At 41.3% G+C, this 230,686-nt stretch carries 181 protein-coding genes, 5 tRNA genes and 3 pseudogenes (2 of these 189 running past the window's edge); 106 read left to right on the forward strand and 83 right to left on the reverse strand.

What is annotated here, in order from left to right; genetic code table 11:
- Positions 1-5,684 carry the 3' portion of a BspA family leucine-rich repeat surface protein gene (locus AC0L6H_RS12955; protein ID WP_473389441.1) on the forward strand. It extends 145 nt beyond the left edge of the window, so only the last 5,684 of its 5,829 coding nucleotides appear in the window; the start codon falls outside the window, past its left edge; its stop codon occupies positions 5,682-5,684.
- Here the strand turns inward: AC0L6H_RS12955 and AC0L6H_RS12960 are convergent.
- Together AC0L6H_RS12960 and AC0L6H_RS12965 are read right to left on the reverse strand one after the other, a co-directional pair.
- Positions 5,681-6,754, reverse strand: coding sequence for a hypothetical protein (locus tag AC0L6H_RS12960; RefSeq protein WP_473389443.1), 1,074 nt, complete (start codon positions 6,752-6,754; stop codon positions 5,681-5,683). The genes AC0L6H_RS12955 and AC0L6H_RS12960 overlap by 4 nt on opposite strands.
- Before the next feature lie 2 nt (positions 6,755-6,756).
- Complete coding sequence (locus AC0L6H_RS12965; protein WP_473389444.1) at positions 6,757-7,254, reverse strand: hotdog family protein; 498 nt, start codon at positions 7,252-7,254, stop codon at positions 6,757-6,759.
- 233 nt (positions 7,255-7,487) lie between these two features.
- Between AC0L6H_RS12965 and AC0L6H_RS12970 the strand changes: the two genes are divergently transcribed.
- The 6 genes from AC0L6H_RS12970 to AC0L6H_RS12995 all read left to right on the forward strand — a co-directional run bounded on the left by AC0L6H_RS12970 (position 7,488) and on the right by AC0L6H_RS12995 (position 11,947).
- Positions 7,488-7,796 carry an ArsR/SmtB family transcription factor gene (locus tag AC0L6H_RS12970; protein ID WP_473389446.1) on the forward strand — a complete coding sequence of 103 codons (309 nt, stop codon included), beginning with the start codon at positions 7,488-7,490 and terminating at the stop codon, positions 7,794-7,796.
- Positions 7,797-7,844: 48 nt separating this feature from the next.
- The gene (locus tag AC0L6H_RS12975; protein ID WP_473389447.1) at positions 7,845-8,369 is read left to right on the forward strand and encodes a rhodanese-like domain-containing protein; all 525 of its coding nucleotides are present in this window, start codon (positions 7,845-7,847) and stop codon (positions 8,367-8,369) included.
- Positions 8,370-8,758: 389 nt separating this feature from the next.
- The gene (locus tag AC0L6H_RS12980; RefSeq protein ID WP_473389448.1) at positions 8,759-9,094 is read left to right on the forward strand and encodes a helix-turn-helix domain-containing protein; all 336 of its coding nucleotides are present in this window, start codon (positions 8,759-8,761) and stop codon (positions 9,092-9,094) included.
- Positions 9,084-10,286 carry a type II toxin-antitoxin system HipA family toxin gene (locus AC0L6H_RS12985; protein ID WP_473389449.1) on the forward strand — a complete coding sequence of 401 codons (1,203 nt, stop codon included), beginning with the start codon at positions 9,084-9,086 and terminating at the stop codon, positions 10,284-10,286. The genes AC0L6H_RS12980 and AC0L6H_RS12985 overlap by 11 nt, the downstream gene beginning before the upstream one ends.
- A gap of 104 nt (positions 10,287-10,390) precedes the next feature.
- Positions 10,391-11,005, forward strand: a complete 615-nt coding sequence (locus AC0L6H_RS12990; protein WP_473389450.1) for a trimeric intracellular cation channel family protein — start codon at positions 10,391-10,393, stop codon at positions 11,003-11,005.
- A 186-nt stretch (positions 11,006-11,191) separates the two neighbouring features.
- Positions 11,192-11,947 carry an SOUL family heme-binding protein gene (locus AC0L6H_RS12995; protein ID WP_473389452.1) on the forward strand — a complete coding sequence of 252 codons (756 nt, stop codon included), beginning with the start codon at positions 11,192-11,194 and terminating at the stop codon, positions 11,945-11,947.
- Here the strand turns inward: AC0L6H_RS12995 and AC0L6H_RS13000 are convergent.
- Complete coding sequence (locus AC0L6H_RS13000) at positions 11,928-14,024, reverse strand: putative bifunctional diguanylate cyclase/phosphodiesterase (protein WP_473389453.1); 2,097 nt, start codon at positions 14,022-14,024, stop codon at positions 11,928-11,930. The genes AC0L6H_RS12995 and AC0L6H_RS13000 overlap by 20 nt on opposite strands.
- A gap of 141 nt (positions 14,025-14,165) precedes the next feature.
- Positions 14,166-15,058 (reverse strand): annotated as a pseudogene (locus tag AC0L6H_RS13005) (LysR family transcriptional regulator).
- 133 nt (positions 15,059-15,191) lie between these two features.
- On the opposite strand from AC0L6H_RS13005, the gene AC0L6H_RS13010 reads away from it, so the two are divergent.
- From AC0L6H_RS13010 to AC0L6H_RS13020, 3 genes are all read left to right on the forward strand, one after another.
- Positions 15,192-15,893, forward strand: a complete 702-nt coding sequence (locus AC0L6H_RS13010) for a CoA transferase subunit A (protein ID WP_473389454.1) — start codon at positions 15,192-15,194, stop codon at positions 15,891-15,893.
- Between the two features lie 11 nt (positions 15,894-15,904).
- Positions 15,905-16,561: a CoA transferase subunit B gene (locus AC0L6H_RS13015; RefSeq protein ID WP_473389455.1), complete on the forward strand. Its 657-nt coding sequence runs from the start codon at positions 15,905-15,907 to the stop codon at positions 16,559-16,561.
- 251 nt (positions 16,562-16,812) lie between these two features.
- Positions 16,813-17,466, forward strand: a complete 654-nt coding sequence (locus AC0L6H_RS13020; RefSeq protein ID WP_473389456.1) for a LiaF domain-containing protein — start codon at positions 16,813-16,815, stop codon at positions 17,464-17,466.
- Between the two features lie 51 nt (positions 17,467-17,517).
- Here AC0L6H_RS13020 and cheB read toward each other — a convergent pair.
- The 4 genes and pseudogenes from cheB to asnS all read right to left on the reverse strand — a co-directional run bounded on the left by cheB (position 17,518) and on the right by asnS (position 24,697).
- Positions 17,518-18,548: pseudogene (cheB, locus tag AC0L6H_RS13025) on the reverse strand (chemotaxis-specific protein-glutamate methyltransferase CheB).
- 182 nt (positions 18,549-18,730) lie between these two features.
- Complete coding sequence (locus AC0L6H_RS13030) at positions 18,731-21,916, reverse strand: efflux RND transporter permease subunit (RefSeq protein WP_473389457.1); 3,186 nt, start codon at positions 21,914-21,916, stop codon at positions 18,731-18,733.
- A 12-nt stretch (positions 21,917-21,928) separates the two neighbouring features.
- Positions 21,929-23,116 (reverse strand): efflux RND transporter periplasmic adaptor subunit, encoded by a 1,188-nt coding sequence (locus AC0L6H_RS13035; protein WP_473389458.1) that lies wholly within the window; start codon positions 23,114-23,116, stop codon positions 21,929-21,931.
- Positions 23,117-23,299: 183 nt separating this feature from the next.
- Positions 23,300-24,697, reverse strand: a complete 1,398-nt coding sequence (asnS, locus tag AC0L6H_RS13040) for an asparagine--tRNA ligase (RefSeq protein ID WP_473389459.1) — start codon at positions 24,695-24,697, stop codon at positions 23,300-23,302.
- A gap of 181 nt (positions 24,698-24,878) precedes the next feature.
- Here asnS and AC0L6H_RS13045 point away from each other — a divergent pair, with 181 nt between their 5' ends.
- The 5 genes from AC0L6H_RS13045 to AC0L6H_RS13065 all read left to right on the forward strand — a co-directional run bounded on the left by AC0L6H_RS13045 (position 24,879) and on the right by AC0L6H_RS13065 (position 29,430).
- Positions 24,879-25,298: a hypothetical protein gene (locus tag AC0L6H_RS13045; RefSeq protein ID WP_473389460.1), complete on the forward strand. Its 420-nt coding sequence runs from the start codon at positions 24,879-24,881 to the stop codon at positions 25,296-25,298.
- A gap of 277 nt (positions 25,299-25,575) precedes the next feature.
- Entirely contained in the window at positions 25,576-25,827 is a 252-nt protein-coding gene (locus AC0L6H_RS13050; protein ID WP_473389462.1) for a calcium-binding protein, read from the forward strand.
- Between the two features lie 87 nt (positions 25,828-25,914).
- Positions 25,915-27,399 (forward strand): sensor histidine kinase, encoded by a 1,485-nt coding sequence (locus tag AC0L6H_RS13055; RefSeq protein ID WP_473389463.1) that lies wholly within the window; start codon positions 25,915-25,917, stop codon positions 27,397-27,399.
- A 43-nt stretch (positions 27,400-27,442) separates the two neighbouring features.
- Positions 27,443-28,045 (forward strand): hypothetical protein, encoded by a 603-nt coding sequence (locus tag AC0L6H_RS13060; protein ID WP_473389464.1) that lies wholly within the window; start codon positions 27,443-27,445, stop codon positions 28,043-28,045.
- Between the two features lie 11 nt (positions 28,046-28,056).
- Positions 28,057-29,430: a sigma 54-interacting transcriptional regulator gene (locus AC0L6H_RS13065; RefSeq protein WP_473389465.1), complete on the forward strand. Its 1,374-nt coding sequence runs from the start codon at positions 28,057-28,059 to the stop codon at positions 29,428-29,430.
- A gap of 17 nt (positions 29,431-29,447) precedes the next feature.
- Here AC0L6H_RS13065 and bioA read toward each other — a convergent pair whose 3' ends face one another.
- The gene (gene bioA / locus AC0L6H_RS13070) at positions 29,448-30,752 is read right to left on the reverse strand and encodes an adenosylmethionine--8-amino-7-oxononanoate transaminase (RefSeq protein ID WP_473394530.1); all 1,305 of its coding nucleotides are present in this window, start codon (positions 30,750-30,752) and stop codon (positions 29,448-29,450) included.
- Between the two features lie 120 nt (positions 30,753-30,872).
- On the opposite strand from bioA, the gene bioB reads away from it, so the two are divergent.
- From bioB to bioD, 4 genes are read left to right on the forward strand one after another with little or no spacing between them, the layout of a single operon-like run.
- A complete protein-coding gene (bioB, locus tag AC0L6H_RS13075) occupies positions 30,873-31,991 on the forward strand; it encodes a biotin synthase BioB (protein WP_473389467.1) in 1,119 nt (372 codons plus the stop codon).
- Positions 31,992-32,049: 58 nt separating this feature from the next.
- Positions 32,050-33,297, forward strand: coding sequence for an aminotransferase class I/II-fold pyridoxal phosphate-dependent enzyme (locus tag AC0L6H_RS13080; protein ID WP_473389468.1), 1,248 nt, complete (start codon positions 32,050-32,052; stop codon positions 33,295-33,297).
- Complete coding sequence (locus AC0L6H_RS13085) at positions 33,294-34,178, forward strand: methyltransferase domain-containing protein (protein WP_473389469.1); 885 nt, start codon at positions 33,294-33,296, stop codon at positions 34,176-34,178. The genes AC0L6H_RS13080 and AC0L6H_RS13085 overlap by 4 nt, the downstream gene beginning before the upstream one ends.
- Before the next feature lie 41 nt (positions 34,179-34,219).
- Positions 34,220-34,909, forward strand: coding sequence for a dethiobiotin synthase (gene bioD / locus AC0L6H_RS13090; protein WP_473389471.1), 690 nt, complete (start codon positions 34,220-34,222; stop codon positions 34,907-34,909).
- Here the strand turns inward: bioD and pepE are convergent.
- Complete coding sequence (gene pepE, locus AC0L6H_RS13095; protein WP_473389472.1) at positions 34,892-35,584, reverse strand: dipeptidase PepE; 693 nt, start codon at positions 35,582-35,584, stop codon at positions 34,892-34,894. The genes bioD and pepE overlap by 18 nt on opposite strands.
- 117 nt (positions 35,585-35,701) lie before the next feature.
- On the opposite strand from pepE, the gene AC0L6H_RS13100 reads away from it, so the two are divergent.
- The 3 genes from AC0L6H_RS13100 (at position 35,702) to AC0L6H_RS13110 (ending at position 37,609) form a co-directional block, all read left to right on the forward strand.
- Entirely contained in the window at positions 35,702-36,064 is a 363-nt protein-coding gene (locus AC0L6H_RS13100) for a hypothetical protein (protein WP_473389473.1), read from the forward strand.
- Between the two features lie 99 nt (positions 36,065-36,163).
- Positions 36,164-36,646, forward strand: a complete 483-nt coding sequence (locus tag AC0L6H_RS13105; RefSeq protein WP_473389475.1) for a low molecular weight protein-tyrosine-phosphatase — start codon at positions 36,164-36,166, stop codon at positions 36,644-36,646.
- 3 nt (positions 36,647-36,649) lie between these two features.
- Positions 36,650-37,609: a FecCD family ABC transporter permease gene (locus AC0L6H_RS13110; RefSeq protein WP_473389476.1), complete on the forward strand. Its 960-nt coding sequence runs from the start codon at positions 36,650-36,652 to the stop codon at positions 37,607-37,609.
- On the opposite strand, the gene glpK is transcribed toward AC0L6H_RS13110, so the two are convergent.
- Positions 37,592-39,076, reverse strand: coding sequence for a glycerol kinase GlpK (gene glpK, locus AC0L6H_RS13115; protein ID WP_473394532.1), 1,485 nt, complete (start codon positions 39,074-39,076; stop codon positions 37,592-37,594). The two genes, AC0L6H_RS13110 and glpK, sit on opposite strands and share 18 nt — an antisense overlap.
- Positions 39,077-39,264: 188 nt before the next feature.
- Between glpK and AC0L6H_RS13120 the strand changes: the two genes are divergently transcribed.
- The 8 genes from AC0L6H_RS13120 (at position 39,265) to AC0L6H_RS13155 (ending at position 45,822) form a co-directional block, all read left to right on the forward strand.
- Positions 39,265-40,920 (forward strand): glycerol-3-phosphate dehydrogenase/oxidase, encoded by a 1,656-nt coding sequence (locus AC0L6H_RS13120; RefSeq protein ID WP_473389477.1) that lies wholly within the window; start codon positions 39,265-39,267, stop codon positions 40,918-40,920.
- Entirely contained in the window at positions 40,921-41,703 is a 783-nt protein-coding gene (locus AC0L6H_RS13125) for an ATP-binding cassette domain-containing protein (RefSeq protein ID WP_473389479.1), read from the forward strand.
- 111 nt (positions 41,704-41,814) lie between these two features.
- On the forward strand, positions 41,815-43,155 hold the full coding sequence (locus tag AC0L6H_RS13130; RefSeq protein WP_473389480.1) for a class II 3-deoxy-7-phosphoheptulonate synthase: 1,341 nt from the start codon (positions 41,815-41,817) through the stop codon (positions 43,153-43,155).
- 272 nt (positions 43,156-43,427) lie between these two features.
- The gene (locus AC0L6H_RS13135; protein WP_473389481.1) at positions 43,428-43,655 is read left to right on the forward strand and encodes a type II toxin-antitoxin system RelE family toxin; all 228 of its coding nucleotides are present in this window, start codon (positions 43,428-43,430) and stop codon (positions 43,653-43,655) included.
- A 12-nt stretch (positions 43,656-43,667) separates the two neighbouring features.
- Positions 43,668-44,000 (forward strand): helix-turn-helix transcriptional regulator, encoded by a 333-nt coding sequence (locus tag AC0L6H_RS13140; RefSeq protein ID WP_473389482.1) that lies wholly within the window; start codon positions 43,668-43,670, stop codon positions 43,998-44,000.
- 264 nt (positions 44,001-44,264) lie between these two features.
- On the forward strand, positions 44,265-44,426 hold the full coding sequence (locus tag AC0L6H_RS13145) for a hypothetical protein (RefSeq protein ID WP_473389484.1): 162 nt from the start codon (positions 44,265-44,267) through the stop codon (positions 44,424-44,426).
- Positions 44,427-44,435: 9 nt separating this feature from the next.
- A complete protein-coding gene (locus AC0L6H_RS13150) occupies positions 44,436-44,987 on the forward strand; it encodes a hypothetical protein (RefSeq protein WP_473389485.1) in 552 nt (183 codons plus the stop codon).
- Positions 44,988-45,096: 109 nt separating this feature from the next.
- Positions 45,097-45,822 carry a transposase gene (locus AC0L6H_RS13155; RefSeq protein WP_473389486.1) on the forward strand — a complete coding sequence of 242 codons (726 nt, stop codon included), beginning with the start codon at positions 45,097-45,099 and terminating at the stop codon, positions 45,820-45,822.
- Here AC0L6H_RS13155 and AC0L6H_RS13160 read toward each other — a convergent pair.
- The 7 genes from AC0L6H_RS13160 to AC0L6H_RS13190 form a co-directional block, all read right to left on the reverse strand.
- Positions 45,811-46,056 (reverse strand): DUF3820 family protein, encoded by a 246-nt coding sequence (locus AC0L6H_RS13160; protein ID WP_473389488.1) that lies wholly within the window; start codon positions 46,054-46,056, stop codon positions 45,811-45,813. The two genes, AC0L6H_RS13155 and AC0L6H_RS13160, sit on opposite strands and share 12 nt — an antisense overlap.
- Complete coding sequence (locus tag AC0L6H_RS13165; protein WP_473389489.1) at positions 46,053-46,337, reverse strand: hypothetical protein; 285 nt, start codon at positions 46,335-46,337, stop codon at positions 46,053-46,055. The genes AC0L6H_RS13160 and AC0L6H_RS13165 overlap by 4 nt, the downstream gene beginning before the upstream one ends.
- Before the next feature lie 11 nt (positions 46,338-46,348).
- Positions 46,349-48,142: an ABCB family ABC transporter ATP-binding protein/permease gene (locus AC0L6H_RS13170; protein ID WP_473389491.1), complete on the reverse strand. Its 1,794-nt coding sequence runs from the start codon at positions 48,140-48,142 to the stop codon at positions 46,349-46,351.
- A gap of 181 nt (positions 48,143-48,323) precedes the next feature.
- Positions 48,324-48,575: a YdcH family protein gene (locus tag AC0L6H_RS13175; protein WP_473389492.1), complete on the reverse strand. Its 252-nt coding sequence runs from the start codon at positions 48,573-48,575 to the stop codon at positions 48,324-48,326.
- A gap of 115 nt (positions 48,576-48,690) precedes the next feature.
- Positions 48,691-49,125 carry a universal stress protein gene (locus AC0L6H_RS13180; protein WP_473389493.1) on the reverse strand — a complete coding sequence of 145 codons (435 nt, stop codon included), beginning with the start codon at positions 49,123-49,125 and terminating at the stop codon, positions 48,691-48,693.
- A 178-nt stretch (positions 49,126-49,303) separates the two neighbouring features.
- Entirely contained in the window at positions 49,304-50,002 is a 699-nt protein-coding gene (locus tag AC0L6H_RS13185) for a response regulator (RefSeq protein ID WP_473389494.1), read from the reverse strand.
- Positions 50,002-51,480 (reverse strand): ATP-binding protein, encoded by a 1,479-nt coding sequence (locus AC0L6H_RS13190; RefSeq protein ID WP_473389495.1) that lies wholly within the window; start codon positions 51,478-51,480, stop codon positions 50,002-50,004. The genes AC0L6H_RS13185 and AC0L6H_RS13190 overlap by 1 nt, the downstream gene beginning before the upstream one ends.
- Positions 51,481-51,643: 163 nt before the next feature.
- Here AC0L6H_RS13190 and AC0L6H_RS13195 point away from each other — a divergent pair, with 163 nt between their 5' ends.
- Positions 51,644-51,907, forward strand: coding sequence for a hypothetical protein (locus AC0L6H_RS13195; protein WP_473389497.1), 264 nt, complete (start codon positions 51,644-51,646; stop codon positions 51,905-51,907).
- Between the two features lie 95 nt (positions 51,908-52,002).
- On the opposite strand, the gene AC0L6H_RS13200 is transcribed toward AC0L6H_RS13195, so the two are convergent.
- Positions 52,003-52,470: a PGPGW domain-containing protein gene (locus AC0L6H_RS13200; protein ID WP_473389498.1), complete on the reverse strand. Its 468-nt coding sequence runs from the start codon at positions 52,468-52,470 to the stop codon at positions 52,003-52,005.
- A 49-nt stretch (positions 52,471-52,519) separates the two neighbouring features.
- Between AC0L6H_RS13200 and cls the strand changes: the two genes are divergently transcribed.
- Positions 52,520-53,974, forward strand: a complete 1,455-nt coding sequence (cls, locus tag AC0L6H_RS13205; protein WP_473389500.1) for a cardiolipin synthase — start codon at positions 52,520-52,522, stop codon at positions 53,972-53,974.
- A gap of 72 nt (positions 53,975-54,046) precedes the next feature.
- Positions 54,047-54,814: an endonuclease/exonuclease/phosphatase family protein gene (locus AC0L6H_RS13210; RefSeq protein WP_473389501.1), complete on the forward strand. Its 768-nt coding sequence runs from the start codon at positions 54,047-54,049 to the stop codon at positions 54,812-54,814.
- Between the two features lie 42 nt (positions 54,815-54,856).
- On the opposite strand, the gene AC0L6H_RS13215 is transcribed toward AC0L6H_RS13210, so the two are convergent.
- On the reverse strand, positions 54,857-55,465 hold the full coding sequence (locus tag AC0L6H_RS13215; RefSeq protein WP_473389502.1) for a TetR family transcriptional regulator: 609 nt from the start codon (positions 55,463-55,465) through the stop codon (positions 54,857-54,859).
- A gap of 195 nt (positions 55,466-55,660) precedes the next feature.
- On the opposite strand from AC0L6H_RS13215, the gene AC0L6H_RS13220 reads away from it, so the two are divergent.
- From AC0L6H_RS13220 to AC0L6H_RS13250, 7 genes are all read left to right on the forward strand, one after another.
- Positions 55,661-56,776 carry an efflux RND transporter periplasmic adaptor subunit gene (locus AC0L6H_RS13220; protein ID WP_473394533.1) on the forward strand — a complete coding sequence of 372 codons (1,116 nt, stop codon included), beginning with the start codon at positions 55,661-55,663 and terminating at the stop codon, positions 56,774-56,776.
- An 81-nt stretch (positions 56,777-56,857) separates the two neighbouring features.
- A complete protein-coding gene (locus tag AC0L6H_RS13225; protein WP_473389503.1) occupies positions 56,858-59,944 on the forward strand; it encodes an efflux RND transporter permease subunit in 3,087 nt (1,028 codons plus the stop codon).
- A gap of 596 nt (positions 59,945-60,540) precedes the next feature.
- Positions 60,541-60,702, forward strand: coding sequence for a hypothetical protein (locus AC0L6H_RS13230; protein ID WP_473389504.1), 162 nt, complete (start codon positions 60,541-60,543; stop codon positions 60,700-60,702).
- A complete protein-coding gene (locus tag AC0L6H_RS13235; protein WP_473389505.1) occupies positions 60,702-62,732 on the forward strand; it encodes a bifunctional rhamnulose-1-phosphate aldolase/short-chain dehydrogenase in 2,031 nt (676 codons plus the stop codon). Before AC0L6H_RS13230 ends, AC0L6H_RS13235 begins: the two co-directional genes overlap by 1 nt.
- Positions 62,733-62,756: 24 nt before the next feature.
- Positions 62,757-64,049, forward strand: coding sequence for an L-rhamnose catabolism isomerase (gene rhaI, locus AC0L6H_RS13240; protein WP_473389506.1), 1,293 nt, complete (start codon positions 62,757-62,759; stop codon positions 64,047-64,049).
- Positions 64,050-64,181: 132 nt separating this feature from the next.
- Positions 64,182-65,840 carry a purine-cytosine permease family protein gene (locus AC0L6H_RS13245; protein ID WP_473389507.1) on the forward strand — a complete coding sequence of 553 codons (1,659 nt, stop codon included), beginning with the start codon at positions 64,182-64,184 and terminating at the stop codon, positions 65,838-65,840.
- 23 nt (positions 65,841-65,863) lie between these two features.
- Positions 65,864-66,562: a 3-keto-disaccharide hydrolase gene (locus tag AC0L6H_RS13250; protein ID WP_473389509.1), complete on the forward strand. Its 699-nt coding sequence runs from the start codon at positions 65,864-65,866 to the stop codon at positions 66,560-66,562.
- Between the two features lie 13 nt (positions 66,563-66,575).
- On the opposite strand, the gene AC0L6H_RS13255 is transcribed toward AC0L6H_RS13250, so the two are convergent.
- Together AC0L6H_RS13255 and AC0L6H_RS13260 are read right to left on the reverse strand one after the other, a co-directional pair.
- On the reverse strand, positions 66,576-67,979 hold the full coding sequence (locus AC0L6H_RS13255) for a tetratricopeptide repeat protein (RefSeq protein WP_473389510.1): 1,404 nt from the start codon (positions 67,977-67,979) through the stop codon (positions 66,576-66,578).
- Between the two features lie 149 nt (positions 67,980-68,128).
- Entirely contained in the window at positions 68,129-69,379 is a 1,251-nt protein-coding gene (locus AC0L6H_RS13260) for a sulfatase (RefSeq protein ID WP_473389511.1), read from the reverse strand.
- Between the two features lie 57 nt (positions 69,380-69,436).
- On the opposite strand from AC0L6H_RS13260, the gene AC0L6H_RS13265 reads away from it, so the two are divergent.
- Complete coding sequence (locus tag AC0L6H_RS13265; RefSeq protein WP_473389513.1) at positions 69,437-70,870, forward strand: IS1182 family transposase; 1,434 nt, start codon at positions 69,437-69,439, stop codon at positions 70,868-70,870.
- A gap of 170 nt (positions 70,871-71,040) precedes the next feature.
- Here the strand turns inward: AC0L6H_RS13265 and AC0L6H_RS13270 are convergent, their stop codons facing one another.
- Positions 71,041-71,370: a sulfatase-like hydrolase/transferase gene (locus tag AC0L6H_RS13270; protein ID WP_473389514.1), complete on the reverse strand. Its 330-nt coding sequence runs from the start codon at positions 71,368-71,370 to the stop codon at positions 71,041-71,043.
- A 495-nt stretch (positions 71,371-71,865) separates the two neighbouring features.
- Between AC0L6H_RS13270 and AC0L6H_RS13275 the strand changes: the two genes are divergently transcribed.
- Together AC0L6H_RS13275 and AC0L6H_RS13280 are read left to right on the forward strand one after the other, a co-directional pair.
- The gene (locus AC0L6H_RS13275) at positions 71,866-73,281 is read left to right on the forward strand and encodes a sulfatase-like hydrolase/transferase (RefSeq protein ID WP_473389515.1); all 1,416 of its coding nucleotides are present in this window, start codon (positions 71,866-71,868) and stop codon (positions 73,279-73,281) included.
- A gap of 58 nt (positions 73,282-73,339) precedes the next feature.
- Positions 73,340-74,554 (forward strand): glycoside hydrolase family 88 protein, encoded by a 1,215-nt coding sequence (locus AC0L6H_RS13280; RefSeq protein WP_473389516.1) that lies wholly within the window; start codon positions 73,340-73,342, stop codon positions 74,552-74,554.
- A gap of 498 nt (positions 74,555-75,052) precedes the next feature.
- On the opposite strand, the gene AC0L6H_RS13285 is transcribed toward AC0L6H_RS13280, so the two are convergent.
- From AC0L6H_RS13285 to AC0L6H_RS13350, 14 genes are all read right to left on the reverse strand, one after another.
- Positions 75,053-78,175 (reverse strand): TonB-dependent receptor, encoded by a 3,123-nt coding sequence (locus AC0L6H_RS13285; protein WP_473389517.1) that lies wholly within the window; start codon positions 78,173-78,175, stop codon positions 75,053-75,055.
- Between the two features lie 524 nt (positions 78,176-78,699).
- Positions 78,700-81,996 carry a glycosyl hydrolase gene (locus tag AC0L6H_RS13290; RefSeq protein WP_473389518.1) on the reverse strand — a complete coding sequence of 1,099 codons (3,297 nt, stop codon included), beginning with the start codon at positions 81,994-81,996 and terminating at the stop codon, positions 78,700-78,702.
- A 74-nt stretch (positions 81,997-82,070) separates the two neighbouring features.
- Positions 82,071-83,729, reverse strand: a complete 1,659-nt coding sequence (locus AC0L6H_RS13295; RefSeq protein WP_473389519.1) for a BNR-4 repeat-containing protein — start codon at positions 83,727-83,729, stop codon at positions 82,071-82,073.
- Positions 83,730-83,751: 22 nt separating this feature from the next.
- Positions 83,752-85,017, reverse strand: coding sequence for an alpha-L-rhamnosidase-related protein (locus AC0L6H_RS13300; RefSeq protein WP_473389520.1), 1,266 nt, complete (start codon positions 85,015-85,017; stop codon positions 83,752-83,754).
- Between the two features lie 25 nt (positions 85,018-85,042).
- Positions 85,043-86,122: an alpha-L-rhamnosidase N-terminal domain-containing protein gene (locus AC0L6H_RS13305; RefSeq protein ID WP_473389521.1), complete on the reverse strand. Its 1,080-nt coding sequence runs from the start codon at positions 86,120-86,122 to the stop codon at positions 85,043-85,045.
- Between the two features lie 91 nt (positions 86,123-86,213).
- Complete coding sequence (locus AC0L6H_RS13310) at positions 86,214-89,687, reverse strand: glycosyl hydrolase (RefSeq protein ID WP_473389522.1); 3,474 nt, start codon at positions 89,685-89,687, stop codon at positions 86,214-86,216.
- A gap of 76 nt (positions 89,688-89,763) precedes the next feature.
- Entirely contained in the window at positions 89,764-90,711 is a 948-nt protein-coding gene (locus AC0L6H_RS13315) for a TIM barrel protein (protein WP_473389523.1), read from the reverse strand.
- Positions 90,711-92,453, reverse strand: coding sequence for a GMC oxidoreductase (locus AC0L6H_RS13320; protein WP_473389524.1), 1,743 nt, complete (start codon positions 92,451-92,453; stop codon positions 90,711-90,713). Before AC0L6H_RS13320 ends, AC0L6H_RS13315 begins: the two co-directional genes overlap by 1 nt.
- Entirely contained in the window at positions 92,450-93,019 is a 570-nt protein-coding gene (locus tag AC0L6H_RS13325) for a gluconate 2-dehydrogenase subunit 3 family protein (protein ID WP_473389526.1), read from the reverse strand. The genes AC0L6H_RS13320 and AC0L6H_RS13325 overlap by 4 nt, the downstream gene beginning before the upstream one ends.
- The gene (locus AC0L6H_RS13330) at positions 93,012-93,695 is read right to left on the reverse strand and encodes a cytochrome b/b6 domain-containing protein (protein WP_473389527.1); all 684 of its coding nucleotides are present in this window, start codon (positions 93,693-93,695) and stop codon (positions 93,012-93,014) included. The genes AC0L6H_RS13325 and AC0L6H_RS13330 overlap by 8 nt, the downstream gene beginning before the upstream one ends.
- A gap of 3 nt (positions 93,696-93,698) precedes the next feature.
- Complete coding sequence (locus AC0L6H_RS13335; RefSeq protein ID WP_473389528.1) at positions 93,699-94,649, reverse strand: c-type cytochrome domain-containing protein; 951 nt, start codon at positions 94,647-94,649, stop codon at positions 93,699-93,701.
- An 11-nt stretch (positions 94,650-94,660) separates the two neighbouring features.
- Positions 94,661-96,193 carry a DUF1501 domain-containing protein gene (locus AC0L6H_RS13340; RefSeq protein ID WP_473389529.1) on the reverse strand — a complete coding sequence of 511 codons (1,533 nt, stop codon included), beginning with the start codon at positions 96,191-96,193 and terminating at the stop codon, positions 94,661-94,663.
- Between the two features lie 14 nt (positions 96,194-96,207).
- Complete coding sequence (locus tag AC0L6H_RS13345; protein ID WP_473389531.1) at positions 96,208-99,294, reverse strand: PSD1 and planctomycete cytochrome C domain-containing protein; 3,087 nt, start codon at positions 99,292-99,294, stop codon at positions 96,208-96,210.
- A 42-nt stretch (positions 99,295-99,336) separates the two neighbouring features.
- Positions 99,337-100,389: an NHL repeat-containing protein gene (locus AC0L6H_RS13350; RefSeq protein ID WP_473389532.1), complete on the reverse strand. Its 1,053-nt coding sequence runs from the start codon at positions 100,387-100,389 to the stop codon at positions 99,337-99,339.
- Between the two features lie 368 nt (positions 100,390-100,757).
- Here AC0L6H_RS13350 and AC0L6H_RS13355 point away from each other — a divergent pair, with 368 nt between their 5' ends.
- The 7 genes from AC0L6H_RS13355 (at position 100,758) to AC0L6H_RS13385 (ending at position 110,532) form a co-directional block, all read left to right on the forward strand.
- Positions 100,758-102,512 carry a sulfatase-like hydrolase/transferase gene (locus AC0L6H_RS13355; protein WP_473389533.1) on the forward strand — a complete coding sequence of 585 codons (1,755 nt, stop codon included), beginning with the start codon at positions 100,758-100,760 and terminating at the stop codon, positions 102,510-102,512.
- Positions 102,513-102,561: 49 nt separating this feature from the next.
- Positions 102,562-105,366, forward strand: a complete 2,805-nt coding sequence (locus AC0L6H_RS13360; protein WP_473389534.1) for a family 78 glycoside hydrolase catalytic domain — start codon at positions 102,562-102,564, stop codon at positions 105,364-105,366.
- A 54-nt stretch (positions 105,367-105,420) separates the two neighbouring features.
- Positions 105,421-106,863, forward strand: a complete 1,443-nt coding sequence (locus AC0L6H_RS13365; RefSeq protein ID WP_473389536.1) for a sulfatase family protein — start codon at positions 105,421-105,423, stop codon at positions 106,861-106,863.
- Between the two features lie 125 nt (positions 106,864-106,988).
- Entirely contained in the window at positions 106,989-107,636 is a 648-nt protein-coding gene (locus tag AC0L6H_RS13370; protein WP_473389537.1) for a hypothetical protein, read from the forward strand.
- Between the two features lie 167 nt (positions 107,637-107,803).
- A complete protein-coding gene (locus AC0L6H_RS13375) occupies positions 107,804-108,415 on the forward strand; it encodes a hypothetical protein (RefSeq protein WP_473389538.1) in 612 nt (203 codons plus the stop codon).
- 99 nt (positions 108,416-108,514) lie between these two features.
- A complete protein-coding gene (locus AC0L6H_RS13380) occupies positions 108,515-109,393 on the forward strand; it encodes a sugar phosphate isomerase/epimerase family protein (RefSeq protein WP_473389540.1) in 879 nt (292 codons plus the stop codon).
- 191 nt (positions 109,394-109,584) lie between these two features.
- A complete protein-coding gene (locus AC0L6H_RS13385; RefSeq protein WP_473389541.1) occupies positions 109,585-110,532 on the forward strand; it encodes a heparin lyase I family protein in 948 nt (315 codons plus the stop codon).
- Positions 110,533-110,594: 62 nt separating this feature from the next.
- Here AC0L6H_RS13385 and AC0L6H_RS13390 read toward each other — a convergent pair whose 3' ends face one another.
- The 8 genes from AC0L6H_RS13390 to AC0L6H_RS13425 all read right to left on the reverse strand — a co-directional run bounded on the left by AC0L6H_RS13390 (position 110,595) and on the right by AC0L6H_RS13425 (position 123,585).
- Entirely contained in the window at positions 110,595-112,046 is a 1,452-nt protein-coding gene (locus tag AC0L6H_RS13390; protein ID WP_473389542.1) for a BNR-4 repeat-containing protein, read from the reverse strand.
- A gap of 62 nt (positions 112,047-112,108) precedes the next feature.
- Positions 112,109-115,249 carry a TonB-dependent receptor gene (locus tag AC0L6H_RS13395; RefSeq protein ID WP_473389544.1) on the reverse strand — a complete coding sequence of 1,047 codons (3,141 nt, stop codon included), beginning with the start codon at positions 115,247-115,249 and terminating at the stop codon, positions 112,109-112,111.
- Between the two features lie 520 nt (positions 115,250-115,769).
- Positions 115,770-117,242, reverse strand: coding sequence for a sulfatase (locus AC0L6H_RS13400; RefSeq protein WP_473389545.1), 1,473 nt, complete (start codon positions 117,240-117,242; stop codon positions 115,770-115,772).
- A gap of 37 nt (positions 117,243-117,279) precedes the next feature.
- Positions 117,280-118,482, reverse strand: coding sequence for a glycoside hydrolase family 88/105 protein (locus AC0L6H_RS13405; protein ID WP_473389546.1), 1,203 nt, complete (start codon positions 118,480-118,482; stop codon positions 117,280-117,282).
- A 95-nt stretch (positions 118,483-118,577) separates the two neighbouring features.
- Positions 118,578-119,813 (reverse strand): glycoside hydrolase family 88/105 protein, encoded by a 1,236-nt coding sequence (locus tag AC0L6H_RS13410; RefSeq protein WP_473389547.1) that lies wholly within the window; start codon positions 119,811-119,813, stop codon positions 118,578-118,580.
- Between the two features lie 16 nt (positions 119,814-119,829).
- Complete coding sequence (locus AC0L6H_RS13415) at positions 119,830-121,518, reverse strand: GMC oxidoreductase (protein ID WP_473389549.1); 1,689 nt, start codon at positions 121,516-121,518, stop codon at positions 119,830-119,832.
- 1 nt (position 121,519) lies between these two features.
- Entirely contained in the window at positions 121,520-122,074 is a 555-nt protein-coding gene (locus AC0L6H_RS13420; protein WP_473389550.1) for a gluconate 2-dehydrogenase subunit 3 family protein, read from the reverse strand.
- A 2-nt stretch (positions 122,075-122,076) separates the two neighbouring features.
- Positions 122,077-123,585: a sulfatase family protein gene (locus AC0L6H_RS13425; RefSeq protein ID WP_473389551.1), complete on the reverse strand. Its 1,509-nt coding sequence runs from the start codon at positions 123,583-123,585 to the stop codon at positions 122,077-122,079.
- A gap of 583 nt (positions 123,586-124,168) precedes the next feature.
- Between AC0L6H_RS13425 and AC0L6H_RS13430 the strand changes: the two genes are divergently transcribed.
- The 4 genes from AC0L6H_RS13430 (at position 124,169) to AC0L6H_RS13445 (ending at position 131,652) form a co-directional block, all read left to right on the forward strand.
- Complete coding sequence (locus AC0L6H_RS13430) at positions 124,169-125,866, forward strand: GH39 family glycosyl hydrolase (protein ID WP_473389553.1); 1,698 nt, start codon at positions 124,169-124,171, stop codon at positions 125,864-125,866.
- 61 nt (positions 125,867-125,927) lie between these two features.
- Positions 125,928-128,774, forward strand: coding sequence for a family 78 glycoside hydrolase catalytic domain (locus tag AC0L6H_RS13435; protein ID WP_473389554.1), 2,847 nt, complete (start codon positions 125,928-125,930; stop codon positions 128,772-128,774).
- Between the two features lie 32 nt (positions 128,775-128,806).
- The gene (locus AC0L6H_RS13440; protein WP_473389555.1) at positions 128,807-131,134 is read left to right on the forward strand and encodes a family 78 glycoside hydrolase catalytic domain; all 2,328 of its coding nucleotides are present in this window, start codon (positions 128,807-128,809) and stop codon (positions 131,132-131,134) included.
- Positions 131,113-131,652 carry an alpha-L-rhamnosidase C-terminal domain-containing protein gene (locus tag AC0L6H_RS13445; protein WP_473389557.1) on the forward strand — a complete coding sequence of 180 codons (540 nt, stop codon included), beginning with the start codon at positions 131,113-131,115 and terminating at the stop codon, positions 131,650-131,652. The genes AC0L6H_RS13440 and AC0L6H_RS13445 overlap by 22 nt, the downstream gene beginning before the upstream one ends.
- A gap of 27 nt (positions 131,653-131,679) precedes the next feature.
- Here the strand turns inward: AC0L6H_RS13445 and rhaM are convergent, their stop codons facing one another.
- Entirely contained in the window at positions 131,680-131,994 is a 315-nt protein-coding gene (rhaM, locus tag AC0L6H_RS13450; RefSeq protein ID WP_473389558.1) for an L-rhamnose mutarotase, read from the reverse strand.
- Between the two features lie 58 nt (positions 131,995-132,052).
- Positions 132,053-133,618, reverse strand: a complete 1,566-nt coding sequence (locus AC0L6H_RS13455; RefSeq protein WP_473389560.1) for a sulfatase family protein — start codon at positions 133,616-133,618, stop codon at positions 132,053-132,055.
- A 382-nt stretch (positions 133,619-134,000) separates the two neighbouring features.
- On the opposite strand from AC0L6H_RS13455, the gene AC0L6H_RS13460 reads away from it, so the two are divergent.
- Positions 134,001-135,017 (forward strand): ThuA domain-containing protein, encoded by a 1,017-nt coding sequence (locus AC0L6H_RS13460; RefSeq protein ID WP_473389561.1) that lies wholly within the window; start codon positions 134,001-134,003, stop codon positions 135,015-135,017.
- A 15-nt stretch (positions 135,018-135,032) separates the two neighbouring features.
- On the opposite strand, the gene AC0L6H_RS13465 is transcribed toward AC0L6H_RS13460, so the two are convergent.
- Both AC0L6H_RS13465 and AC0L6H_RS13470 read right to left on the reverse strand, forming a co-directional pair.
- A complete protein-coding gene (locus AC0L6H_RS13465) occupies positions 135,033-136,223 on the reverse strand; it encodes a hypothetical protein (protein ID WP_473389563.1) in 1,191 nt (396 codons plus the stop codon).
- A gap of 13 nt (positions 136,224-136,236) precedes the next feature.
- Positions 136,237-137,145 carry a hypothetical protein gene (locus AC0L6H_RS13470; RefSeq protein WP_473389564.1) on the reverse strand — a complete coding sequence of 303 codons (909 nt, stop codon included), beginning with the start codon at positions 137,143-137,145 and terminating at the stop codon, positions 136,237-136,239.
- A gap of 241 nt (positions 137,146-137,386) precedes the next feature.
- On the opposite strand from AC0L6H_RS13470, the gene AC0L6H_RS13475 reads away from it, so the two are divergent.
- Entirely contained in the window at positions 137,387-138,784 is a 1,398-nt protein-coding gene (locus AC0L6H_RS13475) for a BNR repeat-containing protein (RefSeq protein ID WP_473389565.1), read from the forward strand.
- Between the two features lie 132 nt (positions 138,785-138,916).
- Here the strand turns inward: AC0L6H_RS13475 and AC0L6H_RS13480 are convergent, their stop codons facing one another.
- The 5 genes from AC0L6H_RS13480 to AC0L6H_RS13500 form a co-directional block, all read right to left on the reverse strand.
- Positions 138,917-140,314 (reverse strand): FGGY-family carbohydrate kinase, encoded by a 1,398-nt coding sequence (locus AC0L6H_RS13480; protein WP_473389567.1) that lies wholly within the window; start codon positions 140,312-140,314, stop codon positions 138,917-138,919.
- Between the two features lie 232 nt (positions 140,315-140,546).
- Positions 140,547-141,329 (reverse strand): DeoR/GlpR family DNA-binding transcription regulator, encoded by a 783-nt coding sequence (locus AC0L6H_RS13485; protein WP_473389568.1) that lies wholly within the window; start codon positions 141,327-141,329, stop codon positions 140,547-140,549.
- A gap of 510 nt (positions 141,330-141,839) precedes the next feature.
- Positions 141,840-142,604 carry a 2-dehydro-3-deoxy-D-gluconate 5-dehydrogenase KduD gene (kduD, locus tag AC0L6H_RS13490; RefSeq protein ID WP_473389570.1) on the reverse strand — a complete coding sequence of 255 codons (765 nt, stop codon included), beginning with the start codon at positions 142,602-142,604 and terminating at the stop codon, positions 141,840-141,842.
- A 216-nt stretch (positions 142,605-142,820) separates the two neighbouring features.
- Entirely contained in the window at positions 142,821-143,612 is a 792-nt protein-coding gene (locus AC0L6H_RS13495) for a DeoR/GlpR family DNA-binding transcription regulator (protein WP_473389571.1), read from the reverse strand.
- Between the two features lie 129 nt (positions 143,613-143,741).
- The gene (locus tag AC0L6H_RS13500) at positions 143,742-144,209 is read right to left on the reverse strand and encodes a DUF6491 family protein (RefSeq protein ID WP_473389573.1); all 468 of its coding nucleotides are present in this window, start codon (positions 144,207-144,209) and stop codon (positions 143,742-143,744) included.
- A 289-nt stretch (positions 144,210-144,498) separates the two neighbouring features.
- Here AC0L6H_RS13500 and AC0L6H_RS13505 point away from each other — a divergent pair, with 289 nt between their 5' ends.
- The 9 genes from AC0L6H_RS13505 (at position 144,499) to AC0L6H_RS13545 (ending at position 153,010) form a co-directional block, all read left to right on the forward strand.
- The gene (locus AC0L6H_RS13505; RefSeq protein WP_473389574.1) at positions 144,499-145,350 is read left to right on the forward strand and encodes an amidohydrolase family protein; all 852 of its coding nucleotides are present in this window, start codon (positions 144,499-144,501) and stop codon (positions 145,348-145,350) included.
- Positions 145,351-145,938: 588 nt separating this feature from the next.
- On the forward strand, positions 145,939-146,955 hold the full coding sequence (locus AC0L6H_RS13510) for an aldo/keto reductase (RefSeq protein ID WP_473389575.1): 1,017 nt from the start codon (positions 145,939-145,941) through the stop codon (positions 146,953-146,955).
- 10 nt (positions 146,956-146,965) lie between these two features.
- A complete protein-coding gene (locus tag AC0L6H_RS13515) occupies positions 146,966-147,805 on the forward strand; it encodes an amidohydrolase family protein (protein WP_473389576.1) in 840 nt (279 codons plus the stop codon).
- Positions 147,806-147,824: 19 nt separating this feature from the next.
- Entirely contained in the window at positions 147,825-148,601 is a 777-nt protein-coding gene (locus AC0L6H_RS13520; RefSeq protein WP_473389577.1) for an SDR family NAD(P)-dependent oxidoreductase, read from the forward strand.
- A 35-nt stretch (positions 148,602-148,636) separates the two neighbouring features.
- Complete coding sequence (gene fucP / locus AC0L6H_RS13525) at positions 148,637-150,007, forward strand: L-fucose:H+ symporter permease (protein ID WP_473389578.1); 1,371 nt, start codon at positions 148,637-148,639, stop codon at positions 150,005-150,007.
- The gene (locus tag AC0L6H_RS13530) at positions 150,004-150,348 is read left to right on the forward strand and encodes an L-rhamnose mutarotase (protein WP_473389580.1); all 345 of its coding nucleotides are present in this window, start codon (positions 150,004-150,006) and stop codon (positions 150,346-150,348) included. The genes fucP and AC0L6H_RS13530 overlap by 4 nt, the downstream gene beginning before the upstream one ends.
- Positions 150,349-150,362: 14 nt before the next feature.
- Positions 150,363-151,214, forward strand: coding sequence for a fumarylacetoacetate hydrolase family protein (locus AC0L6H_RS13535; RefSeq protein WP_473389581.1), 852 nt, complete (start codon positions 150,363-150,365; stop codon positions 151,212-151,214).
- Between the two features lie 274 nt (positions 151,215-151,488).
- Complete coding sequence (locus AC0L6H_RS13540; protein ID WP_473389583.1) at positions 151,489-151,800, forward strand: UxaA family hydrolase; 312 nt, start codon at positions 151,489-151,491, stop codon at positions 151,798-151,800.
- A 4-nt stretch (positions 151,801-151,804) separates the two neighbouring features.
- Positions 151,805-153,010 (forward strand): UxaA family hydrolase, encoded by a 1,206-nt coding sequence (locus AC0L6H_RS13545; RefSeq protein ID WP_473389584.1) that lies wholly within the window; start codon positions 151,805-151,807, stop codon positions 153,008-153,010.
- A gap of 92 nt (positions 153,011-153,102) precedes the next feature.
- Here AC0L6H_RS13545 and AC0L6H_RS13550 read toward each other — a convergent pair whose 3' ends face one another.
- A complete protein-coding gene (locus AC0L6H_RS13550) occupies positions 153,103-154,008 on the reverse strand; it encodes a GntR family transcriptional regulator (RefSeq protein WP_473389586.1) in 906 nt (301 codons plus the stop codon).
- Between the two features lie 278 nt (positions 154,009-154,286).
- Between AC0L6H_RS13550 and AC0L6H_RS13555 the strand changes: the two genes are divergently transcribed.
- On the forward strand, positions 154,287-155,045 hold the full coding sequence (locus tag AC0L6H_RS13555) for a sulfatase-like hydrolase/transferase (RefSeq protein ID WP_473389587.1): 759 nt from the start codon (positions 154,287-154,289) through the stop codon (positions 155,043-155,045).
- Positions 155,035-155,502, forward strand: a complete 468-nt coding sequence (locus AC0L6H_RS13560; RefSeq protein WP_473389588.1) for a glycoside hydrolase family 97 C-terminal domain-containing protein — start codon at positions 155,035-155,037, stop codon at positions 155,500-155,502. The genes AC0L6H_RS13555 and AC0L6H_RS13560 overlap by 11 nt, the downstream gene beginning before the upstream one ends.
- A gap of 41 nt (positions 155,503-155,543) precedes the next feature.
- Here AC0L6H_RS13560 and AC0L6H_RS13565 read toward each other — a convergent pair whose 3' ends face one another.
- Positions 155,544-156,326: an IclR family transcriptional regulator gene (locus AC0L6H_RS13565; RefSeq protein WP_473389589.1), complete on the reverse strand. Its 783-nt coding sequence runs from the start codon at positions 156,324-156,326 to the stop codon at positions 155,544-155,546.
- A 493-nt stretch (positions 156,327-156,819) separates the two neighbouring features.
- Between AC0L6H_RS13565 and AC0L6H_RS13570 the strand changes: the two genes are divergently transcribed.
- Together AC0L6H_RS13570 and AC0L6H_RS13575 are read left to right on the forward strand one after the other, a co-directional pair.
- Positions 156,820-157,089 (forward strand): hypothetical protein, encoded by a 270-nt coding sequence (locus AC0L6H_RS13570; protein ID WP_473389590.1) that lies wholly within the window; start codon positions 156,820-156,822, stop codon positions 157,087-157,089.
- Between the two features lie 158 nt (positions 157,090-157,247).
- Positions 157,248-158,171 carry a hypothetical protein gene (locus AC0L6H_RS13575; RefSeq protein ID WP_473389592.1) on the forward strand — a complete coding sequence of 308 codons (924 nt, stop codon included), beginning with the start codon at positions 157,248-157,250 and terminating at the stop codon, positions 158,169-158,171.
- 121 nt (positions 158,172-158,292) lie between these two features.
- Here the strand turns inward: AC0L6H_RS13575 and AC0L6H_RS13580 are convergent, their stop codons facing one another.
- Complete coding sequence (locus AC0L6H_RS13580) at positions 158,293-159,051, reverse strand: hypothetical protein (protein ID WP_473389593.1); 759 nt, start codon at positions 159,049-159,051, stop codon at positions 158,293-158,295.
- Positions 159,052-159,117: 66 nt separating this feature from the next.
- Positions 159,118-159,390 (reverse strand): hypothetical protein, encoded by a 273-nt coding sequence (locus AC0L6H_RS13585; RefSeq protein ID WP_473389594.1) that lies wholly within the window; start codon positions 159,388-159,390, stop codon positions 159,118-159,120.
- A 52-nt stretch (positions 159,391-159,442) separates the two neighbouring features.
- On the opposite strand from AC0L6H_RS13585, the gene AC0L6H_RS13590 reads away from it, so the two are divergent.
- Together AC0L6H_RS13590 and AC0L6H_RS13595 are read left to right on the forward strand one after the other, a co-directional pair.
- A complete protein-coding gene (locus AC0L6H_RS13590; protein ID WP_473389595.1) occupies positions 159,443-159,571 on the forward strand; it encodes a hypothetical protein in 129 nt (42 codons plus the stop codon).
- Positions 159,572-159,918: 347 nt separating this feature from the next.
- Positions 159,919-162,861 carry a tetratricopeptide repeat protein gene (locus AC0L6H_RS13595; RefSeq protein ID WP_473389597.1) on the forward strand — a complete coding sequence of 981 codons (2,943 nt, stop codon included), beginning with the start codon at positions 159,919-159,921 and terminating at the stop codon, positions 162,859-162,861.
- A 476-nt stretch (positions 162,862-163,337) separates the two neighbouring features.
- Here AC0L6H_RS13595 and AC0L6H_RS13600 read toward each other — a convergent pair whose 3' ends face one another.
- The 3 genes from AC0L6H_RS13600 to AC0L6H_RS13610 are packed head-to-tail and all read right to left on the reverse strand — an operon-like array spanning position 163,338 to position 167,865.
- On the reverse strand, positions 163,338-167,156 hold the full coding sequence (locus AC0L6H_RS13600) for a tetratricopeptide repeat protein (RefSeq protein WP_473389599.1): 3,819 nt from the start codon (positions 167,154-167,156) through the stop codon (positions 163,338-163,340).
- Positions 167,157-167,167: 11 nt separating this feature from the next.
- A complete protein-coding gene (locus AC0L6H_RS13605) occupies positions 167,168-167,359 on the reverse strand; it encodes a hypothetical protein (protein WP_473389600.1) in 192 nt (63 codons plus the stop codon).
- Positions 167,350-167,865, reverse strand: a complete 516-nt coding sequence (locus AC0L6H_RS13610) for a hypothetical protein (RefSeq protein ID WP_473389601.1) — start codon at positions 167,863-167,865, stop codon at positions 167,350-167,352. Before AC0L6H_RS13610 ends, AC0L6H_RS13605 begins: the two co-directional genes overlap by 10 nt.
- A gap of 1,439 nt (positions 167,866-169,304) precedes the next feature.
- Between AC0L6H_RS13610 and AC0L6H_RS13615 the strand changes: the two genes are divergently transcribed.
- Positions 169,305-170,984, forward strand: a complete 1,680-nt coding sequence (locus AC0L6H_RS13615; protein WP_473389603.1) for a hypothetical protein — start codon at positions 169,305-169,307, stop codon at positions 170,982-170,984.
- A gap of 694 nt (positions 170,985-171,678) precedes the next feature.
- Positions 171,679-173,907 (forward strand): NADP-dependent isocitrate dehydrogenase, encoded by a 2,229-nt coding sequence (locus AC0L6H_RS13620; RefSeq protein WP_473389604.1) that lies wholly within the window; start codon positions 171,679-171,681, stop codon positions 173,905-173,907.
- A 296-nt stretch (positions 173,908-174,203) separates the two neighbouring features.
- Here AC0L6H_RS13620 and AC0L6H_RS13625 read toward each other — a convergent pair whose 3' ends face one another.
- The 3 genes from AC0L6H_RS13625 to AC0L6H_RS13635 form a co-directional block, all read right to left on the reverse strand.
- Positions 174,204-174,518: a hypothetical protein gene (locus AC0L6H_RS13625; RefSeq protein ID WP_473389605.1), complete on the reverse strand. Its 315-nt coding sequence runs from the start codon at positions 174,516-174,518 to the stop codon at positions 174,204-174,206.
- Between the two features lie 25 nt (positions 174,519-174,543).
- On the reverse strand, positions 174,544-175,752 hold the full coding sequence (locus AC0L6H_RS13630; protein WP_473389606.1) for an acyltransferase family protein: 1,209 nt from the start codon (positions 175,750-175,752) through the stop codon (positions 174,544-174,546).
- 119 nt (positions 175,753-175,871) lie between these two features.
- On the reverse strand, positions 175,872-176,489 hold the full coding sequence (locus AC0L6H_RS13635) for a CIA30 family protein (RefSeq protein ID WP_473389608.1): 618 nt from the start codon (positions 176,487-176,489) through the stop codon (positions 175,872-175,874).
- Positions 176,490-176,708: 219 nt separating this feature from the next.
- On the opposite strand from AC0L6H_RS13635, the gene AC0L6H_RS13640 reads away from it, so the two are divergent.
- From AC0L6H_RS13640 to AC0L6H_RS13650, 3 genes are read left to right on the forward strand one after another with little or no spacing between them, the layout of a single operon-like run.
- Positions 176,709-178,334, forward strand: a complete 1,626-nt coding sequence (locus tag AC0L6H_RS13640) for an RNA polymerase sigma factor (protein ID WP_473389609.1) — start codon at positions 176,709-176,711, stop codon at positions 178,332-178,334.
- The gene (locus tag AC0L6H_RS13645; protein WP_473389611.1) at positions 178,331-178,579 is read left to right on the forward strand and encodes a TMEM175 family protein; all 249 of its coding nucleotides are present in this window, start codon (positions 178,331-178,333) and stop codon (positions 178,577-178,579) included. Before AC0L6H_RS13640 ends, AC0L6H_RS13645 begins: the two co-directional genes overlap by 4 nt.
- Positions 178,580-178,599: 20 nt before the next feature.
- Positions 178,600-179,046 carry a hypothetical protein gene (locus tag AC0L6H_RS13650; protein WP_473389612.1) on the forward strand — a complete coding sequence of 149 codons (447 nt, stop codon included), beginning with the start codon at positions 178,600-178,602 and terminating at the stop codon, positions 179,044-179,046.
- Between the two features lie 166 nt (positions 179,047-179,212).
- Here AC0L6H_RS13650 and AC0L6H_RS13655 read toward each other — a convergent pair.
- Together AC0L6H_RS13655 and AC0L6H_RS13660 are read right to left on the reverse strand one after the other, a co-directional pair.
- Positions 179,213-179,288 (reverse strand) — tRNA-Val (locus tag AC0L6H_RS13655).
- Between the two features lie 28 nt (positions 179,289-179,316).
- Positions 179,317-179,392: transfer RNA gene (locus tag AC0L6H_RS13660), tRNA-Val, on the reverse strand.
- 321 nt (positions 179,393-179,713) lie between these two features.
- Between AC0L6H_RS13660 and gltX the strand changes: the two genes are divergently transcribed.
- From gltX to AC0L6H_RS13710, 10 genes are all read left to right on the forward strand, one after another.
- Complete coding sequence (gene gltX / locus AC0L6H_RS13665) at positions 179,714-181,123, forward strand: glutamate--tRNA ligase (protein ID WP_473389613.1); 1,410 nt, start codon at positions 179,714-179,716, stop codon at positions 181,121-181,123.
- A gap of 105 nt (positions 181,124-181,228) precedes the next feature.
- Positions 181,229-181,304 (forward strand) — tRNA-Ala (locus AC0L6H_RS13670).
- A 12-nt stretch (positions 181,305-181,316) separates the two neighbouring features.
- Positions 181,317-181,392 (forward strand) — tRNA-Glu (locus AC0L6H_RS13675).
- A gap of 142 nt (positions 181,393-181,534) precedes the next feature.
- Positions 181,535-181,610, forward strand: a tRNA-Glu gene (locus tag AC0L6H_RS13680).
- Between the two features lie 217 nt (positions 181,611-181,827).
- The gene (locus AC0L6H_RS13685; RefSeq protein WP_473389614.1) at positions 181,828-183,591 is read left to right on the forward strand and encodes a diguanylate cyclase domain-containing protein; all 1,764 of its coding nucleotides are present in this window, start codon (positions 181,828-181,830) and stop codon (positions 183,589-183,591) included.
- A gap of 46 nt (positions 183,592-183,637) precedes the next feature.
- Positions 183,638-184,564, forward strand: coding sequence for a tRNA-dihydrouridine synthase (locus tag AC0L6H_RS13690; RefSeq protein WP_473389615.1), 927 nt, complete (start codon positions 183,638-183,640; stop codon positions 184,562-184,564).
- A gap of 119 nt (positions 184,565-184,683) precedes the next feature.
- Positions 184,684-186,090 (forward strand): amidohydrolase, encoded by a 1,407-nt coding sequence (locus tag AC0L6H_RS13695; RefSeq protein WP_473389616.1) that lies wholly within the window; start codon positions 184,684-184,686, stop codon positions 186,088-186,090.
- Positions 186,087-187,430, forward strand: a complete 1,344-nt coding sequence (locus AC0L6H_RS13700) for an amidohydrolase family protein (RefSeq protein WP_473389618.1) — start codon at positions 186,087-186,089, stop codon at positions 187,428-187,430. Before AC0L6H_RS13695 ends, AC0L6H_RS13700 begins: the two co-directional genes overlap by 4 nt.
- Positions 187,431-187,748: 318 nt before the next feature.
- On the forward strand, positions 187,749-188,426 hold the full coding sequence (locus AC0L6H_RS13705) for a choice-of-anchor E domain-containing protein (RefSeq protein WP_473389619.1): 678 nt from the start codon (positions 187,749-187,751) through the stop codon (positions 188,424-188,426).
- A gap of 323 nt (positions 188,427-188,749) precedes the next feature.
- Positions 188,750-189,427 carry a choice-of-anchor E domain-containing protein gene (locus AC0L6H_RS13710; protein ID WP_473389620.1) on the forward strand — a complete coding sequence of 226 codons (678 nt, stop codon included), beginning with the start codon at positions 188,750-188,752 and terminating at the stop codon, positions 189,425-189,427.
- Positions 189,428-189,686: 259 nt separating this feature from the next.
- Here the strand turns inward: AC0L6H_RS13710 and AC0L6H_RS13715 are convergent, their stop codons facing one another.
- From AC0L6H_RS13715 to AC0L6H_RS13725, 3 genes and pseudogenes are all read right to left on the reverse strand, one after another.
- Positions 189,687-190,331: a transposase gene (locus AC0L6H_RS13715; protein ID WP_473394535.1), complete on the reverse strand. Its 645-nt coding sequence runs from the start codon at positions 190,329-190,331 to the stop codon at positions 189,687-189,689.
- Positions 190,292-191,026, reverse strand: a pseudogene (locus tag AC0L6H_RS13720) (IS4 family transposase); the annotation flags it as partial. The pseudogene AC0L6H_RS13720 and the gene AC0L6H_RS13715, both read right to left, overlap by 40 nt.
- Positions 191,027-191,449: 423 nt before the next feature.
- Positions 191,450-192,127: an arylesterase gene (locus AC0L6H_RS13725; RefSeq protein WP_473394536.1), complete on the reverse strand. Its 678-nt coding sequence runs from the start codon at positions 192,125-192,127 to the stop codon at positions 191,450-191,452.
- 82 nt (positions 192,128-192,209) lie between these two features.
- On the opposite strand from AC0L6H_RS13725, the gene AC0L6H_RS13730 reads away from it, so the two are divergent.
- The 3 genes from AC0L6H_RS13730 to AC0L6H_RS13740 all read left to right on the forward strand — a co-directional run bounded on the left by AC0L6H_RS13730 (position 192,210) and on the right by AC0L6H_RS13740 (position 196,592).
- The gene (locus tag AC0L6H_RS13730) at positions 192,210-192,902 is read left to right on the forward strand and encodes an ABC transporter ATP-binding protein (protein ID WP_473394538.1); all 693 of its coding nucleotides are present in this window, start codon (positions 192,210-192,212) and stop codon (positions 192,900-192,902) included.
- Positions 192,903-192,907: 5 nt separating this feature from the next.
- On the forward strand, positions 192,908-195,418 hold the full coding sequence (locus tag AC0L6H_RS13735) for an ABC transporter permease (protein WP_473394539.1): 2,511 nt from the start codon (positions 192,908-192,910) through the stop codon (positions 195,416-195,418).
- A 91-nt stretch (positions 195,419-195,509) separates the two neighbouring features.
- Positions 195,510-196,592: a right-handed parallel beta-helix repeat-containing protein gene (locus AC0L6H_RS13740; protein WP_473389622.1), complete on the forward strand. Its 1,083-nt coding sequence runs from the start codon at positions 195,510-195,512 to the stop codon at positions 196,590-196,592.
- A 62-nt stretch (positions 196,593-196,654) separates the two neighbouring features.
- Here AC0L6H_RS13740 and AC0L6H_RS13745 read toward each other — a convergent pair whose 3' ends face one another.
- Positions 196,655-197,542, reverse strand: coding sequence for a TIGR01777 family oxidoreductase (locus AC0L6H_RS13745; protein WP_473389623.1), 888 nt, complete (start codon positions 197,540-197,542; stop codon positions 196,655-196,657).
- A 6-nt stretch (positions 197,543-197,548) separates the two neighbouring features.
- Positions 197,549-197,914, reverse strand: coding sequence for a dihydroneopterin triphosphate 2'-epimerase (gene folX / locus AC0L6H_RS13750; protein WP_473389624.1), 366 nt, complete (start codon positions 197,912-197,914; stop codon positions 197,549-197,551).
- 120 nt (positions 197,915-198,034) lie between these two features.
- On the opposite strand from folX, the gene AC0L6H_RS13755 reads away from it, so the two are divergent.
- Positions 198,035-199,096: an AI-2E family transporter gene (locus tag AC0L6H_RS13755; RefSeq protein ID WP_473389625.1), complete on the forward strand. Its 1,062-nt coding sequence runs from the start codon at positions 198,035-198,037 to the stop codon at positions 199,094-199,096.
- 195 nt (positions 199,097-199,291) lie between these two features.
- A complete protein-coding gene (locus AC0L6H_RS13760) occupies positions 199,292-199,930 on the forward strand; it encodes a thiol:disulfide interchange protein DsbA/DsbL (protein WP_473389627.1) in 639 nt (212 codons plus the stop codon).
- Between the two features lie 69 nt (positions 199,931-199,999).
- Here the strand turns inward: AC0L6H_RS13760 and AC0L6H_RS13765 are convergent, their stop codons facing one another.
- The 7 genes from AC0L6H_RS13765 to AC0L6H_RS13795 are packed head-to-tail and all read right to left on the reverse strand — an operon-like array spanning position 200,000 to position 207,024.
- Positions 200,000-200,299, reverse strand: a complete 300-nt coding sequence (locus AC0L6H_RS13765; RefSeq protein ID WP_473389628.1) for a YciI family protein — start codon at positions 200,297-200,299, stop codon at positions 200,000-200,002.
- Positions 200,300-200,310: 11 nt separating this feature from the next.
- Entirely contained in the window at positions 200,311-201,135 is an 825-nt protein-coding gene (gene trpA, locus AC0L6H_RS13770) for a tryptophan synthase subunit alpha (protein ID WP_473389629.1), read from the reverse strand.
- Positions 201,135-202,316 carry a tryptophan synthase subunit beta gene (trpB, locus tag AC0L6H_RS13775; RefSeq protein ID WP_473389630.1) on the reverse strand — a complete coding sequence of 394 codons (1,182 nt, stop codon included), beginning with the start codon at positions 202,314-202,316 and terminating at the stop codon, positions 201,135-201,137. Before trpB ends, trpA begins: the two co-directional genes overlap by 1 nt.
- A 23-nt stretch (positions 202,317-202,339) precedes the next feature.
- Positions 202,340-203,758 carry a bifunctional indole-3-glycerol-phosphate synthase TrpC/phosphoribosylanthranilate isomerase TrpF gene (gene trpCF, locus AC0L6H_RS13780; RefSeq protein WP_473389631.1) on the reverse strand — a complete coding sequence of 473 codons (1,419 nt, stop codon included), beginning with the start codon at positions 203,756-203,758 and terminating at the stop codon, positions 202,340-202,342.
- Entirely contained in the window at positions 203,758-204,783 is a 1,026-nt protein-coding gene (gene trpD, locus AC0L6H_RS13785; protein WP_473389632.1) for an anthranilate phosphoribosyltransferase, read from the reverse strand. Before trpD ends, trpCF begins: the two co-directional genes overlap by 1 nt.
- A gap of 1 nt (position 204,784) precedes the next feature.
- Positions 204,785-205,426 (reverse strand): aminodeoxychorismate/anthranilate synthase component II, encoded by a 642-nt coding sequence (locus AC0L6H_RS13790; protein WP_473389634.1) that lies wholly within the window; start codon positions 205,424-205,426, stop codon positions 204,785-204,787.
- The gene (locus AC0L6H_RS13795; RefSeq protein WP_473389635.1) at positions 205,423-207,024 is read right to left on the reverse strand and encodes an anthranilate synthase component 1; all 1,602 of its coding nucleotides are present in this window, start codon (positions 207,022-207,024) and stop codon (positions 205,423-205,425) included. Before AC0L6H_RS13795 ends, AC0L6H_RS13790 begins: the two co-directional genes overlap by 4 nt.
- A 481-nt stretch (positions 207,025-207,505) precedes the next feature.
- On the opposite strand from AC0L6H_RS13795, the gene AC0L6H_RS13800 reads away from it, so the two are divergent.
- From AC0L6H_RS13800 to fghA, 13 genes are all read left to right on the forward strand, one after another.
- Positions 207,506-208,357: a PHP domain-containing protein gene (locus AC0L6H_RS13800; RefSeq protein ID WP_473389636.1), complete on the forward strand. Its 852-nt coding sequence runs from the start codon at positions 207,506-207,508 to the stop codon at positions 208,355-208,357.
- 92 nt (positions 208,358-208,449) lie between these two features.
- Positions 208,450-209,070 (forward strand): L-threonylcarbamoyladenylate synthase, encoded by a 621-nt coding sequence (locus tag AC0L6H_RS13805; RefSeq protein WP_473389638.1) that lies wholly within the window; start codon positions 208,450-208,452, stop codon positions 209,068-209,070.
- A gap of 47 nt (positions 209,071-209,117) precedes the next feature.
- Positions 209,118-210,002, forward strand: coding sequence for a segregation and condensation protein A (locus tag AC0L6H_RS13810; protein ID WP_473389639.1), 885 nt, complete (start codon positions 209,118-209,120; stop codon positions 210,000-210,002).
- Entirely contained in the window at positions 209,989-210,678 is a 690-nt protein-coding gene (scpB, locus tag AC0L6H_RS13815) for an SMC-Scp complex subunit ScpB (RefSeq protein WP_473389640.1), read from the forward strand. The genes AC0L6H_RS13810 and scpB overlap by 14 nt, the downstream gene beginning before the upstream one ends.
- On the forward strand, positions 210,678-211,574 hold the full coding sequence (gene rluB, locus AC0L6H_RS13820; protein ID WP_473389642.1) for a 23S rRNA pseudouridine(2605) synthase RluB: 897 nt from the start codon (positions 210,678-210,680) through the stop codon (positions 211,572-211,574). The genes scpB and rluB overlap by 1 nt, the downstream gene beginning before the upstream one ends.
- Positions 211,575-211,576: 2 nt before the next feature.
- Positions 211,577-212,419, forward strand: a complete 843-nt coding sequence (gene truA, locus AC0L6H_RS13825; RefSeq protein WP_473389643.1) for a tRNA pseudouridine(38-40) synthase TruA — start codon at positions 211,577-211,579, stop codon at positions 212,417-212,419.
- Between the two features lie 244 nt (positions 212,420-212,663).
- Positions 212,664-213,554, forward strand: a complete 891-nt coding sequence (gene accD / locus AC0L6H_RS13830) for an acetyl-CoA carboxylase, carboxyltransferase subunit beta (RefSeq protein WP_473389645.1) — start codon at positions 212,664-212,666, stop codon at positions 213,552-213,554.
- A 9-nt stretch (positions 213,555-213,563) separates the two neighbouring features.
- Positions 213,564-214,949, forward strand: coding sequence for a bifunctional folylpolyglutamate synthase/dihydrofolate synthase (locus tag AC0L6H_RS13835; protein ID WP_473389646.1), 1,386 nt, complete (start codon positions 213,564-213,566; stop codon positions 214,947-214,949).
- Positions 214,950-214,976: 27 nt separating this feature from the next.
- Positions 214,977-215,642, forward strand: a complete 666-nt coding sequence (locus AC0L6H_RS13840; protein ID WP_473389647.1) for an SPOR domain-containing protein — start codon at positions 214,977-214,979, stop codon at positions 215,640-215,642.
- Between the two features lie 92 nt (positions 215,643-215,734).
- The gene (locus tag AC0L6H_RS13845; RefSeq protein WP_473389649.1) at positions 215,735-216,229 is read left to right on the forward strand and encodes a CvpA family protein; all 495 of its coding nucleotides are present in this window, start codon (positions 215,735-215,737) and stop codon (positions 216,227-216,229) included.
- A 21-nt stretch (positions 216,230-216,250) separates the two neighbouring features.
- Positions 216,251-217,768 (forward strand): amidophosphoribosyltransferase, encoded by a 1,518-nt coding sequence (gene purF / locus AC0L6H_RS13850; protein ID WP_473389651.1) that lies wholly within the window; start codon positions 216,251-216,253, stop codon positions 217,766-217,768.
- 74 nt (positions 217,769-217,842) lie between these two features.
- The gene (locus tag AC0L6H_RS13855) at positions 217,843-218,988 is read left to right on the forward strand and encodes an S-(hydroxymethyl)glutathione dehydrogenase/class III alcohol dehydrogenase (RefSeq protein ID WP_473389652.1); all 1,146 of its coding nucleotides are present in this window, start codon (positions 217,843-217,845) and stop codon (positions 218,986-218,988) included.
- Position 218,989: 1 nt separating this feature from the next.
- On the forward strand, positions 218,990-219,874 hold the full coding sequence (fghA, locus tag AC0L6H_RS13860) for an S-formylglutathione hydrolase (protein WP_473389654.1): 885 nt from the start codon (positions 218,990-218,992) through the stop codon (positions 219,872-219,874).
- Positions 219,875-219,935: 61 nt separating this feature from the next.
- Here the strand turns inward: fghA and AC0L6H_RS13865 are convergent, their stop codons facing one another.
- The 5 genes from AC0L6H_RS13865 to AC0L6H_RS13885 form a co-directional block, all read right to left on the reverse strand.
- On the reverse strand, positions 219,936-220,541 hold the full coding sequence (locus AC0L6H_RS13865) for a Yip1 family protein (RefSeq protein ID WP_473389655.1): 606 nt from the start codon (positions 220,539-220,541) through the stop codon (positions 219,936-219,938).
- 168 nt (positions 220,542-220,709) lie between these two features.
- Positions 220,710-221,147 carry an ATP-dependent zinc protease family protein gene (locus tag AC0L6H_RS13870; RefSeq protein ID WP_473389656.1) on the reverse strand — a complete coding sequence of 146 codons (438 nt, stop codon included), beginning with the start codon at positions 221,145-221,147 and terminating at the stop codon, positions 220,710-220,712.
- 52 nt (positions 221,148-221,199) lie between these two features.
- Entirely contained in the window at positions 221,200-222,234 is a 1,035-nt protein-coding gene (locus tag AC0L6H_RS13875) for a succinylglutamate desuccinylase/aspartoacylase family protein (protein ID WP_473389658.1), read from the reverse strand.
- A complete protein-coding gene (gene rimK, locus AC0L6H_RS13880) occupies positions 222,235-223,140 on the reverse strand; it encodes a 30S ribosomal protein S6--L-glutamate ligase (protein ID WP_473389659.1) in 906 nt (301 codons plus the stop codon).
- Positions 223,141-223,247: 107 nt separating this feature from the next.
- A complete protein-coding gene (locus AC0L6H_RS13885) occupies positions 223,248-226,484 on the reverse strand; it encodes a S41 family peptidase (RefSeq protein ID WP_473389660.1) in 3,237 nt (1,078 codons plus the stop codon).
- A 399-nt stretch (positions 226,485-226,883) separates the two neighbouring features.
- On the opposite strand from AC0L6H_RS13885, the gene AC0L6H_RS13890 reads away from it, so the two are divergent.
- Together AC0L6H_RS13890 and AC0L6H_RS13895 are read left to right on the forward strand one after the other, a co-directional pair.
- On the forward strand, positions 226,884-227,990 hold the full coding sequence (locus AC0L6H_RS13890; protein ID WP_473389662.1) for an efflux RND transporter periplasmic adaptor subunit: 1,107 nt from the start codon (positions 226,884-226,886) through the stop codon (positions 227,988-227,990).
- 15 nt (positions 227,991-228,005) lie between these two features.
- Positions 228,006-230,686 carry the 5' portion of an efflux RND transporter permease subunit gene (locus tag AC0L6H_RS13895; RefSeq protein WP_473389663.1) on the forward strand. Its footprint extends 682 nt past the window's final position, so only the first 2,681 of its 3,363 coding nucleotides appear in the window; its start codon is at positions 228,006-228,008; its stop codon lies beyond the right edge, outside the window.

Genomic DNA, 230,686 nt, shown 5'->3' on the forward strand with positions numbered 1-230,686 from the left:
CGCAAACGGTGCTTCCTCAACCAACTAAAACTCAGCATACGGTTAGTACTTCGCTCTCCACAGGGGGGCAAATATCTGCCAGCCAGGTAGTCGTTGAAGAAGGCGCTACGGCGCAGTTTACCCTTACGCCTAATACATACTATCAGATAGATAGCGTGAGTGGTTGTGGTGGTACTCTGGCGGGTGCAGACTATACAACGGCAGCGATTTCAGCGGATTGTACTGTCTCGGCAAGCTTTTTATACAATAATCAAGCCCCAAGCGTTACAACGCTAAATGAGCAAAGTGTTGATGAATTTGCAAACGTAACCCTATCAGCGACTGCCAATGATGTGGATGGCACAATCGCAAGCTATTTATGGACACAAACCAGTGGTATAAACGTTAATATCGCCAATCCTACTAGCCCTTCGGTTAGCTTTACGCTTCCTGCCATCAGCAAAAATGAAAGGCTTGAATTTGCCGTCACAGTAAGCGATAACGAAGGCGCTCAAGCAACAAGCAATAGCGTGCTTTTTGTGCAGCATACGCCAATTGTTGATAGCGAAGCCCCAGCAAACGTAGTATTGGTAGGTGCTAGCGCCTTGTCTACAAGTTCAATCAGTATTGAGTGGCTTGAGACAAGCGACAATATAATGCCTAGCGACGAGATAAAATATACCGTCTTCGTTGGCCAAAGCGCTGGTTTTGTCCCTAACGCACAGAGCAACAAGTTGAACCTTATTGGGCAGAGTAGTGCGAAGGTTGAAGGTCTTTTAGCAAATACGCTTTATTACCTTGTGGTTTCAGCCGAAGACGGCGACAACAATATTAGTTATTCGAATCAAATTAGTGTTAAGACCATGGCAAGTGAGCCTGTGGTCAATAATAGCCAAACTATCAAACAGCTTAATAGTGTTGTCGTTTCAAACAACCTTTTACAATACCAGCTTAATGATGGAGAGCTAGCACCTGCGGTAGGCGAAATTATCGTTTCGTCAAGTGACACTGGCTTATTGAGAAGAGTCACAAATGTGACCGTAAACGGCGACTCAGTGGAGGTAGAAACGGTCCCAGCCTCGTTAAATGAAATCTACACTGATGTTGATATTAATACTACGGTTAAGCTTATTGATATCCCCGATGTTACTGGTTCAACGGGTAATCAAGGCCAAGCATTATCTTTGAATAGCAATAAGCAAAACGCGCTGAATACTAAAAGCGCAAAACGAAGCTTATATTGGGATGCTAGCTCACTAATGCTATCGCAAAACACCATTGTCGAAAGTTCGTCTTCTACTACCACTAAAACCACAAGCGCAAATCAAAACCTAATAACTAACAAAAGCACGCAAACACAGTTAGCTAATGCTTTTGACCAAAGCCAAGTTATTAATGATAAATACCTTAGGCTTACAGGCCCGAGCCGAGTAGTATTCACCCCAAACCAAGAAAATATTTTTGATATTCAAGCTGAGGTGATTAACGATCCCAATAGCCAATTAGAACTTGTCGACTTCACTTTGATAAAAGTGGCGCACAATCGTTTACTTGCAGAAGAAGCTAATTTTAATGCCTCAGTGAGTGACGTCAGCCAAGATTCAAATACTCACGATAAAATCTTGCAGCTAACCTGGACACCCGCGCAAAGTGATATAGATGCAAGCACATCGCAGCCATATATAGCGACCTTTCGTGCCAAAGTTAGAGAAAAATCGTGTAGTGTTTCGTGCCTTAAAAGTACCGCGACCATCAATGTAAAAATACATGTTGCTAACTCCTCACTCCCAAATAGCAATGCAATTGCATTTGAAACTGCAGATGCCAACAGTAATCTTAGTATTGAAGGCGACGGCCAATATCGCTTTGAGCCAGAATTAAACATTGCTGCAAAAATTGAAGACGCCTCAATGAGCAAAGCTCATACTCGCTTAAGTGGATTTATGGACTTGCAAGTTGAGCTTAAGGTCGCAGCAACACAAGCCGGTGAAGTTACGGGTAGGAATGAATTTATTCGTAAATCTTTTACTAAAGTGTTGGTTATTGGCACAGTGCCTGTGGTTATGCATGGTAACTTTATACTCAGTGCTGACTACAACGCACAAGCTGCTGGCGCTCTAGAAATTACTCAAAATTTTGATATTGCTTATTATTTTGAGGCGGGCTTTGAGTATATCAACGGTAGTTGGACGCCCGTATATACAGGAACGCCAAATCTTAACTACACCTTAGCAAGTGGGGCAAAATCGGAGCTTTTTACAGAACTTACCTTAGTGCCAGAAATTCAGCTAAGTGTCTATGAGCTAAGTGCTGCCCATATTAAAATTGAACCAAGCGTGTACGGCGAGATGGCCCTTGAAGGTAGCTTTGTCGATGTAAACGATATACCTGCCAATGATGCAAGCTATACTAATGAAGACACCGGCAGTTATTATTTTAACAAACTTGCGGCTGGCCTTGGTACGGAACTAAAGCTTAACGCCGACTTTTCCGCTTTTGATAACTTACTTTTGCCATGGCCGCAAAATAGCGATGAACTTTTGTCCTTTACTGTGCTTGATACTGCGCAGCTATATGGCATCCCGGCCATCAGCATACAAGATAGCGTCGTTACAGATACTTCAAACAGCTGCGCGATAGCCGCTATTGCCCAAATCGCGGCTCCTTCAGTTTCTATCGCAGAACATCTAAACTTTAGTCCTTGGGAGGACCAAAGCATGACTTGGTCGCTTTCTTCAAACTTAGACAACAGCCTTGCGCAAAATAATGTGCAAGTTATCAACGAGGCAGGCCAATCACAAGCGCAAACATTGGCGCGCAGCCTGGCACAATACAATTTGCGCATGACCGGCTTTAGTGAATTAGGCGCATGGGCTAGGCAATCAAAAGCATTCAGTTTTACATTTACCGACAACAACAACGATTTATTGCCCGACTATTGGGCCAAGCAATATGATGTCACTAGCGCAACAAATGACAGCGACAACGACGGTGTAAATAACCTTGATGAATTTAAAAACTGTACATTGCCCACAAAGCCAGACAGCGATAATGACGGGATGCCCGATGGCTGGGAAATAGCAAATGCCTTAAATCCGGTTTTAAACGATGCTGACTTAGACAGTGACAATGACCAACGCAGCAATCTACAAGAATATCTTGATGACTCTAACCCTCAAGTAGAGGACCAAAATCAAGCGCCAGTAGTTGATGCAGGACAAGATCAAAGCGTAGGTGAATTAACTAGCGTTTCACTTAGCGCTACTGCAAACGATGGCGGTGCCATTGATAGCGTTGTTTGGGTGCAGATAGCAGGGCCCTTAGTCGGTCTATCTGCTAATCAATCACTGAGCACATCCTTTACTGCGCCTGACGTTGATGAAACGAGCACGCTGACTTTCGAATTTACCGCATTTGATAATAGCGCAGCGTCAAGTAGCGCCCACGTGAACGTTACAGTTAATCCGCTGGTTGTTCCGAATGTCGCGCCTTCAGCGAACGCTGGTGTTGATGTAAGTGTGCTAAGTGGACAAAGCGTTGCGCTTGACGCGAGTGATTCAGTCGATAGTGACGGTAGCATAGTGTCTTATGCTTGGGCTGTGCAAGAGCAACAAAGGCTCGCTATTAACGATTCAAATGCAATAACTACCCATTTTATCGCGCCTGAAGTGGTGGCAACTACGATTTATAAAATATTGCTAACGGTGGAAGATGATCAAGGCGCAACCGACACGAGCTTAATTCAAGTTGAAGTGAGCCCTAATCCCGACCTTCCTGCATTAAGTAAGGTTGCTTTGTCGCAATTAAGCGATACAGTCGTGATTTTTAGAGATAGTAATAGCGCAAACTTACACAGCACACTTGCACTGCGTTTTAGCGATGAGAGCCAAGACAGCCAAGAGAGTTCAAGCGTTTATCTTAGCTTTGAGCAAATGAACGCCGATAACAACGAAATTAACACAATCAATAGTCAATCCACACTTAATTGGTATATTGAGGACACGACCTTAGTTATTGAAAGCTCACTCTTTGCTGAGCGGCGCCTGCAATTTGATGATGCAAGTATTGATATTAATGACCTTGCCGAAGATTTGGCTAGCATCATCGATACTATCCCCGAAGCTAACTTTGTTGTAAGCGAAATCTATAAGCCGAAATCTTTAGTCACGGATTCTTTGAAGGGCTATTCGTTTACCATTTTAGCCAACTCTAAAAATACGCTTGTTGACTTTGTGAGCAGTACTCATGCGTTTATTTATGAGCAAGGGTCAAGTGATATTCAATCAAGCACTTGGTCATATGAAGCAAATGAACAGGGCGATAAACTACTGAGTTTAGAGTTTGATAACGATGATCCCGTACTCGACAATTATGCGTCTTTTAATACCTGGGACAGCCTTGGAGACGAGCTTATTGTCGATATTTCGGTGCTAGCAGAAATTGATAAGCCTATTGAAGATTTAAGTTTTAGTGACCCTAAGCTAGCAGCCTGCGTGCAAAGTACGGCGCTGCGCAATTTTTGGTTAAGCGTAGACGAACTCGATAGCCTAGACTGTAGTGACCACGATATAGCGAGCGCACAAGGGCTAAATCAATTACCAGAGCTGCGAACTCTAGATTTAAGCGGGAATGAATTGCTTGGTATCAACCTGTCTACGCTCAGCAAGTTAGAGACGCTTCATCTACATAACAACCAATTAATCAGTATCGACTTTAGTAATAATCCATTGTTGACTACGGCGACTTTGACTAATAACAATATGAGCAATGCGTCGATTGCATATTTAAGTGCAATTTCATGGATTGATAGCCTGACCTTTGACAGTAGCGTTGTTGTCCCTAATGGCAGTGATTTTGTCATGCTAGTCACCCTTGAAGCCGAGCAAGAGTTTAGTATCGTCGCCGATCCTAGTTTTGACTATGATTACTCAATCGACTGGGGCGACGGCACGCATACTTTTAATCATACTGAAAGTACATCGCATACTTATGCTGAAGCGGGGGCCTACCAAATTACGATAAGTGGTGAGTATCCGGCTTTTAGATTTTGTACTGACAATAGCGGCTGCGATAATTTCAAAATTGATATAATGCAGTGGGGCAGTAACGAATGGTTATCTATGGAAGCGGCGTTTTCTGGCCTTGAGAAATTTACTATTTTAGCCAGCGATACGCCAAACCTAAGCCAAGTCAATAATATAAGCTTTATGTTTTACAAAGCGACTAATTTTAACAGTGATATTAGCGCATGGGATGTAAGTTCGGTTACCGAGATGGTATTTACCTTTGGTTTGGCTTCAAGTTTTAATGGTGATATTAGCCAGTGGGACACAAGCAATGTAATGGACATGGGCGGCTTGTTTTACTTTGCCTCAAGTTTTAACACCGATATTAGCAATTGGAATACAAGTTCGGTTACCCGCATGCACTCTTTATTTGCCTTTGCTTCCAATTTTAATGGCGACATTAGCCAGTGGGATACAAGCTCGGTAAGCTACATGGCCACGATGTTTTTGGGGGCGAGTAGTTTTGATGGCAACCTAAGTCTTTGGGATGTAAGCGCGGTAGATAATATGAATAAAATGTTTTACGACGCCACCAGCATGAGCGGCAATTTGAGTAATTGGGCGGTAAAAAACAGCGTAAGTCACACTGATTTTACCCACGATGAGAGCTTATTAGTAGAGCCAATCTGGAAAAACTAGATAAGCCTTTTATGCTTTAATAATAGCGCGCTAAACATAATGGCAACGCCTATACTTAGCATATAGCTCTGTTCACCGCCAAATAAAAAGCCGATTGAATAAGCTGGCGTACAAATGGCTAAGGTGCTTATAAACACAAGCTTAGACTTGCCCAACAATAAATACAGTGGAAATACTAAGCTGTAAAAAAATAAGAAGCTCTTGTACAAGGTTTCTTCTAGTGGCAAGTTGACGATGGGAATGAGGCTTTCTTTTGCTAATGACAATAATCCCAATACTAACAACGAAAATACACCAATGCCTGAAAACATTGTGGATGACTTCAGGTATTTTTGTGATCTTAATTCGTCACAATGTGCAGCCATAGTAAAGGCGGTTTGCAATACCAAGAACAAGATGACGGGGTATAATATTGCAGTGAAAAGCGATTGTTGAAAAAACACTTCACTTAAATTAGCTGCGTATACAAATACAAAACACAACAAACTCAAAAACAAAATGCCAAAGGCCACAGCAAAGCTAGCTTTAGGGTTTTGGCTGTTTTTGAAGGCGCGATGAAACGTAATATCTAAGTAAGGTGAAAAAATAAAACCAATGGCTAAAGGAAGCAATGCGTGCACCCAATAGCCCTTCGCACTTATATCTATAGGGGCAAAGTCTTGGCTTAAAAAATGTGCAAACAATGCAATGGAGATGCCGTAAAAAACCAGCGCCCAAAGATTAATATAGCGTTTTGTAAAGTAGATCCCTAACGCTAGGCTCAGCGTCAACGGCAGCAGCGCTGCTTGCTCAATTACCATACTCAACCAGCCGATGAAAAAAAGTTGATAGGCGATAGTTACATAGGAAAAGCCAGCAATAGCAGACTTATGTTTACGCTCAAAGTTTTGTTGCTGTTGGGCGTTTTTAAAATAAAAACCCATTGCCATTGCGCCGCCTATATTAAATAGGGTGAATGCTGCAAGAGCTGGCCAGCCGTAATCGCGCATTAGTATTAATGGGAAAAACCCGCCAAGGCACCACAACCAAGAACAAGCTAGGTAAACGCTATTTTGTAGGGTATTAAGCAAGTTTAATTTCCTACCGGCCACATATGAAAGCTTACGGTTCCTGAACCTATGCGGCGGGTCGCTTTATTCTTATGGGTTCTAAATACTTTGATCGTCATGTCTATATTGAACTTCCCTCCAGCTTTTATTTTTTCTGAAAGCTCTTCTAAGTCCACTTGCGCTTTATACATGATTGCGTCAATTGTTGGCAGTAAAAAGCGGTAGTTTAAGCGTGTGCAAATCATGCGGTATTCACCTTTGCTCAGCATAAAAAGGTAGGAACCGGCTGCCAGTTCAGAATTACCTAAAATAGCACCACCCGCAATTGTGCCGTACCAATTTTGGTTTATACGCCGCTTTGGCAGTATTGCGTAATAATCGTCTTCTACAAAATTCATTTTAAGGCCACTTTTAAACACAAAGGGCATAAAGAAAAAGCTTAAGACCTTATTGAAGAAAGGGCTCTTGATCGACAAGCGATTAAAATATTTTTCGAGTTTGGGCGTAAGTGGTATTGGCATGGATTACCTAAAAAACGTCAGAAATATGATGGAATAAGACTGCACAGCTAAAATTTGAGCGTATCTTAACACTAGCGAGCACTTATGTTGAATACTTCTATCAAAATCTAAGGATCAGTCTTAAAAAAATAGCGCAAAACAATCAATGCTAATTTTTAATTGGCATTTTAACTTGTACTATTTTTTTAAAGTAGTATATTAGAAAAATCTAATATAAATGCTGATTGTTTACTATGCTTACAGAACTCCAAAAGTCAACAATGGCTGACAGTGCAGAAGCCGCTGAAGCATTGCTTAAATTGCTGGCAAATAAGTATCGCTTGCAAATTCTTTGCGCACTAGCCAGTGGCGAAAAAAGTGCAGGTGAACTTGAAAGTATTACAGATATATCGCAGTCAGCTATATCGCAACACCTCGCAAAACTGCGGGCTTCTGCGGTTGTTGTTGCTGACAAGCGTGGACAAATGGTGTTTTATAAATTAGCAAGTATTGAAGTAAACGCAATACTCTCAACTTTGTATCTTATTTATTGCAATAAATAAGGTACAACTAATATATGGTGCTCATAGACACTATGCTAGGAGAAATTAATGAAATTTGAAAATGTAAATGCAGGACAAGTGCAGCGTTGGTTAATTGATCAAGATGCAATTTTGGTTGACGTACGCGAACCAGCAGAATATGCAAATAAGCATATTCAAGGTGCAAGTTTATTGCCCTTGGGTAAAATATCCGTAAATGATTTGCCTTCTACCGACAAAAAAATTGTGATTTATTGTCAAAAAGGGGGACGTGGAAACTCCGCTTGCGTCAAACTTACTGACCAAGACGAAACTACCGTTGTATATAATTTAGAAGGTGGCATTGAAGCATGGCAACAAGCCGGCAATAGCGTTGTACAAGGTGCAAGCAATACACTTCCTCTAGATAGGCAAGTTCAATTAACCATCGGTACATTAAGCGTTCTAGGCAGTGCCGCAGCTTACTGGCTTAATCCGGCCTATATCATAGTGCCTGCTTTTCTTGGTTTGGGTTTAACCTTTGCTGGGCTGACAGGTAAATGCGGGCTAGCGCTAGTCATGGCAAAAATGCCTTGGAATCAAAAAGCAGCTTAGTTAATTCATCGCTTTATACAGGGCGCATACTTCAGGCATTTTGTTTGAGTGTGCGCCTTATTAGTGTGTGATTGCAACAGCTGCACTTCGCCTTTCCTCGCCTTACGTTATAACACCAAAGCAAATCGATATCCGTTATTTTATGGACCGCCAGTTTGTTTTTCTACTCATGTTTTGCGCCTATCGGGCGATAACCAATATATGAACAAACGACTCGCGTTAGCGATTGTTTGATTTGATTTTTTACATAGATAAATCTGATATCTACTACAATTAAATGAATTTGGCTTTTATTTTCAACATAAAGATGTATTTTATGTTTAAAATAATGGGCAATATTGCTGTATCGCACAATATTTCAATCATTGATGTCGGCACTAACTTGAGTTATGATGAAAAAAATCGTGACAATAGATGCAGCTTCTGTGAAAAAATCAAAGCAATTATTAAGGTCAATTGGCAAATGGATTCAAACGAGTAGAAGTGAAGTCATGGATCAACAAGAACTTGCTACCCGCGTCGGCGTAGGGCGCAATACTATTTCTGCCATTGAAAACGGCAAAACCGTGAGCTCTGAGTCATTGTTTCAGGTACTAGACCAGCTCGACTTAATTGACGACCTTCAAGAACTTATAGACAACAAGCTTGATCGTATTGGCCATAAACGTAGCCGCAAATCGCGTGCTGAGCAACCTAAGTCACAGGTGCTAAACAATGATTTCTAAAGCATATGTATTTATTGATGGATTAGATGAAAGACCGGTAATCTGTGGTCTTACTGAAATTAATGAAAACACAAGTACAGGTCGCTTTCGTTACGGAATGAGCTATTTAAAACGTCCTGATGCTTTTCCGCTTGATCCCATTAATTTACCGCTTACCAATGAAGAATTTGTAACGCGCTTTAATAAGGGCGTGTTTGGCGCACTGTCTGATGCTGGGGCAGACTCATGGGGGCGCCGTGTTATTTTATCATTGCATTCAACTAAACCTAGCAACCGCTTAGAATTTTTATTGGCCGGTTCGGGTATGGGTGTGGGTTCATTAATGTTTAGTTTGTCTCGTACCTTGTCAAAGCCAAAATATAGTAAAAACACCTTAGGTGATATGTCGGTATTGTTGAAAACGAAAGACGCAATTCTTGCCGACCAAGCTATTCCACCAGAAGCGAAAAGGGCGTTTGAATATGGTTCGAGCATGGGCGGCGCTAGACCTAAAACGACAGTGCAAGGCGGAAATACTTCCTATCTTGCAAAATTTAACCGTCCTGACGATATTATTAATGTCGTCAAAGTTGAACATGCGTCAATGCGTATGCTTAGTGAATTGCCTTGCCAAGTATCAAATACCCAAGTGATTGAAGCACCATTAGGGGACACCCTTTTAGTTGAACGATTTGATTTACGTAAAGGTAGACCTTGTTGTCATTTTTTAAGCGCCAATTCAATTTTTGGCGTAGCAAAAGTAGGTAATGCTATGATGCAAACTTCATACAGCTATGGCTATTTAGCTGAGTTTATTATGAAGTATGGCGCTGACCCAAAAGACGCACACGACCTTTATTACCGTATGGTGTTTAACGCCCTTATGGGTAATACCGATGATCATGCTCGCAATCACGCTTTCGTCTATGATTTCGAGAAAAAACATTGGCGTTTATCAAAAGCCTACGATGTACTTCCTATCAATAACGCAAAACAACACGGCATAGGTATTGGAGACGATGGCAGAAACGCCAGTATTGAAAATTTATTGAGTCAATCTACTCGCTTTGGTCTTAAACGATTTAAGGCCAATATTATTGTGCGAGAAGTGTATAAGCTGACACAAGAATGGCGCTACTATTTTGCTCTACATGGTGTAGGCGAGGGCGACATTGAACGTTTGCAAGGCATCATTCCGAGTATTCATAGCTAAGCTAGGGCCTGCTGATCACTCAATTCATCAAAAGGATTGGGTTTTACCGACGTATGCCGCATAATTAGGTCCTGATTTCACCCTCATTAGAAGCTAATCATTACGTGTTAACCCTATTATTTATCACCAACATCGCTGCGACTATCGCTTTTGCTATTTCAGGCGCATTAGTAGCCGCAAGACACCGTTTAGATTGGGTCGGCTTTGTGTTTATGGCCTGCATTACGGGGATTGGCGGTGGAACCTTGCGCGATACTATTTTAGACGTCCCAGTATTTTGGCTTGACGATTATCACACCATTATTGTGTGCAGTATCGCAGCGGTAGTCACCTACTTTGCAACCCAAAATATAAGCAAACGCTCAAAGGCACTGTTGTGGGCGGATGCACTGGGAATGGCTTTGTTTACCGTGTTAGGCGCACAAAAAGCCCTGGCACTAGGTACAAACATGCCCGTGGCTATCATCATGGGTGTGTTTAGCGCGTGTTTAGGCGGCATAATACGTGATGTCATTGTGAATGACGTACCTGTCGTCTTTCAAAGAGAAATATACATTACTGCCTCTTTGTTAGGTGCCATGACCTATGCAAGTATTGACGTATATAGTCCACTTGGTGAGGGGCTAGCCCTTATCCTTGGCGGCGCAGTTGCGTTTATCGTAAGAGCCTTAGCTATTACACAAGACTTGAGTATGCCTGCTCATAAAGGGCTCGACTAAGTACGCTATTGGTCGCAAATCTCTTCTGCTCCAATTAAGAACTTTCCTTTGAAGTTGTTCGTATAATCTCTAGAATCACACGCATAAACGTCATTCCTGCGGCGGCGGGAACCTCGTTGGAACACAGTAAAATCAGATAGTTAAAGGATGTATTGGCAGATTCCCGCCGCCGCGGGAATGACGGATATGTTTCGATTTTATGATAACCGAACAGCATTTCGCCGTCGCGAGCATGACGATTGGCGTACAACGCCTAGAAGAGCAGTCTTATGTCTTCGCAGGAAGGTTGATTTGGTTAATTACACATTAGGATTTGATATGAGAATGTTTTTGGTTTTATGTGCATCTGTTTTTATCTCTGGATGCTCTGTATTTGGAGATAATGGAGTTGAGGATGCGCCCTATACGGTATTGGCGTCAGACGATGAACTTAAGATAGAACTACGTCGCTATGAACCCATGATTCTGGTTTCTACTAAAATGGACAGCGACAGTGGCAACAGCGCATTTCGTAAATTATTTAAATATATTTCTGGGGCAAATCAAGGGAATACTGAAATAGCAATGACTGCACCAGTATTGATGGATACTAGTGACGCAAAGGGTCAAGAAATCGCGATGACGGCGCCGGTATTTATTGATGAAAGCTCAAATCAGCGCAGTATGTCGTTTGTTATGCCAAAAGACTTCACCTTGGCAAATACGCCCAAACCAACGGACTCCGAAGTATGGGTAAGTGAAGTGAAAGCTTTTAAAGTAGCGGCGATTGAGTTCAGTTGGACCTTAAGTGACGATAACGTAGAAAAGCACACAAAGATTTTAAAAGCATGGATAGCTGAAAATAACATAGAGCCAAAAGGAGAAGTCATTCAGGCGGCGTACAATGGCCCTTTCACATTACCCATGTATCGCAAAAACGAGGTCATGATAGAAGTTGAGTGAAGCTAGAATGCTGTTCTTTCAGTTTTTTCACTACGCTAGCGAGTGGTTCAGGCCGGCCAAAATAATATCCTTGCATAATATGGCAGCCGCTTTCAACGAGCAACTTGCCTTGCTCTTGTGTTTCTACTCCTTCTGCACACACGACTAAATTTAAATGTTTTGCCATTTCAATAATTGTTTTGGTGACTAGGGTACTGCGTCTAGAAATACCGATTTGGTCAACAAATTGTTTATCTATTTTCAGCGTGTCGATGTCTATTTGAGTTAAATAGCTTAGCGACGAGTAACCAGTACCGAAATCGTCAAGAGCAATAGAGCTTCCCATGAGTTTAATTTCTTCAATAACCCTATTAGCATTACTAAAGTTATCCAGGTAGGCTGACTCAGTTATTTCAAACTCAATTTGCTGGGGCAGAATGTTGTATTGCAACATTTGGTGCCTGATCATGCTAAGCAAATTTTTGTTTTTTAAGTCGTGCACGGATAGGTTTAAGGCTATTTTTATATTCTTTTGAATCGCAAATATACTACCTGCATCTTTACATACTTGATGAATTAACCACTCAGTGATTTGTGCTATCTTACCACTTTGTTCTGCGATAGGTATAAACTCACTTGGTGAAACAAAACCAAGTTCTTGGTTTGTCCACCTAGCGAGCGCTTCGTAGCCAATCGTCTTGCCATGAGTATCTACTTTGGGCTGGTAGCAAAGGGAAAATTCATTATTGCTAAGGCCTATACTCATTGCATTCGCAATTTTCAGCCGGCGGCGGCTGTTTTCAATCATATCCCGAGTAAACATCGTGTATCGGTTGCGGCCCTCGGCTTTGGCCCGATACATTGCAATGTCAGCATTTGCCATCAATTCGTTTAAGTTAAAATCGGCCACACTCGCTTTTGCAATGCCGATGCTGGTACCTACTTGCACATTCCAATGATCAATGTCGATGGGACGCGCAATTCCTTCAATAAACTGTGTTGCGGTATTTTTAATAAAATCTTCGTTTGGGTTGTCGTCAAGCATGACTAAAAATTCGTCACCGCCTATGCGCGCAACTTCAACGCCAGGGCCGACTATGTTAGTAATTCGATTAGCCACCATACATAGCAATCGGTCACCAATTTCATGGCCAAAAGAATCATTTACCATTTTAAAACCGTCAAGGTCAAAAAACATTAAGGTCACATCTGAACATGTGTGCTCAGCTTCGTCGATTGCCGCACGTAATTTAGACATGAAAAACTGACGGTTTGGCAGACCCGTTAGCGTGTCAAAGTTTGCAAGTTTTTCCATTTGTGCTTGTTGTGAAATCAGCAAAGTATTTTTTTGCTTATTTTTTTCAACTTCGGTATTAATTGCGCTCATCATGCTGTTTAAGCCATCCGTTACCATGGCGATTTCGCGCTTCCCTTTAATTTGTGCCACTAGACTATAATCTTGAGTATCTCTTATTTTTCCGGTAAATCGAGCTAATTGAAGGAGAGGTTTTAAAGCTTTATTTTGGAAAACAAAGATAACCACGATATTCAATAAAATGGTCAAGACTACCCAAGGAAGTATAGACCACAACAAGGTTTGTTTACTTTCGTAAAGAGGTCCACTTAAATCGTTACCGATAATTAAATATCCTAAAGACGATTGGATATCGCCAATACGTTTTTTCGCAAGTATGCTTCCAGTTGATTGGGTCATTCCTAAGGCGTTTTGCATGTATTTGTCAAAATCGAGATTTGAAATGGCGGCAATTTGTTCTGGACTCTTGTTGCGGATTAATGCATTGCCGAGGTAGGAACTTATTACTTGACCATTTTCATCGAAGACTGCTGCGAATTGCACATTGTCGTATTGCTCAAGTTGAAATAAGGTATTGTCTATAGAAAAATAATCTTCTTCTACGACACTTGGTATAAGGGCCACGGCAAGGTTTTCTGAAAGTCCATCGAGATCATTACTAGCAGCCTGTTGATACAAGCCTTGATATGCATTTATGGAAAACCACAATACAAGGCTACTCACCGCTAGAATAGATATAAGCGCTAAAACCGCAATTTCAGCGCGCAGACTTTTTATTATCATGAGGGCTCGGTTTGTCTCTAGTTAGTAACTGCTTAACTTCTTGTCTCCATAGAACTGATTTTATAATCAAAAATGGAGCTAACTAAGGTATCGACCACGTTTATGCAAACTAGATGTATGTTTGCGTATTTTGCATATACTTTATACTTTAGTATGGTGTAAGCGAACTAGCTCTAGCAATGCTTGTGCGGTAGCAGAAAGGGAATCTTGCCGACGCGTCACAACGCCTACTTTATGCACGATTTTTGGGCAGCTAAGATCACGCCAGTTAAGTCCCATTTCTAGCATTTGCTCTTTGCTTGTACTCGGTACTACGCTTAAGCCTAAACCCTTACTAACCATGCGCCCAATGCTAACAAGTTGATGTGATTCAAACATGGGTGTTAAGCTTAACTTTTCGTTAGCTAATGCTTTATCTATCAAGGTACGGGTACCCGCAGGACGCTGCAAACTGATATGGGGATACTGTAAAATATCGCTCCATTTCAATTTTTCCCTTTCTAACAATGGATGTTTGGGAGGTAAAATGGCGACAAATTTATCGTCATATAAGGGTTCAAAGCGCAATTCGGGAACATCAATGGGTTGAAAAGTGATCCCCAGTTCGCATTTTTTTCTCGCACCATATCAACAACACTTTCAGCAATAACGTCATGTACGGTGACGTTTATATCGGGGTAGTGATGATGATAGGTAGCCAAAATGTTAGGCAACAGATTACTCGCGTAGGTAGGCATGGCCGCGACTTCGAGTTTTCCGCGTAATAGTGCAAAATGATTACGTACGTCTTGTAGCGATTGCTCCCAATCGGATAAAAGGCGTTTTGCCACAGGGTAAAATGCTTTGCCTTCTGGGGTTAGCGAGACTGCGCGGGTGGTTCGTAGAAGTAGTTTGCCGCCTAAACTTTCTTCCAAATTTTTAATTGAGATACTCAAAGCGGGTTGCGATAAATGCAACTGTACTGCTGCTTCTGCAAAGCTGTGTGTGCGCGCTACTGTCGTAAAGGCCATTACTTGGTTGATAGGTATATTCATTCGCTTGAATTGCTCACCTAGTTGAGTTGATTAATAAATAAATGTTATCAATCTATTAAAAATTACAATTTGATTAATATAACGGCATCTTGCATGCTAAGCAAATACGTTAACTAACATAAAGGTGAGCACTGTGTCTGGATTTGACAAGGTAGTGACTAGTTATTCACAAGCCCTCGAGGGTTTGACGGATAATATGACCATCGTTGCCGGTGGTTTTGGGTTGTGTGGTATTCCTGAAAACTTAATTAAAGAAATTAAACGACGAGGCATAAAAGGCCTCACAATAGCGTCGAATAATGCGGGTGTAGATGGTGCTGGACTAGGTTTGTTATTAGAAGATAAGCAAATCAAAAAAATGATTGCATCTTATGTAGGTGAAAACGCGCTATTTGAACAGCAAATGATGAGCGGCGAGTTAGAAGTAGAACTCACTCCACAGGGAACGCTTGCTGAAAAAATGCGAGCCGGTGGTGCAGGCATTCCTGCTTTCTATACGGCTACCGGCTACGGTACCCCCGTAGGAGAAGGCAAAGAAGTACGCGAATTCAATGGCCGTCATTATATTTTAGAAGAAGCTATTGTGGGAGATTTCTCTATCGCAAAAGCATGGAAAGCTGACCGTTTTGGGAACTTAATGTTTCGTAAAACCGCCCGCAATTTTAACCCTATGGCTATTACCGCAGGCAAAATTGCAGTCGTCGAAGTCGAAGAGATTGTGGAAGTTGGTCAACTTGATCCAGACGAGATTCACTTGCCCGGTATTTACGTCAATCGCCTTATTCAAGGTACTTTCGAAAAAAGAATTGAACAACGCACTGTGCGCAGCGCCTAGGAGGATTTGAAATGGCTTTAACACGAGAACAACTCGCTAAACGCGTTGCACAAGAATTCCAAGATGGATTTTATGTAAATCTGGGTATTGGTATTCCAACCTTAGCAGCAAACTATATCCCAGAGGGTATGCAAGTAATGTTGCAATCAGAAAACGGTCTCTTAGGCATGGGCCAGTTTCCGACTGAGGAAGAAGTCGATGCTGATTTAATCAACGCGGGCAAGCAGACAGTAACAATGGTTACCGGCGCGTCTTTATTTTCATCGGCAGAATCATTTGCGATGATTAGAGGAGGTCACGTAGACCTTACCGTATTAGGAGCGTTTGAAGTAGATTGTCAAGGCAACATTGCTTCTTACATGATACCCGGTAAATTAATCAAGGGAATGGGCGGCGCGATGGATTTAGTGGCAGGCGCTGACAATATTATTGTTACCATGACTCATGCGTCAAAATCAGGCCAATCAAAGTTACTCAAAGAATGCACTTTACCCCTCACAGGAAAAGGCTGTATCAAGCGAGTATTAACTGACTTAGCATTGATGGATATTGAAGACGGTAGCTTTATTTTACGAGAGCGTGCGCCGGGTGTAAGCGTTGATGAAATCAAAAGTCTTACAGAAGGGAATCTCATCATCCCTGACACAGTGCCAGAAATGGTGTTTTAAGCTAACGTTTTGAGTAAGCTGTCTAAAACAATACTGTAAGGGGAGGGTAATTCCCTTTTATCTTAAGGGGCTATGCAGAAGCTTGGTCCCTTAAGATCTTAGTTAAATAATAACTGTTTTCGCTATTTATTCGTTTAATTAACGACTGGCGTTATGTACTTAAAATATAAGTTGTTGTAAATTAATGGTTTTTAACCTTGGTATGGACTATGCTTATTGAATGCGTAGACAGCGAATACTAAGGAAGCCAGATGCCAGTCATTTTAGAAGACAGACCGATTGAAACCGTCAAAGAAGAAGTCATTGACGTACTTGTTCATAATTACAGCCATGGGTATATTTCTAATGAGGCCTTTGAAAGAAGGCTCGATACTGTTATCGCGAGCACTTCACACCAACAAATGATGGATCAAATTGCTGATCTAGACGCTATCCCTAGCGACGAAATAAAGAAACAAAAAGAACAGACCTTCAGTGTTAATTATCATGATGATGTCGCAGAAGAATCAGAGACGATGATCACTATTTTAAGTGGAAGTGATCGTTCAGGACAGTGGGTCGTTCCCCGTACGATAAAAGTATTTAGTTTATTTGGGGGAGCTGATATTGATTTTACCGATGCGCGTTTTAATTCACCTAAGGTCAAAATACAGATTATGAGTATCTTTGGAGGCGTTAACATATTCGTACCCGAAAACGTTAATGTTGTCACTAAGGCTTTTTGTATACTCGGTGGAATCGATAATAAAGCACCATCTTTAGCATCCCGACAAGCACCTACGATCACAATAGAAGGCTTGATTCTATTTAGTGGTGTAGACATAAAGATAAAAACGACGATTAAAGAGAAATTTATTGCCTTTGCGAATCAAATGAAAGAAATGTTTGATTCGAAACCTAGATGATCCCGTATTTGGAAACCAGACTTCTTCAGTTTTAAGTAAGCAAGGAAGCAATTAGGTGGTTTGGAGCAACATGCGTTGCTCCATTTTTTTCACCAGTTGGCCAGGCATGCCGAACACAACAGCGGTTTCTTCTGATTCTGCAATGGTTGTCGCCCCTTTTTTATAGGCTTCATGCATTTCATCAGCGCCGTCATTTCCCATACCAGTAAGTTGCACGCAACATAGTTTTTAGCAACAATACAGTTCAAAGCACTGCTTACTAGTTTTGAGACACTAGGGTGCCATAAGTAATGAGGGTCTACTCTCGTAGGTTCAGCAAATAATTTGTTGCCTTGTTTGACAATGGTAATGTCACTATCACCTTGGGCGATGTAAATATGTCCCTTTTCCAGCGCTAGTTTTTGAGTTACTTCAACAACCTTGAGCTTACACATCGTATCTAGGCGCTGTGCGAATACTTTGGTAAATCGTCCTGGCATATGTTGAGCGATAACAATGGGCGTAGGAAAATTACTATCTAAGCTAGGCAGTATTGTCTGCAAACAATTTGGACCGCCGGTCGATACGCCAATCACGATTAATTCGTAGGCAGATTGACGAAATTGATGCAAACTCTTTTGTTGTAAAGTTGGAGAAGCCTTTCTTCTTTGTTCTCTTTGAATGGCGATATTACGTGACAATATTCCTGGTTTTATATTTGCCGCAGCAATGATTTTTTCAACCATTAGTGTTGATAATTCACCCATATTGTAGGTGAACTGCCCGTTAGGCTTTTGGATATAATCCACGGCGCCCAAGGCTAAGGCATCAAGAGAGGATTGAGCACCTTCTAGGGTCAAGGAAGAAACCATAACCACTGGCGTGGGGCACTCTAACATAATTTCTTTGAGGCATGAAAGGCCGTCCATCACAGGCATATTGATATCAAGTACAATAACGTCAGGTGAAAAATCGGGCAATACGCTCAGGCACTCTTTACCGTTGCAGGCTTGTGCAGTAATAAATCCTGCTTGCTCTAACAGATTCTTGTGAAACTTCCTCATAAGTGCAGAGTCATCAACGATAAGTACTTTACGGTTCATTCTTTCCTTTACGGGGTATCAAAGCTTTTATTTTTGTCTGTACTACATATCGTCAAATTGCCAAACTACTTTACTGATTCAGCTACTTATTTTGTTCACCGTTGTATATACATCCCTTGTCATCTCTGCGCAGAACTATTAACCTATATTAAAAAACACCAACCATAATTATCGTCCAACAATTAGTCACTTTCTGTCGCCGAAATGGGATTCGTGTTAGCGTTTTTCTTCCGCGTAAACAAGCTTTTTATACCCTTAAATATAAACCTAAAAAAGCGTCCAATATCATTACCAATAATATATAAGCTCGGCACTAAAATTAATGTCACTAAGGTAGCGTACATTACTGCAAAGCCTAACCCCACCGCCATGGGAATTACAAAGCCAGCTTGTAAGCTTGTTTCAAACATAATGGGCAATACACCAACAAAGGTTGTAATTGAGGTCAATGTAATCGCTCTAAAGCGAGCACAACCTGCTTCTATTACAGCGTCTTTTACACTATAGCCTTCTTTTCGCCGACTATTGACATAGTCGGTCATTACCAGTGAGTCATTAACAACAACACCTGCTGCTGCAATCAGCCCAAAGAAAGAAAATAGGCTGAGGTCTAGACCAAAAAACGCGTGCCCCCATATTGCGCCGGTAAAACTGAAGGGAATAACCGACATAATAATAAGGGGCTGGGCATAGCTTTTAAGTGGGATAGCAAGCAACAGATAAACAAAGGCTAGGCCGGTGACAAAGAACTGCATTTGCTCAATGTTTTGTGATTGCTGCTCTTCAATTTTACCACCAAGTTCTGTCTTAATAGAGGGAAACTCTTTTTGCATGTCTGGCAAAAGATTTTCTTTTATGTTCTCAACCACTTCACTTGGTTCAATGACTTCTTCGTCGATAGAGCCCCATACATAAACGCTTCTAAAGCCACCTTCGCGGCGAATATAACTGATGCCCGGGGATTCACTTAGCTCAACAACATCGCCCAGTAGCACTTCTTGACCAGACGGCGTTCTGATGACTGTATATTTAAGATCTGCAAAACGTTCTCTGGTTAATTGGGGATAGCGCACCATTACCCGCACTTCTTCACCGTTACGAAGGACTCTTTGTGCTTCACCACCGTAAAAGCTGGCACCTACTTGCCCTGCAACGCTAGATAAATCTAAGCCTAAATCATAGGCAACCGGCTTTAAGGTCATTTGCACTTCTTTACTGCTAGGATCAATGGTCGAACTTACGTCAAACACGCCTGTTTGGCCTTGCAGTTTATCAATTAAATAACGCCCAGCATCGTTTAAGGTTTCGATATCAGAACCAAAGATTAAATAGCCAAATTCGCCGTCATCGCCACCACCATTGAGATCATCTTGAATCGTAAATGACTTCATACCAGATATTTCGGGAATGCGTTCACGCCATCTGCGCGCTAGCTCAAAGGTATTAAAATGACGTAGTTCTTCGTCAACAAGGGGCGCCATAATACGTCCTTCATTGCGGCCACGGTTATATACCATAATATCGCGGACCATACCGCTGCCATATTCTTCTATTATTTCTTTTTCTACATCTAAAATGACTTGCTCAATGGTTTGCAGGGCCAAAATCGTATCGGTATCAGCAATCGTCTCGCTCATCTCTATGCTTATACTAGGGAAGTCGTGAGGTACAGAAGGCTCTGGTACAACGCGTACAATGTTATTTGACACGAGTTGCCCAGCAATAAACAGCATGACTATGAAGAAAAAGAAGGTAAGCCAGCGGTTGTCTGTGCAGCGTTTTATAAAGTTTTTATATGGGACATTTACAAAACCAAAAAAGCGCTTGTTAAATTTATGACGCCAACTGTCCTTTGATAACGGCTTAAAGGTCGAAGAGGCTATGTGTGCGGGTAATATCAATTTCGATTCAATCAACGAAAATGTTAAGCATAATATGACGACCGCTGATATATTGAAAAAGAAGTCGGCAGAAGGGCCTGAGCTAAACAGCACGGGAACAAACACCGCCATTGTGGTCAGGACACCAAAAGTGGCTGGCGTTGCTACGCGTTTTGCGCCCATCACAACATTGTGAACGCTATTGCCTTTGCCTTCAATTTCGGTGTAGGCGCTTTCCCCTATGACAATGGCATCATCAACCACAATCCCCAGCACCATAATAAAGGCAAATAGCGATAAAATATTAATTGTCACGCCAAGCATTGGCATTAAGGCCATTGCCCCTAAAAAGCAGATAGGTAGGCCAATCATTACCCAAAATGCGAGTTTAAAGCGCAAGAACAGGGCCAGCATAATAAAGACAAGTATGGCTCCTTGGGTAAGATTATTTAGCATCATGTCTAAGCGGCCGTTTAGGTAATAAGTAAAATCGACTACCGTTTTGATTTCTACGCCGTTAGGCAAGGATTTATTGCGGTCTTCTATGTAGGCTTTGACCGAGTTGGACACTGGAATAATATTTTGTGAACGGGTTGCATTCACCTGAATCGACATCGCATTTTTGCCGTTGAATTTAAAGTATCGTTCGCCTTCTTCAAAGCCATCCAAAATAGTTGCTACGTCTCTTAAGAGCACTCTTGAACCGCCAGAACCAATCTTTACGGGAATGTCAGCAAATTCTTCACCATTGTAAAACTGATTTTCTACGCGAACGGCGATGGTGCCGGTGTCGGTTTTAATTTGACCGGCAGAGTAATTGGCTGAGTAGCGACGAATCGCTTGCGTAACATCATTGATCGTTAAGCTATATTTGCGTAGCATTTCAGGTTTAATTTCAACCGCAATTTCATCCGCCGGTGCGTTGGCTGTAGCAATTTGAACATTAGATAAGGCGAGTAACTCATCTTCTACTTGCTGCGCCAGCGGTTTCAAATCGGTAAGTGGAATATCACCCACCAAGGAAAGTTCCAATACAGGCTGTTCAAATTGGGCTTGTGTTACATTGATTGGTTCCATGGCTGCTGGAAAGGTTGCCACGCCATCGATTCTGGCTTTTATTTTGTTGAGCACATCAGGTAAGTTTTCGTCAGGCTCTATTTCCATTGTGACCCGTGCGCCACCACGAAAAGTACGGCCAACGCTTTTCTTTATTTCTGGTAAGTCTTTTATGGCCTCTTCTATCTTTATCGTGATGGATTCTTCTATTTCTCGTGGCGAGGCACCAGGATAAGACACATAAGCGTTGATATAGTTAAATTCAATGCTCGGGAACATTTGTTTTTGAATCGTAATATAACTAAATACCCCCAGCAAAATTATCATAAACATCATTAGGTTTGAAGCAACGGCATTGCGAGCGAAATAACCGATTATGCCCCCACCACTAACGGAATAATTTTCTGTTGGCACCTGCGATTGATTGTTCATTTTTTTCGCTCCCTATCGCGCCGGACTTAAGGCTGAAGCAGCGATACCGGTACTTGACGAAGCTACCGCCCCTTTATCATCAATGATCTTAACTTCCATGCCTTTTTGCGGATATTCGGGCAAGTTTTTAACTAAACGGTCGCTTTCTTTTACACCACTGCTTATGTAAAAAAACGTTCCTTCTTCACGCAAAACTTCAACACGATGAGATTCAAGCAGATTGTCCTTGTCTACCAACCAAACCTTTCTTTTATTGACCAATGACTGAGGGATCTTAAATACGTCTTTAAGTACTTTACCGGCAAAACTTACTTCTACGTAGGTACCAAATTTAATGCTTGGCGCGCTACTTTTTACGCCATATGGGTCGTCAATTCGAATGACTAGGTGTTGCATGCGTGTGTTTTGGTCAACTACACCAATGTTACGGTGAACAATTCCCTCGCGTTGAACGTTCATGTTGCCTTTCGTACTAACCGTTGCGATGGTGTCAGCGAGACTATCTTTTACAAAGGGTGCGTCAAAACCAGCAATTGGAATCGTTACCTCGGCAGTTTCTATGTTATTGATGACCGCGACTTGCATGCCGGCACTAACGAATTGACCTGTACCAATGCTTCTTGAGACGATTAACGCATCATAAGGAGCACGTACTTCAGTTTTCGCTAAGTTACGTTTAGCAATTCGAAGGGATGCCTCAGCTGATTTTAACTGTGCTTGCGCGCTAATAACCTGTGGTTTGCGCAAATACAGATCGCTAACTTGAGTTTTTGGAAGATTACGCGCTTCTTGCTTGGCGACTTGTTGGCGTGCTAGCTCTTCAGTTAGGGTCGCTTGAGCAAGAGATATTTGCGCTTCGGCTTGCAATACTGCGGCTTCATAGGTGTCGGCCTCAATAGTGAACAAAACTTCACCGCGCTCTACAACACCACCAGCAACAAAATTTTTGTTCCAGCTGAGTACTTCACCACTGACTTGTGCTGACAGTTCGGTGCGTTCAAGAGGCATTAGCTCTCCAAAACTAGTGATGTTTACTTGATGGTCAATAGGAACCAAGGACTCTATGCTAACGACTGGTCTAGCATCAACCGGCTTTTTCTCTTCAGCTTCTTCGGCCACAGCCTTAATAAGACTCATCGCGCCTACCGCCACGATGATCATGGCGATGAATATTGCTATTTTGATGAATACAGGTCTCATGTTGTTCGGTCCCTTTAAGATTCGAATGAACTTTACTAAATTAGCTGCGATTGTACGCGCAATGTATGACTAAGATATGTGCCAAATGTAACGAAATATTTATTATCAACTGATTTATCGTCTGTATACGAAAAAGGCGTAGAAAATATCTACGCCTTTGATTAAATTTCGGTAACCCTTAGCCTAATAATTGGCGTTGCCAGGTGTCCTTGGGAAGGGGATGACATCACGCACATTTTGTACGCCGGTAACATAGGCAACTAAGCGTTCAAAGCCAAGACCAAAACCGGAGTGGGGGACTGTGCCATAGCGACGTAAGTCTCGATACCAAGCATAATCTTCGGCATCTAAATTCATTTCTTTTAAACGTTGGTCAAATACATCAAGTCGTTCTTCGCGTTGTGAACCACCAATGATTTCACCAATACCTGGTGCTAATACATCCATCGCAGCTACGGTTTTACCATCGTCATTTATACGCATATAAAAGGCTTTGATATCTTTCGGGTAGTTTTGCATGATGATAGGTGCGCCAACATGTTCTTCAGCCAAATAACGCTCATGTTCTGAAGATAAATCGACACCCCATTTTACTGGGTATTCGAATTTTTTGCCGCTATTAAGCAATATCTCAATGGCATCGGTATAGTCCATACGCACAAATTCAGATTGTGTTAGCGCGCTTAAGCGGTTGATAACGTTTTTATCGACACGTTGTTGAAAGAAGGCCATATCGTCTGCGCGCTCTTCGAGAACGGCTTTTACGACATACTTCAATAAGTCTTCTGCTAGTTGCGCAATATCGGATAAATCGGCAAAGGCAACCTCTGGCTCAATCATCCAAAACTCAGCAAGATGACGGCTGGTATTCGAGTTTTCTGCTCTAAATGTAGGTCCAAAGGTATAAACTTTAGACATCGCCGTACAGTAAGTTTCAACGTTTAGCTGTCCAGAAACCGTAAGAAAAGTTTCTTTTCCAAAAAAGTCTTGGCTGTAGTCAACCGCGCCTTTATCAGTTAAGGGCAAGTTTTGCATATCGAGTGTAGACACCCTAAACATTTCACCTGCGCCTTCAGTATCAGAGGCGGTTAGAATAGGCGTGCTTATCCACATATGGCCACGTTCATGAAAAAAGCGATGCACGGCTTGAGAAAGTGAATTACGTACTCGCGTCACAGCTCCAATCAGATTTGTTCGAGCACGCAGGTGTGCGTGTTCACGCAAATACTCTATGCTATGTCGCTTAGCGGCCATCGGATAAGTGTCTGGGTTTTCAACCCAACCTACAACTTGAATCTCACTTGCTTCTATTTCAAGCGCTTGCCCTTTACCTTCAGATTGCTTAATCACGCCGGTAGCAATAAGGGAACACCCAGTAGTTAATTTTAGGACGTCTTGATAATTACTAAGCGTATTTAAGGCAACCACTTGTACAGGATCAAAACAGCTACCATCATGCACGGCTACAAATGACAAACCGGCTTTAGAATCACGTTTTGTCCGTACCCATCCTTGCACGCTTATAGTACTACCTACCTCAAATTTACCAGCCAATACGTCGGCGACTGGGGCTTCACTCATGTTATTCTCCATTAATCCGCTCAAGCGATTGTTTTATTAGCCGAAAACCTGTGTAACAAAACAGTTCACAGCGAAATATTCATACTTGAGTAGTAAAGTTGCAATTGTTTATCTAATTGCCAATAGTATACTTGACTCAAACCTTGATGACACTACCGTAACAGGAATATGCTGAATAAAAATGGCAAAAAATCACAATTCAAATGAGCCTTTTGACGAAACGTCGCTAGAAATGCCGACACTATTCAAAGACAGACGAAAAATAAATCGTAAACAAGACACCTTTTATCAAATCGTGCTGGGCTTGAATATTGTTGCTTGGATATTTTTAATCGCGTCTTTAATTCTGTTTCATTATGCTCGCCCAGAGTTTATTGCGGGAGTGCAAAACTATTGGGGAATAGAAGGTCGAGAATTTTGGTCTAAAGAGCATTTAGGCGATTTGCTAAATTTACTTCAATTGTGTTTGTTAACGACTATTTTTACCATCGGCCTTCGTAGTCGTCGAAATCGCAGAAAACACGATAGATTTGGTGTTAATGTATTGATTTTATTAGTGATATCGGTAACTAGCTTGGTGACCTTATATCTAGCAGTGTAGCCTCTGTGTCTAATTGGATACATAGGCTATGTTGTTGAAAATTATCAATAATTCCTATTTTTCTTGCGAATATAAAAAACGTTCAAAGTTCACTGTCTTCAAAAGGAGACAGTCTTCCCGTAATAATCACTCCCGAAAAAGCTTAAGTCATTGATTATACTTAGTTATATATTAGTGGCATACATATTGTAATAGTCCTATTGAATACCTGATTCGTGGTTTTTATCTTGCTGCTTGAAACTACCTATCTCTTTAATCAAAAGAAAAGGACTACATTATGAACACATTCAAAAAGATAGCAGTAATAGGCTTAACTATCATTGCACTTCAAACAATTACTTCGTTAGCGGGCGTAAACGCTCAAGAAAGCTTGTTTGCCACCTTGGATACAAATCGCGATGGTCTACTTTCATTAAGAGAGGCGGCAGGACACTCTCAATTGCTTGAGAAATTTAATGAGATTGATCTCAATGAAGATGGCTATATTAGTATGGATGAACTAAGTTCTAGCGGATTAAGTGAGGGCTAATTAATCCTTGGTACTTAAGGTTTTGGTGGCTAGCCTGACGCAAATTGGGTTGGTCGCCCTTTTACTCTTTCGTAAACGAATAACAACTTGAACCTAAACGGTTTATTTGCAAAGCTAGCGTTAAAGGCAAACCACTTTGGCGAAATTTTGCAAGTCCGCTCACTCCGACAACTCATACTAGGCAGCTTTTTCGTTGCGCTAGTACCTCTTATTGCCTTGCTGTGGCAAAGTCAACGCGATTTTGATTCTATGAGTCAACTGAGCGCCACGAATACGACATATTTCGTGTTTATGACCAGTGAAATGCGCGAATTAGAGGCTTTAGCTAACGATGTGGAGCGCCTCGTTCGTCAGTATCAAGTTTTTCCTAGAGCGCAATTACAAGCACTTGCCGATACCGCGATAGCAAGCTATTCAAGTAAACTATCTTTTATTTGTGAGCAAATTAGTGATGTTAATCAGTGCAATCAGTTAGAACAAAGCCTATCCAATTTAGCTAACTATCCAAGCACTAATGACAACTTGCTACTAGATGCCCAGCTTGCAGATTTACGCCAATCTCAGCAAGTATTGCGCCGACAAGTACAGCAACTCATTAATCAAAGAATAAAGTCGCAACAAGTTTTTTTAGAAGAAGTACAGAGTAGACAAGGTTGGTCTACAGCCTTGTTGGTATTGCTATCCTTAGGATTAACGATAATTGCCACCCAACTTATTATTAAACCAATACGCAAATTGCAAAGTATCATCCGTAAAATAGCAAATAACGAAACGACCTTGCCTGAAGCAACACTAGAAGGTCCGCGAGAACTCATGGCCGTTGAGCGAGACCTATACTGGCTCAACGACCGCATCCAACAGTTAGAGAAAGTACGCACAGCGCTGCTTCGCCATGCCTCACATGAATTAAAAACACCCATGGCGAGTATTAAGGAGGGTTGCGAAATTCTAGACCAAGGTTTGGTGGGTGAGTTGACAACAGCGCAAAAAGAAGTGGTGAGCTTACTTAGTATGTCAACCGAACGACTAAACTTACTCATTGTTAAATTACTAGACTACAATGCCTTATTACAACAAGCAGAGCCTACATTTGAGAAGGTAAATGTGGGTGAATTGGTCAATGATTGCGTTGAGCAATATGCCTTATTGTTAAGCCAGAATAAGCAAAGCATTACACTTAATATTGCTGACAGCCATACTATTGTGAGCGATCCTGAGCTGCTGCGAAGGGCACTTGACAACTTAGTGTCAAACGCCATTGCACATGGCGACATCGAGAGTGAAATTATTATACGTTCACAGAGTCAAAGCAGTTATAGCTACATCGACGTACTTAATTCAGGACAGAAAATTTCTGAGTCTGCACGGGCAGAAATTTTTGAACCATTCAAGCGTGGTCAACGCACCAGAAACGATAAAGTAATAGGTGCCGGCTTAGGTTTATCTATTGTTAATGATTGTGCCCGACTGCTTGGGGGCGATGTGAGTATTATTGATGATACACTTGCAGATGTCTGTTTTAGAATTCGCCTGCCTAAGCGCACAAGTAAAGAGAATAAGCATTCAAGTTAATTAAGCCAACCATAGAACGAGTAAAAGAAACGTGAGCAAATGCATGTACTTACAGTTTAGCAAAGTAGGCCTAGTAATAGGCATAGTAGTGTTGCTTGGAGGGTGTGAAATCCTCAGCAAGCTAAATACACCATCAAAAACTGAAGTTGGTTTGAGCGGAAATTTTTGTGAAAACCAACAACAGCAAAATAGTTTTGCCGAGTTTTGTCGTGCAGAGCACTGGCTTCTTTATGCTATCGAGCATCAAAATGTGCAGTGGCAAGCACGCATGGAAATGATTAACGAACTTGATGAGCAGCCAACATCCATCATCAAAAAGATATTATTGAGTCAAGGCGAAGATACTCCATATCAGCATAGGTTACGTGCTCAAAACTGGATTACGAGTTTGGCAAGTAAATCACCAAAGTTGATGACAACACTATTGGAAAAGATTATTTATAAAAACAGTAAACAGTTGCTAGAATTTGAATCGGCAGTGACGGTGTTAAGCCGAGTGAATGAGCGACAGGCAAAAAGTATCCAAGCCTTGCAATTGCGCCTAAGCGAAAAAGAACAGGAACTGCAAATACAGACAGAGCAAGTAGAACAATTACTCAGAGTAGAGACAGACCTTTTAAAACAAAATAAGAATGAAAACCGGTGAGGGGAGGCATAATGGAAAAATTTCAGCAAGAGGCTCAGTCTCAGCCAGTTTACAGACCCAAGTTATTGCTAATTGATGATGACGAATGCTTGTTACGGTTAATGTCTATAAGGCTTGAGGGTGAAGGTTTTGATGTAACGAGTGTCAATAATGCCACGCATGCACTCAGGCTGACCTACCACAAATCTTTTGACGTCGTGCTGAGTGATTTACGCATGCCCGGCATGGATGGTTTGAGTTTGTTTGACGAGATTTTACAGAAACACCGCGACCTTCCGGTCATTTTAATGACCGCACATGGCACCATTAAAGACGCAGTTGCTGCCACGCAGCGCGGGGTTTATAGTTTTATAACCAAACCTGTTGACCACACAGAGTTACGTAAAACCCTAAATAAAGCGGTTGCACAAAACCGTCGCCAAGAAAAGATAGGGGATTGGTGCGCCGATATTATTACTCGCTCTCCCGACATGATAAGGCTATTGAAGCAAGCTGAGCAAATTGCAGATAAAAATGTCAGTGTGCTTATTTCAGGCGCCAGTGGCACCGGCAAGGAACTGCTCGCTAAAGCGATTCACAAAGCCAGTGATCGCAGCGACAAACCTTTTGTTGCTATTAATTGTTCTGCTTTACCTGAAGATTTACTCGAATCCGAGCTGTTTGGACACGTAAAAGGCGCTTACACCGGGGCCTTTCAAAATAACATTGGTCTTTTTAGAGAGGCCGATGGTGGTACCTTATTTTTAGATGAAATTGGCGACATGCCTCTTTCATTGCAAGTAAAGCTGCTGCGGGCATTGCAAGAACGAACCGTGCGTCCTGTGGGTTCAAGCCAAAGTATTGAGATAGACGTTAGGCTTATTTCGGCAACACACAAAAACTTGCAAAAGGCGATGGAAGTGAATGAGTTTAGGGAAGACTTATTTTATCGCTTAAATGTGGTTGATTTAGAAATTCCGCCACTTAAAGATAGGTTTGAAGATATTCCTATTTTAGCCGAACATTTACTTAAAATAAGCGCCATCAAGCATAATATCGACGTTTTAAAATTTGCCGATGATGCACTAACGCTACTGACTAAGTATGACTGGCCAGGAAACGTTCGCCAGTTAGTTAATGTGGTTGAGCGCTGCGTAGCCTTAACAAATTCACAGATTATTCCTGCAAGCTTGGTTGAGCAGGCATTATCACAAGAGAACAAGCATTGGCCAAGTCTGACCGAAGCTAGGGATTCATTTGAATATGAATACTTATGTCGTTTACTACAACTAACCGAAGGCAACGTGACTAGAGCGTCTGATCTTGCTGGCCGTAACCGCACTGACATGCATAAACTAATGAAGAAGCATGGTTTAATAGCGGGTGATTTTAGGCCAACGCAATAGAAGTACTAAGCCCTTAGTTAGCAGGTCGCTTCTATCCCTTTTGCAATCGCGTTAGTGAGTATACTTATATCTTCTGGTGTGCAAATAAAGGGTGGCATCACATACACCAATTTACCAAAGGGTCGTATCCATGCACCGTGTTGAATAAATACCTTTTGGATAGCGGCTACATCAACGGCTTGTTTTAGCTCTACAACACCAATTGCCCCAAGGGTTCTTACATCGGCGACCGCAGGGTGGTCTTTTAGTGGCAGTAGTTCGTCACTTAATTGCTTAAAGATAGCCTCTACTTGGTCTTCCCAATTTGAGCTAAGCAATAGGTCAATACTCGCATTAGCGACTGCGCAGGCTAGTGGGTTGCCCATAAACGTAGGTCCATGCATAAATACCCCTGGGCTTCCTTCACAGACACCTTGGGCAACATCATCGGTACAAAGGGTGGCGGCCAACGTCATGTAGCCTCCAGTAATGGCCTTACCTAAACACATTATATCTGGGGTAATATCAACATGATTGCAGGCAAATAACTTACCCGAACGCCCAAATCCTGTAGCGATTTCATCGCAAATGAGTAACACGTCGTACTGGTCGCAAAGTTTGCGACATGCTCTGAGGTATTCAGGATGGTAAAGGCGCATACCGCCAGCACCTTGTACAACGGGTTCTAAAATGAGTGCTGCGATATTGCCGTGTTCTTTTTCCAAAATATCGCGCATTGGCGCTATGTCATCTGGATTCCAACGTTGCTCAAAGCGTGTTTGCGGAGCCGGCGCAAAGTGATGTTCAATAAGACTATTTTTAAACAAAGAATGCATACCGTTGATTGGATCGCATACAGACATTGCTGCAAAAGTATCGCCATGATAGCCATTGCGCGGGGCAAGCAATTTATTTTTTTCAAGGCGGCCCTGACAAGCCCAATACTGCATAGCCATTTTGATGGCCACTTCTACCGCTACAGAGCCCGAGTCTGCAAGAAATACGCGGTTTAATCCTTCCGGGCTGATATCGATAAGTTTTCGGCATAAATCAACGGCAGGTTGATGAGTCAAACCACCAAACATAACGTGGGAGAAAGCATCTATTTGCTGCTTTGCGGCCGCATTTAACACAGGATGTTTGTAACCGTGTATAGCCGCCCACCAAGAAGACATCCCATCAACTATTTGTTCACCAGTGCTGAGCGTTAAACGCACGCCCTTAGCATCAACTACCTCATAGCACGGCAGGGGCGCATTCGCTGAGGTATAGGGATGCCATATATGGCGTTTATCAAATTCAATTGTACTTAGATGTGCACGATCTGAAAAATCTGGGGACATTGCGTTTCGCTCTGAATTGCTCAATATTTAACCTGTAGTGCAGGTGCGTTAATAATTTACGTTGACAAATATTACTCGGGTCATAGACTAGTGACAATTTAGTTAAGAGTAAACCTTTTTATGACCGCCATCGCCGAACACACAAGCACTGCAAATCCTGTTAAAAATAATAATAACGACATTCGTCACGACTGGTCGGTAGAAGAAGTGAACGCCTTGTTTGCTATGCCTTTTAACGATTTAATGTTTAAAGCACAATGCGTTCATCGAGAGTACTTTAATGCGAACTATGTGCAAGTTAGCACACTGTTGTCGATTAAAACGGGCGCTTGCCCTGAAGATTGCGCTTACTGTCCACAAAGTGCACGTTACGACACTGGGCTTGAAAAAGAACGCTTATTAGAAATAGAAAAAGTCATTGAACGAGCCAAAGAAGCGCGGGCGACCGGTTCTACGCGTTTTTGTATGGGTGCTGCTTGGCGCAATCCAAAAGAACGTGATATGCCCTATGTTATCGACATGGTCAAAGAGGTGAAAAAGCTAGGTCTTGAGACTTGCATGACCTTAGGCATGTTAAGCCGCGAACAAGCCTTAGCCCTCAAGCAAGCGGGGCTTGATTACTACAATCATAATTTGGATACTTCGCCTGAATACTACGGTGATATTATTACCACGCGTACCTATCAAGACCGCCTAACGACCCTAGAAAACGTCCGCGAATCAGGCATGAATGTTTGTTCAGGGGGCATTGTAGGTATGGGCGAGAGTGCTGAAGATAGGTCTGGGCTACTAATGCAATTAGCTAACCTGCCGCAACATCCTGAAAGTGTGCCAATCAACATGTTAGTGAAAGTTAAAGGTACGCCGCTAGATAAGGTGGAAGATCTTGATTCTTTCGAATTTATTCGAACCATTGCGGTAGCCCGTATTTTGATGCCTAAATCTTTTGTTCGTTTGTCAGCAGGGCGTGAAGCGATGAACGAACAAATGCAAGCTATGTGCTTTATGGCAGGAGCTAACTCTATTTTTTATGGCTGTAAGCTACTCACAACCTCTAATCCTGAAACCCATGAAGACGTGCAGCTATTTAGAAAACTAGGGATTAATTCAGAACATACACGCGCTTATTCAGACGAAGCGTATGAAGCTGCGTTGCACGAAGAAATAGAGCAAAATAGCGCGAGTGATTTATTTGTTGATGCCACGAAAACCTCGTTAAACAAATCCGTAAGCCAATAAAAATATGAGACTCACGATGTGTGCATGTTGTTTCTCACCTTCTACTTGGTAGCGACTAATGGCATTTGATTTTTTAACGAGTGAGTTACGCCGGCGCGAAGAATCGTCTTTACGCCGGGTAAGGTTACCTGTGGTAAGTAATAAAGACGGTATTATTGAAATCAATGGCCGTCATTACATTCAATTTGCCAGCAATGATTATTTGGGCTTGAGTCAGCATGAGCAAGTCTTGCAAAGCTACGTTGAAGGTTTGGCTGTATACGGCAGCGGTAGCGGTGCTTCATCTCTTGTGACCGGCTATAGCGCTGAACATAAAGCCCTTGAAGATGATTTGTGTGAGGTCTTAAATAAACCCGCTGCTATGTTATTTAGTAGCGGCTTTTCGGCAAACCAAGCGATTTGCCATGCTTTGTTTAACAATGCCCCACGTGACAAGTCGACGAGCGCAACTACCACAAGCGGTGGCCACATCATTGCAGACAAATATATGCACGCGTCTTTTATTCAAGGCGCGCTCGACACCGGCGCGCATATGGCTCGATATAAGCACAATGATATGCGCCATGCTGCTAATTTGATTGCTAAAGCGGGCCCAGATTCTTTGTTAGCTACCGAAGGCATTTTTAGTATGGACGGTGATGCGGGCAACATCGCCGAGTTGCAACAAATCATAGAAAAAAGCCATACAAGTAAAGCCGAGCGCCCATGGTTAATGATTGACGATGCCCATGCTATTGGTGTGCTGGGCACAAACGGTTTTGGTAGTGCTGATTGTGAGCATATTGATAGCAGCAAAATCGATATCATCATGGGCACTTTTGGTAAAGCCCTTGGTAACTCTGGCGCATTTGTCGCAGGCAGTGTTGAATTGATTGAGTACATGGTTAATCTGAGTAAGCACTATGTATACAGCACTGCTATTAGCCCTGCTCAAGCGCGGGCAATACGCACAGCACTTGCACTGGTCGAGCAAGGTGTAGAGCGCGAAAAGCTGCATCAAAATATCGCTTATTTTAGCGAGCAGGCAAAGCAAAAAGGGCTGCCAATCTTGGAATCAACAAGTGCAATTCAAGCTATCGTTATTGGTGATCCTGTAGATGCCCTTAACTGCAGTGAAAAACTTGCAGATTTGGGGTTATGGGTACCAGCCATTCGCACACCCACAGTGCCCAAAAATACTGACCGATTGCGCATCACCTTAAGCGCAGTCCATAGCATTAAAGATATAGATGCTTTGCTTGACGGCTTATGTTTATGCGTTCTACCTTTGTTGAAAAACACGGTTAGTAAGGCTAGCTGCCAATGACGCTGCTAAACTGTTCATTACCAGAGGCTGACGAAAACGTTTGTAGCACTAGCAGTGCACAAAAAACGGCTAATCAAAGTGTTGATAAAGTCCAAGTTGCTCGTGGGTTTGATAAAGCAGCAGCTCGCTATACTTCTTTGGCCGTTGTGCAACAAGAAATTGCGGACTATGGTTTAACAAAGTTGAATAATTGTATTGGCGCTCATTCTAAAGTCGATTTTTTGCTTGATATAGGTTGTGGCACAGCGTCGTCTTTTAAGGCTCAAAATCAAGTTGCAAAGCAGGTGATTGGGCTCGACATTTCACTAAATATGCTGCGCACAGCACGACAAGAAAATAAAGCAGTTCAAAGTAGCAATGCATCATTATATTTAACCAATGGCGACGCTGAATCATTACCCATACAATCGAGAAGTGTCGATATCGTATATTCATCAATGGCCCTGCAGTGGTGCGAATCTCCTGAACTAGTGCTTAAGGAAGTGCTCAGAGTATTAAAGCCGGGCGCAAAGGCTTTATTGGGTATATTAACGGGTGAATCCTTTGACGACTTACAACAAGCTTGGCAGCATTTTGCGCTTCCCAGTAGAGTAAATACTTTTCATGGTGCACAAACTTGGCTAAATGCAGCAAAGCAATTGCCCATCAGCATTAGTGCTACACATAAGCAATTTATCAGTCAGCATGACAGCGTGGTAGATATGTTGTCGTCAATCAAGCAAATTGGTGCAAACACACGGGTTAGTGCCAATGCTCAAGTAAGCACCTACATTTCTAAACAAGAGCTTCGGCATTTAACGCAGTTTATACGTGAAAAACATAACGCCAGCGCTCTTCTTCCTTTGTGTTATGACCTTCTGTTTTTAGAGATTAGCGTTTAAATAAGCCAACGATATCATTTACCCATCTAGAGGATAAAAAAATGCAAAGCATGCGTACCTACTTTGTTACCGGCACGGATACCGACGCAGGTAAAACGGTTGCTAGCGTGCTGTTACTTAAGTCCTTAAACAAAATTAGTGAACATACTCTTGGTATAAAACCAATTTCAGCAGGTTGCGAAATGACGCCGGAAGGCCTGCGCAATGATGACGCATTAAAATTACAAGCAGCCAGTGGAATAAAGGTCGATTACAATACGATAAACCCAATTAGCTACGAAGCCTATATAGCCCCGCATATTGCTGCCCAGCAGCAGTCAAAGCCTATTAGCATGGCGCAAGTACAAGACTGCCTTGATAAAGCCAGAATGCACAATCCTAGATGGTTGTTGGTTGAAGGCGCTGGAGGGTGGCGTTTACCACTTAATAATGAAGGTAGGTACTTTTCAGATTTTGCGCTGCAAAATCAACTCAAGGTTATTTTGGTCGTTGGCATGAAGTTGGGTTGCTTGAATCATGCAGTTCTCACTCACCAAGCGATCACCAGTGACGGCCTACAATGCGTTGGCTGGGTGGCAAATCAATTAAGTGGTGATATGTCTTGTTACCACGAAAATATCGCATCTTTGCGGGCACTGCTGCCGTGCCCGCAAATTGCTGAAATCCCGTATCAGCCTGCTGGAGTAAACGATATAAGCTTAAACGATAGCTTTTTAGAGGTATTCCGTTAGGTCTTGTTCACCGCTAAAGGCTATTTTTTCGTTTGAACTAAACACAAACGCGTTTAACGACCCTAGTAAACTTAGCTTATTGTCGCGGATTAAGAGGGCGCTTCCTTCACGTATTGCCAATACCGGTGTGCTGGGATTAAGTACACAAAACTCGGCTAAACGTTGGTCGCGTGTTTCGCCATGAAAATTAGGCGCAACATAATCAGTATAATGTGGGTTTAATTGTGCATTAACAAAGCGCAAAGCATCAAAAGAAGTTGGCTCAATAATGGGCATATCGTTGGTGGTGCGAATAGATAAGCCGCAAATGTTAGAACCCGCACTCCAACCTATATAAGGCGTACCTAGTTCAACTTTTCGTTTAATCGTATCGATTAAATCGTGTTCATATAAAAGATGCAGCAAATTAAAGGTATTGCCGCCGCCTATTAAAATAGCACTTGCTTCTTCTACAGCAGATTTAGGGTCGTCATATTCGTGAATTCCGCGAATATTCTTTTCTGGTATAGCAGCACGTACCATATCGGTATAGGCATCCCAGCCCACGGTGACGCCCGCGTATGGAATGAATAATAGATCACTTACCTCCTGCAAATGGGTATCGATCCAGTCTTTTGCATAAGCAAGATAGGCGTAATCACCGTAGCGTGAACTGCTTAACATTAGTACATTCATATTTGTTTTTTTCCTTTCCTTATTATGACTTGCATCAACAAGTATGCTTAATATTCCTAGTATAATACGAATATTGGATGGAAACACTTCTCCAATTTTAATTTGAGGACAGCGCTTATGATTAACACGACTAACAATCCTACTGACAATGATCTTCTTGATAAAGACGATCGCAAGGTTGATGCTCATAAGGTAAACGATAACAAGGTAATTCTTATTCTCAAAATAGTGATGGTAACAGGTTTACTTTTAATCATGTTGGGGATTTACTTTCATATGTATAGTGAAACCATAGAGGCGATGGGCGTTAAGGGAATTATTATCAGTGCTTGTTGCATTGCCGTAGGCATGATTATGTCGCTACCCACAAAAATGTACTTAACTTTTGTGCTGGTAAATCACGAACAAGAATTAGTAGACCAAGCCCGCAAAGAAAAGCGCGAAAAGAAAAGCGCGAAAAGGCAAAATACGGAAACTTAGTTTTATAGACCTTGATTGCGACACTTTTTAGGTATGCATGAGAGACAAATCTCTTGTATACTTTTGCTTACTCGAAGAATAATAAATGGATTGTAAACCGTGGCTAAATCTTCTCCCTCAGTATTATTTGTATGCTTAGGTAATATTTGCCGTTCTCCTACAGCTGAAGGTGTGTTTGCACATAAAGCCAAACTTCGTGGCTTTGATTTTCATATCGATTCAGCAGGCACAGCCGGTTTTCATAAGGGCGCAGCGCCCGACAAACGCTCGCAACAGGTGGCGAGCATACGCGGCTATGAGTTAAGCCGCCTAAAATGCCGACGCGTGATCGAGAACGATTTCGAAGAATTTGATTACATCATTGCCATGGACAATTCGAATGTCCGTGAGTTAAAACGCAAGTGTCCTGAAGAACTCCAACACAAAATCAGTTTGTTTATGTCTTATTGCGATTCTCCTTTTGATGAAGTACCTGACCCATATTATGGTAATGGAAAAGGCTTTGAAGTGGTACTCGATTTAATTGAACAAGCCGCCGATGGCTTTTTAAAAGCGCTTACGCAAAAACCAAAAGAAGTATAGTGTTTGCCTGTTTGGTTTAGGTATGCCGCTGCCTTAGTGCTTTTATCTGTCATCTACCTTTTGCCTGCTATATTGCAAGGCAATATGCAGGTGGAATGGTATATTCTGCTCAATATAAAATTACCTATCTTACTGACAGCATTCGCGGTTGGTGTTGCGATATCAGTTGCCTCTGCAGCCTTGCAGGTCAATTTAAATAACCCTTTGGCCGACCCTAGTATTATAGGTATTTCGAGTGGCGCGAGTTTAATGGCGGCAGTCTTTTTGGTATTTGTTAGTAGTTTGGGAGTCGTGCCTAACGAAACCCTTTATAAACATAGTATTTATTTACTTCCCATTTTATGTTTTTTAGGTGCTTGTATAAGCGGCTTTTTGATTTACCTATTGGCAAAGAAAATAGGGCAGTCGGTTGCTAGTTTTATTTTGGCAGGTATAGCTACCTCTACGCTGTTTAGTGCAATCGTTGGATGGATATATTTAATTGCGCCCCCGCATGCTTTGCAAAGTTTAACCTTTTGGCTAATGGGAAGTCTTCAGTATACAAACTATTATAGTATGGCCTTTGTATTTCCCGTGTTGGTATTTGGTCTGTGGATGCTGGCAAAAAACGCGCCCGCGCTAAATACTTTGTATTTAGGTGAACAAGCGGCCTTAACAGCGGGTGTTCAGGCTAAGTCTTTGCAAACGAAAGTGTTTGTCTATGTGGCTTTGTTGGTTGGTTTAAGCGTGTCTATAGCTGGGTCAATCGCGTTTTTAGGCTTGTTGGTGCCTCATGCTGTGCGCAGGCTTCATGGCTACGATAACAAAAAAGTATTTTTATTTTCAGGCTTACTTGGCGCAATCGTAATGACCATTTGCGCCATTTGTAATGAGTACTTATTCTCCTCAAGTGTGCCGCTTTCAATGTTGACCGCGAGCATTGGCGCGCCGATGTTTATCTATATTTTATTCAGCAAACGCTAAGGTGGCTCTTACTGCGAGGTCCCATTTTTTTAATAAACGTGCACGAATTTTATCACCTAACTCAGGTACAAATACCTTGTCGACAGTCTTCACTTTGGCAATATCATCTAAGGACGCGTATAGACCTACTTGCAAGCCAGCTAAAAATGCCGCACCTAAGGCGGTTGACTCCATGATTTTGGGTCGTTGTACTTCAACTTGTAAAATATCGCTTAAAAATTGACATAGCCAATCATTGGCAACCATGCCGCCGTCAACCCAAACATTGGTTGAGGGCATGCCGTCTTTTTGCATTGCTTGCTGCAACTCATGGGTTTGATAGCAGACCGCCTCAAGCGCGGCGCGGGCAAAGTGTGCCGGACCCGTTGCGCGTGTCATACCAAATAAGCTCGCGCGAGCCTTCGGATTCCAATGGGGCGCGCCCAAGCCGGCAAAGCCTGGAACTAAAAATACACCATGATCGTAATCGAGTGACTCAGCCAAAACTTGGCTTTGCTTTGCGTGCTGCAAAACACCTATACCGTCACGGAGCCACTGAATATTCGCGCCTGCAGTAAAAATTGCGCCCTCAAGGGCATAGGTCGTTTTACCTTTTAATCGATAACCAACAGTGGTGAGCAACTTGTGTTTTGACATCACCGCATTGTCGCCTGTGTTTAGTAAGGCAAAGCAGCCTGTACCGTAGGTACTTTTCAAATCCCCAGGGTCAAAACATGATTGTCCTACAAGGGCTGCCTGTTGGTCACCTGCAACGCCGGTAATCGGATACTCTTTTCCTAAAATATCGGCATGACTGCGGCCAAAGTCAGCGGCACTGTCGAGCACTTCTGGCAGCATATTGGCGGGAATATCAAATAAGTTAAGTAATTCATCATCCCACTGCTGCGTATGTATGTTGAATAAATTTGTCCGACTGGCGTTAGTGGCATCTGTAACATGCGACTTACCTTTGCTTAGCCGCCAAATGAGAAAGCTATCAACTGTGCCAAAGGCCAACTTCCCTTTGTTTGCTAGGCTACGCGCACCTTCTACTTCATCGAGTATCCATTTTATTTTACTGGCTGAAAAATAAGGGTCTAGCAACAAGCCTGTTTTAGCGTGCACCTTGTCTTGATGTTGTTTTATGGATTCACAAAACTGTGCGGTACGTCTGTCTTGCCAAACAATCGCAGGGTAAATAGCTTTGCCGCTTTCCTTGTTCCAAACGATGGTGGTTTCTCGTTGGTTGGTAATTCCGATGCAGGCAATATCAATACCTTTCTTTTGGCTTTGTTCAATAGCGGCTTTACAACTCTCTAGTGTGCTTGACCAGATTTCCTCAACATCGTGTTCTACCCAGCCATTGGCAGGATAGTGTTGGGTGAATTCTTGTTGAGAATTGGCGATTTGTTGGCCGTCAAGTGCAAATACAATAGCGCGGCTCGATGTAGTTCCTTGGTCAATGGATAAAATACCTACCTTGCTCATATTTCTTCTCTTATTTGTATGGATTGCAAACACATTGTTGTTATCAGGATCTTTGATGGCTTCACGTAAATTGCGGTTAATAAATGATGCCACAAATGATAGGCTTTATACTGTCATAGTTTGCATGTAGTATCCAACGCATACGAATATAATGATGGCCATTCAACGCTAAGAGGTTCACACTTTTAATGCTACTACGCGATACTAATATTAAAAAACTAGGCGAACATGAATTTGATGTGCTTATTTTAGGTGCGGGCATTAATGGCGCAGTGTCAGCCGCGAGTCTAGCGCGTAAAGGTCTAAAAGTCGCCCTTATCGATAAAGGTGACTTTGCAGGGCAAACCTCATCAAACTCATCTAATTTAGCTTGGGGTGGCATTAAGTATCTTGAGAACCACGAATATTTACTCGTTAATAAACTGTGTAAAAGTCGCAACCATTTAATGCGCAGTTATCCATCGACAGTTCAAGAAATTCGTTTTTTAACGACCCTACAAAATGGCTTTCGTTTTCCTGCTTGGTTTGTTTACGCAGGCACCTTAATTTACTGGTTAATGGGGCGATTTTTTACCCAAGGGCCTACTTTTTTGTCGACCGATAAAATTAAAGCATTTGAACCAGCAATAGATGTCAGTAATGCACAGGGGGGATTTGAATACTCAGATGCCTTTTTACACGACAACGACGCGCGTTTTGTCTTCAATTTTATTCGAAACTCAATGGACAATGGAGCGATTGTTGCCAACTACGTTGAAGCAGAAAAGAGTGTAAAAGTAGACGTTAACAACACTTCGGCTAACCCTAATGAATTTTGCTGGCATACCCAAGCTAAAGATCAAATTAGCGGAAAATCCTTCACCATAAAATCAAAAGCAATAGTGAATGCTTGTGGACCGATGGTTGACCAATATAACGCTGCTAATGAGCAAAAAACAGAGCACCAACATCTGTTTTCAAAAGGCGTGCACCTAATTGTAGAAAAACTAACAAAAGTAGATAAAGTGCTTGCCTTTTTTGCCTCAGACGGACGCTTGTTTTTTGTTATTCCCATGGGTAAGAAAACCTGCATTGGCACAACCGACGATAAAGTTGAAGATCCCAATACTCAGGTGACCGACGCTGACCGCGATTTTATTCTCGATAACGTAAACCAATTATTGGATTTACCCAAAGCGCTTACCTATGAAGACATTATTTCTGAGCGCTGCGGCGTAAGACCGTTAGCGGTAAAAGGCCAAGATGGCGACGCTGACTGGGTTGCCTTGTCGCGTAAACATGCGGTTGATGTAAACGAAGCAGATAAATACCTGAGTATTTTTGGCGGCAAACTAACCGATTGCATTAACGTGGGTGAAGAGATTAGCCAGATTGTTAAATCATTAGGGATTGATTTGCCTTATGAAGATGCTATTTGGTATGGTGAATCGAGCGATGAAATAAAAGCAGAGTTTGAATATCGAGCTAAACTGCTTGATCTTGATAGCATGACACCAGAATATTCTTCAGAAAAACTCACCACACGTTTATGGCGACGTTACGATATAAACGCACTACAAATTTTAGATGAGATTCAAAGAGATCCTGCACAAGCTGAACAACTGCTTGAAAACGCCGAATACCTGCGAGCTGAACTTCATTATGCCGCGCGTCGTGAAATGATCACTAAGTTAGAAGATTTTTTACGCCGACGTTCAAAAATAGAAATGGTACTTCGCAAGTGCGACATTATGCATACCAAAGGCATTGTAGAAGCTTGCCAAATACTGTTTGGTGACAAGGCACAAGAGCAACTTGAGCAATACTGTAAAGAGTGTCATGCTGACGAAAATGCGGTGACCTAAATGAACCCAGAAACGCAGCCAAAAAACCTTGATGGCCCATTGTTTGATTTGCAAGATGTAAGCTTTCAAGCAAGAGTCAATGCCGTTAATATGCAAATCACAAAGGGCGAATGCTGGCATATATTAGGACCAAACGGCGCTGGAAAGTCGAGTTTGTTATTACTTTTAGCTGGGGTTGAAACACCGTGTTCGGGTGAGCTTAACTTAAATGGCATGCCCTTATCAGAATATTCCCTAGCCCAACTAGCCAAAACCCGATGTTTTTTGCATCAGCAACAGCAAAGTGAATTTGATATACCGCTCAATCAACTTTTGAGTTTTTATACCCAATGTTCAACGCTTCCATCGTTAATTGACGATTACCTGCACATTAATTCATTTTTGCATAAACCTTTGTCGTCGCTGTCAGGCGGTCAACAGCAACGCTTTCATATTGCAAGAAATTTAGTTCAAATTTGGCCTGCGATTAAATCTGGACATGCAATTGTGCTACTTGATGAACCAATGGCACATTTAGACATAAAGCACCAAAGCGCGGTGATGGAGTTGTTAGGCTATGTTTGTGACTTAGGCAACACCCTCATTGTGACCAGTCATGATGTTAATATCAGTATGCGATACGCAAGCCATGTTGGATTGATGCATGATAATCGCTTAGCCTACAAAGGCCTCGCAAATGAGGTGTTGTCACTTAACAATCTTCAAAGCGTGTTTGAGCACAATTTTTCGCATATACAGGGCAATAAGCCTAATGAAACCTATATCTTAAGCGCAGCAAAATAATTTAATCAGTGAATGTCATCAGTTTTAGCCTTATACTTAACGGCTAACAAGAGATAAGCGCTAGCGTTTACCCTTTCATCAAACATCAGCCTAGAAAAGGAAGAATCAATAGTGAGTCAGTGGAGCATTGATAGTTGGCGCAACAAGCCAATATTACAACAACCGAATTATCAAGATAAAGCGTTAGTGAGTGAAGTAGAGAAAAAGCTAGCTAGTTATCCACCGTTGGTGTTCGCTGAAGAAACTCGTCAATTATATAAGCAATTAGGTGAGGTATCACAAGGCAAAGGCTTTTTACTGCAAGGTGGTGATTGCGCCGAATCGTTCGCAGAATTTAACGCGCCAAAAATAAGAGATACCTTCAAAGTTATTTTGCAAATGGCGATTGTAATGACTTTCGCTGGGCGTTGCCCCGTAACTAAAGTGGCCAGAATGGCAGGGCAGTATGCTAAACCTCGTTCAGCCGATACCGAGGTGATTGATGGCGTTGAGTTACCGAGCTATAGAGGTGATATTATCAATGATATTGCGTTTACGCCCGAAGCACGAGAGCCAGATCCAACTCGCTTACTAGACGCTTACCATCGCAGTGCATCAACGCTTAATTTATTACGTGCGTTTGCACAAGGCGGCCTTGCAGATTTGCATCAAGTGAACCGTTGGAATATGGCGTTTCTTGAAAACAATCCGCTTAAAAACCGTTATCAAGACATGGCAAAGCGTATTGAAGATACCCTTGCGTTTATGGACGTTATTGGGATTGATAGCAAAACAAATGCGGCCTTGCATGAAACAAGTTTGTTTACTTCTCACGAAGCCTTATTGCTGAACTATGAGCAAGCCCTTACACGCATAGATACACTTACCGGTTTACCCTACAATTGTTCTGCTCATATGCTTTGGATAGGCGAGAGAACACGCCAGCTAGACCACGCGCACGTTGAATTTTTTAGCGGGATCAACAACCCAATAGGCGTTAAGATTGGTCCAAGCATGCAAGAAGATGAGCTAATTAAGCTAATTGATGCCTTAAACCCAAATAATATACCCGGGCGCTTAACACTCATTACGCGCATGGGCGCTGACAAGCTAGCCAAGAATTTGCCTCGTCTATTGCGCCGAGTAAAACAAGAAGGACGCCATGTTGTATGGAGTTCAGACCCCATGCACGGCAATACGATCAAAGCCTCTAGCGGTTATAAAACACGTAATTTCGATGCCATCTTAAGCGAAATAAAGCAATTTTTTGATGCGCATAAAGCAGAAGGTACCCATGCCGGAGGCATTCATTTAGAAATGACAGGTCAACACGTAACCGAGTGCACCGGTGGAGCATATCAAATAAGCGATGACGACTTAGCTCAAGCCTACCAAACCCAATGCGACCCGCGCCTCAATGCCGACCAAGTCCTTGAAATGGCCTTTCTAGTTGCTGACCACCTGAAAAGATAAAAGCAAAAAGGGGGTCAGGTTCACTTAATCCCAAGGAGCCTTCAAACACGTTTCCGAACCCAAGGTTATAAACGTTTTTGATACCGCTAATTAGCGGCTCCTTTTTCCCAAAACTTAGCAATTCTATTGACGCTGTGATCACCATCAGCAACGTAAATAGCCACGGCATCGCCTATTGAAACAGGGTTATACTCGAGCATCCCTTGGTCTAGATACTCTGCGTAGCGGCAATAATAGTTGAAAACTATATAGTTAAAAGCTATATTGTTACTATGGAGATTTCTAAAACTGCTCAAAAACAATTGAGAAAGATGCAAAAGCAAGATGCTCTGCGGCTACTTAATGCTCTGAAGGAGTATGAAGCGTCTGGGAAAGGAGATGTCAAAAATCTACAAGGACGAAACGGATATCGGCTGCGAGTTGGTAACATGAGAGCAATCTTTGAAATAGTAAATGGGATAATTGTTTTACGGGCAGGTTATCGAGGTAGTATCTATTAAAGGTGATGTGATATGAATATTGAACATGAAAAATTAAGCGACGGTAGAATAGCAATATCGCCAAGTGACTTTGAAGATATACTTGATGTTCTTGCTTATGACGAAGCTAAGTCAGGTAGTGATGAAACTTTTCCTGTTGAGCTAGTTGAACGATTGATTGAAGGTGAAAGTCCTCTGCGCGTGTATCGCGAATTTCGGGGATTTACTCAAGTGCAAATTGCTCAAAAAGTTGGACTGACTCAAGCAACTATCGCTGAACTTGAAAAAGGTAAACAAAAGGGCTCTATTAACACATGGAAGACTTTAGCATCCGTTTTGAATGTAGACATAGATGATTTAGTTTGAAGATAGTAAAAAGGGGTCAGTGTTACATAACCGTCATTTATTCAAATGCCAGAAAGTAGCCAGAGCATTAAGTTGTATTCATATATATTGAATAATCCGACTGGGTAATTTGGCAAAAGGAATTAACGCGTTGAATTTGCGGGGCACATACTGATGCACATGGCTTATTATCTACGCTAGCCGAAAAGCCCTTAGCCGGACTTCACCAGCAGCGCTTAACATAACAATAGCTTGTCATTAAATGCATAAAAAGCCCTCGAGCAAATGAGTAAAGCGTTTGCTGCAGTAGAACACGCTTGGAATCGATTTGCTAATACCTTTGGGCAAGCTGATATTGTTGATTTTCCTTTTGGTGGTGGTTTCCCTTTTCTGCTGACGAGGTGGGAAAGGAAATATTCACAAATTCGTTCAAGAGCCAGAAAATGAGGTTTACATGTGATGGCAGTTATTAACAAAAAGATAAACGCTATTTGGTATGTAGCAATATTTGTTGTCATTATTTTTAGTGCTTGTTCACAGAGTAGCTCCTTATCTGACATTGATAAAACTAAAATTATTAATGAAAAGATACAGTCCGTTGAGAATAGTCTAATAAATGATGCAAGTATTATTGAGCGTGCATCAAAATACGTAAAAAGTAGTGAAACACCAGATTTTATATCACCATGGTTCATTGACCCTGACGATGAATTTTTTCTTATTCAGCCAAAAGACGAATTCGATATTCTCCGACTAGATTTGTCAAAAACGGTTTTCACACAGGTGAAGCGTGTAGAAGGTTATGAAGACCTTATATATTTCTCCGAAAAGTATTTCTTCGATAATGCGAATGAAATTATAGCTGAATCAGACGTTGTAGCATGTGAAAACAAAATAGATATTTGCGCTAAAATACATGAACAAATGATTGAAAAAGGCGTTACATCAATCTTTAAAAGCTTCGGGGATGATTGGACCATTGTTGGCTACTATGGCGATTGGGAATAAAAAGGGGGCAGGGTCACTTAATCCTTAGGTCTAGTCTTACTTAGTACAGGATTGTAAAATTTCTGCCGTGTTTTATATTGAAGAATTGGCGAACATCAATGGAATCAATATGGCAAGACACAGGAGAGTTGGCCCCAAAGACGTGCCCCAGCATGTCGTACAAAGAGGCAATAATCGCAAAATATGTTTTACGTGTGAGCAAGACTATATAGTTTACGTTAGCTGGTTAAAGCAATATAGCGCAAAATTTGATGTTGCTGTTCATGCATGGGTGCTAATGACAAATCATGTACATTTGTTATGTACGCCACAGTCTGAAAATTTAGGCGTGAGTCAAATGATGCAGTCTTTAGGCAGGCAGTATGTTCGCTATTTTAACGATAACTACAAGCGAACAGGGACACTATGGGAAGGACGATTTAAATCTTCACTTGTTTGCGATAAACGCTATTTACTCAGCGTTTATCGCTACATAGAATTAAACCCTGTTCGTGCGAAAATGGTTAACGATCCAGCGCAATACAAATGGTCAAGTTATCGAATTAATGCATTAGGAACACAATCTGACCTCTGTCAGCCGCATGACGTCTATTTACAATTAGAGCATACCTCAATTAAACGTCAGGATACTTATCGTTCGTTGTTTCAAGACGCGCTAACACAACCCTTGATAGATACAATACGAGCCTGTTCGAATAAAGAATTAGTGCTTGGTAATGACAAATTTAAACAAGAAATAGAAGCTTTGATTGGAGACAAACTAAAAACTGGGAAAATGGGAAGGCCTTCTAAAAAAAGTAACCCTGACCCCTTTTTTGCTCTTTCACTTGATTAAAGGGGTGAGCATTTTCTCTAATCCGTTGAGTTTTATTTCGTACATCAAGGCGAGTTGTTCGCCTAATTTGCCTTTTGGAAAGCCTTTTTTATGAAACCAGACTAAATAGGGTTCGGGTAGGTGAAGCAGTTTACTACCTTTGTATTTTCCAAAAGGCATTGCTGTGTTAACCGTTTCAATCAAATATGCTTGATTGTCGTTGGTTGGGTTGATTAAACGGTTATCGATGCTCATTTGTCGGCTGGTTTTTTGCGCTTGCTGGCTGTCATTAGAAGATAAATCGTAAGCGATATGGCGGACGTTGGGAAACCTATCACTATATACAAGAATCCAGTCGCAGGCGCGTCTGCAGTTGCTGCTGGTGCTGGCAGTAGTATATTGAGTATGCAAAAAATAACCACAAAGGGAAACACGACTAAAACTAGCCAAGCGTACTTTAATTTATTCATTTGTGAATTAAGGGCGAAAATAATCGCGAGTAAAAAACTCGGTAGCATGGTCAATACAAATAGCATGTTCTTCCTCTTTATTGTTGTTTTGGTTTTTGTTGTTGGGCATTCCATAAACGGCTATACAAGCCTTCTTTTGCCAATAAGTCTTCATGATTGCCTTGCTCAACGATATTACCTTCAGACATTACTATAATGATATCAGCATCCATAATGGTTGAAAGCCGATGGGCAACTACAAAACTTGTATGGCCCTTCGATATTTCTTGTAAGGCCCGCAAAATGGCTTGTTCTGACTGCGAATCTAAAGATGATGTGGCTTCATCAAAAACCATTATGGGTGGCCGTTTAAGTATAGTACGCGCGATAGAAACGCGTTGTTTTTCGCCGCCACTGAGTTTTAGCCCGCGCTCACCAACTTGAGTTTGTTCTTTGTCGGGCAATCGAGAGATAAATTCATCTAAATGCGCCAGTTTAATAGCTTGGGCAATTTCCTCTTCGCTTGCTTCTGGGCGTCCATATTTTATATTTTCATACAAGGTATCGTTAAATAGCACTGTATCTTGGGGAACAATCCCAATATGTTTACGCAACGAATCTTGGGTGACGTCACTGATTTTTTGATCATCAATATAAATCGCACCTTCGCTGGGGTCATAAAAACGAAAAAGTAGCTTCACTAAGGTCGATTTACCGGCACCACTTTCACCCACAACGGCAACCTTGGTGCCTGCTTTTATAGTAAACGATAGATCGTTAATTATTGCGCGCTTTTCATGATAGCGAAAGTTTACATGTTCAAAGCGAATTTCTCCTTTGCTGACGACCAAAGTATTGGCATCTTTTGAATCAACAATAAGGGGTGTTTGTTCTAACAAGGTGAATAGGTTTTCTATATTTGTGAGCGACCCTCTTATTTCTCGGTATACAAAACCTAAGAAATTAAGAGGCATGAATATTTGCATCGTAAAGGCATTAACCAATACAAAATCCCCAATGGTCATGTTTCCTTTACTTACTTCGATAGAGGCAAGCGCAAGCATGCTCGTCATTGCAATCGCAATAATGAAAGCTTGGCCACCATTTAAGGCAAATAAAGAAAGTCGATTTTTGCGCCGCGCGTTTTCCCAGTTTGCTAAACCAACATCGTAACGGTCAGCTTCGTATTTTTCATTGTTGAAATATTTTACTGTCTCAAAATTAAGCAGGCTATCGACTGCGCGGGTAGAAGAATTGTTGTCAGCTAGATTAAGCTCTTTAACATACTTGGTGCGCCAATCAGTTGCTTTTACTGAAAAGGTCACATAACTGACAACCGCGAGCACAATAACAAGCGCAAACGTAAACCCGTAGTTATAAAAAAGCACCGCGACCACCATCGATATTTCAAGCAGGGTGGGGACAATATTAAAGACCATAAAACGCATTAAAAAGCTAACGCCGCTGGTACCGCGTTCTATATCTCGAGACAATCCGCCTGTTTGGCGTGACAAATGAAAGTTTAAATCGAGTCTGTGCAGGTGGTTAAATACTTTTAAACCGATGCGGCGCATTGCACGCTCGGTCACGCGGCCAAACAAGGTATCGCGTATTTCACCAAATAGCACATTTGCTAAGCGCAGTGCGCCGTAAGCAACAATAAGCGAAAGCACAACGGCCAAAAGCGTTTCGCTAGTGCTCTCTATATTGAGGTTGTCGACAATATGTTTAAGGATAAACGGCAAGGCAACGCTGGCAAGTTTAGCGCCAATCAAGCAACTAATTGCCAACATAACTCTAGCTTTAAACTCGATTAAGAAAGGCCAAAGTTTTTTTAAGACACGCCAGTTAAAACTAGCTTCTTCATTAACAGGAAAACGAGGTGAACGCACTTAATATGCCTATACAATAAATACAACGAAGTTTACAAACGAGATGGGTCTAATATACATGATATGGCCTTAGTTTGAAGGCAAATATATTAGTCGGGTTTGCAATATTAGTGAGTGATTGAGGTGTTTTGTTTTAGACCGTCACTATTAGCTAAGTAATAGTGACGGCGCGAGCGTATAACTAAATAGCGTCTTCGGTTTTTTTGATCATAGCGAATAACTCATCTTTGAGTTTTAAGCGCTGTTTTTTTAAGGTTTCGAGGTACTCATCTTCTACGGGTGAGTTGTCTTGTTCGAGCTTATGTACTTCGCCTTCGACTTCATGGTAGTTATCGAACAACTTGCTAAAATGCGCATCGTTCATCTTTAAATGTCTAATTGTGTGGTGGTGATCAGGAAACTCATTTAACAGAGTATGTTTTTCAATTTGCATAATGCTTAATTCCTTTGTGGGTGTGATGTGTTTTATTTTTTTTAAATTAATAGAGGCCGAACAAACCGTTTTGCTTTGTACTCGGACCCTACTAACAGCTGTTTAGAAACTAGTGTTACTCGTAAACTCTAACTGCGAGAACATCTTGTTTCGCACCGTGTAAAACTGCGTTAGCAGTAGAGCCTAGTAACAGTTTGATGCCACTGCGACCATGCGTACCAATTACAATTAAATCTGCGTCTACACTGTCAGCGTATTGCTTTATTTCATCTGCCGCAGACCCAGCTTTCAAGTGAACCTTATCTTGGCTTATACCAAATTTATTAGCGATACTTTCAAGTTGCTTTCTGGCTTCTTCAATTCTGCCTGAATCATCGATGTCGGCGTAATCGATGCCGTAAAAATAAGGCTGAATATATAATGTTGGCAAGGTAACGTAGGCAAGCCTTAAGTTTTCAGGTGAGTCACAAACAGATAATGCCTTTTTAATTACGCTTTCATGCTCGGCGTTGATATCTATTGCAACAACGATATTTTTATAGTTACTCATAGCAAATACTCCGTATTACCAAGACTACATAAACATGGGATTGATTGAACACAGTTATATAATAGCAACAATGCTAGAAAAGTCATTGATATGGGTCAAGCTCCAACTGATATTTAACCTGAGTAGCAATCAAATGTGCAGTAAAGGTGCAAAAATCGAGGATGTATGGTGAACCTTATTATTCTATTTTATAGCCGACGCCATAAATCGAGTGAAGCAGACTGCCTGTTTGTTCATCGCTGGCAAGTTTGTGGCGTAAATTTTTCATATGGCTATCAATTGTGCGCGTGCTGACGATGCGGGAATCGTCGTAACATCTTGTCATTAGTTTGTCGCGAGAGTGCACAAAGCCCGGTTTAGAAATCAAGGTTTGTAATAATTTAAATTCGACCGGTGTTAACTCTATTTTTGTGTCATTGACACTACACACATGGCGCGCCATATCTATACTAATATTTTTGTATGAAAGTATATCTTGGCTTTGTTGGCTTGCTACATTTTGGTTTTTGCTACGCCTCAAAATTGCTTGTACTCTTGCAACTACTTCGCGCGAAGAAAAAGGCTTACAAACATAGTCATCGGCGCCAAAACCTAGGCCCATTAAGCGGTCTATTTCATCAATGCGCGCGGTTAACATCAATACGGGTAATTCGCTAAAAGCACGTATTTCTTTGCATATCGTTAAGCCGTCTTTATGTGGGAGCATTATGTCCAAAATTAGCAGGTCAAAATCTTGTTTCTTTACCGTCTCAACCACATGCAGGCCATCATGCATAATAGTGGTAGCAAACCCATCGGCTTGCAAAAATTCAGCTAATACACTGGCAATTTTGGGTTCATCTTCGACAATAAGAATGTGTTGTTTGTCTACGTTCATTAGGTGCTCGTTTTAGGAAAAGTAAGTAACATACATAAACCACCTAAGCTTGAAGGTGATGCTTCTATAGTGCCATGGTGGGCGGTCGTAATATTCTTAGCGATAGCTAAACCTAAGCCCGCACCTGATTCTCTGCGTGTGCGCGCAGCATCCATTCTGTATAGAGGATCAAACAAGCGTTCGCATTGGTCTATACTAACACTAGGTGCACTATCGCTGACTGAAAGTATAATGCTTGAGTCATCAGCTATTAGCTTAACTTCAATAATACCAGGCGAATCGGTATAGGAAATCGCATTCATCAGTAAATTAGAAATGAGTTGTTCCATGCGCTTTTCGTCAAAAGAAAAGTATATATTGGGCGCTATCTTGGTCTGTAATTCAATCCCTTGCTGCAAAGCGCGCTGAATAAAGGCATCAACGTTTTTGAGCAAACAGTCTGAAAAGTTATGCCTGACGAAAGTGTATTTCAGGCCACCTAAATCTGACAATGACAACTGATACAAATCATCGACTAAATGACATAGCCTATTGGACTCTTGTTCTAGAGATAGTAGATTCTCGTTATTAAAGGGGCGAATACCCGCTTTTAGCAAATCTATTTCACCAGAGAGCACGGTTAACGGTGTGCGTAGTTCGTGAGATATATCGGCAAACATTCTATTTTTAGCGCTGCGATTTTTATCCAAGGTTTGACTCAAACTATCTACATTTGCCATTAAGGTGCCTAATTCATCTTTGCGTGATGAATTAATTTCTTGGCCATATTTCCCCGCATTAAGGCTTGCAATTGCGTTTCTTAATTGATGGATAGGGACAAGTAATTTCCGCGCGAGCAACCAAGAAAGCGCGCCTGCTAATAGCACACAAAAAATAACTATGCTGATACTTGACCAAAATTGTTGACGTGCAAATAAGCCACTTAATTCTGAACTACCTTCAACAGTAGGCCAACTGCGTAACTCGCCAATTTTACGATTATTGCTGTAAAGTGGGACCACAAATAATGCACGTTCAATATCACTTTTATCAGTGCCTGAAATAAAGCTGCCGTTTTGGTCAAATACTGCGGTTGCGGGCCCACTAGCAAAACTTGGTCTTTGGCGCATATTTGGCGGTGGTGGCTCTGTTGGCCTGCCACGACGAGGTCCCTGCGAACCGTCCATCGGGTTCTGACCTTTCGGCGGTTTTCGAGTTTTAGGAAAGTCGTCAGGTCTGGGCCGCGGGCGACTACTTGCTATACCTGCTTGAGCAAGACTGTCTAAACCTTGCTCTTGTAACCATGTCCATTGCTGATCATTGCTTTCGTATTGTTCAACGAGTTGTTGAGATATGCTTTGCAAACGTGCGTTTTCCATGCCACTGATAAATTCAAGAAAGCCTTGTTGGAAGCTATAACGTGCTAAGCCCATCGCCAATAACAACATTGCAGCGGTTAAGGCTAGTAAGGTCAAAAAAAGTTTCGTAGATAATTTCATGAACTAAGTATAGCCAGAGCGATTCAAAGAGACTAGCGATAAGAAGCGAATACACTTAGAATCCTTCAAATCTGCACATTTCCTCTACTTTTTGATGTTAACTTTCTCCTACAGTTAAAAGGTCACAGATAGTCTGTGAGAACTGATTTGGAGAACATATACTATGAACGTTAAAAAAACATCCCTAATTTTAGTAAGTTTAGTCGCCACAAACTTATTGTTGAGCAATACGCTTCTTGCTAACTCTAAACAAGGCGACCGCAGAGGGCCGCCTAAAGAAGCCATTGAGGCATGCGCTGATAAGAGCGAAGGAGAGCAGGTGACTTTTACAACGCCGCATGGACATGAAGTGACAGGCACTTGTGTATTGATGCAGGAAGTAATGGTAGCAATGCCTGAAGACCATCCTCAGCGTGAGCAGCAGTAACAAGCGTTAAACCAAAGCTATAACATTGCATGTTAATGGCTAGGGTTTTTATCTAGGTCAGCTCAACTTATTGACGCTGGCCTAATTGTGTTGTCTCAATCAAAAATAAATGGATCTTTCTTTGCCTTAGTGCGAAGCCAATTTAAACTTGCCCGCACCGATTTTTTAGATAGTAATTTGCTGACTAACTTGTCTTTACCGGGGAAAGGGAGCAAGCTCAAACCTATCAGTATGGTAATAATGCCTTGGCCAGGCAAAACCAGCATTATTATTCCTGCGATTAATAAACAAAGACCAATAATCACTTTTACTAGCTCAACAGCAAGGGTAAAACCAGTTCGCATAAGCCTTCGTTCAGGATTAGGGTGCACCACTTTTTGTTTTGCGTCTGTTTTGTCTTTTCGTATAAAGTAGGTGCTTTCCATTCTCGCAATAACGTAGCCCATGAGTATGAGGTAGGCGAGTGATAAAAGACTTGTGCTTACCACAATGACAAGAATAACGGTCGTGCCTAGCGTCTCGCTTAAATAATTCGCAATGTTGTTGTAATATTCACTCAGCACGTTTAGTTTCCGTCATCTATTTAATATAAACTGTCCAAAAGGAGGTGCAATGCAAATATATAACGCAATATTTGACTGGATTTATCTCTACTGGATAAGCATCATTCTCGTTTTGCACACTGGCTTGTCCATAGTCGCATCATTACACATCCTGCTGTTCAAAGAAAATGAAAGAACCTCACTTGCTTGGATTGGTTTAGTCGTATTTTCACCAGTGTTGGGTAGCTTATTTTATTGGTTTTTTGGGATAAACCGAATTAAACGTTCGGCACAACGAATCTACCCTCAGACAATTAAAAAAGATCTTTTGCCACAACAGGTGCATCACAAGTTGCATCAGTTCCCTAGTCAATGGCAACGTGCAATGCATGCTGGCTATGCTATTCATCCCTTAAATTACCTTACTGCAAATGAAGTCGAGCCCCTAATCAATGGTGATAAGGCCTACCCAGCAATGATTGATGCAATCCGAAGCGCAAGGGATTATGTCTTATTGTCTAGCTATATCTTTGAATATGATTCTCTTGGACGTGAATTTGTAAATGCTTTAGTTGATGCCCATAAACGCGGCGTTCAGATTAAGGTTTTGCTTGACGGTATTGGGATCAGCTATAGCTGGAGAAAGTCAGATAGAGCATTGAAAAAACATGGCATCAATACAGCACGTTTTTTGCCCGCGATTTCACTTAGTAGCCTTCGTTTTATTAATTTGCGTAACCACCGTAAAATACTCTGTGTAGACAGCCAAGTTGCCTTTGTAGGCGGCATGAATATTAGTAAAAACAACTTGGTTGCTTCGGCAAAAAATCCGATAGATGATATCCACTTTAAGGTCACCGGCCCGGTCATAGATCAAATAATCCAAGTATTTATGGAGGATTGGTTTTTTGCTACAGGTGAGCTAATTCATTACCCAAATTATGTAACACAAACAGATAAACAAGTGGCGCAAAGCAAGGTAGTTGCCAGAGTTATTGAAGATGGGCCTGATGAAGATCATAACAAGATACGTTGGACACTCATAAATGCCTTGGCTTGCGCTCAAACAAGCGTGAAAATAATGACGCCATATTTCATACCGGATCAAACCCTAATGACTTCGCTACATGCGGCCGCTCTTCGTGGCGTTAGTGTGGAAATTATTATTCCTAAGCGCAGTAATGTACTTTTTGTGGATTGGGTAATGCAGGCAAACTTTCAACGCATCATCGAGCATGGTATCAAGATATATAAAAATGAACGGCCTTTTGACCACAGTAAAATGATGGTGATTGATGATATTTGGTCTTTTATAGGCTCAAGTAATTGGGATGCTAGAAGCCTAGAATTTAATTTCGAGATTAATTTGGAGTGCTTTGATAAGTCTTTAAACCATCAGTTGAGTGAGTTTTTCGAACACAAACGACAAAATGCAGATATGGTCCTTGCTCGTGATCTGAGTAAAATCCCCATGATATATAAGATTCGAAATAATCTATTTCGTTTGTTTTCACCGTACCTATGATTAACTCGCATAGTTTGCTCAATTGTCGCTGTGCAACCACTTCCATAGGCGTATTAAAAGGTATCAAGCTTTATGCTTAAAAACAGATACAGCGCAGTAGAATCACTCAAGATTATGGGCTGTTCGTCACAAACTAGCTTAGGTCCAAATATCGAAATATTGTTGTGGAATGTGTTTAAGTGCAAAAGAGTAGGGTGGCACAAAGATTTCAAAAGCATGTCAAAAAATAAGAATATAGTGATGCTTCAAGAAGCAATCACAAATTCCCCTTTTGATGCTGAATTTAAAAAGTCCACGCGGCACGAGTGGATTATGGCACGCAGCTTTAAAGACCTGCGTACTGAGCACGAAACAGGCGTCAAAACAGGCTCAACGGTAGCAAGTGATAAACACTATTTTTCGGCATCAACACACAGTGAACCCATTTCAAAAACAAAAAAAATGGTATTGGCTACACGCTATCCTTTGCTTCACAGTAAGCAGTCGCTATTGGTAGTAAACTCCCACATCATAAACTTCGTTAATTTTGAAAAGTTTAAAGCTAATGTAGATCAGGTGTTTGAGATCTTGCGTTATCATAGCGGTCCCACCTTATTGGCAGGCGATTTTAATACGTGGAATCTAAAAAGGCTTAATTATTTCAATGCGCGAGCGATGTCCCTCGGTCTTATTAAAGCAGACTTGTTTCGTAAACCAAGGTTGCAGCATTTGTTGAAACATTTGGACCATGTTTATTATAAAGGTTTGGTGCTTATAGATAGCGTGGTGCACTCAAATGTGCATTCGTCTGATCATTTTCCAATCAGTCTAACAATGGCTACGACGCCTGATGGAGAATAATAAAAAAGGGCGACAAACGCTTTTTACTGCTGCGTGAATCGCTTACTTTATATTTGCGAAGAATAGGGCGATGAGCCTGGCGGCATTATCTTTCATTGAGAATAAGTCAGGATCTTCTAAATACTCAACCACAATACCGCGCAAATATGCACTTATACCAATGGTGAGCAGCATAGAATCGGTATCGGATGGCAAAATACCTTGCTCTTTTGCCTTGTCAAAGTATTTAGATAAGGTTAGGTTTTTGAGCTTTTTCTTTTCGTTAAATCGCTCTTTGCTGTTAGTAAACTCGCCCGAATAGTCGCAGCGTAATAAAAAGAGCGTGAGTATTATTTGTTTCGCTTCATTAATTTCGATTTCAATAAGTATTTCAGTACAAACTTTTTCAAGTTGTATGATGGCATTGGACGTTACACCTTCTAACCCTTCGGTAATACTTTCAATAAAGGGCAGGTGCAAGTGGTCATGTAGTGCTTCAAAAATATCCTGCTTGCTTGTGAAGTGCCAATAGATTGCGCCTCGGGTTACCTTTGCGCTTTTTGCTATTTGCTCGAGTGTGGTCTTCGCAACGCCATGTTCGCTGAAGCATTCTATTGCTGCATCTAGGATAGCCTGTTTAGTCTGCTCAGCATTTTCTTTCGTTTTTCGCATGGTCGTTTACCGCTCTACCTACTACTTTCGTTATGTCGTTGTATTTTATGCACTATGTAAAGTACTTTTTTATCATAACCTTAAATTCGCCAATTGACAACATACATGCATGTATGTATATTCCCTTCATTAACTATATTTTACGCTAAGCCCTCGTTTTATTGAGGGTATTAAAGGTTGCTATCTATGAATTCTTTGAGTCGCTACGGTCTAGTCGCTTTGATTTCGATGTCTGTTTTTGCCTGCAATGATGCAAGTAATCAGCCATCGAACCAAATGCAACAGCCGCCGCAGACGGTATCTATTTTGACCCTGGAAGAACAAAAAATTGATATTTCTATGGATTTGCCAGGGCGCGTGACACCGTCTAAGCAGTCTCAAGTAAGGCCACAGGTCGATGGGGTTATTACAAAACGTTTTTTTGAAGAAGGGGCCCAAGTAGAACGAGGTCAGCAGCTTTATCAAATTGACGATGCGCGTTATAAAGCGGCGCTCAATAGCGCATTGGCTGACGTCGAAAGTGCGCTTGCTAATCAAAAAACGATGCAAGCGAAAACTACGCGATATAAAGATTTAGTCGCTAAAAATGCTATTAGTCAACAAGAGTATGACGATGTTATTGCGCAAAATGCGCAAGCCAACGCGAGTATTAGCGTGGCAGAAGCGAAGGTTCAAGTAGCAAGAGTTAATGTTGACTACACCAAAGTATATGCACCAATTGATGGACAAATTAGTCGTTCATTTGTGACCGAAGGTGCATTGGTAACAGGAAATCAAACCCAACAGTTGGCGACCATTACTCAGCTCGACCCAGTTTATATTGACATGCAAGAGTCAGGCGCGGCAATTTTAGAGTTACGCCGAGAAATGCAACAGCAGCGTTCCCTTAAAGTATCAGTGCTGGTAAATGAAGCGAGTGATGAGGTTTATTCTCAAAGCGGTCAGCTTAAATTCTCTGAGGTTACAATTGACCAGAGTACAGGCGCAGTTACCTTGCGAGCTATCATGCCAAACCCAGATGGTATTTTGTTACCAGGCCTATTTGTAAAGGCAAGAGTGCATATAGGCGAACGGAACGCCGTGTTGGTTCCCCAGCGCGCAACTATGCGCCAAGCCGATGGAAGCCTGACGGTTTATTTGCTTGATGCAGACAATCAGGTCGTTGCCCAAAAAATCAATCCATTTAAATCAATAGGTGCGAACTACGTAGTGACGGGCGTGTTAAATTCTGGTGATCGATTAATTGTCGCAGGGTATCAAAAGGTGAGGCCTGGCGCGTTGGTCAACCCTGTACCTTGGAAATCAAACTAGATAAGCGTATTTGTTGGTGAGCTTTGCAGTTTATGCACCCAATCAGACCTCAATTTTAGAATCACACTAGGACCCTAGTTTATGGCAAATTTTTTCATCGACCGCCCGGTTTTTGCATGGGTACTCGCCATTATTACGATGTTAGCAGGCTTGCTATCGATTAGCTTATTGCCTATTGAACAATATCCAAAGGTAGCACCACCAACGGTTTCTATTAGTGCAGCTTATCCTGGCGCCTCAGCCGAAACTATTGAAAACTCTGTCACTCAAGTCATTGAGCAAAGTTTGTCAGGTATAGACAATTTGCGCTATTTTTCAGCGAGTAGTGCCAACAATTCGATGTCGATTACCTTGAGTTTTGCCCCAGGCACTGATCCTGACATTGCTCAGGTACAAACACAAAATAAGGTGCAAGGGATAATATCGTTATTACCCCAGCAAGTTCAGCAGCAAGGGGTGACGGTAACCAAATCAAACGATTCATTTGCACTCGTTGTGGGTTTTTATTCAGACAACGAAGAGGTAAGTCAATTTGATTTAAGTGATTTACTGGTGTCTCAATTTAGAGATCCTATTTCACGTATTAACGGAGTGGGTAACGTTCTCGTATTTGGCTCGCAGCGTTCAATGCGAATTTGGCTAGACCCCGCAAAACTTTACAGCTTCAACCTTACCCCAGTGGATGTGAAAAACGCGGTAACGGTTCAAAATACCGATGTCTCTGCAGGGCAATTAGGTGGCATGCCTGCCATTGAAGGCCAGCAAATTAATGCGACTATTCAAGCTCAATCGCGCTTACAAACGGCGGCAGATTTTGAGCGCATTGTGCTTAGAGTGAACACTGACGGCTCGCAAGTGCGGGTGCGTGATGTCGCTCGAGTAGAGCTAGGTGCTGAGTCATACGATGTGATTGTTCGCTACAAACGTCGTCCTGCTTCGGGCATGGCTGTGAGTCTTGCCACGGGCGCCAATGCACTTGAGACTATCGAGCGTGTCAAAGAGAGGGTCGCTGAGTTACAAGGGATTTTACCTGATGGGGTACAAGTGGTTTATCCACTGGATTCATCGCCTTTTATTAAGTTATCTATACAATCGGTAGTACAAACTTTAATTGAAGCTGTAGTGTTGGTTTTTTTGGTGATGCTACTGTTTTTGCAAAACTGGCGGGCCACTTTAATTCCTACCATTGCTGTGCCGGTGGTATTGCTCGGTACTTTTGGGGTGTTGTATGCCTTTGGCTTCAGCATTAATGTACTTACCATGTTTGCCATGGTTTTGGCGATTGGCCTTTTGGTTGATGATGCAATTGTGGTCGTTGAAAATGTTGAACGCATCATGGAAGAGGAAGGTTTGCCACCAAAAGAAGCGACCAAAAAATCGATGTCACAAATTACGGGGGCGCTTATTGGAATTGCTGTAGTACTTTCTACGGTGTTTATTCCAATGGCCTTTTTCAGTGGTTCAGCTGGTGCGATCTATCGGCAATTCTCTATTACCATGGTGTCTGCGATGGCATTTTCGGTATTAGTCGCAATTGTTTTGTCTCCCTCGTTATGTGCAACATTATTAAAACAGCATGACCCAGATAAAGATCGCACAAAAGGGTTTATAGGGTGGTTTAACCGAAACTTCAATAAGGGTAGAGATGGCTATCAACGTGCTAGTAATCATATCGCACAACGCGTAAAGCGTTATTTGGTAGTGTATGGTGCCTTGCTTGGAGTAATGGTGATTGTTTTTATGCGTTTACCAAGCTCATTTTTACCGACCGAAGATCAAGGTAGCATTTTAATGCTTCTGAGTACGCCTCCTGGTGCCACCGCACAGCGCACACTCGAGTCTGTCAAACAGGCAGAAGATTTCTTTTTAGATACACATGAAGAAGTGACGTCTGATTTGTTCACGGTGGTAGGTTTTAGTTTTGCCGGACAAGCACAAAATGCAGCTATGGGCTTTGTCCATTTAGTTGATTGGGATGAGCGAGATGATTCAAGTAGTGCGTTTTCTATCGTTAACCAAGCTTATGGCGCATTCTCGCAAATCCAAGATGCGATTGCGTTTCCGATACTACCTCCGCCAATACGTGAACTAGGCAATGCTACCGGTTTTAATATGCAACTAGTAGACAGAACAGGCGCGGGGCATCAAGCACTCATGAATGCGCGCAATAAATTATTAGGTATGGCGGCGCAAAATCCAAAACTCGCGGGTGTAAGGCCTAATGGTTTGTCGGATGTTGCGCAATTTAAGATTGACATAGATAGCGAGAAGGCGTCAGCGTTGGGTATCCCTTTAAACGATATTAATAGCGCTTTACAAATTGCGTGGGGTTCGAGCTATGTAAACGACTTTGTCGATAACGGGCGTATCAAGCGTGTTTATATGCAAGCTGATGCCGAACATAGGATGACGCCTGAGGATTTAGAAAAGTGGTATGTGCGCAATGATAACGGCGATATGGTTGCGTTCAGCGCATTTGCAACCACGCATTGGACCTTTGGCTCACCCAAGCTAGAACGCTTTAACGGTATAGCCTCGGTTAATATTCAAGGCAACCCTGCACAAGGAGTATCTTCTGGTGAGGCGATGACTGAAATGGAGAATTTGGTTGCGCAGTTGTCAGGTGGTTTTGGTGTAGAATGGGCGGGCCTATCTTATGAAGAAAGAGAAGCCGGTTCACAATCGGGGCAACTTTACCTGATATCTTTGCTTGTCATATTTTTATGCTTAGCTGCCTTATATGAAAGTTGGTCAGTACCTATTGCTGTATTACTGGTGGTTCCTTTAGGGATTTTGGGGGCCGTGCTTGCTGCTTATTTATTTAATCTGCCTAACGATATTTACTTGCAGGTGGCTTTTTTAACTACTGTCGGGCTTGCTGCAAAAAATGCAATATTAATTGTAGAGTTTGCGAAAGACCAGACCGCAAAAGGCGTAGATATAATGACGGCGGTATCTACCGCCGCTAAACAGCGTTTTAGACCTATCATTATGACCTCTATGGCGTTTATTTTAGGGGTGACACCTTTGGCGATTTCAAATGGTGCCGGAGCTGCTTCACAAAATGCGATTGGGATTGCGGTGATTGGAGGAATGTTTGCAGCCACCTTTTTAGCAATATTCTTTGTACCTCTATTTTTCGTCATGGTTGAGAAATTTACCAAATAAGGAGTGAGCCGTAAGTTACCATTCTACTTACGGCTTCTCTAGTATGAGCTATTGCTGTCAATTAGTGACAATATCCGTAATTTTAACTTTAGCGAAACTCGCTTTCATCAAACTCTTCTACGAAAAGCCTTGCTTGGTTTCTTCCAGTAGTTTTCAACATGTATCATTATTGGTCATTCGGAGACAGCATTAAATGGTTTACCTGAAGACTAAGGCACTAAAAAATCAAGAGCATACTAATTCACTATTCAACGTTTCAGTTTGATTTAGTTGTCCCTGAGATAGAGCGTTTAATCAATTCTTTAACATCATTAACATCTTGTATCTGTCTAATCCAAAGTTTATGGTAAAAGACATAGATAGCGATTAGATCCGGCTCCTAGACTAAAATATGCTTTAGGAAGCCTAAAATCACTCATATATGCAATAAAATCCGTAATGTAATACCTATATTTTTGCAAAAGTTATCAAAATTAAAAATTTCTGAGCGAAAATGATTGACTTTGCTTGACTGTGGTTCACAAAGATGTAAAATTATCTTAACAAAATTTGACCACAGTGCGATTAGTACATCAATCACCGGAGTTAAACAAAAGATGGCAAGTAAAAAGAACGAATTCAAACATGTTAATTATAGTTGGGACGATGAGGTTGCCGACAAATTAACACCTATCGAAAATCTAGTGTACCGCTCAAACATATTAGGTGCTGACCAACGTATTACTAATACGGGGGAGGCAACACTTCTGCAAAATTAATGGAAACAGATCCTTTAACCGGCGAACAAGTTGAAGTACTTTGGGTTAAGGGGTCGGGTGGAGATTTAAGAACGGCAAAAGTAGAGAACTTCTCCTCTCTTTATCAAGGTAAGTTAAATTCACTAGACGCAACGTATCAAGCACGCGACGACAAAGGCTACAAACAGGCTGGTGAAGACGCAATGATTGGTATGTACAAACATTGTAATTTTTGCTTAAACCCAAGAGCATCCTCGATTGATACGCCCTTGCACTCAATGATTGCTGATAAGCACGTCGATCATTTGCATCCTAATGCCGTGATTGCAATTGCTTCTTGTAAGGATCAAGAAGCTCTTACTGAGAAAGTATGGGGTGGCAAAATGGCCTATGTTCCATGGATGCGTCCTGGCTGGGAAGCTGCGAAAGTTTGCGAAGATGCTTATGCTGCGAAACCAGATAGTGTCGGTATTTTACTTGGCCAGCATGGCCATACGAACTGGGAATCTGAAAGCAAAAGTTGTTATGAAACCTCATTATGGGTGATTGAAACTGCTGCTCGATATATTGAAGAGCACGACAAGGGAGAGCAAACCTTTGGTGGTGCGAAAGTTGATAGTTTATCAGATGAAGCGCGCACCGAACTGCTTGCCAAATTTTTACCCGTAGCTCGTGGGGTCTTGTCTAACAAAGTTAAATTTATCGCTACCGTGCAATCGGATGAAACAGCCTTACGTTTTGTGAACAGTGTTGATGCACCTCGTTTAGCAAAATTGGGTACTTCTTGCCCTGACCACTTTTTACGTACGAAAATCCAACCTCTCTATGTTGACTACAATCCTAAAGTTGACGATTTTGATGCTCTTGTTGAAAAGCTAAACGCAGGTATTGAACAATACCGCGTAGAATATGCTGAATATTACAATGCATGTAAACGCGATGATTCACCAGCAATGCGCGACCCAAGCCCAACGGTTATTTTAATCCCGGGTGTTGGTATCATTGGGTGGGGTAAGAATAAAAGCGAATCACGAGTAACCACTGAATTTTACAATTGTGCCATTGAAGTTATGCGAGGTGCAGAAGCAATTAGTGAATACACAGCGTTGCCACAACAAGAAGCATTCGACATTGAATACTGGGCATTAGAAGAAGCAAAACTGCAGCGCATGCCTAAAGAAGCACCACTTGCTCGTAATGTGGTTGTTGTTATTGGTGCCGGAGACGGCATAGGTAAAGAAACTGCTTTTAGAGTGGCCAAAGAAGGTGCTCATGTAGTGTGTGCAGATTTGCGCTATGAAGCCGCCCAAAAAACAGCAGACGAATTAAGTGAAATATATGGCCAAGGCATTGGTGTTGCTGGCACAGGTATTTCTGGTTGCGGCCCGGCAATTGCTCAGGAAGTAAATATTACCGATCGCTCAAGTGTTCAAAAAATGTTCGAACAAGTTACATTAGCCTATGGCGGTATCGACAACGTTATTGTGACCGCTGGCGTGTTTTTAGCGCCGGGACAAGCAGGTATGAGTGATGATCAAATGTTTGACATTAGCTTTGCAGTGAACGTTAAGGGCGGTTATATCGTGGGGACACAGGCCAATGAAATCTGGAAAGCCCAGGGTTTACAAGGTTCTCTAGTGCTAACCACTAGCGTTAACGCAGCGGTTGCCAAGAAAGGGTCTTTAGCCTACGACACCTCTAAAGCGGCCGCCAATCACCTGGTAAGAGAACTTGCCGTAGAGCTGTCTCCTTTAGTCAACGTTAATGGCTTGGCGCCAGCAACGGTAGTGAAAGGAAGCACGATGTTTCCGCGCGATAGAGTCCTGGCTTCTTTGAGTAAATATAATGTCGACTACTCAGACGCCGATTCAGACGATGAACTTCGCGACAAGCTAGCAAATTTTTATGCACAACGGACACTAACTAAACAGCCGATAACGCCAGCTGATCAAGCTGAAGCTGCTTATTTATTGGTTTCGGGGCAGTTAAGTAAGACAACCGGTCAAATAATAAGCGTAGACGGTGGTTTACACGAAGCGTTCTTGCGCTAAGTTAAAAAAGAATTAGGAAAAATTATGACTCAACGTATCGATAAAGGGCTAATTGCAGAAGAAAATGCAAAATTGGAAGCCTACTTACAAGAAGACTATCAGTCACTAGGTAATAAATTAGCCCGTGATGGCATCAATATTGATGAAATAACCAGCAAGGCTGAAACTTTTCAAATTGCTGTTCCTTCATGGGGAACTGGCACTGGTGGAACTCGGTTTGCGCGCTTCCCTGGTGAGGGTGAGCCTCGTAATATTTGGGAAAAATTAGAAGATAGTGCGGTAATCAATGATCTTTCACAATGTACAGAGCGCGTTTCACCTCACTTTCCGTGGGACAAAGTAGATGACTTTTCTGAACTTAAGCAAAGGTCTGATGATCTAGGGTTGAAATGGGATTCGATTAATTCAAACACATTTCAAGACCAAGCAGGACAAGAACATAGCTTTAAATATGGTAGCTTAAGCAACACTAGCGAAGCGTCTCGCGATTTAGCTATTCAGCATAACTTAGATTGTATTGAATGGGGTAAAGCCTTAGGTTCAAAGACGCTAACCGTATGGGTTGGTGATGGTTCAAATCACCCTGGTCAGCAACACTTTCAACATGCTTTTGAACGCTATTTAGAAAGCATGAAGAAAATCTATGCAGGCTTACCTTCAGACTGGGAACTACATATAGAGCACAAGATGTTTGAACCAGCGTTTTACTCAACAATTATTCAAGATTGGGGGAGTAATATATTGGCGGCCATGGAGTTAGGTCCGCAAGCTAAGTCATTAGTTGATTTAGGCCATCATGCACCGAATGTAAATATTGAAATGATTGTTTCTCGTTTAATTCAATTTAAAAAATTGGGCGGTTTCCACTTCAATGATTCTAAATATGGCGATGATGATTTAGACAGCGGTAGTTTGCATCCATATCAGCAATTCTTGATTTTTAATGAGTTAGTTGATGCTGAGTATCGTAAACAAGAAGGTTTTGGTCCGAACTACATGCTAGATCAATCACATAATGTGACCGACCCAATAGAAAGTCTCGTTAATTCAGCGGCTAGCGTGCAGCGCTCATATGTGTCAGCGCTGATTGTGGATCGCGAAAAGTTGTCTGAATATCAAACTAATAATGATGCACTTATGTGTAGCAATACACTTAAAAAAGCATTTACAACCGATGTTTCACCGATTCTTGAAATGGCACGTTTGCGCAAAGGTGGGGCAATAGACCCTATCGCTGTATATCGTAAATCTGGATATCGAGCGCAAGCTGGTGTTGAACGTCCAAATAGCGGTGGCAACGGTTCAGGTATCGTTTAAAAGTTTGTTCAGTATGTAATAGGCAGCAAAGAAGCATTTGTTTCTTTGCTGTTTTTGGATTGTATAAAAATAAAAATAGTAATATCGATCATTTTGTATTGAAGCACAAATTGTCGATATACCGGAGGTAAGATGTCGACAGCACAAGAATTTGAAACTAAACCCGTTAGCCCAGAACAATTGCAAGGTCCTAAAACTTTTGCAGCAAGCTACGCTGGCGAGCATGTTGCTGGAACAGAATTTGTCATAGGTGCTTTGTTTGTTGCTTGGGGGGTTGGCGCAGTCGACGTATTAATCGGCTTGTTATTTGGCAATTTATTGGCCGTATTAACGTGGGGATTAATTACTGCGCCTATTGCCACAGATACTAGACTAACCCTATACGCCTATTTAGAAAAAATTGCAGGTCCAGGTACAATTAAGTTGTACAGTGTTGTTAATGGTATTCTTTTTTGCGTGTTAGCCGGCGCAATGATAACGGTTTCAGCCTCTGCGGTAAGGATACTATTTGGGATTGAAGATCAAGTTGGATACTTCCCCAGTGATATGCGCTTTGTACTAGTCGTCTTGGGTGTAGGGGCTGTGGTTGTATACATGGCCGTTAAAGGGTTTAAAAAACTTGCGGCGTTTGCTGAGGTGTGTGCACCGTGGATGATTTTGATGTTTTTTGTTGGTGCGCTAGTGATGTTGCCTACCACCATTGCTGCTACAGCCGGTGTTGATGGAATCGCTAGTTTCGATGATTTTCTAAAAGTCGCCAGTGAATCTATTTGGAAAGATACCGACGGTGATATTGGTATTTGGCACGTTATTGCATTTGCGTGGGTCGCTAATCTAGCTATGCATGGAAGTTTAGGCGATATGACCTTATTGCGCTTCGCTCGTAGTCCCAAATACGGTTATTTTTCAGCATTAGGCATGTTTATCGGCCACTACATGGCTTGGGTCTGTGCAGGTATTATGGGAGCAGGAGCCGCTATTGTATTGAAGACCAGTATTACCGCTATTGACCCCGGTTCAGTCGCTTACACCGCATTGGGGGCTTCAGGTATTCTCGCCGTTATTATTGCCGGTTGGACTACATCTAATCCAACGATATATCGTGCAGGTTTGGCATTTAGCTCGTTAAATCATAAGTGGGGACGTACTAAGGTCACTATCGTCGTTGGTATTATTACGACTATTATTGCCTGTTCACCTTTTGTATTTTCTGGCTTACTTGGTTTTGTTGGCTATATGGGCTTGTTGCTTGCTCCTGTTGGTGCAATTATTGTAACCGAACATTGGCTGTTTCCAAAGCTTGGCTATACGCGTTATTGGTCGTTTTACAAAGGTAACACAACAAATGTTGCTGCGTTTGCAACGTGGATAGTTTCTATGATTGTTGGTATTGTCGTAGAGCAAACTGGCTTATTACATTTGTTTTTTATCTTAGTGCCTTTATGGATATTTTCGACAGTTATGTACATTGTTCTCGCTTCTTCAATGGGCGCTAAAGAGCATTTTGAGCAAGCCGAAATAGCGCAACGGACAGAGTTAGAACGTAAAGCTGCAGAAGCAAGCTTTTTAGCATCGTCGACTTCACAAGCAGCGACAAAAAATAACGCTTCCATGCTCACTCAGACCGCTCAATATATTTCATGGGCAGCGCTGGTCGCTTGTTTGTACATGGGCGTGATGTCTTATATTAATAAAGATATCGAAACGATTACGACTTGGTTAATAGTGCCGACTTTGATTTATTTCGTTACGGCAACTTATGCCTATTTAGCTAACGAAAATAAAGCATAACTAAAAAATATTTTGGAGCGCATATGAAACATTTATTAACTTCTTGTTTAGTTGTATTTTTGCTGGCAAGTTGTGCCGTTGTTAGCAAACCGCGCTCATATAATTTATTAGACCCAGAACTATCTCAATTTAGGAATATATATAACTACGGTAGTGCCCGCATGGTAGAAGACAAGTTAGAGCTGTCTTCTACGGGCAATTGGTTTTTTGTTACTAAAAAGACCTATAAGGATTTTATTCTAGAAGCTGAAATTTTAATGCCTGACGTTAAAGAATATAGTAATTCAGGGTTTATGTTCCGCGGACAAATTAAACCGAAAGGCGATGGTTTTGAAGCAGAAGGTTTGCAAGCAGAGGTAGATCCAAGCGATCGCAAATGGAGCGGGGGACTATATCATCAAGCGGGTCGAAAATGGTTGCATCCTTTGCATCCTACTCGTTCAGCACCTGATGAAGATTTTAAGCATAATTTTATCCCAGAATGGACGACTGAAATGGCCAATGCTTATCGCCATTTAGCGTGGAATAAGTATCGAATAGAAGCTATCGGCAGCGATATAAAAGTATACGTAAACGGTGTGCTGACATCACATATTATTGATACCAAGCACGCACAGGGCTTTATTGGTTTGCAGCATCACGGCAGTATAAAGCTAAAAAACACAGGTAAGACTGATAATTTGATTTATTTTCGCAATATCATGATTACTGAATTACAATAAGTGCTAGAGTTTGCTATTGATCAATAACAAGTATTTTACCTTGCATAAATTGATTGAGTAAGTCTTGCCATGCACTCACGTCCCAGTTGGTATTTTCTCCCATAAATATTGCTTTTTCTAAGTTGCTGATTACTTGTGAGAAGTCGCGGTTTTCGCGGTTTTGATGAGACAGGGCTAATAGATAAAAATATTCGGGATTAGTGTTTTGCTTGCTAGCAATTTTATTGAGCAAGTCGATTGCCCCATCAAGATCTAGAAGTGATTTATCATTTGCGGTTAGCTTTAATTCAATCGCTTTTAAGCTTGCTGCAATATGGTCTTTTTTGGCGGCAGAATCAAACCAAAACATGGCCTTCTTCTCATCACGTTCAACCCACGGACTGGAACTTAGTAATTTTCCCAATCTATATTCAGCGCGTGTAAGGCCGTAAGTACTTGCCAGACCAATCCAGTAAATTGCGTCTGAAATGTCAATTTGCTCTCTCAATAACATATAACCATATTCGTACATTGCACTTGGATGGCCCTGTTTGGCTAAAGATAAAAGGCGATTTGCAACTTCGTCTTCCTCCTGTTTTAGCCAAGGGAAATTTTGAAGCGCCATCGCAAACAGATATTGGTCATTAAGACTCGTCCCATCTTTTAAGCTTTTATAGCGACGTAATATATTGGCATATAAGGCTTCATCTTTTTGCACTAAGGTGAATTTGTCATAGACAGCTGCGCCCATAGATACTCTATGCACGAATTCAGTTGCTTGTGTTTGAAATGTTGGCTTTAAAGTAGGAAAGAGTGAATATTCATTAAGCAAAGTGGTAGCAAAGCCGGTTTTTTGTACCTCTGTAATATTACGTTTTGAACCATCAATAGCAACGTCATGATCAATGATCAAATAGGGCATTTTAGGCGTCGACATAGGTGAATAGAACGCGTCCAATTCTTCTTCTCCATCTTCGTCTACAAACTGACCAGCGCCGTTTTCTTCAAATGCTTCTTCATAATCATCTGCGTAATAACGCTTCTCTAGTTGGGCTTGACCTTCGAAGGTAATTTTAGTGTTAATTGTATTTGGATTAATTGCAGGGAAATAGGTTTTCTGGATAAGTGCCTTGCGCTGCTTACTATCGTTGTTGTTCAAAATGCCAGAGACAGTTAATCTTTGCTCATCGTTGAGTGTTGATAACAATTTAGCTAATGTTGTTTGTGCACTTTCTAAGCCATAATCTGCTGCCATTGATATGTAAATCAATGCGTTAAGCGGGTCTCTTTCAACGCCTAAGCCTTTGTGATACATATTACCAAGTTGATAATAGGCATGTGGATTCCCGATTTTCGCGGCTTCTAAATAACCTTGTCTGGCTAGCTTATACTCTCCAGCGGTATAATGTTTATCCGCTTTAAAAATATCTGCTGCCATAAGTGTTGTAGGCAAAAAAAGGCAAGCGATTGAAATGGATAATGAATGTCTAATTAATTTTTTCATAGTTATTTGTATGACTTCAAGTGATTGGTAATGAGTATATATGTAAAAATAAACGAAAAGGGATTATTTACTTGTTCTTTACACTACATTCGTCCTCTAGCGCCAGCTTCTATTGTTTTTTGTAAGAAGTACTCGTTACCATTGTAGTAAGACATTTTTGACCATGGTGCATTGTTTGTAGGCACATAGGTCGCCAATTCTTTCTTTACTTCTGCATAAGCAGGGTCATTTGCTAGATTCGTCCATTCATCTCTATCAACCTTATGATCATAGAGTTCTTCAGAACCATCTTCGTATTGAATGTAGCGATATCGCTGCGTTTTTATAGCGTGATTGTTAGCTCCGTATGTAGTGACGGCAACATGCTCCCATGGGGCGTTAGGGTTTACCAATAATGGGCTAAGGTCACGACCTTCGTTTTCTGGGTTTGCAGGAAGACCACACATTTTTACTAAAGTAGGGTATAAATCTAGTAAGCTGACCGGCTTATCGCTGACACTCTGCTTATTAGATTTAGGTGGCTTAATAATAAGCGGTGTGCGTGTTGCACGCTCCCACAAGGCCATTTTAGCAAATTTATCTTTCTCACCAATTTGATAGCCATGGTCACCCCACAAAACAACAGCAGTATTGTCTGCGTAGTCGCTCTTATCTAAAGCGTCAAGTACAATACCAATACAAGAATCTACGAATGAGACGCTGGCTAAATATCCCTGGACGGCGTTACGAAACTCGCCATTTTTAATTGCCCATTGCGTTGTTGGCATCATTGGGTGCTGAGCTATTTTTTTCGCTATTTCAGGAACATCCTCTAAGTCGTTTCTTAAATAGGGGGGTAAAATGAGATCTTTGGTCGGATGTAAGTCAAACCACTTTTTCGGCACATGCCAAGGTACGTGAGGCCTAATAAATCCGCATGCGGTAAAAAATGGCTTTTCGTGTTTTCTGGCGAGCTGTTCGGCTACCCAATTTGCAGCGTGATAATCTGGCATTTGCTCATCGCGCTCAGGAAATGGCCCCCAATCAGTGCTCGTTCTACTATCTTCCCAAGCCATGTGCTTGTCAGGATAGGGTCCAAAGCCAGGAGTTCTGCCACCGTATTCATCAAAGCTGCCTTTAACCACCTGTTGGTGAAATACTTTTCCTATTGCCGACGTGTAATAGCCGTGCTTTTTAAAATATTCACTCAGAAAAACCGTATGGGCTGTTTTGTCATGCGCGCTTCTAATGTCTTGGTCTTTAATATGCCCAGCCTGTGTGAAAACTCCGTTTTGATCACCTTTTGAACTAAGTAGGCTGTTCTTATGATCAAACAGTCTTAGCAGCCGATCCAAGTTCACCATGGTATTTAGTATAATAAAGCGGTAAGCCAAAGCAGGAGATTACCGCTAATGTCCCATCATATAAAAGGCCAATCTAGAACCCAAGCCACCTTGTTTCCAGAAGCATTAGACGACTTCGTCACGGATGAGAATCCAATACGCGTTATCGATGTCTTCGTTGATAGTTTAGATTTAGCGTCACTAGGGTTCGAAAAAGTCGAAACCAAAGCGACTGGCCGACCTTGCTATCATCCAGGCACAATGCTCAAACTTTATATTTATGGCTATTTGAATCGTATTCAGTCATCTCGCCGATTAGAAAAAGAAACCCATCGCAATGTAGAGCTAATGTGGTTACTTGAGCGTTTACAACCTGACTTCAAAACCATCGCAGACTTTAGAAAAGACAACGGTAAAGGTATTAAGAATTCATGTCGTCAGTTCGTGCAACTATGCCGAGAAATGAATATGTTTACCGATGCTGTTGTTGCCATTGATGGCAGCAAATTCAAAGCGGTGAATAACAAACAAAAAACCTATACACCAAAAAGAGCCAAGGACTTGATTGATAGATTCGATAAGAGCATTGCCCATTATCTAGCGGTTTTAGCGGACAAAGATAAGCAAGAAATCTCTGATGAAGATGTCACGGTCATGCATGAAAAAGTAGCATGGATGAAAAATAGGTTAGCAGAGTTGGCTGACATTGAAATACAAGTAAACGAGCATCCCGATAAACAGTTGTCAATGACTGACCCCGACTCAAGATTGATGAAGACCAGCAATACGGCAAGGCAAGCTTGCTACAACGTACAATCGGCGGTAGATAGTAAACACCACTTAATTATCAGCCACGAAGTGACCCAAACACCCGATAAAGGTCAGCTTCATGCGGTTGCCAGTAAAGTGCAAGAAACTCTAAAGACGAACAATATTACCTTCTTGGCTGATAAAGGATATTACAGCCGCGTTGATATTAAAAACGTACTGGATACAGGTGCTGAAATGCTAGTCCCTAAAAGCGATACAACAAACTTTGAAAAAGCAGGAATATTTGATAAAGCACTATTTGAATACAATAAAGAGACCGATGAGTATACTTGCCCCGCAGGTAACATACTGCCATACAGGCGCAGTACCATGGACAACGGTATGAAATTAAAGGTCTATGTTGACCATATCGCATGTAGAGATTGCAGTATCCGTAGTAAGTGTACTCGTTCTAAGATAGAGCCAAGAAAGATGAAACGGTGGGAGCATGAAGATACGATTGATGACATGCATACCAGACTTAAAGCAACAAAAAATGCCACTATAATCCGCAAACAAACAGTCGAACACCCATTTGGCACAATCAAAATGTGGATGGGGGCGACGCATTATCTTACCAAACGTCTAAAAAACGTGAGTACTGAAACCAGTCTTCATGTACTGGCCTATAATCTGAAGCGAATGATGACGATTAAAGGAACGATTGGATTGAGAGAGGCAATTAAGCAGTAGAAGGCTTAATTTATACTAAATTCCCCGCTATAGGTCACAAAATCACAAAAATAGACGCCACAGCCTGTTACCAATTATCATAATATAGAAAATCAGAAACATACCAAACTAACCATAAGAGTCGTTTACCATCACGAAAGAGTGAACATAGCACTCGAACTTACGGCAATTTATGAGTTTTTACACAGCCTGTGCCCATAGATGCCAGTTGTACTTGGCGCCAACCCAGTCATTATACTTGCTCTTGAAGGGCCACATAGTGGAGCGGGGGCATGTGCGTTGGTAAATAATGTACCTTGACTCGCTAATCGGTCTATATTCGGTGTTTTCGCATTCGGATGACCTTTCATTGCACCCACCCAATCGTTTAAGTCGTCAACGATTAACATTAATACGTTTGGGTATTGTTTTTTAATATCGGCCAAGCAAAAGCGCTGAGGATACATCGCTGCGGCTAAAGCGCCAACACCGCCTAAAATGAAATTTCTTCTATTTATCATAATTGTTAATTCGCTGTTGACTCAAAATTATTTGGTTTTTTGTGCAGATAAGCGTTTACAAGAACCAAAACTCAATTAGCTATTTCCCGGTGTTTGAACGAAAAAGTCAAAACACTTCATATTAAAGCATTAAGATACATTAATGTTTGACCAAATGTAAACGTAAAGATAACAGTGATAACAATAATTTTTAGATCATATTACGATTGGAAACTTCAAAGTGTTGCACGATATCGCACTCCTAATTGGCTAAGAAGAACTAGGCACTATCTTCTATGTTTCTTTGTACAGAGACTAATATTATTGTTGCCTTCACTTTTTGTAGATAAAATTACATGCGCATCATAACCGGTCAAAAAAATCATAATAAGTCTTTTGGTGTTGAGTTTATTCAGGTAACATAGTGTAAAATTGTTATCAACTTGTTCTCTAAATGTATATTTATGTTACGGATGATAACTGTCTTATTATTGCTAGATATAAACTGGAAATAACATGATATTAAAAAATACGAGTCGTAAAGTAGTCGGCGCAATAGCTAGTGTATTGCTGAGTCTAAGCGCAGCGGCAAGTTTTGCCGCTGATAAACCGAATATTATATTTATTCTTACCGATGACCTGGGATTTAACCAAATTGGTGCCTATGGCAACACGCCTATCAAAACACCTAATTTAGATAAAATGGCGAATAATGGTATTCGCTTTGATCAAGCTTACGCCGGTAACACTGTCTGTTCACCTTCTCGAGTATCTTTATTTACTGGCCGTGATGGTCGCTTCATGAGCAATAATTCGAATACTGTTGAATTAACGCATATGGATATTACGCTCGCCCACATATTAAAGTATGCAGACTACGATACAGCTTTGTTTGGTAAATATTCCATTGGCCAACAAATGGGTGTAACTGATCCTTTAGCAATGGGTTTTGATACCTGGTATGGCATGTACTCTATTTTAGAAGGACACCGCCAATACCCACAAATTATGTGGCGAGATGGCAGAAAAATAAGAATTACCGAAAATGAAGGGGGCCGAAAAGGTGCCTATGCACAAGAGTTATTTACTGAAGAAGCTATTAACTACATCAAGCAAGAGCGAGAAAACCCGTTCTTTGTGATGTTAACGTTTTCATCACCGCATGCAGAATTAGCCGTACCAGAAAAATACAGCAAACAGTATGAATTTTCAGAACAAGCTTATACTGGTATGAAAGGTGGAGTGCCAGCAGATAAATATGCTTCCTATTATCCTGAGCCTGTTGCTAAACCAAATGCAGTTCTAGCAGGCATGGTTACCGCATTAGATGATTATATCGGTCAAATAATGACGACTCTCGAAGAAGAGGGGCAACTTGAGAACACCTTAATAGTCTTCACATCTGACAATGGTCCTCACGACGAAGGTGGTGCGGATCCAGAATTTTTTGACGCAGCTGCACCATACAAAGGTCAAAAGCGTGATTTGTATGATGGCGGAATCCATGTACCAATGCTGCTGCAATGGCCTGCCAAAATTAAACAAAGTAGGGTAGATCAAACTCCGTGGTTGTTTGCTGATGTCTTGCCCACCTTTGCTGATATAGCGGGCGTTAATTTGAATATAGTGCCTCGTGTTCGCACTAATGGTGTTTCTATTGCAGGCCTGTTAAATGATGATCCCGAAAAGATGAAAGAGCGAATTTTATATTGGGAGTTTGCAAAACAAGTTGGCGACCCTAATTCAGGAGTAATCGGCGACACTTTCCAAGCGGCTAGAAAAGGTAGGTACAAAGCGGTTCGTTATACCGTCGAAGGTGAAATGCAGTTATACGATATTATTAAGGATCCTCAAGAGTCTAATAACCTTGCGTCTAAATATCCTGAAATAAATAAAATGTTCTTTGAACTATTTGAAAAATACAAAGATTAATTTTTTCGAAATTTACTTTCAATAATGCGTAAGCGCATAAAATTAAAAAGGTCTCAAGATGTTAACTCGATTAAATAAAGTCATGCTTTCAGTATCGGCCGCTCTTGCTATCGCGGGCTGCGGTGCTTCAGGCACGTTCGCTAATGAAAGCGCATGGCAAAAAGATAATGTAGCATTTTGTTCTGCTGCGCTAGATAAGGCAGAAGAGCAATTAAATGATTTTCGAAAAGCCTATACTAATCCTGCAAAGATCCCTACTTCTTTTAGTAACAACGAAGTTAAATTTACCAACCCGATGGGCTGGACGAGTGGATTTGTTGCCGGGAACTTTTGGTATATCTACGAGCATAGCAAAGATCCTAGTTGGTTAAAAACTGCCACTAAATGGACTAAAGCCCTCGAAAAAATGCAGTTCAATCGTAAAACCCATGACATCGGGTTCATCATGAACAATAGTTTTGGGAATGGCTTGCGTTTAGTTGGCGATAAGACCTATGAACCTATCCTGATAAGTTCAGCAAAAACGCTAATGGAGCGCTATAATCCTAAAATTGGCGCTACCTACTCTTGGAGCTGGGGCACGTGGGAATTCCCTGTAATTATTGATAATATGATGAACTTGGAATTACTTTTTAACGCCTCATTATTGACGGGTGATAAAAGTTATTACGAAGCAGCTGTAAGCCATGCGTCAGTTACTATGGAGCATCACTTTAGGCCCGATCATAGTTCGTACCATTTAGTTAATTACAGTCGTGATACTGGACTTCCGATTGGCAAACAAACCTTTCAAGGCATTGCGGATGACTCCTCTTGGTCAAGAGGCCAAGCGTGGGGTGCCTATGGTTATACGTCGGTGTATCGCTTCACTAAGGATGAGAAATTCCTAAAGCATGCTAAAAACATTGTCGATTATTTGTTAACTCATAAAAATATGCCTGAAGATTTGGTGCCGTATTTTGATTATGATGCACCCGATGACCCATCGGTGACTAACTATCGGGATTCGTCTGCCGCGTCTTTATTGGCCAGTGCTTTGTTGGAATTAGCTAACTATGTAGATGAAAAAGAAGCAAAACGTTATCAACAAGCCGCAATGAAAATGCTTCGAAGTTTATCTTCTGACGCATATTTAGCAAAGGAAGGAGAAAATGGTCACTTTTTGCTAAAGCAAGCAACAGGTAATTACCCTGCAGACTCAGAGCTAGATGCGTCACTTAATTACGGGGATTACTATTATTTGGAAGCCTTAACTCGTTGCAAGGCCCTTTAAATATAATAGTTTGCTACTTTTCATTATTCATCTAATAATAAGAACCCACTTTTCACAATAAAATGTGAAAGTGGGTTTTTTGTTGGTCCTTATTCTCATGTACTTTCAATCTCTCATTGTAGCTCTGAATGCAGACGCCATATTAGCGTCTTAAGCTTTACGAGTTGCATTATCTTTTGTAAAACACTAGTTTTTAAGGCTTATAGTATGTTTAGCTCAGAAGACTAATTGTGGCTTTATTGTTATCTTTGATTAGTTAATAAAGCGCTTGGCCTTTGATGCTGTTTTAATGTCAGTGCCGCCTTATGGAAAGGCAATTAGCGTTGCCAAGTAATTAATCTCAAAAGGCGAGTATTGGTGTGTTTAAACGCTAGGCAAAATTTTATGAAAGGCTATTGAGGCGGCAGGAATAAAAAAGCTCAAGAACGCTGCGATTATCGTTCTTGAGCTAGTCTTTTGAGAGGTAATTTTACTCCTCAATCACTCACACACGAGTTATTAGAAAGAGTAGTTAACACTTAGCTCATACACTTTACCGGTGTAATCAACACGAGCAACGGCTCTTTCATCAAATCCCCAATGTTCAACACGTTGTTCATCGGTCAGGTTGTAACCACGTACAAACACTTTGAGATCTTTATTCACTTTATAAGATGCTACGGCATCTAAACGCCCTGATGCTTTTTGTACACGAGGTAATAAACCTAGATATGTATTGGTTGCTCGCAATAACGAGTCATCTTTCCAATTATAAGCAACACGCACTGAGAAACCGTCATTTTCATAGTAGCCAACAACGTTGAATGATTCTGGAGCAACCTTATATAAGCGATTGATGTCATCATTTACGTCCTCATCTGAATCCTGATCGATGTAGGTATAGTTGAACACGCCACCAAAACCATTCCAAGGATAAGGTAGGAAGTCCAATTTTTGTTGGATAGCAAGTTCAACACCGTTCAATTGAATTTCAGCAGGCGCATTCAATCGTTGTCTTACGGTTACGTCGCGCGTTACCAATGCGCCATCGTCAGTTTCATGTAGTTCATTTTGCGTACACGTAAAGTCACCGGTGCCATCGCCTAAGTCAGAACGTGTAATATCACTACCTAAAATATCTGTAATGAGTGGGTTACCTTCAGGACAAACTTCAATGGCATTTCCAAAGAAATTAGAGATAGTCTTTCTAAATAATCCGACCGTAATAGCACTACCTTCACGGTTGTACCATTCGACTGATATATCGTAGTTTTTTGCATCATATGGCTCAACAAGCGCGCTAGGTAGTGTAACCGTTGCTGTTGTATCATTGCTTCTCAAGTCTGTTGATGGCGTCATGATACGTAAGTTTGGACGTACAATACCTTCGTAATAAGCCGCACGAACAATCACATCTTCGTGAACTTCAAAACTGATGTTCGCTGAAGGTAAGAAATGATCATAATCATGGTCAACGCTTGTGGGTATTAAAATATCACCTAATTCATTGTTTCTATCGCGCACTTGTCCATTAAAGGTGTTTTCGGTTTTGATATAGCGCCCACCAATATTACCTGTGTAGGGCACTGAACCGAGCTCACCTGAAAAATCTGCCATTAAGTACATCGCAAGAATATCTTGGTCGGCAGTAAACGTTGTTGGGTAGCGCTGCGGATGCGGGCCAACAAATCTTTCATAAAAACCTGAAGGGTCAGCAATAACTGCGCCATCAATATCTAATAAACCGTTTTGCAAATCTGCTGCGAATGCCGCGTTATCGACCGTTAACCAGCCGCCATCTACACCAAATGCACCTGGGTATTGACCGTTAAAGTAGCTTGATTGACCATCGGCCACGAGTGCGTTACCCACTAATGTTTCTTGGGAAATATTGGCTACATTTGCGCCGCCAGCGGTTATTTGCTGATCGCGGTTTTCGAGCACTTCTTGCGTGAATCGACCACCAAATTTAACACTATCAAGCCGTAAGGTCTTGCCTAAACCGATATCAGTATAACGCTGCGCATTAAACTCAGCGCTTGAGTATTCGCGTTTTGGTTCATCTACACGTCCGGTTAAACAAAAAGCTAGCTTTTTGTTGTCATTAGTTTCGTTACGATTTGAAACACAAGACGCACTCAAGCTAGTACTTGGCACCCAACCGCCTGCCCAGTTAATATCTTCCCAACCAGTTCCTGACGTCATTGCATTGGCCATATCGCCGCCTGCAGTATCGATTATTACGTCAACACCTGTCGGTATTACCGAGCCATTTACACCATTGACGCGTTGTGTGGGGCTATGGTGTCCTTGGATCCTAAAGTCTAAACCAACATTCATAAATTGGTTAGTCGATTCAGAGTGGGTTACTACACCATCAAACTTCCAGTCACCTACCAAATAATCACCATATAAGAACAAGCCTTTAGATTCTTCTAAGAAGGTAGTTTCGCGGTTGGTGATCTGATAACTACCATCTGTAATGCTAACTTTTGATACCCCATAAACATCATTTCCAGCGCTATTTACATCGTAGAGAAATGGCGCAGTGTCCATATCAGGTTCGATTTTATGAAACATGTCGTTATTGTTAGCGTTTCTAGAGTTCATACCTGAAAAATACCCGGCATCTTGTTTAGTTCCGCTATCAAGATTACGTTTCGTATATAAGATATGGGCCCCTAGCTTCATGTCGTCTATAGGTTTCCATTCAATATTCCCCGTAAAGGAAACGCGGTCACCATCACTATATTCGGTAACGTTACGCGATTGTGCAACGCCACGAACCTCTGCTTCGTCTGGGATGCCCCATTTTTCTTTGTACGCGCCTATAGTATCTGAATTCACACCACGAGTACCGCCTCTAGGATGCTCAAGGCCAAGTGTTTCGTAGTTTATGAAGTTTGCCGTGTCGCGGCGAAAAGTTTGACCTGAAGCGGCAAGTTTAAAAGCAACTGCTAATTTATCTTCTATGAGATGTTGCGTACCAGATGCTTTAAAGGACGGATCCCAATTTCCTGTCAATTCTTCATAACGTCCACCTAAACTTACGGTGTATTTGCCGCTTTTTTTAGATAATGCTTGTTGTAACTGTTTGTCAACAATACCTGCGATGCCTCCTGCTTGCATATCCGCAGTTGGGGTTTTAACTACAGTAACCCCATCGAAAATACCAGCCTCAAACGCCGAGAATGGATTTGCCGCACCTTCTGCACTAGCACTTCGACTAGGTGTTGCAAAGCTTTGACCAAATGCGGTGGTTTTAACAAATCCGCCACTTAAACCACGCAAGCTAATCTCAGATTGCCTGCCTTCGCCTGATCTTTCTAACTGCACGCCAGGGATTATTTGTAGCGCTTCACCTAAATCAAGTGCAGGAAGCGAATCTATATCAGTAGCTGAGATTGCATCAACAATTGAAGACGCGGAGCGTTTGACGTTAAGCGCGTTTTCTAAAGAAGCTCGTACCCCTGATACTTCAATGACTTCAAGGGTTTCTTCTTGTTCGTTGTTGTTCAACGCGTCATTAACTTGTTGAGCAATAACTGTTGGAGAACTGACCGCCATTAAAAGCGCAGCTGAGCCGGCTAGTATGACTTGGTTTTTTAATTTTTTAATTTTGTGTGTGTTGTTGTGTTGCATATGTGTTTCCTCGCCACCGGAATGTTAATATAAAAGGGACCGTGAGTACCTATAATTCAAATTTAACGTAAATGAATTGTTAATTAGAATAGCAGAATTAACAATACTATTAAAGCAATTATGGTCATTACCGGTCTTTTGTGGTTTTATTCTTACATGAATTTATTTTATATCACTGTATTTAATGAATAAAAAAATTAATTTTTATATTTTTTCATCAAAATATTTTTACATTTAGGTCTTGTTTTGAAGAGATTTAGTGCTCATATAAGCTTTTTTTGGAAGTTCAGCTTTATAAATGATTGAAAATGAAAAGTTATAAAGTGTTGCTTTGCAGGGTAAAACTTCATATGTTCAAGAGCAGACATACCGCCTATTGGTGAGCACTAAATCCATAGATTTCGCACATGTTTGTTAAATTTATGAAAATAGAATGAAAAGGCGTAAGTTCACTCATCGGCATCGTTTTGTGTTTGGCTTAGTTTATTTAAAGACACAATAACGAAATATTGGTCAAACGACTCTCATTGAGAGCCGTTAATCAGACGTACAGGTCCTAGCAAACCAGATGTTTGGAGAACACGAGACTCATCCTTTGTAAAGAAATTAAATCCAGTAAAAGTGACGCGCTCACTTTGAGGTGGTGGCAGATTGCTATTAAGCCAAGCAACCGTGTCTCCCGTCATACTGTAGCCACTGGTGTCTTCTAAGGCTTCATCTCCAATTAAGCGATTGACCCATGTATTGGTTATGACGATTTCCAATTGATTATTTCCCTCTTTGACAACCTTACTTATATCCAATGCAAAGGGCGGTTTCCACAAGGTGTCTAGCTTTTTACCGTTTATACTGACTTCTGCAATTTGTTGTACATTACCCAAATCAATATACAGTGATTTATTAGAAGTTACATCCTTGGCTGTAACGTTAAATATTTTGCGGTAAGTCGCTTTGCCAGAATAATGTTTAATATTTGTATCATCGGATTTGGTCCAATCAATTAGTTTATCGAAAATGACATTTTTAGGACCACCTAACTTAGTATCAAATTCTAGCTCCCAAGGGCCAGTAAGCTCTCTTCCTTCGTTTTGATAGATATTTTTTACCAATTGGGAATGTTGTCCATTGTAGCCAATATCCTTATTATCTCTTCTAATCATTATAAAGCGTCCAGCGTAAGGCTCTAGGGCTAACTCTGTGATCAAACGCTTGCCATCACGCCGGTAATTCTCTATTTTCTCGATGCTACCGTCATCAACGTTCCATATTTCAGCTTGTCCGTCACCATCTCTAAGATTGATGATAAGGTGTTTAAACTCGGGCTCGTCGTTATAAAAGTAATACAGGTCATTTTCACCAATTCTGCGCTTTGCAAAGAATTTTGCGGCCTTTCCATTTATTTTAAGGTCTACCTGATAGGCTAGTTTTTCTAAGCTTTGTTCTAGTGAAAAGCTACTCACTAAGCCTTTTTTATAGGGGCGAATGCTAGGAGTGCCATCTCCCCATAGTTCTTCTGCTATGCGTGTAAACTCTTCTTGCTTTGACCATTCACTAAAACCGATTACGCTTTTGGGTTTGTTCGCTATAACGGTAGCGCCCGCAGCAATCAGCGCCTGTACACGCTTTAAGGTTTTAAGATGTAAATAGTCAGTGCGATGTAATTGTAAAGCGCGGTAACGAGTACCCTCTGGTAATACTAACCAGCCATCTTTTACGCTAATTCGATTAATTAATACATCGGAGTTGGTGTAATCATAGCCAAAGCCATCAGGTACACCAGTGTTGTTCGCATTGCCGACACGGAGCGGCGCAACATCTCCCAAGTGAATAAGAAAGTCAGCATCAGGTACTCCTTGTTGCAACAAATAAGAACCACGCGCTAAGTACTCAAACCAAGCAACTCCGCCATTATCCCACCAGGTTTGTGTGCGGTCGATGTGCGACCCTATACTATCCATGGTCATGCCCGGTTTAATATGATTATTCGGCTGGTGAGCAAAACGATGAAACATAGTTTCGTTGATGCCACGAGCCCACATTTTGTCACCGTAATGTTTGTAGAAATAGGGGTGCCCATACCAATTTACGCCAACGGAGGTAAACGATTCAGCCGAGATAATTTTTTTACCATAGATATGACCAGAGGAGATGGCCGCAGATACACGACCATGATAAAGCGTATCTCTTACCCAAAACTCGCCCATTAGTCGGTCTGCTTCACCACCAGCGGCTAACTCGTCAAAAGGACCCCAGCCATAGGGTTCAATATAAGAATCTAAGCCATACTTGTTACTGAGTTTTGTGAACTCACCAAAATAGTTTTCAACCATTAAGTCTGATTGATGCTGACGAAACTCTTGCAGTATAGCGCCAGTATGTTCAGGTGATTCTATTACGCGACCCGTTAATGTTGGCAGCCATTTGATAATATCGTAACCAAATTTATCTTTGAATGATTGCGCTATGCCTTGCGTCCAGTTTTGTCCTCCTACCTCATAACTGTCAATTTCAGTCGTTTTAATAGAATCGATACCTTGAGCTTGTGCCTTTTTAACTAATTTGCCAACATATTGTTCAAAGTGAAACTGCAAAGCTTTGGGATCAAATTTATCAACTTCTAAACCTTCACCTTCAACAGTGGCTGGAACATTAAAGGCGCCTGTACTAGTATAACCAAAACGCAATACTCGCCACTTACCTATAGGTAAATGAATACCAGCTTCTGGTAGCTCACCTCGGTTTAGCACCAAAACGTCTTCGGCTCTAGTAATGGCTAGTGGATGTATTTGAGGCGTGAGGCTCAGTCGGCCGCGCTCCATGGAGTTCATTGATAACCAATGATCAAAGCGTGGCACCGACCATAAATCAAAGCGTTTTAATATAATGGGCTTATCGAATACAAAGCGGAAATATTTGGCGGTGTAACCATCTTGTTTATCACTGACTAATTGTGGGCTAAATGCCCACATTCTAGCGCCCGTTCTTGGGCGCCGGAGTTTGTCGACAACGGTCGTAAAATTAATACCATCATCTGAAATTTGTAAGGCGCCCTCACCATGGCGGGTAGGGGTTTCAATTTGAAGACTGCGTAAAGTACTTGGCTCATTAACTTCAACTTGCACCCAATATTCATTTTTATCGTTTTGCTTGAATTCAAATTCGGTATCCCAGTCATTGTCAGCTAAAACATTGGCGTTCAATGAAGCATCTGAACTTGAGAAGGTAGCGTTAGCAAAAGTGTTACTTTGATTGAATGTATTTTCGGGTAAAGCAATAACTGCAAGATCACGATATAAACCCTCGGCATAGCCCGGCTGTGGCAGCTCAACAATTTTCGCATTGTCTGTTATTTGCATCGCTTTTTCAGACCACGTAATACGTTTCATCGACATTTCGGGAGTAACCCAAGGGCCACCGCTTGATGTCCAACCGTCAGCATTATGTATACCAAATTCAATGTCGTTTTTATCAGCCTGGTCAGCGGCATGCACTAAGGTATCGTAAAACTCTTCACTGCCAAAACGTACAGGGCCTCTAGATGAGTATTGTCGACTTCGTCTATGCACATGAAAGAAGATTGCTCCACCTATACCTGCTTCACTCATCGCTTTGAAGTCTTCGCTAAACCCCGGTTTACTCAAGTTACCGTTCATGGCGTGCATCCATGTTTTAGGTAGGTAGTTTTTGGGCGGCTTTTGAAATTCTTTTTCTGATAAATTGCTAGCTTCACTAGCATTACCATAGGCTAATTGACTCATCAGGATAGTGGATAAGATAACAGCTAACCTAGCGTGTCTAATAAGGCTTTTCTTTTTCAACATTTTTTAGTTTCTCAATTTTTACTATTTTAAAAACTCGGCGCAATGATTTTGTATTTTTCTTGGGCTGCTTACCCTTAGTTTGCTCGCAATTCACCATCGTGCCAAAGGTATAAGCGTTGCGAAGCGCCTTTTTTAACATTAATAATTAACGCTTTGACTTCACCTTTAGGAGTTTTTACTGCCTTCATTTGTATTTTTGCGTTGCTTACGTTGAAATGGACTTTTTCTGCTTGCCAGGTTTGCCTTGTAGAAGAGCTACTAGACATTTTCTTAGCGATAGCAAAGACACTCTCACCGTTGCTATTAAGATAAGTTACAGCTGCTTTATCACCGTTATTTTTTAAGAGCGCAAAATTAAACACTTTGTTGACTTGCTCTCCTGTGGTGTCAATCAAGGTTCGATTCATTGTCCCTGGCATAGGATGCCCATGGGTCCATGTACCATCTTCGAACAATGCCATGCGCCACTCACGATAGTCTTTCCCTCTGGCTTCGTAAGCTGCCGCCGTTTGGCCATTTTCAAGAATTAAGGGCTTGGTGCCAAAGCTTGTTTCTCCAGCTTTCTCGGAGTCATATGCCAATGTGAATTTATTAGTGGCCTCAAGCGTCAGTGGCAGAGTTAAAGGCTCTTTGCTTGCATTGTAAAACGTACCATCGGTGGTATCTAAGGTCATATAATAAAGATTTAGGCGATTGTAATGGGTTTTGTCATGCTCCTCTTTAAAGTTGCAGGCATGCCAAAGTGATGTAATCGCAATTTCAGTATCTGATATTTTAAGTGGGTTGATGTAGTGGGTATCTACCGTAATAGGATCATCTTTTTGTGGAGTAGGCCATGTAATAACGACAGGTGGCTCAAAGCTTTGTGAGCCATTTTTCATTTTATAATATAACCACGGAGACTTATGTGTACCTGCTCGTGTAAAGAAGTAAATATCCCCATTAGCCATTTGATAGCTTTTAGTATATGAAGCAAATGGCGTGATATCGTTCTTCTCAATAAATGAACTTAAGTCATGTGGTTTAGCGGAAACAACATGCTTCATGCGTCCCCCTGCATGAGGCGTATCAATAGAGAGAGGGTTTAAACCATCTTCGCGCTCACCACCATGGCCGCCAAAAACGATGTGAATATAGCCTTGCTTATCTACTTCAATAATAGGGCGACCGTGGCTATCAATTTTTCTATCGTTTTTTGATAGCGTACTATGACCAGCTTTATATGGGCCGTCCCATTTATCTGTAATTAAATTGTAACTTGCTACATAAGGGTCGGTAAGGTGTCCCTGATAAGTTATATAAAGGCTATCACCCACCAATTGATGCCAGCCAGTATATGTGTTGCCTGGAAGGTTCTCGGTAAAATAGCCATCAGGAATTGCGGGGAGATTATCCGGTTCTTGCCATTTAGGACCTAAATTCTCCGGCGGTAAATCATAAATTTCATTAAATTTTTTACCCTTTACATAAGCATTATATATTGGCTGAAACTCGATGTATTGACCATACAAATACTGATCAATACGCCAACGCCAATATTCACTACTAAAAGCGCTTTTGTTTTGTTGCTCTTTTTGTAAGGCCTCAAAAGTTGCGTCAAAGTGTGCATGCTTAGTTATCAATGCGCTTCTTTTTTCAAAAAATGTTTTTTCGCTAAGTTCAGCATTTGCGGGAAGAATCAAGATTGAAGCAGAAATAATAGCCGCAATGCTGAGTTTAATTGTTTTTATCATTTTCTTTACCTATTCTTAGTGCTTAATTACTGGCACGAATCGACCATGTTCCTGCGGCCAGTTCTACCTTAAAATATTTTTCATCCTCACCAAGGAACTTTACTCCCGATAATTGTGTGCTTGCGTTACCTTTACTAAACACGCGTTTATCATTGATATGTACCGAGTCAATATCAAAATATTGCTTTGGTATGCCCACTATAGCAACCGTATTTTCAGGCGAGGTGAGCGAGATAATAATGCTCGAATCTGTGCGTTTAATTTCTGCATTAATATTACCTTGCACGCTTGGTACAGTCTGTTTTACCCATTTCATGTGAGCCATATTGGGAAGAAACTGATATGTTTTCCAAGCGACTGAAGTGGGTGATATGCCTGCAATATATTTGCTCAAAACGGTACTTGGTGCATTCCACGCATGATTATCAGTTCCGCCAGTGGGTAAGTATTCTGACAATGTTGAGCGTGCTGGATTATCTACTTGTTTGCTATAACGGGTTTGCATTCGCAAAAGCGCATCCTCATACCGGCCCGCTTCAGCCATGGCGTTGTAAACCATCCATTCAAAGTGAGGGCTGGCATAATGATTATTCACTAACACATTTTCTACAATTTGCGTGTGTTGTTCAGGTGTTGCCAAACCCACTAAAATCGCTAGGGCGTTGGCGCGGTCATCTTGAAATTTATTTGCGTTACTACTAATAAAGCCGTCTTGCCAAAAGTTATCTTGATACGCTTGCTTAAGCGCTAAAATTCGACTGTTATAAAAGCTCATATGGCGCTGTTCACCAAGTTCTTTAGCCATATCACGGGCTGACGTTAAGGCACTGTAATAAAGCGCATTTTGAATCGCTTCATAATCAATCGTGTCTTGCGGTCCCCAATCGGTCCAGCGCCAATCACCATTTCTAAACTCAACTAAACCATTTTCTTTTATTTGCCAAAGCGTTAAGTATTTATGAACAAAAGGGTAAGCATAAGCTAAGGTGTCTTTGTCTCCTGTATTGAAGTAATAATGCCAAATACCCTGCTCAATAAACTGAAGACTTTGCGCAGGTAGCTCTCTAAAACGACCGGGACCTAATCCTGCAAAAATACCAGAATCTGGATCACTAAATGCTAAGGTGACTTTAATTGCTTTTTTCATCAAATCGCGACCAGGTTGGTCCATTGAATAAAACAGATAACTTGCTTGGTCGGCAACATCACCTATCCATAAGCCGCGCTCTCGGTCTGGCGTATCCATGAAATTGTCGCGCGCACAAATGTATAAGGTATTTTCAGCCATTTGCCAAATTCGTTGAAACCATGGGTCACTTGCTTCGAAAGTCCCGGGAGTATCTCCTACACCTGTCCAGCGGTATTCTCAAACCATGCACTTTTACACCTCTTGGTATCGTAAACTCGATTACACTACCATTGGTCCAAGAATAAGATTCAAACTGTTGACGACCGGCTTTACTGGTATAGAAGGTTTCAATGGTGTTTAAGCGCATATTTGTTTTAATGTGAATATCAAGCCCAGCCTCGGCTTCAATATCAAAATAGGGCGTAAAGTTTTTATTAAAATCCAGTGCGCATTTGATTTTTTTACCATCAGCAATAAATGGAAATTTTGTAGAGGGATAATTCGTGCAATTTTCTAAGCCATGATCAGTTAATATGGGAATTTCACTTTCATACAAATCATAGAAAGGTGCTCGCGGAACAGCAATTGCACGTTTCGGATGCTCCCATAGCGAATCGTCATAGCCAGGTAAATACCAAGCGTTCTCAGCCCAATCACTCATGTCTTTTCTGGCATCATATTTTATATTCCAAGCCGCAACTCGGTAGGGTTTGCGTTTATCTAGATGTTGTATATAAGCGGGGTGACGTTTTACTTTCCATGATGTATCGCTTGCTATTAACGTTTTACCTGCTTGGGCTTGAAAGAAAAAACCACCATTGCCAGAGGATAAATGAGTCCCTTTCTCGCCATTAGAACCGTAATACCAAACCAAAGCGGCAATGGTATTATTCCCATTCTTTAGGTATTTAGATATGTCTACAGTGTCGTAATAACGATTACTTGCTACTGGAATATTATCAACACGTGGTCCTGGTTTGACAGGCGAGGGACCACCGGTATAACTGCCTTCAAATACGACTAATTCACCGTTTATCCATAACCAATATTTTGTATCGGCACTTATGTAAGCCAGGGTTGGCTGACTATCTAAGCCATCTACAGATACTTGGTGGCGAAATGCCATCCACGAATTGGGGATCATGGCATCTTTACCCCAGATCCAAGCGCCTTGCCATTTTTTCACAGATGCCTCGCTTAGACCGCTAGCTAATGCAATGGAAACAAAAGCAAGCAAGTAAAGACATTTCATTGTTTGATACATAAATTTACCTACTCTCTATTTTTTTCATAATGAACAAAGGGCGCTGTAATTAACGCCGATTGTTGTATACCAATCTTGTTCGCGCATTCTTCTACAATTCCACGGTTTTTAAAGGACTTAAGGTTACCGGCCCTAATAAACCTGAATTAACTAATGGGTCACCTTTATTAACAAATTTATAAGTGGTAAAAGTCATTCGATGGCCTTTTTCCCCAGACATAGGCAGAGGCTCGTTGTTGGTGTACCAAGTAGGCATAACGCTCACTGGCTTCCCATTGGCTTGCCAAAAGCCAGAAGTGTCAGGATAGCTTTCATCACTAATCATACGATTAGTCCATGAGCTGGCGACCTCAACACGAATATCATTTTTGCCTGGTGTTAAATAGTCAGTTACATCTAAGGTAAATGGAGCTATCCAAACAACGCCTGCTTCAACATTATTAATAAATACTTGTGCGCTATCATCGACTTGGCCTAAATCTAAAATAACCTTTTGTTTGCTGTCTAAGATAGCCTCCGATAAAACAAATGATTTTTGATAAATGCTAATCCCTGAATAGGCTTGAATGGCGGGGTCTGTATGGTCTTTAAAGTAGCTTAGCTGATTAAAAATGACCGATTTATCTAAGCCATATTGTTTGAGAAACGTGACCCTCCAGCTACCATCTAAAGTTTGCGTTTTAGGCATTGCATCAAACGAAACTGTTCTATTACGATCATCAATAAACAAGTTATAGTTTTCATTAGATTTACTAGACACGGTAAGTGCCATATTCTTGTTGTAGTTCACATCGATATCGAGTTCTTTGACAATGTCAGGACTAAGCGATTTCACACCTTGACTTGCTTGCTGAAATACAACAAAAGTTGATTCGTTAGGGTCTAAGCGGAAAGTAACCCGCGTTGTTGTGCCATCATCGCTAAAACTGGCTAACTTTTTAGTTTTACCTGTTCGGGCATTCCACAATTCAGGAATTTTGCCGTTTATTTCAAAGGTGGCATCAAATAGCTTGCGTTCGCCGGAGTCGTTATAAAGGAAATAAATATCTTGTAGGCTTGTCTTTCGATGGGCGTAATATAAATTGCTCATATTTGCCACTTTCAAATCGTAGTTAAGACCCTGTTTTTTATATAAATTGCTCCACTGTGCAGGGCTTTTTACGCTTAGGTGAGTATTTTCCTGTGACCAAATATAATCGACCATCTGTGAAAATTGCTGTTGTTGCTCTGCTGAGATATTTCTACCGGCTAGTTGCTTTATTGGTGTGCCTATTATCACGCCGCCTTGCTTTGCAAATTGATAGATTTTTTTAACCGAATCAAAATACAAGGTATCATTGTTGGTAAGTTTTAATACTTTATATTTCACTCCATGCGACAATTGGTAGCGCCCGTTTTTAAAGTCTAGATCTTGCAATTTTTCACGATTCAAACAATCGTAATTAATGTAACTTGGAATGTTTTTGCCATTGTGCCGACGGTCTGGACAAGTGGTAGGCGCAGCATCACCCACATACCATAAAACATCAGAAACGGGCTGACCTTGGCGTAACATAAACTGACCGCGACTAAGGTATGTCATCCAATCTTTTCCCGCAGTGGCAAACCATGGTTGTGTTGCATCGATATGCGCCCCCCATCGCTCCATCGTCATTCCTGGAACAACATGAGTATTTGCTTGATGGACAAAACGGTGGAAAACAAATTGGTTAATCCCAAGTGCCCAACTAAAATCACCATCATATTTCGCATAAGCTGGATTAAAGCGCCAATTAACTTCAGGTAAAGCGGTAAATGCTTCAGCACTGATCACATTTTTGTTGTAAATATGCCCGGCTGAAGTGCTAGATTGAATCATATAAATATTGCGCTTAAGCCAAAACTCTCCCATAGGAATGTCGGCTTTACTACCTGCATCTAGGTCGTTAAATGGGCCAATGCCATAAGGTTCAATATAGGTTTTAATACCATCTGCATTGGCAAGTTCGGTAAAATATTGATAATAGTTTTTAGTAATAAGTTGGTTATTTAAATCACGGATATCCCATAAAACAGATTCGGTTGTGGCGACATTGTCTACAAACTTGCCCGCAAACAAGGGTAAAAACCTTATCAAGTCATAATTATATTCGCGTTTAAATTTTTGCTCATAATCTTGAGTCCAGTTTTGACCACCAACTTCGTAGCTGTCTATTTCTAAACTATGCATTACGCCTGGTGCGACTTCGTTTACTTTATTTATAACGTTAGTTACATAGGCATCATAATGCGCTTTGAAGGCCTCGCGGCTATATTTATCGACTTCCAAGCCACGCCCTTCTGCAGTAGGGGGGATATTGGTCGTTCCTTTGGCAGTATAGCCAAAGCGCATTATTGTCCAATTGCCTAGGGGTAATGTCGTTGCTAACTGTCCGCTCTCAGATAATTTATCTGTTAGGTTGATAATGGTTTTAGGGTCGATAATATTTTTGTTACTAGGGGCAATGTTGTCAGGCATTTTGTTGTAATCAGTTCTAGTTGCTGACGTACGCCCTAAAAAATTTCCGATTTTGGGAATACTCGATAACCTTGCTTCATAGATGTTGAGTGTTTTATCTGCCACAATTCTGAAATGTTTGGCAGTTACGCCTTCAAAGGCGCCATCAAGCGCCCAGCGTATACGGCCCGGTCGGTTAACTTTTAAATCAACATGTTTTTTGAAGTTTTTACCATCGTTAGAGTATTGCAACTCGTACTTAATATGTTTGCCAAAACTTATATCCATACTGGCAAACCTGATCGTGACAGGCTTGTCGTAGGAAAATTGCAACCAAACCGCTTGCCCCTCGTTGGATTTTATCGACGATTTATTTATCACTTCTATATTTGAAACTACAGATATGTCAAAGTCAGGATCAGATGCGCTTATGCGCGGTGTTAATTGCGCATCAAGCAATTCGCTGTCCATAGATGGATAAGCTAGCACGGCAATATCTTGATAATAATCTAACATTGTCATTGGCTGACTTATTTGTAGATTAATCTTGCCACCGTTGTTTGCGTTACTTTGAACAATCGTTTCATTCCAAGTCACTTGTTTCATCGAATGTTCAGGGCTAACCCAAGGCCCGCCGCTTGAAGACCACCCATCACAATTATGTAAGCCAAAACTCAATCCTAAACGTTTCGACTCAAGCGCCATGTGGCCAATAAACTCGATGTGTTGCGGTGAGTTAAATAAAACCTCACCTTTTGGCATATTTAAGCCAATATTAAAAAGAATTGTGCCTCCTATGCCCGCATCTGCCATCGCTTCTAAATCTTTCGTTATGCCTTCTTTTGACATATTTGCATTCATCACGTGATACCAAGTCAATGGTTTGGTCTGGCTTGGAGGAGTTAGAAAAGCATCCTTCAGTGTTTCTGTCGTTAGAGTCGTATCGGTTTTCGCTTCATTTTCATGCCGTGAATCAACGACAATATTTTTACTAGCTTGGGGAGAAGCGGCAGGTTTATCAGTGCAACCTAACAACACAGCAATTGCGAAGATAAGCATTGAATAATTCAGTGGTGGTCTATACATCATGGTTTTAATTCTTATGATTTGGCTGCTTATACTCAGCAGAAGTTGAATTTATTTTTTACAAGGTGCATCGAGCAAATTAACTTATCAGCGGATCAGCTAAGCTAATCCGTTTTGCTATTTTGGCAATGTCAGACGCGGCTTTTATCTGGTTTTTATCTTTTGGAAAAAACTCTGCACCAATATAGCCCTTGTATCCCAGTTCACGGAGCTTGGTAAATACTCGGTCATAAACAACTTCACCTGTACCGGGTTGATTGCGACCCGGAGAATCAGCAAATTGGATGTAAGCAACCTGGTCAAACCCATTTTCTAGATGCGTGATTAAATTACCATTGCTGCGCTGCATATGAAAAAAATCCCAGTTGAGTTTGACGCTCGGCGAGTTTATCTCGCGACAAATACTAAGAGCGGGTTCATTTCCATACAAAAAATCACCTTTGTGATTGAATGGATTATACGGCTCAATTGTCGCCACCATGTTTTCGGCTTCTAGGCGAGGCACGGCTCGCTTTAAAACTCGTGTGTAATTGGCGACCATTTGCTCCATCGATAAGCCTTCAACTACTTTGTGACCCGTTAAATTAAAATTCGGGACCTTGAGTGTTTTGCCAGCCGCTATTGCCATTTCTAACCACTCTAGAAATTTTTCTTCATTTTGGGGATCTGCCATTGCAGGCGCATTAGGTGAATAGCTAGTGATACGTATGCCTTGTTCTTGCGCTCGTTGGGCAATAGATTCTGGGGTTTTTCCTCGTTTCGCTTGATACGGATTCCATATTTCAACTGCCGAAAAACCCAAGGCTTTTGCCGCATTTATACGATCTAAAAATGGCATGGGTCTAAACCATTGTTCGATATTGCAAGAGAAAGAACGTAGCCAGCGTTGTCGTTCAGGCAAGGGCATGATATCTGTTTCTAATTTTTCTATTGCGGCTGGCTTGGTACCTAAGCTTGAACATGCCGATAGCCCGGTAGCAGCTATGCCGGCGGCTGTTGAGCGTGTAATAAACTGTCGTCTATTCATTATAATTTTCCTACTTGCATTAATTTTGCTGCATAGTCAGCCGCACGAGCTGTTATCGCCATATAAGTGAGAGAGGGGTTTTGTGTGGCACAAGACGACATACAAGCGCCATCAGTAACAAACAAATTTTCTACATCATGGCTTTGTGCCCACTTATTCAAGACTGATGTTTTAGGGTTACTGCCCATACATGCGCCGCCCATTTCATGAGTTCGTCTGCCAAGGGTAAAGTGTTTTTCCAAATCAGCTTGTCTAATTTTTATGTTGCTACAACCGGCTACTTTCAACATTTCATTGATGTCGACGGCGGCTTGTTTGATCATTTTGCGTTCGTTATCACCAATTTGAGCGTCAATGTGTAATTGAGGAATGCCCCATTGATCTGTTTTTGTTGGATGTAAGCTGGCCTTATTGTCAAAATAAGGCAAAATTTCACCATACATTAAAGCCTTAAATTGCCAGGGCTTGGTTTGTTTAGCGGCATCTTTTACTTGTGCACCTATCCCAACAGATTTTGCTGATGTGCCAGCATTTGGCCTCGAACCTGCTGTTGCCTGGAAACCGTAGCCTCGAATAAAATCGACATCCTCAGTCTTATCGTGACGATAATTAGGAACGTAAGTAGCAATAGGGCGGCGTCCGTAGCTATATCTATCTTCAAGCCCTAAGACATCGGCTGTTGCAAAAACCCCCATAAAGTGGTCCATAATGTAGTGACCTACCGCACCACTTGAGTTTGCAATACCGTTGGGGAAGGTTTTTGATTTAGAATTAAGCAGTATTTGTACAGAGCCTAAAGCAGAAGCACATAAGAAAACGACGCGGGCTTTGTAGCTTCGCCGCGTTTTAGTTTTGGCGTCGATAACAGTAACCCCTGCTGCCTTGCCTGTGTTTTCATCGTAATCAACAGTCTCAGCAATAGCGTCTGTCACTATGTTTAGCTTACCCGTTTTCTTTGCGCTAGGGAGGGTGGCAGATAAGGAGCTAAAGTACGCGCCAAATACACAGCCCCGTTGACAATAGGCACGGGCTTGGCATTTACCGCGACCAAGTTGCACATGTTCTTTTGTCGGTTCGGTTAGGTTTGCTGAGCGACCAATAATCAAATGTCGGTCGCTATAATGCGCTGCCCATTTTTTTGCGATGTGCTTTTCGGCAGAACTCATTTCCCACGGCTTTTGAAACACGCCATCGGGCAACACATCTAAGCCATCTTTATTAGCCGATACGCCAATATAAGATTCTACGTAGTCGTACCAAGGCGCTAAATCGTCATAAGTAATTGGCCAAGCCACACCGTGCCCGTCTTTTGCGTTGGCAGCAAAATCTTTTGGCCCCCAACGTAAAACTTGTCGGCCCCAAGTAATAGAACGTCCACCTAATTGATAGCCTCGTGTCCACATAAATGGGCGTTCTTCAGGGTGGGAGTAGGGATGCTCTTTGTCATCAACAAAAAATTGAATAGAGTCTGACTTTAAAACGCCTTTTTTAGCTTTTAGTTGTTCGTAGCGGCCTTGCTCTGCTAGCTCCTCTGATGCTAAACCCATGTTGTCTAGCTGCCATGGTGCTTTCATATCATTATATTCTGGACTGGGGTGGTCTAAATGACGACCTCGTTCAATGACGAGTGTTTTGTAACCTTTTTCACAAAATTCTTTTGCGGCCCAACCACCAGTAATCCCTGAGCCAACAACGATGACATCATATTCATGCTTACTATTTATTTGGGTTTGTTGACTCATAGATAACCTCTGGTTTGAATTTCAATTAACTCTTTTTTACTGATGTCGCCACGATATCCGCCGGGAATTAATACAAACTCAGGGTTAGTAAGTTCTGAGTTGTAATACACGTGAAATATCATTTCTTTTAATTTACGATAACTTTTCGACAGTGGGGTGTTTTGCTTAGCAAAAGCGGTTTTGTCTAATTCCTCTACTAACGCTTGTCGGGCAGGTAAGGCTAGGTGGCTATAAGTTACTTGATAAGTAGCCTTCGCAATACTATCAACTTGGCTAAGAATATAGCGATACTGCTTTTTGCTTGTTTCGCCAGCCCATGTGACCATTAAGCCATCAAGCACCGAACTTACGTTGACATCGGTGGCTCCAGGCGTATCTGTTTTTGGCAACATGATCTCAGCGATGTCGGTTAAAATAGTCAGTTCCTTAGCGCTAAAAAATTGGCCTTTATCGACCACCTTATGTATTTGATTCTTACTATTGAAAATGCTCGCCAATAGCGGCGCAGATACGATATAAGCGGTTGCGCCGATAAAGACTCTTCGGCTTATTTTGATTTCATGCACAGTACTTCTCCAGAATAGTCATATTTAAAACATCATCCAATAGCCAAGCGCTAGCGCTTGTTATCAAGCTAATAGCCGCTTTGTAAAGAGGGGCAAAATATAAGGGGTCATTTGGATTAATTTGATTGGCAGGTTTATTACCCGAAATCATGGCGCGCACTAGATTTTCATTTTTGACCAATACATAAAAGAACACGGCGACTAGATGCACCCAGATTAGCGCCACTAAGATAGTAAAATTTAGCCCATGTAACTTCGTCATAGTATCCGACATCGATTTACTTACCGAATCAGACAATGCGCCACTAAAACCGAGATCATCATTGGCGTACATTCCCGAAATTACTTGAAAGCCAAAGAACAAAAACATTGCTATGACCATCCATGCACCAGCAGGATTGTGACCTGTAGAGTGGGAGGTATTTAAGTTTAGTGATGACTTGAGATAGGTAAGGGCCTTAAGTGGATTAACAACAAAATGCCGAAAACGCGCCGTCGAAGAACCGATAATTCCCCAAATAATTCTGAATACAAGTAGCGCAAATAAAGTATGACCTATTATTTCATGCGCCTTAATCATGCGATTTTCGATGGTCACCCAAGCGGCAATAACCAATAATACCAAGCTCCAATGAAATAAACGGATGGGGAGGTCCCACACTTTAATTTGTTTCATCGCTTATCTCCTTTGTACGCTATACAACACAATATTGTGATCGGCATATTGTGTTTTTATAGACGGTGTGACCAAACTAGCATCAGCAAATACTTTCTCTAGCTTAGGTAATTGCAGTAATGAGACTAATGTTTTGCTGCTTATCTTGGTATCTGTCAGCCTAAGTTCTTGCAATGCTTGCATAGATTTAAGCAGCGCCAATGAGTTATCGCTAATATGCGTGCTACTTAAATTCAAATCAGCAATAAGATCTTTCACTGGTGATAGTTGCGTTAACTTGTCATCAGTCATATTCGACGCTAGCTTATTAAAATCGATGCTTAATAATTCAGATGTACGGGCAATATAATGAATACGGTGACGGAATCTTTGCTGTAAATCTTCAACCTGCGTTTTATTTGGTGACCGTAAAGTATCGATTTTTTGCCAGTCTATATCGCTAAACTTGATGGCTTTAACCTTTGCTGGTGCATCGGGGAAATCCGCTTCGCTTAGCTGACCAGAACCACCTTTTGCTAACCACATTTCGATAAGCGCTAACTCTTGTTCAGTATGACGTTCGCGACCATAAGGGGGCATGGCTAGTCGGTCAGTGGCTGGTAAACTCATGCGCTTAACAATTAAGTTGTTTGCCCTACCTGTTAAGTCGGCGTCGCTACGGCCTGAAAATGTCAATTGGCGATAGCTGTCTAAACGTAAATGTCCCTTAGCTTTGTTGCTGTCGTGGCAAGCCACACAATACTTTTCAAAAACAGGGTCAATACGACTGTTATAAAATGAGTTCTCATGAGCTTCTAGCTTGGGGCTTAATTGCAATTTTTCTTTTATTTGTTGCATCCACTCAGGCTGACTGTTTACAAAGAGTATTAGCCATAAAAGGCTTAGCACACTCACTGCGCCAAAATAATATTTGGCGTTCTTTTGCTGTTGAGGTAGGGACGATTGATGATTCATTTATACAAGGATTACTGCAAAATTTGGGAAACAATATGGGCATGTTCAACGCCGGTTAATCGTTGATTTAAGCCCTGAAAGCGATAATTTAAATCATAATGATTAAAGCCTAGCTGGTATAAGATGGTGGCATGGAAATCAGCAATATCTACTTTATCTTTTACTACTTCATAACCGAGTTCGTCTGTTTCTCCGTGACTGTAGCCGCCTTTAACACCTGCGCCAGCCATCCACATGGTAAAGGCGTTGGGGTGATGATCTCGTCCTGCAAATGGGGCATCTTGGCCGCCTCTATTTTCGAGCATAGGTGTGCGTCCAAACTCTCCGCCCCAAATAACCAGGGTGTCTTCCAACATGCCTCTTTGCTTCAAATCTTCAAGTAGGGCGGCCATGGGTTGATCAGTGCCTTTACACAAATCAACAAACCCATGATGCAGTGAGCCGTTTTTTCCTGAACCATGGGAATCCCAACCGTAGTCGAACAGTTGTATAAAACGCACGCCTCGCTCAGCCAGACGTCTAGCAACTAGACAGTTATTAGCAAAACTGGCCTCGCCAGGTTTAGCCGCATAATTAGAGAGGGTTTGCGCAGATTCTTGTTTAATGTCAAAAGCATCTGACGCTTCAATTTGCATGCGATAAGCCATTTCGTATTGGGCAATACGGGTGAGAGTTTCTGGATCGCCAACGGCCTCGTAGCTTTGCTGATTCAGGTTTGCAATAGCATCTAAAACTCGGCGACGTAGGGGGCGGCTTACGTCTTTTGGATTACTCAAGTACAAAACGGGGTCACCTTGAGAGCGGCATTCCACGCCTTGATAAACACTGGGTAAATAACCCGAACCCCACAGTTGCTTCCCGCCATCAGGCGCGTTCATGCCCGATACCAATGAAACAAATCCGGGTAAGTTTTGATTCATTGTACCTAAACCATAAGTAGTCCATGCGCCAATAGAAGGTTTACCAGATAATGCAGAACCTGTATGCATAAGTAGTTGTGCAGGGGCATGGTTAAACTGATTGGTTTTCATAGACTTGATAAAACAAATATCGTCAACATGTTTCGCGAGGTGGGGCATCCTATCGGAAACCCACGCCCCGCTTTCTCCGTGTTGCTTAAACGGAAATTGCGGACCAAGCAATTTAGGCACCCCAGAAATAAACGCGAATTGTTTACCTTCCAAAAATTCTTTAGGAGTAAGCTTGCCATTGTATTTTTCTAACACTGGTTTGTAGTCAAACAGCTCTAGTTGACTTGGTGCGCCCACCATATGCATATAGATAACCCGTTTTGCTTTTGCTGGATATTGAGGTGGTAAAGGTGCCAGCGGCTCAGTCATGGGGCGAGAAAAATCAAGTTGTTGACCCGAAGCCTGAACCTGACTGGGAAACATTGAAGCTAAAAACGCACTGCCTAACAAACAACTCCCTTGGCTTAAAAATGTACGACGGGTTTGATCTTGTAATTGTGCATATTTCAAATGCTGTAATTCGGCAGCGGTTGCAAACGCTTTTTTGTGATTTCGTGTAAATAAATTTTTCATAAAATTACCGTTTGTTAGCGTGTTAAGGCATCGTCTAAATTCAAAATTACAGACGCCATTGCCGCCCAAGTGTTGTTAATCGTTGATTGCATTGGCGCGTCAGCTTGTGCAACATCTGCTTGAATATTCTTTAATGCTTGATGCAAACTATGTATTTCTTGCGCTCTAGGCTCTCTGGACACCACACGTATAAATCCATCAATTAATGCGCTGTGTTCATCTTTATTTTTTGCTTGTTGTTGCATCAACATACCTAAACTTTGCGCTGCCTCATGATAAACAGGATCGTTTAAGGTCACCAAAGCTTGTAATGGGGTGTTGGTGGGTAAGCGTCTTTGATGGCTAATTTCACGGGTTTCCATATCGAAAGTTAAAAAACTAGGATACATAAACGCACGTTTAACAAAGGTGTATATTGCTCGACGATATCGATTATCATCGTTGTCGTTAACCCAATCTTTAAACTTCACACCGGGATGACCCCATATACCATCTGGTTGAGGTGGCATATTAGGTTCTCCACCAATTCTGTGTTTTATTAATCCACTGGCGCTCAACGCTTGATCACGAATCATTTCTGCACTTAATCGTTGTCTGGGACCGCGAGCAAACAGTTCGTTACTTGGATCGCGTTCATATAACTGGGGGTCAACTTTACTGTCTTGTTGATAAGTTCGACTCATTACTATCAATTTCAGCAGTGCTTTAGTGTCCCATTGTAAATTTTCTTGGAATTCTACTGCCAACCAATCCAGCAATTTGGGATGGCTAGGTAGGCTTCCCGCGCTGCCAAAGTCTTCTAAGGTTTTAACAATACCGATACCAAATAGGCGATGCCACAAGCGGTTTACAGCTACCCTTGACGTTAAAGGTTGTTCTGGTTCAAAAAACCACTGGGCGAATCCTAGTCGTGTGGCCTGTTGCTTAAATGCAGGGAATATTTCTGGTGTACCTGGCGCTAATAGTTTATTTTCTTTTTCTAACATATTGCCGCGCTTAAAAGTGGCCATTGCGCGTTGATCCCACTTTTCTTGCTCGAACATGACCGGCATTTCATAGCCATCGATGCTATTCAATTGGCTTTTCAACTCAGCGTATTGTTTAAGATTTTCAGTCCGTTGTTGACTATTTGCATAAGCTGGCCATTGCGGATTGTTTGTTGCTTCTATGCGTATGCGGTGTATTCTTGCAGGCATGCCATCTGGCTGCATCATGCGCTGCATTTGCGAAATTTCGAACGCTAGCTTATCTCCTTGTGCAAGCCTGAGGGGGTGGCTTAACACCGCGGCGCTCCATCTCGGTAGATGTATACGATGCGCATACCAACCAACGCCGGCCCCTGTATCCAGCCCAGCACTGTCATCCGGCAGTTCATTTAATTTGCTTAATTGCTCATCCATCACTTCGGTTGAATGAGACATGTGAGTTTTGACCGCAAGTTGCTGTTTGCTGCCATCAGCCTTGATCAAGAATATTTTTAAGTCATCTATGTGGAATGACTTTTCTGGCGTATGTCGCGCTTTTTCTGGATTTTGAGGCACAGCGATAAAGCGTAAAGTATTGATTGTTTGTGTAGCCTCAAATGCTTGGCTACGTAAACTAAAAAATACCCTCGGTTCAAAACTACCCGACTCAAACATTTCGCCATCTTTAATAGTGTACTCTCTGACAGGCTGCTTTTTGGCTAACAATTGTTGTAAGTTAGCTTTAGCTATTTTGATGAGTTCTTTGTAGCGATAGTTAATTTTTTCACCCTTGGATTTGCGGGCAGCATTGTGGTCTTCTAGTTCTTTAATGTAAGTACGCAAACCTCGCGCTTCATCTGCCAACGCAGATTCGATCTTAATTTTCTCCCATGGGGTGTTTGATTTTTCCGTCTGCTGACTAAGCGTATACGCTTTATGCGCTTCATGACGACGAATTTCGTCTAATTCTTCTTGCAGCTCAAAGGCGAGTTGTTTTTGCATCTCGTTTTTAGCCACTTTGTACAGCGGTTTATAATCGCGGTAATCCGCATCTTTTGAAGTATTGAAAAAACTGAGTGACTGGTAATATTCATCGTGCTCGATAGGATCGTAAGGATGAGAATGACACTGCACGCAGTTCATTGTCATAGCGTTTAGTACAGACCAAGTAGTTGCACTTCGATCCATCACTGCTACCATACGGAATTCTTCATCGTCTGTTCCTCCCTCACTGTTTGCGGGTGTTTGACGGTGAAAACCTGTAGCTATAATCTGTTCTAAACTGCGCTGAGGCATAAGATCGCCAGCGAGTTGTTCAATCATAAAATCTTTATACGATTTATTGTTATTGAGTGCATTGATCACCCACTCTTTATAATGCCAAGTGTCTCGTTCTTCGTCTCGGGTAAATCCCCAACTGTCGGCATATCGGGCTAAGTCCATCCACATTGCTGCCCATCTTTCACCAAATCTAGGTGACGCTAGCAATCTGTCTACTTGCTTTTCGAAGGCCCTTGGGCTGTTGTCGCTTAAAAAGTTGTCGATTTCTTGCGGAGTAGGTGGTAAGCCAATCAAATCAAACGACACGCGTCTAAGTAGGGCATTTTTGTTAGCAACAGGTGCTAGGCTTAAGTTCTGTTGCTCTAAACGCGCTTGAATAAAATTATCAATTTGATTATGGATAACGGACTCGTTGTTCACCTTTGCAGCGGCGGTTTTTTCTGCTGGAATAAAGGCCCAATGTTCTTCCCATTGTGCGCCTTGTGCTATCCACGTTTTAAGTAAATGAATATCGTTAGCAGATAAAGCGGGTGCTTTATAAGGCATGCGAATGTTTGGGTCGCTAGATTCTACCCGAGCAATTAATTCTGAGGCATCTGGGTCACCAGGTACGATGGTGAGCCGACCTGAATGACCACGACCAAGCGCTTCTTCCCGATAAATAAAAGACACATCAGCTTGTTTACCAACACCACCGTGACAACCGGTACAGTTTTTGTTTAATATAGGCCGAATATCTTGATTAAAAGAAATCTTTTCAACATTTTGTTGAGTGATATCATCACTGCAAGCAGTGAGTAAACTCAATATTAATAGGCCAGTCCAAGGCGTAAAGTTAAGTGTCGGTTTCATCATAATTAACTGTGTTTTTTATTTCCATCATATATTTTGATAGGATTAAGCGTCATTTTTGCGCGATTGGTGTTGTCGATCGAAACGTACAATCCGACCCCATTTATTCCACTCGCTTATAAATAAATTACCTTGATGATCAAAAGTAATGCCGTGTGGCGCGGTAAAAATACCGTTTCGCCATTTTGCTGGTTGAGTGACATTGGTATTTATTTCGGTGTCGACTTCATTAGTGCCGAGCGTACTAACTATATTGCCTGATTTATCAAGTAAACTTACTCGACCGCCTATTTCTGCTACCGCTGCTAAATCGCCAAAAAAGTCTACCGCGCTTGGTCGTCTTAGATTGTTTGCATAGGTGCCAATCAACTGGCCGTCTAATTGCATATGCACTAAACGACCATTGTTGCGATCGGTACATATAAGGCGATTGGGTTGATAACGAGGATCAATATGAATTTTATGGCAGTTGTTAAACAGATACGGTGCATTTTGCCCGCCAAAACTTGTTAGATACTTACCTTCAGCTGAAAATTTATGGATGTAATCTAAACTGTAACCATCTACAACATACATATTGCCATCGCGATCAACATCAATGGCTGTTAGTTTAATTGGAGCAAGTTTTGGCTTATTTGGGTCAAGCTTATGATAGCGTTTGGGTATCAACTGGGTGGCATCCAGAGTAAATACAATATCGCCACTGAGAGTCATTTTCACTATTTCTTGGTGTTTCAAAGACGCGCCGTAGATATATTCGAGGCCGTTTTTATCTTGGTGTATTACGAAACCATGGAAGTCGTCGGGAGCATTCGGCACTTGACCTATTCGTTTCCCATCAGGTGAATAGATATGAACGCCACCTTTTTGTTGTGGGGTACTCATTAGACTCAGGTAAAAATTGCCGTTTTCAGCAATGTCTATTTCGCCATGGGATTTACCAATTGCGAATTGCCCATTACTTAACGACGTCCATTGAGACGATACTTGGTAATCATCAATTGAGCTATGGTCATGTTCTTCATGCGCTATGGCCATAGAGGCTTGTAGCGCAATTAAACTTGTGAATAAAAATGTGAAATATTGATTTACCTTCATGGGTTTACCTTAGGTCAACTTCGTCTACATCTTTTTACAGGAAGTAAAACTCATCACGTTGGTTATGTTTTTAGCACCGCTGTCGCTGCTACTAAGCGCGCCAGACTCACACTTAACGATTTGAATCGATGCAAAATAACAGAAAGAAAATAAAATAATTTCGGTTTTTATTTGCATATTGACTATAATAAAGTGAAAATGACGTAAAATGATTGTAAATGAATTTATTTATAATGTCATCGTTAAATGAGGGTTTTTAATAACTTGACATGTTTTTATCAACACTGTGAGTTGTAACTGTCTGAAAATATTGATTTTAATCGGATTGTAAGTTTAATTTTTGTTTTTTTAATTGTTAAAGAGTAAGTATGATTTTTAAAGTTTCGCAGACACTTGTTATCTCTCTAATTGGCTTGCAAATGGTTTTTGGTTTGAATGCTGTCGCCAATTCTCATACAAATACTGATAACAAGCTAAAACCAAACATTTTATGGTTAGTTTTAGAAGATATGAGTCCAATCATACCTGCTTATGGTGACACCACTATAACTACCCCCAATATAAGTTGGCTTGCAAGTGAAGGAGTCAAATACACAAATGTATATTCGACATCTGGCGTATGTGCCCCCAGTCGTGCAGGCTTAGCTTTAGGCATGTATCCTTCGTCTGTAGGTGCAAATCATATGCGTACCACTTCATATACTGACGTGACGGGTTTACCTAAGTACGCTGCCGTGCCGCCGCCAAAAGCTAAGATGCTCAGTCAATATATGCGTGATTTGGGCTATTACACGACCAATAACTATAAAACTGACTATCAATTTGAAGCACCAAGAAATGCATGGGACGAAAGCGGTATATATGCGCATTGGCGCAATCGTCCAGAAAATAAACCGTTTTTTGCGGTGGTGAATTTTACCACTACACATGAATCAGGTTTATTCGAACCATATGGTATTCGCGAAATAGAATCTAGACATTATTTTTCTGATGACGCGGCTCGTATTGCTAAGTTGTCACCTAGCCCACGTCAAAAAACTACAGAAGCACAGACGCCAATTCATGTTTCAAAAGATATAGATTTTCCTATTCCGCCGTATTTGCCAGATACCCCATTGGTTCGCCGAGACCTATGGAAAATGTATAACAATTTAGCCGAAACGGATCGTCAAATTGGCGCGGTGTTAGCACAATTAAAGCAAGACAAGCTATTAGATAAAACAATTATTTTTCTCTATTCCGATCATGGTGGGCCTCTTCCTCGGCAAAAACGCTTGGTCTATGATAGTGGTCTGAAAGTGCCGCTGATCATTCGATTTCCTGACCGCCGGCAAGCGGCTACAACAGATGATAAACTCGTGAGCTTCATCGATTTTGCTCCCACCACCATGAAGCTAGCAGGTATGGACACGCCTAGTCATATGCACGGGCAAGATTTTCTTCAAAATGGCCTAATTCAGCGTGAATATATCCACGCTGCAGCAGACCGATTTGATGGTTTCACCGATGTTATCAGAGCCGTAAAGAACAAGCGTTTTAAGTACATTCGCAATTATCGACCTGAACAAGCTTACTATTTGCCCGTTGCTTACAGAGAAAAGATACCAACAATGCAAGAGCTATTGCGACTACGAAATGCTGAAAAGCTCAGTCCTGCACAGGCGCAATGGTTTAGACCGTTTAAACAAAAAGATGAGTTGTTCGATACGCTCAATGACCCTTTTGAATTGAATAATTTAGCGAGTGATCCAGCGTTTAAGGAAGAGTTAACAACGCTCAGTAACGAAATGGATAGATGGTTGGCAGAAATAGGTGACAAGCCTAATATTTCTGAAAGAGAGCTAATTACAAAGCTTTGGCAGGGTAGTAAAACGCAGCCAAAAACGGCTAGGCCTATTATCAAAATAGAAAATGGTAAAGTCTCGCTCACAAGCGCAACGAAGGGCGCATCAATAAGTTACAAGCTAATCCAAAATAATTACGAACCCGTTGAATGGGAACAATACTCCCAAGCGTTTTCTGTGCCAAGTACAACGCAATTGAAAGTTGTTGCTCAACGAATTGGATATCAGGAAAGTGACTTACAACATCTTGTACTGATAAATAATAAAGTTCAATTATGAGCGTGCTCTAATTAAGCTTTTTGTATATTAAAAATTAAACGGAGTATTTATGTCATTTTGGCCAAAAGCAAGGCGTAAAATAGCAACATTAGGTGTTATTAGTGCTTTAAGCTTCATCGTTGCTTGCAATGCCCCAGAGACGGGTTCTATGTCAACTACTAATGACAACGTTCAAATGTTGGCCGCGCCTGTTGCTCTAAAAGTCGGTGAAGGATTTGAAAATCCCATCGGTTACTATGAAGCTGAGCCAAGGTTTTCTTGGAAGATTGACGCTAATACTGAAACGGATTTTCAAAGCGCATATCAAATCCAAGTGGCGTCAGCGGCCGGTGATTTTGCAAGCAAAAAAATGCTATGGGATAGCCAAAAAGTAGAATCTAAGCAAAGCGCTTGGGTTAGATACAAAGGTAAAGCCTTGTCTTCTCGCCAATCACTTGTTTGGCGTGTGCGTATTTGGGGAGAAAACGACAGGCCGTCGTCTTGGAGTGAGCCTCACTCACTTGAGTTAGGTTTGTTAGATAACCACGATTGGCAGGCTCAATGGATTGGACACCCAGATACAGAGTTAACGAAGCGCCCGTCACAAGAAACGTTAGCAACACCTCAGTATTTACACAAAGTATTTAACATTGAAGGCGAAGTGGTTAAAGCTCGTTTATATATAAGTGCTAAGGGTTTATTTAAGCCATTTATTAATGGTGCTGAAGTATCAAGCGAAGATGTAATGACGCCCGGTTGGACGCCTTATGCTAAGCGTATTGAGTCATTAACTTATGATCTTACCGACAGTCTACAGCAGGGCGACAATGCGATTGCGGCGAGTATCGCAGGAGGTTGGTATGCCGGTCGTGTATATAAATTTAAAGATAGAGACCATCAATTACCGGCTCGACTATTAGCTCAGTTAGAAATAACTTTTGCTGATGGACGCAAGCAAATCATAGTAAGTGACAAAAGTTGGTCAGCGACCTTAAATGGGCCCATTCGTTTTGCCAGCATTTACGATGGTGAACGCTATGATCAAAGCTTGGAAATGCCGGGTTGGACCAGTGCTAATTTTCATTTATCGGGCTGGTCACCAGTAATTGCTGAGCCACTCGACAAAAAGGTGCTTATTGCACCAAAGCGACACACCCCCATTCGTATCACTGAACAAATGCCGGTAAAAGATATTGTGAGTCATCAAGAGGGCGTCGTCGTTTTTGATTTTGGTCAAAACATGGTAGGTGTACCTAAACTAAATATCCCCGTTATTGCAGGCCAACAAATTAAAGTTCGCTATGCTGAAGCCCTGCATAAAGGCGAGTTTTATACTGACAACTACCGTAGTGCAGAATCGTCTAATTATTACCTACCTAATAAAACAGGGACAATTCAGTATCAGCCCACCTTCACTTATCATGGGTATCGCTACATAGAAATTTCTGGTTTTGATACAACGAAAACGCCTAATAAGCAGTGGGCAACAGCCATGATCCAGCATTCTGATATGGATATTCGTGCAAATTTTGAAAGCTCTCATCCGAAGTTAAATCAATTATCGAAAAATATCGTGTGGGGCATGAGAAGTAACTTTTTCGATATTCCACTTGATTGCCCCCAGCGTGATGAGCGCTTGGGTTGGACAGGAGACGCCCAAGTATTCGCAACGCCCTCTATGTATATGGCCGATGTTTATGGCTTTTGGTCGGCTTGGTTACAAAGCGTACGAGAAGAGCAAGGTCCTGACGGGAAAATACCGGTATATATTCCTTTTGTAGAATGGATTAATTTCGCGTCTTCTGGTTGGGGCGATGCAGTTACGATAATTCCTTGGGAACTTTATGTGGTGACAGGGGATGAAACAATATTATCTGATAACTTTGAGATGATGAAAGCATGGTTAAGCTATCACGAAAAGAAAAGTAAAAATTTAATTTCTACCATGACAACCTTTGGCGATTGGTTACAACCTTATCCAGAAAATTTAAAAGAAGGTGATAACGGTAATCGCGGCAATACAGATTTTAGTTTAATAGGGACAGCGTATTTCGCTCGCTCAGTAGAGTTAACCTTAAAGACAGCACAAGTACTAAATAAAAGTGAAGATATTGATAGATTAACTCAGTTGCACCAGCAAATTAAAGACGCCTTTATGCAGGAATTTTTTGACGAGCACTTAAGCCTTAAAAAAGAAAATGCGATTGCCACACAAACTACTTATTTACTTGGCCTAGCTTATGATTTGTTTCCAAATGAAAAGCGCGATATTGCCGTTGATAAACTGATTATGCTTATTGATAAAGCGGACTCTCATTTACGCACTGGCTTTTTAGGTACACCTTTATTAACACAAGTGCTACAAGACGCCGGTCGAAGTGATGTGATTTACGAGCTGTTGTTTAAAGAGTCATATCCGTCTTGGTTTTATTCAATCAACAATGGCGCGACAACTACCTGGGAACGGTGGAATTCTTACAGTATAGAAGATGGCTTTAATCCACAGGGAATGAACTCCTTAAATCACTACGCCTATGGCACCGTATCTCGTTGGTTCTATGAAGGCATTTTAGGGATTACACCAATTGAGCCAGGCTTCAAACATATCCGAATTGAACCTCAGTTTGGTGACAAATTGTCGCATGCAGAGGGTGGCTATATGACGCCTAATGGAGAAGTTTACGTTGAATGGAACATCAAAAATAAGCAGTTGAGCATGGGTATTAGTGTGCCAAAGAACAGTACTGCAGATTTAGTATTGCCAAAGGCAGTTGGCAATAGCTTGACCGTGAATGGCAAGAGTATATCTGACAACGCGTATAAGGATTTATCACCCGGAAACTATAGAATAAAAGCAACAATTGAGTGGGAGTAGTTCGGCTACTTTTCCAAAGCGTGTGTATGGCAATGAAGATCAACAGGAGTGGTTATGTTTACTTTACTAAATTTAAGTAACAGCAATAAAAATAGGGCAAGTAATAAAATTAAACTGGCAGCATCAGCCTTAATACTGACTTTTACCGTGGCCTGTACTAGCCCAAAAGAGGGGGTAGTTAAGCAAGCAGCATCGACTGAAAATAATAAGCCCGTGCCTAATGTTTTACTCATTTTGTCAGATGATCACGCATGGAATGATTATAGCTTTATGGGGCACGACATCGTTAAAACGCCTGCATTAGATGCACTTGCCGCACAGGGAGTCACCTTTAAGCGTGGTTACGTTCCAACCTCATTGTGCCGGCCTTCTTTAGCCACAATTGCGACAGGATACTATGCGTACCAACACGGTATTACTGGGAATGATCCATCACGTAAATTACCAGGCGGAAAGGGTGGCGAAGAATATGAGAAACAACGCGCGCAGATTATTGCCAAAATAGACCAAGTTGCCACATTGCCACAATTACTAAAAGCTAAAGGCTACGTATCGTTACAAACAGGTAAATGGTGGGAAGGTAGTTTTCAACGAGGTGGATTTGATCAAGGCATGACGCGAGGTTTTCCAAAAAAAGGCGGACGCCATGGTGATGATGGCTTGAAGATAGGCCGCGAAGGATTGACAAAAATCACCGATTTTATAGATGAAACAAGCGCTGCAGAAAAGCCCTTTTTTGTTTGGTATGCACCTTATATGCCCCATGCTCCGCATACACCACCAAAGCGTATTCTCGATAAATACGAAAATAAAGGTTTACCTATTTCTATTGCAAAATACTACGCCATGATTGAATGGTTTGATGAAACTAATGGCCAGTTATTTGACCACCTTGAGAAAAAAGGCCTGAAAGACAATACCCTAATTATTTACGTCTCAGACAACGGATGGGTAAGTAACCCAACACAAACTAACCGATTTTTACCACGTTCAAAGCAAAGCCCTGGCGAGAGCGGCGTTCGCACGCCCATTATGTTTTCGTTGCCAAGCCAACTTAAAGCACAAATGCGTCCTGAAGTGGTGAGTAGTATTGATATTGTTCCCACTATATTAGGTGCAGCAGGTTTAGAAATCCCTAAGGATTTACCAGGTGAAAATCTATTTTCCAACATGAAAAATGAAACACCAATAGAGCGCGACGCAATTTTTGGTGAAGGCTTTGCGCATGATATGGATGACCTTAACACGCCTGAATCTACCTTACTATATCGGTGGGTGATTGATGGAAAATGGAAATTAATTTTAAGTTACGATGGCAAAAATGTGAGTTACCAGAAATATCACAAAGATGTGTTGTCAGGGCCGCGTTTATACAACTTGCTTGAAGACGAACACGAGACTACTAATTTAGCTGATGTTCACCCTGAGTTAGTCGCTCGATTGTCTGAAAAGTTAAATAATTGGTATCCGGTAAATAAACGAAAAATATTGCAATAACGAGCATTTATAAAGTTTGCAATATTTAAAAACAGGCGAAGCACTAGTTAAAAGGCATTGCGCTAGATTAGTACTTCAAAATAAGTAGATTTAATTGTTTATGAGATATAAATAAGATGAATAAAATGGTTAATAAGTTTGCACTATGTTCAATTTTTACCGTGAGCGCTTTGCTCGGGGCGTGTACTAATCAGATTGGTTCTAACACGGGCACTGATATACAAAAGGTCGATTATTTCGCTGATGACGCCTTAGGCAATGCGCTGGCTATTGTTCAGCATCCCGCTGGTGTGCATCACAATGGTATCACTTACGTTTCGTATCAGGGGCCTTTAGAGGACCCTTATGTGGCATCCTATAATCACGATACTGGCCAGTGGATAGGCCCGATTAAAGCAGGTGTTAGCGAAATGGGCAAAGATCCATCTCGGTCTAAAATCGATAATCACGGTAAGCCGACCATGTTGATTGACGATCTTGGCTATATTCATATTTTTTTTGGTGGGCATGGTGGTACGCCTGAGCACGGAAAAAATCCGTTGGGTAATCATCATTACGGACGTAATAAACATGTGGTGACTACAAAGCCTGGTGACATCAGCCAGTGGGAAGAGTTAGATACTATTCCTGCTTTTGGTACTTACAACCAAGCGGTAAAAATGGACAATGGTGACATATATTTGTTTTATCGACATGGTGCCCACCGTAGTGATTGGGTTTATCAAAAGTCTACAGATCACGGCCGTAGCTTTGCTGCGCCAGTATCTTTTTAAAGCACAAAAAACGTGATGATATAAAAGCTGATGACAGTTGGTATGCTTGGGTAAGTAAAGGACATGGTGACGATATTATCATTTCTTATGATTATCATGTCTGTTGGAATAATGGTGCAGGTGTTAACGGTAGAGGTCATACAACAGAGCGTCATGATGCTTATTACATGGTTTTTGATACTAAACAAGGCATCTGGCGTAACGTTAAAAACGAAAACCTCAACATACCTGTTACTCGAGAAGTAGCCGACAATCAAACGCTTGTGGCAAGAACTGGCGATAACTGGACGTTCAATGGCTCAGCGCATTTAGATGCCAATGGCTACCCCCATATTGCGACGAACATAGGTAAAGACTTAGGATTAAAAACTGGCGGCCCTAAGCAAACTAGCTATTTTCGTTGGACAGGCAATGAATGGATAGGTGGTAATCCAGTCAATGTGCAATCACGCAAAGACAATACCGATACGCGTGGTGACTTTATCATTAATTCTCCAAACGACTTAACCTTCGTACTTGGCTATCAAGAACAAAACGATGGAATCATTGCTTACTTTAATAGTGTTGATGGCGGCGAGTCTTTTAGCAAAGGCAAAGAGCTATTGCGTCGCAAAAATGCAACTTGGGCGTTAACGGCCGTTATTGAAAACGCGCATCCAGACGCTCAGATTATCGTAGCAGAGAAACAAAAAGGAAGTGATTGGCGCAAAATATACCTACTAGGTGAAAATGGCCCAATAAAGCGTTTAAAACAAGATGTAAGTTTGTCTAAACAGTGATAATGCGCTTGAGGAAGCAGCGTTTCTGCTTCCTCAATTTTTCAGACAACGATATTTGAATGAGTTACGTCCATCATCAGCCAATGCAGGTAAAGAAATTTGTTTCAATCGCTAAATAATTTATTAAAAACTCTTATTCTATTTTTATTAGTCCCTAACTTACCGTATGCAAGTGAAATACAAAGTCCTAAACTCAGTTTGCAATTACATTCAGTAAAAGAACAGATATCTGAAGATTTTGAGTCAACACTAAAACAAATTGCTGATATGGGATTTGATGGTGTTGAATTTGCGGGTCACTATGGTTCTTTTAATGACGATCCAAAGGGCTTAAAAGAATATCTACTTAGTATTGGTTTGCAAACAAGTGGTGCGCATATTCCATTAAGCCACTTGCAAGGGGAGCAAGGAGAGAAAAATTTCGCTTTTTTTCAGATTATTGATGCTGAACTCGTTATTATTCCTTATGATGAACGCGTCAATAATGCTGATAAAATAGACGAGCTAATTGAAGAATTAACGAACACCGCAGAGCGTGCAAAACAATATGGCTTGAAGCTAGGGTACCATAACCACACTTTAGAGTTTGAAAGGTTCAAAAATGCAACGTTTTGGGATTACATAGCGCAACAAACACCATCAGATTTAGTTTTACAACTCGACGCTGGTTGGGCTAATTTTGCGAAGGTAGACCCAATTGAGTACATTAAGCGTTATCCAAACCGTACTCTTACTACACACTATAAAATAAGAACATATCAAGGAAAGCCTAGCGTAGTTTCGAGCAATGCAAAAGTCATATTAGGTGATAATAATTATGCTTGGAAAGACTTGATTAAAGCTAATATTGAATATGGTGGTACAAAGTGGATAGTTGTCGAACAAGAAGAATATCCAGAGCCTTTAACACCGCTACTATCAGTAAAAGCATCGCTACATGGCTTACAACAGATTTTACAAGAGATGCATGAAGAGTAAGGCCTAGCATAAAGCAGCGATTGCATGTATTTATGGTAAGCCTGTGTTTCCTTTTATATTTAAAAGCTTTAGGTCGCGAATAGTTGATATTGACGGTTAGGTAGCGAACACGATGGATTGCATCTTTAATGCCGCCAATAGGCACTTGAGAAGTACCTGAATCAAATTTTGTTTAAAACGGGAAAATGTCTATGTTAAAGATTAAGTATCTTGCAGTTTGTTTTACTATTGCGTCAGTAGGCTGTGCAAAGCCAAATAGTGCTTTGTTTGCTGACTCTAATACAGAGCAAAGACTAAACACTAAAAATAAAGATAATGATTCAATGATTACCGAATCATTTGAAAATGGTGCTTGGAATGCAGCCTCACCTAGAGGCTTTACCCCAGGCTTAGATCCCAACGTTGAAAAAAACTTTATGTTTAATCAGCTCCAGGGAGAGCATGCATTTAAACTAGAAAGTGAAGTTGTGCGCGAAGGAAAACACGCCGCTAAATTAATTTGGCATCATAAAAAACCTGCAGCTTACAATGGTGACAAAAACAAACTGGACAATGTTGACCGCAAAGCAATGTTTCACGGTTTCAAAACCACTAAAGTGAAAGGGGCTGAAGCTTGGTACGGATTTAGTTTTTATTTTCCTAGTGAAGGCACTAAAGATGAGCTAAACAACTGGTTGTTTTTTCAAATTCACGGTAGTGCTGATAAACGCTTAAATGAACATTCTCGTAATCCACCATTTAGCTTAACGCTGACAAAAGATGGCTTACGAGGAAATTGGAAATGGGACCCTCATGAGTTAAGTCCAACAAGGAATGGTGACGGTACCGAGTACTTTGAAATACCAGGTTCTAAGGCCGATTACCTTGATAGATGGGTTGATTTTGTTGTGCACGTGAAAGTAGACTATTCAGAGGAAAAAACGGGACTTATTGAGCTTTGGGTTGATACAAAAAAAGTGCTAAACAAACACAATATCCAATTTGCTTATAACGATGACAAAGGTATTTACCCCTCTTGGGGAATGTATTTTAATGGGGACTTAAGCGTGATGGAAAATGACCATTATTTATACCTTGATGCGATTAAAATGACGGATGATGTGAATGCCAGTTATGAGACTGTTGTTCCTATACCTTGATTTGTACTCAACCCGTCACTTGTTAAACTTTTCTTATATTTTCAAAACGCAAAGGTAGTTTACTACCTTTGCTCATAAACTCTTGTTATCGGACCTTTATCACCAATCAAATACATGCGCCGCCAATTACTGTTCTTTGGTTTCTCAGCCACTATAAACCGGGCATCAGGATGGGCATTTCGAATAAATGAACTTGCTGCAGAACCAGGGCTGTCTAGGTTACTTAAGGATTTTGGCCGTTTCTGTTCTTGTTCGTCTGGTGTGCCAAGATAATCACCAAATACTAACAATTCCTTTCCTTTAGTGAATGTCACTCCTGAGTCATCACTTTCCCACCAGCCGACGTGGGTTTTACCTGTCTTCGAGTCAATACCACTTAATAAAAAGCGAACGTTATCACCGTCAGTTAAAAAATCACCTCGTCCAATAGGTAGACCACTTTTAAATTTACCAAGCCATTTTTTACCGTCCCAAGTGAAATGTGAAGCATGTTTGGGGCCACCTATTTGCCAACCAATATCTTCGCCAATGTACGCGGCAATATGAGGGTTTCCTTGCTTATCCACTTTTGTTGAGCCGTTGAATGTCCATAAATCCTTGGTGTTAATAGCAAGGGCTTTTTCGTCAGCGAGCGCTTTAGAAATAGGCAGTACTAAAGGCTCGCCCTCAACATTGCTCCACATATTAGTTTTTGTATCAAATTTTGCAAAGTAAAGGTTTTTCCTTTCGGTTGAATGGCCGCCACGGTTATTACGTGGTGCGTCTCTATCCCAACAATAGTGATAGTCGAAACCAACGACTATTTCATCATTCAAGCCTTTAGAAGCATACGCATACCAACTATCGCTTCCGATATCGTCAGGGCGACGTTTGTATTGTAAAAATGAAACAGGCTTAGCAAACGTGCGGCCATTATCGCTTGATTTTTGATATACCCAGTTACTTCGGTGTGCGCCATGACGGTAAAACAAATAAATATCACCATTGTCCATCTTAATCACTTGATTATAAGTGCCGAATGGAGGGATGTTGTCTAGGTTTTCCCAACTGGAAATATCCAACGGATTTTTAGATACAGCATGTTTGTTTTCACCAGAATGCGTTCCTTGGCCGAGTGGATTTTTGCCATGTAGTGCTTCTACGCCGCCGTGACCACCATAGAATATATGAATAAAACCTGCTTTATCAATAATGAGTGTTGGCTTGCCGTGGCTGTCAATTTTTTTGTTCGGATCTTTACCCAAAACACTTGTACCAGCTTTATATGGGCCAATCCATTGTTCTTTGTAATGGTCGTATGCTGCTACATAAGGATCTTCCTGTGGGCCTTGGTATGCAACATAGGTGATACCATTAAAATGTTCCCCTGCGGGATGTTGAACGACGGCTACACCTTCTCCCCAGCCGTTTTCAGCAAAATAATCTTTTTCGACTTTGCTTAGCGCGTCATTTATACCCGCCGTATATAGTAATGCAAATAAACATATACAAAGTGAAACCTGTTTAATGATCATGACTTGTCCTTTTGCTTTTTTAGTGACTGTTTATTGTGATGTAGCACGTGTTCAACATACAATTAGAATGAATAATTCAAACTGACAGAGTATATACGTCCAGCGTAATCGAGACGTGCTATCGCTCTTTCGTCGTCACCAAAGTACTCATAGGTTTGTTCATTCATCAAGTTATAGGCTTTAAAGTATAGTTTAAAGTCTTTCGTTACTTTATAACTAGTTGCTAAATCTAAGCGACCGCCGGCTTTAACGGTGCGATCTTCAATACCATAATATGAACCGCCAGGGTATTGAACATCAAATTTGTCACGCCAGTTGTAGGCTAAACGAATGCTGATGCCATCATTTTCCCAATAGCCAATAATGTTATACGAACTAGGAGATACTTTGTAGAGTTCACTATCGCCTTCTAAGGTGGCATCTTGGTCGATATATGTGTAGTTAAAAACACCACCAAAACCGTTCCAAGGGTAGGGTAGGAAATCCAGTTTTTGTTGCACTGCAAATTCAGCTCCCGTTAACTTTATTTCTTCGTCGGAGTTAAAAGTACGGTTAACGGTAACGGAACGATTAATCTCTTCGTTTGTATCTGGATTTACAAACACTGTAGATTGGGTACAGTTATCAGGTAATTCGGAATCTACACCAATGAACTCGCCATAAAGTTCATCTAGGAAAGGGTATTCACCTAAGCTTGGACAATCTCTAGAAGTGTCGAACAAGCCGGTAATGTTTTTTCTGAATAAGCCCAAAGAAATTGCACTACCTTCTCGGTTATACCATTCAAATGACAAGTCATAGTTGTCGGCTGTGTATGGATTAACTTCAGCTTTAGGCAAGGTAATATTAATGGAAGAGTTCCCCTCACTAATATCAAGTGCTGGGTTTTGACTTCTTAAGTTAGGTCTAACTAATGACTTGTAGTATGAGGCACGAATTACAAAGTCTTCATGTAAATCAACCGCCAAGTTTATTGATGGTAAGGTACTACTATAATCATGACTGTAAGTAAATTCACTAGGAACACTTACGCCGTTAACTCGAGTAATAGAACGTCCGTCAAAATCATTGGCAGTTTTTTCATGACGAATACCTGCATTGCCAGTGTATGTTATATCGCCAATTTCACCTTCAAAGCTTGCCATAATATAGGCGGCGGTGATCCCTTGTTCAGCGGCAAAATTGTTCGTATAAAATTGTGGTAACTGAGTAGCAGCATTTAATCGATCATAGAAACCGCTCGGATCTGCAAACGCAAGGGCAACGGGATTATCGTCTGTTACCTGCGTTAAATCCGCCATACCGGTTTGTAATTGGCTGGTCACATATGGTGTATCTAGTGTTAGCCAACCGGTTGATGCATCGAAAGTCCCAGGCAATTTACCATCAAAAAAGGCGGTTTGTTGCGCTACAAGAATATCCGGACTAAAGAACATATTATCGATGTTCGCCACATTGACGCCAGGTGCCCCAATTTTTTGGTCACGATTTTGCAAATCTTCAATACTATGACGCAGACCAAATTTTATGGAGCCAATCGTTAGCATGTCGCCCAATTCAAACTCGGTAAAACGCTCCGCATTAAATTCGACTGCTTGCATTTTACGCGTAGGGTTATCTACACGCCCATCAATGTAATGGCCTATTCGAACGCCACCATTAGATGGATCCATAGACGTGACGCTTGCGCCAGAAGTCGTCGGGGCAGACCAATTTAAATTATTATAATTAAAATTATCCCATCCGGTAGCCGAAATCGCCATTTGATCCATAATACCTTGACCAGTATTAAAACTACCGTTAATACCTGTGCCCACTGAATTAATTGTCACTCTAGAATCAGCACCTGCAGCCACGTGATTAACCGATGCATTGTGATGCTCCATGTGACGGAAATCTAAACCGATATTCATAAACTGGTTCTCAGCTTCAGAGTAACTAAGCACACCATCAAACGTCCAATCATCTTTCACATAATCGCCGTATAACATTAGGCCCTTAGACGACTCTAAGAAAGTGGTTTTACGGTTAGTTACTTGCCAGCCACCGTCAGTAAAGTTAGCTTGACTAACCATATAAACAGGGTTGCCATCTTCATCATGCTTGTAGATAAATGGGGCAGTATCCATGTCGGGTTCAAAACCTGCATGGCGGTGATGTCTGTCACCTCTAGTGGGATTCAATCCGGCATTAAAGGCAGTATCTTCTTTGGTGCCTTCACCTAAATCACGCTCTGTATATAATACATGCGCACCCAATTTCAGGTCGTCGGTTGCTCTCCATTCAATGTTACCGGTAAACGAATGACGATCACCTTCACTGTATTCACTTACATTGCGACCACTTGCCACACCAAGCACATTGGCGTCGGCCGCCAAGCCATATTTTTCTTTGTAAGCGGCAATATTCTCAGACACAACACGGCCATCGTTAGTGGTTTCTTCAAATGAAGAATACTGAGTAAACTGTATGAGATCACGACGAAAAGTTTGGTCTGAGCCTGAGTATTTAAAGGCGACCGCTAACTTATCTTTAATTAGATGCTTAGTGGCAGATAATTTTATGGTTTTATCCCAATTACCCGTCAATTCTTCATATTGGCCACCTAAACTAACACCATATTGACCGTCTTTTTTCGATAATGCTTGTTGTAATTGTTTATCAACAATACCGGCCATACCGCCAGCTTGCATGTCAGCAGTTGGAGACTTAATGAGGGTTACGCCGTCAAATACACCGGCTTCAAACGCTGCAAAAGGGTTCGTACCACCTGTTGGTCCAGTACTTCTGCTTGGCGTTGCAAAACTTTGTCCGAATGCGGTTGTTTGCACAAAGCCACCCGACAAACCGCGTAAGCTAATTTCTGACGTACGGCCTTCATTTGACCGATCTAATTGTACGCCCGGCAAAGCTTGTAAGGCTTCACCAAAGTCTAGTGCAGGTAATGCATCAATATCGGTTGACGAAATTGCATCAACAATTGAAGAAGAACTTCTTTTCACATTCAATGCATTTTCAAGTGAACTTCTAACGCCAGTAACTTCAATTATCTCAGTCGTGTCTACTTCTGCATTTAGTGCAGAATTAATTTCTTGTGCGATAACACTAGGTGTGCACACTGCAAGTAATAAAGCAGCGGAACTCGTAAAAGTATATTTTTTGTTTAATTTACTTTGGGTAAATTGAGTGTTTTTCTGTTTCATTTGTATATTACCTTAAAGCTAAACCTTTCAAAGGTTTGTAAAAATATTTCTTTAGTTTGAAGGGAGGTTAATGGCTTGTTAAGGGCGTTAACATCATTCGCGCGTATATTGACTCAAAACTGGTCATTTGCAATCTATTTGTTATGCTGAGGTGTTATTTTTATGTTAAAGTGTTGTTATTTAACGTTTTATATTTTTTGATGATCCGCTAAAAACTCAGCCTTAGCTATGCCTTAGCTATGCCTTAGCTATGCCTTAGCTATGCATTTGAGCCAAAAGCTATAGGTATCTAAAATTTTGTGATTTAATGTGACTAGAATAGACTGGAGGATTCCATCCTTCGATGGAATGACCTAGGAAGTACCTGAAAAAAAGAGAGTCAACAACTGTAAATGGCATAAACCAGAGATTTCAAATTGTGTTGGGAATGACAAGCATTGGCAATTTGGCGAAACTCACATCGAGATAACGTTATTTTAAAAGAATCAATAAGCCGTCAAATATCGGCATTCTGTTAATATTATTTATTGTCATTTGAACTTACTGCCGTTGAATTACTTGCTAACTTAGGTTTGTTATAAAAAGAGGGCGAGTCAGGTGAGAAGTTTTCATCTAATAAAGTCTTTAAACGCTGCTCTACATCTTGATATTTTAATTGACCGGCGACATTTTCGAACGCTAGTGGACTATTTTTATGCAAGTATAATTCTGTAAATTGAACTGCTTGAGTATCAGCATTGCGCCATTCGGTATAACGCCATATTCCGTCCGTTACACTGACCCCCATTAGTTTTTTACCACGTGTAAATAAGCTATACGCGGCACTATCCCAAGGCATGTCCGGGTTATCCAATAAGCCTAAAAGGCTTTTACCATCCACTCGGGGTAGCGGTAAACCGGCTGCTGCAGCAATGGTTGGAAAAACATCTATGTTCTCAATTAAGGCGGTAGACGTCACACCCGCTTTTCGACCTTTATGGGCGGTTTCGCGGCTGATTATTAATGGCACACGGGTGTCGAGTTCCATATTAGTGTGTTTATTCCAAGCGCCATATTCACCTAGTTTATAACCATGATCACTCATAAAAACAATCATGGTATTTTCGCGAAGTTTAAGATCATCAAGCGTTTGCATCACTTTGCCCACTTGGGCATCCATATAACTAACTGAGGCGTAGTACGCATGAATTAAGGTTTTGGTTAACTCATCATTGGTATCGCCTTCTTTAGGAATACCTCCGTACATTCTCAACTCATTCCAATTAGTTAAAGCTAAGCGATACATGTTGTCGGGCTTTTTTCGATTCGGAACGGTAAATTGATCACGGTCGTATAGATCCCAATATCGTTTTGGGGCATTAAAAGGTAAGTGGGGTTTACTAAAACCAACGAACATTAAAAATTTTTCGTTTTTTAGTTTTTTCAAGGTTTCTATTGCAGCGTTAGCTACTTTGCCATCTTTATAAAAATCGTCGTCAACATTGCCTGCCTCATAGGCAAATTTTTTTTCCTTGTTACCCTTGATCGCATAGAAGTTATCTAATTTTTTTATGTGCGAAGTCCAGTTTTCCTGATCGTCAGTAACACTGTGATAAACTTTACCTATGCTAATAGTTTGGTAGCCATTATCTTTGAATAGCTGGGGCATAGATATAACGTTAGGCTGATTGGGACGTAAACGGCCAGCTCTATCTATGCTATATAGGCCGGTCGTTTCCGGGCGCAAACCAGTCATGATACTGACGCGCGACGGCCCACATATTGCCTGTTGTGCATATGCGTGAGTAAATTTTACGCCTTGCTTAGCTAAAGCATCAATATTTGGACTAATGACATGTTCACTGCCATAAGTACCGAGATCTACACGTAAATCGTCGATTAGAAAAACGACGATGTTAGGTCGTTCTTCTATTGCATGAGCATTAATTGAAATACATAAGAACAATAGTACTGCACCTACAACTGAAAATAGATATGTAAACTTTATCGGCATAATAGGCCTACAGTTGCTGAATATCATCACTCAATATTCATCCTTTCCACTTCGTCATTTCTGATGCGGCAAGTAATACAGCACCGGCACCATAAAATTGAGTCTCATGTTCTGCGACTGGATCAGGAGATTTACCTACCTGCTGCACCCAGTTAACCTTACCATTGGCTTGAGTTGCTTTTTCTAATGCTTGCCAGCCCTTTAATGCCGAGGTTTTGTATTTTTGGTCGCTAAGTATCCCATTGTTAACTCCCCATGCTAAGCCAAAGGTAATAAAACCTGTGCCGCTTGTTTCTGGTGTTTTCACTTTGTTAGGGTCGAGTAAAGAGGGTGACCAATAACCATTGGGGTTTTGTATGCTTTGTAAGGCGTCTGCGTAGCGTTTATATAGCGCTATGTATTTGTCACGGGAAGGGTGGTCTTTGGGTAAATCGTCGATGATTAACGGTAAACCAGCAAATACCCAGCCGTTACCGCGGCTCCAAAATACTGGCTTACCATTATCGCTTTTTTTCTCAAAATAACGACTGTCTCTAAAAAATAAGCCGTATTGTTCTGAAAATAAATAATCAACGGTGGCCCAATACTCATTGTCGGCGTAATTGAAATATTTATCATCGCCAGTAATGTTGCTCAATTTTAACCAAGTACGTGGCGCCATAAATAAGGCGTCAGACCAACACCATCGGTCTTGGCATGCTCCTTCAAAGCCTCGTCGTCGAGGTTCCTCTTCAATCATTTCTAAGCTAACGGTGGGCGGGTTAGCGAGTATTTTGTCAAACAGTTGCTGAGTTGGTCGGTACGCAGCTTGATTGCCTGTTTGTTCGCTTAACCATAAAAAAGTTTGCCCAATAGCATGATCATCACCATGTAAGGGGCGTTTTAACATTAATTGGTAGTCTTGTTCCTCGGCCATATTTTTAATATGAGCTAATGACGTTTGGTCGTTAACGGTTTCGACCCAGCGCGTCAGGCCCACGTAAAATGCGGCTTGGATCCAGCCTAAAGGGTTTGAAGAGCTATTGTGGTATCTCTTTGCTAAATAATCATAATTGTCATTTTCAATTTGTTCAATTTGCCACTGTGCGACATTTTGTCCGAGAACTTGAGCTGATTGTTGTATTTGTTGAGGTGCGCCTATTGCAACTTGTACTCCTGATGTACTAGGAACAGAATTACACCCGCTTCCAGCCATAGAGGTTAATATTGCTAAAGCACATATCGCTAATTTAGTTTTCATTGTTCAGTCCATAACATTAAAGTAATAAGAAAAATTAGAAAAGCCATTGAACAGCAAAGCAATAGCTTTCAAAAGTCTTAACTTGCGCGATGAATTTAATCAGTCCATTTAGCCATTTCTGATGCAGCTAATAACACAGCACCAACGCCATACAACTGCGAGTCTGTCTTTTTCACTGGGTCTGGTGATTTACCTACATGTTGAACCCAATTAACTCGGCCATTAGGTTCAACGGCTCGTTGTATAGCAGACCAACCTTTTTCTACAATCTGTTTCGATTCTTCATCATTCAAAATCCCGTTGTTAACACCCCAGGCTAAGCCAAATGTGATAAAACCTGTTCCGCTTACTTCGGGTGTTTTTACTTTGTTTGGATCCATTAAAGATGCGGGCCAATAACCGTCGTCAGTTTGCAGTTTAAGTAAGGCCGCCGCGTTTTTCTTGTAGAGCTCTATGTAACGAGGTTTGGATGGATGATTCTCAGGTAACTCGTCAATAATTAAAGGGATTGCGGCAAATACCCAACCATTGCCACGTCCCCAAAATACTGGTTCGCCATTATCACTTTTCATATCAAAGTAGCGGCTATCACGAAAGAACAAGCCATATTTGTCAGAAAACAAGTAGTCAGCACTCGCCCAGAACTCTTTATCTGCATAGTCAAAATATTTATCATCGCCAGTAATATTGGTCATCTGTAACCAAGCGCGTGGGGCCATAAATAAGGCATCTGCCCAGCACCAACGGAGTTGACAGTTACCTTCAAGATGCACTTTGCCCGAGCCCGAAGCCGTTTCGTCTAGCATTTCAAGACCAACTTGGGGCTTATTGGCTAATATCATATCGAAAACATCTTTAGTTGGCTTTATCGCATCTAGGTTATTGTTTTGCTCTGCTAACCACAGGTAAGTTTGTGCGATCGTATGGTCGTCAGCGTGATAGGGACGGTCCAATAACAATTCATAGTTTTCTCGTTGGGCAACTTTTTCCATAAAATCCAAGAAAGTTTGATTGTTCGATGTTTCGGTCCAGCGAGTCAAACCAATGTAAAAAGCAGCTTGAATCCAAAATTTTGCATTTTCAGATTTTGCTCTATGTGACTCAGGAATATAATTAAGACTACCTAATTGGTCAATTTGCCATTGAGCTGCGCTATTGGCTATGTCGTTTGCTGATTGACGAATGCTATTTGGTGACACGTTAGTGCTAGTGCTTGTTTGAGGCTTTTGCACGTTTTCTCTTGCTGTGTCTGATTTATCGTTGCCACAACCCGCGAGTAACAAACTAATTGTCAAAGGCAACACGGCAATAGTTTTATTAAATTTTTTCATAAGCTCTCTCTAATCCCTATAATTTTCCAGTTTTGATTTGTTTATCAGCGTAATCCACCGCGCGGGCAGCAAGCGCCATATAAGTAAGACTTGGGTTTTGTGTGCCGGCACTAGTCATGCAGGCGCCATCAGTAACAAACACATTAGGGACTTCATGCATTTGATTCCATTTATTTAATACACTCGTTTTTGGATCGTGTCCCATCCTTGCCGTCCCCATTTCATGAATACAGGCACCGACCAAAGTGTTTGAATTGCGGGTGCGAATGTCTGTGCAGCCTGCAGCCTTTAACATATCTACCGCGCATTTAACGCCGTGCTCACGCATTTTTATTTCATTTTCACGTAGTTTTGCGTCAAAAGTAATGATGGGCATGCCGTGCTTATCACGTTTGTCAAAATTCAAATACATACGATTGTCGTGGTAGGGAAGTATCTCGCCGAAACACTCCATATTAATTCGCCATTTCCCAGGGGTAAAAATCACTTCTTTTAAGTCTTTACCTATAGCACCATTGGCGTTGTTTGTTGTGCGTGATGCACCGCCTTGATAGCTAAAATTACGGATATAGTCTTTTTGCTTGCTTTGTTCATCGATATTTGTAAACGGAGGTATAAAGAAACCCTTGGGTTTGCGTCCTTTATAATATTCTTCTTCATGTCCTTCTAAAATACCAGAAGCTCCCATTCCATAATGATGGTCCATCATATTGTGACCGAGTTCGCCACTACTATTACCTAAACCGTTTGGAAATGCTTTTGAGCGACTATTTAATAATATTGCTGCTGTGCCTACCGTGCTGGCGTTACAGAAAATAATACGCGCGAAATAATCAGTTACTTTTCCAGTATTCGCATCTTTGACTCTTACACCAGTCGCTTTTTCTTGTTCTGCATCGTAGATTATTTCCATAACAATGGCGTCAGAGATTAGGTTTAGATTACCGGTACTTTTGGCCACAGGTAACGTTGCTGATTGGGTGCTAAAGTATGCACCAAAAGGGCATCCTCGTTTACATCTATTTCGTGCCATACATTGCCCACGTGTACCTAAATGAACCTCGGGATTATATTCACTTAAATTAGCCGTGCGACAGGGTGTCACAATACGTTCTGGGTATTTCTCTTTTACTGCTTCACGCAATGATTGTTCGACGCAGTTAAGTGGAAAAGGCGCAATAAATTTACCATCTGGCGCTTGTTTTAATCCCTCTGCTTGGCCCGCGATGCCAACAAAGGTTTCAACATAGTCGTACCAAGGTTCAATATCGGCATAACGAATAGGCCAATCAACCGCTATCCCTTCCTTTTTATTTGCTTCAAAATCGATATCGCTCCATCTTGGGCAATGTCTACCCCACATAACTGAGCGTCCACCTACGTGATGCCCGCGTATCCACGCAAAGGGTTCGTCTTCATCATAGGGATATTCGTCATCTTTATTGATAAAAGGCTTTACTTCTTCACTTACCCACCAATGCAGTTTACTTTGGTTAAAGTAGTGCTTTTGTTTCTCTTCTAAGCTCACTTTCCCCTGATTGGGTAAGTCCCATTTATCTAGATGTGCGGTCGGGTATTGCCCATGTTCAACCATGCGTCCGCGTTCTAACATTAGGGTTTTATACCCTTTTTTACATAATTCCATGGCGGCGTAACCACCCGAAATCCCAGAACCAATTACAATCGCGTCAAATGTTTTACTCATCTTATTCTGCCCATGCCTTACCACCCACTTCTGACACAGAAATACACGCAGTGTATGCACCAGGTATAGGTAGATAGTTTAAATACTTCTCTGCAATTTTTTCATTACTTAAATAGTAGGCAATGCTTTGTTGCTTTATATCGATATAGGCTTTGTAGCCCTTATTTACATCTTTGGATTGTTCAAGTTGATTTAACGCTGCTACCTGTTGTGCAACTGACTTTTTGTTAAACTTAAGTATAGATAAATGTTCAATCAATGCCTTAAATGAAGTCATAAACATCTTTTTATAATGGGGCGTAAATACTTTATCAAACATATTGTCCATGATTAGATGCACATCAACCTGCGACGCAGATGGTGAGTCGGTCTCGGGTAAAATCACATCGATAATTTGACTGATATTTCGAAGCTCCTCAGCGGAAAAAAATTGACCTTTTTCAAGTCCCCCTGAAGCATTGTTAGCGGAACTTGATAACAATGTTGCATTTAATGGCGAACAAATTGCTGTGCCGGTAATGGCGGCCACATATTTAAGTATGTCTCTTCTATTCATCGTTATTGTCCATATTTTGGTTCAGCTTGATGTCTAACGTTTATAAAGGAATCTCTTTGCTTCACTTGTGTCGTTCGTTGGTCTTCATATCTTTTGATGTACTGATCAACTTTGTGGCTTAATCTATTCACCACCTCTTGATGTTCCACCGATTCTATTAAATTGTATTTTTCTTGCGGGTCGCTTTCTAAATCAAACAACTGCTGATAGTCATTTTTGTAGAAATCAACATATTTCCATTTTTGGCTACGTATACCAACGGTTGGCGGTATAAATGACCGCTTTGGTTGGTACATATGTTCGAAGAAAAACTCATCTCGCCACTCCACGTTTTCAACTTTATTAAGTAATGGCGTTAAGCTGGCACCTTGATATGTTGATGGTGTTTTGAGGCCTGCAAAATCGACAACTGTTGACGCTATATCGATATTTAAGGCGATTTCACTTATTTCGCGCGTATGCGAAGCTTCGTTTCGAGGATCATAAATAATTAATGGAATGGCTAAGGATTCTTCCCAACCAAACCACTTTCCCGCTAGCTGGCGTTCATTTAGGTTATAACCATTGTCACCCATATAGATGATGATTGTGTTTTCGGCCATACCGCTTTCTTTTAGCTTTTGGTAAATCATGCCGACCGCTTTATCTACAGCACTTATTGCGCGGTAATAACGTTTTACCATTCTTTGATACTTTTGAGGTGTATCGTAACGCCATGTCCAGCGTTCACGTCCAATGGAATTTTGTAAAAATTCGGGCAAAGATTGAAATGTGGCGTCATCTGAAAATTTGGCAGGTGGTATCGTCACATCAGCATACATACTTTCAAATTCTTCAGGGTAGTGATACTGATCCTTTAAATCGACATCATGCGCATGAGGGTTCCAAAAGTTAACCGACATAGTCCAAGGTTGATTAGATGTTTTTGATTGCTCAATAAAATCCTTCGCTAATTCGGCTATGTAGTATGTTTGGGGCAGCGTTTTTCCTTCATATTGCTCTGTTTTCGATTGTAGAAGAGGTTTGAAAAAATCGAATCTGTCTTCGTTTTTACCGGAAATACCAATTTCGTATTTACCCACAAATGCAGAACGATAGCCGCCGCGTTTCAGCACAGCAGGATACATATTACTAGATTCTTCAATGCCTGTTTTAGGTCGCCCAAAAGTGAAATCGTGAGTACGTTCAGTTAAGCCAGTTAGTATGCTGATTCGGCTTGTGGCGCATATAGGTGTTGTGACAAAGGCCTTTGTAAACACGCTACCTTTGTTTGCCAATTCATCTAAATTAGGCGTTTTTATAATTGGATGATATTTACCTAATAAGTCGGCTCGATGATCATCGGCTAAAATAAATAGTATGTTGGGTTTGGTCGAGCTTGTATTTTGTGTAGCAGGGTTACTGGTGCACGCAACAATTGTGAGCATAGATGCTAATAACAATAAAAAAAGCGTTATTTTACGCTGGCAATTAATATGAAGATTTTTATAAACTTTACTTATGATATTCATTGTTTTGTCACCGATGCTCATTTAAAAACGACGGGCTAAACGCTTAGTTCGTCTGTGTATTGATGTATTCATCATAGCTATATCACCAATCCATATTACATGCATTTAACTATTTCGTTACAATAGCAGACATTATTGAGCAAATAAACTCATATTGAATCATTCTCTGCTTATTTATTTTGGTTTTGAGCCTATTAAATAATGTTTATTTTGCACGTAAGTGCAGATAACGCATAAATCTACAAAGTTATTTAATTTGAAATAAACGCATTATTTCTGTTTAACGCAATGCGCTAAGAAACCCTAAATACAGGCGGTTTCTGTTTGTTTTATGCCCGTAAACGCAATAGCTAGAGTGTTACCCCAAAAATTTAAATGTGTCATAGCAATAAAGTTTTGATTGAAAGTGCTTTAAATTAACCTGATTTGATAATAGACTGTTTGTGTGTTTTATTTGTTGCTAGATTGTTTCGTAATGTTAACTGCAAAGAATAATAAACATTACTGAAAGCTAAACAAGCCATAGGAAGAACGCTTGTTAATGTCGCTCCAGCTAATTGGTATTTTTAAAAGGCGATTAACCATGAAATATAGCATACTCATTACTTCGGTATTTACTGCACTCTTAGTCTTCACCTGCAGCAAATCTGCAAAAACAGCAGACAAACCAGCAATCATCCTACAAGCCGACTTTACTCATAGCGATAACAAAGTAGGGACCATATACGACTTTTTTGATGTCGCCGTTAGAACCGAAAGAGCATCGCATAACTCAAAACCCGCTGATTTTGGTCAAACGCCACAGGTGAATACTGTAAGAATGCTGGGTGGTTGGGCTTCTAAAGACATAAGTGCTGACGCATATAAATGGGATGGAGAAACCTATATTTATGACTTTGACAAAGTCACCAACAGAATCGATGCTTGGTTAAACAACGGATGGGATGTTTTTCAAATAGTATTAGATAACCCGCCATGGGCTTTCCAAAAAGGCTTAATGTTTGTAAGTGAGCCAAACGGGAAAGACTATTTACTAAAAGATGCTAATAGTGTTTATGGTAACGGCTTACCTCCCGCTGATGTTAACGCTTGGCATAAGTTTATCGCGGACTTAAGCCAACATTTAGTTAACACTTACGGGAAAGAAAAAGTGTTAACATGGCGTTTCCGCGTTGGCTCTGAAATAGATACACGACCACAGCATTGGGTTGGTACTCGACAACAGTTTTTTGCACACTACCAAAATACTGTTAGTGCGCTACGTAGCGTTTTACCAGCTGCAAAAGTAGGCGTGCATTTTAGAGAGTCGTCTTTTAAAGGTCGTTATGTAGATTATACTGGCAACACAGAAAATGCATACGCGCCGCACTTCATTGCATGGGCAAAAGCAAATAAAGTCCCTTATGATTTTGTCGCTATATCTTATTATCCACATATTCATAAACCCAATGAATTAGACATGCAACATGTTTATGAACATGATTTTGCGCCTATACAGCAACATCCTGATTGGAATACAAACGCTAGTTTAGAAATTCACGAATTTAAACTCATCTCAAAAATGCAACGAGCTGGTTTTGTCAGTGTAAGCACCTCACATGCTTCCTCATTTTTTGCCATGTTAACTAAGATGATGCTAAACAAAAACATTGCAGAAGTCTTTCAATGGGGAACTGGTCGTAATGGTAACTACGCCCCCGAAGCCTTAACTCAATATGCTTTGTTACCTATGGTTGGCAATGACCTGTATAACAATGAAGTTAAAGGCGAAGTTTCAAATAAGGGGAATCAAATTGATGGGATCTTTACTAAGCAGCCTCATAAAAATGCATACGATTTGCTCTTGTTCAACTTTAATAAACAAGTTTTATCTCATCAATCACCAGAACAAATAAAAGTATCGCTCAAAGTTCCGGTTCCAGTTTCTACGTCCTATAAATATCGTATTGGGACTATCGATAAGGATAATAATGCAGAAGAAATATTTATCGCGGCATATCCTAAAGCCAGGTTGTCGTCTAAAAAAGGCGGCTGGTGGGATGATAGTTTGCATTTTACCGCTTCTGGCACCAAGGGGCTTAAGCCTGAAGGAATGCAAGTATATTTAGACAAACAACACAAATATGATGAATCAAACATGATCATATGGAGTGATTGGCAAAGCGGACAAAGTTTACCAGGCGCAGAGAAATCACCAAGCAATATAGAAAAAGCATCAATCATTCATATCGAGTCTGAGATTGCTTCTTTTGCAGTACAAAAATTAGAAATACGCTTGTAGGTATTAACGTTCTTACAAGCTATTTATGTATTTTACTGACACAAAACTAGGTTAAATTTTGATGAAAAACACAATATTAATGACATTATTTTGTAGCTTCTTGTTGGCTTGTTCAACCGAGCATGCTAATCCTTATTCGGATAAAAGTTTGACTAGCCCTTCACAATTGTTGGTAGAGGGTATTGTGACGCCACTCAACGTACACAACTCAACACCAAGACTTTCTTGGCTATCAAATGTAGCTTCGCAAGGGGCTTATCAAGTCCAAGTCGCAAGTTCGGCTGATTTACTAGTGAGTGGAAATCCAAATTTATGGGATAGCGGTAAAGTAAGTGCAAGACAATCGGTAAATATCCCTTATCAAGGCAGAATACTCAAAAGTGGACAAACCGCATTTTGGCGAGTCAGAGTATGGAGCACAAATAATGAGTCTGCAAATGAATGGAGCCGTATCGAAAAATGGGAAATGGGCCTAGTTAATAAAAGTGATTGGCAAGCAAAGTGGATACAAGTCAAGCAACCGTTTATAAGTCAAGTTACCGAACCCTTAACTGAGTGGATGCTGTTTGCAGCTAATATACACGCAAGTGTTACTGATAAGTTATCCAAAAGCAAAGAACAAACGCAGCAGAGAGTCTTGCAACAATTGACTGCTCAACCTAGTGCTAGTTTATTTCGCCATACCTTTACGATACCTGTAGATAAAAAAGTGACAAAGGCTCGTTTACATAGCACCGCTGCAGGTTATTACGAGGTCTTTATTAATGGTGAAAAGGTTGATGAGCGTTTGGCCGATCCTGGGCAAACAGATTTTGACAAACGTATTTTGTATAACACAGACGATGTTTCACATTTAATATCGAATGGAAAAAATAACATTGGTGTGCACCTTGGCAGTGGCTGGTACGACGAAAATATCGCGTTTAGCAAATGGGACAATCCAGACGCCAAGCCAAATAGTCAGCCTTCTAAATCGTTATCATATGGCCAGCCAAAATTTATTGCCCAATTAGAACTGAGTTTTGCAGACGGCAGTAAGCAAGTTGTGGTGTCGGATGAAAATTGGCTGAGTCATCCATCGCCGGTTTTGAAAGAAGGTATTTTTTCTGGAGAATTTTATGACGCTAACAAAGCCATAAAGAAATGGGATGGTGCGAATCAAGTTAAAAATGATAGATTATGGAATTCAGTTGAAGCCTTAGCAAAATGGCCAACAAAAAGCCTTGAGCCGCAATTGCTGCCTCCTATTCGTGCGATTCAAAAAATGACGGCCAAAAAACTCTATCAACCAAAAGAAAAAGTGTGGGTATTGGATTTTGGACAAAACTTTACCGGCATCCCTACCGTGGATTTGCAAAAACTGGGTTTGAAACCCAATCAGGCTATTCATTTACGCTATGCTGAATGGGCAGATATTGACGGAAACATCAGTCAAAAATCAGGTGGTGGCGCGCCACTACTAAAGCAAGTGGATACGTATGTGGCTTCAAACAATCCAAGTGGAACATGGAGCCCTGCATTTACGTGGCATGGTTTTCGGTATCTAGAAATCACTGGTTTAGACGCAGCACCACAACTTGATGCAATTACTGCGCATTTGCTTAGAAGCGATGTGGCACGAGTGGGGCAATTTTCAAGCTCGAGTCCATTGATCAATCGTATCCATGATATGGCCTTATGGAGCTACGAGAGTAACTTAATGGCACTACCAATGGATTGCCCAATAAGAGAAAGAGCGGGGTGGACAGGAGATGCTCATGCTGCACTTATTACCGGCAATTACAATTTCAATATGCAGAATTTTTGGCAGAAGTATTTAGGCGACTTTAAAACCGCTCAATTTGTTGCCCCTGCGGTAGTCCCCGGAAAGCGCACTCATGGTGGCAATTTTGATTGGGCGGCAGCTGAAATAATGATTGCTTGGGAGAATTATCGTCACTACGGTGATTTACAAACACTGAAGGACCAATACGAAAGCATGTTGGAGTACATGCAAGCAGGTGAAGCTAGACTTGAGAATTCATTGTTGCGTATTGGCTACGGAGATTGGTGCGATCCAGTGCGTAAACCTGGCATGGGACGTAAACGCTGCAACCCACAATACACGTCACCTACAGCAACCAGCTCAGCCTTGTTTGCCCATACAGCAAACCTAATGTCAAAAATAGCGCTGTTGTTAAACAAATCAAATGAAGCAAAGCAATTTTCTGTGCTATTTGAGCGTATTGCTGCGCAATATCATAAAGAATTTTATAATCCTGAGACAGGCCACTACGGTAGCCAAACCGCTGATGCGATGGCTTTACAATTTGACATAACGCCTTTTGAATTACGCCAAAGTGTCGCTGACGGTTTGAATCAAGATGTAGTCAAAACTTGGAATGGTCATGGTTCTGTGGGAGCGCTAGGCCAAACCTATTTGTACAAGTCTTTAAGTGACTTTGGTTATGGAGATACCGCATTTAACATCTTTACCGCAGAAGGTTATCCCGGTTATAAATGGCAATTTGACAACTTAAATGCCACTACTTTATGGGAACGAAAAGGTGTAATTGACCCAAGTCTTGATCCTGAGCGTCGTAATTCGCCGGGTCGCTCTCTTAATCATCCTTTTCACAGTGGTTATGATGGGTGGTTTTATGAAGGCTTAGGGGGGATTCGTTTACTACAAGACAGTGTTGGATTTCAAGATTTTGAGCTTAGACCCATATTCGCAGCGGGGTTAGAGTCTGTTGATGTCTCGTACAGAACTGGCTACGGAACGATTGAAAGTCGCTGGTGGCGGGAAGGCAACAAAGTAATGTGGGAGTTTGTCGTCCCAAACAACACTACTGCCTTGGTCACCTTGCCTAATCGAGAAAGCAAACTATTTACCGCAGGACGCTATTCTTTAGTGTCACAGAATTAGTCGTTGAAAAGCCAAATTGGAATATGTAGCAAATGATAAAACATCTATTAATGCTTAGTTTATTGGGATTGGTTGCATGCATCAACGTCCCACATATCGTCGTCACATTTGAGTCGCCCAGTGACTTGTTGGTAGAAGGAAATAAGTTACCTATAAATGTCCATAATACAACACCAAGCTTGTCTTGGCGTGCAAATGTGACAAAGCAATATGCATATCAAATTCAAGTTGCGAGTAACTTAGGTCTTTTGCAAAGTGGTCAGGCTGATTTGTGGGATAGTGGCAAGATAGTATCGAGTCAGTCACGCAATATTGCCTATGAAGGTAAGCGTTTAAACACCAACGATACGGCCTATTGGCGAGTAAAAGTTTGGCAAACAAATGAGGATAAGTCGTCACAATGGAGCCAAACCGGTCAATGGCAGATGGGCTTGTTACTTAAGAGCGACTGGCAAGCTAAGTGGGTTCAAATTGCTAAGCCCCATTCTGTTAATAGTAATGCTGCGGTTAGCCAATGGGTAAACCTGGTAGGCACAGTAGAAAATGAAGATGGCAGTATTAGTAAACCTGCTATTGAACAACTCCACAAAATGCCTACAGCTGGTTTGTTCCGATACGAATTCTTAGTAAATAAAACCTTGGTGAGCGCAAAGTTACATAGCACTGCTGCTGGTTATTACGAGGTATTCATTAATGGTAAGCGAATAAAGGACCGTATTATGGATCCGGGCCAGACTGATTTTGATAAACGTATTTTATACAATACCGATCAAGTGACCGACTCTGTACGAATTGGCAACAATGTTATTGCGGTGCATTTAGGCAGTGGTTGGTACGATGAAGATATTGCCTTTAGCGGTTGGAAAGATCCCGATAGCACTGGAGGAAACAAAGCACGTAAAAGCTATTCATTTGGGCAACCCAGTTTTATTGCGCAATTGGAATTAGTGTTTAGTGATGGCAGTACTAAAATAGTTAGTTCAGATGAAAACTGGCTTACAAAAGCGTCGCCGGTGATTAAAGAGGGAATATTTTCTGGCGAGTTATTCGACGCCAATTATGCAATTGAAGGTTGGAAGCAAACAACAGCAGTAACGAACAACGAAAATACTGATAATCAATTATGGTCTGACTGGCAACCAGCAAAAGTATTAGAAACTTGGCCAACAAAACAATTAGAACCTCAATTATTGCCTCCTATTCGCCCTATAAAATCGATGCATGCTAAAAAAATATTTATGCCTAAGGAGAAGGTATGGGTGTTCGATTTTGGTCAAAACTTTACGGGTATCCCAAGTTTGCATCTGAGTAAATTAAAACTTAAGAAAGGCCAAGCGGTTTATCTTAGATTTGCAGAATGGGCCGATGCACAAGGGAATATCAGCCAATTAAGTGGCGGAGGTTGGGCCACAAATCTAAATGCGGTAGACGGTTATATTGCAAGCGATAACAATCAAGCTATATGGACACCCAGTTTTACCTGGCATGGATTTAGATATGTTGAAATAACGGGTTTAGAAGAAAAACCATCATTGGACGTTTTAAGTGCACAGTTAGTGCGCAGTGACGTAGCGCGTATTGGAAGATTTAGTAGTTCAGATCCACTACTTAATCGGATTCACCATACAGCATTGTGGAGTTACGAAAGTAACCTAATGAGTGTTCCTTTAGATTGCCCTATTCGCGAAAAAGCGGGGTGGACAGGTGATGCTCACGCTACCCTAATTACTGGGAATTATAACTTCAATATGGAGACTTTTTGGCCAAAATATTTAGGTGATTTTAAAACAGCCTTGAAAGTTGCGCCCACGGTTGTGCCGGGCAAACGCACAGGTGGCGGCAAAGTGGATTGGGCGGTCGCAGAAGTATTTATTGCATGGGAGCATTATCGTCACCATGGTAATATTCAAATATTAGAAGAGCAGTACCAAAGCTTGGTTGAATATATGGATTTTGGGCAACGCCAAATGACTGACTTTTTAATTCACAGCGGCTATGGTGATTGGTGCGACCCTGTTGCAACGCCAGGCACTCCAAGGGTTGGAGGGCGAGGCACGCCGCAATGGACCACAACTACCGTCACGAGCACTGCATTGTTTGCGCAGGCAGCTAATTACATGAGTAAAATCTCACATGTCTTGGGGAAGAACCAAGCGTCAGACCAATATCTAACCCTGTATGAAAATTTAAGCGAAGGCTTTCATAATGCATTATATGATCCAAAAACAGGCCACTACGGCAGCCAAACAGCTGATGCTATGGCGCTTAGGTTTGGCATTACGCCGGTGGAACTGAGACAAAGTGTGGCTGATGCCTTAAATAAAGATGTGCTGGATAAATGGGGGGGCATTCTTCGGTAGGCGCTTTAGGTCAAACATATCTGTATCTTGCGCTAAGTGATTATGGCTACGCTGATACGGCATTTAATATTTTTAAGGCAAAAGGTTACCCCGGTTTCTCTTATCTATTTGATGAACTAAATGGGACCACTTTATGGGAACGAAAAGGGGCTTTTGATCCAAGTAAAGGTCGCGGCCCCCTGCGCTCGCTAAACCACCCGTTTCATGGTGGTTATGATGGTTGGTTCTATGAAGGCTTAGGAGGTATTCGTCCATTAGATAACACAGTAGCATATCAAACTTTTGAACTTCGGCCGGTATTTCCGAAAAGTTTAGCATCAATAAATGTTGCTTACACGACGGGTTATGGTGAAATTAAAAGTAGATGGAAGAGGGTGGGAAACCAGATCACTTGGCAATTTACCATTCCTAATAATACGAATGCTTATGTGACTTTACCCGGTAAAAGTTCACAATTATATTCACCTGGCGACTACACCTTAGTGTACAAAGAATCAAACCAACAACATGATGATTAAGCCATCTAAGCTAACAAGTAAAATACCTTAGTCCAAGTGGAAAACCTGCTCGAGTGGATTGACTATCGGTGAGTTGTCGGGATTGGTGTGCATGATATCAGCCATGTATTCCCACCATTTTTTTACAATAGCTTGCAGTGGTAAATCATCCATTTTATGGTCATCTGCACGTTTAAGTACTGCAAATAGCTTGTTTGACTCTTTTTCATAAAATATAGAATAGTCCGATACGCCAGCTTGTTTTAGTGCGGTGGCGAGCTCTGGCCATATTTCATCGTGTCGCTTTTGGTATTCAATTTCGTGTCCAGGTAATAAGGTCATGACAAATGCTATTTTTTCCATCGTTTTTCCTTTAGTTGTGCTATTAAAATTTCAGGTTGAGTGGTAATTTGGTAAATGACTAATTATTAGGATAAGTCACGCTATCAGGAAAACGTCTTTGCTGATACCAAGAATGGTTAATATGCGCTAACCAAATTCCCAATTCTTTTTTAAGAAACTCCATTTGTTTTGGCTCAATGTCGTGCGTCTGAAGCATTGCCATTTGATACGGATCATCGATATTGTCAAACAGTGCAATAAGCTCACCTTCAGCGTTTATAGCGAAGGTATATCGGTCCGTTTTTAGGCCCAGTTCACCGTTTTTCCCGTAATATAAACTTGATTTACGCTCAGAGGGATAAATGTCAGGTGCTAACAAATGTTTACTGAAATCAGTCCCGTCTAATGATGCTGGTATAAAATCGTCTAGATTTAACAGTCCTAGAATTGTTGGCATTAAATCAGGTACGCTTATTAAGAGATCATTTACATTCTGCTTGATAGACATTGGATAATGTATAATTAAAGGAATACCCAATGATTCTTCATACACAACATTTTTAGTCATAAGCCCATGACTACCCATCATTTCACCGTGGTCAGAGGTAAATACAATCATCGTATTGTCAAGCAGATCTTGTTGCTCCAACACTGCTAAAACACGGCCAATTTCCCTATCAATTAAAGTAATCATTGAAAAGTAGTATCTAGCGAAAGGAGCGGCGACATCTAAATCAATATTGTCTCGATTGAGTAATGTGTTTATATCTACGTTTTTATAATATTGGTCATAAATTTTTTTATCAGTGTCTTTTATGTCACGGTAAGGACTGTGGGGAGGGTCCATAGTCCACAAGATACTAAAAGGACTTGAATCATCACGTTGTTGACGCGTATTTTTGATGTAGTCAATAATTACATTTGCTTGATCAACTGCTGAGTAACGCTTTGGGTAAAATGGTTGCCCCTCTGGTTTTGCACTGATGGCTTTGTCGTTGGTGTACACAATTGGATTGCTATGATTATGACCAATGGATTGATACCAATATTGAATACCATGCCTAGCGGGACCGGGAGGAATGTAAGAATCGTACTTTGTCCCCTTAAAAAAGTGTCCTCCTGGCGCTTCGCTTGTGCCCATATAGTTATTACTATCGTCAAACAGGGCTAAATTGTTGTGCCAATGCCCTTTACCTACTAAAGCCGTGTTATAACCAGCATTCGCTAAAGCTTCAGTGAAGCTTATAATATCAGTTCGCAAGCCCACGTTAGGCCTATCGATTCGTGTATTATTGCTAACCCCGTTATTATTTGGATATAAACCGGATAAAAACATACCCCTAAATGGGCTGCATAGTGGGTAGTTTGAAATTGCTTGGGTAAATACTAGGCCTGTATTGGCAAGATTATCAAGGTTTGGCGTAATAACATAGTCACCTTTAGTATTGAGCGCGCTTTTAAATTTTTCTTGTTGCCAAAAACCCATTGCCTCACGACGCATTTGATCTGCGACGATAACGATTAAATTTTGTTTCGTTGGATTGCCTGGCATTGTTTTATTTGGTTTCGAATCAGCATGTCCATTGGCGCTTACTAGTAAACCGCAACAAGAAACAACACAAAAATAATACTGCATTACTTTCATAACAAGAACCCACTTACTCGCTCAAATTAAGTCAAATTGTATAGTAAATGTTATTAAACACAATAAATTATTACAAGCTAAACAGATCCCTTATCAATTATTGTGGCTTAACTTGCTAATAAAATCAGAACGTTATTGTTTACGTTAAATTTTTTTGCCTATAAAAATATCAAAGAATGAATTAAATCATATTCGGTCGTCTTAGGTCTTTTGTGTTTAATCTAGGTGATGTATTATCTTTAATTAAGCTTATAAAAAGTTAAACGCTTTTTATTAAAAATTAAAAATTAAAATTGCTAGCTACTTATTGGATTCATCTATAAACAAGTATTAACCAAGACGAGTAGCGAGATTCAGTTTTATAAAATGATAGGTATATCGGATGAACTTAAAATTACAGTTACAAGCTATAGCAATTATTCTTGGGAGCGTTTTAGTTTTTTCTTGCTCTAACCCTCTTTTTGAGAGCGGTAAAAGCGAGAAGCTTAAGTTAAGGGCCTTGTTAATTGACGGACAGAACAACCACGTAATTTGGCCTAAAAGTACCGTTATGCTAAAACAATATTTAGAACAAACAGCTATGTTTCATGTAGATGTATATCGTACCAAGCCGACGTGGCGAGGCGAAGAACAATTATCCTATTTAGCTATGCATAATAATGAAAGTAATTATGCCGTAACTGAACCGATCAGCGATCCTTCATTTGCGCCCCCGTTCAAAGACTATGACCTTGTGATTTCTAACTTTGGTTTTAAAGCCGCAGCATGGCCAGAAGCAACGCAAAGGGATTTTGAACAATATTTACGAAATGGTGGCGGATTTGTTGCTATACATGCGGCCAACAATGCTTTTCCAGACTGGGATGAATATAACAAAATAGTCGGTTTGAGTGGTTGGGGAAAACGCGACGAAGCACACGGTCCTTATGTGTTTCACAATGATAAGGGTGAGTTGGTTAAAGATATGTCACCGGGTGCAGCAGGGACTCACGGGAAAAAACACGAATTTAAGATTACCCAGCGTATGGAACACCCAATTTTAGCAGGCCTACCAAAAGTATGGATGCATAGTAAAGATGAATGCTACGGTAAGTTAAGGGGCCCAGCCCTAAACTTGAATATTCTAGCTAGTGCTTTATGCCCTATCGAAGAAGGTGGTACTGGACGACACGAGCCTATGTTAATGACCGTTAATTATGCAAAAGGACGTGTTTTTCATACCACTCTTGGTCATGAGCAAAAATCGTTTGAAAGTGTTGGTTTTATTACTACTTTTCTGAGAGGAAGCGAGTGGGTTGCAACAGGAAGCGTGTCTATTCCCGTACCCGCAGATTTTCCAAATGAATATGCGTCATCAGCTAGGAAGTTCAAACTTGACGATGACGCAAACAATGAGTAGCAGATAAAAGCTGACTTAATTGTCAGCTCTACTTATTACTAAAGCACGCCATCTCCCTCTCGCATATGCGGTACCGCCGTTCTCGGGGATTTTACCGTTGGTTACGGCTTTAGAGGACACTTTAATTAGGTCGTTTGTCTTTAACGTAATGTCAGTCATTGTAAAGTAGGCTTCTTGGTAGTCTAGTGTTGTTTCTGGATTGGTAAACTCACCAATTATTTTGTCATTTACCGATACGGTATAGCTAGATTCACCATCAATTTCACTTAGCGTGACCAGAGTGAGTGTAAACGTGCCGGCTTCTTTGGCTTTTACACTGTATTGTGCGTGAGCATATCGATTACGATATTCAGTCTTAACTGCATTTATAGCAAGCGCATCCTCGGCCTTATGTCGGTAAAAGGGAATGGGGCCTGTATTGTCTATCTTGAAGTCACTTGTCGCATGTAAAATACGCATATAATCCTTAATCTCAAAAAGTTGTGTTTTTTGAGGTAAAGTAGTTGTAGTACTCAGCGTTTCAGGCTTATCTTTCCCTAGGGGTTGATAAGTTTTATTTTTCGTTAACAAAAGCTTGTCTAGCTCAAAGCCATCTTCGCGCATAGATACCATCAGTGTATGTACGCCTTTAGATGGAATATCGACATAGATAGTATTTGCTATGCCGCAATGATTACTTTTTGTGCGCTGCGCAGAAGACCATGTCCATGCGTGTTTACCTTTACAAAGTTGTAGGCGTTGCGAAGATTCTGGCCATTGTCCATTAATACCTAGATGTATTCCGTTGTCTTCACTTCCTGTGCTATAGGCCCTTGCCCATACGTAATATTTACCTGGCGTTTGGAAATAAACCGGGTAAGTTAACACCGCCATCGTCCCAGCTTGATTGGTGAAATTTTCAGACCTTACTAAGGCTTCATAGTGATTGCTGCGCGTATCAGGTAGAATTTCAATATAACGATCATTACTAGCGTCTTGATAGTGCGGTTTATCTGCATCAGGATATGCATGCTCAGGAGTGTCTTTCGAAAAAATCAACCAACGCCGCTTACCATCCAAGTGCTGCGAGGAAAAGTTTTCTGCTTCAATCACAACTAAGCCGTCTGATTCTTGGTGAGATGCTTGGTCAGAATGTGCCGCTCGTAAGTAGCTTGAAAATATCAAGGTTGTGCTGAATATTGCTAACTGAAAAAGCCTAAAATTCATCTCTTTTATCTCTCTAGTTATTGCTTAGAAGTGCTTCAATATCACTAGGGCTTGCATGTTTATTCCCATTGTTATTTGCGCCGGTGATCCACCAATAAATCATACCTGCATCGGAACAATCAAATTTATTACTCTGAAAAGGAACAACGCCATCTTTTTCAGCATAGGCCATCATTTCCCAAATAAATGCAATGCCTTCATTGTTATGTTGTTTAGCCCAATCCCAACTTTTGATTGGTGCTTGTAAACCGACATTTTGGTCTCCTATTTGATGCTCAATAACACCAAAATCTAAAATTTGTTGCCAAGTAAAATAATCACCACTGTTGTCATTAGCAGGGTGATGAGAAACAACGTGCACATATTGCCTCTTATCTATTTGAGCAGCCTCAAGTGCATAGCCAATAAGGTCGGGTTCTCCTGCTTCAATTATCCAAAGCGGGTTGTTGGAAGAGGATGCATTGATAGCGTCTATAAGGTCATTCGTTGCACCTGTTTGGTCGGTTCGACAGTTATAAAAATTACGTAAATTTTCAAACGGGCCAAATAAATTAATACCTTTTCTACTTAGTTCGTCTAACTTGTTTTGACGTCGCAATTCATTTTTTGCATCGATCTGAAATCGGCCTTTGTTTTTGAAAGGATCTAAATCACATGAATGGGAAAGATGCACAAGTCGTGATGACATGTCTGCTTTTTGTAACAACGCTAACATCACGGGCGTTGCTCCAATATCGTCAGGATCCGGAGAATTACCGTCAATGACCACAGCTAAACGTCCTTTGGGAGGCTTAATACCTTGTAAATATTGCTTATTTTCTTTCTTTGAGGAGAGTTTGACTGCATTAGTATGAGTACTTTGACTGCAAGATTGGCTCAACAATGCGCCTATGACAACGAAAGACATTAGGATTTTATTCATATTCTATTTTCCAAGGTTAGGGGTGTAGTGTTGTGCATATGCCGACCGGACTGATACCTAGCATATGAGATTTTCAAAATTAGACCTAATGCCTTAAAGCACTACTTAAACGCAATTCATAATTAAATTGTTTATTCAATAACTAAAAAGAGTTTATATTTGACTTATAATGAATTAACATGATTGTAAATGAAATTTAACAAGTTGACAAATAATCAATTTATTTATTGGAATAGAAATTATGAAATTATTAAAGAGTTGTACGTCTTTGCGTATACCTATTGCCATTTCGTGTTTGTTTATTGTAAGCGCATGCTCTGTTACTCCAAACAATATGGCCGAAGATCTGAAGACGACTAAGCAAATTGTCCACTCTGAAGCAATTGATAATGTATGGTCTGGACATCGCATTAAACCTTTCTTACTCACTCGAGGAGAACATCAGTTTGTTGCCTATTTTGATGCAAATCGTCAAATGACAGTTGCGCATCGTTACATAGGCAAGCCATGGCGCTATTATAAAGTTGACAGTCATTTAGGCTGGGATAGTCATAACTACGTCACAATGGAGTTAGATAAAGCCGGTCACTTGCATGTTATGGGTAATATGCATGGCGACCCTATTGAATATTTTAGAACTACAAAGCCTTATCAAGTAAGAAGCTTAGAACGAGTGAACAAAATGGTAGATGAGTCAGTTGAGAAGCGAATGACTTACCCAATATTTTTGCTCAATAAAGAGCGTGAGCTTATCGTTAAATACCGTGATGGAGGCAGTGGTAACGGTAACGAGATATATAATATTTATGATACTGACTCGCAATCTTGGTCGCAGCTTCATCAAAACCAATTTTTAAATGGTGAGGGCAAAATGAGTGGTTATTTCGAAGGTCCTGTTAGAGGTCCTGATGGCAACTTTCACTTGATTTGGGTATGGCGTAACACGCCAAATGCGGCTACTAACCATAGTTTATCTTATGCCAAGAGTAAAGACTTGCTTAACTGGACAGATTCAAACGGCGTGCCATTAACTCTTCCAATTACCTTGGATAAAACTGAAGTCATCGCACCTGTTCCAGCCTTTGGTGGAATGATAAACGGTAATGTCAAAATTGGCTTTGACCACAATGGAGCGCCAATAGTGACTTATCATAAATACGATGAGGACGGTAATACGCAAATTTATGTAACACGTAAACAAGGCAATCAATGGAAAAGCCAACAAATAAGCAATTGGGAAGACTTTCGTTGGGATTTCGGTGGACATGGCTCCTTAGGTAAGTTTCAAGTTAGACCTTATGCAGCAGAGATTTTGAATGAAAGTGAGCTTGGTGTAGAAGTCCGCAAAAAGGATGACATTATGCGCTTTGTTTTAGATAGCAAAACCTTAGAAACTCTGCGTGTTGAAAAGGCATATTTGTATCCCCCGCAAATTGCTAATATTAGTCAAGAATCTAATCGCTTAGTAAAAAGCTCTACAAACCTAACACTGGAGCAACACGTGTTTGAAGGAGTAGGGGATTTGAGTCCATCAGGTGGTGCTTACTTTTTGTCTTGGCTAAGTCAACCAGGAAACCGTGATCTTGCTCATGTGGTTATTTCTGCCCCCAGCGTGTTGTTACTTCATGAAAGTGAATAAGCACAATATGGGTTAAAGCATTTTTGTTATTGCATAAAAATAATGATAGATGACCTTAATTGCTTACGGTCATCTATCATTCACAATGTCACAGTTATTGTTCGCTTATCGTCATTTACTAGCGTGACGGTCTTAACTCATTTTTACTTTGTTTCGCCAGCTATCACGGTAATTTTCTAAATTAGTTAAACGTGTTGGTACAGCAGGCTTAAGGTCAATATTACTCAGTTCATTATTAGTCACTTTTTGCCAATCAATTAGTGAGGCACACCCTTGCACGGTCCCAGTATTATCTGCTGATAACCATACTGACTGTTGCGGGCGAAGTTGCGCAATGATTGAACACATCAGGGGATTTTGTAAAAATGCACCTTCTATATAGATATCACTTTTAGATTCTAATAAATCCAATTGAAAATCAATCATTAGTGCACAATATAAAGTGGCAGTTTCCGTCCCTTGGCTCGAATCTATTTCGCCAATAAAAGCCGGTTTATGACCACCAAATGGGCCACTGCCACCACTAAAATCGGGAATTGCCATCACAGAGTTGTCTATAAGATCTTGAAGAACGGCAGACTCGACAGGATCACCGAAAGCGCCGCCTAACATCGCACAAATTTTCTCAAATTCTCGGCCCCCCATAAAGCGGGCACAAGGAATAGGAGAAGACATAGCATCAACATTACCCAGCATATCTCGTTTAGCAGATAAACAAGATGTAGGTGTTCCAGAGCTCATTAGTACTGTCCATGTACCAGTCGATATCACCGTGAAAGGTTTATTTCCTTGTCGAATTTTATAGCGCAGAAAGCTAGCGTTGCTATCATGAATGCCTGCAAATACTTCGCACTCAGGACTCAGTCCAGTGATGTTTGCTATCGATGGACTAATTGCTCCAAGACTTTGCCACGCTGGGACAATTGGAGGAAACAAATCGAGCCAATTTAGATTTTTCACCATTTGTGAATAGTCATTTTTAAGCGGCGCCCATAAATCAGTGTGGCAACCTAATGATGTTACTTCTGTGCATCGTTTCCCTGTTAAACGCCACACCCAGTATTGCGGATACATGAGAATATCAGTACAGTTACCGAATTCTGTAGGAAAGTTTTTTTGAAGCCAAAATAATTGCCTGCCTAAGTTTAAACCCGCAGGGAGCTTTGGTGATAAACTCTCAGAGAAGTCTGGTTTTAGATCATCATACTCACTAGAACCAATACCTGAATATTCGTAATCGAGCACAGGAAGCACCAAACCGTTATTATCATTACTAGCGTCTCTATCAATAAGAGCAGCAGTGGCGCCGTGAGTGGTAACTGAAATAGCGGTAATTTCAAATTGGGCACTTAAACGTTGACATACTGAAACCATCCAGTCATAAATACCATCAACGTCAGCATGGGGGAATGGTCCTTTTGTTAGTATCTTATTTGATCTCGATTCACTAAATACCGATTTTCGGTCTTCATTTAGAAGGTGCAGTTTAACATTCGTTTTCCCAATATCGAGAATTAGGCTATGATACATTTTGATTTCCCATTTCTATTTTAATTGTCAAACCCACTAATTTGACCTTAGCTATTTACGTAAAACAATACTGCATATTTTGCTTGTTCATCAATGTTAATCATTACCTGATGCCTAACATTCAACTTAATATAATACCTTCGAATGACTGTATATGCAAATATATGATTAAAAGTGATTGCTTAATCATGGGTGTACATGTAATGGCCGTAAAATAGGGAGTTGATGCTAACTACTCACTATCATCGGCAATTAACACCTCAATGCCGTGTGATTCAAAAAAGTCAACTAGTTTTTCATCAATACCAGAGTCTGTCACTAATGTATCGACTTCGCTTAATGGGCATAAAATGAAATTACACCTTATCCCTATTTTGCTACTATCGGCCAATACAACTAATTTTTCTGTACGTTTCTTTAATTTTTGTTCAGATCTAATCAATAGTGGATCTGACTCCATAACGCCAAACTTTCCTATGCCCGGCGTACCCATAAACATCATGTCACCATGGTAATACTCAGAGCCATCATTTTCGTATGAACTTAATAATATACCTTGTTCTTTATATATTTCGCCGCTTGGTAAAGATATCCGGCTTATGCTATTTGTTGTTAAATAATTTGCTAACACGAAAGAGTTAGTCAAAATATTTAATTGCAAATCGTTAAGAAATTCGCCCATCATGTACGTTGAGCTACCTCCATTTATAATTATTGAGTCGCCATTTTTACACAGTTGTGCTGCCTTTTTTGCAATCTGTTTTTTAACTGCACTTTGGGTGTCTTTAGCATCATGGAAATTTGGACTGTTTAATACTTTTCTAGTAAAGGAGCTTTCAATTGATTCTGCTCCCCCTTGAATCTTCAAAAGTTTACCAATTTTGGAAAGTTTGTTTATGTCTCTTCTTACAGTGGCTTCTGACACCTGTAACTGCTGTGTTAATTTTTTAACGCTGACAAATTGTTGTTTAGTTAGCATTTCTCTTATTAACTGTTGTCTATGTTTTTCTAACATTAGCCTATTTCCTAAACTCAAATTATAGTTATTTTTCTAGCACTTTTTGCATAAAGTCTTCAATACTCTAAATTGACAAATAGTGCTTGTTACAATCATGTTAATAAATATACAGATATAGTCAATTTGAGTCAAAAAAGATATTTATGATTCATTTTAATTCACGGTGTTGACCAAGCTCATCACGTTTCGGACGGTGAATGTAATTTTTTATTAGAGAGTGAGACTGGTTTCTCTAATCTTAGGGAGAACCTGCAGCAGTGAGATTACAGCTTTTTTGAATATGTAGTTGGAAGAGCGCGTGGCCTATAGGAATAGGAACATTCCTTGACTATGGATACGGTTTTTGGCTAAACACTTCAGGTAGTTGAGACCATGTGGCTTCATACAATGTGGGTTATCTTTGTTTAATCGGTGATCGTACAGGCAATAAAGCATCGGGTGAGGATAGCCCGCTTTATTGCCACAATATGAATCCATATACAGTCAATGCTAGATTTATTGAAGGCCTTATCTCGCCATCCAGCCGCCATCTACTAATAGTGTATGTCCATTTACATAGTCGGAAGCTGATGAAGCAAGGAATACCGCTGCGCCAGCTAAATCCTCTGGGTTTCCCCAACGTCCTGCGGGTATGCGTGCAGATATCGCTGCATTGCGTTCTTCGTCCGCCCTCAATGCTTGGGTATTGTCTGTAGCAAAATAACCAGGTGCAATGGCATTGACGTTTAGCCCTTTTGCAGCCCATTCATTTGCCAATGCTTTGGTCAGTTGCATCACAGCGCCTTTTGAAGCACTATAAGCTGGAACGGTTATTCCTCCGGAGAAGCTTAAAAGCGATGCGATATTAATGATTTTTCCGCTACCGTTTTTGAGCATGTGTTTACCAATGCCCCTTGATAATCTAAACACACCATTGATGTTCGCTTCCATTACTAAATCCCAATCTTCGTCAGAAAAGTCCTCAGCAGGCGCTCGCCTTATGGTTCCAGCATTATTAACTAAGATGTCTACTTTGCCAAAGGCGGCAATAGCGTCATTAACAAGTTGTTTAACTTGTTCAGGTTTGTCTTGCTCACAGCCAAGTGCCTCGACTTTACCTTTACCGAGTTTTTCAATTTCAGCAACGGTATCTGCGACATTCTCTTTTTTTGATGCAACTGCTATTATATTTGCGCCAGCTTGTGCTAAACCAACAGCAATGCCTCTTCCTAAGCCTCTACTTGCACCGGTTACTAATGCAACTTTCCCATTAAGATCAAAAATATTACTCATAAAAACACTCCAGTTAAAATCATAATAGGTAAAATACAGTCATATTAGGTCTTAATCAAGCGGTAGAAGGTAATAATTTTAAGCAAGATGGTTCAATTTTTGGTGGGTAGTACTTGGTCAGAGACACCTTGCCCCGATAATTCTGAGCTTATATTGTTTGCACTTTCTGATACGCTTAACGTCGCAGTTAGCCGCTGTTATTGTTGTACCTACCTATCATTGAGGTGTTGAAACCATAATTACTTCAATCTCATGTTTAGCAAATAGCGCTAGAAACTGTGGTTCAACTTTGTCATCTGTTATTAAGATGTCTATTTTGTCTAAAGAGCATAAGATTAAAGAGCTCTTCTTTCCTATTTTGGTACTGTCGGCCAAAACGATGAGTTGGTCAGCTTGTTTGAGTAGCTTTTGCTCAGAAAGAACTAACATAGGGTCGGTTTCCATCAATCCGTATTCACCTATTGCGGGTGTACCCATGAACATTTTCGTACCGTGATAATTTGAAATACCATCGTTTTCAAATGAACTTAAAATGATACTTTGTTTTCGGTACAACTCTCCACCAGGAAGGGTTATTTGATTGTCTGAGTTGTCTGCTAATTCGCGCGCTAATGCAAATGAGTTTGTAAGTATATTTAAATGACGGCTTGCGAGTGCGTCTTTCATCATATAGGTGCTGCTGCCACCATTAATAATGATGGATTCGCCTTCTTCACACAAGGCAACTGCTTTTTGTGCTATTAATTCTTTTATATTCTTATTTTGCTCAGTATCAGCAAGGAATACAGATCCTTTAAGATGCCGGCGCTCGTGAGGTTGATACGACACTGTGTTTGATTGAGCGCCCCCTCTAATTTTAGTCAGTGCTTTTCGTTTCGACAATTTGGTAATGTCGCGGCGTATGGTTGCTTCAGAAGCTTTTAATTTGCTTGAGAGTATCGGAACAGATGCGTAGCCTAATTCAGCTAACAATTCTAATAGCAAATGATGTCGTTGTTTTTCAAGCATGTAATTGACCTTTTTAAGCCTATAGTTATATCTAAATATAATAACCTAGTTTGACAGGTAAAGACATGATATGAAAACTATTTTTACAGATTGATGTCAAAAATTGAACAAAAACGTCAACGAAGGTGTTCATTTCTGACTCGACGCTTTTTCGCTTTCGTACTCTTTTCGAAGACTCTCAATTTTATTTTCTGCTTTTTCGTATTCGTCGAAAGCACTTTTGCGGCTGTCGAATTTAAATACGCTTTTTATGGGACAAACTTCCGAACGAGTTATAATTTTATTAGCACCGCCGCCGCATACTTCGTAACTAGCCCCTTCAAATCGTGCTTGAAACGACGTTAAGAAAGATTGGCACCTAAACGCGGTGGTAACAAGATAATATTCTCTATTAGTGTTCATACTCACGCTAATAACATTATCTTCTAGCGCTCCCCAACCACTGATATTGCTTTGTCGAAAACAAGCGCGGCCATCTTGTTCTGTGCTTGCTCTGAGAACTTCATCAAAGCCTGGAAGATTTGGGGAGTGTATAGCACAAGCGGTAATCGTTGATATGACGCCGATTGATAACAAGCTCATTGTTAATTTTCTCATTGATTGACTCCTAGTAATAGAATGGTTTACACCACAAATGTAAGGCTAAAAAACGTATACCCAATAATTTTCCGTGTTCTTTATTGTTTAGATTATAGGATCTATATTTCTTTTCAAGTTAGGCACGCAATAAGGTTTTGGCTTGGGCATTGTTAAGCTTTTGTTAATCCATGATATAAATCATTTGATAAGTTAAACATAATTTAATATATTAAACAACGCGTGGTTTGGGTCGTCTTTTCGTTTGACTAGACTCAAACATAAGTAGAAGTAGATAGGAAAAAAATTCGTGTTTAATCAGAGCCTCATACAACATCGTATTGATTGTCATCATTTGTTTTGGAAAGAACGGGGTGATGACTATGATTGGCGTGTTGACGTTATTAATCGCACTTCGCTTGATGCGGTGAAAAGCCGTATAGTTCACCGCAAGCAACTGACCGGCATTTGTAGAGCTTTGTTAGTGCAAGCAGAACCTAATATTGATGACACCCAAAATTTAGTGCGCATTGCGCGTGCAAATGAATCTGTACTCGGCGTTGTCGCTTGTGTTGATATGTTCTCGGCAAATGCGTTGGCTACCGTTATTTCACTTTCAAAAAATTCAAGCGTAAAAGCAATTAGGGCTAGCCAACATAATACTAGCCAAAGCAATTGGTTAAATGCGCCTGAACTCCTACCTATATTTCATTGTTTAGAAATGTACGGTATTTGTTTTGAGGCCTTGGTAAAACCCCGTCACTTAGCGTCATTATTATTATTAAGTAAGCGTTTCCCTAAGCTAAGAATCGCTGTTGATCATATCGTCAAGCCTAACGTTATTATGCAAAATTTTGACACTTGGTCAGATAAAATGAAGCAACTTGCAGCGCAGCAAAATGTGTATTGCAAGCTTTCTGGTTTAGTTGCAGATGCACGTCATAATCTTGATGTTGATAGCATCGTTCCCTATATGAATCATGTCTATCATTGTTTTGGGCCTCATAGACTGCTGTGGGGAAGCGATTGGTCAACCGTTAATGTTGAAACAGATTATGAGCAATGGATTGAACTTACCGATGCATTTTTGTCGTCAATGGATGTTGAGGATAGGATGGCCGTTTGGTCTCGTGCGGCAACGACCTTTTATCGTTTAGCATAAATAATCAAATTTACATTGTTTGGAGCCTAGATTAATGCAAATGTGGTTCGATGGAGCGACATTTCTGTTTAACGAATATTCATACGAGTAAATTTTTCTTCAAATATTTAGCCTGCATATTTTGTGATTCAACATACATAAAATACATTTCATATTTATTTTAAAATATAAAAAACAATAAGTTAGACTTATACTCTTGCCTTTTAAAGCTTGTTTTCACTATTGTTATCTTTGTATTGCATATAAAATAATGTTTCAAATATGAATTTATTGCTTGTTTTTAACATAAAGATCACATTAATATATACGCTTCGAATATGGAGTATCTCGCTTAGGCAGAAGTTAAATAGAGCGATTTATAAGCTAAAATAAAACAAAATGTAAAAAAATTGCGTGTATTTCTATACATAATAATATATCGGCGTATGCTAATAGTAATAGAAAAGTGATTTAGCTAAAGCGCAAAATAAAAAAATATCGTTAGCTTTGTCACCAATACATGGTTTGGCTATATAACGTGCCACTGTCGACTTCATATCTTCGATATATTGACAGTGTTTGGCGCACATGAATTAGAAAGAGAAGATTATGTTTAAAAAAAATCAGGTTGGAAGCACATCACTTCAGGTCACTGAACTTGGGTTTGGTGCTGCTACCTTTGGCAATTTGTATCGCCGTATGACTGACGAAGATGCTCATTCGGCAATTAAAAAAGCCCTGGATATGGGGATAAACCAATTTGATACAGCACCTTTTTATGGTTTTGGTTTAAGTGAAAGAAGAGTTGGGGACGCATTACGTGAAATCCCTTCTGAAGACTATATTCTGTCGACCAAAGTAGGTCGCATAATGAAACCATGCGCTAAGGCAGAAGATAAACATGGCTTTTGTTCGCCAATGCCTTTTGAACCTGTTTATGATTATTCATACGACGGTGTTATGCGTTCCTTTGAAGATAGTTTACAGCGTTTAGGACTATCGAAAATCGATATTATTTATATGCATGATATTGGTGAAGTTACCCATGGCGAAGAGCACGATAAGCAATTTTCAATCGCTGTTGAAGGCGGTTTTAAAGCGATGGATGAATTACGTTCTCAAAAATTAGTGTCGGCTATTGGCCTTGGCGTTAACGAATACGAAGTGTGTGAACAAGCAATGGATCACATGTACTTTGATTGCTTTTTACTTGCCGGACGCTACACCTTATTAGAACAAAAAGCCTTGGAAACCTTTTTACCGCGCTGCGTAAAAGAAAATACTTCAATCATATTAGGTGGGCCCTATAACTCGGGTATTTTGGCAACAGGCGTGCGCAATGAAGGCGTAACCCCGCACTACAATTACGAACCGGCTTCACAAGATATCATCGACAGGGTCTTGAAAATCGAATCTTTGTGTGATCAATTTGACATTCCATTAGCTGCGGCTGCTCTGCAGTTTCCATTAGCGCATCCGGCGGTGGTTAGTACTATCCCAGGTTTAAGCTCAGCTCGTCGCGTGAGCAGCACGGTAGAGCAAATACAGCAAAATATTCCAAAAGACTTCTGGTTAGCAATGCAAGCTGCTGATTTGCTAGACGCAAAAGCGCCCATTCCGGCTTAAGGTGCAAGTGATGTTAAGAATAGATAGTCATCAGCATTTTTGGCAAATTGAACGAGGCGATTACGCTTGGTTAAGCCCTGATTTAGGCCTGTTATATCAAGATTTTCTGCCACAAGATATTCAAACTATTTTAGATGGGCAGTCGGTCACTAAAACCGTATTAGTTCAAGCAGCAGATACAATTGACGAAACGGAATTTATGCTTAGTTTGGCAGACAAGCATGAATTCATAGCAGGTGTTGTTGGCTGGGTTGATATGCAATCCCCGCAAGCAGCACAAGATATTAGCCGTTTAGCGAAGAACCCTTTCTTTAAAGGGATTCGCCCGATGCTACAAGATATAGAAGACCCTGATTGGATATTACAAGCGTCACTGGACGATTGCTTTAAAGCCTTAATCAAACATGACCTTGCATTTGACGCCTTGGTACTCCCCCAGCATTTAGACAACATAATGCTGTTAGCAGAACGATACCCGCAATTACGCATTGTGATAGATCATGGTGCGAAACCTAAGATTCCCCTCGGCCTAGAACATCCCGAGAATCTTGCATGGCGCAGAAAGATGCAATGTTTAGCAAAGTTCGACAATGTCTATTGTAAATTATCAGGCCTGCTTACAGAAGCCGGTGACGCTGTTAATTATTTGACGATAAGACCTTTTATGCAGCTGCTTTTAGACAGTTTTGGCCCGCTTAAATTGATGTGGGGTAGTGACTGGCCTGTTATTAATTTGGTCAGTGAATACCCTAGCTGGGTAGAAATGACGACAACATTCTTGGCTACCTTGCCAAAACAAGCACAGCAGTCAATTTGGGCTTCTACAGCCCAATCTTTTTACAAGCTTTAATAAAGTATAGGTTACAACTATGAGTAATAGATTCGAAGGTAAAACCGCGTTAATCACCGGTGCAGGCAGTGGTATTGGTAAAGAAACCGCCTTGAGAATGGCAAAAGAAGGCGCGCATGTGCTTGTGTTTGATATGAATGAAGAAGCGGCAGAATCCGTTTTGACCGAAATTAGAGAGCACGGCGCAGAGGGCGAAAAATACATTGGCGACATTTCAAATCATCAACAATGCCAAACGTTGGTCTCAGAAATACTGCAACAAAGATCAATTGATGTTTTAGTTAATAACGCCGGGATTGCACACATTGGCAACCTAGAGAAAACGTCAGAGGCTGACCTCGATAAGATTTATAATGTCAATGTGAAAGGCGTTTATAATCTGATGTCGGCCGTTGTGCCCGCGATGAAAGAAAAACAATACGGTGTTATTTTAAATCTGGCCTCTGTAGCGTCAAGTGTGGGCATTGCAGACCGCTTTGCGTATTCGATGAGCAAAGGCGCGGTGCTTACAATGACTTACTCAGTAGCTAAAGATTATATCAATGATGGTATTCGTTGCAATTGTATTGCTCCAGGGCGTGTCCACACACCCTTTGTTGATCAATTTCTTGAGAAAAACTATCCCGATAATCGTGATGAGATGTTTGAAAAGTTATCTAAGTCGCAGCCCATAGGACGTATGGGTGAGGTAGAGGAAATCGCCGCATTGATTTGTTTCTTATGTTCAGATGAAGCTGCATTTATTACAGGCACTAACGTGCCTGTAGACGGCGGATTTGTGACTTTAAATAACTAACATCCCGGTAAACAATCAATAGCTTGGACATAAAAATGACAACAAAAACAGCAAGTACAGTAAGCACAGACAATATACAGCAAGGTGGAAAGCATGAGCTTATCCCTAAAGTGTATTTGGTTTCTTTCATCTTAGTCACTATGTGTTTTCCACTATGGGGCTTTGCGAATGATATAACCAATCCTTTGGTTAAGGCCTTTTCTAAAATATTACAGATGAGCACTTCTGAAGGTACGCTAATACAGGTTGCTTTTTACAGCGGCTATGGTGCCATGGCAATTCCTGCCGCTTTATTTATCAAGAAGTTTAGTTATAAAGCAGGCCTTTTAACAGGTTTAGGTTTTTATGCCCTGGGTGCCTTTTTGTTTATACCTGCGGCAAACGTGCAATCATTTTTACCCTTTTTGTTAGCTTTTTTTGTGATGACCTGTGGTCTTTCATTTTTAGAAACAAGCGCAAACCCTTATATTTTGTCTATGGGACCCAAAGAGACTGCAACGCGGCGTCTTAACCTTGCCCAAGCTTTTAACCCATTAGGGTCTTTACTGGGGATGTTCGTTGCTACTCAGTTTATTATTCAAAAGTTAAATCCTGCATCTGACGCAGAGCGCCGCTTGCTAGCCGATACCGGAAGCGTTGAATCTTTACAACAATTAGCCGCAATTACAGCCAACGATTTAGAAGTCATTAGAAACCCGTATTTAGCCATAGGTGTTGTCGTATTCATTGTGTTGTTAATTATTGGCTTTAAAAAAATGCCAACAACTGAAGAACCTTCTACGTCATTAGATATAGGCGGTACGTTTAAGCGCTTATTGGCAAATCGCAACTATCGTGAAGGTGTGGTTGCGCAAATGTTTTATGTTGGCGCACAGATTATGTGTTGGACCTTTATCATCCATTATGGAACCGAAGTGCTAATGAAAACCGGTATGAGTGAGCAAGCTGCCGAGTCTCAGTCGCAAATATACAATATTTACGCCATGATTATTTTTTGCCTTAGTCGTTTTATCTGTACATTTTTGCTGAGATTTATTGACCCCGGTAAATTGCTAATGATCTTAGCTGCTTCAGGCATGCTTTTCACAACGGCGACAATATTTCTTGATGGCGTTGCGGGTATTTATGCCTTAATCGGTATTTCTGCGTGCATGTCTTTGATGTTTCCTACTATCTACGGAATAGCGCTTTCGGGTACTGGAGATGACGCGAAATTAGGTGCTGCAGGCTTAATTATGGCGATTGTTGGCGGAACTTTTTTACCAATGGCACAAGCGTCAATTATTGACATGCAAACCGTGTTTGACGGTTTCTCAGCTACTAAGGCTTCGTTTATTTTGCCGCTAATTTGCTTTGTCGTTATTGCTATATATGGAAAACGCTCTCAAAAAGTAGGTGAACAATGAGTACAAAACACTGTTTTGCATTGGACTTAAAAGACGACCCTAGCACGATTGAAGAGTACAAAAAGTACCATGCACCTGGGGGAGTTTGGCCCGAAATAATAGACAGTATTAAGTCTTCTGGCATTTTGAATATGGAAATATATTTAGTCGGCAATCGTCTATTTATGATCATGGAAGTGTCAGAGCAATTTTCTAGTCAAGCCAAAGAAGAGGCCGATTTACGCAATCCAAAAGTGCAAGAGTGGGAAGATTTAATGGCGACTTTTCAACAATCATTACCATGGGCTAAGCCAGGTCAAAAATGGCTGCCCATGCAACAAATATTTTCTTTAAAAGACTGATAAAAGGGGTAATTATGAAATTAATTCGATTTGGAGAAGCAGGCTCTGAAAAGCCAGGCGTAGTGGATAGCAATAATGTCATTAGAGACGTTTCGGCACATGTAGCCGACTTCAATCAAGCATTTTTTGCTGATAATGGCATAGCGAAACTACAAGAATTAGATTTGCAAAATTTACCTGAAGTAGATGGGAATGTGCGTATTGCTGAGCCAGTATCTCGTATTGGCAAGTTTATCTGTGTAGGTTTGAACTATGCTGACCATGCTGCAGAATCAGGTATGGATGTACCTTCTGAGCCTGTATTGTTTATGAAAGCGACTTCTTCTGTTATTGGTCCTAACGATACCGTAATGTTGCCTCCTGGTTCTGAAAAAAGTGACTGGGAAGTCGAGCTAGGCGTGGTTATTGGTAAAGAAGCTCGCTATGTATCTGAAGAAGATGCCATGGATTATGTGGCGGGTTTTGCTGTTATCAATGATTTGTCTGAGCGCGCTTATCAAATTGAAAAACAAGGCCAATGGTGCAAGGGTAAAGGCTGTGACACTTTTGGTCCTGTTGGCCCATATTTAGTGACGCCTGATGAGGTTGGTGACTTTAATGAACTTAATATTTGGTTAGAACTTAACGGTAAGCGTGTTCAAGATGGTAATACGAATACTATGGTTTATAAAGTGCCGTTTTTAGTCTCTTATATTAGTCAGTTTATGAGCTTACAGCCAGGTGACGTTATTAGCACGGGCACACCTCCTGGTGTTGGTTTGGGTATGAACCCGCCGCTTTATCTTAAAGAAGGAGATGTGATGCGTTTAGGTATCGATAAACTTGGTGAACAGCAGCAAAGTGTAGAACGATTCAAACGTGTTTAACGCTCAAATCAATACTACTAGATAAAGATTCAAAGGGTCGCGTCTATTCAAAACGCGATCCTTTGTTTGTTCTGGCGGATAAGGATATGCGTAAGCATCTATTAAGTGGATTGGAAATTATATTTGCTAAATGAGTCATTAAGCGATCGCGTGTTAAATTAAATGTAAAATACATTAATTAGTAATTGTTACTATTTTGTTGATTGACTTCAAAAGAACAAGCGGCTAATATCAGTGTATATTTATAAATAAAAATCATTTATTGAGTCGAGAAATGGTAGAAAAACAAAAATCAGACAAACGCCTGTTGCTATTGAATGAGAATGATAACGTTCTAGTCACAACGACAAAAATTGCGGCGGGTGAAGAAGTACAAGTTGAAGGTAGGCTTGTGCAGTTTTCGGCAGATATTGAAGTCGGCCACAAAATAGCCAGAGAAAATATCGCTCAGTTCGCCAAAATTATCAAGTATGGCGCGCCTATTGGCTCATCTACAACACCTATATCAATCGGTGAGCATGTACATACGCAGAATATGAAAAGTGACTACATTCCCAGCCACACCCGAGTAGGAAAAACAGGTTAAACTCATGATCCCACAATTATCAGGATATTTAAGAGACGATGGTAGTAAAGGTATTCGCAACGTAATACTTGTAGGCTACTTAGTCGAATGTGCACACCACGTTGCACGTAAAATCGTAAACCAAGCAGACAACGCCGATGTTCAACTAATTGGATTTCCCGGCTGCTACCCCAATGATTATTCATTATCGATGATGGAGCGTTTGTGCACCCACTCTAATGTAGCCGGCGTGTTACTCATCTCTTTAGGTTGTGAAGGTTTCAATAGAGAGAAGCTGAGTAACACTATAACCCAAAGCGGCCGCCCGGTAGAAACCTTGGTTATCCAAAAGTCAGGTGGCACGCTTAGTACTATTGAAGCAGGTATGAAAATTGTTAAAGCGCTCGAGCAACAAGCGCAACAAGTTAAACGTGTGCCAATGGAGATGAATGAGTTATCTGTAGGGACTATTTGTGGCGGTTCTGATGGTGCCAGTGGTATCACGGCAAACCCATCGGTAGGCCGTTGTTTTGACTTCTTAATCGAACAAAACGCAACCTGCATATTTGAAGAAACCGGCGAATTAATAGGTTGTGAGCACTTAATGGCTGATAGGGCGGCAACGCCAGCTTTAGGTGAACAAATAACCCAGTGTGTCGCAAAGGCTGAGAATTACTATACAGCCATGGGATATGGTAGTTTTGCGCCAGGCAATGCTGAAGGGGGCTTAACCACCCAAGAAGAAAAATCCATGGGTGCATACGCTAAGTCGGGTAGTTCCAAAATCAAAGGAATAATTAAACCAGGAGAGCGACCAGAAGCAGGCGGTGGTCTATTCTTGATGGATGTTGTACCTGATGGCGACCCCATGTTTGGCTTCCCGAATATCTCTGACAACGCTGAAATTGTCGAAATGGTTGCCTCTGGTTGTCATGTGATTTTATTCACGACTGGAAGAGGTTCAGTTGTTGGTTCGGCTATTTCACCAGTAATCAAAATCAGTTCTAACAGCACCACTTACAATAATTTGGTCGGTGATATGGATGTTAATGCTGGTGCAATTATGGATGGTGAAGCAAGTATCGACTCTGTAGGGCAGGAAATATTTGACTTAGTGGTCAATGTCAGCAAAGGCGCTCAATCAAAATCTGAGCAACTCGGACATCAAGAGTTTATCTTAACCTATAAACGCTTTGACCAAATGGGACCTTCGTGCATGCCGCACGGCTAAGGTTTATTTAGCTCTTAAAATGCCAAGTACGCCGGTACTTGGTATTTTAATTTCACTTAACCTCGATGCTAAGAATATCACAAAATAAAACGCTACACTTCAAGCCCATGTACACATCTTAATAAAGTAATCTCAGCTGTTTGAAGATGCTTTTCCAAGCTTTTTATAGTGCCAACCGTGTCATGTGTCACAAGATTTTGTAAAATCTCTATGTGTTCGTCTATGGCTACAGTAAACCTTTCTAACTCACCGGTTTTATCCCACTGATAATGATAGTGACAAACAAAAGAAACGATATTGTAAAACTGGTCAATAAATCGATTTTGGGTACAGTGCTTTATTTTGAAATGTAATTCTTTATCTAAATCGGGAAATTCTAAATACCGATTTTCGATATCCGCTCTTACCTCTTGGTGTTTTACGAGAAGCTCAGAGAGGTCCTGCCAAATAGGATCGCTTTTTGGGAGTTTTAACAGCTTAGTAATGGCGTTCATCTCGAGTAATTGACGAAATGAAATAAGTTCTCGGGCGAACTCTTCGTCAAACTTAACCATCTTCCAGCGACCACGGGGTATTTTTTCTATTAGGCCGTTATTAGAAAACTTAAGCAAAAACTCTCGAACAGTAATTGTTGTACAGCCTGATTGTTTGGCTAAACCTAATTCAGAAAACCTATCGCCGGGTAAAAGTTTTCCCATGTTAATGAGGTTGAGGAAGTACTTTTCAATCTGTTCGTCTTTCGTTGAGCTTTTATTTTCTATGTCGAAGTAATCATCTTTTGTCGGTTTACGTAAAACAATTTTGTTTGAACCTGAACGTTTAATTACCTCGCTTTCGCATAAGTGCTCAACACAAGCTCTTACGGTTGTGCGGCTAATATTGAGTATTTTTGTTAGCTCAATATCGTTTGCCATGACATCTTGACCTTCAGGCAACGCAACGATCATATCAAGAATCCGATTAATCGAACTTTTAATCAAATAAGTCTTCTCACTCAAGCACTTCTCCTTCTTTATTATTATGTTCTTATATAATGGGTACTTTTATACGAAATACTACATCATTTCTTTAGTATATCCGAAAATTTATACTATAAACGATGTTTTTTTACAAAACACACACCTATTGTCATAAATCTTTTCAATTACTTTACACTTATAATAGTTGACTTACGGCATGCTCGGCAGTAATCTGTGTATTCTATATATAAACACACATATATTTGTGGTGATAAGTGGCCATTACTCACAAATTACGTTCTCAAATTGGACATAACATGGATTTAACAATTACATTTTTAGCTAGACTATGGATCAGTATCTTTATAGTCGTTAGTGCGTCAGCATGCAGCAATAACATTGTTGAAGAGGGATCTGGGCTTAATGTTGATTCGCCGCGCCCTAACGTAGTTGTGATCCTCGCAGACGATATGCGAATAGGTTTAACTGGTTACGAAGGCCATCCTATTATCAAAACGCCAAATATTGACGAACTGGCGGCCAACGGCACGGTGTTTAGCTCTGGTTTTGCCACAAGTGCTGTTTGCACGCCAAGTCGCACAACTTTACTGAGCGGCTTATATGAGCGTCGACATGGAATAAACTTTAATTCTCAAAGTAGTATGACAGAAGCTGCTTATCAACAGACTTACCCGATGCAATTGAAACAGGCTGGCTATTTTGTAGGTTATGTAGGTAAAAATCACACACCTATTGGCATTAATGATAAGGGCGTGACCGGTTATAAAAGTGGGGTTATGGATAACAGTTTCGATTACTGGTATGCAAGTCATAAACACCTAGGTTTCTATCCAAAAGATAAAGCGCAACATGCAATCTTTAAAAATGCAGAATCTGATACACAAATTGAAATTATAGAAGAAGGCCTAGAAAACTTTATGGCACCAAATGAGGCTTTTCAGGCAGGTTATGACTTTTTAGATAGTCGCCCGCAAGATAAACCTTTTGCACTATTAATTAACTTTAACGTGCCACACGCAAACAGCACATTGTCGATGGAGCAGCGTGAAAGCTGACGTGAATTCTACCGTAAGTAGCGAACTTGCTAGGGCTTTGGTCATTTTTTCAGGTTTAATCATTTTTCCTGATTCGCCAGAAGAATATTTAGCGAAACAAGACTTATTTGAGTTTTTTGAAAAAATGCCCGCATCGTGGGACGAGTCGATAGTGGTATCAAGTGATATAAACCAACATATCGTTACTGCCCGAAGAAGCGGTGAAGATTGGTTTGTTGGGGCTGTAATTAATGAGCAGGGCGCTTCACTACCGCTGGATTTGAGCTTTCTTGAAGCCAAGCAACGCTACACTGCTAAAATATTCGCCGATGCGCCGGATGCGCATTATATCAATAATCGCGAAGCCTACGAAATTCGAAGCGTTGAGCTTAAAAAGGGTGATAAGCTAACAATGGACTTAGCCCCTGGAGGTGGACAAGCGATTTGGATAAGCCCGATTAAAACTGATAAGCGATAGGGCAGAAGCTTAAACAACACAAAGACATTTAGGCCAATAAGTTAAAATTGGCCTGAATATGACAAGCTAAGTTCTGATAAGCGCGCAGCGGCTTCACTTATGTGTTCTTGCGCCGCGTTTATGTTGACGTCTGATTGACTGTTTTTCAAAAAGGGAACGGTGAGGGTGCCAATAATATGCCCTGAATCGCCCGCAAAAATAGGATAGGAGATATCGTGCAAACCCTGAATAATAGGGCTTTTAACCTTAGCGTATCCACGTTCTTTTATTTCGAGTAAAGCGTCGACAAGTTGAGTTTTGTCAAGCTCAGCATAGACTTTCGATAGTTCACTTAAAGCCTTTGCTTGCTGTGTTGGCGACTTCCAAGCCAATAATACTTTCCCAGAGCCCGATTCGTGTAAATTCAGATGATGCCCCAAATGTACCGAAAACCCGACACTGCCAGGATTTTCAACTTTTGCCACAACCACCATACGATTTTGACTTTCAACGGCAATATGGCAGGATTGAAATATAGTCGCTGCAAGCTCCCTCATGATAGGATATGCCGCCTCAATCAGTGTGCCAACAGGTGGTACTCTTAGCCCTAAATCGAACAAGCGATTAGTAATATGATAGTAATCAGAGCCTTGGTTTTTACACAGGTAACCCATTTTTTCAAGCGCGGCTAACATACGATAAAGCTCACTTTTAGAGCGATTTAAAGTGTTAGATATTTGAACTAATGACATTGGCTTTTGCGCTTCAGCCAAAAGCTCTAAAATTTCAAAGCCTTTTTCCAATGCGGGCGCTGAATACTCTCTTTTTATTTTATTTTCTGCCATCTTTTTTCCGTTTTCAGCGTTATCACGTTATTTGCATTGCGTTTACTTTTCTACGTTGGGTCGTGCACTTAATGTTTAATTTTATATTACGAACACAGTTTTTGTAAGGCGAAACGCAATTTACATTGATAAAAACTCAACAAAAGTATTACACCACAATTGCAAGCACACTGCCCCTATAATTAACCCATTATCGCTAATGATAACCATGGTAGCCGTTTTTCTCTTTCAAGCATCTAACATCGGTGTTGCAGAGAGACAAAATGTTTTTAAGTTTGAATTGCCAGTGAGAACGCCTGTATAAGCAAATAATTGCGAGAGGACTAATTAATTATAAAAAGGTGTTTAACACTCAACGTCATAGAACAATCGAGCATTTGCAGATCATATTGATAATTGCAATCTTGATAGGATGGTTTAAAGTAATGCAGCTACCTTATTGCACGTTGTTAACTTTTAATTTATTTTTAGCCTGTTCAATGTCCCCATCATTATGAAAACGATCTCTATTATTTTGCTAAGTTTAATTGTATTAAGTTGTAAAAAAGATCCTAAGCCAACTGGTATTGGCGTGGATTATTGTCCTAATGTAAAGAAAGTCGACAAACCACCTATCAAGCCGGAAGATACTCATAAGTTTAAAAAATTAAAGCGTGAAAGCGACTCCACCATCTATGATAAACCTATGGAATTTAAGAAAGACACGCAAAGTTGTGAAATCCAAATGAAGAAGCTAAAAGATAAATCTGCTGTGAAACCATAGAGTGTTTCAAAAAACTGAAATTTTTAATAAAAGCCATTATAATTTCTAATTATTAATGTTAATGATTTAACTTAAAACTCATAACTATGCGACAATTGATTTGCCTATTACTACTTATCCAAATACTTCCTTCACAAGCTCAGGAAGCGACTTACTGCGTGACCTCGTTAAGCGAGTTGACAAGCGTGGTCAAGAAAAAAAGTAAAAAATCGTTGTCTTATCCGGAGTTTGGAAAAATAGGTCAGTACCTCACTGTAAAACTTGGTGTCGTAACATACTATTTAGAGTCTAAGCATGTAGACATAAAATATAATACAAATCGAAAAACCTTGACAGCCGTATGCGAAGGCGCAACAAATTGTATCCTAACAGGAAATCTTACTGCGCCCAACCGCCAGCCCAAAAAAGAGATAGCCACTTTATCCAGAGCCTCTGCACGTGATCTGCAATGCTATGCCGGCTATCTCAACCAACAAATAATGAGATTAAAATATAGTAGACCGACAGCTAATCTTAGTGTCAATAAAAAGAAGACTTCGCCATACAAAACTTCGGAGGTAAAGAAGGAGACACCTCAAACAACGTTAAAAGAAAAGGAAAAACTGTTGCTTGGGCTTGAAGAAAAGGTAATGCCTAAGCTAGATCATGAGGCTTCGTTTTTAGATTTTAAGACCAATGCGCTGAGGGAAATTACAGACTGTATAAATACTGTCAACGAGATTTTTAATACATTTAATAGCAAAGTAAAAGTGGGAGATAAGGCTAGCTTTCGGCGTGTATTTGTGTCTGTACAGCCTCTAGAAGAAGAGGCCAGGCAAAATGCTCGTATGGCGTTAACATATATAAAGAATGGACGCGACTATGCTATTAAGCATAAAGTGCAAGAAGCTGAATGGAACTCACTATACAACAATGCAGTGCTTCTCCTTAAAAGTAACAGCGAAGCAAGTAAACCCGCTACTCAATCTAGAATAGATAATATGAACGACACCGGTTTTGAGATGCTGTTAAAGTTAAAAGTAGCTAGACTAGAGGCTCTTGCCACAGGGGCTGAAAAGATAGGGAATTCTTTAACAAAGTAATCTAAATTGTCTAACTAAACTTTTTAGCTCATTAGAGTAACTTGGAGCTAAAAAGCTCATCTAATGTCTCCAATAATTATAAATACTGCTTTTCATCTATACTACCTGGTTTCTTAGATATTTAACTTTCAATTAAACTTCTAATTTCCGATTGCAAGAGATTAGGGTTTTGCTTGGCAAATTGTTTAATCGGAGCCAGAGAGATTGAAGTTTGGTAGTTCTGAAAGATTAGATTTAGATTATAGAGAGTCTGTTCTAAAATTTCGTTATCATCAAGGTTTTTTAAAATTTCAAAATGTTGATAAGTTAAATACCTGATTCTTGGAAAGTAAATGTCGGGATATCGGATTTCATCGCTCATGTTTTTTAGATTGATAAGCAGTTCAGACCTTTGACTATAAATATAGAGTTCACCAAGTTCAGATTCAGTTTCTAGTAAACTTTGATTTTTATGACCTTGTTCGATCAACTGCCAATATTTTTGAGCTGTTTTACTTGTAAAAAGATTATTAGAACCAATAGAACTCTTGATAATACGATAATCCTCGATAATTTCCTGAGCAAAAATGATATCCATCAACCAATCAGAGTAAAGAGGAGCTTTTGTTTCAATCAAGAAGCAGATGGGAGCTATTGATTGTCTAAGCTGACTTTGGTTTTGATAAAGTTTCTGGACAACAGAGAAAGCATATTCAACTAATTGATCATTAGTTTGATTCTTGATGAAATCAAAAAGCTCTACAACTGAACTATTTAAACTTTTGAGAGTGTAAGCATCAGGGAACTCAGCTTCTGAAGCTAAAGTTTCCAGTAAGTAAATAGTTTTTAATAAGTCCGAGCTATAAATTTCAGGATAAACTGAAAATGCTTGTTTAGTCATTAATTAACGTCTGAAAATATTATTTTAATTTCACAAAAACTCTACAAGTAACTTTACCAGCCAAAATTAATCTGATTTTTCCGGTATTTGCTCAAGATTAATTTCTTCTGCTAGAGAATCAAGTTTTTCCGGCTTCCATCCATCAGCTAAATTATTCCAAACTTGCTGACGTAATTTCAGCGGGCACACAGAAGTATAGGACAAATTAACGCTACCGACTAGTCTCTGTGGCAGCTTATCTAGGGCATCAAAAAATTGATTCTTTTGGTTCAATAAAACCATCTGAATTTGCACGAGAGTGATATCATAGCACCATTTATTCAGCAATCCTGCTGACACTTTAGAGCCTTTTATTATCCGTTTGTCTGTAATTACTAGATAAGGATCAGCAATGGAATCACAGTTTACAGAATTCACCTATGGGTATACGCTAACCGAAGAAATATCGAAAAAGTACAATTTTAGATCAGTACCAACTTTTCCAACACTAATTGAAGAAGGGAGAAATGATGGTTTGTAGATTGACAAGAAAGTATCATACTTCTACAAGTCGTATAAGGAAAGGTTGACCGGCAAGAGTGAGCCTAAACCGGACATACGTTTTCTAAATTTAAAGAAATTTTATTGTTCATTTTCACGAAAAATATTGAAGCCTTGACTGACCCTTGAGAGGCAGAAAGCGGACAGTTGTGACATCAATAATTGCTGTAAAAGAAGCGAAAGATCAAAAGCTTCAGCGGCATGAGTTTTCCTACATATCATCTCAACCTGAATGATTTTCTCATTGATATTGTTTGTTTTATAAACGATAGTACTTATTGAAAATATTTTCGCTGACCAAGGAAATCCATCCTATTAAGGAAGAATATGAAGCCTAAGCATCATACCAATAAATTTGTCGCTACCAGAGAATTTACCGATAGAGTCGGCCCGGTAGAATTGTTCATTGCCGCGGTTAAACAAACCCCTTCATTGGAAAAATGCGAGGTATTGAACTGGTATGGTGTGGGAGGCGAGGGAAAATCAGCCTTGCTACGTAAAATCATCAGCACAATTGATGAAATGAATCAGGACATTCATAGTGATCTCGACATAAATGTTGCGAGTGTCAACTTGGACGCACCTCAGTTCAGAGCAATTGAGCAAGCATTGTTGTCTATAAGGTTGCAACTCGGTCTGTCATTTGGCGCCTCGTTTCCTTGTTTTGATACTGGGTTTGCTCGTTATCATGTCAAAACCAATCCGCAAGTTGATATTAGAGATAAATTTCCTGAATTGTTTAAAGGTGAAAATACGCTGCTGAATGACACCATTGAACTTGTAAAAGACCTTATGGAAGATACCCCAGGAATAGGCTTTTTATATAAATACAGCGCAAGACTTTCAGCCCGACTCAAAGAATGGTACAAGCGGCGTGGTTGTGCGGTACTTAGAGGTATTGATACACTCGAAGCCGATGAACTGTTAGCTAAATTACCCGAATATCTCGGAGCTGACTTATACGATATTGTCGAGCGGCATCCAAACAAACGGATATTTGTCGGTTTTGATACGTATGAAGCGTTGTGGCGTGATACGAATACTACAGACCCATTAATGGGGGCCAGACATGATAGTTGGGTCAGATTACTTATTGAGTACTCACCCGGCGTGCTATATGCCATATTTGGTAGAGACATATTGCAATGGGAGGCACTGGATGCAGATTGGGGCTCATGCATTGATTGCCATCGATTAGGAGCATTATCTAATGAAGACAGTCACTTGTTTTTGTCAAAAGTCCCTATAGTTGACATTGAGATCCGTAATCGCATCGTCGACAGTGCAAAAGGACTGCCTTTTTACTTAGACTTACAAGTCCAGCAATATGAAAGGCTAATGGACAGTGGTAAGGTTGATATTGCATTATTTGGTGGCACGCACGCGGATATCTTGCAGCGTTTTTTAGACCACTTACCCACCAATGAGCAAACCATGGTGAGATTAGCTTCGTATCCTAATTCACTGTCTGAAGACATATTGATGCTCTTGTTCAAAGAGCATGGAGGTGGCATTAACAATTTAAATTGGAATTGGTTTACACGGCAATCGTTCATCTCCAAAGATGAAAGTGGCACCTATACAATGCATGCGTTAGTGAGAGAATATCTCCAAGCAATTGAAATTAAAGAGCGAACTAAAGTATGTGAAACGATTCATACAACCCTATTTAATGTTCATGATTCGACTCTTAACGCGATGTATCCTAGTGAACTAACTAAAATACACGAACTAGCGCTAGAACAAGCAGTCTACCACCGCTTAAGATTTCACTTTCATAGTTTCTATTCGTGGCTTTATACGAAATGTCAGGTATTTTCAGATGGCGCCAGAGCTAAGCTACTAGAGCGGATCTATTTGGGAGTAGTCTCCTTTAGTAGTTCTATTTCCGAGCTTAAAGACCCTCATAAATTGATCGAATTAAAATTTAGGGTGGCAGAACAAGTTAGTCAACAAGGCAGATATGAAACGGCAGAAAAACAGTTTCGGTCTATTTTGAAGGTTCAAAGACATTCTGAGATGTACGGTTATAATCATCCTCAAACACTCTTAACAAGAAGTAGTATCGCCTATCAACTTGGAAGGCAAGGACATTACTGGGAAGCAGAGAAGGAGTTTCGTGCTGTTTGGGAAATTCAAAAACAACTCGATGAACTCGGTGAATGCCATCCTGACACCCTAACCACTCGGCACAATCTAGCTCTCCAAATTGGATACCAAGGCCGCTTTCAAGAGGCTATGAATGAGTTTAAAGAAACTTGGGAAATTAGAAGAAGACCAGATGTGCTTGGAGAGCAACACGTTGCCACCCTAGGAACTAGGCATAATATTGCACAACAAATGGGCAATCTAGGACGCCATCAAGATGCGGAGAACGAGTTCCGCCTAATTTGGGAAACTCAAAGTCAGTCCAACGTTCAAGGAGAGAACCACCCAGACACCTTAACCACTAGAAATAACCTCGCCAATCAAATAGGCTATCAGGGCCGTTTCAAAGAGGCTGAGCAGGAATTTCGAGCGATCTGGGAAATTCAGCGACAGCCAAACATCTTAGGTGAATATCATCCATACACATTAATCGCCCGAATCAACCTTGCTCAACAAATTGGTAATCAAGGTCGCTATAATGATGCAGAGAAGGAATTTAGCTCAATTTTTAATATTCAAAGGAAGCCCGAAATTCTCGGAGAGCATCACCCAGACACTCTGTTGACTAGAGTTAACTTAGCCCTGCAAATTGGCCGTCAAGGACGGTATCAAGAAGCGGAGCAAGAACTGCGAGCAGTTTTTGAACTGCAAAGACTCCGATATGTGCTTGGTGAACACCACCCAAGTACACTGATTACACGTTCGCTTATTGCACAACAATTAAGCTCTCAAGGTCGGTATAAGGACGCAGAGGAAGAGTACCGAGCTGTGACGGAAATCAGGAGGCTGCCCGAAGCACTTGGGAATAGTCACCCTCGAACACTGATTTCATGGAATAATCTAGCAGTACAAATCGCCTTGCAAGGTCGCTATGCTGAAGCAGAAACTGAGTTTCGTGCCATTTGGGAGATTCAAAGACAACCTGATGTATTGGGTGAAGCGCATTCGAATAATCTTAGAACTGTTTTTTTTATTGCAAAAATGCTTCATAAGCAAGGGGAAGTCAAGGAGCGAGATGAATTGTTACTTGGGCTGGAGGAAAAGATACTTTCGCATTTTGATGATAAACACAAATGGATAATTGAATTAAGAACACTAGCAGAAGAAATTGATAAACAGTGAATATTCATTTCTTTGTTTTGAATACAAAACGAGACGGTTTAACAATGAAATTCAAACGGTAACATGTTACCAAATTGAAGTGTAAATATATGGGCGCTTCAGGCTCGTAATTGCTAATTCAGATAATTGCAACTGTTGCCACAGAATCTACTTAAGTATTCTGCCGCTTAACGACCGGTTTTGGATGTTTTTTGTCAGTCAACTATAGCAGCAATTTGCTAATTAAATGTCGAACTGTGCCTAAAATAAAACGGCCGTTATCTTGTGTAAGCTTCCATTGACGCCATTCGTCTTCAGTGAGCCTAAACCAGACAGTTGCGCGTTCAAAATGAATAGAAAGTTTTTGAAATGTCTGATCGGTTAATAATCTAACAATATGAAATCGAGAAAAAAGCAGACATTCACTACAAATCTTTAAACCTTCTGACGATATATTTTCCTAATTAGTTTTAATAGTACCAGTGAAGCATGTATTTTCATGATTCTTTCATATTTCCATCTGTTATTTGCAGTTGTTTTGCAAGTATCTCCCAGCCCGCCAAGCCTCCTTCAAAGCCTAATTGAGAAGCTAGCCCCTCAAGCGATTGCAATGCCTGAGCGTAGTTCGATTCTTTGGCGATAACATAAACAGAGCACCAAACTTCAACAGCTTCTTGCATTTCATTATTTTGAATATGAATATGTCCCATATTAAATAGAGTTGCACACAAACCTGCCTTATCGCCGATTTCCTGCATAATAGCGAGAGACTGTTTGAAGTAGTTTAGTGCGGTCTCGTATTCACTCCTTTCATAAGCATTTGCTGCCATATTATTGAGGGTGGCGCCTTCACCGGCCTTATCGCCGATTTCCTGCATAATAGCGAGAGACTGTTTAAGGTAATTGAGTGTGGTCTCATAGTCACCCCATGCAGCATAGATTTGCGAGATATTATTGAGGGTGTAGCCTTCAGCGGACTTATCGCCGATTTCCAGAAAAATAGCTAGAGACTGTTTGTAGTAGTTGAGTGCGGTCTCGCAGTCACCGCTTGCAAAAGCGTTAGTTCCCATATTAATGAGGGTGGTGCCTTCACCGGACTTATCGCCGATTTCCTGTCTTATAGCGAGAGACTGTTTGAGGTAGGTCAGTGCGGTCTCGTAGTCACCCCATGCGTCATAGATTTGCGAGATATTATTGTGGGCGTCGCCTTCACCGGACTTATCGCCGATTTCCTGTAAAATAGCGAGAGACTGTTTGAGGTAGTTGAGTGCGGTCTCATAGTCACCCTGTGCATGAGTAATAGTTCCCATGGTATTAAGGGTGTAGCCTTCACCGGACTTATCGCCGATTTCCTGTCTTATAGCGAGGGACTGTTTGACGTAGTTGAGTGCGGTCTCGTAGTCACCACGCGCCTTAAATATATGCGATATATTATTGAGGTTGCTGCCTTCACTGGACTTATCGCCGACTTCCTGAGCAATAGCGAGAGACTGTTTGAGGTAGTGCAGTGCGGTTTCGTAGTCACCACGCTCCTTAAATATTTGCGACATATTATTGAGATTGGTGCCTTCGCCAGATTTATCGCCGATTTCCTGTAGAATAGCGAGAGACCGTTTGAGATAGTAGAGTGTGGTCTCGTAGTCACCCCGTGCTTGGTAAATACCTGCAATGTTATTGATGGCAGCGCTTTCACCGACCTTATCACCGATTTCCTGAGCAATAGCGAGAGACTGTTTGAGGTAGTAGAGTGCGGTCTCGTAGTCACTCCTTGCGGTATAGATTTGAGAGATATTATTGAGGGTGTAGCCTTCACCGGACTTATCGCCGATTTCCAGAAAAATAGCTAGAGACTGTTTGTAGTAGTTGAGTGCAGCTTCATAACTACCAATACAATGATATTGTCTACCGATGTGACCTTGTGTCGCTGCTAGTATTATAGCTGAATGGGGTAGGCTCAGTGAAGGAAGAAGATAGTCATTTAGCAGACTGTAGTAGAGGCCCGCTCGGCTCAAACTGCCCGAGATTACATAAAGCAGTAAATGCTGTGCAGCGTCTGTTTCAGCGGCTTCTGTCAATGCATTATGGATAATCAAGGCTAAATCTAGGCGTTCCCTTTGCTCAAGCAGGTCATGATACAAATACAGAGCAGCGACTTTTCGTGTTTTAAGAGTTGTCTTCCAGCCCTGTTGCAGTAGGTAGTCTTTCACTAAAGGCGCAACCAAGTAATCAGTTACACCAAACTCACTATTATTAATGCGCTCTACCAGTGAGAAATTGGCTAATGCTTCGATGGCTTCAATATGCCCATCTTTCTCAGAAAGTGGAGGCATTACTTTGAGTGCGACAACACTTATCCCTTTCATTGGCACCTGGGTTGGATAGGCAAGTAAACGCGACAGCAAGGAGCGTTCTAGTTCACTCCGCTGGCTTAACACTTTGTCCAAGGCCATATCGGTTTGACTTTCATTTTTGGCCAGACTAAGGGTGGTTAAAAAGTCGTTAGTTTCGGCCAAGTCCATAGTTTTGGAGGCCTTGACAAAAAATTCAAAAGCGCGGAAGTTGCCACCTAACACTTCATACACTTCACGGCTTTTTCGTTGTTCCGTGAGTGTGGTTAGCAATCCCTTTTGACGGGCGAAAGCGATGAAGTCGCTGTAGGCGGGTTCTTCTAAATCATGATGCGTCTCTCCCTCCCATCCAGGTATACACCAGCGTGAGGTGAGGATGATACGTAGCCCCTGTGTCGTAAGTGTTTGCGCAACAGTTATCCAAAACTTTACATCATCAGTTAACTCTCGGCTTTGCGGGTCCTGAATAGATTCCAGATTATCCAAGAATAACACCACTTTGCCCTGATGCTGTGCTAGTAGATATTTGAGTAGCGTTTGCGCTTGTTGGGGGGCACTCAGTCGCGCTTTTCTGTCATCATATCGTTTTGCATGATCAGCTTCTAAGGCAAACTCTAAGTCAGTCACAAAGTCTGACCACTGGTTGCCTTCCCGTGCGGTGTAGGCAAACACTTCAAACTCTGCTTGCATTAACTGTTGGCAAAGTTTACCCGCGAGTGCAGTTTTCCCCATGCCGCCGGCTGCAGTTAACAGCAGTTGTTTTTGGGTGCCATCCAGTAAAGGGGGCGATAGCGTGTACAACTCCCGTTTACGGCCTAAAAACTGCTCAGGAAGGCTGATATTGTCCATGCTGTCATTAAAACTAATGACGTATTCTTTGGGTATAGGTTTGAAAGACCAATCGACTAATGGCTGCGATATTTCGTGGCTGATTAAACTGGGTAAGCACCATTGCTGTTTGGTAATAGCTGTGCGGATCGGGTTATTCTGCTGCTCACGGGTAACATAGCCACTGATATGTGTTTTGATGGCCCGACGTGCATCTTGAAGTGCCATGGCAACGGAATGTTTGTTGGCTATCTGTTGTAAAAATGTTACTGCAAATTCCAAACCCGCACTATCTAAAATAGATTCGCGCATCCCAATGACATGGGGTATACCTTTTTGTGCCAAACGAATACTCAGGCCGTTATTTAGCTCATGCGCGTCGAATTTACCACTCTCACAGGCAGACAATACAATGGCCTGAACGCGGGTATTGTTAAAGCATGCAACTAAATCATCTTCACTCACCCTTAAACTTTTAGCGAAGTGGTCTTCAAAGAGAAACTGACCCTGATAAATATTATCTACGGCATTGTGGCGTAAGGTTCCATGCCCGCTTAAATAGACTAGGTGCGGCTGATGTACTTGCAGTGCATGTTTGAAGCTCTCAAAGCGTCCGTCATCCGGACAGGTAAGCTTAACAAGTCCTTGGTCTTCCCAAGGAGTAACAGCCTGTAGGATATTGGCCTTTTCTTCTTCAATCTGTAAGCGCCCGTGCTCCCCTAAATCCATTGGCATAGCCGCAAACAACAGGATGCGCAAGGGGGTGCTTTCAACATCGGGCAGGCTCGGCGTCAGTGCCATAGCCAGTTGGCGTGATAGCGTAAAACGTTCTAAGCGCCCCAAAAAGCCAAGTTTAGGATGATGGAGTGTTTCCCATGCTAAATTCAGTATCTTAGGGTTATTGCTTTTAATAACGATATTTAGCGCGGTTTGCCCACTAGTTTTCTCTTGGTGTGTAAATTCTTCATCACAGCCTAATGCTTGCCACAAATTCTCCCCAATTGCCTTTAAAACATCATCTTCAACTATGGTAATTTTCGTCTGGTAAGCTTGTGCAAGTTGACGGGATTGTTCAATAAGGTCAGTATTATCTATAAGAAACTGTTGTTCTAAGGTAATTAGAAATATTGGGGTTTTCATAAGCGTCCTTGCTAACGTTGCTCTCGATTAATTGGGTGAGTGTCTGGCGGAGCCTGAGAGGTGTTTTTCTCATCTATCTCAAACTTGTGCAAACAAAACTCACATTCGATTTCTATAATGGTATCTTTCATGTCCTCAGTGAAGCGAATGTGCGGTTTGCGCTTACAGTTTGCGCAGTGGTAATAACGAGTTTCTAATGACATATTAATTCCCATAAAAAGTTACCAAACACGGCAACTGCAATTCCGAAAAAGGTAAGAAAGCTGGAAACAGCTAAAAGGCGAAATTTACGCTGTGCACAAAAGTGAAAATAGGCATTGATCGTAATTGCTCCTTTGGGTTTTTTAGGAAGGGGTTCAATAATTGGGTTAACTTTCACTTCATAATGTTGTGCGGGAAAGACGGCTATAAAACTGAGGACAAGCGCGAGTAACCAAGGAGTGAAAATGCTTAACAAAAGGCACATATCAGGTACAACTGAAATGGCGTTTACTGTTGCTACCACTACTTCTTTGACGGCCAATAATTTAAGGATACCAGCATATAAAGCGGGAATTGCTAATTGAAGTTTGATGAGTTCTAAAGCGAATTTATCTAAGCGTTCGGCTTGACCGGCGAGATCTTTATAAAAGCCTTCTTCTAAAACCTCGTCAGCTTTGGTTTTGATTGGCGCGTTGGCACTAATGCGCTTGGGAGAGGGATCTGACATCAACAAGTCCTTTGTGATTAAGCTTGCTTTGAGTTTATCTTTAAATCGTTAGCAAGTACAACCGCGTGACGGAATATCTCTCTATGTATTGGGCGTAAACGGCGGCTATCAGGAAAGCTGCTTTGCAACTTGGCTATGGCACCTAATCACACAAGGACTAACTACAGAAAATAGCTACGACCGCTTTCTTGGGCTAAACGTCCATTGACGCCATTCGTCCTCAGTGAGCCTTTTGCAGACAGTCAGATGAAATCATTGGGCGCATGTTAAAAAGTGTCAGACAAATTCTAATCTTCAAGAAATTAGAAACTTGACATCTCAACATTAAATAGCAAAACGGACGTTCTCACTATGGACTGTCATAGTAAGAATTGTACAACCCAAGTGAAAACAAGCCTTTAGGCGGCATGAAGCTTATCCTCAGTGTTAGTGCGTCAAGCAAAGCTTGATGCGTCTTGCAGGGTGAAAGTCCCTGTCGGGTAAGGTCTAGCCAACCACCTGTAGCGAGTCTTGCGCGTTGCGCGGAGTTTGAGAAAAGGAGATAGCTTTTCAGGTGTGAGGACACCATCAAACGAACAACCAATGTGAAGCGTAGACAGCGAATTGTATAGGGCATAGGGGATACGTGTCCTTGAAGTGCTGGTATTCGCTTCGATAATTGATTAAGTTCTGACTGACAAGGCCGGTAACACAGTCGAAGTCCACGTAAAGCAACCGCTATTGGTGAGGTTGTGGCGAGTCAGCGGAGTTATCAAGCCGTGGCATGTATAAAGAGATGTGTTAGGAACTTGAGAGAGTCAAGGTGGTTCCCTAGGGACGGGGTAGATAAGATAAGCTAAGTTGTTAGGCGATTCGATGACCCTTTGGCAGCCAGATCAGGCCATAGTAGTCTGAGCAGGGGATAGCCTTGTAAATAGCGAAGGAGCTGACAGTTATATGAGAATTGCAATAGATACATGCACCGGACATGTAGGGCTGGATAATACATGAAAGCTGCTTTGGAATTCGTTACATTCAGTCAATGCTGTGTTGGTGATGAAATATCACTTACTACAGGAGCGTAAGTTAATGTTTTTTGATTGGGCACGTAAAGGCAATGCCTGCACGAGTATATATAACTGAAAAGCCGGATGCGGTAGTTCCGCACGTCCGGATCTGTGTGGGGTCGGCCCAGTAATGGGTCGCTCTACCACGTTTTTTGTAGGGTATTGTTATATTAATCTACGTTTTGGTTTTTAATTTACTTATTTTAAAATAACGAGCGCGGTTACTATACAAGCATAATAACCGCAGAAAAAGTTGTGGGAATTATCATCGAAAAAGTAGTAAGCTATTGAAAATAATATGGTATGGAGATTTTAAGCGATGACTATAACCCGTTGTTACAATGCAATCTTCATAATAAGCTGTCGAGCATCTCATCGAAATTGGAGTTCTAAATGAGCGAAGAGCAAATAAATGAAGACGTTGAATACGAGGCAAGACTTCGTCGTCGTTTGAGGATTCTGCAAGAGCAATTCAAAGCAGGAAAAGTAAAAATTGCCGAAGGTCTCGATGTTGAAAAGAGTCTTCTCGCTGTGCGTGAAGGCCCCGATGGGGAGATTGATTTAAGCACCGTTGATGGCTTGGTTCGTTCTATGGCATTAGCTGTTACGGCAATGCACGATAGAGAAGAGTTAAAGAAAGAAGCATCACTAAGTGAAATACAAAATATGTACTTCAAGTTTATTGAGGACAATTTTGGGCAATTCTATGAAATGATGCTAAAGCAAAACCTCACGCCTCATGATGCTGGTCGAGCATTAACTCAAAATGAAAAGTCTATCGAAGGATTTACGGAAAACCTAGACGAGTTCCTGAATGTGATAGATCAATTTTGGGAGGATGTAGGCGAAATAGCTCATATTCATGTTGAAGATATGCATGGAAATATAAAGGGCATATTTGGCGGCGACCTATTCCCTTCGCATGATGAAAACATAGCATCTAAATGCGGAATATATGCAGATACAATTGTGTTGCCTGATCCATTTTTGCGTTCCAAACACATATTTGCAAATTATCCTAAAAAGGATCAAGCGTACTATTTCATCAAGCATGCGATGAATATCCTTCAGTATAAGGATTTAGCTTGTGCTGATGTAGAAACTCCTATCGTTGCAATTCTTCCAGATCAAGCAGCACTTCAAAAAGATGAGAGAGACTTTTTCCAGACCTTAGGCAAGCAAGATTCGTTAGTTCACGCAGGAAAATTGTTCAATCGAAAATTCGATTCTTTTGAAGAGCTTATAGGGTTTGCGCAAGAGCTTGATACTATAGAACGAGCTGTCGCTGAAGTTGGCGATAAAAGCAGGGTTTTATTTGATACTGAGTGGACAGGTGATATAGCTTCTCAATTAGCCCAAGCCTTGGAAAGCGACCATTACAAGCCATTTGTAGATTCACCAGGCATGCTTCTAGCCTTGCAATCTCTCGGTCGTATGAGTGTCAGCAATGAGCTGCTAGTTAAATCCCGACGATTAAATGGTTCTCCTATTATTGATGCTCCAACCTCTTGGCAGTACCTCGTTTGGAAAATGGAATATGATGCCGAGAAAGCTGAAAATGAGTTCCAGTCTGAGAATCTGCACGTTGTCAAAGGGTTAAGCGATCTGGCTAACGGCGAAATGCAATGGTTAGGAAACATTCCTCCGGAATCTCTAATTGAAATTCGAAAAGAAGGCGCGATGGAAGAGATTCGTACTATCCTTGGGCAAGGTGTCAATGAACTTATTGAAGCAAACCCATCTAACTTTCATCGTAGTCGTGATCAGATATTTGACAATATATATAATGCTTTTAGCCAACATCAAAAAAACATTGATGAATTAACCGCTAAAAAGTGGAAATTTGCAGGTAAGGATATTGGTTCTTGGTTGGTTGTTGGCTCCCTTGAAGTTACAGCGGCAATTACTGGTGTCCCTGTTTGGGGGATGGCAACTATTGCAGCTGACCAGGTTTTGGATGTACCTAAACTTAAAGATATACCGCAGTCCATTCGTGATTTAGCTAACGAAAACGAAAAAATAAAGAAATCACCTGTGGGCATGTTGTTCAATATAAACAAGAAAAATGCTTAACAAGTCAAAGCACTCGGACATAGTAAAGCTGTCACCTTTTTTTGTTCCAAAAAAGTCGGCAACTTCACCATGCCAGTGTTAGAGGCGTTAATGTCCGCTAACGAGGAAAACGACTCTCTATGCTATCTACGAAACCTTCAATTATTAACGTGATTTTTAATAACACAAAAATCAATTCTAAGTAATGCCATATTTTTGCCAACGGCCGCTTACTTGGGTACAACGGTCGTTTACAGATCATGCCTTCGCTACGTTTTTAAGGCACTGTGATACTTACAGCGAATATGACTACCCACGGCAATAAATCGGATGAACTCAATTTGATGTGCTGAACACGCAGAAAAAGTCTATTCTTCTTATTCAGTCATAGGATGTAGCGTTAAAAAGTAAAACAATCGATATCGAGGTGTAATTAAAATTATGGGTTGAGCACATAATTCAGCTACCTTACGAGCTATTTAAAATAAGTCCACTACTGAAGTCTTATACGTATTCTGTTGTGTGTGTCGGCTGTTCTTGCTATGTTTTAATCAACCATAACGATATGGATTTGTCATACTAATTCGCTAAAATGTCTATTATTCATTGTTGCGCCACATGCTCGTTGACGCAATTGCTTGATGGACCAGTGCGCGTTATTTAAATTAAACATAGCGTTTATTCATTCCTTTACTCAAGCAAGGAAACAAGCCAGATGTCAGACAACAAACAAAAAATTATTTACACCTATACCGACGAAGCGCCACTTTTGGCAACCGCCTCGCTTTTGCCTATTATTCGCAAGTTCACTGCCGCTGCCAACATCGACGTAGAATTAAGTGATATCTCGGTAGCGGCGCGAGTACTCGCAGAATTTCCGGAGTATTTGTCTGAAGAACAACGTGTGAGTGATAACTTGGCTGAGCTTGGTAAGCTTACCCAAGAACCCGATACCAACATTATTAAGTTACCTAACATTAGTGCGTCGGTACAACAGCTAAAAGCGTGTATCAAAGAATTACAGAGTAAAGGATACGCACTCCCTAACTTCCCTGACGATCCTAAAACTGACGAAGAAAAAGAATTAAGACAACGTTATGGTAAGAGTTTAGGTAGCTCGGTTAATCCTGTTTTGCGAGAAGGTAACTCAGATCGTCGTGCTCCTAAAGCAGTGAAAAACTTTGCTCGCAAACATCCACACTCAATGGGTGAGTGGAAACAGTGGTCTCGCACCCATGTTTCGCACATGCACAGCGGTGACTTTTACGATGGTGAACAGTCTATTGTCCTCGACAAAGCACGTACCGTTAGAATGGAACTGCTTGCTGATGATGGCAATACACAGGTATTAAAACCAGAAATTCCATTGTTAGATGGTGAAGTTATTGACTTGATGTTTATGAGTAAGAAAGCACTTTGCGATTTTTATGAGCAAGAAATGGAAGACTGCCGTGAGTCAGGTATTTTGTTTTCTCTACACGTAAAAGCAACAATGATGAAAGTTTCTCATCCTATCGTTTTTGGGCATGCGGTTAAGATTTATTACAAAGAAGCTTTTGAAAAACACGGTGCTTATTTTGATGAATTAGGCATTAACGTGAATAACGGCATGGCGAGTTTGTATGAAAAAATCGCCGAATTACCTGCTACTAAGCGTGAAGAAATTGAGCGAGACTTACATGCTTGTCAGGTTCACCGTCCGCGCTTAGCGATGGTAGACTCGTCTAAAGGTATCACTAACTTCCATTCTCCAAGCGATGTAATAGTGGACGCATCGATGCCTGCTATGATCCGCTCAGGCGGTAAAATGTGGGGTGCTGATGGTAAAACTTACGATTGTAAAGCCGTAATGCCTGAATCAACATTTGCGCGTATTTACCAAGAAATGATTAACTTTTGCAAATGGCACGGAAACTTTGACCCAACCACGATGGGCACCGTACCTAACGTAGGTCTGATGGCGCAAAAAGCTGAAGAATATGGTTCACACGATAAAACATTTGAGTCAGCAAATGCTGGAACTGCAAGAATAGTAGACATCGAAAGTGGCGAAGTGTTGTTAGAGCAGCGTGTGGAAAAAGGCGATATTTGGCGGATGTGTCAAACCAAGGACTTGCCGATTCAAGACTGGGTTAAGCTTGCTGTGCGTCGCGCACGCGAATCTAAAACGCCCGTCGTATTTTGGTTAGACCCATACAGACCGCACGAAAATGAACTGATCAAAAAAGTCGAAACTTACCTTAAAGATCACGATACTGAAGGGCTCGATATTCAAATTATGTCACAAGTACGCGCAATGCGTTACACATTAGAGCGTGTGGCGCGTGGTCTTGATACTATTTCAGCTACAGGTAATATCTTGAGAGATTACTTAACTGATTTGTTTCCTATATTAGAGTTGGGAACCAGTGCCAAAATGTTATCGGTTGTTCCACTAATGAAAGGCGGTGGTTTATTTGAAACAGGCGCTGGTGGTTCAGCACCTAAGCATGTTCAACAGTTACTTGAAGAAAACCACTTGCGTTGGGATTCGTTAGGAGAGTTCTTAGCCTTAGCTGTGTCTATCGAAGATTTAGGTTTAAAACACAAAAACACAAAAGCTAAAATTTTAGCCGATACCCTAGATGCGGCCACGGGACGTTTGTTAGAGAATGACAAATCGCCCTCTAGAGCAGTCGGGCAAATAGACAACAGAGGTAGTCACTTTTACCTAAGTTTGTACTGGGCTGAAGAACTCAGTAAACAAAGCGACGACGCTGATTTAGCTGCACAATTTAAACCCTTGTTTGAAAAGTTGAGCGCCAATGAACAAGCCATTGTTAAGGAGCTAAATGAGGTGCAGGGCAAATCGGTTGATGTTGGCGGTTACTATTTAGTTGATCCTGATTTATGCGCAAAAATAATGCGACCTAGCAATACCTTCAACAGTATATTAGACGCTTAAAAATAAGACACATTACTTTTCACATTTTTCTAAGGCACTGTGATTCTTGCAGCGAATATGACAACCCACCGTCACCCCTTCGAAGGAAGGGGCCTCCAACAAACCCTAGAAAACCAAAACAACAACCACCCAAAATCAATAAACCAAAAAACAAAAGCAATTGTGATTTTTGATATTCTGGCTACCGTTGTTCTAAAAACGTCACTAGATTCTTGACTCATTCAATTCGTTTAGCACATTCTCAATGAGCTGGTGTAGCAATCAAATTGTTTCTCCGCTTTAGTTGCTAATAGATACTAAATATTACATCTGTAAGCTTTCCCACCAATGACTGCAGAACCCTTAAATAAAACAGGTTCAGTTGTTTCAGTAATAACAACATAGTTTGCGTTCTCTTGACCAGCCTCATTTCTCAATCTAAGTTTGGCAAGTTCAAGTGAAGAAGCGAAGTCACCTTGAGCGGCTGCACCCTCTACATCCTTTATTAGGGAACAGTCTTCAGGTAAATGCAATGTTGAATCTAGCAAATGCACCGCGGCTCCACTATCTGATAACGTTGTGCATGAAAAAACCACTGAGGTGGCAAGAATTGGAAATAATTTTTTTAACATAGGAATCCTTATTTTTAACTAGGTATTAGTACTTTGTCGCGCTAAACAAAGCTTTGGGTTTTCGCTTACCATTTAATGTAGCGCCAATAAACGTTGATCTAACTATCAAATCATATAGCAGCAGGGATGTGCTGAGAGTAATTACAAAAATACTGACTAACTTTATTGTCCAGTGAAATGGCAGCTCAGCAAAGGCAGTCTGCAGCCAGACAACAATGGGTAGATGCACGAGATACAGCCAATACGAGGCATCGGCAACGTAGCGAACCAATCTGTTTGGACGAGATAGCCACTTTTTACTCAAGCCAATGCTTAGCGAAATGAGTGACCACATCATAAGCGCATAACTCAACATAAAAGAAGCCTTCAATAAAGTGTAATGCGGGTGCGAAAAATTGCTCTGAAAATAAGATAGATATATTGCCGCTGCAACGGAAAAAACACACAATAAAAGCTTCGCCAAAGTAATATTTGCAAAGGAATCTAAGGTCGCCACATCTCGTTCTAGCAACCAACCGAAAATAAAGAAGCCACCATAAATACAAAACAAGGGGATATGTGGTAGCAAAGATTTATCTGGCGTGTCCAATCCCCAGTGCTGCATAAACCACAAAGCAAGTGCTGTTGGGAACGCTATGAGCAACATCATCCAAAAGGAGCTACTTATTAAGTTGATGACGCGGTCAGCAAATTGTGTAAGTCGAGATTTTGTGGGAGGGTGAAGACTTATCAAAAACCTCAAAGCAATGACGCTAGTAGACACCAGCAAAAGGTAATATAGAAACCATAGGTGAGTGCCTATAAGTAGCCCTTGAGGAAGTTGGTGTAAGCTAGCAAATCCTGCTGTGAGTGCATCTACAATGTTTACGTCACCACGCATACTTTCAGCCCCCATTATCCATCCCGAAACTAATAGTGGCTTCAATACAAACCAAGCAGTCAGCAAAGGTATACCTACTCGTATCAAGCGCGATTGAATAAAAGGTTTAATTCCCTTTTTACGCACGGTCATGTGGCTGAAATATCCAGCAATAAGAAAGAATAAAGCCATACGAAAGGAATGACTGACCAAAACAAAGCTGGGTATAAGTTTGCTAGTAGAAATATCCATAACTGCCCAGCCAATAAAGATGGGCATGAAGGACAAAGCTGTGTGGAAGGCTATACCAAGTAGCAAGGCAAAACTTCTAACTGCGTCAAGGTAATCCAATCGTGGATCATATTGTAGAGACATGGTTTTGGCCTTTGGTTTAGGATGTTTTTTTAGAGTAGCTATAAGTTAACTCAACAATGAATCAAGTCTTTTATAGCGTACGTCGGTGACGTTAATAATATGATTTGAAGCAAGCCGGTTTAGTATAAACTGACTTCATCTAGCTCATAATCAAAATTTGATTTTTGTACACTAAATGCAACTATGCTTAAGCTATTGATAGTTTGCGTGTTGAGGCTGCTTTGCTCGGACCAATTGCGCTTGAGTGAATCAAAGGGAATTTTAAGCTCATGAAATTTGCCGTCATAAGGCGCCATTACAACAGATGAGTGATAATCAAAGTTATCTACTTCAGTGCTGTTTGCTGATATAGAAAGACTGCCACTATTTATTTTAACCACTATACGAATGCCCGTATATTCGCTCGCATCGATTGGTTTACCTTCACCGTCAAGTAATAAAACTGTGCTAGCCCAGCCAGGTTGGCCGCGTGGAGGTACAATTTCACCGCTTATTTTCATCAAGCCACTTTCAATACTGACATTGGTTTGCGTAGCGCCACCGACCATGGTGTCGTTCATAAATTGTCTCGGCAAACCAAGGCTATTGTTGGTATTGTTGCTAAAGTCATCTACTATGGATGTGTCAGAATCGGCTAATAAATTACCAGATATTGCCAAAAGAGATGCTGAACATAGCATTATTAGTATGCGTGAGGTGCTATTGCGGATCGTAGACAAGGGTACTTGCTGTTTCATGTATTTACTCCAAGTTTATAAAGGATAAATCACTGGAAATCGCTTTTGGCAATTGTAGTAATAAGTGGTTAATGCTTAAGTGCCCATCTCATGAAGTAAGGTGACAATAAAAGTAATAAATTTTATCTTGGTAACTATTTACAGTTATTTAGAAATAAGTTGTCACCTTTTATATTGGGGAGGCACTTATTGAATATTCGACCCTTGTGATAAGTATTGATGACTATTTTTAAACAGCAAAAAGCAATTAATAAGACAGAAGACGTCACCTTAGTTTTAACATCTCTAGGTGGCGATCGTGATGCGTTTTGTGAAATTGTGGCCCGTTATCAAAATTTATTGTGCTCTCTTGCCTTTGCGTCTATTGGTGACATAAAGCAAAGTGAAGACCTTGCTCAAGAAGTATTCATCGAAGCTTGGTTGAAGCTTGATACTCTGAGAGAGCCCGAGAAATTGAAATCTTGGTTGTGTGGTATTTTGCGATTTAAAATCAGTCACTATTTGAGAAAAGAAAAAAATCAACCAGCAAGAGACGCAGAAGACATTGAAGGACAAATATTGGCCGATTTTTCTACATTAGATTTAGAAAAAGCGACAATAGAACAACAGCAACAAGTCCTTCTTTGGAATACCTTAAGTAACATCGATATCACTTATCGAGAGCCCTTGATATTATTTTATCGTCAGCAACAGTCTGTTGAACTCGTTGCCGATGAACTCGATTTAACGATAGATACCGCCAAACAAAGATTATCTCGAGGAAGAAAACTCCTTAAACGAGCAATGTTAGGCTTTGTCGAAAATGCCTTAGACAAAACTAAGCCCGGTACCGCTTTTACTGCAGGTGTTGCACTAATTCTTACAGACATCACTAAATCAGCTTCGGCAGCGGCAATAGGTGCTAGCTCAATTAAAACAGCCACAACCTTTAAGTTAACTAGCTTATTAACTTTTGTGGCGTCTTTTTCAGGTTTTATCAGTGCATTGTTTGGTTTAAAAGCTAGCCTATATCAGTCAAGAACCGACAATGAACGAAAACTCAGTTACAAGGTAGTTGCAAGCTATATTGTGTTTGCGCTCATATGGGTCCTTAGTATTTTTAGTATAAAAAACATTGCCTTGAGTAATCCAGATAATGCATTGACCTATACCATAATGGCTCATGCCATTGTGTTCATATTTGTGCTTGGCTACTGTTGGCTTACCTTTGCCACTTTGCGCAGCATTAAAGAATTAAGAGCGCGAGAACGAATTTTTCAACCTGAAGCCTTTAGTCGTGAGGTTGACCAACAACACTCTAAAAAACGCGAATATAAAAGCGCATTGCGTGTATTTGGTATTCCATTGATACATTTCCAATTCGCTACGCCTGAGTATAACGAGCCGCCTGCAGTTGCTTGGATTGCTGGAGGTAGCAAGGCCTATGGCGTTATTTTCGCTTGGGGGCTTATTGCTGTAGCCCCAATTAGCGTTGGTGTTATTTCTATAGGTGTTGTTAGTATTGGAGCCGTTGGCATTGGCTTAGTTAGCTTCAGCGCGGTTGCGATTGGATTGTTGGCTTTTGGTGCCTCTGCAATCGGTTATAAAGCTTATGCATCGTTGTCATCTTTGGGCTGGGAAAGTGCTTTTAGTCATGGTTTCTCAGTCGCACATGACGCGGCTATTGGTGCCTATGCTTACGCCGCTGAGGTGAATAATGAAATAGCCTATGGGGTTTCTAAACTGTCATTGTTTAGTCAAGGTAGCCATTGGATTTCAGCGCTAATTGCATTATTTGTGATTACGCCTGCATACCTGCACTATAAAAGTGTGCGTAAAAGAATGAAGAAGGATAACAATCAGTGAATACGGGTCATAGCAAAGACGGTTTTAAAATTCGTGGAGCAGAAATGACGAGGATTGAAACCTTTGTCGATGCCGCGTTTGCCTTCGCTGTGACCTTGTTAGTTATAGGCGGGGGAGATACCATTCCTGATAATTATCAGGATTTCCTGCTGGCTTTAAAGCAGGTGCCTTCTTTTACCATGTGTTTTGCTAACATTGTATTTTTTGGTACGCGCATCATATCTGGAGCAGACGCTTTGGACTAGAAGATGGGCCCTCGACCTTTTTGTCACTCCTTCTCATTTTAGTCGTATTAGTTTTTGTCTATCCGCTTAAAGCCGTTTATGCAGGTGCATTCAATTTTATCCCTGGTTTTGATTCTAGGGAAGTATTTGCCCTTAACTCTGTTGATGATTTTAGCGGTTTGCTTGTCATCTTTGGCCTCGCATTCAGCTTGCTCTCTGGCATTATTGCCGCACTTAATTGGCATGCGTTTCGCCTTGCAGACGTGATTGGCCTCTCTAAACACGAGAAGTTTGATACCCAGACCGTTACCTTGCTGTGGTTTATAAACGCTTTGATTCCCCTAGGCTCTGTTGCCATAGCATTGTTAACAACAGGTGTTTTTTGGACCAAGGCTGCTAGCTTCTTTTATATTGCTTTTGCGCTCGTGCTGCCCGTTTTAAAAGTTTGGAGACAGCGCTTGCGGCTTAAAATCTATGTTAGATCTTAAGAATCAGTAATTTTATAAATACGCGGGTTCAAACTGTGGATAGAAGAAATGAAATATTCAATATTGCTTGGAGAGCATTAAAAAAATAAGTGGTGGACGCTACTGGGCTTGAACCACTCGCCTCATCTTTTGTAAAGAACGGCGATGCTTATGTACTTTGGAGAAGTGGTGGACGCTACTGGGCTTGAACCAGTGACCCTCGCCTTGTAAGGGCGATGCTCTCCCAACTGAGCTAAGCGTCCGGTAAATCTGAATTGTATGAAGAAAAAGTGGTGGACGCTACTGGGCTTGAACCAGTGACCCTCGCCTTGTAAGGGCGATGCTCTCCCAACTGAGCTAAGCGTCCGCTATTTTCTTCAAACTACCTGCTAATCTGCGACTCTGCGATTTCGCTGAGTGTTCTTAACAAGTGGAGCGGTATTATAGAGTTGCGCTTAAAAGTGTCAACCCGATTTTGATAAAAAAAGTGTGTTTGCGCAAAAATAACGCAATTTAGTGAAAATCTCAGCGTTTGCTGGGCCCAAATACAGACCGTTGACCAATAAAACGTCATACTGCAACTTAATGACAACGAACAAAATAAAAATATAGCTTAATGCTTTAGAAGCAACTAGCAACGCTGTAGAATACGCTAGCTTTTAAATTTAAGACAAGGTCACACATAAATATGTCGGTAGTTACTCGCTTTGCCCCTAGTCCAACGGGGTATTTACATGTAGGTGGTGCTCGCACTGCGCTTTATTCATGGCTATATGCCAAAAATCAAGGTGGTGAATTTGTGCTTCGCATCGAAGATACAGATTTAGAACGGTCTACAGACGAAGCTAAGCAGGCCATATTAGACGGTATGCAATGGTTAGGGCTAAGCCATGACAAAGGTCCTTATTATCAGACCGAGCGTTTTGACACCTACAATAAGTTCATCGATTTATTGCTAGAGCAGGGACACGCGTATAAGTGTTTTATGAGCAGTGAAGAGCTAGACGCTATTCGTGCAAAACAAGAAGAAAATGGAGAGAAACCTCGTTACCCAGGCACGTGGCGAAACCGAAGCGATCATCCTGAAGGCCAGCCCCACGTTATTCGTTTCAAAAATCCTCAAGAAGGTGATGTGGTCTTCAATGATCGTGTACGCGGTGAGATTAGAATATCAAACACCGAACTTGATGATTTAATTATTCGTCGTACCGATGGTGCACCTACCTATAATTTCTGCGTTGTAATTGACGACTGGGAAATGGGTATTACTCATGTAGTAAGAGGGGAGGACCACATTAATAATACGCCTCGTCAAATTAATATTCTAAAAGCCTTAGGCGCACCAGTTCCTGAATACGCGCATGTTAGTATGATTTTAGGGGACGATGGCAAAAAATTATCTAAACGTCATGGTGCGGTCAGCGTTATGCAATATCGTGACGATGGATATTTGCCCCAAGCCGTAGTGAATTACTTGGTTCGTTTAGGCTGGTCTCATGGAGATCAAGAAATATTTAGTCTTGACGAAATGATCAAGTTATTTAGTTTGGACAATATTAGTAAATCAGCAAGTGCGTTTAATACTGAAAAACTCGTTTGGCTCAACCAGCATTACATGAAAACATTGCCAGCAAGTGAAGTTGCCAGCTTCGCAGCTTGGCATTTTGGGGATCAAGGTATTGATATTGCCAATGGTCCATCACTTGAAGCGCTCATTCCTGTTCAGGCGGACCGTGTAGAGACTTTAAAAGAATTGGCGTCAGTTAGTCGTTATTTTTACGAAGACTTTACAGAGTTCGATCCAGGGGCTGCTAAAAAGCATTTGCGACCTGTTGTGAAAGACAACCTCATTGCGGTGCAATCAAAACTGGCTAATTTGTCGGTTTGGGATGCTAGCAATATTCAACAAGCGATAAACGATACGGCAACTGAACTTGAAGTTGGCATGGGTAAAATTGGTATGCCGTTAAGAGTTGCGGTAACAGGCGGAGGAAACTCTCCATCGCTCGATGTGACCTTAGCGCTGCTTACACAAGCACAAGTTGTACAAAGAATAGACAAGGCTGTCGACTTTATAAGCAATCGAGAAAATTCTTAAAAAAATCGTTGACATGACGGCGCTCGATGCCTAGAATGCGCCCCGCTGTCACACAAGTGTAGTGCCCAGTTTAGGTTTTAAGATTGGTACTGTGTGTTGACACATGGGGCCATAGCTCAGCTGGGAGAGCGCTTGCATGGCATGCAAGAGGTCGGCGGTTCGATCCCGCCTGGCTCCACCAAGGACTTATTGTGTCCCCTTCGTCTAGAGGCCTAGGACACCGCCCTTTCACGGCGGTAACAGGGGTTCGAATCCCCTAGGGGACGCCACTTTTTTGCTTGTGCAATAATTTGGCACCACTAGAACTTAACCATTACTAGGCTCACGGTTAAGTTAAAACGAACACTAGTAGTCATACTATTTTTCGTTTACAATTTGAAATGTTGCGTACCGGCAAGAACATCGTTTTTTGTCCCCTTCGTCTAGAGGCCTAGGACACCGCCCTTTCACGGCGGTAACAGGGGTTCGAATCCCCTAGGGGACGCCATTTTGAAAACAGAAAAACCAGCTTTTTTAAGCTGGTTTTTTTGTTTCTATACGTTTATTTTTTTGAGATATCTTCTTGTGTTTAGCGCGTTAAAAACTTAAGCTTTGATGTCAACTTTTGTTGTTGCCTATGCTTCACAGTTTTTAAAAAGGTCAGGTATATTTTGTTCGCTAGAACGCTTGTTTTCTCCATATTAATTTTTAGCAGTTTACTCTCGATGCCGATTGTAAAAGCGGGGCTCTCTACTGAACCCGGTATGGATATTGACGAGTTTATCGCCTCTGCATACACACCCACTTACGATTGCCCTAGCGCTGAAGTGAATACTGGTATAGACAAATTTCTAGAAGGGAATACGGGCGATCCTGATTTTGAATTAAGTACTCAGCAAATTCTGCAATTGACGAGTATGAAAACCCATGGCTTGATTTGTGCCAGTAAATTTGCTGAAGCGCAAGCAATGGTAAAGAAATTGCTCGATAACAAGGATGCCGACCGCAACGCTAAATACTACGCCTCTGCGATTTTTCAATACGGATTTGTTTTTGACGTGCAAGAAAAAAAAGAAGCTTGTGATTATTATTCGCTCGCTCGCGATTCTGCAAAAGACAAATATGTTGATGTTCACCTAAGTGCGAGTATGGGCTATATCTCTGAATGCATGAATTCGAGGTTAGATGAACGTTTGCTCTCAATGTATAAGTTGCTAGAGTCAATCGCCAAAATGGATAATCCAGCAGCGTTAGCTCATGCGTACAACCGAGTGGGTTATTTTTATGCGGTCTCGGGCCAACCGAGTTTGGCAGCTTACCAATATAAAAAGGCCTTTGATACCGCAGAAAATATTTATACCGATGAAAACTTAGTCACTCTGCTAGGCAACTTAATTACAGCCTTGCGAGCAAGTGATGATCATGAGGGTACTAAACGAGCCTTAGAAAAGTTTGCTTCTATTAATGCACGCAGCGGCACCGTGCAAACCAAGGTTTTATACCATGTTCATCTAGCAGGTTATTACGCGAGTACTAAAGATTATAAGAATTTAGCGAATGCGCTTGAAAGTTGGGAAGCAATAGGCGCGGGTAATAAAAACATTATCTACAATGGCTTTAAGAGTTGGTATGACGCTGTCTTATGTTATTCAAAAGAAGACCTGCAATGTTTGCGTGATTATCTTGAATCTGAAGCAGATGCCAGTGACACATATAAAAACTATTTTAATAACAGCAAACATTATCTGAAGTTTTTAGTTGATGCACATTTAATGGCACAAGACCTAGAAGGTGCGACGCTGGCACTTGAAAAATACGCTGACAAAATGCAGCAAATCATAAGAGTGACGCAGAACAATAACCGCGCTTTAGATCTCACTAGCCTTCATGATAAAATCATCAACTTAGAAGAAACCCTAAACGAGCAAAAACAAACCAAAAATCAAGTGATATGGGCTGCGGGTATAGCATTATTTGTGGCTCTGCTGATTGTACTGTGGTTTGTAAGACGAAAGTACATAGAGCATAAGTCTTACGATAACGCTACGGGAGTGCTTACCCATGAGGCCGTGATCAATAAACTAGCGCAATTACCTAAACCTAGGCCACAATGTACCAATGCATTAGCGATTTTTGACATGGCAAACTTCATCGAAGTTAATCCATCATTAGTCTCTATGAAAGGGGATGATGTGCTAGCTAAAATAGCGACTACCTTTAAAGGAATTACGCGTAGTTCAGATCTACTAGGCAAATTTGCACCTCATCAATTCATTTTATGTTTAGTCGATATTGAAGAAGAACCCGCGCAAGCGTTTTTTGAACGAGCCAAACAGGGCTTAGCGAGCACCTTTGCGAAGCACAATAAACAAGATGATATACGCGTTGATTCTAGTATGAGTATTTATTATAGCGCAGAGAGTTTCGACGATATTGATGAAATATTGAATAATATGGTGCTGTCTTTAAATATGCAGTCTGAGCAATAATTACCCCTTACGCAAATGGTCGTCTGGCGATCGAGATAATATTTTCATGAAAATTATATTGGCTCCTATGGAAGGAGTTGTCGACCATTTAATGCGAGACATGCTTACCAATGTTGGTGGTTATGATTTGTGTGTCACTGAATTTGTAAGAGTTGTAGCTACGCAACTCCCTCATCGCGTTTTTTATCGTTTGTGTCCAGAACTCCACAATGATGGCTACACCAGTACGGGAGTAAAAGTAAAAGTACAGTTACTCGGGCAAGACCCATACTGGTTGGCAAAAAACGCATTAACCGCCATTGAACTTGGTTCACACGGTGTTGATTTAAACTTTGGATGTCCAGCGAAAACCGTCAATAAATCAAAAGGGGGCGCTGTACTGTTGCAGTACCCTGAAACCTTATATGATATTGTTAAGGCCGTCAGAGATGCGGTTCCGAGTGAGCATGAGGTTAGCGCAAAGATACGTTTAGGCTTTGAAGATACTGCGCTGGCAATTGAAAATGCCCAAGCGATTGAAAGTGCAGGAGCCTCGTCACTTGCAATTCATGCACGCACCAAAACAGACGGTTATCGTCCGCCGGCTTACTGGCCTTGGATTGCAAAGATTAAAGCTAAAACGACGCTTCCTTTGATTGCTAATGGCGAAATATGGAGTCAACAAGACGCGAAATTGTGTATTGAACAAAGTCAGACCGGTGACATTATGCTGGGGCGCGGTGCGCTTGCACTGCCGAATTTAGCGGCCACCATAAAATATGGCAATACGCCTTATTCTTGGGACGAAGTTAAAGCGCTATTAGTTAAATATACCGCTTATGAAATTAAATCTGAAAAAGGCCTATACTTCCCCAACCGTATTAAACAGTGGTTTACCTATTTAAAAAGACAATACCCTGAAGCTGAAGACATGTTTATGCAGTTACGCCGAATGAAAGATGCTAATGAGATAGTGAAAACCTTACTTTCCTAAATATTTTTAAAATTTAATGCTTTGGTATTTGCGCTAATTGCAATTGCCTATTAGGATTAAGCTGCACAGCATTATTCCCATAATTATTATTTAAGCTTAACTATTTAGCAAGGAACGTAATGTATACAATATCTACACCTAAATTAGTGCTAGCCCTGTTGGTTTCGTCAGTATTTTTGAGCGCATGTAGCGACGACGATAGCAAAGAGCAAACTGCACGAGATAAAAAGAATCCTTTTCCCAGCACTTATCAACGTATTGAGTCTAAGCCCGTTGTGATCACTAATGTCACTATTTTGGACGGTCTAGGAAATAAAATCGAAGAGGGCGAAATACTACTTGAAGACGGTAAAATTTCCGAATTTGGTAGCGATGTTTCTGTACCACGAGATTCGATTGAAATTGATGGTACAGGTAAATGGTTAACACCGGGCATAATCGATAACCACAGTCATTTGGGCGTATATGCCTCACCCAGCACGCGTTCGCATTCAGACGGCAATGAAATGACTGGACCAGTAACCGCTGAAGTTTGGGCCGAGCATTCGATATGGCCGCAGGATCCCGGTTTTCAGCGAGCATTGGCAGGAGGGGTTACGGCCCTGCAAATCTTACCCGGTTCGGCTAACCTTTTTGGTGGCCGCAGTGTAACGGTAAAAAATCTACCTAACCGTACTATGCAAGACATGAAGTTTCCTGAAGCGCCCTATGGCATAAAGATGGCTTGTGGCGAAAACCCTAAGCGCGTTTATGGCAGTAAAGGCGGTCCAATGACGCGCATGGCGAATGTTGCTGGATACCGCAAAGCATGGATTGAAGCGCAAGGATATCAAAAGAAGTGGAATGAATACGAGGCCGCATTAGAAGATGGCGAAGGAGCGCAAGCGCCAGAACGTAATTTGCGACTTGAAACTTTAGCTGGTGTGCTGAACGGAGAAATTCTAGTACATATGCATTGTTACCGAGCCGACGAAATGGCGGTAATGATGGATGTCATGAAAGAATTCAACTATAAAATTGGTACCTTTCATCATGCCGTAGAAGCATACAAGATAGCCGATAAACTCGCTGAAAACGAAGTATGTTCTGCTATGTGGGCTGATTGGTGGGGCTTTAAAATGGAAGCGTACGACGGCATCCGTGAAAATGTTTCTATGGTACATAAGGCAAATGCCTGCGCAATTGTGCATTCAGACAGTGATTTGGGTATTCAGCGTCTAAACCAAGAAGCTGCTAAGGCATGGTCAGATGGGCGTAGAGCCGGATTAGACATTAGCCAAGCAGAGGCGTGGCAATGGCTTTCAGCAAACCCTGCTAAATCGTTGGGTATCTTTGAACACACCGGGTCAATCGAAGAAGGTAAAAATGCTGATGTCGTACTTTGGTCCGCTGATCCATTTTCGACCTATTCTCAAGCAGAAAAAGTCTTTATCGATGGCGCAATGGTCTACGACAGAAGCAATCCTGACAGCTGGCCGGTGAGTGATTTTGAAGTTGGTCAAATTGCACAAGGAGATGCCAAATGAAACAGTTATGTAAAGTAGTGAGTCGCCTTAATAAAAAATTCATGGTTAATCCTGCAGCTTTCACTAGTTTTCTGTGTCTTAGTGCATTATTTTTAAGCTCGCAAGCCCATGCTGAAAAACTAGCAATAACAGGAGCAAAAATTCATACCATGGCGAGCAAAGGTGTCATTGAACAAGGCACTGTATTGATTGACGACGGTAAGATTAAACAAGTACTCGATGGTATATCTGTACCTTCTGGTTATACCGAAATAGACGCCACTGGCAAGGTAGTCACGCCCGGTTTTATTGGTGCTTTAACTAGCTTAGGCTTGGTGGAAGTGAGCTCTTCTGCTGGGGTCAATGATTCGCGCGTTGATACTCATGAGGGCGGCCATGCTTTATCAAGTGTGGGCGCAGCCTTCGACGTCAAATATGCTATAAATACGGATTCAACATTGATTGACATTACTAGACTAGAAGGTTTTACCAGTGCTGCTACCGGCATTAGTTCAACTGGACAAGTGTTTAACGGGCAGGGCGCTTTTATTAGCTTATCTAAGTCGTTTGATTCACTCGTTCGTTCAGGCGCCTACATGCATGTTGATGCCGGAAGTGGCGGCGCTAATACTATTGGTGAAAGCCGCGCAGCCTTGTGGTTAGCGATTATGCAAAGTTTAGAAGAAGCGCAAGCCTTATCGGCTGAAACCTTGTCACCAGCAAAAGAATGGCATGCGATGATATCGCGCGCCGATGCTCAGGCACTTATTAAGGTTGTTAAAGGCGAGATGCCATTATTGCTAACAGTAAACAGAGCAAATGATATATTACAAGCACTAGCTCTCAAGGAGCGCTTTACTAATATTCAATTAGTATTGGTCAGTGCAAGTGACGCTTGGCGCGTTGCAAAACAAATTGCCCAAGCGAATGTCCCTGTTATTCTTGATCCAGAACACAACCTGCCGGGACAATTTGATCAGTTAGGTGCAACCATGGAAAACGCTGCAAGGCTAAATAAAGCCGGCGTAGAAATATCGATTGGTATCAACACTCACAATATTCGCCTTGCACCTCAACATGCAGGTAACGCGGTAGCTAACGGTTTACCTCATGATGTCGCCTTGGCCGCCTTGACCATTAACCCGGCTAAAATCTACGGCGTAGATAAATTGGTGGGGAGTTTAGAAGCAGGCAAACAGGCTGATCTTGTTGTTTGGTCAGGTGATCCACTAGAAGTAACTGAAGCGGCTGAGCACGTTTTTATTAACGGTGTTTCGATGAAAATGGAGTCGCGACAAACGAAATTGCGTGATCGTTACTTAAATAGAGATACGGCTAAACCAGTTACATACTCGCATTAAGTAGCTCAATATTGATATAGGCCCCAATACAATGTGAATTGTATTGGGGCTTTTTTTGGGCGAATTTAATAATGTTGGTACTTGCAGGCCAAGAATAGTAATGGTTTGCGAAAGGTTTGTTATTTTATTATTGCTTTTTTTCAGTTGTCAGGATCATTTACAAAGTAGAGCAGTGCCAATTCCTAAATCTCATAAGTAGCTGTAAATTAATAAAATAAAAAGTTGGCACAGCCATTGCTATACCCTCAGTACTAGGAACGTTTAGTCACTCCCGGCTAATGTTTGTTTAATCCTATTTATACTTGAAGGAAATTCACGATGTTAAAGAATATTTTATGTGGCGCTACCCTTTTATGTGCAGCTGGTTTTGCAAATGCAGCAAGTATCACTGTTAGCGAAGTTGTTACTATCGCAGATACTAACTTTCAAACTACTGTTAGCTTAGCTAAGTTTGATACCATGGGCGGTACTCGCGTACTAGACTCAGTCGCCTTTTCAATTGACGGCGAAATCATCGGTTCTGCTGAAGTTGAGAGTAGAGACGCACAAGCAGCGACTATCGTGACTAATTTATCTGCTGAGCTTATTCTTATTGATGCAATGATGAATCAATTGGTTGTGGCGATGCCTACAATCGTAAATACTTTCAGCGCAACAGCGTATGACGGTACTCTAGATTACGGCGGTACTTCAGGTTTTACCTTAAATAACATTACCGCGAGCACAACAGCAACTTCAGCAGCGTTTACTGATGCTGGCACCTTAGCGGCATTCACAGGCCCAGGTTCAACATCATTCGTATTTGATGCGAACGCAACTAGCTCTGCAACAGGCGCTGGTAACTTAGTAACTGGTTTTACTACCCAAGCAGGTGGTCTAGTATCAGTAATCTATAATTACTCTGACATCACAGTGCCAGTATCGGCTCCTTCACACATTGCATTGATGGGCTTAGGTCTATTAGCATTTGCTGGCTTAAGAAAAACGCGCAAATAAGCTTTATTGCAAGAACACACACGCAAAAAAAATCACCGCAAATGCGGTGATTTTTTTTGCGTGTAATATCACTCATTATGCTGATAGTACAAGCAAAGGTGTTTTAGGTATATTTTCGTATATTTAATGCAATCTATGCGTCTGTCGAAGTCGTCAGCATATTTTACATTGGCATCGCAATCCAGATAGCAACTTAGCTAAGTGCATGAAATAAAGTGTTTTTAAAAGTTGGCACAGCCATTGCAAAACCTTAGTTGTAGGAACGTTTAGTCACTCCCGGCTAAAGTTTGTTTAATCCTATTTATACTTTAAGGAAATTCACGATGTTAAAAAATATTTTATGTGGCGCCACCCTTTTATGTGCAGCTGGTTTTGCAAATGCAGCAAGTATCAGTGTTAGTCAACCGGTTGGTATTTCAGATACTAACTTTGAAACCTCAGTAAGCATAGCTAAGTTTGATACCATGGGCGGTACTCGCGTACTAGACTCAGTCGCTTTTTCAATTGCAGGCGAAATCATCGGTTCTGCTGAAGTCGAAAGTAGAGACGCACAACCAGCAACTATCGTAACTAATTTATCTGCTGAGCTTATCCTTCTCGATACAATGATGAACCAATTGGTTGTGGCGATGCCTACAATCGTAAATACCTTTAGTGCAACAGCGTATGACGGTACCCTAGATTACGGCGGTACTTCAGGTTTTACTTTAAACAATGTTACCGCGAGCACAACAGCGACTTCAGCGACGTTTACCGATGCTGGCACCTTAGCGGCATTTACAGGCCCAGGTTCAACGTCATTCGTATTTGATGCGAACGCAACAAGCTCTGCAACAGGCGCTGGTAACTTAGTAACAGGTTTCACCACGCAAGCAGGTGGTATCGTTTCAGTTATCTATAATTACACTGACATCACAGTGCCAGTATCGGCTCCTTCACACATTGCATTGATGGGCTTAGGTCTATTAGCATTTGCTGGCTTAAGAAAAGCGCGTAAATAAAGCTATCGCAAGAACACACACATTCTTTAAAATCACCGCACAAGCGGTGATTTTTTTGCGTGAAGTATAATGGGTTATTCCCCTATGCGTCGTTTTTGCGAAGGCATCATCCTGTTTGCTCAAACCAATCGTCTTTCTCCGTTCTTGCGAAGTCATAATAGTGTTTGCTCATACCAATCGTCTTTCTCCGTTCTTGCGAAGTCATAATACTGTTTGCTCAAACCAACCGTCTTTCCTGCGAAGGCATAATACTGTTCGCTTAAGCATTTTTTTGTAAGTGTTTCGACTTCTTGGTAGCGTATCTCCGCATGACATTGGTCTTCTTCTCTCTGGGGTTACTTCGCCGTTTTTCTCTTGGTAGAACAAAGTCCTTTAACACATTCGTTAGGTCTTTCATTCTCGCGGGAATGGTATGTAGGCTATTTGTTGTAGCGAGCATATAATAATCATATAAAACAATACGTAAGGCTGCTGTAAAGCTTATCCTTGTTGGTCTTATACCGACCTCCACTGCTGTCAGCGCTATCTCATGTCGCACTAAATTATAGGCGATTAACATGCCATATAGTTCTTGATAAACAAGGTCTTTTTTCTTACTTCGCAGTACCAATGCATTTTGAAGCATGGATACTTTGACTTCTCGATAACCCAGCTCAATTTCCCAACGTTCTTTGTATAACTCAATAATATCTTTGGCTGAATAATCTTCATGAGGCAGATTCGTGGCAAGTTTTACTTCTTTATCGCGACCTATATTAAAGGTGATAAGCCTCATACCCCAGTGCCTTGGCAGGGACTTATCCTTTCTCCTTGCACTGCTGAGGTCACGCTCAACATAAGCATCATTGGACGCATATTTTTGCTTAACCGTATACTTAAGGTTTTTTTGATAGGAGTTACCCAGAACCTCTGCTGTCCATTGTTCTCAATGTCAATCAACAGCTTTGCTGAGTGATAGAGCTTATCCATAAGTAATATGCTGTTGTCGGACACTTTTGATACCAGCTTTGCGGCATGACTCAACTCCGGCTCATTAAACTTGGAGGCTTGAGCATCTAGTATCAAATGATTCCGCACATTCATAAGACAGGTCAATTGCATGACAGGATAACCTGACTTAGCATCACTTTGATTGAGTACCGAGCCAAAGTGCTCCCTTAGTTCTGGTGTATCTTCGGTGCGAAGTGTCGTTCCATCAATCGATAAGACTTGCAAACCTTGCCAATTATCTTCCACATGGGTTTGCTTATTCCAGTGCTGTGCACTTAATTCAAATAGCGTTTTGACGGGTTGAAACCCTAGTCGCTGCCTTGCATTACTCAATGAGCTTCGTGCCGCCAACAAGTCATTATTAAGACCCTTTGAACTAAATGCTAAACGAGTCGCTACCTCTTGGATCGATTCCTGGCGTAAAAGTGACATACCGACAACCAGACGAAGTACCTGTTGCGGTGGTAATTTTCGTCGTCTTATGGAAACATTATCACTTAGTGAAAGTGCTTGTTCTAACCATTCAGTTGGGAGTGGCGCATTAAATACATTGATTTTGTTGTGAAGACATTCTTCAGAGAAAACTGTGGCAAGGCCTTGAGTGAGCATAATAATCAAACTAAGTTTTGAGTGCCCTTAGTTTGATCTCATTTTATGCCTAGTCAAGGTGCTTTGGCTACTATAAAAACTGACTGATCAATTCTTAAACGATCAGTATTATGCGAAGGCAGGAATCTCCACAATTACTCGCGAAGATGTCGGGTTCTATTGGGCTTGCTAGGCTTTTTAGGAGATCTTCGCCTGCGCGAAGATGACGGTTGGCGGAAGATGACGGTTTGTGAAGGACCACGGTTGGTGTAGGAAAGCGGTTGGTGTGGGACAGCGGTTGGTGTAGGACAGCGGTTGGTGTAGGACCGAGGTTTGTGAAGGACAGCGGTTGCTGTGGGACCACGGTTGGTGTGTTTGACTTTCTTAGCTTGAATCTTGTTGTGATTTAGATACTAATACTTAGGCCTCAATAAATTGTTGCTCTTACACACCCATTGCGAGTAATAATTTAGGGGCCATAAAGTCAACAATTAAGGGCTGGGCTTCTTTGGTTGGATGAATACCATCGTTTTGCATTAATTGAGGGTCTAACGCAATCTCTTGCAAGAAAAAGGGAATTAAAGGAATCTTTTGTTCTTTTGCGACATCATGAAATATATCATTAAATGCTTTTGTATATCTTGCACCATAATTCGTAGGAATTTGCATTTCCTGTATAATCACCTCAATATCCCTTGATTTAGCAAGCTCGACCATCGCGGTTAAATTTTGTTTGATTTTACGGGGGTTATGGCCTTGTAATGCATTATTTCCCCCCAACTCTATATATAAGTGAGTTGGCTTATGAAGAGTTAGTAATCTCGGAAGGCGAGCAAGACCGCCATCAGTGGTGTCACCACTAATCGCCGCATTGATTACTTTTATTGGGCTTTGGTCTTGTTGCCAATCTTGTGCTAACAAATGCACCCAACCTTGTTCAGCGCTAAGCCCATATGCTGCACTTAGACTATCACCTAGAACTAGCAGTCTATAGTCGCTGCTAGGATTTTGTGTCGTCTCAGTCTGATCTGAATAGGCAAAATTAGCGAATAAAAGACTAATTATTATAACCCACGCCTGGGTGCTGAAAAAGCTACTAACATTACTCACCGTTTTGCACATTGTTTTAATTGAAATGGTAAATGGCAAACGGTTCGTCAAAATTTTAAAGGAAGAATGTGTCACTATGAGTCAAGCCTCTTTGATGATCGAAACAAAAAATGTGATAAAGAAAGTATCTACGAACGAAGGCGAGTTACAGATCCTTCATCCTATTAGCTTTCAAGTTAAACCAGGAGAGAGTGTAGCAATTGTTGGGGCGTCTGGCTCAGGTAAATCTACTTTGTTAGGCTTGCTTGCCGGATTGGATGAGGTGAGTGGCGGTGAAATACTTTTAGACGGTCAGCCCTTACACCGTCTTGATGAAGAAAAGCGGGCGAGGCTGCGCGGAGAGAAGGTTGGTTTTATATTTCAAAGCTTTATGTTGGTACAAAGTCTAACGGCGCTTGAAAATATTATGCTGCCATCTGAAATCGCAGGCTTGCCTGATGCGAAAGCACGGGCAAATAAAATAATAAAGCAAGTCGGTTTAGAACATCGCGCACACCATTTCCCAAATCAATTGTCAGGCGGCGAGCAACAACGAGTTGCAATTGCCCGCGCATTTATCACCAATCCTAAAATACTTTTCGCCGATGAACCAACGGGTAACTTGGATTCTGTTAACTCTCAAAAAGTAGAAGATTTACTTTTTGCTTTAAATAAAGATTCAGATACCACATTGATACTAGTGACCCATGATGACAAGCTAGCAAAAAAGTGCGACCGTCAATTACAAATGACCGCGGGTGAATTAGTCGATAAAACGCCGCTTCTTAAAGTGGTGTCTGGAGATTAATCATGATGGCATTTAATTTGGCTTGGCGTTTATTTAAACACGAAGCAAGGCGCGGTGAACTGACCATTATATTGCTAGCGATTATTTTGTCTGTCGCCTCGGTTTTGTCTCTTTCCTTATTTTCTGAACGTCTTCAGCAAGCCCTAACCGATCGTAGTGCAGAGTTTATAGCAGCTGACAGTCAACTGCGATCACGCAAACCCGTTGACCCAGCGTGGATAGAAGAAGCAAGTCAATACAAACTAAAAACGGCGTTTCAGCTTTCTACCCGTTCTATGGTTTTTGCCGGCGACGAGTTGGCCTTGTCAGACTTACGCGCAGTAGATGGCGCGTATCCCTTAAAAGGGGCGGTGAAACTTAGCGATATTCCTTTTGGCAATGGTACTGACACCACGCAAAGCGTTCCTCCCGGGGAGGTGTGGGCGGATTCTCGCTTGCTGCAGGTGTTAGCTGTTAAAGTGGGGGATGTGGTAGAAGTTGGTGAAGCAAAATTAAAAGTAAGCCAAATATTAAGTGAAATTCCTGATGCTGGCTTTAGTGTGTTTAACACCGACCCCATTTTGTTGATGAATCAGCAAGACATAGCAGAAACCAAAATTACCGGGCCTGGTAGTCGGGTAAGTTACAAATATTATTTCACCGGCGATGCCAGTGATATCGAAGCTTACTACGACTGGCTTCGTCCGCAGATGAATAGAGAAATTCATCGCTGGACGAGTATTAAAGATGACCGCTCTCCTATTGGCAGGTCAATCGCTCGTGCTGAAGAATTCTTTTTGTTAGCGAGCCTGCTGGCTATTGTGCTCGCAGCAGTATCTATCGCGGTTGCCGCACAACGTTTTAGTCAACGCCACTATGACCCTGTCGCAATTATGAAAACACTCGGCGCGGGTAAATCAATGGTACGAACTATTTACCTTATTCAGATTTGTTTTATTACTTTATTAGGTATTGTGCTTGGTAGCATAGTTGGTTATTTGGTTCAGCAAGGGGTTGCGGTGGCAATACAAGATCAAGTCGAAGTGGCGGTCGACACTTGGTATTGGCGTCCCCTTGGAATCGCAGTATTTACTGGCGTGACCTGTGCATTGTTGTTTTCTATTTACCCGCTGTTGCAGCTTTTTTCCGTGCCACCGCTTAGGGTGCTGCGCAAAGATATTAGTTCTACAGTGTCATCAAAGTTTTTGCAATTTGCCTTTTCAGGCGGCGCAGTATTTATGCTCATGTGGGTATACAGCGGCAATCTGAAAATCAGTAGTATTTTGTTTTCAGGCGGGATTGTGCTTGTACTAAGTTTGCTAGCGATGACTCATTTACTGATCATTGTTGGTCGCAAACTGGGCAGCGGCAGCATGGGGGCATGGACACTCGCTTGGGCAAGAATAAGACGCAGGGCAATGGGTAATTCTGTTCAGTTGATTAGTTTCGCTATTACCATTATGTTGCTATTAGTGGTGTTGGTCATGCGAAACGATTTGGTTAAGCAATGGCGAGATCAATTACCAGAAGGCACGCCAAATTACTTTGTTGCCAATATAACCGAAAACCAAAAAGAAGGCTTAAAGGCGCATTTCAGCGCGAACAATGTTAGTTATGAGAACTTCTATCCCGTTGCCCGCGGACGCTTTGTTGCTATCAATGATGAAAAAGTACGCACAGAAATCACTAAAGAGGGCGAAGAAAGGTCCAACGAAGGGCGTCAAGGTTTAGGGCGCGAAGCGAACTTGAGTTGGAGTACCGAACTTCAAAATGGCAACGTGGTAGTAGAAGGGCAATGGCATGATAATTGGCAGGAAGGTGAAGCAGTCCCTTTGTCTATCGAAACCGAAATTGCCGACAGACTTGATATTGAATTGGGCGACATGCTGACTTTCAATGTAGGAAGCGAAGTCATTAGCGCTAAAGTTACCAGTATGCGAGAAGTCAATTGGCAGACCTTGCAACCAAACTTCTTTTTTGTGTTGCATCCAAAAGCGATGGAAAACTTTAGTGCGACTTATATTACGAGTTTTAGTTTAGACCAGTCGCGTAAAAAGGAAATAGCGCCGCTGATGGCACCTTTCGCAAGTGTGACTTTGTTTGACGTAGATGCGCGTATAAACCAAGTTCGTGAAATTATCGACCAAGTATCGCTGGCGGTAGAATTTATTTTGGTATTGGTATTAATAGCAGGATCGTTGGTACTTATAGCCCAAGTGCAAGCGAGCATGGATGAACGTTTAGAAGAGCTAGCCATATTGCGAACCCTAGGATTAAAAGGCCGTAGTATTCGATTTAGCGTAATTAATGAGTTTTTCATTATTGGCGCTGTCGCCGGCTTAATGGCTGCATTTGCGAACGAATTTAGTTTGTATTTATTGCAATCTATGGTCTTTCAAATGCCGTTCTCTTTGCACTATGAATATTGGATCATAGCGCCGCTCATTGGAGCTATTGTCGTGGGCTTACTTGGTGCTTTGAGTTGTTGGCGCTTGTTGTCCTTAAATACTGCTCACTTGTTACGAAAAATGGTGTAGCTCACTATTGTCGCAATGTAGTAAATGCTTGCGTGCTTTACGCAGCGCATTTACTATGTTGGACACTTGTAGTTATCAAGAGCATTACTAATTGAGCCTACTCACTCGCCAATTCACGATACTTTTTTGGATCCTGTTACTGAGCTTCTTAAGCGCCCCATGTGTTTATGCAAATACGCCTAAGGTTTTTCAGCGTAGTGTTGATGTTAGCAACGTTGATCAATTGCGCGCGGCACTTCAAAACGCTAACCAAAATCAGATACCAACCATCATTAACTTGGCTGATGGTCACTACCAGATTAGTGGCCAAAACTTAGCTATATTGACCGATCATTTAGTGTTGCGCTCTGCTTCTGGTATTCGTGAGAATGTGATTATTAGTGGCGAAGGGATGGATAAGGGGATTGGCGTACTCATTGATGTATCAGCTAATCATTTTAGCTTAATAGGCCTTACCTTAAAAAATGCGAGATGGCATCTTATTCAAGTACGGGCAGAAAAGGACGTTGATTTTTTTCATCTTGAAAACGCGGTATTACAAGATGCCGGTCAACAATTGCTCAAAGTGAGTGGCGGTAAAACCATACATCACGCAAACTCCGGTGTTATTAAGAATAGTTTGTTCGAATACACAGCAGGCATTGGTCCTGGCTGGTATATAGGCGGAATTGACGCACACAGGAGCGTCGATTGGTTAGTTTATAATAATACTTTTAAGAATATCGCAAGCCCTTCAGAGCAAGTTGCAGAGCACGCCATTCATTTTTGGCAAGATTCTAAAAATGTAAGGACCTTAAACAATCTCATCATCAACAGTGACCGAGGTATCGGCTATGGAATGCTTGATCAGGCGAATCAAAATGAAGGGGGTATTATAAGCCACAATGTGATTATTCAAACCTCAACTCAGCATCCTTTTTCTGATGTGGGTATTAGTCTTGAAAGTAGTCCAAACACGATTGTGTCTAGCAATATCATTTTCTCTACAAACCCCTATCCCAATGCTATCGAATATCGCTTTGAACGCACCAAAGGCGTCCTTATCAGCAAAAACATTAGCAACAAGGTGATTAAAGGACGAAACGGCGCATCGGCGGAACTGCATGAAAATGAGACCGGAGGAATATCGGGACAGGTGCTAGATAATATTCAATATCTTTTAAATAAACCCTAGCTCCTGAAACAAATAGCCCCTGAAACAAATAGCTCTAATTCATGCACTTCCTGCAGCATGGACTATAAATCTAAAGCGTTAAGGGCCTCTTCTAACGTGGGGTAGCTAAAATTAAAACCTGCTGCCATTAAGCGCTCAGGAAGCACTTTTTGTCCATATAAAACCAAGTCAGAGGATTCACCCATAAGCGTTTTAATGACTATTTTGGGTACTCTAAACATGCAAGGCCTGTCTAAACGTTTGGCTAACTTAATTGAGAAAAACGCATTGGTGTTGGGATTTGGCGCTGTTAGGTTATAAGGGCCGGTACATTTGTTGTTGCTGAGCATAAAGACTAAGGCTTTGACCATATCTTCAATATGTATCCAAGACATAAACTGTGTACCTTCGCCTATAGGGCCACCAAGGCCTAATCTAAAGGGCATGATCATTTTGGCTAAAGCCCCGCCGTCTTCATCTAAAACGATGCCTGTACGAACTATGCAAACACGTGTATTCGCATTCAAAGCGATGCTTTCCCATTTTTGACATAGAGTAGAAGAAAACTCCTCATGATAGTCGTCAAAATCTTCATTGATGGGGGTGTCACCCTGTCGACCGTAAATACCAATGGCAGAACCGCTAATGAAGACTTCTGGGGGCTTTTCGCTAGTATTGATGAGCTCTACAAGTTTGCTGGTAATGTCCCAACGAGACTCACAAATCACTTTCTTTTGATGCTCAGTCCAACGTTTGTCTGCAATCGGCTCACCGGCTAAATTAATCACAGCACAATAGTCATTTACGTGAGCAATATCTTCGATTGTAGTAGCGTCTACATTATCGCCTAAAAGCCGCTTTGCGCGAGACGGGTCACGGCTGATAACGGTTACTTTATATTTACCGTTCAGCTTTTTGACCAATTGCCGGCCAATAAGACCTGTTCCACCTGATATCAGGACCTGTTGCATAATCACTTATTCCTTAGTACACGAAAGTGCTAGTGATACCGAATCTGAAAAGCGCAAGGCATGGGGTTTATCTACTTCAGCTTCTGCAAAAGTTACCCATGGATGCTCAGCAGCAATCTCGAGCACGTCGGCGGTTAATTTTTCTAGTAGTGAAAAACGGTTGTCTTCAACCAAGCGTATGATAGCCTTAGTAATTGTTTTATAATTCAAAGCGTCTTGCATTTGATCTGAATCGGTTGCGCGTTTTGCGTCGTAGTTTATAACGATATTAATCACTACGTCTTGCTGATTCTTAATTTCATCGTCATTAATACCAATATAGGTACGTAGGCGAAGATTTTTTATGCGGATAGTGGCAAGATTTAGATTCATATAAAAATGTATTCCTTGTTGGTAATGCGCGAGAATATTCTGACATTAATAAGTGCTTTGAATATCTAAGGGCATAATGTCGTCGTTAAATAATCAGTCGTTAAATAAAATGGACCTAAAATGGATAACACGTCACCGGTTTTAAAAGCGTTTTTAATTATGTCCTCAGTGGTCATCATTTTAGCGGGTATTAAAGCCGCAAGTATAGTATTTGTACCTTTTTTACTGTCCATTTTTATTGCTATCGCGGTAAGCCCGTTAATTAACTGGTGCAGCCAATATAAAATACCCAGATGGCTGTCAGTTACCTTTGTAATACTCCTAATTGTCGTGATTGGATTTATGCTAGCTGGATTAATTACTCAATCACTAGCCGAATTTCGTGAAAACTTGCCCACTTACAAAGAGCAATTATCTGAAGAGTTTGCTTGGGTCGTGGCTAAACTGGCAATTATCAATATCCATATCGACCAAAATATCATTGCTTCATACCTTGATCCTGGCATGGCGATGACTATGGCAACAAACTTTATCACCGGCATGGGCACGGTGCTGTCGAACATATTTTTAATTTTGTTGACCGTTATTTTTATGCTGTTCGAAGCCGAAACAATGCCAAGACGAGTTCATATTGCATTTGCCGACCCTGATATGAAGTTGACTCATATCGACCGCTTTTTACAGTCAGTTAATCGGTACTTGGTAATTAAAATGCTGGTTAGTTTAGGTACCGGTTTATGCATAGGTGTTTGGCTATATTTCTTAGAAGTTGATCACTATATGTTATGGGCAGTGTTGTCTTTTATGCTCAATTTCATTCCAAATATTGGCTCTATTATCGCTGCGATCCCGGCTGTATTGATGGCCTTTGTTGAATTTGGCTTTGTCAAAGCAGGTTTAGCAGGCATGGGTTTTATTGTTGTTAATATGGTAATGGGTAATGTCATCGAGCCTAGGTTTTTAGGCAAAGGATTAGGCCTTTCAACCTTGGTTGTGTTTTTATCTTTAATCTTTTGGGGATGGTTATTAGGAACGGTTGGCATGTTGCTGTCGGTTCCCTTAACCATGGTAGTCAAAATTGGTTTGGAGTCTAGAGAAAGTACCAGATGGCTTGCTATTTTGCTCTCAGGAGATGACAACGACCTGCTAACTAGCCCTGAAAAACCAGCAGATGCACAATAGTATTTTTTGTGATGATGCTAAATGCCGAGTCTATTGCTTAGATGGTATGTTGCCACAGAAAAAACTACTAAACTAAGAAATTCTATTAGACAATATCGAAAACAAAATGCACATAGCGAAACTAGTTAATAAAGCGTATTGATACCAAAAATTAGTTTTGCTTACATCAACATTTACAATTGGATTTATATACTTATGAAAAAGTACTTAGCCCTTGTTGCTTCACTCGTTTTATTTGCTTGTTCAGAACCTGCTGAAAAAGTTCAAGAAGAGATTTCACCTTGGCAGGAAGGTATTCACTATACTGTGCTTGAACAAGAGGGGACACAAAGTCCGCAGGTTCAAGAATTTTTCTCTTTCTGGTGCCCTCATTGCTATAACTTTGAACCCTTTGTGGCTGCGTTAAAAGAACAATTAGACAGCGACGTGCAGTTTAGTAAAGTGCATGTGGATTTCATGGGTTTTACGTCACAAGAAATGCAACAACAAGCAAGTGCAGCAATGATTGTTGCCCGCCATATGGGCAAAGAAGCAAGCATCATCGAGGCTATCTTTGATCATATTCATGTTAAGCAACAACAGTTAAATAGTCTTGAAACGTTAAAAGCTATATTAGCTGCAAATCAGATTTCAGTCATCGATTATGAAAACGCACTAGAACAAAGTGATGTTCGTGAAAAAATCGAAGCTCACAACAATACATTTACGCAGTATCGTGGCGATATTAAAAGTGTGCCGACGTTTATCGTTAACGGGAAATATCAAGCGAAATTTGTGAAGGGAATGACAGTCGACGACATGCTAGCACTTATTGTTTGGCTAACTAAGCAATAATAAAAAAGGAATAGCAGCTGAAGTGCGCATAGTCTGTTTTGCAGTACTATGCGCTTATTTAATTATTTCTTAGGGTAGAACCTTTTTATACGGTTTTACCGTTACTTCTTTGTAAACTCCTGCAACGACGTATGGGTCAGCACCGGCCCAGCTTTGCGCATCCTCTAAACTTGCAAATTCTGCGACTACCAAAGAACCTGTAAACCCAGCTTCGCCTGGTTCTTCGCTGTCAATCGCAGGGGTGGGGCCTGCAACTAATAATCGCTCTTCACTATTGAGCTGTTTTAAACGCGCAATATGATCTGGACGGGCTTTTAAGCGAGCCTCTAGGCTGTTGTCGACATCTTCTGCGTAGATCATGTAGTACATTAGGACTTCCTTTATAATTGAGTGGCTGCTTTCATTTTAGCCACAAACTGACCAAGTTCTTTGTACATTGCGTCTTTATCCGCTAAATTTTTCTCGATTATGTTAACGGTTGCTGAGCCTGAAATAGCACCTGCCGCACCGGCCTCAATCGCTGATTTCACTTGCTCAGGCGTTGAGATACCAAAGCCAATAAGCGGCGGAGCAACTTTATACTTTTCGAGTTTTGCGACCAACTCTGATGCCGGTAATTCGACTGCTGTTTCAGCGCCTGTCACGCCAGAGCGGCCAAGAAGGTAAGTATAACCGCTGGATTTCTCCCCTATCTGCGATAAGGTTTCATCAGAAGCGTTAGGCGGTGCAATCAAAATTTGTTGAATACTGTTGTCTTGAGCGATGGCGATAAAACGGTTGGCTTCACGCAGGGGAACATCCGCGATAAGGATTGAATCTACACCAGCCTCAAAGGCTGATTTATAGAAGTTATCAATTCCTTTGGCTAGTACTAAGTTGCTATACAGTAACAGACCCACCGGTATGTCAGGAAATTCACTGCGTATTTGCGTTAAAATAGTAAAGCAATCACTAGGACGAATCCCTGAACCTAGGGCTCTGATACTTGCTTTTTGAATGGTTGGTCCATCTGCAATAGGGTCAGAGTAGGGAATACCTAATTCAAGCGCATCAGCGCCACTGTTAACGAGGGTGCGAATAATATCTAGTGAGGTTTCAATATCAGGGTCGCCCAACATCACGAAGGGCACAAATGCACCTTGCTTTTTACTCGCCAAGCTTTTGAACATTGCTTCATAACGACCTGTGTTTTGAGAAGTCTGCATTATAGGTCATCTCCTAATATCTTTGTTACATACTCGAGGTCTTTGTCGCCTCTCCCTGAAAGGTTTACCACAATAATCATTTCTTCTTCTGCTTCATCTGCCATATTAAGTGCATGAGCAAGGGCATGAGATGACTCCAAGGCTGGAATAATGCCTTCCTTTCTACACAACAGTTTGAATGCATTTAATGCCTCTGTATCGGTTACCGCGTAATATTCTGCGCGACCGGTTTGATGTAAATGTGCGTGTTGTGGTCCAACTGCAGGATAATCTAGCCCCGCACTAACTGAATAGGATTCTTCTATTTGGCCGTCACTGTCTTGCATGATAAAGGTAAAAGCACCATGTAAAATACCCTTTGTGCCGGTAACAATGGTGGCTCCATGTTCTTTAGTGTGCACGCCTTTGCCCGCAGGTTCGACACCAATGAGTCTAACGCTAGGTTCGTCAATAAAGTCTGCGAACATACCAATTGCGTTTGAACCGCCACCAACACATGCAACAACTGCGTCTGGCAGGCGACCTTCTTTTTCCATTATTTGCTCGCGCGTTTCTTCACCAATCATGCGATGGTATTCACGTACAATAGTAGGGAAGGGATGAGGACCCGCTGCTGTGCCCAACAAGTAATGGGCTGTTTGATAATTGGCTGACCAATCACGCATCGCTTCGTTTACGGCGTCTTTTAAAGTGCCTGAGCCAGAATCAACAGGAATCACTTCAGCTCCCATTAAGCGCATTCTAAATACGTTAGGTGACTGGCGTTCTACGTCTTTCGCGCCCATATAAATACGTGCTTTTAGTCCTAATAAGGCACACGCGAGGGCCGTGGCAACACCATGCTGGCCGGCGCCCGTTTCGGCAATGACTTCTGTTTTACCCATGCGCTTTGTGAGCAAAGCTTGACCTAAAACTTGATTGGTTTTGTGGGCGCCACCATGAAGTAAATCTTCGCGTTTTAAATACAGTTTTACCAAGGGGTTTGAGACTAGATTTCTGGTGAGCGTCATCGCAGTTGGACGACCAGCATAGTCTTTTAATAAATCCATAAACTCTTTTTGAAAGCTAGGGTCATCTTTAGCATCTAAAAAAGCTTGTTCTAATTGATCTAGTGCAGGAATAAGTAATTCGGGGACATACATGCCACCGAAATCACCAAACTTTGCGTCTAATTTGTTCATAGTTATTGTCTCTTTATGTGCTTTTATGCGCGTAATAACGCAAATAATTCGTTTAATTTTGTCTGCGTCTTATTGCCCGGGGCATCTTCAACGCCTGAATTTACATCTATAATTCCAACGCCTGTTTGGCTTGCTGCTTGTATATTTTGACTCGACACACCACCTGCTAATACAAGCGTAGATTTGTCGCTTACATTGTCTAACAGTCGCCAATCAAACGATTTACCTGTGCCCCCAGTTTGTTCGCCCACTTTGCAGTCAAGTAATATGCGTGATAACAAACCGGTATTGATATGCGTTTGCCATTGCTCTATCTCACTTGCAATAGAAGTCGCCTTATCCGAATCTACCGGAATTGCTTTGAATATTTCACATGTATCGGGCAACAAGCTTTTTAAGGCTTTCACGTAGGCTAGGTCTTCTTGACCATGCAGTTGCACTGCACATAAGGTTAACTTGTGTGCGTATTCGGCAACGAGTTCAACGGGGTGATTAACAAAAACACCGACAAAACGCTGTTTGACTAGCTGAACTATTTCACTTGCCGTTTCTATGCTTACGTATCGTTTAGAATTAGGCGCAAAAATAAGGCCCAAATAACTCACTGGAAATTGATTGACCAGTTTTGCTTGCTCAATACTTGTAGTTCCACATACTTTAACTTGCCCATAGACTAATTTAGATACCGCTAGTTCAAGATCTTTTTCTGCCATAAGGGCACTACCCACTAAAAAACCATCGACTAAGGGTGAAAGTCTTTTTATATCGGCATTAGTGTAAATGCCCGATTCAGAGATGATAACGCCATTAAATCGAGGATCATTTTTAATGACGGGCGCTAGTTTCTCAGTGGTTGCTAGGTCTGTTGAAAGATCGCGCAAATTCCTATTGTTTATGCCGATGATATTGGCACCAAGGGCTAATGCACGTTCAGTTTCTTGTGCATTGCTGACCTCGGTAAGTACATCCATTTTCAGCGCATGGGTAAGTGCTGCTAGATTTGAATATTGTTCGTCGCTTAAGACCGACAACATAAGCAAAACCGCATTCGCTCCTAAATATCGGCCTAAATAAACCTGATATTCATCAATAAAAAAGTCTTTATTAATGGTGGGTTGAGCTACTTTTTTACTCACATATTGGAGATATTCAAACTTGCCTTGAAAATACTTCTCATCAGTTAAGACTGAAAAACAAGCGGCTTCTTTTTCATAGGCTGTGCATATTTCATCAAGGTCGAAATTTTCTCGAATTAGGCCTTTTGAGGGCGACGCTTTTTTACATTCAAAAATGTAACTGGTGCCAGGCGCAGCGAGGGCATCAAAAAATGAATTACTGCTTGGCTCAATGGCATCTTTAAATTGCGCTAAAGGCATCAGCTCTTTTTTTATTTTAAGCTCGTCGCGCTTATCGGCCACGATTTTCTCTAAAACATTGGCCACTAGGCGTCTCCTTGGCTAATTTTCGCGGCGTGCGTGATTGTCTGCATTGGTTTTTGTTCGCTCATTGCTTGCATTACCGTATCAAAATGGTTTTTAAATGAAACTTGGGTGTTATGAAGCCACAATAAACTTGCTGCATTCATTGCAATAGCATGGGTGTGAGCCACTTCACCTTCACCCCTAAATACTTTAGTAATCGCCTCAACATTATATTCGGGCGTATCACCTTTAATTGTATCAAGCGGCAATTCGTTAATACCAAAATCACTGGGGGACAAGGTCATTTCTGTCAGCTTTCCATCATGAACATGAATCGCTTGAGTTGGGCCATGCAGCGCTATTTCATCAAGGCCTGAACCATGCACAACAAGCGCATTTTGATGACCAAGATTTAGCAAGGTTTGCGCATATATAGGTAATAAGCTGGGAGTATAAACGCCATATATGCCGTGCGTAGGATTAGCAGGGTTTGCAAGCGGTCCAAGGACGTTAAACAAAGTACGTGTCTTTAGTGCTAAACGTACTGGCATGGCATGTTTTACACCAGTATGATAGACCGGTGCCGCCAAGAAACAAATATTGGCTTGGTCTAGACATTTACGCGCGACTTCTGGGCTCATATCCAGCTTTAAACCAAAGCCAGCAAATAAATCTGAAGACCCTGATTTACTCGATACACTTCTGTTTCCATGCTTTGCCACTTTAATGCCACAACTAGCTGTAACAACTGCAGCCGCGCTTGAGATATTAATTGTGTTGTGTCCGTCGCCGCCGGTACCGACTAAGTCACTAAAGGGGTAGCTTGGCCTTTCAAAGGCCACGGCATTGTCGCGCATTGCCGCTGCTGCGCCTGCTATTTCGTCACTGGTTTCGCCTTTAAGCTTAAGGGCAATGAGCAAGGCGGTTAGCTCAACACTATCTAAATTGCCTTGCATAACGTCATTGAATATAGCGTAACTTTGACTTTGAGTTAGTGAATTATCTTGGTAAAGCGTTTCAAACATTTCAAAATAAGCTGTATTCATGCTAATGCCCTCGTGTGGATATCTTGGCAATAGGCTCGCTTACCAAATATTGCATTGCTTGTAACAAAAGTTGACTTCCTTGACTGGTTAACACCGATTCGGGATGAAATTGGAAGCCCAACATTTTATCATCTTCATGTAGTATGGCCATAGGTAAATCATCTATATGTGCAATGATCTGCAAACATTCGGGTACATCGACCGCAGCGAGAGAATGGTAGCGGGCGATTGCCATTGGCGAAGCGAGGCCCTGAAATATGGCTGCGAAATCATGCTGCATCATCGACGATTTGCCATGCATCACTTCAGGGGCGCGCGCTACTTTGCCGTTATAACTCTCGATGATAGCCTGATGACCTAAGCAAATTCCCAATACTGGATAGAGGCCTTTGGCTTGGTTTATGATACTGGGCATATTGCCTGCGCTACTTGGCGCGCCAGGACCAGGTGATAACATCAGTAACGTGGGCCCTTGTTTGCTGTATTCAGCTAAGGTCTGCATCACGGTTTCGGTTTTTACAGAATTTCTAAATACGCGTAAATTGACCCCTAATACTCGAAGCTCATCTACTAGGTTGTAAGTAAACGAATCCTCATTGTCGATAAGAACTAAATATAAATGCTTTAATTGCTCTGAATTCATTCTTTGTTACTCCCTACATCAGTCGCAGAATAACTGCGTTTAATCGCAGAAATAACAGCTTGCGCTTTTGCGGTGGTTTCGTCGGCCTCAGATTGCGGAACAGAATCATTCACCACACCAGCGCCAGCTTGCACATGGGCTAGATTATTTTGAACAAAAGCAGAACGAATAACAATACAGGTGTCAAAATCACCATTGCCATTAAAATAGCCAACGGCCCCCCCGTAGCTGCCGCGACGTTCTTTTTCGGTTTTGCGTATCAAGCTTGCGGCACTAATTTTTGGTGCGCCAATTAATGTACCCATATTCATACAGGCCTGGTAAGCGTGAAGGGCGTCTAAGTCATCACGCAATTCGCCGACCACTCTAGAAACTAAGTGCATAACGTGCGAATAGCGGTCGACCTTCAATAAATCTTTTACGTGGCGTGTACCGGGTTTACTTACTCTTGCAACATCGTTGCGCGCTAAGTCAACAAGCATAATATGTTCAGATTTCTCTTTGTGGTCTTGTTGTAAATCAAGCTCTAAGCGGCTATCTAAATCAACGTCAATCGACCCATCGCTTCGTTTGCCACGAGGCCTCGTCCCAGCAATGGGATAAATTTCTACATAGTTAGTTTGCGTTTCGTACTTAAGTGCAGATTCGGGCGAAGCCCCGAAGATAACGAAATTCTCGTCTTGCATATAAAACATATAAGGTGAAGGGTTGGTTAATTTCAATTGTTCATATGCCGCTAGCGGGTTTTCACATGGTAGCGTGAAGGTACGCGAAGGAACAACTTGAAAAATATCACCATCTAAGATGTTCTCTTTTAACGCAAGTACGTCTTTGCAGTAAGCTTCGTCTGATTTGTTAAGAACAACGTTAACGCTTTCATCTAAAGGTAAAATGGCGGGCGCCGTTTCCTCTTTTGGCAATTGACTTATTTGTCGAGTAATAACTTCTAAGCGTTTGTGTACTGAAAAATAATGATTGGCAACATCATCACCACTAAATACACTGCCAATTATTTGCGTATTTTGCGCTTGATGATCGACCAATATCAGCGTTTCTGCTAGGTAAAATAAATAGTCTGGGCAGGTATTGTTAGACGTGGGGACATCGGGTAAGTTCTCAAAGCCTGCGAGTAAATCATAAGCAAATACGCCCCCTAGAAATACTGCGTGAGGATGCTTACGCAAAGCATTTAATGACGATTGAATTGTACGTAATGCGTCAAAAACACTAGTATGTTTTAGCCGAGTATCTTCATCTAAATCATCTTCGGGAGATGTAAACGTGAGCTCTAAACTTGTGCTGCTTTGCTCACTTACATACTCACTAAGTAAATTGGCAATAAAAGGGAGCAAAGACTGGCCATTTTCCGACAAGTTATTGATGGTGACCTGCTTACCTTGGCACTCAATTCGTAGTGCCGCGTCAATCAGTAAGAGGCTTTTTAGGTTGTCTTTGCTATCTATCTCGGCAGATTCAAGCAATATAGAATGTTTGTTTGCAAGGGTATGGTAGGCTTTTAGTGGATTGGCAATATAAGGTGCCTCTACCATAATGCTTTCCACCGTCCCTGGTTTATCTCCTAAGTCCGACAAATTCATGATTTACTCTGTCCTTTAATGTATGTTTTGCGCCTAAGTAATGTGCCTGTCGGGCGATTAATGTTGTTTTGATTTAGTCAAAATTTGGCAACAAAAAAGGCCCAATAAATGGGCCTTGGATATGCGTACACGCACATGCAACCTGACCCTAAGTCTGGTTGTGCCACCACCAAATTGTGATAATGCTTGTGTTGTACATAATTTATCCGTTTATACTGGCTTAAATGTTCGGCTCATATAGCCTAACGCCACTCTCGTTTTGACAAGGCCTATAGGAGAAACCAAATCGAGCTTGATGTCAATAAGAAACATAAAAAAATACGCTTATTTATTGTTGACTAAGCTCTGATAAAAATTTCTTATTAGATCATAGAGCTAGCATTTATCCTCATATTAAGCGTATACAATCCCAAAAAAGGGGTCTAGTATTTGTCTATAGACGCGAATTACAGCCTATATGCAAGACAACAGGGATGAACTTTTGAAAATCGATTTACACAGTCATACGCACCACTCTGACGGCAAACTTAGCGTTTCTGAATTACTCGTTAGGGCAGAGCAGATGCAGGTTGACGTACTTGCGATCACTGATCATGACTGTGTTGACGGGATTGCACCGGCAATGGATATTTTGGCTAACAACTCACAAAAGCTGCGCTTGATTAGTGGAACTGAAATTTCTACTAAATGGCATGGTTTTGAAATTCACATATTAGGGCTTGAGGTTGATCACGAATGTGAAGTCTTTTTAACGCGCTTGGCTAGCCAACTAGCGAAACGCCAAATTAGGGCTGAAAAAATATGTGAGAAATTAGCCAAGTTAGGTATCACTGGTGTGTTATCTGATGCGCAAGACTTGGTTACCACAGGTTGTATTTCACGCGCGCACATTGCTCAAGTTCTCCTCGGTAGAGGCGTGTGTACTAATTTCCAGCAAGCATTTAGCCAGTATTTAGGCAAAAATAAGCGTGCCTATGTTGTACCCGAATGGATCAGTATAGAAGAAGCGGTAACTTGGATTCACGAAGCGGGGGGTAAAGCTGTTATTGCCCATCCATATCACTATGACATGACCAGTAAATGGCTTCGCCGTTTAAGTCACGAATTCAAAGCCTGCGGTGGCGATGCAATGGAAGTTCAACATCCTAACCTAGCTAAATCTAAACATGACCTCATGGTCGACATCGCACTAGAAGCTAATTTGATGGGCTCAGCGGGTTCAGATTTTCATGCCCCATCACGTTGGACCGAACTAGGTCGCAGGTTGGGGTTTTCAGAACAATTAAGACCGATTTGGAAAGATTTTAAAACGCCTCTTGATGCGAACGCTTAAAATACTTCAAAGCGGCTATACGCCAATAGTCTTAATGGTTTATGCGTGATACACTGGCGCCATAGCCACGTTGAGCTTTAGCCGAGTATTTTATGAGTCAGTTTTTTTACATCCATCCTGACAATCCCCAAGTCAGATTAATCAAACAAACTTGTGAGTTGATTAAGAAAGGAGAAGTGATCGTCTATCCCACCGATTCGGGCTATGCAATCGGCTGCCAGATGGAAAATAAAAAGGCGCTCGAGCAGATTTGTACTATTCGTGATATCCCTAAAGACCATAATTTTACCTTAATGTGCAGAGACATGTCTGAGCTTTCAATCTACGCACGTGTCAACAATACCGCATTTCGACAAATTAAAAACAATACACCTGGCCCGTATACCTTTATCTTAAAAGCAACTAAAGAAGTACCAAAGCGTTTACAGAATCCAAAACGTAAAACAATCGGTATTAGAGTGCCCGATAACGCTATAGCACTAGCAATACTAGAAGAACTGGGTGAGCCTTTGATGTCGACAACTTTAATTTTGGCCGACGCTGATATGGCTGAAACGGATCCAGAAGAAATCAGAGACAAGCTCGAAAAACGCTTAGGACTGATTATTCATGGTGGCTATTTAGGGGAGCAACCTACAACTGTCATTGATATGTCTGAAGATGAAACCACAGTTTTACGAGTTGGCAGTGGCGATCCATCACCTTTTGAGTAAGCTAGGTCAGCAATTTCTTAACGTGACTAGGTCAGAGTGCTAAGCCAATGAATGAACCTACAGCAGATTCCCCGATTGACTCCTCAGAAGAGCTAGTCGCCAAAGAAGAAGCTAAGCAAAGCCCTCAACAAATTACCCAACAACAGCCACTCGCATTAGCGTTTATAAATGGCGAAGCGCTTATTACTAAGCCTGAGGATTTATACATTCCGCCAGACGCGCTTGAGGTTATCCTCGATACCTTTGAGGGTCCTTTAGACTTACTTTTATACCTTATTCGCAAGCAGAAGTTTGATATTGTAGAGCTACCGGTATTGCAAGTGACGCAACAATACATGGAATACGTCGAAATTATGACCGATGTAAAACTCGAACTGGCGGGCGAGTATTTAGTCATGGCAGCGATGCTTGCAGAAATAAAATCGCGTTTGCTATTACCAAAACATGACGATGCCGAAGAAGATGAAGACGACCCACGTGCAGAATTGATCAGGCGTTTACGGGAATATGAGCAAATCAAAGTAGCCGCTCAAGCATTGGACGAAGCCCCGCGCATGCAACGAGATTTTTATATCGCTAATGCCGAAACAAGCGGCAATGTGTTGCCTATAAAACATATGCCTCAGGTGCAGTTGCAAGACTTAGTAGTGGCCTTTTATGAGGCAATGCAAAGGGCGAGTGCATTTGACCATCATCAAATCGAACGAGAGGCCTTGTCGACACGCGAACGAATGAGCATGATATTGCAAAAGCTTAATGCGTTGACCTATATTCCACTAAATAAGCTTCTCAATAGCGAAGAAGGAAAGGCGGGCGTTGTGGTTACTTTTATCGCAATTTTGGAGCTGGTAAAAGAATCCTTAATAGTTTTTGAGCAAGGTGAACCTTTTGGTAATCTTCATGTTAAACTAGGCGAATATGAGCAAGATTAATGACGCGCAATTAAAACAGTTGTTAGAGGCCGCTATTTTTGTAAATGAAAGCCCCTTGAGCATCGATAAAATGCGAAATACAATATTGAGTGAACTCGACGTTTCCTCGCGGCAACTAAACAAGGCCTTAAAGGAGCTTGAACTAGACTATGCGCCGCGCGGCATAAAACTCACGAAAGTCGCCAGTGGATATCGATTTCAATCTGACACGGGTCTTGGCCAGTTGTTGAGTAAATTATGGCAAGAAACTGTGCCAAAATATTCACGCGCCATGCTCGAAACCTTAGCGCTTATCGCCTACAAACAACCGATTACAAGAGGCGAAATCGAAGAGATACGAGGTGTTGCAGTAAGTAGTAACATCATTCGAGCTTTAACCGAGCGCCAATGGATTAAAGTGGTAGGGCATAAAGAAGTGCCGGGCAGACCTTCGCTATTAGCAACAACGCCTGTTTTTCTGGATTATTTTGCGCTTAGCTCGTTAAGTGAATTACCCTCCGCTGATACATTTACTGATAATATTGAAGCAGCAATTATGGCTTCAAACCAAGAAAATATAGAAATTGAAGACACAAATATTGATAAGCAAAGTACCCAAGGCGAGCTTCTACCCAATGAAGCTGAAAAGCAAGATGGACAGTCTGATCAAGCATCTACCAAGGCAAATATACACTAATGACCGATAACAACGCTGCATCTGAAAAACTGCAAAAAGTACTCGCAAACAATGGTTTGGGTTCTCGCCGTGAAATGGAGAGGTGGATTCAAGAGGGCCGTATCTCGATTAACGGTACTTTGGCGACATTAGGGGACAGGGTCGAGATTAGCGATCAAATTAGGGTAGATGGACATTTAATCGCCAGAACGCGTGAAAAATCGCCTTGCAGAGTATTGATGTACAATAAGCCTGAAGGCGAATTGTGTGCACGTGTTGACCCCGAAGGTAGGCCGACTGTTTTTGAACGTTTACCCAAATTGGTTGGCGAACGCTGGATAACTGTCGGTAGGCTCGATATCAACACTAGCGGCCTACTCTTGTTTACCAATGATGGTGAACTGGCCAACCGGCTTATGCACCCCAGTCATGAAGTTGAAAGAGAGTACGCAGTGCGTGTGTTTGGTGAAGTCACGCCGAAGATGCTTAGAATGCTGTCTCAAGGTATTGAGCTAGAAGACGGCATGGCAAAATTTAATACGATTCATGTGCGCCCGGGCGATCCTGAAAGTCACAATCATTGGTTTAATGTCACCTTATCTGAAGGACGTAATCGTGAGGTAAGGCGTTTGTGGGAATCCCAAGGTGTGCAGGTTAGTCGCTTAATTCGCGTTCGGTATGGTAATTTAGAATTGTTTAAACGCTTACCCCAAGGGGCTTGGGTTGAGCTAGACATACAAAATGTGAATGCGCTTCGTAAAATGGTGCAGTTGCCGGTAGAAACCGAAACAAAAGTGCATACGGCTGAAACACTCGATCACACGAAGTTGAGTCGGATGCGCCGCAGCGTAAGAAAGCATAAGCAAAATAAAGTAAGCGGTCAGCGCAATCGCCGAAACCAAAGTCAGAACCGTTAGTAATGTCAGTTATGGGCTTTGACGATTCAGTTGATGATTCGGTAATCATTGGACCTGGGCGTATCGCGCTTGGCGTTGAATATATGGGTGCAAATTATAGCGGTTGGCAGCGTCAACAAAGCGTTGATTCAGTCCAGACAAGGGTTGAGAAGGCTCTCGCTAATATTATAGGTCAGAAACTAGATATTACGTGCGCCGGGCGCACTGACAGAGGCGTGCATGCAACAGCGCAAGTAGTGCATTTCGACTCACCGGTTGCGAGGCCCTTGAAAGCTTACACGCGAGGTATTAACACCGCAATGCCACACGACGTGGCAATTACTTGGGCGAAGTCTGTAGATGATGATTTTCACGCAAGGTTTAGTGCGACTGCAAGGCGCTATCGTTATATTATTTATAATAATCCATTAAGATCGGGCGTATTTAATGCTGGCGTGACTCATGTCTATAAACCAATTGATGCCAATTTGATGCATCAAGCCGCGCAAGTTTTAGTGGGTAAAAATGACTTTACATCTTATCGGGCTTCTCACTGTCAAAGTAAAACGCCGGTTAGAACGGTTCACTATATTAAAGTATACCGAATGCAACAATTTGTTATTGTTGACATAAAAGCCAATGCATTTTTGCATCACATGGTAAGAAACATAGTGGGCGCTTTGCTAGACGTTGGAAGTGCTGAAAAACCCAGTGAATATATCGCAGAAGTACTTGCCCTTAAAGACAGGAAGCAAGCTTCTACGACAGCCAAACCCAATGGACTATATCTGGTGGAGGTTGATTACGATGAGCGTTTTGGCCTGCCAAAAAGTCCCCCTGGTCCTTTATTTCTGCCTGAAGACTAACAATATTTAGTAGAAAATCATGACCGGTCAGCGCCGTAGAAGGCTATTTTAACCAAGACTAGTTATTTTATACTACACTTTAGACCAGTTAAATATTTAGAAAATATGGATTTTGTGGTTTAATCCACGGATAAAAACATGCTAATGTGCTAAGTTATTAGCTTATAAAATGAAAGCATTTGCGAATCAAGATCGCTGCGCTCATTAAATATTCGTATTAAAACGAAAACAACAGGAATGCTTTATGAGTTGGATAGAAAAAATACTGCCGAGAACACAAGCTGGAACCAAAGGAAACGTACCTGAAGGTATCTGGACGAAGTGTAGCGCATGTAACGCAGTATTATATAAAACTGAATTAGAAAAACAGTTAGAAGTGTGTCCAAAGTGTGATCATCATATGCGTATTTCTGCGCGTGGACGCTTAAACGCATTCCTTGATGTAAAAGACAGAGAAGAGCTGGCGACTGACTTTGAACCACAAGATATATTGAAGTTTAAAGACTCGAAACGTTACAAAGACCGCATTACTGCGGCCCAAAAAGCGACCAACGAAAAAGACGCCTTAGTGGTAATGAAAGGCAAATTAAATGGCATGACGGTTGTTGTGGCCAGTTTTGAATTTGCATTCATGGGTGGTTCAATGGCGTCGGTCGTAGGCGCCAAATTTGTTGCAGGTGTGAATGCGGCAATCGAGAATAAATGTCCGTTTGTATGCTTTTCCACCAGTGGTGGTGCACGTATGCAAGAAGCTTTGTTGTCACTGATGCAAATGGCAAAAACAAGTGCTGCTTTAGCAAAATTAAGTCAGCAAGGTCTCCCTTATATTTCAGTGTTAACAGATCCCACAATGGGCGGTGTTTCGGCTAGTTTGGCTATGTTAGGTGACATCAACATTGGCGAACCTAAAGCGCTTATTGGTTTTGCGGGCCCACGCGTGATTGAGCAAACCGTGAGACAAAAGCTACCGCCGGGCTTTCAGCGCAGTGAATTTCTATTAGAAAAGGGTGCGATTGATATGATTGTTGATAGACGTAACATGCGCGATAAAATTTATAGCTTATTGTCTAAGTTACATCATATGCATTATAAAAAGAAAGCCGACCCTGTTATCGAATTACCTGCAGGCGAATAGAGCGCACGCGTGCAAACTTCAAAAACATTGAATGAGTGGCTTAGCTATATTGAGTCTGCTCATTCACAATCTATCGATATGGGCCTTGAAAGAGTGCTCAAGGTCTATAATAGAATTTCAATTGATTTTTCCTCGACTTGTGTCGTAACCGTTGCTGGCACCAATGGAAAAGGCACGACCTGTCGCTTTATAGAGCAAGCCTGTTTGCAAGGCGCATATAAAGTAGGCGTGTATGCTTCTCCTCATATTCAAAAATTTAATGAACGAATCCGCATTGATGGCCATGATGTAGATGACGCAACCTTGTGTGCGGCTTTTGCCGCGGTTCATAACGCCGCGCAAGGAAATAACGCCGCGCAAGGAAATGCTGTATCACGAAATAGCGCCGCACATAGTAATAACAAAGACGATGCTGACCCTATTTCACTAAGCTATTTTGAGTATGCAACACTATGTGCTTTATATATTTTTGCCCACGCAAAGCTCGATGTATGTATCTTGGAAGTAGGTTTAGGGGGCCGCTTAGACGCCACCAATATTGTTGATGCAAATATTGGTGTGATTACGAGCATTGGTCTTGATCATCAAAGTTATCTTGGCACTACCTTAGAAGCCATAGCTGGCGAAAAAGCAGGCATTATAAAACCTGCACAAAAAGTCGTTATTGGCTACAGTGATATGCAAGATAGCGTAGCATCTCAACTCGCCAAATATTCTAACGTTGCTTTATTTTGTAATAAAGATTTTGCAATACACAATAACGGTCTTACAAAAGAAAAAAAAGCCAAGGTCGAAGGCTGGATTAAACTCGGTGATAGTACACACACCTTTGCACTTGATGACGCCAAAATTCCTGCCCAAAATATTATGACTGCAATAGCGACCTTGCATTTTATCGCTGAATTTAAACAGCTTGCGTTACCTTTACTATTACCAACGAGTAAAATTCAACAATTAATCACTGCGGTTAGCGTACCGGGGCGATTTGAACAGCTTAGTCAGTCACCTCATATCATATTAGATGTTGCGCACAACGAAGATTCAGCGCTTTATTTAGTCTCACGTATGCAACAAAAGCACTATATTACTTGTCATATTGTTATTGGTATGTTGAAAGACAAGAACATAGAAGCCACTATTGACCACTTAGCGGCACTTAATGCAAAGTGGTATTGTGTGGATTTACCCAGTGAGCGGGGAGAAAAGGCGGAGCGACTAGCCGCGGCAGTAAAAAAGCATAAACAAGTTACGAATAAATTTGCGCAGGTACCACAAGCACTGAAATGTGCTGTTGAACAGTGCGCTACCCATGATATTATTTTAATCGTAGGGTCTTTTGTTCTTGCGTCTGAATGCATGCAGGCCTTATCATCTATTGAGCTGCAAAAACAATAATAAAATTAACAAGGTAAACGACATTCTATGACTAGTGCACTTCAAAATAGGTTAGTCGGAACCATCATTGTGGTGGCCCTAGTGGTTATATTAGTCCCCGAGTTTTTGGATGGTGAAAAACGCATAAACCAGCAAGAGTTCGTCGATGTGCCACCGGTCACAGAGGTAGTTCAAGTACAAAATGCTGAACCATTCGATACCAGCGAAGTGGAATCACAACTCAGTCAAGCAATAGAAGTTGTTGATGAAACCCCCGTTGATGCTGATCAACAAAGCCCAAATCAAAATAGCGAAGATAACACCAACAGCTTAAATGCAAACAACAAGGTCGTTCAACAAAAACCAGATCGTTCAAAAACGCAAAAAGTCACCAGCAGTGACGATCAAAAACAAGCAAAACAAACTGTTGGCGAAAGTGACGAATTAAATGACATAGAAATCAAAGATTCAGGTTGGGTTGTGCAACTTGGAAGTTTTAAACACGAAAAAAATGTCAAAGTACTGCTTAAAACACTTACCAATGCTGGTTATCGTGCTTATAGTCGCCCTGTAATGACGTCGGTAGGTGAGTTAACTAAAGTATTTGTTGGCCCAGAATTGGCCAAAGAGAAACTGGAGCTTGCCTTGCCACACCTACAAGAAATAACGGGATTAAAAGGCAAAATTACTGCATTTGAAGTCAGCGCTGGCTAGTTTAGCGGTCAAAGCTTTGCTATACTCGCGCTCAAAAATTACGGGTCGAAAATCGGCAGCGTAAAAACCTGTTACAGGATATAAAACAACCCATGAATTGGTTTGATTTTACGATTATCGGCATTATAGCGCTTTCATCAATTATTAGTTTAGTGCGTGGTTTTGTTAAAGAGGCCATTTCATTAGTTATCTGGGTAAGTGCATTTTTTGTATCGAGCACCTTTTACCCTCAGTTAGCACAACTACTTACCCAAATCGAAGAACCCATGCTACGAAATGCGTCAGCAATTGGTATTTTGTTTGTAGGCACCTTGATCGCGGGCGCACTTATTAATTATGTCATCTCTCAACTTGTTAAAGCCACTGGACTTGGCGGTACAGATCGTGCTTTGGGCATGGTCTTTGGAGCGCTAAGAGGCGTCCTTATTGTCAGCGCGCTTTTGTTTGCTATTGACACCTTTACTACATTTTCAGAGTCTCAATGGTGGAAATCGTCTTTGTTGGTGCCAGAATTTAAGATCGTAATAGAATGGTTTTTTGAATTTATGCAAGAGCGTTCGAGCTTTTTGTCAAAAGAATTAACGTAACTCAATCACGGGAAATTAAGTATGTGCGGCATTGTAGGTATTGTGGGAAAAGAAGCGGTCAATCAAGCTATTTATGATGCGCTTATTGTGTTGCAACACAGAGGCCAAGATGCAGCTGGCATAATGACCATTGAAAATAACATGTTTCATTTACGAAAAGACAACGGCTTGGTACGTGATGTCTTTCATACCCGTCATATGCGCAGACTAAGCGGGAATGTAGGTATTGGTCATTGTCGCTATCCTACTGCTGGCTCGTCTAGTTCTGCTGAAGCGCAGCCTTTTTATGTTAACTCACCCTTTGGTATCGCTTTTGCGCACAATGGTAATTTGACCAATGCCAATGAGTTACAAGAAGAAGTGTTTAGAGTTGCTCGCCGCCATATAAATACGAACTCTGATTCAGAGTTGTTATTGAATATATTTGCACATGCCTTAAGTGGCAATAGCGGTCTTGATCTTACTCCAGAGGATATCTTCAAGGCCGTTGAAATTTCCCATAGCAAAATTAAAGGAGCGTATGCGGTGGTGGCCGCTATTATTGGCTACGGCATGGTTGCCTTTAGAGACCCTAATGGTATTCGCCCCTTAGTTTTAGGAAAGCGCTCTACACTTTTAGGTGATGAGTATATGGTTGCCTCGGAAAGTGTTGCGCTAGATTCTGTTGGTTTTAAATTTGTACGTGATGTTGCACCAGGTGAAGCTATTTATGTCACCGAAGCCGGTGAATTGCATACTAAGTTGTGCGCGCCAAATGCAGAATGTCACCCTTGTATCTTTGAATTCGTTTATTTTGCTCGTCCTGACTCTTTCATTGATGGGATATCGGTATATGCATCCCGAGTAAACATGGGAAGAAAGTTAGGTGAAAAAATAAAACGCGAGTGGGGGGACTTAGATATCGATGTTGTTATTCCTATCCCAGAAACCTCTATGGATGTTGCGTTACAAATAGCGAACACCTTAGAAAAACCCTATAGACAAGGCTTTGTTAAGAACAGATACATTGGTAGAACTTTTATTATGCCAGGTCAAGTGCAGCGCAGAAAGTCTGTCAGGCGCAAACTCAATGCTATTAAGTCTGAGTTTACAGGCAAAAATGTATTGCTTGTAGATGATTCGATTGTACGCGGCACGACCTCTGAACAGATAATTGAAATGGCCAGAGAATCGGGTGCTAAAAAGGTCTATTTTGCATCTGCCGCGCCTGAAATACGTTTTCCCAATGTCTATGGTATTGATATGCCCTCAGCAAATGAATTAATTGCCTATGGGCGCGAAATACCGCAAATCTGTGAAAGTATCAAAGCCGATGGCTTAATTTTCCAAGAAATATCTGATTTAGTCGAAGCGGTGCGTGAAGAAAATGACAAAATAACTCGCTTTGAAACCTCTGTGTTTGATGGTAATTACGTAACCGGTGATATTGACCATCATTACCTCGAGCGAATTGATAAAGCCCGCGGCGAAGCGGCAAAAGGAAGCCCTACGGTACAAGCCGAACTCAGTAATCTTGAAATGCACAATATAGACGATTAATTTAGGCTAGGGACTAATCGATTTGTGAGCTAATCCGTAACAACTCCATTAATTGTAATCTTGTGAGGAAAATCATGTCTCAATTTATTAAATCTAAAGCCGCTGTCGCATGGGCAGCCAATCAACCTCTTAGCATTGAAGAAATTGATGTTATGTTGCCAAAAGCAGGCGAAGTATTAGTTAGAATAGTAGCAAGTGGCGTCTGTCATACAGACGCGTTCACCTTATCAGGAGAAGATCCAGAAGGTTTGTTCCCCGTTGTACTAGGCCATGAAGGCGGTGGTATTGTTGAACAAGTAGGTGAGGGCGTTAGCTCTGTTTCTGTTGGCGACCATGTTATTCCGCTATACACGCCTGAGTGCGGTGAGTGCAAGTTTTGCTTGTCGGGTAAGACCAATTTATGCCAAAAAATTCGTGAAACCCAAGGTAAGGGCTTAATGCCTGATGGCACGAGTCGATTCTATAAAGACGGTAAACCTTTGTATCATTATATGGGCTGCTCAACGTTTTCAGAATATACGGTTTTGCCTGAAATTTCTTTGGCTAAAGTGAATAAACAAGCAGCCCTTGACGAGGTTTGCTTGTTTGGCTGTGGCGTGACTACCGGCATTGGTGCGGTAATGAATACCGCTAAAGTGGAGGAGGGTGATACGGTCGCTATCTTTGGCCTTGGTGGTATTGGTTTGTCGGCGGTGATAGGCGCGGTTATGGCCAAAGCTAGTCGCATTATTGTTATCGATATTAATGAAAGTAAATTTGAATTAGCCCGAAAGTTAGGTGCCACTGACTGTATCAATCCGAAACAACACGATAAACCAATACAAGATGTGATAGTTGAGCTTACTGACGGAGGCGTTGATTACTCATTTGAATGTATTGGTAACGTCAATGTTATGCGCAGTGCTCTTGAGTGTTGTCATAAAGGTTGGGGTGAATCTGTTATTATCGGGGTTGCTGGCGCAGGGCAAGAAATAAGCACTAGACCTTTCCAATTGGTGACAGGTAGAGTGTGGCGTGGAACCGCTTTTGGCGGCGTTAAAGGACGCAGTGAACTTCCCGACTATGTTGAAAAGTACTTGAAAGGTGAAATCAAACTGGATGATTTCATTACTCATAATTTGTCTATTGAGCATATAAACGAAGCCTTTGATTTAATGCACGAAGGCAAAAGTATTCGCTCGGTAGTACACTTTGCAGATAGCCCTAAAGTGAGTCAGTAACATGGATAAGGCGTCTACAGATACATTGTCGCAGGTCTCTCAAACAGTTGTTTTTGATGGCACGCATAGCCAATACACGCATTACTCAAACGCAAACCATTGCACCATGCGTTTCGCAATCTATTTACCAGCGCAAGCTTCAGGCTTAAAAGCAGGAGAAACGCAAGCAAAGGTGCCCGTCATATATTGGTTGTCTGGCCTAAGCTGCACCGACGAAAATTTCATGCAAAAAGCCGGTGCCTTAAAAATGGCATCCTTGTTAGGAGTTGCCATTGTCGCTCCTGATACTAGTCCTAGAGGCGATGATGTTCCTGACGATGAAAATGGTGCGTATGATTTTGGATTAGGGGCGGGTTTCTACCTAAATGCCACGAAAGCGCCCTACGATCGTCATTACAATATGTATTCTTACCTGCTCGATGAATTAATTCCTTTAGTCGAGAATAGTTTTCCTGTGAGCAAGCGTAAATCGATTAGTGGTCATTCTATGGGTGGACACGGGGCCTTAACAATAGGACTCAAAAACCCTGAAACCTTTGCCTCTATTTCTGCATTTAGTCCAATATGTAATCCAATGGCATGTCCATGGGGTAAAAAAGCATTTACCGGATACTTAGGCAGTAATACTGAAGATTGGAAAACATATGATGCTAGTGAATTAATTGCAAACGCAAAAATTAAACCGGCCATATTGATTGACCAAGGAGGTGCTGATGACTTTCTGGAGACGCAGCTAATGCCCCAAAACTTAGTAAAGGCGGCTTTAAAAAATAACTATACAATCCAATTAAATATGCACCCAGGTTACGATCATAGCTACTTTTTTGTAAGCTCTTTTATTGATGAACATATTGCATTTCATGCGAGTCATTTAAAAGAAAAATAAAAAAGCAGCGCCCTTAATTAAGGGCGCTGCTTTGTTTATTGTTTGTGTTTTTCGTATTCGCTTAGGCGTACTGCGGCCCTAAACCAATACTCCATAATATGACAGAGCTAACCATCAATATGACCAGTAAGATCAAGCCGCAGGTTACCACTGAGCTTGAAAAGATAAAGCCTTTGTCTTCTGGAATATGCAACATAATCGGTACACCGGTATATAATAAGTAAACCGAGTAGGATATACCAATTAGCACAACACTCATAAGGAACCAAAGCTGCGGATAAAAAGCGGCAAAACCGGCCATGAACAAAGGTGTTGCTGTATAAGCTGCGATTTCTAATGATTGCGTATAACTCGGTGTTGCATCAAAGGATTTGGCTAATTCGTGTATTAGCACCGCTAAGGCAATCACACCAAAAACAAGACCAAAGTACATGGCAACTGACATGGCCAGGGCACTGGTTTGAGTTAGGCGTATGGTATCGGCGGTCACGCCTGCGCCAATGTCCCACCCTATATAAGCAGACGCATAATAAGCCATTACCGTTGGTATTAGGGCGATGATGAGAATATGACTTAAGGCTGAAAAATAACTTTCATGCTGTTTATCGATGCTTTTCCATTCTTCTTTGGGTTGAGTATAAATACCCCATAAATGGTTTAATATCACTATGCTTTGCTCCTAAATGAATCACTCGGATGTGAGTAGAATTACTATTTTGAAATACTTGGATGGACTCTAATTTAGGTGCGAGCGATATCCAAGAACACTACGTTAATTGAAGCGTCCGCAAGGGAAATTCAATTAACGAATGAACTATAAGATATTAACAAAGATTTAACAAGAGAATAAAAATTCTTGGCTAGGATCAACGAGTATTTTGTCGGCCATTGCTTCTCGGCCCAAGAGCATCATGTATGTCATTTCTGAGCGATCAGTGAGCGTTATTTTAATCGGCCATTTATGCTCGCCGATGGCCAGTGTAGTGTCGATAACGTAGCGGCGCTCAAGCGTAGCTGTGGAGCTTTTGACTTTGCGTCTCGCTTTCACTTTACTCGAATGGCGGGTAAGTTTAACCACATCATACACATCAGGATGAATATCAAAACTAATCCAAGCATCGCCATTCTTTTCATATTCTTCGACATTTTCGACATGTAAAGATGAGGTTGTCGCACCTGTGTCAACGCGCATCACCAAATTACTAATGCCTAAGTCGGGTAGATCGCACTTTTCCAATGCGCCTAAGACTATTTTTTCAGAGGAATTCTTCATATATACCTTTTTCCTAATAATACATTAGGTTTTAAATTTAAGGACCTTTGATTCACGGTCCAAGCACTGGCAAACTGCTTTCACCGGGTAATAAATTATCCTGTACCAATTCTAGATGCTCGGCTACTGAGTCTGGTTTTCGAAAATAAGCAATATGATAAATCGCTTCACCTTCTTGGGCTAAGGGAATATTTTGTTTGCCAATAACCACGCCTTCTTGCGGACTGAGTACTTGATCTCGTACATCACCAAATGGATCAGCAATCGTTGCCAGTACTTGTCCTTTTTCAACATGATCGCCAAGTTGAGCCACATGCATGACAAAACCAGATTCGTTGGCTCTTACCCAACCACTTTGGCGAGCAACAAACATCTTAATAGTGGGTCCTTGGCGTTGTGTTTTATTCAACATACCAATATGGCGCATAATATTGGTAATCCCTTTTACGCCTGCGCGAATTGAAAATTCATCGTAACGCAATGCTTGACCGGCTTCATACAGCACCATTTTCACGCCCATTTCGCTGGCAACTTGGCGCAAAGAGCCATCTCGTAGTTCTGCGTTTAGTAGGACCGGTAGACCAAAGGCTTTGGCTAGTGCCAACGTTTCTGGATCATCTAGATTTGCTCGTATTTGGGGCAGGTTGCTACGATGTATTGCGCCTGTGTGAAGGTCGATACCGACATCGCATTTTTCTACAATTTCATTTAAAAATAAATGTGCCATGCGTCCCGCTAATGAGCCTTTCTTACTGCCGGGGAAACAGCGGTTTAAATCACGTCTATCAGGCAAATAACGACTCTGATTAAGGACACCGTATACGTTTACCATTGGAACAGCAATAAGGGTACCGCGAAGCCGTTTTATGGAGCGACTTTTTAACAAGCGATTAATTATCTCTATGCCGTTTAATTCATCTCCATGAATCGCAGCACTGACAAACAAGGTGGGTCCATCACGTTTACCGCGTTGGACATGTACTGGAATTGCCATCGACACATCAGTATAAAGCGGCGGCATAACAAGTTGGATACGCTTGGTTTCGCCTGGCTTTATTTCTTGTCCGCCAATAATTATTTGTTTCATTTAGCCTTTTCCACGTGTTCGCGTATTGTTAGGTTTAGCATTCGCGAGAATATAATCAATGATCAATCCAGCGACGTCTTTTCCTGTCGCTTTTTCAATTCCTTCTAAGCCCGGAGACGAATTGACTTCCATCACCACAGGACCCGCATTTGAGCGCAAAATATCTACACCACACATGTTTAAGCCCATCGTTTTGGCTGCATCAACGGCGGTTTTTCTTTCAATTGGAGACAGCCTTACTAGACTAGCAGTGCCGCCGCGGTGTAAATTAGAACGAAATTCTCCTGGCGCCGCTTGGCGTTTCATTGCTGCTATCACCTTACCACCAACAACAAAACAGCGTATGTCCGAACCGCCGGCTTCTTTTATGTATTCTTGTACTAAAATACTCGCATTAAGACCCATAAAGGCTTCGATGATTGCCTCTGCGGTTTTACTGGTCTCAGCTAAAACGACACCAATTCCTTGGGTACCCTCAAGTAATTTAATAACCACAGGTGCGCCTCCAACGTTTTTAATCAAATCATCAATCTTATCAGGATGATTTGCAAAACCGGTACGAGGCATGCCTATGCCTTTGCGAGAGAGCAACTGCAATGAACGCAACTTATCTCGTGAACGACTTATCGCGACTGATTCATTGATGCTAAAGGTTCCCATCATTTCAAACTGACGAACAACCGAGGTGCCATAAAAAGTTACTGACGCGCCTATTCGTGGAATGACTGCATCATATAAAGGTAAGCGTTTGCCTTTATAGCGTACGCTAGGTTTACTACTGGTAATATCCATGTAGCAATGCATCGTGTCTACTACGTCAACTTGCACTCCTTTTGCTGTACCGGCCTCTTGAAGACGACGTGTAGAGTAAAGTTTAGGGTTGCGTGACAATATTGCAATGCGCATATAAGCTCCCGTGCTTGTTTTGCGTTTTTAGTTAGGCTGAATGTAGCGACCAGTGTAGTGTATCAACGTATAAACACCAACAATTACCACAGATTAATTCCCGATACTTACAAATCTTCCAGCATCTCTTGAATTGCCCGCTCTAACTGTTGGTCTTGGCCTTTATCAATAATGCCGGGTTGATTTTTCACCTCGATATTCGGAGTAGTCTGATTGTTTTCCAGCCATTCTCCTATTTTGTTTTTAGCGCTTATAGGTACAACACCCCAGTAACCGCCCGTGGGTAAACTTTCCCAACCAGCGAAACTGCAAGTGCCTGGCACAGGCATCCCCACTGATTTACCAAGTTTTAAATCACTAAAGCCTGACGCATAGCAATGACCATCACTATACATTGCTTCGTTGAATAAAGTGATGACAGGTTTTGTGTAGCGAGAGGTTGGTTCTCCACCAACGACTTTACCCTCAATTTCGTAGCTTAAAAACTTTTCACCTGTAAAAAACATGGCTAAGTCAGCAACTAAATCACCGCCGCGATTAAAGCGAGTATCTATAACCATAGCTTGCTTGTCGTAAAAACGCCCCATTATATCGTTATATATATTTCTGTAAGGCCCGTCACCCATACCGGGTATGTGAACATACCCTAGCTTACCATTACTTTTATCGAGCACTTCTTGCTCATTGATTCGAACAAAGCGCTTGTACAAAAGGTCAGATTGTTCATCTATAGAAATGGGTTTTACTGTTATATTTTTAACTTCACCGCTTTTAGTGTTGACGATCTCAAGTAATGTGAATTTATTTGTTTTTCGATTTAGTAGGCTAGCCCAGTCTATGTTTTCGCTGACTTTTTCTCCGTCTATTTTTGTAATAATTATACTAGCATCAAGGTTAAACTTAGCTTTGTCCAATGGGCCGCCTTTTAGCACCTCTGTTACTTTTATGCCATCGCCACGGTGCTTATAATCATGAAAAATGCCCAGCGAAGCGGTCTCGTCTATGGGATTAAGCGGCCCCCTAAACCCTGCACCTGAATGTGACACATTTAATTCACCAAGCATTTCACTGAGTAGTTCGGTGAATTCATAAGGATTACCTATGTGGGCAACTTTGGGTCGATACTCTGTGCGCATTTGAGGCCAATCAATGCCATGAAAAGTGGGTTCATAAAAAATCTTTGCGCTACGAAGCCATACGTGGTCGAAGGTGGTTTCTCTGAGGGCTTGTTGATCAATCACGACTTCAGCGTTGATTTCAATGGGCTCTGATTTGCCTTCATCAACCAGTAATTTGCTAATCTTTCCATCGCTCAGCAAGTAGAGCGTTTCTTTATTAGCGTCCCATTGTAAGCGACCATCACTCACATTTAAGCTAATGGCTTTAGCGGTTTCTTTGCTGCGAATATCGGTTTCCCACAAATCAAACTTATCTTCAAAACGTGACAAGTAATAGAGTTTGCTCGCGTCACTGCTCATCACTGCATCAGACAATATGGAAGAATGAATAGTTAGTTTAGCACTTCGGTCACGCAGGTCATCCCACTCAATCTCAATTGCTTCTATTTTCTTTTCAGCGACAGTGTCTTCATTAGTATCGGTATCAGTATCGCTTTGTGCTTCTTCTTCCATTTCTTCAATGGCCAGCATCAAGTCATAGTCGTCTTTACTGAGTGAAAATTTATCCCATTCATTTTGCTGCAAAAACATAGTGTAAACATCACTTTGAGAACGTCCGCTTGTGGCATAGCTACGCAAACCTTCTCGATTACTGAACCACATGATTTGCTTACCGTCATTAGCCCACTTAGGCGACGCATCATAATAGCCGCTTGGCACAATGACTTTCATGTTCTCGTTACCAGACGCATGTATTAGGGCAATGTCGGCGTTATTTAACAGTTTGTTATATTCGAACAATATCCACTGACTGTCGGGGCTCCAGCTAAACGTTTGTTCATAGGGAAGCATTTCTTCAGGAGCGATTAGCACCGTAGACCTATTGCTTTTTATATCTATCACTTTTAGTGTACGGCGGTTTTCGATATAAGCGAGTTTTTTACCGTCGGGTGATATCTTCGGTTGATAGTTATCAGCATCATTGCTAACCCATTTACTTTCTTTTAGTAAGGTAGCTGCGTAAAAGAAGGGTTCTTCATCGCGTACTTTTGATGTCTTAAAAATGCTCCATTTGTTATCCCGCATTGCCGCGTAAACTAAATAGTCACCTTGTGGAGAGAAACTAACAAATTTTTCTGCTGCTGCACTATTTGTAATTTGTTTGGTAAATGCACCATCGCTTGAACTGACAAAGACTTCGCCATGAGAAATAAATGCTATTTCTTTTCCATTGGGAGAAACCGCCATATCGCTGATGTCACCGTTTACACCAACTATCTCTTGCTGGTTATCTATGTCTTGCGTGCGGATGCTAAGGTAGACGGGTTTTGCTGCCTCACCCACGACCATGGTGTGTAATACGCCATGATAGCTAAATGCCAAAACGTCTTTGCCTTGACGTTCACCTTTTGATAAGAAACGAACAGGATGTAAGTCAAAATGTGTGAGTTGTTTGTTCTGACTTGGACGACCTAAGCTTAAGCTATGAATATTAAATGTGCCGCTTTGCTCACTTAAATAATATATATCTTTATCGTCGTTTGTATAGATAGGAGAGCGGTCTTCACCTGCAAAGGAGGTGATTTTTTTATGTTTTTCCGAATCAATATCATAAATCCAAATATCACGAGTAATTGATGAAACATGGTGTTTTCGCCATGGATTCTCTGCACCCTTGTTGTCATGGTAAATAAGCTGACTACCGCTGCTATTGACCTGCACATCTTCTGCCGTAATGCTGAACACTTGGTCAATACGGCCACCATTTACAGACACAGAATATAGCTCAGGGAGTCGTGCAGTCGGAAATTGACGATGTTCAGCCACATCCATTCTACTGGCTTTAAACAGTATCTTCTTGTTGTCTATGAAGGTATAGGGCTCTTCATCACTAGTGTGATAGCTTAAACGTGAAGCGTTACCGCCCCTGGCATCCATGACATATACGTCAAAGTTTCCAAATCGATTTGATGCAAACGCGATTTGTTCGCCATTTTGGCTCCACACCGCTTTGTAGTCGTGAGCTTTATGAAAGGTTAAACGAGTTGCCTGACCACCATCACTAGGCACGCGATATAAATCACCCTTATAAGTAAAAACAATGGTCTCACCATTTGGCGAAATTGCTGGGTAGCGTACCCATTGTGGTGTAATTGCTGAAGATACTTGTGCGTGAGTTGTGTAGCAGAATGATATCAATATCAGGATTGATAAAAATGTTTTCATTATTTCTCTTTTATTTTTAGGGGTCTTTTTATAGCTCTTTGGGTAAAAGCGATATTCTGACCTTGTTTAGTAAGAAGTATGAGTTAGTTAACTCGATAAGCCGATAATACATCGAATCACTTGGCTGCTCAAATATCGATGAACACGCATTTGTAAAATAATAGCTAACAACTGCTAAGACCACTGATATTTTTTGCTAACTATTAGCGTTTTTCACCAAATTAATAGAATGTCTAGGTTTTTGATTGAATTTCAGATTGTTAAGTGTATGAAAATTATAAAGAAATCTTTTTGGCATAGTCAATGCAATGTGTTTACACAATAACAATTAGCAGTGACTGTTACTAAAACGACTATAAAGCAAGCTCACTAAACGCTTATATAACTTTGGAATTTCTCATGGAAATAGATTTATTATTCAAACAACAAACCAAGCCTGCAATTCACAAATACTTGCCATTTGTTGGCTTATTGCTAATGACAACCTTACTTGGTGGCTGTGGACAAGCAGATGCACTCAGTGAGAATAAAGACAAGGAAAAAGCGGTGAAAGTGATTCCTGTGCCTGTCGAAGTAGGCACAACACTGCGCGGTAGTATTTCATCAAATTATGCGACAACTGCCGTGCTTGAGGCTAAAGAAGAGTCATTTGTGGTTGCCCGTGCTTCGGGAATTATTGAAGAGATTTTGGTCGAAGAAGGTGATTATGTGGTCAAAGGCCAAGTGCTCGCCAGATTAGAACCAAAACGTTACGAATTGAATTTGCAGCGCGCTAGTGCTGACATGCAAGGCATAGAAAAAGAACTAAGCAGAATCAATAAAGTGTATAGCAAAAACTTAGTTAGCGGCGATACCCACGATAAACTAATTGCCCAATATGAATCAGCGAAAGCGACGCTTGCACTAGCCCAGCTTGATTTAAAAGAAGCGACTATAATCGCGCCAATTAGTGGTTATATAGCGCAAAGAAATGCGAAAGTAGGTAACCTCACCGAGTCCTTCCAGCGCGAACGCATGTTTCATATTGTTCAGCAAAAAGAATTATATGGCATTGTACATTTGCCAGAACGAGAGTTGTCACGCGTGCACAAAGACCAAAAAGCTAGCTTATTGATAAGCGCAATGGACAACAAAAAAATTAATGCCTATGTAGAGCGTATTAGCCCTGTAATAGACGCAGCAACCGGTACCTTTAAAGTGACATTACGTGTACCGAATGAAGAAAACACCCTAAAAGCAGGTATGTTCACACAAGTTAATTTGAACTATGACACTCGCGATAATGCGACCTTAGTGCCGCGCAAAGCCTTACTTTCGCTAGATGATAATGTAAATGTGTTTGTGATTGATGAGCAAGGTATTGCGACGAAACAAACGATCATTACCGGCTATCAAGAAGGCAATTACGTAGAAGTGCTTGAAGGCCTTGAATCAGACCAAAAGGTAGTGATCACCGGCCACCAAAACTTAAAAGATAAAGCCCTCGTTAATATTGTAAACGGCTAATTAAGGACAATTCCCATGAATATTATTGAAGTGGCGGTTAAGCGCCCGGTTACCGTGTGGATGTTTACTTTAGCGATATTGCTGTTTGGCTTTGTTTCTTTATCGCGCCTATCGCTAAATTTATTACCCGAGCTTTCTTACCCAACTTTAACGGTGAGAACCGATTATATAGGCGCTGCACCTGGCGAAGTAGAACAACTAGTGACAAAACCAATTGAAGAGGTTGTTGGTGTTGTTAAAGGCGTTCGCAAAGTGGTATCTGCTTCAAAAGCTGAGCAATCAGACGTTGTACTCGAATTTGAATGGGGTACTGAAATGGATGTTGCCAGCCTTGAAGTTCGCGAGAAGTTAGATGTTTTGTACCTTCCTTTAGATGTAAAACGCCCCTTACTTTTAAAATTCAACCCAAGTCTTGACCCGATCATGCGCTACGGTTTGGGCGTTGATACAAACAAAAATGAAGCGTCGCAAAACGCGGGTGAAATTGCCAGTTTAGATGTTCAACAAATGAAGCGCTTGCGGACTTTTGCTGATGAAGACATTAAACGTAAACTTGAGTCAGTCGAAGGTGTCGCCTCGGTGCGCATTGGTGGCGGACTTGAAAATGAAGTGCAAGTGCTTATCAATCAAGAGCGCAGCAGCCAGCTTTCTATTTCGCTGGCAGAAATTATTAAACGCCTTAAAGACGAAAATGTGAATGCATCGGGTGGTCGTGTAGAAGAAGGGGCACAAGAATATTTAGTACGTACTATAAACCAATTCGAAAGCCTTGATGATATGCGTAATCTTTATATTGCAACCCGCGAAGGCAAGCATATTAGGTTAGGGGACATCGCAGAGGTAGTCGATACTTATAAAGAACGCAATTCAATCACTCGTTTTGATGGCTTTGAAGGCGTTGAAATAGCGATTTATAAAGAAGGTGACGCCAATACTGTGAATGTTGCTAAAGCCGTAAGCGACAGGTTAAACGAAATTAGCGATGCAATACCCGAAAACTATAAATTACAACAGGTATATGACCAATCTTTATTTATCGCAAGCGCCATTGATGAGGTTAAAAGCGCCGCTATGATAGGCGGTGTCTTGGCGATGTTTGTTTTATACTTCTTCTTAAAAAATATTTGGCCTACCTTAATTATCTCTATCTCCATACCGGTATCGATAATTGCGACCTTTAGTCTCATGTATAGCTATGACATAAGCCTAAATATCATGAGCTTAGGCGGTATTGCACTTGCGATTGGTTTGTTAGTTGATAACAGCATTGTTGTATTAGAAAACATTGACCGCCATAAAACGCAAAATCCTAATCCACTTGATGCTGCTGTAAAAGGGACGTCAGAGGTCTCGATGGCGATTGTGGCGTCAACACTTACTACCATGGCGGTATTTTTTCCGCTGGTTTTTGTAGAAGGGATAGCCGGACAGTTATTTAGTGACCAAGCCCTTACCGTGACGTTTGCCTTAGCGGTGTCTTTGGTCGTTGCTTTAACGCTTATTCCGATGTTAGCAGCGCGTGAAAAAGCGCGCAATGGTATCAATCATGACGTTAATAATAGCAAGCAGAGTTTGGATTTAGGTGAGCGCAGCGAAGCGTTTACACCACAAGGCAAATTGGCTAGGGTGCTTTTTTATCTTAAATGGCCATTTGCTTGGCTATTTAAAATTGTGTTCTACATGCTACCTTTTGCGATTACCGTCGTTATAACGGCAGTGTGTAGAGCAGGGGCTTGGGTCTTAAGTTATTTCTTTAAACCACTGCTTTGGGCTTTTGATAAGTTTTATCACTTTTTGGCAATGCGCTATGAACGTAGCTTAAACGCAGTAATGCGAGCACGATTATTGGTCATGGGGCTTATTATAGCGCTGTCTTTGTCGTCGCTTTTATTATTACCTAAATTAGGTGTAGAACTTATTCCACCGCTTTCGCAAGGCGAGTTTAATGTAGAAATAACCTTGCCCTCAGGCGCCCGCCTGGCAAATACCGATCGGATTATTGCTGATCTCGCTCGTTTTACGCAAACACTTGATGGGGTAAAACGTACTTATTCATTAGCGGGTACAGGTAGTTTAATGAATGCTTCTGCTGCCCAAGGCGGTGATCATTGGGGCAAGTTAAATGTGGTGATGAATGATAGCGCTACTGTCAATGATGTGGAAGACGTGAAAGCGGCAATGCGCGATTATTTATCCTCTCAAGCCGGCGTCCAAAGTAAGTTTGGCACACCTGAGTTGTTTAGTTTCTCTACTCCGCTGGCAATTCAATTGGCCGGATACGACTTAGCACAGCTTCAGCGCTACGGTGATTTACTCGCCAGTGAACTTGAAAAAAACACACGTTTTGCTGATGTAAAAAGCTCCCTTCAAAGTGGTAGCCCGGAATTAAAAATAGTGTTTGACCATGCAAAGCTGGCGCAACTTGGCTTAAATGCGCCTGACGTATCTCGCCTCATTGCTTCAAAAGTGGGCGGGGAGGTTGCGAGTAAGTTTAGTGTAGATGACCGCAAGGTGGATATTTTAGTGCGCAATCAAACCGAGCAACGCGATTCTATAAGTGATATTTCACGGCTTATTATTAATCCCGGCGCTATTCCCGCTATTCATTTAGCTGCCGTGGCAGACATCACAATGTCTATTGGGCCAAGTGAAATTTCAAGAGTTGGACAACAGCGCGTAGTCTTAATTAGTGCAAA

This window comes from Glaciecola sp. G7-5, from assembly GCF_055808975.1.

Coding starts and splice junctions, on each gene's coding strand:
- bioA (WP_473394530.1), bottom strand. CDS start 30,752: ATGTCCCCAGATTTTTCAGATCGTGCACATCTAAGTACAATTGAATTT.
- AC0L6H_RS13330 (WP_473389527.1), bottom strand. CDS start 93,695: ATGAAACAAATTAAAGTGTGGGACCTCCCCATCCGTTTATTTCATTGG.
- AC0L6H_RS13580 (WP_473389593.1), bottom strand. CDS start 159,051: ATGACTAAACAAGCATTTTCAGTTTATCCTGAAATTTATAGCTCGGAC.
- AC0L6H_RS13195 (WP_473389497.1), top strand. CDS start 51,644: ATGAACGTTAAAAAAACATCCCTAATTTTAGTAAGTTTAGTCGCCACA.
- AC0L6H_RS13290 (WP_473389518.1), bottom strand. CDS start 81,996: ATGTTGAAAAAGAAAAGCCTTATTAGACACGCTAGGTTAGCTGTTATC.
- AC0L6H_RS13155 (WP_473389486.1), top strand. CDS start 45,097: ATGGCAAGACACAGGAGAGTTGGCCCCAAAGACGTGCCCCAGCATGTC.
- scpB (WP_473389640.1), top strand. CDS start 209,989: ATGAGCAAGATTAATGACGCGCAATTAAAACAGTTGTTAGAGGCCGCT.
- AC0L6H_RS13555 (WP_473389587.1), top strand. CDS start 154,287: ATGGATTTAACAATTACATTTTTAGCTAGACTATGGATCAGTATCTTT.
- AC0L6H_RS13610 (WP_473389601.1), bottom strand. CDS start 167,865: ATGTCAGATCCCTCTCCCAAGCGCATTAGTGCCAACGCGCCAATCAAA.
- AC0L6H_RS12980 (WP_473389448.1), top strand. CDS start 8,759: ATGATGAAAAAAATCGTGACAATAGATGCAGCTTCTGTGAAAAAATCA.
- trpA (WP_473389629.1), bottom strand. CDS start 201,135: ATGCAGACTTCTCAAAACACAGGTCGTTATGAAGCAATGTTCAAAAGC.
- AC0L6H_RS13730 (WP_473394538.1), top strand. CDS start 192,210: ATGATCGAAACAAAAAATGTGATAAAGAAAGTATCTACGAACGAAGGC.
- purF (WP_473389651.1), top strand. CDS start 216,251: ATGTGCGGCATTGTAGGTATTGTGGGAAAAGAAGCGGTCAATCAAGCT.
- accD (WP_473389645.1), top strand. CDS start 212,664: ATGAGTTGGATAGAAAAAATACTGCCGAGAACACAAGCTGGAACCAAA.
- AC0L6H_RS13310 (WP_473389522.1), bottom strand. CDS start 89,687: ATGATGTATAGACCACCACTGAATTATTCAATGCTTATCTTCGCAATT.
- AC0L6H_RS13215 (WP_473389502.1), bottom strand. CDS start 55,465: ATGCGAAAAACGAAAGAAAATGCTGAGCAGACTAAACAGGCTATCCTA.
- AC0L6H_RS13375 (WP_473389538.1), top strand. CDS start 107,804: ATGGTTTTTGATACTAAACAAGGCATCTGGCGTAACGTTAAAAACGAA.
- AC0L6H_RS13530 (WP_473389580.1), top strand. CDS start 150,004: ATGAGTACAAAACACTGTTTTGCATTGGACTTAAAAGACGACCCTAGC.
- asnS (WP_473389459.1), bottom strand. CDS start 24,697: ATGAGTGAAGCCCCAGTCGCCGACGTATTGGCTGGTAAATTTGAGGTA.
- AC0L6H_RS13020 (WP_473389456.1), top strand. CDS start 16,813: ATGCCAGTCATTTTAGAAGACAGACCGATTGAAACCGTCAAAGAAGAA.
- AC0L6H_RS13235 (WP_473389505.1), top strand. CDS start 60,702: ATGGAAACAGATCCTTTAACCGGCGAACAAGTTGAAGTACTTTGGGTT.
- AC0L6H_RS13875 (WP_473389658.1), bottom strand. CDS start 222,234: ATGAAACAAATAATTATTGGCGGACAAGAAATAAAGCCAGGCGAAACC.
- AC0L6H_RS13570 (WP_473389590.1), top strand. CDS start 156,820: ATGAAAACGATCTCTATTATTTTGCTAAGTTTAATTGTATTAAGTTGT.
- AC0L6H_RS13625 (WP_473389605.1), bottom strand. CDS start 174,518: ATGTTAAAAAAATTATTTCCAATTCTTGCCACCTCAGTGGTTTTTTCA.
- bioD (WP_473389471.1), top strand. CDS start 34,220: ATGCAAAGCATGCGTACCTACTTTGTTACCGGCACGGATACCGACGCA.
- AC0L6H_RS13685 (WP_473389614.1), top strand. CDS start 181,828: ATGCCGATTGTAAAAGCGGGGCTCTCTACTGAACCCGGTATGGATATT.
- AC0L6H_RS12985 (WP_473389449.1), top strand. CDS start 9,084: ATGATTTCTAAAGCATATGTATTTATTGATGGATTAGATGAAAGACCG.
- folX (WP_473389624.1), bottom strand. CDS start 197,914: ATGAATCTAAATCTTGCCACTATCCGCATAAAAAATCTTCGCCTACGT.
- AC0L6H_RS13360 (WP_473389534.1), top strand. CDS start 102,562: ATGTCATTTTGGCCAAAAGCAAGGCGTAAAATAGCAACATTAGGTGTT.
- AC0L6H_RS13885 (WP_473389660.1), bottom strand. CDS start 226,484: ATGAAAACATTTTTATCAATCCTGATATTGATATCATTCTGCTACACA.
- AC0L6H_RS13795 (WP_473389635.1), bottom strand. CDS start 207,024: ATGAATTTGTCGGACTTAGGAGATAAACCAGGGACGGTGGAAAGCATT.
- AC0L6H_RS13140 (WP_473389482.1), top strand. CDS start 43,668: ATGAATATTGAACATGAAAAATTAAGCGACGGTAGAATAGCAATATCG.
- AC0L6H_RS13745 (WP_473389623.1), bottom strand. CDS start 197,542: ATGCAACAGGTCCTGATATCAGGTGGAACAGGTCTTATTGGCCGGCAA.
- AC0L6H_RS13295 (WP_473389519.1), bottom strand. CDS start 83,729: ATGATAAAAACAATTAAACTCAGCATTGCGGCTATTATTTCTGCTTCA.
- AC0L6H_RS13000 (WP_473389453.1), bottom strand. CDS start 14,024: ATGATAATAAAAAGTCTGCGCGCTGAAATTGCGGTTTTAGCGCTTATA.
- AC0L6H_RS13255 (WP_473389510.1), bottom strand. CDS start 67,979: ATGGCAGCAGATATTTTTAAAGCGGATAAACATTATACCGCTGGAGAG.
- glpK (WP_473394532.1), bottom strand. CDS start 39,076: ATGAGCAAGGTAGGTATTTTATCCATTGACCAAGGAACTACATCGAGC.
- AC0L6H_RS13060 (WP_473389464.1), top strand. CDS start 27,443: ATGTACTTACAGTTTAGCAAAGTAGGCCTAGTAATAGGCATAGTAGTG.
- AC0L6H_RS13365 (WP_473389536.1), top strand. CDS start 105,421: ATGTTTACTTTACTAAATTTAAGTAACAGCAATAAAAATAGGGCAAGT.
- AC0L6H_RS13190 (WP_473389495.1), bottom strand. CDS start 51,480: ATGAAATTATCTACGAAACTTTTTTTGACCTTACTAGCCTTAACCGCT.
- AC0L6H_RS13605 (WP_473389600.1), bottom strand. CDS start 167,359: ATGTCATTAGAAACTCGTTATTACCACTGCGCAAACTGTAAGCGCAAA.
- AC0L6H_RS13840 (WP_473389647.1), top strand. CDS start 214,977: ATGACTAGTGCACTTCAAAATAGGTTAGTCGGAACCATCATTGTGGTG.
- AC0L6H_RS13765 (WP_473389628.1), bottom strand. CDS start 200,299: ATGTACTACATGATCTACGCAGAAGATGTCGACAACAGCCTAGAGGCT.
- AC0L6H_RS13080 (WP_473389468.1), top strand. CDS start 32,050: ATGGCATTTGATTTTTTAACGAGTGAGTTACGCCGGCGCGAAGAATCG.
- AC0L6H_RS13790 (WP_473389634.1), bottom strand. CDS start 205,426: ATGAATTCAGAGCAATTAAAGCATTTATATTTAGTTCTTATCGACAAT.
- AC0L6H_RS13315 (WP_473389523.1), bottom strand. CDS start 90,711: ATGAATAGACGACAGTTTATTACACGCTCAACAGCCGCCGGCATAGCT.
- AC0L6H_RS13305 (WP_473389521.1), bottom strand. CDS start 86,122: ATGTATCAAACAATGAAATGTCTTTACTTGCTTGCTTTTGTTTCCATT.
- AC0L6H_RS13275 (WP_473389515.1), top strand. CDS start 71,866: ATGATATTAAAAAATACGAGTCGTAAAGTAGTCGGCGCAATAGCTAGT.
- AC0L6H_RS13400 (WP_473389545.1), bottom strand. CDS start 117,242: ATGCCGATAAAGTTTACATATCTATTTTCAGTTGTAGGTGCAGTACTA.
- AC0L6H_RS12975 (WP_473389447.1), top strand. CDS start 7,845: ATGAAATTTGAAAATGTAAATGCAGGACAAGTGCAGCGTTGGTTAATT.
- AC0L6H_RS13805 (WP_473389638.1), top strand. CDS start 208,450: ATGAGTCAGTTTTTTTACATCCATCCTGACAATCCCCAAGTCAGATTA.
- AC0L6H_RS13145 (WP_473389484.1), top strand. CDS start 44,265: ATGAGTAAAGCGTTTGCTGCAGTAGAACACGCTTGGAATCGATTTGCT.
- AC0L6H_RS13475 (WP_473389565.1), top strand. CDS start 137,387: ATGAAATTATTAAAGAGTTGTACGTCTTTGCGTATACCTATTGCCATT.
- AC0L6H_RS13345 (WP_473389531.1), bottom strand. CDS start 99,294: ATGATGAAACCGACACTTAACTTTACGCCTTGGACTGGCCTATTAATA.
- AC0L6H_RS13565 (WP_473389589.1), bottom strand. CDS start 156,326: ATGGCAGAAAATAAAATAAAAAGAGAGTATTCAGCGCCCGCATTGGAA.
- AC0L6H_RS13540 (WP_473389583.1), top strand. CDS start 151,489: ATGGTAGAAAAACAAAAATCAGACAAACGCCTGTTGCTATTGAATGAG.
- AC0L6H_RS13615 (WP_473389603.1), top strand. CDS start 169,305: ATGAGCGAAGAGCAAATAAATGAAGACGTTGAATACGAGGCAAGACTT.
- AC0L6H_RS13225 (WP_473389503.1), top strand. CDS start 56,858: ATGGCAAATTTTTTCATCGACCGCCCGGTTTTTGCATGGGTACTCGCC.
- AC0L6H_RS13755 (WP_473389625.1), top strand. CDS start 198,035: ATGGATAACACGTCACCGGTTTTAAAAGCGTTTTTAATTATGTCCTCA.
- AC0L6H_RS13500 (WP_473389573.1), bottom strand. CDS start 144,209: ATGAGAAAATTAACAATGAGCTTGTTATCAATCGGCGTCATATCAACG.
- AC0L6H_RS13405 (WP_473389546.1), bottom strand. CDS start 118,482: ATGAAAACTAAATTAGCGATATGTGCTTTAGCAATATTAACCTCTATG.
- pepE (WP_473389472.1), bottom strand. CDS start 35,584: ATGAATGTACTAATGTTAAGCAGTTCACGCTACGGTGATTACGCCTAT.
- AC0L6H_RS13100 (WP_473389473.1), top strand. CDS start 35,702: ATGATTAACACGACTAACAATCCTACTGACAATGATCTTCTTGATAAA.
- AC0L6H_RS13520 (WP_473389577.1), top strand. CDS start 147,825: ATGAGTAATAGATTCGAAGGTAAAACCGCGTTAATCACCGGTGCAGGC.
- AC0L6H_RS13245 (WP_473389507.1), top strand. CDS start 64,182: ATGTCGACAGCACAAGAATTTGAAACTAAACCCGTTAGCCCAGAACAA.
- AC0L6H_RS13515 (WP_473389576.1), top strand. CDS start 146,966: ATGTTAAGAATAGATAGTCATCAGCATTTTTGGCAAATTGAACGAGGC.
- AC0L6H_RS13420 (WP_473389550.1), bottom strand. CDS start 122,074: ATGAATAGAAGAGACATACTTAAATATGTGGCCGCCATTACCGGCACA.
- AC0L6H_RS13160 (WP_473389488.1), bottom strand. CDS start 46,056: ATGAGCATCGATAACCGTTTAATCAACCCAACCAACGACAATCAAGCA.
- AC0L6H_RS13545 (WP_473389584.1), top strand. CDS start 151,805: ATGATCCCACAATTATCAGGATATTTAAGAGACGATGGTAGTAAAGGT.
- AC0L6H_RS13135 (WP_473389481.1), top strand. CDS start 43,428: ATGGAGATTTCTAAAACTGCTCAAAAACAATTGAGAAAGATGCAAAAG.
- AC0L6H_RS13045 (WP_473389460.1), top strand. CDS start 24,879: ATGGCAAAAAATCACAATTCAAATGAGCCTTTTGACGAAACGTCGCTA.
- AC0L6H_RS13285 (WP_473389517.1), bottom strand. CDS start 78,175: ATGCAACACAACAACACACACAAAATTAAAAAATTAAAAAACCAAGTC.
- AC0L6H_RS13590 (WP_473389595.1), top strand. CDS start 159,443: ATGGAATCACAGTTTACAGAATTCACCTATGGGTATACGCTAACCGAA.
- rimK (WP_473389659.1), bottom strand. CDS start 223,140: ATGCGCATTGCAATATTGTCACGCAACCCTAAACTTTACTCTACACGT.
- kduD (WP_473389570.1), bottom strand. CDS start 142,604: ATGAGTAATATTTTTGATCTTAATGGGAAAGTTGCATTAGTAACCGGT.
- AC0L6H_RS13030 (WP_473389457.1), bottom strand. CDS start 21,916: ATGAACAATCAATCGCAGGTGCCAACAGAAAATTATTCCGTTAGTGGT.
- AC0L6H_RS13085 (WP_473389469.1), top strand. CDS start 33,294: ATGACGCTGCTAAACTGTTCATTACCAGAGGCTGACGAAAACGTTTGT.
- AC0L6H_RS13395 (WP_473389544.1), bottom strand. CDS start 115,249: ATGAAACAGAAAAACACTCAATTTACCCAAAGTAAATTAAACAAAAAA.
- AC0L6H_RS13495 (WP_473389571.1), bottom strand. CDS start 143,612: ATGCTTGAAAAACAACGACATCATTTGCTATTAGAATTGTTAGCTGAA.
- AC0L6H_RS13035 (WP_473389458.1), bottom strand. CDS start 23,116: ATGAGACCTGTATTCATCAAAATAGCAATATTCATCGCCATGATCATC.
- AC0L6H_RS13855 (WP_473389652.1), top strand. CDS start 217,843: ATGTCTCAATTTATTAAATCTAAAGCCGCTGTCGCATGGGCAGCCAAT.
- bioB (WP_473389467.1), top strand. CDS start 30,873: ATGACCGCCATCGCCGAACACACAAGCACTGCAAATCCTGTTAAAAAT.
- rhaM (WP_473389558.1), bottom strand. CDS start 131,994: ATGGAAAAAATAGCATTTGTCATGACCTTATTACCTGGACACGAAATT.
- cls (WP_473389500.1), top strand. CDS start 52,520: ATGCAAATATATAACGCAATATTTGACTGGATTTATCTCTACTGGATA.
- AC0L6H_RS13760 (WP_473389627.1), top strand. CDS start 199,292: ATGAAAAAGTACTTAGCCCTTGTTGCTTCACTCGTTTTATTTGCTTGT.
- AC0L6H_RS13410 (WP_473389547.1), bottom strand. CDS start 119,813: ATGAAAAAATTTAATAAAACTATTGCCGTGTTGCCTTTGACAATTAGT.
- AC0L6H_RS13440 (WP_473389555.1), top strand. CDS start 128,807: ATGATAAAACATCTATTAATGCTTAGTTTATTGGGATTGGTTGCATGC.
- AC0L6H_RS13510 (WP_473389575.1), top strand. CDS start 145,939: ATGTTTAAAAAAAATCAGGTTGGAAGCACATCACTTCAGGTCACTGAA.
- trpB (WP_473389630.1), bottom strand. CDS start 202,316: ATGAACAAATTAGACGCAAAGTTTGGTGATTTCGGTGGCATGTATGTC.
- AC0L6H_RS13695 (WP_473389616.1), top strand. CDS start 184,684: ATGTATACAATATCTACACCTAAATTAGTGCTAGCCCTGTTGGTTTCG.
- AC0L6H_RS13385 (WP_473389541.1), top strand. CDS start 109,585: ATGTTAAAGATTAAGTATCTTGCAGTTTGTTTTACTATTGCGTCAGTA.
- AC0L6H_RS13350 (WP_473389532.1), bottom strand. CDS start 100,389: ATGAAGGTAAATCAATATTTCACATTTTTATTCACAAGTTTAATTGCG.
- AC0L6H_RS13620 (WP_473389604.1), top strand. CDS start 171,679: ATGTCAGACAACAAACAAAAAATTATTTACACCTATACCGACGAAGCG.
- AC0L6H_RS13870 (WP_473389656.1), bottom strand. CDS start 221,147: ATGAAGAATTCCTCTGAAAAAATAGTCTTAGGCGCATTGGAAAAGTGC.
- AC0L6H_RS13300 (WP_473389520.1), bottom strand. CDS start 85,017: ATGGCTGAAAATACCTTATACATTTGTGCGCGCGACAATTTCATGGAT.
- AC0L6H_RS13690 (WP_473389615.1), top strand. CDS start 183,638: ATGAAAATTATATTGGCTCCTATGGAAGGAGTTGTCGACCATTTAATG.
- AC0L6H_RS13320 (WP_473389524.1), bottom strand. CDS start 92,453: ATGAGTCAACAAACCCAAATAAATAGTAAGCATGAATATGATGTCATC.
- AC0L6H_RS13425 (WP_473389551.1), bottom strand. CDS start 123,585: ATGAATATCATAAGTAAAGTTTATAAAAATCTTCATATTAATTGCCAG.
- fucP (WP_473389578.1), top strand. CDS start 148,637: ATGACAACAAAAACAGCAAGTACAGTAAGCACAGACAATATACAGCAA.
- AC0L6H_RS13390 (WP_473389542.1), bottom strand. CDS start 112,046: ATGATCATTAAACAGGTTTCACTTTGTATATGTTTATTTGCATTACTA.
- AC0L6H_RS13250 (WP_473389509.1), top strand. CDS start 65,864: ATGAAACATTTATTAACTTCTTGTTTAGTTGTATTTTTGCTGGCAAGT.
- AC0L6H_RS13705 (WP_473389619.1), top strand. CDS start 187,749: ATGTTAAAGAATATTTTATGTGGCGCTACCCTTTTATGTGCAGCTGGT.
- AC0L6H_RS13460 (WP_473389561.1), top strand. CDS start 134,001: ATGAACTTAAAATTACAGTTACAAGCTATAGCAATTATTCTTGGGAGC.
- AC0L6H_RS13370 (WP_473389537.1), top strand. CDS start 106,989: ATGGTTAATAAGTTTGCACTATGTTCAATTTTTACCGTGAGCGCTTTG.
- AC0L6H_RS13535 (WP_473389581.1), top strand. CDS start 150,363: ATGAAATTAATTCGATTTGGAGAAGCAGGCTCTGAAAAGCCAGGCGTA.
- AC0L6H_RS13435 (WP_473389554.1), top strand. CDS start 125,928: ATGAAAAACACAATATTAATGACATTATTTTGTAGCTTCTTGTTGGCT.
- AC0L6H_RS13050 (WP_473389462.1), top strand. CDS start 25,576: ATGAACACATTCAAAAAGATAGCAGTAATAGGCTTAACTATCATTGCA.
- AC0L6H_RS13415 (WP_473389549.1), bottom strand. CDS start 121,518: ATGAGTAAAACATTTGACGCGATTGTAATTGGTTCTGGGATTTCGGGT.
- AC0L6H_RS13210 (WP_473389501.1), top strand. CDS start 54,047: ATGCTTAAAAACAGATACAGCGCAGTAGAATCACTCAAGATTATGGGC.
- AC0L6H_RS13165 (WP_473389489.1), bottom strand. CDS start 46,337: ATGCTATTTGTATTGACCATGCTACCGAGTTTTTTACTCGCGATTATT.
- AC0L6H_RS13630 (WP_473389606.1), bottom strand. CDS start 175,752: ATGTCTCTACAATATGATCCACGATTGGATTACCTTGACGCAGTTAGA.
- AC0L6H_RS13485 (WP_473389568.1), bottom strand. CDS start 141,329: ATGTTAGAAAAACATAGACAACAGTTAATAAGAGAAATGCTAACTAAA.
- AC0L6H_RS13230 (WP_473389504.1), top strand. CDS start 60,541: ATGGCAAGTAAAAAGAACGAATTCAAACATGTTAATTATAGTTGGGAC.
- AC0L6H_RS13455 (WP_473389560.1), bottom strand. CDS start 133,618: ATGAAAGTAATGCAGTATTATTTTTGTGTTGTTTCTTGTTGCGGTTTA.
- AC0L6H_RS13710 (WP_473389620.1), top strand. CDS start 188,750: ATGTTAAAAAATATTTTATGTGGCGCCACCCTTTTATGTGCAGCTGGT.
- AC0L6H_RS13355 (WP_473389533.1), top strand. CDS start 100,758: ATGATTTTTAAAGTTTCGCAGACACTTGTTATCTCTCTAATTGGCTTG.
- AC0L6H_RS13735 (WP_473394539.1), top strand. CDS start 192,908: ATGGCATTTAATTTGGCTTGGCGTTTATTTAAACACGAAGCAAGGCGC.
- AC0L6H_RS13890 (WP_473389662.1), top strand. CDS start 226,884: ATGGAAATAGATTTATTATTCAAACAACAAACCAAGCCTGCAATTCAC.
- AC0L6H_RS13175 (WP_473389492.1), bottom strand. CDS start 48,575: ATGCAAATTGAAAAACATACTCTGTTAAATGAGTTTCCTGATCACCAC.
- AC0L6H_RS13845 (WP_473389649.1), top strand. CDS start 215,735: ATGAATTGGTTTGATTTTACGATTATCGGCATTATAGCGCTTTCATCA.
- AC0L6H_RS13280 (WP_473389516.1), top strand. CDS start 73,340: ATGTTAACTCGATTAAATAAAGTCATGCTTTCAGTATCGGCCGCTCTT.
- AC0L6H_RS13430 (WP_473389553.1), top strand. CDS start 124,169: ATGAAATATAGCATACTCATTACTTCGGTATTTACTGCACTCTTAGTC.
- AC0L6H_RS13180 (WP_473389493.1), bottom strand. CDS start 49,125: ATGAGTAACTATAAAAATATCGTTGTTGCAATAGATATCAACGCCGAG.
- AC0L6H_RS13810 (WP_473389639.1), top strand. CDS start 209,118: ATGAATGAACCTACAGCAGATTCCCCGATTGACTCCTCAGAAGAGCTA.
- AC0L6H_RS13640 (WP_473389609.1), top strand. CDS start 176,709: ATGACTATTTTTAAACAGCAAAAAGCAATTAATAAGACAGAAGACGTC.
- AC0L6H_RS13600 (WP_473389599.1), bottom strand. CDS start 167,156: ATGAAAACCCCAATATTTCTAATTACCTTAGAACAACAGTTTCTTATA.
- rhaI (WP_473389506.1), top strand. CDS start 62,757: ATGACTCAACGTATCGATAAAGGGCTAATTGCAGAAGAAAATGCAAAA.
- AC0L6H_RS13125 (WP_473389479.1), top strand. CDS start 40,921: ATGAACCCAGAAACGCAGCCAAAAAACCTTGATGGCCCATTGTTTGAT.
- AC0L6H_RS13465 (WP_473389563.1), bottom strand. CDS start 136,223: ATGAATTTTAGGCTTTTTCAGTTAGCAATATTCAGCACAACCTTGATA.
- AC0L6H_RS13120 (WP_473389477.1), top strand. CDS start 39,265: ATGCTACTACGCGATACTAATATTAAAAAACTAGGCGAACATGAATTT.
- trpD (WP_473389632.1), bottom strand. CDS start 204,783: ATGAATACAGCTTATTTTGAAATGTTTGAAACGCTTTACCAAGATAAT.
- AC0L6H_RS13635 (WP_473389608.1), bottom strand. CDS start 176,489: ATGAAACAGCAAGTACCCTTGTCTACGATCCGCAATAGCACCTCACGC.
- AC0L6H_RS13725 (WP_473394536.1), bottom strand. CDS start 192,127: ATGTGCAAAACGGTGAGTAATGTTAGTAGCTTTTTCAGCACCCAGGCG.
- AC0L6H_RS13595 (WP_473389597.1), top strand. CDS start 159,919: ATGAAGCCTAAGCATCATACCAATAAATTTGTCGCTACCAGAGAATTT.
- AC0L6H_RS12965 (WP_473389444.1), bottom strand. CDS start 7,254: ATGCCAATACCACTTACGCCCAAACTCGAAAAATATTTTAATCGCTTG.
- AC0L6H_RS13340 (WP_473389529.1), bottom strand. CDS start 96,193: ATGAAAAATTTATTTACACGAAATCACAAAAAAGCGTTTGCAACCGCT.
- gltX (WP_473389613.1), top strand. CDS start 179,714: ATGTCGGTAGTTACTCGCTTTGCCCCTAGTCCAACGGGGTATTTACAT.
- AC0L6H_RS13065 (WP_473389465.1), top strand. CDS start 28,057: ATGGAAAAATTTCAGCAAGAGGCTCAGTCTCAGCCAGTTTACAGACCC.
- AC0L6H_RS13270 (WP_473389514.1), bottom strand. CDS start 71,370: ATGATAAATAGAAGAAATTTCATTTTAGGCGGTGTTGGCGCTTTAGCC.
- AC0L6H_RS13015 (WP_473389455.1), top strand. CDS start 15,905: ATGGCTTTAACACGAGAACAACTCGCTAAACGCGTTGCACAAGAATTC.
- truA (WP_473389643.1), top strand. CDS start 211,577: ATGTCAGTTATGGGCTTTGACGATTCAGTTGATGATTCGGTAATCATT.
- fghA (WP_473389654.1), top strand. CDS start 218,990: ATGGATAAGGCGTCTACAGATACATTGTCGCAGGTCTCTCAAACAGTT.
- AC0L6H_RS13335 (WP_473389528.1), bottom strand. CDS start 94,649: ATGAATCATCAATCGTCCCTACCTCAACAGCAAAAGAACGCCAAATAT.
- AC0L6H_RS13185 (WP_473389494.1), bottom strand. CDS start 50,002: ATGAACGTAGACAAACAACACATTCTTATTGTCGAAGATGAACCCAAA.
- AC0L6H_RS13480 (WP_473389567.1), bottom strand. CDS start 140,314: ATGTATCATAGCCTAATTCTCGATATTGGGAAAACGAATGTTAAACTG.
- AC0L6H_RS12970 (WP_473389446.1), top strand. CDS start 7,488: ATGCTTACAGAACTCCAAAAGTCAACAATGGCTGACAGTGCAGAAGCC.
- AC0L6H_RS13265 (WP_473389513.1), top strand. CDS start 69,437: ATGTCCCATCATATAAAAGGCCAATCTAGAACCCAAGCCACCTTGTTT.
- rluB (WP_473389642.1), top strand. CDS start 210,678: ATGACCGATAACAACGCTGCATCTGAAAAACTGCAAAAAGTACTCGCA.
- AC0L6H_RS13700 (WP_473389618.1), top strand. CDS start 186,087: ATGAAACAGTTATGTAAAGTAGTGAGTCGCCTTAATAAAAAATTCATG.
- AC0L6H_RS13445 (WP_473389557.1), top strand. CDS start 131,113: ATGGGGGGGCATTCTTCGGTAGGCGCTTTAGGTCAAACATATCTGTAT.
- AC0L6H_RS13470 (WP_473389564.1), bottom strand. CDS start 137,145: ATGAATAAAATCCTAATGTCTTTCGTTGTCATAGGCGCATTGTTGAGC.
- AC0L6H_RS12995 (WP_473389452.1), top strand. CDS start 11,192: ATGTTTCGATTTTATGATAACCGAACAGCATTTCGCCGTCGCGAGCAT.